This window comes from Lutispora sp. QWL-02, assembly GCF_058315355.1.
In genome coordinates this window covers 3,229,153-3,459,838 of the sequence record NZ_CM177762.1, presented here as the reverse complement: position 1 = coordinate 3,459,838, position 230,686 = coordinate 3,229,153, and the positions used below count along the sequence as shown (strand labels likewise).

The 230,686-nt window shown below is 39.5% G+C and carries 200 protein-coding genes, 2 tRNA genes, 2 pseudogenes, 11 riboswitches and 1 other annotated feature (2 of these 216 running past the window's edge); of the genes and pseudogenes, 185 read left to right on the top strand and 19 right to left on the bottom strand.

Annotation, left to right across the window (positions count from 1 at the left end):
- From rsxA to mrdA, 9 genes are all read left to right on the top strand, one after another.
- A protein-coding gene (rsxA, locus tag AC4HCY_RS16335; protein WP_323430646.1) for an electron transport complex subunit RsxA crosses the window boundary here: on the top strand, positions 1 to 156 show its end. 417 nt of this gene lie to the left of the window's left edge; 156 of the gene's 573 nt are visible here — the last part of the coding sequence; its start codon lies off the left edge, out of view; its stop codon occupies positions 154 to 156.
- 33 nt (positions 157 to 189) lie between these two features.
- Entirely contained in the window at positions 190 to 1,164 is a 975-nt protein-coding gene (locus AC4HCY_RS16330; protein ID WP_442916637.1) for an RnfABCDGE type electron transport complex subunit B, read from the top strand.
- Between the two features lie 163 nt (positions 1,165 to 1,327).
- The gene (locus AC4HCY_RS16325) at positions 1,328 to 1,579 is read left to right on the top strand and encodes a DUF4321 domain-containing protein (protein ID WP_323430644.1); all 252 of its coding nucleotides are present in this window, start codon (positions 1,328 to 1,330) and stop codon (positions 1,577 to 1,579) included.
- Between the two features lie 10 nt (positions 1,580 to 1,589).
- Positions 1,590 to 2,195 (top strand): Maf family protein, encoded by a 606-nt coding sequence (locus AC4HCY_RS16320; RefSeq protein WP_491094641.1) that lies wholly within the window; start codon positions 1,590 to 1,592, stop codon positions 2,193 to 2,195.
- A 200-nt stretch (positions 2,196 to 2,395) separates the two neighbouring features.
- A complete protein-coding gene (gene radC, locus AC4HCY_RS16315) occupies positions 2,396 to 3,025 on the top strand; it encodes a RadC family protein (protein ID WP_491096142.1) in 630 nt (209 codons plus the stop codon).
- Between the two features lie 20 nt (positions 3,026 to 3,045).
- On the top strand, positions 3,046 to 4,077 hold the full coding sequence (locus AC4HCY_RS16310; protein ID WP_323430641.1) for a rod shape-determining protein: 1,032 nt from the start codon (positions 3,046 to 3,048) through the stop codon (positions 4,075 to 4,077).
- An 18-nt stretch (positions 4,078 to 4,095) separates the two neighbouring features.
- The gene (mreC, locus tag AC4HCY_RS16305; RefSeq protein WP_323430640.1) at positions 4,096 to 4,914 is read left to right on the top strand and encodes a rod shape-determining protein MreC; all 819 of its coding nucleotides are present in this window, start codon (positions 4,096 to 4,098) and stop codon (positions 4,912 to 4,914) included.
- Positions 4,915 to 4,946: 32 nt separating this feature from the next.
- Positions 4,947 to 5,447 carry a rod shape-determining protein MreD gene (mreD, locus tag AC4HCY_RS16300; RefSeq protein ID WP_323430639.1) on the top strand — a complete coding sequence of 167 codons (501 nt, stop codon included), beginning with the start codon at positions 4,947 to 4,949 and terminating at the stop codon, positions 5,445 to 5,447.
- A 15-nt stretch (positions 5,448 to 5,462) separates the two neighbouring features.
- Positions 5,463 to 7,943, top strand: coding sequence for a penicillin-binding protein 2 (gene mrdA, locus AC4HCY_RS16295; protein WP_323430638.1), 2,481 nt, complete (start codon positions 5,463 to 5,465; stop codon positions 7,941 to 7,943).
- A gap of 49 nt (positions 7,944 to 7,992) precedes the next feature.
- Here the strand turns inward: mrdA and AC4HCY_RS16290 are convergent, their stop codons facing one another.
- Positions 7,993 to 9,687 (bottom strand): helix-turn-helix domain-containing protein, encoded by a 1,695-nt coding sequence (locus AC4HCY_RS16290; protein WP_491094640.1) that lies wholly within the window; start codon positions 9,685 to 9,687, stop codon positions 7,993 to 7,995.
- 357 nt (positions 9,688 to 10,044) lie between these two features.
- On the opposite strand from AC4HCY_RS16290, the gene AC4HCY_RS16285 reads away from it, so the two are divergent.
- From AC4HCY_RS16285 to yhbY, 16 genes are all read left to right on the top strand, one after another.
- On the top strand, positions 10,045 to 11,145 hold the full coding sequence (locus AC4HCY_RS16285) for an HD-GYP domain-containing protein (protein ID WP_323430636.1): 1,101 nt from the start codon (positions 10,045 to 10,047) through the stop codon (positions 11,143 to 11,145).
- The gene (locus AC4HCY_RS16280; protein WP_323430635.1) at positions 11,146 to 13,143 is read left to right on the top strand and encodes a methyl-accepting chemotaxis protein; all 1,998 of its coding nucleotides are present in this window, start codon (positions 11,146 to 11,148) and stop codon (positions 13,141 to 13,143) included.
- A gap of 153 nt (positions 13,144 to 13,296) precedes the next feature.
- Positions 13,297 to 13,965 carry a septum site-determining protein MinC gene (minC, locus tag AC4HCY_RS16275; RefSeq protein ID WP_323430634.1) on the top strand — a complete coding sequence of 223 codons (669 nt, stop codon included), beginning with the start codon at positions 13,297 to 13,299 and terminating at the stop codon, positions 13,963 to 13,965.
- Positions 13,966 to 13,993: 28 nt separating this feature from the next.
- Positions 13,994 to 14,794, top strand: coding sequence for a septum site-determining protein MinD (gene minD / locus AC4HCY_RS16270; protein WP_323430633.1), 801 nt, complete (start codon positions 13,994 to 13,996; stop codon positions 14,792 to 14,794).
- Between the two features lie 15 nt (positions 14,795 to 14,809).
- Positions 14,810 to 15,094: a cell division topological specificity factor MinE gene (minE, locus tag AC4HCY_RS16265; RefSeq protein WP_323430632.1), complete on the top strand. Its 285-nt coding sequence runs from the start codon at positions 14,810 to 14,812 to the stop codon at positions 15,092 to 15,094.
- Between the two features lie 61 nt (positions 15,095 to 15,155).
- On the top strand, positions 15,156 to 15,887 hold the full coding sequence (locus AC4HCY_RS16260; protein ID WP_323430631.1) for a M23 family metallopeptidase: 732 nt from the start codon (positions 15,156 to 15,158) through the stop codon (positions 15,885 to 15,887).
- A 27-nt stretch (positions 15,888 to 15,914) separates the two neighbouring features.
- Entirely contained in the window at positions 15,915 to 16,754 is an 840-nt protein-coding gene (locus AC4HCY_RS16255) for a M50 family metallopeptidase (protein ID WP_323430630.1), read from the top strand.
- An 11-nt stretch (positions 16,755 to 16,765) separates the two neighbouring features.
- The gene (locus AC4HCY_RS16250; protein WP_323430629.1) at positions 16,766 to 18,619 is read left to right on the top strand and encodes a TIGR03960 family B12-binding radical SAM protein; all 1,854 of its coding nucleotides are present in this window, start codon (positions 16,766 to 16,768) and stop codon (positions 18,617 to 18,619) included.
- The gene (locus AC4HCY_RS16245) at positions 18,616 to 19,317 is read left to right on the top strand and encodes a TIGR03936 family radical SAM-associated protein (RefSeq protein WP_491094639.1); all 702 of its coding nucleotides are present in this window, start codon (positions 18,616 to 18,618) and stop codon (positions 19,315 to 19,317) included. Before AC4HCY_RS16250 ends, AC4HCY_RS16245 begins: the two co-directional genes overlap by 4 nt.
- A gap of 32 nt (positions 19,318 to 19,349) precedes the next feature.
- Positions 19,350 to 20,834, top strand: a complete 1,485-nt coding sequence (locus AC4HCY_RS16240) for an Rne/Rng family ribonuclease (RefSeq protein ID WP_323430627.1) — start codon at positions 19,350 to 19,352, stop codon at positions 20,832 to 20,834.
- Between the two features lie 130 nt (positions 20,835 to 20,964).
- The gene (gene rplU, locus AC4HCY_RS16235) at positions 20,965 to 21,276 is read left to right on the top strand and encodes a 50S ribosomal protein L21 (RefSeq protein WP_323430626.1); all 312 of its coding nucleotides are present in this window, start codon (positions 20,965 to 20,967) and stop codon (positions 21,274 to 21,276) included.
- Positions 21,277 to 21,321: 45 nt separating this feature from the next.
- Positions 21,322 to 21,618, top strand: coding sequence for a ribosomal-processing cysteine protease Prp (locus AC4HCY_RS16230; RefSeq protein WP_491094638.1), 297 nt, complete (start codon positions 21,322 to 21,324; stop codon positions 21,616 to 21,618).
- A 3-nt stretch (positions 21,619 to 21,621) separates the two neighbouring features.
- Complete coding sequence (rpmA, locus tag AC4HCY_RS16225) at positions 21,622 to 21,903, top strand: 50S ribosomal protein L27 (RefSeq protein ID WP_323430624.1); 282 nt, start codon at positions 21,622 to 21,624, stop codon at positions 21,901 to 21,903.
- Positions 21,904 to 22,041: 138 nt separating this feature from the next.
- Entirely contained in the window at positions 22,042 to 23,319 is a 1,278-nt protein-coding gene (gene obgE / locus AC4HCY_RS16220) for a GTPase ObgE (RefSeq protein WP_323430693.1), read from the top strand.
- Between the two features lie 23 nt (positions 23,320 to 23,342).
- A complete protein-coding gene (locus AC4HCY_RS16215) occupies positions 23,343 to 23,528 on the top strand; it encodes a hypothetical protein (protein WP_323430623.1) in 186 nt (61 codons plus the stop codon).
- 60 nt (positions 23,529 to 23,588) lie between these two features.
- A complete protein-coding gene (gene yhbY / locus AC4HCY_RS16210; protein WP_323430622.1) occupies positions 23,589 to 23,882 on the top strand; it encodes a ribosome assembly RNA-binding protein YhbY in 294 nt (97 codons plus the stop codon).
- Between the two features lie 159 nt (positions 23,883 to 24,041).
- On the opposite strand, the gene AC4HCY_RS16205 is transcribed toward yhbY, so the two are convergent.
- Entirely contained in the window at positions 24,042 to 24,536 is a 495-nt protein-coding gene (locus AC4HCY_RS16205; protein ID WP_491094637.1) for a putative ABC transporter permease, read from the bottom strand.
- A 129-nt stretch (positions 24,537 to 24,665) separates the two neighbouring features.
- Positions 24,666 to 26,105, bottom strand: coding sequence for a Na+/H+ antiporter NhaC (gene nhaC / locus AC4HCY_RS16200; RefSeq protein ID WP_323430620.1), 1,440 nt, complete (start codon positions 26,103 to 26,105; stop codon positions 24,666 to 24,668).
- A gap of 288 nt (positions 26,106 to 26,393) precedes the next feature.
- Here nhaC and AC4HCY_RS16195 point away from each other — a divergent pair, with 288 nt between their 5' ends.
- The 5 genes from AC4HCY_RS16195 to AC4HCY_RS16175 all read left to right on the top strand — a co-directional run bounded on the left by AC4HCY_RS16195 (position 26,394) and on the right by AC4HCY_RS16175 (position 29,703).
- A complete protein-coding gene (locus AC4HCY_RS16195) occupies positions 26,394 to 26,801 on the top strand; it encodes an ATP-binding protein (protein ID WP_323430619.1) in 408 nt (135 codons plus the stop codon).
- A 151-nt stretch (positions 26,802 to 26,952) separates the two neighbouring features.
- On the top strand, positions 26,953 to 27,837 hold the full coding sequence (locus AC4HCY_RS16190) for a DUF5685 family protein (protein ID WP_323430618.1): 885 nt from the start codon (positions 26,953 to 26,955) through the stop codon (positions 27,835 to 27,837).
- Positions 27,821 to 28,456 (top strand): J domain-containing protein, encoded by a 636-nt coding sequence (locus AC4HCY_RS16185; RefSeq protein WP_491094636.1) that lies wholly within the window; start codon positions 27,821 to 27,823, stop codon positions 28,454 to 28,456. The genes AC4HCY_RS16190 and AC4HCY_RS16185 overlap by 17 nt, the downstream gene beginning before the upstream one ends.
- A gap of 15 nt (positions 28,457 to 28,471) precedes the next feature.
- Positions 28,472 to 28,984, top strand: coding sequence for a hypothetical protein (locus AC4HCY_RS16180; protein WP_323430616.1), 513 nt, complete (start codon positions 28,472 to 28,474; stop codon positions 28,982 to 28,984).
- Positions 28,981 to 29,703 (top strand): HAD family hydrolase, encoded by a 723-nt coding sequence (locus tag AC4HCY_RS16175; RefSeq protein ID WP_323430615.1) that lies wholly within the window; start codon positions 28,981 to 28,983, stop codon positions 29,701 to 29,703. Before AC4HCY_RS16180 ends, AC4HCY_RS16175 begins: the two co-directional genes overlap by 4 nt.
- Before the next feature lie 342 nt (positions 29,704 to 30,045).
- Here the strand turns inward: AC4HCY_RS16175 and fba are convergent, their stop codons facing one another.
- Together fba and AC4HCY_RS16165 are read right to left on the bottom strand one after the other, a co-directional pair.
- The gene (gene fba, locus AC4HCY_RS16170) at positions 30,046 to 30,975 is read right to left on the bottom strand and encodes a class II fructose-1,6-bisphosphate aldolase (protein WP_323430614.1); all 930 of its coding nucleotides are present in this window, start codon (positions 30,973 to 30,975) and stop codon (positions 30,046 to 30,048) included.
- Between the two features lie 81 nt (positions 30,976 to 31,056).
- On the bottom strand, positions 31,057 to 32,094 hold the full coding sequence (locus AC4HCY_RS16165) for an HD-GYP domain-containing protein (RefSeq protein ID WP_323430613.1): 1,038 nt from the start codon (positions 32,092 to 32,094) through the stop codon (positions 31,057 to 31,059).
- 198 nt (positions 32,095 to 32,292) lie between these two features.
- Here AC4HCY_RS16165 and AC4HCY_RS16160 point away from each other — a divergent pair, with 198 nt between their 5' ends.
- Genes AC4HCY_RS16160 through AC4HCY_RS16150 form a run of 3 tightly spaced genes read left to right on the top strand, consistent with a single transcriptional unit; the run spans position 32,293 to position 35,507 of the window.
- Positions 32,293 to 33,222, top strand: coding sequence for an ABC transporter substrate-binding protein (locus AC4HCY_RS16160; RefSeq protein WP_323430612.1), 930 nt, complete (start codon positions 32,293 to 32,295; stop codon positions 33,220 to 33,222).
- A gap of 19 nt (positions 33,223 to 33,241) precedes the next feature.
- Entirely contained in the window at positions 33,242 to 34,507 is a 1,266-nt protein-coding gene (locus AC4HCY_RS16155; protein ID WP_323430611.1) for a heme ABC transporter ATP-binding protein, read from the top strand.
- Positions 34,500 to 35,507: a FecCD family ABC transporter permease gene (locus AC4HCY_RS16150; RefSeq protein WP_323430610.1), complete on the top strand. Its 1,008-nt coding sequence runs from the start codon at positions 34,500 to 34,502 to the stop codon at positions 35,505 to 35,507. Before AC4HCY_RS16155 ends, AC4HCY_RS16150 begins: the two co-directional genes overlap by 8 nt.
- 1,013 nt (positions 35,508 to 36,520) lie before the next feature.
- Here the strand turns inward: AC4HCY_RS16150 and AC4HCY_RS16145 are convergent.
- Positions 36,521 to 36,917 (bottom strand): annotated as a pseudogene (locus AC4HCY_RS16145) (ISNCY family transposase); the annotation flags it as partial.
- A gap of 158 nt (positions 36,918 to 37,075) precedes the next feature.
- Here AC4HCY_RS16145 and AC4HCY_RS16140 point away from each other — a divergent pair.
- From AC4HCY_RS16140 to AC4HCY_RS16125, 4 genes are all read left to right on the top strand, one after another.
- A complete protein-coding gene (locus tag AC4HCY_RS16140) occupies positions 37,076 to 38,149 on the top strand; it encodes a radical SAM protein (protein ID WP_491094635.1) in 1,074 nt (357 codons plus the stop codon).
- Between the two features lie 3 nt (positions 38,150 to 38,152).
- Complete coding sequence (locus AC4HCY_RS16135; RefSeq protein ID WP_491094634.1) at positions 38,153 to 38,410, top strand: hypothetical protein; 258 nt, start codon at positions 38,153 to 38,155, stop codon at positions 38,408 to 38,410.
- A 27-nt stretch (positions 38,411 to 38,437) separates the two neighbouring features.
- Positions 38,438 to 40,075 (top strand): ABC transporter ATP-binding protein, encoded by a 1,638-nt coding sequence (locus AC4HCY_RS16130; protein ID WP_491094633.1) that lies wholly within the window; start codon positions 38,438 to 38,440, stop codon positions 40,073 to 40,075.
- A 300-nt stretch (positions 40,076 to 40,375) separates the two neighbouring features.
- On the top strand, positions 40,376 to 40,522 hold the full coding sequence (locus tag AC4HCY_RS16125) for a hypothetical protein (RefSeq protein ID WP_491094632.1): 147 nt from the start codon (positions 40,376 to 40,378) through the stop codon (positions 40,520 to 40,522).
- A gap of 211 nt (positions 40,523 to 40,733) precedes the next feature.
- Here AC4HCY_RS16125 and AC4HCY_RS16120 read toward each other — a convergent pair whose 3' ends face one another.
- Together AC4HCY_RS16120 and ltaE are read right to left on the bottom strand one after the other, a co-directional pair.
- Entirely contained in the window at positions 40,734 to 42,539 is a 1,806-nt protein-coding gene (locus AC4HCY_RS16120) for a heme NO-binding domain-containing protein (protein ID WP_491094631.1), read from the bottom strand.
- A 144-nt stretch (positions 42,540 to 42,683) separates the two neighbouring features.
- A complete protein-coding gene (gene ltaE, locus AC4HCY_RS16115; protein ID WP_323430608.1) occupies positions 42,684 to 43,709 on the bottom strand; it encodes a low-specificity L-threonine aldolase in 1,026 nt (341 codons plus the stop codon).
- Positions 43,710 to 43,812: 103 nt separating this feature from the next.
- Between ltaE and AC4HCY_RS16110 the strand changes: the two genes are divergently transcribed.
- From AC4HCY_RS16110 to AC4HCY_RS16100, 3 genes are all read left to right on the top strand, one after another.
- Positions 43,813 to 44,409 carry a PsbP-related protein gene (locus AC4HCY_RS16110; protein ID WP_323430607.1) on the top strand — a complete coding sequence of 199 codons (597 nt, stop codon included), beginning with the start codon at positions 43,813 to 43,815 and terminating at the stop codon, positions 44,407 to 44,409.
- Positions 44,410 to 44,596: 187 nt separating this feature from the next.
- The gene (locus AC4HCY_RS16105; protein ID WP_323430606.1) at positions 44,597 to 45,226 is read left to right on the top strand and encodes a glycerol-3-phosphate acyltransferase; all 630 of its coding nucleotides are present in this window, start codon (positions 44,597 to 44,599) and stop codon (positions 45,224 to 45,226) included.
- A 78-nt stretch (positions 45,227 to 45,304) separates the two neighbouring features.
- Positions 45,305 to 46,174 carry a radical SAM protein gene (locus AC4HCY_RS16100; RefSeq protein WP_323430605.1) on the top strand — a complete coding sequence of 290 codons (870 nt, stop codon included), beginning with the start codon at positions 45,305 to 45,307 and terminating at the stop codon, positions 46,172 to 46,174.
- On the opposite strand, the gene AC4HCY_RS16095 is transcribed toward AC4HCY_RS16100, so the two are convergent.
- From AC4HCY_RS16095 to AC4HCY_RS16085, 3 genes are all read right to left on the bottom strand, one after another.
- Positions 46,169 to 46,639 (bottom strand): GNAT family N-acetyltransferase, encoded by a 471-nt coding sequence (locus AC4HCY_RS16095; protein WP_323430604.1) that lies wholly within the window; start codon positions 46,637 to 46,639, stop codon positions 46,169 to 46,171. The genes AC4HCY_RS16100 and AC4HCY_RS16095 overlap by 6 nt on opposite strands.
- Positions 46,640 to 46,715: 76 nt before the next feature.
- Positions 46,716 to 47,150 carry a threonine/serine exporter family protein gene (locus AC4HCY_RS16090; RefSeq protein WP_491094630.1) on the bottom strand — a complete coding sequence of 145 codons (435 nt, stop codon included), beginning with the start codon at positions 47,148 to 47,150 and terminating at the stop codon, positions 46,716 to 46,718.
- Positions 47,151 to 47,154: 4 nt separating this feature from the next.
- The gene (locus tag AC4HCY_RS16085; RefSeq protein WP_323430602.1) at positions 47,155 to 47,916 is read right to left on the bottom strand and encodes a threonine/serine exporter family protein; all 762 of its coding nucleotides are present in this window, start codon (positions 47,914 to 47,916) and stop codon (positions 47,155 to 47,157) included.
- A gap of 289 nt (positions 47,917 to 48,205) precedes the next feature.
- Here AC4HCY_RS16085 and AC4HCY_RS16080 point away from each other — a divergent pair, with 289 nt between their 5' ends.
- From AC4HCY_RS16080 to AC4HCY_RS16015, 14 genes are all read left to right on the top strand, one after another.
- Entirely contained in the window at positions 48,206 to 49,057 is an 852-nt protein-coding gene (locus AC4HCY_RS16080; protein WP_491094629.1) for a hypothetical protein, read from the top strand.
- Between the two features lie 78 nt (positions 49,058 to 49,135).
- Positions 49,136 to 49,729: a hypothetical protein gene (locus AC4HCY_RS16075; protein ID WP_491094628.1), complete on the top strand. Its 594-nt coding sequence runs from the start codon at positions 49,136 to 49,138 to the stop codon at positions 49,727 to 49,729.
- 175 nt (positions 49,730 to 49,904) lie between these two features.
- Positions 49,905 to 50,144, top strand: coding sequence for a hypothetical protein (locus AC4HCY_RS16070; protein ID WP_491094627.1), 240 nt, complete (start codon positions 49,905 to 49,907; stop codon positions 50,142 to 50,144).
- A 23-nt stretch (positions 50,145 to 50,167) separates the two neighbouring features.
- A complete protein-coding gene (locus AC4HCY_RS16065) occupies positions 50,168 to 50,794 on the top strand; it encodes a hypothetical protein (protein ID WP_491094626.1) in 627 nt (208 codons plus the stop codon).
- A 306-nt stretch (positions 50,795 to 51,100) separates the two neighbouring features.
- Complete coding sequence (locus tag AC4HCY_RS16060; RefSeq protein WP_491094625.1) at positions 51,101 to 51,556, top strand: hypothetical protein; 456 nt, start codon at positions 51,101 to 51,103, stop codon at positions 51,554 to 51,556.
- A gap of 317 nt (positions 51,557 to 51,873) precedes the next feature.
- Positions 51,874 to 52,863, top strand: a complete 990-nt coding sequence (locus AC4HCY_RS16055; protein WP_491094624.1) for a hypothetical protein — start codon at positions 51,874 to 51,876, stop codon at positions 52,861 to 52,863.
- 258 nt (positions 52,864 to 53,121) lie between these two features.
- A complete protein-coding gene (locus AC4HCY_RS16050) occupies positions 53,122 to 53,838 on the top strand; it encodes a hypothetical protein (protein WP_491094623.1) in 717 nt (238 codons plus the stop codon).
- 275 nt (positions 53,839 to 54,113) lie between these two features.
- Positions 54,114 to 54,683: an RNA polymerase sigma factor gene (locus AC4HCY_RS16045; protein WP_491094622.1), complete on the top strand. Its 570-nt coding sequence runs from the start codon at positions 54,114 to 54,116 to the stop codon at positions 54,681 to 54,683.
- Positions 54,661 to 55,389, top strand: coding sequence for a DUF4367 domain-containing protein (locus AC4HCY_RS16040; RefSeq protein WP_491094621.1), 729 nt, complete (start codon positions 54,661 to 54,663; stop codon positions 55,387 to 55,389). Before AC4HCY_RS16045 ends, AC4HCY_RS16040 begins: the two co-directional genes overlap by 23 nt.
- 135 nt (positions 55,390 to 55,524) lie before the next feature.
- The gene (locus AC4HCY_RS16035; RefSeq protein WP_491094620.1) at positions 55,525 to 55,968 is read left to right on the top strand and encodes a hypothetical protein; all 444 of its coding nucleotides are present in this window, start codon (positions 55,525 to 55,527) and stop codon (positions 55,966 to 55,968) included.
- A 91-nt stretch (positions 55,969 to 56,059) separates the two neighbouring features.
- Positions 56,060 to 57,271: an amidase domain-containing protein gene (locus tag AC4HCY_RS16030; RefSeq protein ID WP_491094619.1), complete on the top strand. Its 1,212-nt coding sequence runs from the start codon at positions 56,060 to 56,062 to the stop codon at positions 57,269 to 57,271.
- A gap of 114 nt (positions 57,272 to 57,385) precedes the next feature.
- Positions 57,386 to 58,591, top strand: a complete 1,206-nt coding sequence (locus AC4HCY_RS16025; protein WP_491094618.1) for a hypothetical protein — start codon at positions 57,386 to 57,388, stop codon at positions 58,589 to 58,591.
- Between the two features lie 372 nt (positions 58,592 to 58,963).
- On the top strand, positions 58,964 to 59,674 hold the full coding sequence (locus tag AC4HCY_RS16020; protein ID WP_491094617.1) for a hypothetical protein: 711 nt from the start codon (positions 58,964 to 58,966) through the stop codon (positions 59,672 to 59,674).
- A gap of 328 nt (positions 59,675 to 60,002) precedes the next feature.
- Positions 60,003 to 60,524 (top strand): GNAT family N-acetyltransferase, encoded by a 522-nt coding sequence (locus tag AC4HCY_RS16015; RefSeq protein WP_491094616.1) that lies wholly within the window; start codon positions 60,003 to 60,005, stop codon positions 60,522 to 60,524.
- On the opposite strand, the gene AC4HCY_RS16010 is transcribed toward AC4HCY_RS16015, so the two are convergent.
- Positions 60,525 to 61,265, bottom strand: a complete 741-nt coding sequence (locus AC4HCY_RS16010; protein WP_491094615.1) for a TIGR03915 family putative DNA repair protein — start codon at positions 61,263 to 61,265, stop codon at positions 60,525 to 60,527. It lies immediately after the preceding gene.
- Positions 61,262 to 62,572, bottom strand: coding sequence for a putative DNA modification/repair radical SAM protein (locus AC4HCY_RS16005; protein ID WP_323430596.1), 1,311 nt, complete (start codon positions 62,570 to 62,572; stop codon positions 61,262 to 61,264). The genes AC4HCY_RS16010 and AC4HCY_RS16005 overlap by 4 nt, the downstream gene beginning before the upstream one ends.
- 182 nt (positions 62,573 to 62,754) lie before the next feature.
- Here AC4HCY_RS16005 and AC4HCY_RS16000 point away from each other — a divergent pair, with 182 nt between their 5' ends.
- From AC4HCY_RS16000 to AC4HCY_RS15975, 6 genes are all read left to right on the top strand, one after another.
- Positions 62,755 to 63,720, top strand: a complete 966-nt coding sequence (locus AC4HCY_RS16000) for a copper amine oxidase N-terminal domain-containing protein (protein WP_491094614.1) — start codon at positions 62,755 to 62,757, stop codon at positions 63,718 to 63,720.
- Positions 63,721 to 63,858: 138 nt separating this feature from the next.
- Positions 63,859 to 65,187 carry a serpin family protein gene (locus AC4HCY_RS15995; protein ID WP_323430594.1) on the top strand — a complete coding sequence of 443 codons (1,329 nt, stop codon included), beginning with the start codon at positions 63,859 to 63,861 and terminating at the stop codon, positions 65,185 to 65,187.
- A gap of 73 nt (positions 65,188 to 65,260) precedes the next feature.
- Positions 65,261 to 65,524: a binding site (T-box leader), on the top strand.
- A gap of 81 nt (positions 65,525 to 65,605) precedes the next feature.
- Complete coding sequence (gene metG, locus AC4HCY_RS15990) at positions 65,606 to 67,225, top strand: methionine--tRNA ligase (RefSeq protein WP_323430593.1); 1,620 nt, start codon at positions 65,606 to 65,608, stop codon at positions 67,223 to 67,225.
- A 227-nt stretch (positions 67,226 to 67,452) separates the two neighbouring features.
- Positions 67,453 to 67,553: riboswitch (glycine riboswitch) on the top strand.
- A riboswitch (glycine riboswitch) is annotated at positions 67,554 to 67,632 on the top strand. It begins immediately after the preceding riboswitch.
- A gap of 84 nt (positions 67,633 to 67,716) precedes the next feature.
- Positions 67,717 to 68,586, top strand: a complete 870-nt coding sequence (locus AC4HCY_RS15985) for a sulfide/dihydroorotate dehydrogenase-like FAD/NAD-binding protein (RefSeq protein ID WP_323430592.1) — start codon at positions 67,717 to 67,719, stop codon at positions 68,584 to 68,586.
- Complete coding sequence (gltA, locus tag AC4HCY_RS15980) at positions 68,586 to 69,965, top strand: NADPH-dependent glutamate synthase (protein WP_323430591.1); 1,380 nt, start codon at positions 68,586 to 68,588, stop codon at positions 69,963 to 69,965. Before AC4HCY_RS15985 ends, gltA begins: the two co-directional genes overlap by 1 nt.
- Before the next feature lie 139 nt (positions 69,966 to 70,104).
- On the top strand, positions 70,105 to 71,118 hold the full coding sequence (locus tag AC4HCY_RS15975; RefSeq protein ID WP_323430590.1) for a nucleoid-associated protein: 1,014 nt from the start codon (positions 70,105 to 70,107) through the stop codon (positions 71,116 to 71,118).
- 231 nt (positions 71,119 to 71,349) lie between these two features.
- Here the strand turns inward: AC4HCY_RS15975 and AC4HCY_RS15970 are convergent.
- Positions 71,350 to 71,425: transfer RNA gene (locus tag AC4HCY_RS15970), tRNA-Thr, on the bottom strand.
- A gap of 259 nt (positions 71,426 to 71,684) precedes the next feature.
- On the opposite strand from AC4HCY_RS15970, the gene AC4HCY_RS15965 reads away from it, so the two are divergent.
- Together AC4HCY_RS15965 and AC4HCY_RS15960 are read left to right on the top strand one after the other, a co-directional pair.
- Complete coding sequence (locus AC4HCY_RS15965) at positions 71,685 to 72,551, top strand: ComEC/Rec2 family competence protein (protein ID WP_491094613.1); 867 nt, start codon at positions 71,685 to 71,687, stop codon at positions 72,549 to 72,551.
- Positions 72,552 to 72,577: 26 nt separating this feature from the next.
- The gene (locus AC4HCY_RS15960; RefSeq protein WP_323430588.1) at positions 72,578 to 72,814 is read left to right on the top strand and encodes a DUF3006 domain-containing protein; all 237 of its coding nucleotides are present in this window, start codon (positions 72,578 to 72,580) and stop codon (positions 72,812 to 72,814) included.
- A gap of 263 nt (positions 72,815 to 73,077) precedes the next feature.
- Here AC4HCY_RS15960 and AC4HCY_RS15955 read toward each other — a convergent pair whose 3' ends face one another.
- Together AC4HCY_RS15955 and AC4HCY_RS15950 are read right to left on the bottom strand one after the other, a co-directional pair.
- On the bottom strand, positions 73,078 to 74,232 hold the full coding sequence (locus tag AC4HCY_RS15955; RefSeq protein WP_323430587.1) for a THUMP domain-containing class I SAM-dependent RNA methyltransferase: 1,155 nt from the start codon (positions 74,230 to 74,232) through the stop codon (positions 73,078 to 73,080).
- A gap of 20 nt (positions 74,233 to 74,252) precedes the next feature.
- A complete protein-coding gene (locus AC4HCY_RS15950) occupies positions 74,253 to 74,432 on the bottom strand; it encodes a hypothetical protein (RefSeq protein ID WP_323430586.1) in 180 nt (59 codons plus the stop codon).
- Positions 74,433 to 74,767: 335 nt separating this feature from the next.
- Here AC4HCY_RS15950 and AC4HCY_RS15945 point away from each other — a divergent pair, with 335 nt between their 5' ends.
- The 4 genes from AC4HCY_RS15945 to AC4HCY_RS15930 all read left to right on the top strand — a co-directional run bounded on the left by AC4HCY_RS15945 (position 74,768) and on the right by AC4HCY_RS15930 (position 81,176).
- Positions 74,768 to 75,406: a hypothetical protein gene (locus AC4HCY_RS15945; protein ID WP_323430585.1), complete on the top strand. Its 639-nt coding sequence runs from the start codon at positions 74,768 to 74,770 to the stop codon at positions 75,404 to 75,406.
- Positions 75,407 to 75,596: 190 nt separating this feature from the next.
- On the top strand, positions 75,597 to 76,085 hold the full coding sequence (nuoE, locus tag AC4HCY_RS15940; RefSeq protein ID WP_323430584.1) for an NADH-quinone oxidoreductase subunit NuoE: 489 nt from the start codon (positions 75,597 to 75,599) through the stop codon (positions 76,083 to 76,085).
- 37 nt (positions 76,086 to 76,122) lie between these two features.
- The gene (gene nuoF / locus AC4HCY_RS15935; protein WP_491094612.1) at positions 76,123 to 77,916 is read left to right on the top strand and encodes an NADH-quinone oxidoreductase subunit NuoF; all 1,794 of its coding nucleotides are present in this window, start codon (positions 76,123 to 76,125) and stop codon (positions 77,914 to 77,916) included.
- A 26-nt stretch (positions 77,917 to 77,942) separates the two neighbouring features.
- Positions 77,943 to 81,176 (top strand): NAD(P)-binding protein, encoded by a 3,234-nt coding sequence (locus AC4HCY_RS15930; protein ID WP_491094611.1) that lies wholly within the window; start codon positions 77,943 to 77,945, stop codon positions 81,174 to 81,176.
- Between the two features lie 81 nt (positions 81,177 to 81,257).
- Here AC4HCY_RS15930 and AC4HCY_RS15925 read toward each other — a convergent pair whose 3' ends face one another.
- Complete coding sequence (locus AC4HCY_RS15925) at positions 81,258 to 82,556, bottom strand: helix-turn-helix domain-containing protein (protein ID WP_491094610.1); 1,299 nt, start codon at positions 82,554 to 82,556, stop codon at positions 81,258 to 81,260.
- 199 nt (positions 82,557 to 82,755) lie between these two features.
- On the opposite strand from AC4HCY_RS15925, the gene AC4HCY_RS15920 reads away from it, so the two are divergent.
- The 5 genes from AC4HCY_RS15920 to AC4HCY_RS15900 all read left to right on the top strand — a co-directional run bounded on the left by AC4HCY_RS15920 (position 82,756) and on the right by AC4HCY_RS15900 (position 86,231).
- On the top strand, positions 82,756 to 82,887 hold the full coding sequence (locus AC4HCY_RS15920; RefSeq protein ID WP_491094609.1) for a hypothetical protein: 132 nt from the start codon (positions 82,756 to 82,758) through the stop codon (positions 82,885 to 82,887).
- 247 nt (positions 82,888 to 83,134) lie between these two features.
- Complete coding sequence (locus AC4HCY_RS15915) at positions 83,135 to 84,640, top strand: hypothetical protein (RefSeq protein ID WP_491094608.1); 1,506 nt, start codon at positions 83,135 to 83,137, stop codon at positions 84,638 to 84,640.
- Between the two features lie 120 nt (positions 84,641 to 84,760).
- Positions 84,761 to 85,477: a hypothetical protein gene (locus AC4HCY_RS15910; protein WP_491094607.1), complete on the top strand. Its 717-nt coding sequence runs from the start codon at positions 84,761 to 84,763 to the stop codon at positions 85,475 to 85,477.
- Positions 85,478 to 85,597: 120 nt separating this feature from the next.
- A complete protein-coding gene (locus AC4HCY_RS15905) occupies positions 85,598 to 86,047 on the top strand; it encodes a M50 family metallopeptidase (RefSeq protein ID WP_323430316.1) in 450 nt (149 codons plus the stop codon).
- Between the two features lie 61 nt (positions 86,048 to 86,108).
- The gene (locus AC4HCY_RS15900; RefSeq protein ID WP_323430317.1) at positions 86,109 to 86,231 is read left to right on the top strand and encodes a hypothetical protein; all 123 of its coding nucleotides are present in this window, start codon (positions 86,109 to 86,111) and stop codon (positions 86,229 to 86,231) included.
- A gap of 210 nt (positions 86,232 to 86,441) precedes the next feature.
- Here the strand turns inward: AC4HCY_RS15900 and AC4HCY_RS15895 are convergent.
- A pseudogene (locus tag AC4HCY_RS15895) lies at positions 86,442 to 86,748 on the bottom strand (transposase); the annotation flags it as partial.
- Positions 86,749 to 86,751: 3 nt separating this feature from the next.
- Between AC4HCY_RS15895 and AC4HCY_RS15890 the strand changes: the two are divergent.
- The 24 genes from AC4HCY_RS15890 to AC4HCY_RS15775 all read left to right on the top strand — a co-directional run bounded on the left by AC4HCY_RS15890 (position 86,752) and on the right by AC4HCY_RS15775 (position 107,836).
- Complete coding sequence (locus tag AC4HCY_RS15890; RefSeq protein ID WP_323430318.1) at positions 86,752 to 86,973, top strand: hypothetical protein; 222 nt, start codon at positions 86,752 to 86,754, stop codon at positions 86,971 to 86,973.
- Positions 86,970 to 87,380: a hypothetical protein gene (locus AC4HCY_RS15885; RefSeq protein WP_323430319.1), complete on the top strand. Its 411-nt coding sequence runs from the start codon at positions 86,970 to 86,972 to the stop codon at positions 87,378 to 87,380. Before AC4HCY_RS15890 ends, AC4HCY_RS15885 begins: the two co-directional genes overlap by 4 nt.
- A 19-nt stretch (positions 87,381 to 87,399) precedes the next feature.
- Positions 87,400 to 87,846: a hypothetical protein gene (locus AC4HCY_RS15880; RefSeq protein ID WP_323430320.1), complete on the top strand. Its 447-nt coding sequence runs from the start codon at positions 87,400 to 87,402 to the stop codon at positions 87,844 to 87,846.
- 217 nt (positions 87,847 to 88,063) lie between these two features.
- Entirely contained in the window at positions 88,064 to 88,561 is a 498-nt protein-coding gene (locus AC4HCY_RS15875) for a M50 family metallopeptidase (protein ID WP_491094606.1), read from the top strand.
- 113 nt (positions 88,562 to 88,674) lie between these two features.
- Positions 88,675 to 90,369 (top strand): ABC transporter ATP-binding protein, encoded by a 1,695-nt coding sequence (locus AC4HCY_RS15870; protein ID WP_491094605.1) that lies wholly within the window; start codon positions 88,675 to 88,677, stop codon positions 90,367 to 90,369.
- Positions 90,370 to 90,635: 266 nt separating this feature from the next.
- Positions 90,636 to 92,030 carry an extracellular solute-binding protein gene (locus AC4HCY_RS15865; RefSeq protein WP_491094604.1) on the top strand — a complete coding sequence of 465 codons (1,395 nt, stop codon included), beginning with the start codon at positions 90,636 to 90,638 and terminating at the stop codon, positions 92,028 to 92,030.
- A 75-nt stretch (positions 92,031 to 92,105) separates the two neighbouring features.
- Positions 92,106 to 92,792: a response regulator gene (locus AC4HCY_RS15860; protein WP_491096141.1), complete on the top strand. Its 687-nt coding sequence runs from the start codon at positions 92,106 to 92,108 to the stop codon at positions 92,790 to 92,792.
- Entirely contained in the window at positions 92,792 to 94,165 is a 1,374-nt protein-coding gene (locus AC4HCY_RS15855; RefSeq protein ID WP_491094603.1) for a sensor histidine kinase, read from the top strand. Before AC4HCY_RS15860 ends, AC4HCY_RS15855 begins: the two co-directional genes overlap by 1 nt.
- Before the next feature lie 21 nt (positions 94,166 to 94,186).
- Positions 94,187 to 94,984: a carbohydrate ABC transporter permease gene (locus AC4HCY_RS15850; protein ID WP_491094602.1), complete on the top strand. Its 798-nt coding sequence runs from the start codon at positions 94,187 to 94,189 to the stop codon at positions 94,982 to 94,984.
- 1 nt (position 94,985) lies between these two features.
- Positions 94,986 to 95,810, top strand: coding sequence for a carbohydrate ABC transporter permease (locus AC4HCY_RS15845; RefSeq protein ID WP_323430332.1), 825 nt, complete (start codon positions 94,986 to 94,988; stop codon positions 95,808 to 95,810).
- Entirely contained in the window at positions 95,800 to 97,095 is a 1,296-nt protein-coding gene (locus AC4HCY_RS15840; RefSeq protein WP_491094601.1) for an efflux RND transporter periplasmic adaptor subunit, read from the top strand. Before AC4HCY_RS15845 ends, AC4HCY_RS15840 begins: the two co-directional genes overlap by 11 nt.
- Complete coding sequence (locus tag AC4HCY_RS15835; RefSeq protein WP_491094600.1) at positions 97,086 to 98,147, top strand: ABC transporter permease; 1,062 nt, start codon at positions 97,086 to 97,088, stop codon at positions 98,145 to 98,147. Before AC4HCY_RS15840 ends, AC4HCY_RS15835 begins: the two co-directional genes overlap by 10 nt.
- 134 nt (positions 98,148 to 98,281) lie before the next feature.
- Positions 98,282 to 99,253: an LCP family protein gene (locus AC4HCY_RS15830; RefSeq protein WP_323430335.1), complete on the top strand. Its 972-nt coding sequence runs from the start codon at positions 98,282 to 98,284 to the stop codon at positions 99,251 to 99,253.
- Positions 99,254 to 99,298: 45 nt separating this feature from the next.
- Positions 99,299 to 99,399, top strand: a riboswitch (TPP riboswitch).
- A gap of 83 nt (positions 99,400 to 99,482) precedes the next feature.
- A complete protein-coding gene (gene thiT / locus AC4HCY_RS15825; RefSeq protein WP_323430336.1) occupies positions 99,483 to 100,121 on the top strand; it encodes an energy-coupled thiamine transporter ThiT in 639 nt (212 codons plus the stop codon).
- 238 nt (positions 100,122 to 100,359) lie between these two features.
- Positions 100,360 to 100,494 (top strand): CD1871A family CXXC motif-containing protein, encoded by a 135-nt coding sequence (locus tag AC4HCY_RS15820; protein ID WP_333783237.1) that lies wholly within the window; start codon positions 100,360 to 100,362, stop codon positions 100,492 to 100,494.
- Positions 100,487 to 101,374 (top strand): 4Fe-4S binding protein, encoded by an 888-nt coding sequence (locus tag AC4HCY_RS15815; RefSeq protein ID WP_323430337.1) that lies wholly within the window; start codon positions 100,487 to 100,489, stop codon positions 101,372 to 101,374. Before AC4HCY_RS15820 ends, AC4HCY_RS15815 begins: the two co-directional genes overlap by 8 nt.
- Entirely contained in the window at positions 101,328 to 101,645 is a 318-nt protein-coding gene (locus AC4HCY_RS15810; protein WP_323430338.1) for an LptM family lipoprotein, read from the top strand. The genes AC4HCY_RS15815 and AC4HCY_RS15810 overlap by 47 nt, the downstream gene beginning before the upstream one ends.
- Before the next feature lie 27 nt (positions 101,646 to 101,672).
- Positions 101,673 to 101,960, top strand: a complete 288-nt coding sequence (locus tag AC4HCY_RS15805; RefSeq protein ID WP_323430339.1) for a TlpA family protein disulfide reductase — start codon at positions 101,673 to 101,675, stop codon at positions 101,958 to 101,960.
- Between the two features lie 128 nt (positions 101,961 to 102,088).
- Positions 102,089 to 102,622 (top strand): helix-turn-helix domain-containing protein, encoded by a 534-nt coding sequence (locus AC4HCY_RS15800; RefSeq protein WP_323430340.1) that lies wholly within the window; start codon positions 102,089 to 102,091, stop codon positions 102,620 to 102,622.
- A gap of 17 nt (positions 102,623 to 102,639) precedes the next feature.
- Positions 102,640 to 103,878 carry an MFS transporter gene (locus AC4HCY_RS15795; protein ID WP_323430341.1) on the top strand — a complete coding sequence of 413 codons (1,239 nt, stop codon included), beginning with the start codon at positions 102,640 to 102,642 and terminating at the stop codon, positions 103,876 to 103,878.
- A gap of 106 nt (positions 103,879 to 103,984) precedes the next feature.
- Positions 103,985 to 104,755 (top strand): phosphorylase family protein, encoded by a 771-nt coding sequence (locus AC4HCY_RS15790; protein ID WP_323430342.1) that lies wholly within the window; start codon positions 103,985 to 103,987, stop codon positions 104,753 to 104,755.
- Positions 104,756 to 104,767: 12 nt separating this feature from the next.
- Positions 104,768 to 105,520 (top strand): fumarylacetoacetate hydrolase family protein, encoded by a 753-nt coding sequence (locus AC4HCY_RS15785; RefSeq protein ID WP_323430343.1) that lies wholly within the window; start codon positions 104,768 to 104,770, stop codon positions 105,518 to 105,520.
- Between the two features lie 133 nt (positions 105,521 to 105,653).
- On the top strand, positions 105,654 to 106,841 hold the full coding sequence (locus AC4HCY_RS15780) for a glycine C-acetyltransferase (RefSeq protein WP_491094599.1): 1,188 nt from the start codon (positions 105,654 to 105,656) through the stop codon (positions 106,839 to 106,841).
- Positions 106,842 to 106,909: 68 nt separating this feature from the next.
- Positions 106,910 to 107,836 (top strand): GNAT family N-acetyltransferase, encoded by a 927-nt coding sequence (locus AC4HCY_RS15775; RefSeq protein WP_323430393.1) that lies wholly within the window; start codon positions 106,910 to 106,912, stop codon positions 107,834 to 107,836.
- A 28-nt stretch (positions 107,837 to 107,864) separates the two neighbouring features.
- Here the strand turns inward: AC4HCY_RS15775 and AC4HCY_RS15770 are convergent, their stop codons facing one another.
- Positions 107,865 to 108,038: a hypothetical protein gene (locus AC4HCY_RS15770; RefSeq protein ID WP_323430345.1), complete on the bottom strand. Its 174-nt coding sequence runs from the start codon at positions 108,036 to 108,038 to the stop codon at positions 107,865 to 107,867.
- Between the two features lie 220 nt (positions 108,039 to 108,258).
- Here AC4HCY_RS15770 and AC4HCY_RS15765 point away from each other — a divergent pair, with 220 nt between their 5' ends.
- From AC4HCY_RS15765 to rnr, 90 genes are all read left to right on the top strand, one after another.
- Positions 108,259 to 109,998 carry a cell division FtsA domain-containing protein gene (locus tag AC4HCY_RS15765; RefSeq protein ID WP_323430346.1) on the top strand — a complete coding sequence of 580 codons (1,740 nt, stop codon included), beginning with the start codon at positions 108,259 to 108,261 and terminating at the stop codon, positions 109,996 to 109,998.
- Positions 109,999 to 110,065: 67 nt separating this feature from the next.
- On the top strand, positions 110,066 to 111,448 hold the full coding sequence (locus AC4HCY_RS15760) for a VanW family protein (protein ID WP_323430347.1): 1,383 nt from the start codon (positions 110,066 to 110,068) through the stop codon (positions 111,446 to 111,448).
- A gap of 27 nt (positions 111,449 to 111,475) precedes the next feature.
- Positions 111,476 to 112,150 carry a DUF2225 domain-containing protein gene (locus tag AC4HCY_RS15755; protein WP_323430348.1) on the top strand — a complete coding sequence of 225 codons (675 nt, stop codon included), beginning with the start codon at positions 111,476 to 111,478 and terminating at the stop codon, positions 112,148 to 112,150.
- Between the two features lie 90 nt (positions 112,151 to 112,240).
- Positions 112,241 to 113,176 (top strand): AAA family ATPase, encoded by a 936-nt coding sequence (locus tag AC4HCY_RS15750; RefSeq protein WP_323430394.1) that lies wholly within the window; start codon positions 112,241 to 112,243, stop codon positions 113,174 to 113,176.
- Positions 113,169 to 114,356, top strand: a complete 1,188-nt coding sequence (locus AC4HCY_RS15745; protein ID WP_323430349.1) for a DUF58 domain-containing protein — start codon at positions 113,169 to 113,171, stop codon at positions 114,354 to 114,356. Before AC4HCY_RS15750 ends, AC4HCY_RS15745 begins: the two co-directional genes overlap by 8 nt.
- Positions 114,349 to 116,583: a transglutaminase TgpA family protein gene (locus AC4HCY_RS15740; protein WP_491094598.1), complete on the top strand. Its 2,235-nt coding sequence runs from the start codon at positions 114,349 to 114,351 to the stop codon at positions 116,581 to 116,583. Before AC4HCY_RS15745 ends, AC4HCY_RS15740 begins: the two co-directional genes overlap by 8 nt.
- Positions 116,584 to 116,630: 47 nt before the next feature.
- Positions 116,631 to 116,707 (top strand) — tRNA-Leu (locus AC4HCY_RS15735).
- Positions 116,708 to 117,019: 312 nt separating this feature from the next.
- Entirely contained in the window at positions 117,020 to 117,679 is a 660-nt protein-coding gene (locus AC4HCY_RS15730) for an HAD family hydrolase (protein WP_491094597.1), read from the top strand.
- Positions 117,680 to 117,777: 98 nt separating this feature from the next.
- Positions 117,778 to 118,614 (top strand): Cof-type HAD-IIB family hydrolase, encoded by an 837-nt coding sequence (locus AC4HCY_RS15725; protein WP_323430352.1) that lies wholly within the window; start codon positions 117,778 to 117,780, stop codon positions 118,612 to 118,614.
- 24 nt (positions 118,615 to 118,638) lie between these two features.
- Positions 118,639 to 119,775, top strand: a complete 1,137-nt coding sequence (locus AC4HCY_RS15720; protein ID WP_491096140.1) for a DUF362 domain-containing protein — start codon at positions 118,639 to 118,641, stop codon at positions 119,773 to 119,775.
- Between the two features lie 123 nt (positions 119,776 to 119,898).
- On the top strand, positions 119,899 to 123,216 hold the full coding sequence (locus AC4HCY_RS15715) for a 5'-nucleotidase C-terminal domain-containing protein (protein ID WP_491094596.1): 3,318 nt from the start codon (positions 119,899 to 119,901) through the stop codon (positions 123,214 to 123,216).
- 114 nt (positions 123,217 to 123,330) lie between these two features.
- Positions 123,331 to 123,795, top strand: coding sequence for a tRNA (uridine(34)/cytosine(34)/5-carboxymethylaminomethyluridine(34)-2'-O)-methyltransferase TrmL (gene trmL, locus AC4HCY_RS15710; RefSeq protein WP_323430354.1), 465 nt, complete (start codon positions 123,331 to 123,333; stop codon positions 123,793 to 123,795).
- A gap of 24 nt (positions 123,796 to 123,819) precedes the next feature.
- On the top strand, positions 123,820 to 124,659 hold the full coding sequence (locus AC4HCY_RS15705) for a DegV family protein (RefSeq protein WP_323430355.1): 840 nt from the start codon (positions 123,820 to 123,822) through the stop codon (positions 124,657 to 124,659).
- Positions 124,660 to 124,673: 14 nt separating this feature from the next.
- The gene (locus AC4HCY_RS15700; protein ID WP_491094595.1) at positions 124,674 to 125,513 is read left to right on the top strand and encodes a DegV family protein; all 840 of its coding nucleotides are present in this window, start codon (positions 124,674 to 124,676) and stop codon (positions 125,511 to 125,513) included.
- A gap of 122 nt (positions 125,514 to 125,635) precedes the next feature.
- Positions 125,636 to 125,735: riboswitch (glycine riboswitch) on the top strand.
- Positions 125,736 to 125,813: riboswitch (glycine riboswitch) on the top strand.
- A gap of 130 nt (positions 125,814 to 125,943) precedes the next feature.
- Complete coding sequence (locus tag AC4HCY_RS15695; RefSeq protein ID WP_323430357.1) at positions 125,944 to 126,345, top strand: GrdX family protein; 402 nt, start codon at positions 125,944 to 125,946, stop codon at positions 126,343 to 126,345.
- Positions 126,346 to 126,414: 69 nt separating this feature from the next.
- Positions 126,415 to 127,344: a thioredoxin-disulfide reductase gene (gene trxB / locus AC4HCY_RS15690; RefSeq protein ID WP_323430358.1), complete on the top strand. Its 930-nt coding sequence runs from the start codon at positions 126,415 to 126,417 to the stop codon at positions 127,342 to 127,344.
- Positions 127,345 to 127,451: 107 nt separating this feature from the next.
- On the top strand, positions 127,452 to 127,772 hold the full coding sequence (trxA, locus tag AC4HCY_RS15685) for a thioredoxin TrxA (protein ID WP_323430359.1): 321 nt from the start codon (positions 127,452 to 127,454) through the stop codon (positions 127,770 to 127,772).
- Positions 127,773 to 127,825: 53 nt separating this feature from the next.
- Positions 127,826 to 129,112, top strand: a complete 1,287-nt coding sequence (locus AC4HCY_RS15680; RefSeq protein WP_323430360.1) for a glycine/sarcosine/betaine reductase component B subunit — start codon at positions 127,826 to 127,828, stop codon at positions 129,110 to 129,112.
- A gap of 48 nt (positions 129,113 to 129,160) precedes the next feature.
- A complete protein-coding gene (gene grdA, locus AC4HCY_RS15675; RefSeq protein WP_255225853.1) occupies positions 129,161 to 129,622 on the top strand; it encodes a glycine/sarcosine/betaine reductase complex selenoprotein A in 462 nt (153 codons plus the stop codon).
- Positions 129,623 to 129,673: 51 nt separating this feature from the next.
- Complete coding sequence (grdB, locus tag AC4HCY_RS15670) at positions 129,674 to 130,978, top strand: glycine reductase complex selenoprotein B (RefSeq protein ID WP_323430361.1); 1,305 nt, start codon at positions 129,674 to 129,676, stop codon at positions 130,976 to 130,978.
- 58 nt (positions 130,979 to 131,036) lie between these two features.
- On the top strand, positions 131,037 to 132,575 hold the full coding sequence (gene grdC, locus AC4HCY_RS15665) for a glycine/sarcosine/betaine reductase complex component C subunit beta (protein WP_323430362.1): 1,539 nt from the start codon (positions 131,037 to 131,039) through the stop codon (positions 132,573 to 132,575).
- Between the two features lie 11 nt (positions 132,576 to 132,586).
- Positions 132,587 to 133,765 carry a glycine/sarcosine/betaine reductase complex component C subunit alpha gene (gene grdD, locus AC4HCY_RS15660; protein WP_323430363.1) on the top strand — a complete coding sequence of 393 codons (1,179 nt, stop codon included), beginning with the start codon at positions 132,587 to 132,589 and terminating at the stop codon, positions 133,763 to 133,765.
- A 146-nt stretch (positions 133,766 to 133,911) separates the two neighbouring features.
- Positions 133,912 to 134,091: riboswitch (cobalamin riboswitch) on the top strand.
- Positions 134,092 to 134,222: 131 nt separating this feature from the next.
- Positions 134,223 to 134,738, top strand: coding sequence for a cob(I)yrinic acid a,c-diamide adenosyltransferase (gene cobO / locus AC4HCY_RS15655; RefSeq protein WP_491094594.1), 516 nt, complete (start codon positions 134,223 to 134,225; stop codon positions 134,736 to 134,738).
- Positions 134,739 to 134,751: 13 nt separating this feature from the next.
- A riboswitch (cobalamin riboswitch) is annotated at positions 134,752 to 134,942 on the top strand.
- 247 nt (positions 134,943 to 135,189) lie between these two features.
- Positions 135,190 to 138,924, top strand: coding sequence for a magnesium chelatase subunit H (bchH, locus tag AC4HCY_RS15650; RefSeq protein ID WP_491094593.1), 3,735 nt, complete (start codon positions 135,190 to 135,192; stop codon positions 138,922 to 138,924).
- A 111-nt stretch (positions 138,925 to 139,035) separates the two neighbouring features.
- Entirely contained in the window at positions 139,036 to 140,082 is a 1,047-nt protein-coding gene (locus AC4HCY_RS15645) for an ABC transporter substrate-binding protein (protein WP_491094592.1), read from the top strand.
- Complete coding sequence (locus tag AC4HCY_RS15640; RefSeq protein ID WP_491094591.1) at positions 140,072 to 141,067, top strand: FecCD family ABC transporter permease; 996 nt, start codon at positions 140,072 to 140,074, stop codon at positions 141,065 to 141,067. Before AC4HCY_RS15645 ends, AC4HCY_RS15640 begins: the two co-directional genes overlap by 11 nt.
- Before the next feature lie 8 nt (positions 141,068 to 141,075).
- Positions 141,076 to 141,873 (top strand): ABC transporter ATP-binding protein, encoded by a 798-nt coding sequence (locus AC4HCY_RS15635; protein ID WP_323430368.1) that lies wholly within the window; start codon positions 141,076 to 141,078, stop codon positions 141,871 to 141,873.
- Positions 141,874 to 141,901: 28 nt separating this feature from the next.
- Entirely contained in the window at positions 141,902 to 142,507 is a 606-nt protein-coding gene (locus AC4HCY_RS15630; protein ID WP_491094590.1) for a TroA family protein, read from the top strand.
- 151 nt (positions 142,508 to 142,658) lie between these two features.
- Positions 142,659 to 144,128, top strand: coding sequence for a stalk domain-containing protein (locus tag AC4HCY_RS15625; RefSeq protein ID WP_491094589.1), 1,470 nt, complete (start codon positions 142,659 to 142,661; stop codon positions 144,126 to 144,128).
- A gap of 75 nt (positions 144,129 to 144,203) precedes the next feature.
- Entirely contained in the window at positions 144,204 to 145,232 is a 1,029-nt protein-coding gene (locus tag AC4HCY_RS15620) for a FecCD family ABC transporter permease (RefSeq protein WP_491094588.1), read from the top strand.
- The gene (locus AC4HCY_RS15615) at positions 145,229 to 146,443 is read left to right on the top strand and encodes an ABC transporter ATP-binding protein (protein WP_323430372.1); all 1,215 of its coding nucleotides are present in this window, start codon (positions 145,229 to 145,231) and stop codon (positions 146,441 to 146,443) included. The genes AC4HCY_RS15620 and AC4HCY_RS15615 overlap by 4 nt, the downstream gene beginning before the upstream one ends.
- Positions 146,436 to 150,191 carry a cobaltochelatase subunit CobN gene (gene cobN, locus AC4HCY_RS15610; protein WP_491094587.1) on the top strand — a complete coding sequence of 1,252 codons (3,756 nt, stop codon included), beginning with the start codon at positions 146,436 to 146,438 and terminating at the stop codon, positions 150,189 to 150,191. Before AC4HCY_RS15615 ends, cobN begins: the two co-directional genes overlap by 8 nt.
- The gene (locus AC4HCY_RS15605; RefSeq protein ID WP_491094586.1) at positions 150,192 to 151,238 is read left to right on the top strand and encodes a radical SAM protein; all 1,047 of its coding nucleotides are present in this window, start codon (positions 150,192 to 150,194) and stop codon (positions 151,236 to 151,238) included.
- Positions 151,226 to 152,065, top strand: a complete 840-nt coding sequence (locus AC4HCY_RS15600) for an ABC transporter ATP-binding protein (protein WP_491094585.1) — start codon at positions 151,226 to 151,228, stop codon at positions 152,063 to 152,065. Before AC4HCY_RS15605 ends, AC4HCY_RS15600 begins: the two co-directional genes overlap by 13 nt.
- On the top strand, positions 152,065 to 152,799 hold the full coding sequence (locus AC4HCY_RS15595) for an ABC transporter permease (RefSeq protein WP_323430376.1): 735 nt from the start codon (positions 152,065 to 152,067) through the stop codon (positions 152,797 to 152,799). The genes AC4HCY_RS15600 and AC4HCY_RS15595 overlap by 1 nt, the downstream gene beginning before the upstream one ends.
- 26 nt (positions 152,800 to 152,825) lie before the next feature.
- The gene (locus AC4HCY_RS15590; protein ID WP_491094584.1) at positions 152,826 to 153,866 is read left to right on the top strand and encodes a magnesium chelatase ATPase subunit I; all 1,041 of its coding nucleotides are present in this window, start codon (positions 152,826 to 152,828) and stop codon (positions 153,864 to 153,866) included.
- A 15-nt stretch (positions 153,867 to 153,881) separates the two neighbouring features.
- Positions 153,882 to 155,795 carry a magnesium chelatase subunit D family protein gene (locus tag AC4HCY_RS15585; protein WP_491094583.1) on the top strand — a complete coding sequence of 638 codons (1,914 nt, stop codon included), beginning with the start codon at positions 153,882 to 153,884 and terminating at the stop codon, positions 155,793 to 155,795.
- Between the two features lie 69 nt (positions 155,796 to 155,864).
- On the top strand, positions 155,865 to 157,685 hold the full coding sequence (recQ, locus tag AC4HCY_RS15580) for a DNA helicase RecQ (protein WP_491094582.1): 1,821 nt from the start codon (positions 155,865 to 155,867) through the stop codon (positions 157,683 to 157,685).
- 84 nt (positions 157,686 to 157,769) lie between these two features.
- Positions 157,770 to 157,954: riboswitch (cobalamin riboswitch) on the top strand.
- Positions 157,955 to 158,041: 87 nt separating this feature from the next.
- Positions 158,042 to 160,129 (top strand): ribonucleoside triphosphate reductase, encoded by a 2,088-nt coding sequence (locus AC4HCY_RS15575; protein ID WP_323430380.1) that lies wholly within the window; start codon positions 158,042 to 158,044, stop codon positions 160,127 to 160,129.
- The gene (locus AC4HCY_RS15570) at positions 160,129 to 160,803 is read left to right on the top strand and encodes an anaerobic ribonucleoside-triphosphate reductase activating protein (protein ID WP_323430381.1); all 675 of its coding nucleotides are present in this window, start codon (positions 160,129 to 160,131) and stop codon (positions 160,801 to 160,803) included. The genes AC4HCY_RS15575 and AC4HCY_RS15570 overlap by 1 nt, the downstream gene beginning before the upstream one ends.
- Before the next feature lie 212 nt (positions 160,804 to 161,015).
- Positions 161,016 to 161,196: riboswitch (cobalamin riboswitch) on the top strand.
- 173 nt (positions 161,197 to 161,369) lie between these two features.
- Positions 161,370 to 161,519 (top strand): DUF2292 domain-containing protein, encoded by a 150-nt coding sequence (locus tag AC4HCY_RS15565; RefSeq protein WP_323430382.1) that lies wholly within the window; start codon positions 161,370 to 161,372, stop codon positions 161,517 to 161,519.
- A 107-nt stretch (positions 161,520 to 161,626) separates the two neighbouring features.
- Positions 161,627 to 165,511, top strand: coding sequence for an S-layer homology domain-containing protein (locus AC4HCY_RS15560; RefSeq protein WP_491094581.1), 3,885 nt, complete (start codon positions 161,627 to 161,629; stop codon positions 165,509 to 165,511).
- Between the two features lie 17 nt (positions 165,512 to 165,528).
- Positions 165,529 to 166,416 (top strand): DUF4430 domain-containing protein, encoded by an 888-nt coding sequence (locus AC4HCY_RS15555; protein WP_323430384.1) that lies wholly within the window; start codon positions 165,529 to 165,531, stop codon positions 166,414 to 166,416.
- Entirely contained in the window at positions 166,416 to 167,306 is an 891-nt protein-coding gene (locus AC4HCY_RS15550) for an energy-coupling factor transporter transmembrane component T (RefSeq protein ID WP_323430397.1), read from the top strand. Before AC4HCY_RS15555 ends, AC4HCY_RS15550 begins: the two co-directional genes overlap by 1 nt.
- A complete protein-coding gene (locus AC4HCY_RS15545; protein WP_323430385.1) occupies positions 167,279 to 168,949 on the top strand; it encodes an ABC transporter ATP-binding protein in 1,671 nt (556 codons plus the stop codon). The genes AC4HCY_RS15550 and AC4HCY_RS15545 overlap by 28 nt, the downstream gene beginning before the upstream one ends.
- Positions 168,931 to 169,677, top strand: a complete 747-nt coding sequence (locus AC4HCY_RS15540) for an ECF transporter S component (protein WP_491094579.1) — start codon at positions 168,931 to 168,933, stop codon at positions 169,675 to 169,677. Before AC4HCY_RS15545 ends, AC4HCY_RS15540 begins: the two co-directional genes overlap by 19 nt.
- Positions 169,678 to 169,825: 148 nt before the next feature.
- On the top strand, positions 169,826 to 170,662 hold the full coding sequence (locus tag AC4HCY_RS15535; protein WP_323430387.1) for a DUF4430 domain-containing protein: 837 nt from the start codon (positions 169,826 to 169,828) through the stop codon (positions 170,660 to 170,662).
- A 123-nt stretch (positions 170,663 to 170,785) separates the two neighbouring features.
- On the top strand, positions 170,786 to 173,545 hold the full coding sequence (locus tag AC4HCY_RS15530) for an outer membrane protein assembly factor BamB family protein (RefSeq protein ID WP_491094578.1): 2,760 nt from the start codon (positions 170,786 to 170,788) through the stop codon (positions 173,543 to 173,545).
- Between the two features lie 11 nt (positions 173,546 to 173,556).
- Complete coding sequence (locus AC4HCY_RS15525; RefSeq protein WP_491094577.1) at positions 173,557 to 175,110, top strand: Ig-like domain-containing protein; 1,554 nt, start codon at positions 173,557 to 173,559, stop codon at positions 175,108 to 175,110.
- Between the two features lie 36 nt (positions 175,111 to 175,146).
- Complete coding sequence (locus AC4HCY_RS15520; RefSeq protein ID WP_491094576.1) at positions 175,147 to 178,485, top strand: S-layer homology domain-containing protein; 3,339 nt, start codon at positions 175,147 to 175,149, stop codon at positions 178,483 to 178,485.
- A 301-nt stretch (positions 178,486 to 178,786) separates the two neighbouring features.
- Positions 178,787 to 187,972, top strand: coding sequence for a leucine-rich repeat protein (locus AC4HCY_RS15515; protein ID WP_491094575.1), 9,186 nt, complete (start codon positions 178,787 to 178,789; stop codon positions 187,970 to 187,972).
- A 160-nt stretch (positions 187,973 to 188,132) separates the two neighbouring features.
- A riboswitch (cobalamin riboswitch) is annotated at positions 188,133 to 188,283 on the top strand.
- 128 nt (positions 188,284 to 188,411) lie between these two features.
- Positions 188,412 to 190,544, top strand: a complete 2,133-nt coding sequence (locus AC4HCY_RS15510; RefSeq protein ID WP_323430231.1) for a methylmalonyl-CoA mutase family protein — start codon at positions 188,412 to 188,414, stop codon at positions 190,542 to 190,544.
- Positions 190,537 to 192,738, top strand: a complete 2,202-nt coding sequence (gene scpA / locus AC4HCY_RS15505; RefSeq protein WP_491094574.1) for a methylmalonyl-CoA mutase — start codon at positions 190,537 to 190,539, stop codon at positions 192,736 to 192,738. Before AC4HCY_RS15510 ends, scpA begins: the two co-directional genes overlap by 8 nt.
- Entirely contained in the window at positions 192,713 to 193,855 is a 1,143-nt protein-coding gene (gene meaB, locus AC4HCY_RS15500; protein WP_323430229.1) for a methylmalonyl Co-A mutase-associated GTPase MeaB, read from the top strand. Before scpA ends, meaB begins: the two co-directional genes overlap by 26 nt.
- A gap of 119 nt (positions 193,856 to 193,974) precedes the next feature.
- Positions 193,975 to 194,152: riboswitch (cobalamin riboswitch) on the top strand.
- A gap of 127 nt (positions 194,153 to 194,279) precedes the next feature.
- Positions 194,280 to 195,011: an energy-coupling factor ABC transporter permease gene (locus tag AC4HCY_RS15495; RefSeq protein WP_333783230.1), complete on the top strand. Its 732-nt coding sequence runs from the start codon at positions 194,280 to 194,282 to the stop codon at positions 195,009 to 195,011.
- Positions 194,998 to 195,288, top strand: a complete 291-nt coding sequence (locus AC4HCY_RS15490; RefSeq protein WP_323430236.1) for an energy-coupling factor ABC transporter substrate-binding protein — start codon at positions 194,998 to 195,000, stop codon at positions 195,286 to 195,288. Before AC4HCY_RS15495 ends, AC4HCY_RS15490 begins: the two co-directional genes overlap by 14 nt.
- Positions 195,272 to 195,955, top strand: coding sequence for a cobalt ECF transporter T component CbiQ (gene cbiQ / locus AC4HCY_RS15485; RefSeq protein WP_491094573.1), 684 nt, complete (start codon positions 195,272 to 195,274; stop codon positions 195,953 to 195,955). Before AC4HCY_RS15490 ends, cbiQ begins: the two co-directional genes overlap by 17 nt.
- Positions 195,956 to 196,762, top strand: coding sequence for an energy-coupling factor ABC transporter ATP-binding protein (locus tag AC4HCY_RS15480; protein WP_323430227.1), 807 nt, complete (start codon positions 195,956 to 195,958; stop codon positions 196,760 to 196,762). It abuts the gene before it with no gap.
- The gene (locus AC4HCY_RS15475; RefSeq protein WP_323430226.1) at positions 196,759 to 197,538 is read left to right on the top strand and encodes a sirohydrochlorin cobaltochelatase; all 780 of its coding nucleotides are present in this window, start codon (positions 196,759 to 196,761) and stop codon (positions 197,536 to 197,538) included. The genes AC4HCY_RS15480 and AC4HCY_RS15475 overlap by 4 nt, the downstream gene beginning before the upstream one ends.
- Positions 197,539 to 197,553: 15 nt before the next feature.
- Complete coding sequence (locus tag AC4HCY_RS15470) at positions 197,554 to 198,564, top strand: ABC transporter substrate-binding protein (protein ID WP_491094572.1); 1,011 nt, start codon at positions 197,554 to 197,556, stop codon at positions 198,562 to 198,564.
- Between the two features lie 67 nt (positions 198,565 to 198,631).
- Positions 198,632 to 199,630 (top strand): FecCD family ABC transporter permease, encoded by a 999-nt coding sequence (locus AC4HCY_RS15465; RefSeq protein WP_491094571.1) that lies wholly within the window; start codon positions 198,632 to 198,634, stop codon positions 199,628 to 199,630.
- The gene (locus AC4HCY_RS15460) at positions 199,631 to 200,410 is read left to right on the top strand and encodes an ABC transporter ATP-binding protein (RefSeq protein WP_491094570.1); all 780 of its coding nucleotides are present in this window, start codon (positions 199,631 to 199,633) and stop codon (positions 200,408 to 200,410) included.
- Between the two features lie 6 nt (positions 200,411 to 200,416).
- Positions 200,417 to 201,730, top strand: a complete 1,314-nt coding sequence (locus tag AC4HCY_RS15455) for a cobyrinic acid a,c-diamide synthase CobB (protein WP_323430222.1) — start codon at positions 200,417 to 200,419, stop codon at positions 201,728 to 201,730.
- Between the two features lie 187 nt (positions 201,731 to 201,917).
- Complete coding sequence (locus tag AC4HCY_RS15450; RefSeq protein WP_491094569.1) at positions 201,918 to 202,538, top strand: precorrin-8X methylmutase; 621 nt, start codon at positions 201,918 to 201,920, stop codon at positions 202,536 to 202,538.
- Positions 202,535 to 203,611: a cobalt-precorrin-5B (C(1))-methyltransferase CbiD gene (cbiD, locus tag AC4HCY_RS15445; RefSeq protein WP_442916612.1), complete on the top strand. Its 1,077-nt coding sequence runs from the start codon at positions 202,535 to 202,537 to the stop codon at positions 203,609 to 203,611. The genes AC4HCY_RS15450 and cbiD overlap by 4 nt, the downstream gene beginning before the upstream one ends.
- 41 nt (positions 203,612 to 203,652) lie before the next feature.
- Positions 203,653 to 204,207, top strand: a complete 555-nt coding sequence (gene cbiE / locus AC4HCY_RS15440) for a precorrin-6y C5,15-methyltransferase (decarboxylating) subunit CbiE (RefSeq protein ID WP_491094568.1) — start codon at positions 203,653 to 203,655, stop codon at positions 204,205 to 204,207.
- Positions 204,188 to 204,736: a precorrin-6Y C5,15-methyltransferase (decarboxylating) subunit CbiT gene (gene cbiT, locus AC4HCY_RS15435; protein WP_323430220.1), complete on the top strand. Its 549-nt coding sequence runs from the start codon at positions 204,188 to 204,190 to the stop codon at positions 204,734 to 204,736. Before cbiE ends, cbiT begins: the two co-directional genes overlap by 20 nt.
- Positions 204,733 to 205,398: a precorrin-2 C(20)-methyltransferase gene (locus AC4HCY_RS15430; RefSeq protein ID WP_491094567.1), complete on the top strand. Its 666-nt coding sequence runs from the start codon at positions 204,733 to 204,735 to the stop codon at positions 205,396 to 205,398. The genes cbiT and AC4HCY_RS15430 overlap by 4 nt, the downstream gene beginning before the upstream one ends.
- Complete coding sequence (cobM, locus tag AC4HCY_RS15425) at positions 205,391 to 206,146, top strand: precorrin-4 C(11)-methyltransferase (RefSeq protein ID WP_491094566.1); 756 nt, start codon at positions 205,391 to 205,393, stop codon at positions 206,144 to 206,146. Before AC4HCY_RS15430 ends, cobM begins: the two co-directional genes overlap by 8 nt.
- On the top strand, positions 206,143 to 207,168 hold the full coding sequence (gene cbiG, locus AC4HCY_RS15420) for a cobalt-precorrin 5A hydrolase (protein WP_323430217.1): 1,026 nt from the start codon (positions 206,143 to 206,145) through the stop codon (positions 207,166 to 207,168). The genes cobM and cbiG overlap by 4 nt, the downstream gene beginning before the upstream one ends.
- Positions 207,161 to 207,880: a precorrin-3B C(17)-methyltransferase gene (gene cobJ / locus AC4HCY_RS15415; RefSeq protein WP_491096138.1), complete on the top strand. Its 720-nt coding sequence runs from the start codon at positions 207,161 to 207,163 to the stop codon at positions 207,878 to 207,880. Before cbiG ends, cobJ begins: the two co-directional genes overlap by 8 nt.
- Positions 207,880 to 208,608 carry a precorrin-6A reductase gene (gene cobK / locus AC4HCY_RS15410; protein WP_491094565.1) on the top strand — a complete coding sequence of 243 codons (729 nt, stop codon included), beginning with the start codon at positions 207,880 to 207,882 and terminating at the stop codon, positions 208,606 to 208,608. The genes cobJ and cobK overlap by 1 nt, the downstream gene beginning before the upstream one ends.
- 97 nt (positions 208,609 to 208,705) lie before the next feature.
- Positions 208,706 to 209,515 carry a ZIP family metal transporter gene (locus AC4HCY_RS15405; RefSeq protein WP_491096137.1) on the top strand — a complete coding sequence of 270 codons (810 nt, stop codon included), beginning with the start codon at positions 208,706 to 208,708 and terminating at the stop codon, positions 209,513 to 209,515.
- A 118-nt stretch (positions 209,516 to 209,633) separates the two neighbouring features.
- Positions 209,634 to 210,698: a BMP family lipoprotein gene (locus AC4HCY_RS15400; protein ID WP_323430214.1), complete on the top strand. Its 1,065-nt coding sequence runs from the start codon at positions 209,634 to 209,636 to the stop codon at positions 210,696 to 210,698.
- 155 nt (positions 210,699 to 210,853) lie between these two features.
- A complete protein-coding gene (locus AC4HCY_RS15395) occupies positions 210,854 to 212,374 on the top strand; it encodes an ABC transporter ATP-binding protein (protein ID WP_323430213.1) in 1,521 nt (506 codons plus the stop codon).
- Between the two features lie 12 nt (positions 212,375 to 212,386).
- Positions 212,387 to 213,499 (top strand): ABC transporter permease, encoded by a 1,113-nt coding sequence (locus tag AC4HCY_RS15390; RefSeq protein ID WP_323430212.1) that lies wholly within the window; start codon positions 212,387 to 212,389, stop codon positions 213,497 to 213,499.
- 1 nt (position 213,500) lies between these two features.
- A complete protein-coding gene (locus tag AC4HCY_RS15385; protein WP_323430211.1) occupies positions 213,501 to 214,382 on the top strand; it encodes an ABC transporter permease in 882 nt (293 codons plus the stop codon).
- A 41-nt stretch (positions 214,383 to 214,423) separates the two neighbouring features.
- The gene (locus AC4HCY_RS15380) at positions 214,424 to 215,260 is read left to right on the top strand and encodes a GHMP family kinase ATP-binding protein (RefSeq protein WP_491094564.1); all 837 of its coding nucleotides are present in this window, start codon (positions 214,424 to 214,426) and stop codon (positions 215,258 to 215,260) included.
- A gap of 233 nt (positions 215,261 to 215,493) precedes the next feature.
- Positions 215,494 to 216,897, top strand: a complete 1,404-nt coding sequence (gene rpoN, locus AC4HCY_RS15375; RefSeq protein ID WP_323430209.1) for an RNA polymerase factor sigma-54 — start codon at positions 215,494 to 215,496, stop codon at positions 216,895 to 216,897.
- 143 nt (positions 216,898 to 217,040) lie between these two features.
- On the top strand, positions 217,041 to 218,069 hold the full coding sequence (locus AC4HCY_RS15370) for a sugar-binding transcriptional regulator (protein ID WP_491094563.1): 1,029 nt from the start codon (positions 217,041 to 217,043) through the stop codon (positions 218,067 to 218,069).
- Positions 218,070 to 218,072: 3 nt separating this feature from the next.
- Complete coding sequence (gene gap / locus AC4HCY_RS15365) at positions 218,073 to 219,086, top strand: type I glyceraldehyde-3-phosphate dehydrogenase (RefSeq protein ID WP_323430207.1); 1,014 nt, start codon at positions 218,073 to 218,075, stop codon at positions 219,084 to 219,086.
- A gap of 45 nt (positions 219,087 to 219,131) precedes the next feature.
- A complete protein-coding gene (locus AC4HCY_RS15360; RefSeq protein ID WP_491094562.1) occupies positions 219,132 to 220,319 on the top strand; it encodes a phosphoglycerate kinase in 1,188 nt (395 codons plus the stop codon).
- Positions 220,320 to 220,544: 225 nt separating this feature from the next.
- Positions 220,545 to 221,783 (top strand): amidohydrolase family protein, encoded by a 1,239-nt coding sequence (locus AC4HCY_RS15355; protein ID WP_491094561.1) that lies wholly within the window; start codon positions 220,545 to 220,547, stop codon positions 221,781 to 221,783.
- A 222-nt stretch (positions 221,784 to 222,005) separates the two neighbouring features.
- Positions 222,006 to 222,731, top strand: coding sequence for a triose-phosphate isomerase (tpiA, locus tag AC4HCY_RS15350; protein ID WP_491096136.1), 726 nt, complete (start codon positions 222,006 to 222,008; stop codon positions 222,729 to 222,731).
- Positions 222,732 to 222,912: 181 nt separating this feature from the next.
- Entirely contained in the window at positions 222,913 to 224,196 is a 1,284-nt protein-coding gene (gene eno / locus AC4HCY_RS15345) for a phosphopyruvate hydratase (RefSeq protein ID WP_491094560.1), read from the top strand.
- Positions 224,197 to 224,316: 120 nt separating this feature from the next.
- Entirely contained in the window at positions 224,317 to 224,547 is a 231-nt protein-coding gene (gene secG, locus AC4HCY_RS15340) for a preprotein translocase subunit SecG (protein WP_255225818.1), read from the top strand.
- Between the two features lie 130 nt (positions 224,548 to 224,677).
- Positions 224,678 to 226,642 (top strand): sodium-translocating pyrophosphatase, encoded by a 1,965-nt coding sequence (locus AC4HCY_RS15335; RefSeq protein WP_491094559.1) that lies wholly within the window; start codon positions 224,678 to 224,680, stop codon positions 226,640 to 226,642.
- Positions 226,643 to 226,697: 55 nt separating this feature from the next.
- Positions 226,698 to 226,973 carry a DUF1294 domain-containing protein gene (locus tag AC4HCY_RS15330; protein WP_323431266.1) on the top strand — a complete coding sequence of 92 codons (276 nt, stop codon included), beginning with the start codon at positions 226,698 to 226,700 and terminating at the stop codon, positions 226,971 to 226,973.
- Between the two features lie 169 nt (positions 226,974 to 227,142).
- The gene (locus AC4HCY_RS15325) at positions 227,143 to 228,648 is read left to right on the top strand and encodes a methyl-accepting chemotaxis protein (RefSeq protein ID WP_323431265.1); all 1,506 of its coding nucleotides are present in this window, start codon (positions 227,143 to 227,145) and stop codon (positions 228,646 to 228,648) included.
- A gap of 130 nt (positions 228,649 to 228,778) precedes the next feature.
- A protein-coding gene (rnr, locus tag AC4HCY_RS15320) for a ribonuclease R (protein ID WP_323431264.1) crosses the window boundary here: on the top strand, positions 228,779 to 230,686 show its 5' portion. It continues 210 nt past the right edge of the window; the window shows 1,908 of its 2,118 coding nt (coding positions 1-1,908); it begins with the start codon at positions 228,779 to 228,781; its stop codon lies beyond the right edge, outside the window.

Sequence of the window (230,686 nt, the reverse complement as noted above, 5' to 3'; positions counted from 1 at the left end):
GCCCTGGGCTTTACTCTTGCGATTGTATTATTCGCAGGAGTAAGAGAGAGGCTTGACACAGCCCCATATCCAAAGGGTTTGGATGGCTTCCCTATAGCTCTCATTACTGCCAGCTTGCTGTCAATAGCCTTTTTTGGCTTCAGCGGCCTGCTGTAATGAGTATACTTTAGAAAGAGGTGAATTGCCTTGATAAATAATTTATTATGGCCGGTAATTACGCTTGGCGGACTTGCAGTGTTTTTCGGTATAGTTCTGGCCTACGCCTCAAAAAAATTTGCTGTAGAGGCAGATCCTAAGGTTGGGGAAGTCAGGTTTGTTTTGCCGGGTGCAAACTGCGGCGGCTGCGGATTTGCTGGCTGTGATGCTCTCGCAGAAGCAATTGTTAGAGGAGAAGCTCCTGTCAATGCTTGCCCTGTAGGAGGATCTGAACTGGCTAAAAAAGTGGCTGAAATCATGGGAGTCACGGCGGAAGATACTGAAAGAATGGTAGCAAGAGTAATTTGCGGCGGCGATTGTGATAATGCAAAAGAAAAATATGAATACCAGGGTATACAAGACTGCAAAGCAGCGGAGATGCTGGCAGGAGGAAGCAAAAGCTGCCGCTTTGGCTGCACAGGCCTTGGAACCTGTGAAAGGATATGCCCCTTTGATGCTATACATGTGGTGAATGGAGTGGCAGTAGTTGATGACACAAAATGTACCGCATGTAAAAAATGTATTGAAGCATGTCCTAAACATATAATAGAGCTAGTGCCTGTTTCGAGGCAGGTAAGAGTTTTATGCAAAAATACAGATAAAGGCAAGGCAGTTGTCGAAGTCTGCAAGGTAGGCTGCATAGGATGCCAGAAATGTGTTAAAGCATGTCAATTTGATGCTATGACCTTTGACAATAATTTGGCTAAAATAGATTATAGCAAATGCACAAATTGCATGGTATGCGCAGAGGTATGTCCTACAAAAACCATATATGCGGATTTCGGCAACAGAAAGAAAGCCTTTATAAACGAGGATCAATGCATAGGCTGCACCATATGTGCAAAAAATTGCAAATTCGAGGCTATTGAGGGCGAGCTTAAGCAAAAGCATAAGGTATTGGAAGATAAGTGTACCGGCTGCGGACAATGTGCGGCAAAATGCCCTAAAAAATGTATTGATATGATATGAGGTTAGAGAGCGGATACGGTTGTATCCGCTCTTTCCATCATTTGCAATATGCATTATTTCATTGAAGTTATGAATCATAAATGATAAACTTAAATGGAGGATTTTGACCGAATCCATTGAATAATGGCGTATAACTATATTAGATTAAGTTGGGGGTGTTTTTATGATGAGAAACACTGGAAGAAACGGCTGGATACTGCTGCTCATACTCATATGCGGTGTTGTTGTCGGAGGATTTATTGGAGAAATACTAGGAAACTATATTCCCATTTTAAAATACGGATATAACTTGGGAGTGAGCCCTCATACTTATGACCTCAGAGTCATTAAACTAACCTTCGGTCTTACTTTTAACATCAATATGTTTTCAATACTGGGAATAATAATAGCTATATTAGTGTTCAGAAAAATGTAGGTGAAAGCATATGCGGATCATACTTGCTTCAAATTCTCCCAGAAGAAGAGAGATATTGTCACAATTGGGAGTTCAATACGATGTCATACCCTCAGATTATGAAGAAAAATCGGAAAATAATAATCCTTATGAGCTTGTGATGCTATTTGCAGAGAATAAAGCAAAAAGCGTTGCTGAATCTATAAAGGAAAAAGCTTTGGTAATAGGAGCCGATACGATAGTATATAAGGATGAGGTAATGGGCAAGCCCAAAAGCAAGGCTGATGCAGCCGGCATGCTTAAAAAGCTCAGCGGATCAACACACAGTGTTATTACCGGCATATCTGTCATTCAAACACCTGAAATGAAAATAATCACTGATTATGAGGAGACTATAGTCAGATTTAAAGATATTTCAGAGAGCGAGATAGATGCTTATGTCAGATCAGGAGAACCCGCGGATAAGGCCGGAGCATACGCAATTCAAGGCTTGGGCTCATTATTGGTGCAAGGAATAGAAGGCTGCTATTTTAATGTTGTCGGGCTTCCGGTATACAAGCTGTCCGTTATACTTGAAAGGTTGGGTTATAAGATTCTTAACCGGGATTCTAATGCAATATTTTGTTGTCCTGACTGATATAAGAGTGCATTGCGGGGGGACTTAGAGTTTGTTAGTTTTGATGCAACCCTATGCAAGCTTACAAAGTCTTAGTGATGGAGCTCTCGCAATCGTTATCAGTTAGGATAACGGTAAAATAGGGGGTGGATTTTGTGAAGGATACTGTAAAGAATATCACTATCGCTGAATTGCCCGAAAGCGAAAGACCAAGGGAAAAAATGTTTAGAAAAGGTCCTAAAGCGTTATCAAATGCAGAATTATTGGCAATAATACTAAGGACTGGAATAAAAAATCAAAGCGCCTTATCCATTGCATACAACATTCTGTCGGAGCATAACGGTTTAAAGTTTCTTGCCAATGCCACCGTAGAAGAATTGAGCCAGATGGAAGGTGTGGGATTAGCCAAGGCAACCCAGCTTATGGCTGTTGCAGAGCTGGGCAAGAGAATATCCCAGTATGGGGCGGAGGATGATGCTTACATAAGATGTCCCAAGGATGCTGCTGATATATTGATGGAAGAAATGCGATATCTCAATAAAGAATATATGAAGGTGATATTGCTGAATATTAAATGCAAGGTCATCAGCATAGAAGAGATATCCATAGGCAGCTTGAATTCTTCCCTAGCCCACCCGCGGGAAATATTTGTGCCTGCTGTAAAAAAATCCAGTGCCGCAATAGTGATGGCTCATAACCATCCCAGCGGTGATCCAAGCCCCAGCAGGGACGATATAGATCTCACCAAAAGGATATCTGAGGCAGGTAAAATATTGGGCATAGAGCTTTACGATCATATAATAATAGGAAATGGAATTTATGTAAGTCTAAAAGAAAAAAATCTTTTCTGACCAAGGAGGAAAAATAGCAAATGAGTTTATTTAACGCTTTCTCAAAGGATATAGCAATAGATTTAGGTACAGCCAACACATTGGTATACTTAAAGGGTAAGGGTATAGTTATCAGAGAACCCTCGGTAGTAGCCATAAATACAGAAAATGATTCAGTAAAAGCAGTGGGAGAGGAAGCCAAGCAAATGATTGGCAGGACACCGGGGCATATTGTGGCAATAAGACCTATGAAGGATGGTGTAATTGCTGATTTTCATATCACTCAGAGTATGTTAAAATATTTTATAAGGCAAGTATCCAAAAATATTGCCATAGGAAAGCCAAGAGTATTGGTAAGTGTACCTTCAGGCACAACTGAAGTAGAAGAGCGTGCTGTAATAGAAGCTGCACTCCAGGCAGGAGCCAAGGTAGCCAAGATTATAGAAGAGCCTATGGCGGCAGCTATAGGTGCGGGTCTGCCGGTTGGCGAGCCGACGGGAAGCATGATTGTAAATATAGGCGGAGGGACTACAGAGATAGCTATAATATCTTTAGGCGGTATAGTTACAAGCAAATCTATCAGATCCGCAGGGGATAAATTTGACGAGGCGATAGTAAGCTATGTTAAAAGAAATTATAATCTTGCTATCGGATTGAGAACGGCGGAAGAGGTAAAAATAAACATAGGGTCTGCTTATCCTATGGAAACGGAAGAATCTATGCAGATAAGAGGAAGGGATCTGGTGTCCGGTCTTCCTAAAACGATTCAGGTGACTTCCACAGAAATATTGGAAGCTCTGAGGGAACCTGTCGGAGCTATCATAGAAGGAGTGAAATCTACTCTTGAAAAGACCCCGCCTGAATTAGCATCGGATATCATGGACAGAGGAATAATGGTTTCCGGAGGAGGAGCCAATTTGAAAGGTATAGATGCCTTGATAAGAAAAGAAACAGGTATGCCTGTTCAAATTGCCGACACTCCTTTGGACTGTGTGGTTATGGGAGCAGGGAAGGCATTGGAGCAATATGAACAAATCAATAATTCACCTTACAATGGGAAATATAGGAGATAGCTTTGGAGCGTGAACCGCATGAGGTTTTTAAAAAATAAATTGGCTGTTGTTACTGTAATTATTTCTTTTGCTTTGATAATTACAGTAGCTTTTACTGCCAAAGGCAGGACAAGACCTACAGCCTTTGAATCGATAATAGGCAGTGCAATTAATCCGGTACAGAAGGTATTCTTTAAAACAGGCGAGTTTTTTAAAAACACCTTTAGTACCTTATTTGAATTGAAGAATATGAAAAAGGAAAATGAGGCTTTAAAAGAAGAAAATACAAAACTTAGGGAAGAAAACAGAAAGTTGTATCAGATGGCTCTGGAAAATAAAAGGCTGAGCGAATTGCTGGAGTTTAAGGAATCGAACCCTCAGTATAAATATATAGGCGCCGGTATCACGGGAAAAGATCCGGGAAATTGGTTCGATATATTTACTATAGACAAAGGAACCAAGAGCGGTATAGAGGTAAATGACTCAGTAATCACAGGACAAGGCCTGGTAGGCAGGGTAATCGAAGTAAGCCCTAATTACTCCAAGGTGATGGCTATTATTGATGAGCGAAGCTCAATCAGCATCATCGTAAACAGAACCAGGGATACAGGCATAGTATCCGGAAACGTAAACTCTGAACTTATTGCAGTGATGCCCCTTGAATCTGATATCATTAAAGGCGATGACATTATCACCTCTGATTTCAGCACCTTTCATAAAGGCTTATATATTGGCAAAGTTGAAAGCGTTGAAAAGCAGGAAAGAAAATTGCAGAAGCTTGTTAAAATAAAGACATCAGTTGATTTTAAGAGACTTGAGGAAGTATTTGTAATTAAAAATGCCAATGCTTTAGATTAGTTGCTGATATTGGGTTATATAGGAGAATGATTGTGAGAACTTTAATCATAAGTTTATTGATATTATTAAATTTTATATTAGAATCCACTCTTTTTCAATATACGAGAATTTTTGGGGTCAAGCCTGATTTTACAATCATTTTGATCACTTCTTATGCAATAATGCAGGGAAGTGCAGCCGGCAGCTTTATTGGACTTGCCTCAGGCTTGCTTCAGGATTTATTTTTTGGAAGCGCCATGGGGGTAAATGGCCTTTCCTATATGCTTACAGGTTATCTCATAGGACAGTCCAATGAAAATGTATTCAAGGACAGCTTCGTTCCTTCCATCATTTTTAACATCGGAGCTGTTTTTGTATATCAGCATTTGTTCTTTTTGATAACTTACTTCAGCAAGAATAATATTTCGTATATCTATGCCCTTATTAACATAATGATCCCTCAAAGCATATACAATGCAATACTAGGTCCTATAGGCTACAGATTATTATATAAGCTGGATGAAAAAAGCTTCATGGATAATAAAATATACTAATTCGGGTGGTATATAATGTTAAAAAAATACTTTAGCAATAGATTGAATATAATAAAGCTCTTCACAATGCTGATTTTTTTTGTCATGCTTTTTAAGCTGGCAGAGCTTCAGATAGTAAAAGGCGACTATTATAAGAAGAGATCTGAAACGGTAAGGACAAGGAACATAAATATCACCGCTCCCAGAGGCAATATAGTCGACAGGTACGGAAAAATATTAGCAGGCAACAAGCAGAGCTATTCCATCAGCATTTTAAAAGCAGCTACACCGGATGAAACAATAAATGATATAGCGCTGACAGTAATAAATATTTTGGAGCAAAATGGTGACAAATATAAAGATGAAATTCCTATACTCATGAACCCCATTAGATTTACATTTCAAGATGAAGAGGAGCAATGGAAGGAGAAATATAACATTCAGGGGACTGCTTCTCCTTTACAAGCTTTTAAAAAGCTGCGGGAAGACTACAGCATTTCACAGGATACAATAGATATCGAAGCCTATTCAATATTGAGAGACGAATATGAAGTTGAGCTGCCATTTAAAGTGGATGAGTATCAATACAGCTTTAAAAAGGATGAAAATAAATGGAAAAAGAATAATGGGTTTATGGAAAGTGATACAGCCCTGGATGTATTCAATCAGCTTGCTGCTAAATATAAAATTGATATGACCAAGTATTCGGAAGAAGAAGCAAGAAAGATCATGGCGGTAAAATATCTGCTTAAGCAGAATAAATATCCTGCCTATGAACCTATCGAAATTGCGGCCAATATAAATGATGAGACCAGAGCGATGATTGAAGAGAATAAGATTTTTTTGCCGGGGGTTCAAATAATGGATAAGCCTCTGCGAAAATATCCTGAAGGAGATTTTGCTTCACATATACTCGGGTACCTGGGAAAGATAAGCTCAGACCTGGAAGAGTTGACTCAGAAGGGTTACACACCCCAAGATATGATAGGCAAGTCGGGTATTGAGTACAGCATGGAGGAGCATTTAAAAGGCAAGGACGGTTCAAAGCAAATTGAAGTAGATGCAAGAGGGACTTTAATAGATACCATCGATGAGATTGAACCTGTTCCGGGTGATACGGTGGTGCTCACCCTAGGCTCCAGACTGCAGAAGGTTGCTGAGGAATCTCTTAGGAAGACTATTGAGGAATCGAGAAGCAAAAAACCCTATCCTCAAACCTTTTCAGGCGCAGTGGTAGCCATGGATGTTAATACAGGAGAAATTCTGGCCATGGCCAGCGAGCCCAAATTTGACCCTAATCTCTTTGCTTCAGGAATAAGCAATAAAGATTGGAAATCCATGCAGCCTTTAACAGATGACAGATATGCGCCAAAACCGCTGATAAACAATGCTATATCTTATCCGCTGCCTCCGGGCTCCACCTTTAAAATGCTTACCGCAACGGCAGGACTCGCTGAGAATAAGATTAATACCAGGGAATCCATCGTATGCAGAGGCAGGTATACTGTTATACCCGGTGTTTCCCCTTCTGACTCTCACGGAGCGGTGCATGGCGCAACGAATGTCATAAATGCGATCAAACAATCCTGCAATTACTTCTTTTTTGAAACCGGAAGGAGGCTTGGAGGAGAACTGTTTGAAAAGTATGGGGAGAAATACGGCTTTGGTCAGTATACAGGAATTGAATTGCCCTTTGAAGCCAAAGGAATGATAGAAGGCCCTGCACATAAGCAAAGCATTTATGAAGGGTATATAGAAAGTTATCTTACCTATACAGTGAAGCTTCAAGATGCTGAGGCCAAAAAGGAAATAAAAGCCATGATCTATGAGAAGCCTTCAGAAGGACAAACAAGCTATCAGTTTTATAGGGATATGAAAAAGAGGATTAGAGAGCTTGGGGTAACAGAAGACAAAGCAATCGATAAAATTATTTGGTATATAACAGAGAGCAAATATCGTCCCGGGGATGTGCTGAATGCGGCTATAGGACAGGGGCTGAACAATGTCACTCCCATACAGCTGGCAGCCTATGTTGCAACGGTAGCCAACGGCGGCACCAGATACAAGCCCTATATTGTAAGCAAAGTAATTGCCCACGATGGAAGCATAAAAGTGGAAAAGAAGCCTGAAGTAGTTGAAACTTTGGATGTTTCTCCTTCGGATATGGAGGCCATAAGGAAAGGTATGTTTGCAGTAACAAACGAATACGGCGGAACAGCCAGAAGTACCTTTGCAGGCAGCAAGGTCACTATTGCGGGCAAGACAGGAACGGCGGAAGCAGGGAAATACAGGCCGGACCCAAAGAATAATCCTAAGCTTTATGCACAATATAATGACCATTCATGGTTTGTCGGATTTGCTCCTTATGATAAACCGGAGATAGCTGTTGTGGCAGTTGTATTCCAGGGAGGCTTTGGAAGCGGTTCTGCACCGATTGCCCGGGCAATAATCGAAGAGTATCTGGCATCCGAAGATGCTGAGGACTATATTGTTCCGTGCAATGAGCTGCAGCCGTAATATGACTTAAGCTAAAGCATAGCAATATAAAATAACCTGAATATACAGGTTATTTTATATTGTTTTTTATATTATATGCTATGTATATCAGCTCTTTTAAATGATTTAGCCAGGCTAATACCTCTCTCCTATCCTTATTGACGGGTGCAATGCGATTCCATATATCCAGATAGGCCTTTTCTAAAGCATATGTAATTGTAGGCTCTGATAAGCATACAAATTTAAAAGTGTCATCTTCAGATGACATGGCTTTGCTTTTCCTATTTAAAATATGAATTATTGAATGATTCCGTTTTAAATAAAAATTCATGCCTGCGGTGAAAATGCCTTTATATGTTTTGAGCAATTTTTCATCTATCAATGCTATTTCATAATTATCGGAATTTCTATAGACATCTATTAAAGTATCTAAACACTCTAATATTAATAAAGCTTCATCAGCTTCGTCCGATGACTGGGATAGTTCGCAGTCTTGTTTTTTTTTGTTCAATATAGCTCTTTCTATAGAATCTGTGAGAAATATATCTTTATATTTATAGAAATTTTGGTTTAAATCCAGTGCATACATTTGCTTTTTATGATAGCTTAACATGTTTCTCATCTCATCTTCCCTTGATTCGCTGGATTTAAGAGACTCCTCATATATATTTTCTGATACCAAAAAAGCACTTATCCCATCCCTGAAAGTGTATCGATTGCCCGGGGACTCCTCAAATACTGTCATTGATTTCACTAATTCCATCCAATTCCTTGATTTATGTTCATATAATACCGGATGAGAATATTTGATGGCTTGATGAAACTTGCCGATAAAGGCATCTATAGCATAGCTGTTTTTAAAGAGAAAGCTAAAGTCAAGCTGATGTACGGATTTAGTGCACAAAAATACCAAAGCTCCTATATCAGGCACTATGATCATATCACTTAATGCTGATGAGTGGTCAATATTATTTGAAAGATACGGCAAATAATTCCCGGATTTTAAAAAAAGCATGGTATCTTCAAGAAACCTGTGCGATCTTTCTATGGTGTCATCGAATTTTATTGTAGTAATAACAGTCCACCCATTTTTTAAAAGCTTAACGATTTTTTTTCTATATTCATGGTGATATTCTTCAAAGAGAGCGAGCAAACTGAATTTACTATTTATGGTGATCATAATAGGCTGTTTTGAAGGTGTAGACATCAGAGCTTGGTTGAGAAGTTTGTTTGCGCAGTCCAGTACATTTTCACAGCCGACCATGACATAATCTTCTGAAGATAATGGAATGCGTTCGGATGTTTCAAACAAGGCATCGCTGATTTTTTTGCTCACACTGCAGTGGGTTGAATTGTCGTAGGGATCATTATTTAGCTGTGTTTTTCCTGCAGCGGCATGATTTTTGTTAAGCTTTTTTATATTTGGAGACAGTATATTTTTATTCAGAGAATAACCTTGAGCTTCCAGTAATAAGGATTTTATACTGCAGGCCAAATCGCCGTCGCACTTAACTGATTCTGCAGCTAAGCTATTTAGTATGTCGTTGATCCTATTGAGTTGATATGAGTTTACAATACTTTTGCTGATATAATCCGAAATCATTTTTATGTAAGGAGATCTATTTGACGGTACCTTTTTGCAATTAACCCATCTGCTGATCAATGACGGGTCCACGTTTATTGCTTTTGCCAGTTTGCTGCCGCTTATATCGGCAGCATCCAGCAAGATCTTTAAGCATTTTCCGAATTCAACCTCTAAGCTCATATCATTCCTCCTAGATTGCGGCATTTAATACAGTATAAGTGCGCAACTCTTTTCAACATCAATATCATTAATATTATACAGCAAATTATATTTCAAAAATACTTAATATGGCTATATGGTCCTAAGGCACATTGAATAAGTCATTGACAGAACAATGACTTATTTCGAAATTTTCATCAAAATAACATAAAATAATATAAAATAACATATAATTAGACAAATTATGAAATCAAGTATTTAATATCCAACAGGGCACTTTTTTTCTATGCAGTAAACACACATATAGAGGAGATGATAATGATGACTTTAGGCTTTGGTCACATCAAGTAAGCATACATGCGGAGGAGGTAACAAATATTGAGCTCAATCATGGAAGGCTGCGGAAAGGCTATGATGGAAGACTCTTTAGTCCTGCTTAAAGAATTGGCATATGTACTAAATGAAAACAGCAGCAGAATTATTTCCGGTTGGGTTGATTTTTATGCTTCGTATAATATTAATAACTTATATCAGGATTATGCTGAAGCTTTAGACGGTGTCACCAAGATTTTGAATAATTATATTTTATATTTTGACTCAGGTGAATTCTATGGATTCTATAAAGCTAATAAAATGCTGGCTGAAAATATGGCTGCGAACTATATAAGCTGGGAGGCAATGGAGCAAGTTTTTAGGGCCTTTGAAGCAATTTGCTCCAGTGTTTTTAATGATAAAAAACGTACATGCGGTGCTATAGACAGGATTGATAAGTATCAAACAGTTATGAATAAAACCATAAATGAAGTCTTCAATATATTTTTAAAAGCATTTTTAGAGGTTAAGGATACGAATCTGGTTGCTTTGGCAAAAATGGCCGAATATCATGATCTTGAAACAAGCAAGCATCTCGTCAGGACGAGAGAATATGCGGTATTGCTTGCAAAAGAATTAGATAAAGGAGAGCAGTTCACAAAGTGTATCTATAAAGCAGGACCATTGCATGATATCGGCAAGATTGGAATCAGCGAAACTATACTGCAGAAAAAAGGCAAGCTTTCCAAGGAAGAATTTGAAGAAGTAAAAAAACATACGCTTATAGGGGGAGAACTGATCTCCCAGGCCATAAGGAAACAAAACAAAAGCAAATATTATATAACGGCTTTAGAGATAGCCATGTATCATCATGAATGGTTTGACGGGAGGGGCTATCCTAAAGGGCTTAAAGGGAATCAAATACCAATTTCGGCACGCATATTTGCCGTAGCAGATGTTTATGATGCATTGGTATCGAAACGATCTTATAAGGAAGCTTTGCCTCATGATAGTGCTGTCGAAATTATAAAATCGGAAACAGGACAGCATTTCGACCCGGAAATTATAAAAGTATTTTTGAAAATACAAGATAAGTTTTTAATGATTAAAGATCAGTACAGCTCTGATAATATGCAGAAATGCATAGAATACGATGGAGGGATATAATTGAAAAGCATAAAAACAAGAATGGCATTTTTCCTTTTGATTCTGATATTGGTGATTTGTTCTACCTTAGGTATATTGTCATACCTTAATGCATCTAAAGCACTTACCGATGAAGTTTCCCAATCCATGATACGTGCTGTAGAGCAGGCAAGTAAAATAGTTGACAGCCGCATACAAATCCAGCATAAAAGGATGGAAACCCTGGCAAATATGGAGATAATAAAGAATCCGGCCTACACATGGGAGGACAAGCTTCCGATACTGATGGATGAGATGCAGAGAAACGGTGATATAGCGATAGATATTGTGTCGGCTGAAGGCACCGATCATAGCACTGACGGTACAGTTTCGGATGTATCAGACAGGGAATACTTTAAAAAAGCTATGGCAGGGGAAAATGCCGTATCGGATCCTATAATAAGCAAAACTGATAGCTCTGTTATTATTGTATATTCAGTGCCCATAAAATATGACGGTAAGGTGACCTCGGTACTCACCGTATTGAGACAGAGCAATGAACTTCAAAATGTGATAAAGGATATAACCTTCGGAGAAGAGGGCTATGCATATATGATAAACAAACAAGGCACGACTATAGCACATAAGGAAGAAAAATGGGTTATAAATATGGGCAATACTATAGAAGATGCTAAAAAAGATCAAAGCCTTACTGAACTTGCCGAGCTTGAACAAGAGATGATACAAGGTAAGAAAGGCGTAGGATCTTATATATATAACGGTGTAAAAGCAATAATGGGCTATGGACCGGTGGAGGATACCGGATGGTCTATTGCCGTTACTGCGCCGGAATATGAGGTGCTGGCGGGGCTGAATACTTTAAAGAAAACTATTGTGATAGTATCGGCGACTGTACTTTTGATAGGATTAGTGGTAACATATGTATTCGTCGGATTTATCGCAAAGCCGATAAAGGAAACCACAAAGTATCTGGAGACATTTGCATCCGGGAATTTTGCAGTGGCCGTGGATGAGAAGATGAAAAAAAGGAAAGATGAGCTAGGTGTTTTAACCAGATCTGCGGACACGCTGGGCAGTTCTCTAAGATCAGCTCTTGGAAGTATAATCCAAGGCTTTGATAAATTAAAAGAAATAACCGAGGTAGCTGGCAGCTCTTTAAATAATTTGAATCAGAAATCTGATGAGACTTCCTCCACCGTACAGGAACTTTCTGCGGGGATAGAAGAGAATGCAGCCGCCGCCGAAGAGATGAATGCTTCTGTAGAGGAAATCCTAAAAGCAGTAGAATCGATGGCGGAGAAATCCCAGGAGGGCTCTGTTTCAGTCAAAGAAATCAGTCAAAGGGCTGAAGAAGTCAAGAGCAAAGCTTTGGATTCAAAGAAAAGCGCAACCGATATGTATGATGAATCGCGGGAAAAATTAAAGGAAGCTATCAAGGAAGCAAATTCAGTAGAGGAAATAAATGTTCTTTCTGATGCTATACTGCAGATCACATCCCAGACCAATCTGCTGGCATTAAATGCTGCTATAGAAGCGGCAAGGGCGGGAGATGTAGGAAGAGGCTTCGCGGTAGTAGCCGATGAGATAAGAAAGCTTGCGGAAGACTCTAAAAATGCCGTTTCCGAAATCCAGAAGGTCGCAGAAAACGTTATTTTATCAGTAGGCAATCTCAGGGACAGTGCAAGGGTGCTTTTGGATTTCATAGATAATAAGGTAATAAAAGACTATGAAGATAATGTGAAATTAGGAGATCAGTATAGCTTAGATGCATCTTTTACAGATGAAATGGTCACAGATTTTAGCGCAACGGCACAGGAGCTAACGGCTTCCATGAATAATATCGCAAAGGCCATAGATGAGGTTTCCATAACCGTCAATGAAGGCGCTAAAGGAACGGAGGATATAGCTCAAAGGACCATAGTCATAGTAAAAGACGTAAATAATGTGAGGGAACAAATGGATATGACTCTTGAATTGATTACCAAGCTGCATGAGGAAATAAGCAAATTTAAGATATGATGCATAATGCCGGCGCACGATGCGCCGGTTTTTCTATTGAGACGAAATCTTGTCATAATGAGGAAATATCTCATAAAAAAAGAAGGAATTACAATACTTTTGCAGAAAATATATAAGATAGTTATAGGATAGTTAACTTCAGGAGGAATGCGGATGAAGGACAACGCAATAGTATTCAAAGGTACAAAAGAAGGACTATACATAGTATTAAAGGAAGAAATGAATTTCTCGGATATCATTCAGCAATTGGAAGTAAAAATAAAACCATCCAAAAGCTTCTTTGAGGGAGCGAAAATAGTGAATTTTAAGGGCAAGAGTTTATCGCTTAAAGAATATAATGATTTGGCAGATATTTTGCAAAACCAGTACGGAATGCAGTTTTTAGGGGATTATGAAGCTCTATGCAGCAATATTGCTGCCGGTAAGGAAGAGGAAAAAAACCAAGCGAAACCGGAGCCTGTTATCAAGCAGGGACAAGGCGATGAGGAGAAAGCTGTTTTTATCAGAGGGACCATAAGATCAGGCCAGCTGATAAGATCTGAGGGCAATATAGTAGTATTGGGCGATGTAAATCCCGGAGCCTATCTGGAGGCAGCAGGAAGCATTACGGTTATGGGAAAGATGAGAGGTACAGGCCACGCCGGTACTCAGGGAGATTATAGTACATATATTGCAGCATTCAGGCTGGAGCCTATGCAATTAAGAATCGGAGATATAGTTACCAGACCGCCTGATGGAAAACAGTATAAGTCAAAGGTGCCTGAAATGGCATTTGTTAAGAAAGGTATGATCATAGTAGAGCCATATTTGGGGAAACGATAATTTATTAATTTGCAATGGAGGTAATAACATGGGTGAAGTAATAGTAATAACTTCAGGCAAGGGCGGTGTGGGCAAGACAACAACAACTGCTAATATTGGTACCGGTTTGGCCTTGGAAGGCAAGAGCGTAGTACTTTTAGACGCAGATATTGGACTGAGGAACCTGGATGTTGTCATGGGCCTGGAAAATAGAATAGTGTATGATCTTGTGGATGTAATAGATGGAATTTGCAGAATGAAACAAGCTTTGATAAAAGATAAAAGATATCCAAATCTTTATCTCATGCCTGCTGCACAAACAAAGGACAAAAATGCTGTGACTCCCGAGCAAATGTTGAAGCTCACCAAGGATTTGGCTGAAGAATACGACTATATTCTGGTAGATTGCCCGGCAGGGATAGAACAAGGCTTTAAGAATGCTATCGTAGGAGCTAATAGGTCAATTGTTGTTACAACTCCGGAGGTATCCGCAGTCAGGGATGCAGATAGGATCATAGGACTTCTCGAGGCTAACGGATTGAAGAATCCTCAGCTCATCATAAACAGGGTAAAGATCGATATGGTAAGGCGCGGAGATATGATGAACATTGATGATATGGTAGATATACTGGCCATTGATCTTTTAGGAGTCATTCCGGATGATGAATACATAGTAGTATCGACCAACCGCGGAGAACCGGCAATAAGTGACAGCAAATCATTGGCAGGACAAGCCTATAAGAATATAGTGAAAAGAATACTCGGAGAGAATGTACCATTTATGAGCCTGGATTCAGAAGAGGGCTTTATGGCAAGATTAGCGAAGGCTTTTGGCTTTCGGAGAAAATAGAAGGGGGGAGGGAAAATGGATTTGTTCAAACTTTTCAATAAGGGAGAAGGAAATAACAGCAAAGATATTGCTAAGGAAAGGCTTCAGCTCCTTCTGATACATGATAGAGCGAATGTGTCTCCTCAATTTCTGGAAATGATAAAAGGTGAAATAATGAATGTGATCACGGATTATATTGAAATTGACGAGACGGGTCTGGAATTCAAGCTGACGCGAACAAAGCGGGACAGTGATAATTCAACGGTACCTGCACTGGTTGCCAATATACCGATAAAGAAGATGAAGGAAAATATAAGGTAGCAGGCATATTTATCCTCCTTGACCCATATATATTAGAGAAAATACAATGGAGGAGGATAATATGGATAACAACAGCTTCAATTTTAATACGGAAAGCTTACCTAAACCTCGATATATCAATGAATACAGAAAAATGGGAGATATGTTCAGGCCTAGGCCTGGTAGGGACAAGAGCTTCTTAGATAAGCTGCTTTTCCAAATATTTATCTCCCTGATAATATTGGCTTTTGTTTTACTGATCAACAGTATAAATGTCAGTATCGCTAAGGAATTTACCCTTGGGATTAAAAAGGTTATAAATTGGAAAGTGGATTTGCAAGGTGTAATGCAGGTTATAAAAGGCACAAACCTTATTGAAGACAAGAATAATATGGATGAAGCGGCACCGTTGCTCCCTGTGAGCAGCGACAAGGTGTTTATTATGCCTATAGAGGGAGAGATAACCTCTGAATTTGGGCAAAGAGTGCATCCGGTATTTAATACAGTTAAAGCTCATAATGGGATAGATATTGCAGGACAGTACGGAGATAAGATAAAGGCATCCATGAAGGGAACAGTTTCTGAAGTAGGCGAGGACAGTACCCTGGGAAAGTATATATGGATATCAAACGGAAAATATAAAACCCTATATGCTCATTGTTCAAAAATAATCGCCCAGCGAAACCAAAAGGTAAAGCAAGGCGATATTATTGCTGAAGTAGGCGATACAGGTTTATCCTCAGGCAGCCATCTGCATTTTGAGATTTGGGAGAATGATACGCCTGTGAATCCTCTGGATAAGTTCAGCACCTGATGTATGGATAGTACGGAGGTTTAAGTTGTGAGGATAAAAATAAACATATCTTTTATCCTTTTTTTATTTATAAGCATATATATGGGATTATGGCAGAGTGCCTTGGTTATCTTCATGAGTGTTTTGCTGCATGAATTAGGACATAGCATCATAGCAAGATGCTTCAAGATCAAAGTGCTGGAGATACAGCTATTCCCCTTTGGCGGCATTGCCTTTACTGAGAATATTGCTAAATACGGAGGCCGCATAGAACTTATCGTTGCATTGGCCGGACCTTTTGTCAGCATGTTTGTGGCTGCGGCTTTTTATTTTTTTGGAGAAGAATTTTTTTTAAGCAGTATGATTATCAAGTACAATGCTGTTCTTTTCCTGTTTAATCTTATACCTGCCCTGCCTTTGGACGGAGGAAGCATAGTAAGGAATTTGCTTTTATCACGAAACAGCTACAAAAAGGCTACAAGGCATATGACCAGATCCGGTAAAATACTGGCTATAATATTGACATCATACAATATTAGCTTACTGATTAAAGGAAACAGGACTATAGCATATGCGGCCGCTGCCGTATTTATATTTGCCGGAGCTTTAAAAGAAGAAAAAAACTGCTCTTATATATATTTATTAAATAGAAATAATAAAAAGAAAAGGATGCTCCAGGACTTTCCTGCAAGGCAGATGAATGTCTCGGGAGAAACCTATATAAACAGCGTAGTTGATCAGCTAAGCCCCGGTAATGTATGCAAGATTATGGTATATGATGAAAAGGGAAATTTTAAAAAGGAGCTTTGTGAAGCAGATATAATGGATGGCTTTATGAAATATGGATATTATGCTAAAATAAAGGATATAGTTACTAAAGAAAAATAGGAGGATTAATATTGGACTTAAACATAAAGGATTATATATATGATAAATTGCTCCCAAAGGTAGAAAGGCCGGGAAGATATATAGGCACCGAATGGAACAGCATTCATAAGGCCTTGGAAGGCATAAACATAAGATTCGCTTTTTGTTTTCCTGATTCTTATGAGGTGGGCATGTCGCATCTTGGAATGAAGATATTATATCATCTTTTGAATGATCAAAAGGATATATATTGTGAAAGGGTATTTGCTCCCTGGCCTGATATGGAAAGCTTGATGAGAAAAGAGGATATAAAGCTTTTTGCGTTGGAAAGCAGAGACTATATACAGGATTTTGACTTTGTAGGCTTTACCCTTCAGTATGAAATGAGCTATACCAATATAATCAATATGCTTGACCTGGCAGGCGTCCCCAAGCTGACATCCCAGAGGAGGGAAGGAGACCCCTTTGTGGTGGCTGGAGGCCCCTGTGCATATAATCCCGAACCCTTAAGTCAGGTCATCGACTTTTTTATGCTGGGAGAAGGGGAAGAACAGATGCTTGAGGTTATGGAAGTCTACAGGCAATGGAAGGTCAAGGGGATGAAGAGAGAAGAATTCCTGGAGCTGGTATCAAAGGTCCGAGGAGTATATGTGCCCTCCTTCTATGATGTAAGCTATAATGAGGATAATACCATAAAATCAATTATGCCGAACAAAGAAGGAGTTCCCGAAAAGGTTAAGAAAAGGGTAATAAAGGATCTGAACAAAGCATATTTTCCTGATAAAATCATAGTTCCATTTATAGATGTTGTGCATGACAGAATAATGCTTGAGATTTTCAGAGGCTGCACCAGAGGCTGCAGATTTTGCCAGGCCGGCATGATATACAGGCCTGTGCGTGAAAGAACCGTGGAAGAACTTTTTTCCATAGCAGAAAAGCTTGTTGAAAGCTCGGGCTATGAGGAAATATCATTATCATCCCTTTCAACCGGAGACTATTCTAAGCTCAGCGAGCTGGCGGAGAAGCTTTTGTCCGAATATGAGAAGGATAGAATCGGCCTGTCTTTGCCTTCTTTAAGGATTGATTCAATTTCTTTGAAGCTTTTGCAGGAAGTCCAAAAGGTGCGAAAGACCGGATTAACCTTTGCACCTGAGGCAGGCAGTCAGAGACTGAGAGATGTGATTAATAAAAATGTTACTGAAGAAGACCTGATAAACTCTGTTGGAGCAGCCTTTGATCTGGGATATAGTAATGTCAAGCTTTATTTTATGATCGGATTGCCTACGGAGACCATGGAGGATGTTGAGGGTATAGCGGATTTGGGTTATAAAGTTATGGAAAGATACTATCAAGTGCCAAAAAATCAAAGGGGTAAAGGCATCAATATAACCATAAGCACATCCTGTTTTGTACCCAAGCCTTTTACACCCTTCCAATGGGAGCCTCAGGATAACATTGAAGCGATGAGAGAGAAGCAGAAGCATCTGCAGAAGATGCTGCGGAAAAAGGGATTTACTTATAACTGGCATGATCCAAATTTAAGCCTTCTGGAAGCGGTTTTTGCCAGGGGAGACAGAAGGCTTTCAAAGGTTTTGATAAGAGCATGGGAGCTGGGCTGCAAATTTGACGGCTGGGATGAGCATTTCAAATATGAAGCATGGCTGCAAGCCTTCGAAGACTGCGGCATCGAACCGGAGTTCTATGCCCTGAGAAAAAGAGAATTGGAGGAAGTGTTGCCTTGGAGCCATATCGATGTGGGGGTGACTAAAAAGTATTTAAAGAGTGAATACAGGAAAGCTCTAAAGGGGGAAACAACAAGGGACTGCAGGACAGTATGCACAGGATGCGGTATCAATTTGCTTGAGGAAGGCGGAGTATGCAAATGATAAATATGAGACTAAAATTTATTAAGGGACGGGAGACTAAATATATATCACATTTGGATCTTTTGAGAACCTTTCAGAGAGCATTGAGGAGAGCGCATATACCCATGGCCTATTCCGGGGGCTTCAACCCTCATCCCGAGATGTCCTTTGCTTCTGCGTTGGGAGTAGGCTTGACCAGCATGGGAGAATATCTTGATATCGGAGTTAATGAAGAGATATCTGGGGAAGATGTAATTATGCGCCTGAATGCTGTTCTTCCTGTGGGCCTAAGAGTTGAAAATGCTGTGGTTCTGAAGGAAAAGCCCAGGAGCGGCATGGCTTTAGTCAGCCATGCCAGATATAATATATATTTGCGTTTCGAAAAAGATATTGATATTGAAGACTGCTTGAGGAGTTTTCTGGCGCAAGATAATATTTTAGCGGTAAAGCAGCAACCCAAGAAGGACTTTAAGACGATTGAAATTGATATAAAGCTTATGATAAGAGAGATAAAAGCCTTGTCTCAAGGTGGCGGTGAAGTGGTGCTGGACTGTGTTCTGTCGAGCGGCAGCAAAGCAAATCTGAAGCCTGAACTGATGCTGCAGGCATTAAAAAAGCAAATAGGCGATATTTTCGAAGATGAAAAAATCGAAAGGATAGATTTATACAGCGATATGGAAGGTGAGCTTACCCCGTTGCTGCTGATAGATAATGCATAGAGTATAAAAGACAACTCATTCTCCGAGGATAGGTGGCGATTAATATAAAAGAGATAATAGTGGATATAAGTTTCGGACAGACAAGAGCTGCTCTGCTGGAAGACCATGAGCTGGCCGAGATATACATGGAAGGCCAGGAGGGTCAAAGCATAGTAGGAAACATATACAAAGGCTTGGTTGAAAATGTTCTTCCCGGAATGGGTGCTGCTTTTGTTGATATAGGCACCGGCAAGAATGCCTTTCTATATGTAAAGGATGCGCTGCCCAATTTATTTAATATTGACGGAGAAGTGCTGGCTGAGCAAGATAGAATTAAAGACTATGAAATTGGAGACTATTTAAAGGCAGGGCAGGAGGTTCTTGTGCAAATAGCTAAAGATCCCATTGACAGCAAAGGAGCAAGGGCTACGACACATATAACATTGCCCGGAAGGTTTGGGGTTCTCATGCCTACTGTAGATTATATAGGGATATCCAGGAGGATTGAGAATGAATCTGAACGAAACAGGCTGAAAGAATTGGCAGCTCAGGCTAAACCCGAAGGCATGGGCGTTATAGTGCGAACTGCAGGAGAAGGCTGTCGGTTATCGGATTTAGAATCTGATATGGAATTTCTCACCAGGCTTTGGGAAGATATTAAGCAAAAAAATATGAAGACCTCGGCACCTAAGATCATTCATAAAGACATGAGCTTGTTTTTTAGAATTGTCAGAGATATGTTTACGAAAGATATAGATAAACTCATAATAAATAATAAAGAGTACCATGAAAAAGCATTGGAATTAATATCGATGATATCCCCTGATCTCAAGCCGAGAATTGAATATTTCAGCAAGCATTATGAGATATTTGACTATTACGATATAGAGGAGAAGCTTGAAAAGCTGATTTCAAAGAAGGTATGGTTAAAATGCGGAGGTTATATTGTGATAGATCAAACTGAAGCTTTGACGGTCATTGATGTCAATACAGGCAAGTATGTCGGAAGCAAGGATCTCACAGATACTGTTCTTAAAACAAATATTGAAGCTGCCAGGGAGATCGCAAAGCAACTGAGGCTCCGGGATATAGGCGGTATAATAATAATAGATTTTATAGATATGAGCGACAGCAATCATGAAGATATGGTGCTGGAGGTTTTGAAAAACGCACTGAAAAAAGACAAGAGCAGAAGCAATGTTTTGGGCATTACTAACCTGGGGTTAGTAGAAATGACGAGAAAGAAGGTCGTACAGCCAAAGACAAATATTATGCAATCTGCATGTCCTCATTGCTTGGGCACCGGGAAGATACTATCTAAGCAGACCATATTCAAAAAAATTGAGACCGAGATAAGCAAGATCTTATTCAACAAAAGCTATAGAAAGGTAGAGATACTTGCAGCCCCAGAACTGGCGGAAGAGTTTAATAATGCATATAGTGAGGAAATAGAAGCCTTGTGCAGGAAACATGATAAAAACATCAGAATTATACCGGATTCTTCTGTACCCAGAGATGAATTTAAAATTATAAAATGAGATACAGCTATGTTTGACAAAGAAAAATCCCTATGATAAAATATTACGGTGTAGGCATATCCGCTCGGGTCGGGTCTAAAAAATTACCTTGCATCCGGCGAGACTTATTTTGAAGGAGGTGCATTGCCTAATGTATGCAATAATAAAGACTGGTGGAAAACAATACAGAGTCAGCGAAGGCGACGTAATCTGGGTAGAAAAGCTTCCATATGATGATGGAGAAAAAGTATCTTTTGATGAAGTTCTCCTGGTTGGAGGCGATGGTGAAATCAAAGCCGGTACCCCGGTAGTAAACGGAGCAAGCGTTGAAGGAACTGTACTTAAAAGCGGCAAGTCCAAGAAGATAATAGTTTTCAAGTACAAAGCAAAGAAGGATTACAGAAAGAAGCAAGGACACAGACAGCCGTTTACCCAAGTTAAGATTGAAAAAATAAATGCTTAATGCTATATGATTACAGTAAATATTCTTATGACGGCGGGAGATAGGGTGAAAGAGCTAAAGGTTACCGGGCATGCTGATTTTAGCGAACATGGCAGTGATATTGTCTGCAGTGCAGTTTCAGCTCTGACCCAAACCGCTCTGTTAGGTCTTGTCGAGATTGCTGAATTGGATTTAAAATACTGTATCAAGGAAGGCTTCTTAAGTTTTTCCATACCTGATACCGATGAGTTGGATAAAAAACTTAAGGCCTGCGCTATAATAGATACCATGGTTATGGGTCTAAAAAACATCGAGGAGAATTACTCGCCTTATATAAGGTTGATTGTAAAGAAGGAGGTGTAATTTATGTTTAACATAAATCTTCAATTATTCGCTCACAAAAAGGGAGTAGGAAGCTCAAGAAACGGACGTGACAGCCATTCTCAGAGATTGGGAGTGAAGAGAGCCGATGGTCAGCCGGTTAATGCAGGCTGCATACTAGTAAGACAGAGAGGCACCAAGATCCATCCGGGAAATAATGTTGGTATAGGTAAAGATGATACATTGTTTGCTATGGTGGAAGGTGTTGTAAAATTTGAGAGAAAAGGCAAGGATAAAAAGCAGGTAAGTGTTTATCCTGTTGCTTAATTCATCAGATACTTATAGGTGCAGCTAAGCTGTGCCTTTTTTATTACATATTCTTATAGGATAAAACCTGTTCATATGAATTATAATATGGAAGGAGAAGCCGGGGATTCGATTACGAATAATTATGAGGTGAGAAGCATGTTCATAGATAAAGCAAGGATATATCTGAAAGCGGGAGACGGCGGAGACGGAAAAGTATCCTTCAGAAGGGAAAAATATATACCGAATGGCGGACCGGACGGCGGAGACGGCGGCAGCGGAGGCAGTATAATATTTGTTGCGGACAGCAGCATGAGAACATTGATGGATTTTCGTTATAAAAGAAAGCATGCGGCGGCAAATGGGCAGACCGGCGGAGCCAATAACTGTTATGGTAAAAGCGGAGAAAATTTATATATCAAAGTGCCTGTGGGCACAATAATATATGATGAACAAAGCAAAAGAGCTCTCGGCGATTTAAGACATGAGGGGCAGGAGCTTTTGGCAGCCAAGGGCGGAAGGGGAGGCAAAGGGAATGCTCAATTTGCCACATCCACAAGGCAGGCTCCGAGATTTGCCCAGCCCGGTGAAAAAGGTGAAGAAATATGGATTGAGCTTGAATTAAAGCTGATAGCTGATGTAGGCTTAGTAGGCTTTCCTAACGTAGGAAAATCTACGCTTCTGTCTGTGGTCACCGCTGCAAGGCCCAAAATTGCAAATTATCATTTTACAACCTTATCCCCAAACCTGGGAGTGGTGGAGCTGGACCCGGGCAGAAGCTTTGTGATGGCCGATATACCCGGCTTGATCGAAGGAGCACATGAAGGGGTAGGCCTTGGCCATGATTTTTTAAGGCATATTGAAAGGACCAAGGTCATAATACACGTGCTTGATGTTTCTGGAACTGAAGGGAGAGACCCTATAGAAGATTTCAGAAAGATAAACAATGAATTAAAGCTGTACAGCGAAAAGCTTGCTTCGAAACCTCAAGTGATCGCATGCAACAAGATGGATATACCAGGTTCGGACAAAAATTTTGAAAGAGTTAAGCTCTTCTTATCCGGTGAAGGCTACGATATTTTTCCCGTTTCGGGAGCGACAAAGATGGGCATAAAACCTATGCTGGATAGAGTATATAATATATTGGAAACCATGGAAGATGAAGAAGAAATTGTTGAAGTAGACAAGGATTTGTTGTATCATAAATATACGGATGCTAAAGAATTTACGATAAAAAGGGAAAATGAGATATATGTCATCGAGGGGCCTTTGGCGGAAAGACTTTTAGCATCAGTGAACATGGATGACAGCGATTCCGTAAAATACTTTCAGCGTGTTATTAGAAAGAGGGGTATTGTCGATGAGTTGAAAAGTATGGGTATAAATGATGGCGACACTGTAAAAATGGGTAATATTGAATTTGAATATTATGATTAGCAAGCGGAGGTCAATTTATTATCATGGACTGCATACAATGTGAAAATTGTAAACAGAATACCCCAACGTATTTTTGCATAGCAAAAAATCAAATACTTATCAATGAAAACTATGTACAGAATTTAGAAAAGAATAGAAGCGGCTGGAAAAAAGGAGATCCGGATTACGAAACTCATCGAAGAAGAACCAAAAAAGAAGCAGAAGCATAGTGCAACATAGCAGACGGAAGTCTGCTTTTAAAATATATGAGATAAAAGACGGGAGGAAATATGTTAAATAGCAGACAAAGAGCTTATTTAAGAAGCCTGGCAAATGGCCTGGAAGATGTATTTCAGATAGGGAAATCAGGTATTATTCCCTCAATGGAAAAGGACATCAGCGCTTGCCTGGAGGCAAGAGAGCTGATAAAGGTCAAAGTGCTTGACAACTGTGAACTTGATGTGAGAGAAGCAGGCCATGAGTTGGCTGCGGCTATTAAAGCAGATGTAGTGCAGATCATAGGGAATAAATTTGTGCTCTACAGAGAATCGAAAGAAAATCCCAAGATCCAACTGCCCAAATAGAAAATGCCGGGGTGATAGCATGAAAAGGGAGATTGCAGTGGTGCTCAGTATATTTATCATTATTGCAATGATATTGCCAATAATTTTATCAATATTTAATATACAATGATTTATGAATGTATAGAAGGTTCGACATGGAATAAGGGTAAAATAAAAAAATTAGGCTTTTTTAAAAGGCCTAATTTTTTTATCGGGACATTCTGCAGTTCGATCCGAGCTATACTCCAGCAATACAGACTTAGGAAGCTTCTCAAATGCTATGAGGAAGTCATGCACTCTCTCATAGAGCAAGCCTGTGAAAAACCAAGCTACTGTGAAGTCCAGCCTTATGTAGCCTTTCACGGATAATATTCCATTGCCGTAATCCCACGGGCAATGGCCTAATGCGCCGTCTAGAGCCCAGCCGCACAGATATTCTATGGCAAATATGATTAGGACCCATATGCCTCCCCTCAGATAAGTATTCCAATTCCTGATCTTGTTATGAACTGGTTCCAGAAATAATCCCATTCCGTAGATGAAAAACATCCACATATAGGTGAAACTGTATAGCATGAAATTGCCATGAAGCAGTGAACCAAATCCGGTCCATAAAATCTCCAGGCACCAGCCTATCAGGCCGTAGGCGATAAATCTTAAAAATTTTTCTTTCATAAAAATAGTATCTGCAGGGTAAAATTAAATATCCTTATATAAGTTTTCTAGAATCGCCAGTTTTCGGTACTGCAATTAAAAATAACCTCGCTGAAATGAACAACGAGGTTATTTTATCTATCTTGCTATTTATGCGCTGACTGTTGCTTTACCCTTATATTCCGGCGCGGATGGGTCATCCTCAAGCTTCATCATTGTGATGCCGGCATAACCGAATACAATTGATACTATTGGACTTACAAGGTTAAGCACAGCATATGGAACATAATCAACTGTAGGAATGCCAAGATAGCCTGACATAGCAGCACCGCAGGTATTCCATGGAATCAATGATGATGTCATTGTACCGGCGTCTTCAAGACATCTGGAAAGGTTTCTTGGAGCCAAGCCTCTCTTATGGAATTCATCCCTGTACATTTTACCGGGAAGAACTATTGCCAGATACTGGTCTCCGGCTAAAGCATTTACAAATATACAGGAGAGTATTGTAACAGTAACAAGGGAGCCTGTGCTTTTTGCAAATCCGAGTATCTTCTTTGCTAATGTTTCCAGCATTCCTGACTTTTCTAGCATTCCGCCGAAAGTCAATGCACACATGATAAGAGAAATTGTCTTCATCATGCTTTGTAAACCGCCGCTAGTGAGTAGCTCATCCAGCAGTGCATTTCCCGTTTCGGATACTACTCCGTTTTGCATTGCATCCAATACTGCACCTAAGCTGGCGCCTTGGAATATTATAGCGGCAGCACCGCCGAGGATGGTACCTATCATAAGCCCTGGTATAGCGGGGGTTTTCATGGCAACCAAAGTTATAACTATTATTGGCACTAATAGAAGTATAGGACTGATTGTGAAGTTTGCACTCATAGTGCTTATGAGTTCATTGATTGCTGCTGTATCAAGTTCTTTGCCGGCAAATTGGGCACCCATTATCCCAAAGGCTATTAGAGCTATGACATAGCTTGTTCCAGTAGTAAAAAACATGTGTTTAATATGGTCAAAGAGGTTTGAGCCAGCCATAGCTGGTGCAAGGTTTGTGGTATCGGAAAGGGGTGATAATTTATCACCGAAATACGCTCCGGAAATAATAGCACCTGCTGCCATGGGGCCTGGAACTCCGAGACCTACTGCAACGCCCATAAGGGCAATACCAACTGTTCCGGCTGTGGTCCATGAACTACCCGTTGCTAGGGATACTATGCTGCATAATATCATGGAAGCTATAAGGAAAAATGCAGGGGATAATACCTTTAGTCCATAGAAAATTAGTGTGGGCACTACACCTCCAAGAATCCATGTGCCTATGATCATACCTATAATTGCGAGAATTATTATAGCTTGCATTGTACCACTTATTGTAGCGATAAAACCTTCTTCGATTTCCCCCCAAGTGAAGCCCAATCTGTAAACTGCTATCAAAGTAGTTATGATTGAACCCAAGACTAAAGGAATGTGCACGTCTCCCCCTAGAACCAGTATAGTATACATTAGGATACCGACTGTCAAGACCACGGGAACTAAGGCTTCAAGCACAGTGGCTTCTTTTTTCTGTCTTGCTTTGCTGGACATTATCATTACTCCTTTCTAAGTGTATTATGTGTTTATTATCTCAAATATTGAGAATAATGTAAATAGTTATATTTGTCTGAAGATTGGGCAATATTGGTATTGGTAAAATTTATCAAGATGTTTCCATAAGCAATGTTCAGCATGCTCAGACTTGCATTATAATATCAGTAAATGGGCATGATATTTACAAATATTTAGCTTTTATTGAAATAAACAATTGAAATAATCTTCAGGATATAGTATTCTCTAATTAATCTCTAAAAAAAATAATGTTAGGGGGTAATTAAAATGGTTAAGTTTATTGTAGGTGAAAAAGGCACCGGAAAGACTAAGGTGATGATTGACATGGCAAATGAAGCATCAAAAGCTTCTAAAGGTCATGTTGTGTACATCGACAGAGACAATAATCATATGTACGATTTGGATAGAAGTCTTCGATTCATCAATGCTGGGGATTTTCAGATTGATAATTTGAAGACTTTTTATGGTTTTTTGTGCGGAGTTATTTCCCAAAACTTTGATATTGAGCACATTTTTATAGACGGGCTCAAGGTTATTTCCAATTCGGAAGAAGCATGCTTAAAGGATTTTATTGATAACATGGAAAGACTTAACAGACAATATGAGGTAAACTTTGTTGTGAGTTTGAGCAGGAATCCAGACAATGTGCCGGAGTTTTTAAAAGCTTACGTTTAGAAAGACCAGACGAGGTTTGAGATTATTTTGAAAAAAACAGGCTGAAGGCTGTGCTGCAAGAAGCACAGTCATTGGCCTGTGTTGTTTTTTTAGCTGAAAATTGCGTTAAGCTGTGATATAATGAAAAAAGCAGTCAAACTTAGGAGATATTATGTTTGGATATGTAACGCCCGACAAGGGTGAGATGAAGATAAAAGAATACGAATTATTCAGGGCTTATTATTGCGGAGTATGCAAGTCCATGGGTAAAAGCTTCGGCCCCCTATGCCGGCTGGGGCTAAATTATGATTCAGTATTTTTAGGCTTATTTCTATCCTCTATAAATAAAGAGAATGTTGAGCTGGAGTATGAAGCTTGTGCAGCAAATCCGCTGAAAAAGAAGTGGATTGTCAAGAAAAGCCCCAGCGTAGATTTTTCAAGTGACATCAATACAATTCTGACTTATTATAAGCTTCAGGATGATTGGAAGGATGAAAAGAGCATACTTGCCAAAGCGGCGCAGCTGCTGATCGGCCCCGGTCATAGAGCAGCTTCAAACAGCAATAAGGAAGCTGAATCACATATAAAGCAATCCTTAGAAAAGCTGTATGCTCTGGAAAAACAAAACTGCAGCTCAATGGATAGGGCAGCTGACCCCTTTGGGGAATTGATCAAGGGCATTGTAAGCATAGGCTATAAGGGAGATAATGAAAAGGACAAGAAAGCTGTAGAGTGGCTGAGCTATAATCTTGGCAGATGGATATATATAATTGATGCCTATGATGATATTGAAAAGGATATTAAAAAAAATAATTATAACTCCATCTTGCTTCAGTATGAATATAAAAACGGGGATATTGGAGCATTTAAGGATAAAATAAAGGAAGATATCAAGTTCAGTCTCATCCATACTTTGACGCAAGCAGCCTCTGCTTTTGAGCTGCTTGATATGAACAATAGGAGCATAATTGAAAATATAATATATTTAGGCATGGATAAAAAAACAAAAAGCGTATTGGAAGGAAGGAGCTGCAAGAAGGATGAGAAATCCCTATGAAGTACTTAATGTGAGGGAAGGAGCTTCAATAGATGAAATAAAAAAAGCATACAAGGAGCTGGTGAAGAAATATCACCCGGACCAATACAGAAATAATCCTCTTTCCGAATTGGCAGAAGAAAAGCTGAAAGAAATAAACATGGCCTATGATAGTCTTCTCAAAGAATATGAAAAAAGAGGGTCAGGCAACAAGTCTCAAGGCAATGCTTACGGCAATAGGGAAAGCAATAGCTCAGGCTATAGCAGCGATACTAACTTATATTCGCAGGTAAGAATGAATATAATGAACGGAAATATCCAGGCAGCTGAAAATCTGCTAAATAGAATAAGCATGAAGGATGCTCAATGGCATTATTTAAGGGGACTCATCTTTATGAGAAAAGGTTGGTATAATGAAGCTGTGAACAGCATAAATACAGCAGTAAACATGGATCCTTCAAACATGGAGTACAGAGATGCTTTAAACAGAATAGCATATGCCAATAATCAGTATCAAAGCTATGGATACAACAGGCGTTACAGCTCCACGGGGCCGGATCTGTGCAGCATGTGCCAATGCCTTATATGCTCCGATTGCTGTTGTGAATGTATGGGCGGAGATCTGATAAACTGCATATAATGAGGCGGTGTTAAATTGGGAAGAAAGGTTGCCCTTGGGGGTATTTTAACCGCTATAAGTATAATATTTTTATATCTGGCTGTTTATTTGCCTTCTGCAAAACTTACAATGTATTTTTTGGCCGGAATAATACCCGGATTTATATTGGTTGAAATGGGGGCACGGCAGGCTTGGCTTTTATACTTTGCCACGTCAATGCTGTCTTTTCTGGTCTTAGGGAACCTGGTAAATGCAGTACCTTACATCTTTATTTTCGGTATGTATCCTTTAATAAAATACTACATAGAAAAAACAAGGAATATGTTTATCGAATTGACATTGAAGCTTTTATTCTTCAATATGGCGTCTTTAGCGGTTTATTTTATATGTACCAGAGTATTCTTGATAAATATAAAGATGGCCTTTCCGATCGCCTGGCTGGTGCTAGGCCTGCAATTAGTGTTCTTGGCCTATGATTATGTTTTTACCCGGGTGGTTTTTTACTATTGGGATAAAATTAGAGTTTACTGGAGGAAAGAAGTGAGATGATAAACACTGTTTTGTTTGATTTAGACGGTACTTTATTGGGGATGGATAATAATGAGTTTGAAAATAAATATTTTTCATTGCTTGGGATTAAATTTGGAGAATTATGCAGTCCTGAGGATTTGTATAAAAATATATGGGAATCGACAATTCACATGGTAAAAAATTCTGACGGCGTTAGATTTAATCAGGAAATTTTTTTTGAAAGGTTTAATGCACTTATAAAAGAAGAACATAGGGATTTCTTTCTGAATGGCTTTAATAGCTTTTATGATAGCGAATTTGACCTTGTTAAAGATGTTACCTACAGAATAGATAATATGATAAATGCGGTCAGCAGGCTCAAGTGCAAGGGCTACGATGTAATTGTTGCTACCAATCCTCTTTTCCCTAAAGTTGCTATAGACAAAAGGATACTATGGGCCGGCTTTCTTCCGGATGATTTCAGCTATGCAACCAATTTCGAGATATGCCGCTTCTGCAAGCCCAATCCTAAATTCTACGAAGATATTTTAAAAATAAAAGGAAAAAAGCCGAAAGAGTGTTTGATGGTTGGGAATGATATGCTGGAGGATATGGTGGCGAAAAAAGCAGGAATAAACACTTATCTGGTCACCGACTGTGTGATCAAAAGAGACAGCCCTTATGCTCCTGATTATAGCTCGGACAGCTCAGAATTTTTAAAGTATGTGGATGCTCTGCCGCTAGCCTTTAGTCGCTAACTTCTGGCTTTGAGCGTTCCTCTGGAGCCGCAGGGAAGGTCAACCACGGAAAGGCACGGACGCCTCACGGATTTTCACGGAGGAATATTGACTTTATAGACACTGCAGCTCTATTATCCACGTTCTCTTATTTATATCTTAAGTTCTATTTTATAGGAGAAAGCTACAGTAACTAAAGAATAAGCATATGTGCAAGTAAACACATATGCTTATTCTTTGGGTTCTGCCGTGTTTTTTCGTGAAAAATTCAGTGCCCTTCAGTGGTTTGCGTTCCCCCGTCTCCCACAAGACCCGTAAGGAATACCCTACCTAGCTCCTGAGCTCTGAATCCTGAACCCTTAATCATGCTTTTCCGCTGCAATTCAATACATTCTTCATTTTATGCTTAACCATATTCTTGATAGCTTCTCTGGCAGGTTTCAAATATTGCCTCGGATCAAAATCACCCGGGTTCTCAGCCAGATGCTTTCTGATAGAAGCTGTCATTGCAAGCCTTAAATCTGTGTCGATATTGATCTTGCAAACTCCCATTTTGCCTGCTCTTAGCAGCATATCCTCAGGCACTCCTTTTGCTCCGGGAACATGGCCTCCATATGTATTGCACAGATCTACGAACTCAGGCAGCACTGTGGATGCTCCATGAAGAACAAGAGGAAAATCAGGAAGAAGCTTGCTTATCTTCTCCAATCTTTCGAAGTCCAACATAGGCTCTCCTTTGAATTTGTAAGCACCATGGCTTGTTCCTATGGCTATTGCCAGCGAATCTACGCCTGTTCTCTGGACAAATTCTACCGCCTGATCCGGATCGGTGAAGGTTGCATCCCTGCTGCTCACACTTACAGCATCTTCAATGCCTGCAAGTCTTCCCAGCTCTGCTTCCACCACAACGCCCCTGTCATGGGCATACTCTACAACCTTTTTTGTAATGGCGATGTTTTCCTCGAAGGGATGCTTTGAACCATCTATCATAACAGATGTAAAGCCACCGTCGATACAGGATTTGCATATCTCGAAATCCTCACCATGGTCAAGATGAAGACATATAGAAAGACCGCTGTCTTCCACTGCAGCCTCCACCAACTTCATAAGATAGACATGCTTTGCGTATTTTCTGGCTCCGGCAGATACCTGAAGGATTAAAGGCGCCTGCTCATCCTTTGCTGCATCCACTATTCCCTGGATAATCTCCATGTTATTTACATTAAATGCTCCAACAGCATATAGTCCGTCATATGCTTTTTTGAACATTTCCTTTGATGTTACTAAAGGCATTCATCTTACCTCCTATAAAAACTTTATCAATTCTATTATATCAGATATTCCACTTTTTAGCGGCGCAGCTTACGCAATATACTAAAATATTTCTGCAATAAACAAGCTTTTTTCTTTGCTCATATCTATTATGCTTAAGTCATCCAGTCTGATTATAGGCTTTGATATGGCTTTCTGATTGATGAACACTATCTCACCATATTCGTCATTGTTAAGCCTAACTCTGCTTCCTATATAATAGTCAGCTATCCTTCTGAGGAATGTAAGCAAAATATTAGTGTCGCATTTTGTTAAATACTCGCTTTCAAACATGGCAAATACATCAAAGGGAGTTTGGCGCTTTCTATAGACTTTATCTGATGTCATGGCATCAAACACATCAGCTATGGCGGTTATCTTTGCATATAGGCTGATCTGGTTTCCTTTTATCCCGAAAGGGTAGCCGGAGCCGTCTTCCCTTTCATGATGCATTAACACGCTTAACATGATGTCTTTGCTTATGGCCACATTTCCTTCAAGTATTTTGTAGCCTAAAATCGAATGTTTTTTAATTTCCTCGAATTCCTTGGGCGATAAAGGACCCGGCTTCTCTAAAATCGCATGAGATATTTTAGATTTGCCTATGTCGTGGAGCAGACCGCAATAAGAAAGACATTTTCTCTGGACCTCGTTTAGGTTCAGCCAGCTGCCTATGAGTGAACATAAAAGAGACACATTGATGCTGTGGGAATATGTGTATTCATCAATGGATCTGATACTGTTAAGATTCGCTACAATGTCATTTACTGAGGTAAAGTTGTTGTTAATGTCTCTGACGATGGCTTGAACTCTTAATGTATCCAAGGTTTTGCCATTTCCTATGTCCTTTATGATGTTCTTAAATTCATCCACTTTTTCCGAATAGATTGCAGCTACCCTATTACTATCGCTGGGCTCGGGCTCAAGCCCCTCATAAACCTTCAGGCTTTCAATACCCAGCTGCATCAGCTTATTTATTGTGTAGTTATCCAGTACGCTGTCTTTTTGTATAAGAGTAGCCCCAAAGCTGTTCAATATTTCTTCAGATACTTTCATCCCCGGTACACATGCTTCAATGTTAATGTTCATTATAGACTGCATATGCTCACCTCTTGATATTATTTATTAGTGGTTTAATTTAAGATTTGAAAAATGTTAAGAATATTATAACAGATTCGACTTATATTTACAAATGTTTCATATTGTCTGTTTGGCTCATATTTTCTGATACACTCAAAATGTTGTAAATACATATTGCATGTGCTAGAATTATACTGCAAATATGTAGGTGGGAGTGTTATGAAGTTGAAACTTAAGAAAATGATTTTAATTTTATTTGTATTATTTCTGCTGCCCTTGCTGGCATCTTGTCAAAGGGAAACAAATAAGGGAGCAGAAACTGCGGTTAAGAAAGTAGAAATAACTGATATCAAGGGTAGGAATGTTGTATTAGAAAAAAAACCTGAAAAGATAGTATCCCTTTCACCTACCAATACCGAAATAGTCTTTGCCTTGGGCGCAGGGAAGAAGTTGGTAGGAGTTACAACCTTTTGCGACTATCCTGAGGAAGCAAAAAGTGTTGAGGTGATCGGAGATTTTGAAAACCCCAATATTGAAATGATAAAAAAGGTCAATCCGGATGTAGTTTTAGCGGGAGGATACATTCAGGAGGATATAATAAAAGCTCTTGAAGGCCTTGGTATACCTGTAATCTCCACTGAGGCTTCGGACATTGACTCAATATTTGATTCCATAGCTATGATAGGCAAATTGGTAGGAGCAGAAGCAAACGCAGAAGAGATAATTAATGATATGCATAAGAGCATCGATGATATAAAGTCTAAGGTCAGCGGCAAAGAGCGGCCCAAGGTTTTTTATTTGGTTTGGAGAGAGCCCATATTCACTGTAGGACAGGGAACTTTTATCAACGAAATCATACAAGTTGCCGGAGGCCGGAATATAGCGGAAGAGGCACAAGGCTGGTCAAAATATAGCCCGGAAGAGCTTATAAAACAAAATCCCGATATCCTCATAGCTTCTTATCATGCAACCGATGAGGGCATGAGAAAAGAAGACTTTGAAAGGGATGACTTCTTTCAGAAGCTGGAATGTGTAAAAAACGGAAATATATATATAATGTCAGACGACAATATAGTAGCAAGACCGGGGCCAAGAATAGTAGATGCTATTTATGAAATGGCAAAGGTGCTTCATAGCGACGCATTTTAGGCAATAGGATGGTATTGAGATGGATTATGAGATAAGGGCTGAACACTTGGGTTTTTGCTATGAAGATAAAGAGGTATTGAAAAATATCAATTTAAAGATCAAAGAGGGCAGCTTTATTAGCATAATAGGACCTAACGGCTCCGGCAAAAGCACTTTATTAAAGACGCTTTCCGGATTCCTGAAGCCCCGAAAAGGAACAGTCCTGCTCGGGGAAGAAAATCTTAAGGAGCTTTCACAGAAAGAAATCAGCAAAAGGCTTTCCATGGTGCCGCAAAATATACTTTTGGAATTCGACTTCAAGGTCAAGGATATAGTGATGATGGGCAGGCACCCATACATAAAAAGGCTTAAGGGAGAAACTGCAGAGGACATAAAGATTGTAGAAAAGGCCATGAAATATACCAATATCCTGGAGTTTTCCGATAGGCTCTACAATGAACTGAGCGGCGGTGAAAAGCAAAGAGTCATACTGGCCCAGGCACTGGCCCAGCAACCGAGGGTGCTCTTGCTGGATGAACCCATTTCTCATCTGGATCTGCAGCATCAAGTTGAGATATTGGATTTGATAAAGAGGATGAGCTTGGGGGGAGGACTGGCTTCTATAGCTGTGCTGCACGATTTGAATATGGCTTCTGCATATAGCGATCATATTATTATGCTTAAAGCAGGAGAAATTTTTTGCGAGGGAGAGCCCGAGAAGGTTCTGACCGCTAAAAATATAGCCCATGTCTTTAATACGGATGTGACCGTCAGCAAGAACCCCGTCACCGGGAAAACATATATATATCCGATATCAACGATACCTAAAAATAAGCGAGATACAAGAATTCACATGATATGCGGCGGCGGAAGCGGAACAAAGCTGATCAAGGAACTGGCGGATAATGGTTTTATCGTTTCAACAGGGGTATTGAACATAGGAGATTCTGATTGGGCTGCTTCCAAAGAATATGAACTGGATGTAGCTGAAGAAACTCCTTTTTTAAATATTACTCAAAGAGCATATGAAAAAAATCTTGAGCTTGCTCTTGCGGCACACTGTATTGTTCTCATGCCTATATATTTCAGCAAAGCCAATATAAGAAATCTTGAACTCCTTACAGAAGGACGGCTGAAAGATAAGAAGATATATATTTTGGGGGATCGTGACTTTGAAAAAAGAGATTATACCGGGGGCGAAGCGCGAAGCCTTTATAAAGGATTGAAGGAGCAGCCCAATGTTATACAACTGGAAGAATATGAATTGATAGAAGCATTGATAAAGGCAGATGAAGGAAATGAGTAAAGAAGCATTAAAAAATATATTGTCCCTGAGCATTTTGTTGGCTTTTTTCATCATCTGCTTTTTTATCGGGGTAGGAATAGGGGCTGTCAAAATACCCTTAAGAGAGATAATCGAAATAGTGTTTATGGGACAAGAAACGGACAATAAAGTCATTCTGATAGATATAAGGATGCCGCGTGTAATTATCTCTGCAGTTTTAGGAGCAGGTTTATCTGTTGTAGGCGGGGTTATGCAGGGTGTATTCAAAAATCCGCTGGTGGATTCTTATACATTGGGGATGTCATCAGGAGCTGCTTTAGGAGCAGTGCTTTCCATAGTAACAGGTATTGGCATATTCGGCTACGGGACTACTGGAGCTTTTGCCTTCCTGGGAGCAGTATCCTCCCTTTTTTTCGTATACCATATCTCCAAGACCAAGAATAGAGTCTCTATTAACTCATTGCTTTTATCCGGAGTGGCTGTCAGCTATTTTCTCTCATCCATTATATCCTTCATAATGATGCTTAATAGGAATAAAATAGAGCAAATAGTATTTTGGACTATGGGAAGCCTATCCTCTGCCACATGGCAAAAACTTATATTCTCCAGTTCTTTTATATTGCCTGGAATATTGGCGTTATGCTTTTTTTCCAGGGAACTGAATATCATGTCCCTTGGTGAGGAATCTGCTCACTATATGGGTGTAGATGTTGAAAAGCTTAAATATATATTGCTAGTCATATGCTCCCTGATAGTTGGAGCCGTGGTGTCCACAGGCGGGACCATAGGTTTTTTGGGTTTGGTGGCGCCGCATATCGTAAGGCTTATCTGGGGCTCTGACAATAGAAAACTTATACCTTATAGCGCCATAATGGGAGCTGCCATACTGATGCTGTCAGATACTCTCGGCAGAGTCCTTATTCAGCCTTCGGAAATTCCGGTAGGCGTTATGACTTCAATAATGGGAGGACCATTCTTCGTATTTTTATTAAGGAGACAAAAATCAAAGGGTGCTGCATAGGAAAGCTCCGAAAAGTAGAACACATGAATAAATATGCATCATAATTCATATATACTCATATACATTTTCCTAACAATCTTCCTAATAAGGATGGTAAATATACTTTGCCATCCTAGAATTTCTATTACTCAAAATTGAAGAGCTCCTATGCAGGAGTTCCGTAAAAGGGCTCTAACCCAGAATTATGAGGTAAAAATGCAAAATCAGTTTCCAGTTACAGGCAAAATATGATAAATAGCTTTAGATACATTTAATATTTATTCAATGCTAGGGAAACTCAGGTTTTTATAGACTATTTTTCGGAGCTTTCCCTGACGCCTATTGACATTGTCGGAATATTGTCGAATATTAAGGAATACTGTAAAAATTTTGTATGTTATATTTGCTGACAAACTTGGAACATTTAAGGTAATATGAAAATATACATTATATACTTTCTTCAGACGTTAGTGAAAAGACTGAGCTTATGTTTGGAAATAGGTGAAATGAACTTTAAATGTGTACAAGCCTAAGATAGCAGAGAAAAGCAATTTGGGCAAAATATTAGCAATTAAATGGTAATTTCAGTGTTTAACTTTGAAGACTGCATATTGTTACGAGAAAATAACATGAAAAAACAGGGGGCGAAACAGAAATGTTGAGCCTTGAAATATATAAAACTCAAGCTCTCTGAGTTTTCGAGAGCATTCATTATAGGTAATTGCGAAACTCTTTAAAAAAAGGAGTCATATACACCAAACTTTGGTAAAGCTATGGACGTAGACACAGCAGTGAACATTGAAAAGAGAATAACGACAAACAAAAACTGTGGATAGCTATCCTAATTCAGCATGAATGCATGTAGAAATAAACCCATATTAAAAAAACGAGATGAGGCATGCAGAAGTCTGTATAGCGTATTTAAATACTGCTATGCTGAAATCAACGGTTTGAGGCTTCGTATGTATTTATGTTGGTGTATGCTATCAGCAAGAAGCACAGTAACAAGTTGAGTAATGCCTGCTAAATACAAATCAGCTTCCGAGGTAAGAGGATTTCTTGTTTTTCGTCCTGCGACGCAGAAGCTGTCTTTTAAAGTGGTTGATGGATTTCCCAACGGTCACGCGCATATTTTGTAGTATTGTCCCATTCTTCGGTTCCATGAACGATTCCGGGGAAGGTACGAAGATTTTTTTCCGGGTAGACATAGAACATACGACCGCAGGGGGAATCCGTGCAGGGGTTTTCACAAGAAGTGCGGCGTCTGTATTTTCCATCCTCGCATTTTACCCAAGACATCATAGGACAGACAAACTTGAGGGTAGGCATACCGCAGCGAAGATGCGAATCACTTGTTTCGGGCTTCATTGGAAGTGCAGAATCGTTGGGACAGCATGGCACTCCATCTTCATTAATCGGGCAATCCGAACTAGTGTCTCACATGTTTGAATCGTTAAACAATTGTTGCAACGATTGCCACCAACCTAGGTAATTTCTTTAGGTATTAGAATTGCTTGGGATAGTGTTTATCGGTTTTGTCCGATGTAGTATTATCTCAAGCATACTTTTTAAAGAGAGAGATAGGCTTCATGAATATTAAATGGGACATTACATATAAATGTAATTTGAACTGTAGTCACTGTGTCAACGGAAATCTTTTAGGCAATATAAAGGATGAATTGGACATCAATGAAATCAGGTGTATTATAGAGAAACTGTCAAAGCTAAATATTGTCGATTATGTACATCTGTTAGGTGGAGAACCAACTGCAAGAAAAGATTTTCTTGAGATATTTAAAGCATTTTCTGATAACAAATTATGTTTTGGATTCAATACAAATGGGATAGCGATCAACAACAATATTATCAATAACCTGGTTGAGAATAATTACCTTACGAATGTTGTATTTAGTTTAGAGGGACATACCGCTAAAGTCAATGATTCTGTTCGTGGCAAAAATGTTTTTGAAATAACTACAAAAAATCTAAAAGCTTTAATAAAGGCTAAAAAGGAACATAAAAGGGATGGCTTACGCATAACTATTAATACTGTTTTCAGTAAGAAGAATAAGGACTATTTAAACGATATGCTTGATTTTTGCTTAAATCTTGGAGTAGATGAGTTTGTTTTATTACAGTACTTAACTGAAGGAAGTGCAAAAAAAGATAATGCTGGCGTTTCCTTTATGGATGAGTTAGAGGCTGTAAGAGTTATTGCTAATAGATATGAAGAATTGAAGGAGCGTCTCAACATTGTTCCTAGGTTTGTGTTTCCAACCGCTAAATTATATGTAGAGAAGGTACTGAAAAAAGAATTTCCAAAAGTAAAACATATGTGCGGTGCTGGGACCTCGTTTGCATTTTTAAATAATGAAGGTAGTTTGTTCCCATGTGACAGATATACGGAATCAATCCTATCTAGTTATAACAAAGATGATATAAATTTGGCGCGAGGAGATTTTTGGGGCATCTTTTCTCAAGCAGGATATGAAATTCCGTATCAGTTGACAGAAGGAAAATACAGTTACCTAAATGTGCAGCCTTGTAACGTGTGCCCGTTTTTAAAAAAAGATTGTTATCCGTGCCCGGCTAGAATAAGCCGAAACAAACCGTTTATAGTAAGCCATTGCGCTGAATTCCTAAAATTAGTAGATGAGGTATAGTATATGAATTACAAAGTTATTAAACCTATAAGAATTGTTGAAAAAGATGCTGATGAATTTTTAATTACTTTACCGAGTGTTCGAAAGCAAATGATTGTTAATGCTAATGTAATATCTTTTATTAATTATTTGAGTGACTTGGATTATGTTAATGAACAATGCGTGTACCAATACGTTACACAAAACGACATTATTAATTGCGAGGATTATAGAGAATTGTTCTCTATGTTAGTTCAATCCTCTTTTTTAGCTCCGCTATGATAGTCCAATTAGATTGGAAGCGAAAAGATGGATAATGGTCGAAGTAAGATAAAATATAGAGAAATAGTTAAACTGTTTAGTGATTGTAGAATAAAGCAAATTGGATTGTTTTTTCTTTGTGCAATTGCAGTTAGTTCAGAACTATATCTAGTATATCAGATAAAGGGATTAATTGACTGCTTGAGTGCCCAAAATTATGATTTGTTTATTATTTTAATCCGAAGAGTTTTTCTAACAGCAATTTTTGCTTTTGTTTTTACAATATTACAAACTAAGCAGTGGCATACCTTTAGGGCAGAATTGATTAACAAAATGCGGGTTAAGATGTATAAAAAAATGCTAGTCCAACCATCTTCCTATTTTGATTCAAAACCATCTGGTGATATAACTTCGGCAATTTTAAATGATGGCTCAATGATAGCAGATAGTGCTGGAGTAAATATTTTAATGCTGTTACTGAATTTGTTGCGCCTATTAATTATATTTGTAATTATGTACCAAACAAATATTCATGTGGCGACTATCGTGTTGATAGTCAGTTTATTCTATTTTATTACTTGTATATTAGTTAATGGAATTATGAGACAAGCTTTTGCAGAAGAAAGGCAAAGTTTCGCGAATTTAACTCAAAGTTTGTTAGAAGTTGTAAAAGCAATAAGCATAGTAAAAGTATTAAACAAATATGATTTTTTTAATGAACAATTTAAGACTCAAGTATGGAGAAAATATTTTCCAAATCAAAAACGAATTATCGAAATTGAGGTTAGAGCTAGTGCGCTTAATTCACTCATGCATATTATTTTACCTATTTTAGTTATTTGTAGTGGTGTAGTTATTTCATTCCGCCATGGATCTGAAGTTGGTAGTATTGTGATGATGTATACGCTTGTGGGGCAATTAATAGAACCACTAAATAATCTGTCAGATTTCTATCAAGGACGACAAAAAGCACTGGGAGCAGCAGAAAGAGTCTATGATTATTTGTTTTCTAATGTTGATGATTCTTCAGATAGAAATAGTAGTCTTTCTGATATCCAATCACTAGACATAAATATTGAAAAATACTATTGGAAAAATAAAGTGATATTCAGTGATTTTAAGCAAAGTGCTATTCCTGGTGCAAAAATTCATCTGCAAGGGCCTAGTGGTAGTGGAAAAACAACTTTGCTGAAATTGCTTGCAAATCTTTACAGTGTAGATTTTGGTTTTATAAAATATAATGGTGAGGATGTTCAGCATTTTGAGAAAGATTCGATTTATCGAAAAGTATCAATTGTCTTTCAAGAACCTTTTATTTTTGAAGGAAGTCTTTACGATAATCTGACATTAGGTGATAATTTTCAAGAAGGACTGATTTACGACGTGTTGAAAATAACCTGCCTAGATCAATTCGTTAAGGAACATGGGCTGAATTATTATCTAAACGAGAATGGGGCTAATATATCAGGCGGGCAAAGGCAACGTGTCTGCTTAGCAAGGGTGCTGTTACGAAAGCCCCAAGTATTATTGCTAGATGAAGCAACAAGTGCATTAGATCATGAGACAGAGGAGCAGCTTCTTCAACGTCTTAATATCTACATAAAACAAAATAATATCATTTTGATAGCAGTCTCACACGGCACAGCAATCAAAGAAATTTGTAATTATAGTTGGTTTTTGTCCTGATTACGGTGCCATGATTGTGGTGTCAGGGAAAGCTCCGAAAAAGTAGAATTCATGAATAGGTATGCACTATAATTCATATATACTCATGCGCACCTTCCTAAACCTTCATAAAAATGCTTCAATACTTGTCTGAAATATGGCATAATAATAGCAGCTAAAGCATTGAAAGCAGGGAGGTTAAGGGTATATATTAGGGAGAAATAATGGTCGAATTGATATATTTAATAACATGATATCTGAACAGAAGAATTTGAAGAAGCCATTAACAAACGGTTTAAAATAGAAAGAAGATTTGCTACCATGGCAAGGAATCATGGACTCCGGAGAAGCCGATATCTGAGATTAAAAGGATTTAGTATCCATATTATCTTAGCAAATATGGCATGCAACATAATAAGGATGGTAAACATACTTTGCCAGACTAGAATTTCTATTATTCAAAATTGAAGAGCTCCTATGCAGGAGCTCCGTAAAAGGGCTCTAACCGAGAATTATGAGGTAAAAATGTAAAATTAGTTTCCGGTTACAGGCAAAATATGATAAATAGCTTTAGATACATTTAATATTTATTCAATGCTAGGGAAACTCCGGTTTTTATAGGCCATTTTTCGTATTTTTATTAAGGAGACAAAAATCAAAGGGTGCTGCATAGCACCCTTTATAGCTTATATTTACCCAATTCTGCCTTGAAGTTTCCTGATAGCTTTTCCAATTCTTGGATATACATGGTAAGCTCTTTTATTTTGTTGGAATATTCGATTACGCTGGCACTCATCTCTTCAGATGCGGCAGAATTCTCTTCGGCTATTGCCGCAAGGGAATGCACATTTTCAAACACATCGGAAAGCTGCTTTGTCTGTGCGGACATCTCTTCCACAAGCCTTACTATATCTGAGGAAACAGAACCTATATGCTCTGTGGATACCGTATTGTCCTTTGCAACCTTTTCCAGGGTTGTATTGCTCTCTTCCAACTGATTGAACCGGGCATTTATACTGCCGACAAGGCTGCTCACCTCTCCCGTAAACATTTTCAGGTTTTCATTGATTGTTTTTACTGCTGATTTGGAATCCTCGGCCAAGCCCCGTATCTCTCCGGCGACCACTGCAAAGCCTCTGCCCAGCTCTCCGGCCCTTGCGGATTCTATAGCAGCATTTAATGAAAGCAAATTGGTCTGATCTGCGATATTCTCGACGGTTGTTACGATATTCATGATATCGTTGGCTCTCTTGGAAAGCTCAACTCCTTGAGAATTCACATGGGCAAAAGCATCTCTGATGGATAATATCATCTTTGCTACTCTTTGAGTCTCTTCCGAGGAGGTCTTAATGCTTTTAACAGCTTCCTCAAGCCTGTCTTTGCTTTTGAGCTCCTCTTGAGCAATCTTGTTCAATGTATCCATATTGGTGCTGATTATATATACGGATTTTTCGGTTTCCTCAGCCTGATGGACTGCCCCCTCAGCAACATCCTGCACAATGCCGGATATGCCGTCCGATACATTTTTCATATTTCTTGCTATATCTGAAAATGTCTTTGTGTAATTATACATGTCATCATTTCCTCCCTTTAAGAAGAGGAAGTCTTTTTGGAATAGCTGCTTTATACCGTTAAGCTGTTGAAAATATAACTCCAGCTCATCACCGGTTTTTACTCTTGTACATGAAGAAAAATCAAGATTATTTAATTTGCCTATCTCTTCATTAAAGAACCTCAGCGGTGCCAGAGCTATTAAAGCTATTACCTCACTGACCGCAAATAAGGATATGGAGATGATACCTGAAGCCAGCCAGTTTTTTGTCAGCAGATAGCTTATAGGCAGCAAGGCAAAAGCGCTCAAGAATGAAATTTTAATATCTACTCTTTTTAGAAAGCCCAAGGATAAAATTCTGGACAGATTGAAGGTTTTCTCGCTGTGCAAGCCCTTCTCTACAGTTATCTTTACCCTGAGCATATGCAGATTGTTTTCCTTGCCTCTTTCCAGCTCCTGTACCTGAATTTTTTCCTTGAAAAAGTCGCCGCAGCCCTCCAATAATCCAAGAAAATAATCAAACAATCCGCGCTTCGATATATATTTCATTTCAATTTCTTTTTCGCTCAGATCCGTTGCAATCAGTCTGGGAGGATTTGCTCCCTTGATCATCCTTGTCAATTGAGCATGCACATCATCCATCATGAGCAAGAATGCCTTTACGTTTCGGCGTTCAAAATATGACGGGAACCATTTGAAAAAGGATTCAATATTGCTTCTGCCAACCTTGCGCCATATCTCCCCGGTTGATTTGCCAACTTTTTTGCCTATTTCTTCTATCAGCTTTGCAGGCTCTTTGTCATCAATTTCTTCCAGAGGAGATATGACTCTGTCTTCCTGCCACCCTATTATTCTCAAGCAAGAGTTCACAATCTCATCGCCATATAGATTTCTTAAGCTGTTTATCCAGGTTGAAACTACTGTGCCTTTCATACAAAAACCTCCAATTTTCAGCTTCGTATGACAAATTATACATCATAAGCTAAATATATACAATATTTATTCTGAAATGCATAGTAAAATATAGATTTACTCAGTGTTAACTTTCCGTTAAATGCTTTTCAAGAGAAGCTTCGCTTATAATAATATTTTTTTCATAGTATTGATTACAAAATCTATATCCTGCTTATTTACATCGTTGTTCGTCACAAATCTAAAAAGTCCGCCTTCTTCGCCGTTTATCTTTATACCTTTATCAAAGAATTTTGAAACAAGGAGATTCGGGTCAAAATCAGGGCGATTCAGCTTAAAGAATACCATATTGATTTGAATTTTATCCGGATTAAGCTCGATGCCCGGAATTTCGAGAAGCCTTTTTCCCAGATACCTGGCATTTTCGTGATCTTCCCCGAGCCGCTTTGTCATGTCCTGAAGTGCTATTATGCCTGCCGCTGCCAGAAAACCTGCCTGCCTCATGCCGCCGCCGAGGAGCTTCCTGTTCTTCCTTGCCCTATTAATAAAAGCTCTGGTACCGGCCAGAATAGAACCTACTGGGGCACATAAGCCCTTGGAAAGGCAAAACTGGACTGAATCTGTATATTGGGCTATATCAGCGGCGGTTACGCCTAAAGCTGCAGCCGCATTGAACAATCTGGCACCGTCAAGATGCACGGGAATGCCGCGCTTCACGGCTAATTCATATACTTTTTTCATCACCTCAAGGGGAACCACAGTTCCGTTAGCCAGTGCATTTTCCAAGCATATAAGCCCTGTTCTGGGCTCATGTATATCATCGGATCTTATAGCTTTTTCGACTAATTCGGGATAAAGGATATCATCACTGCTTTTGATAGTCCTGAGCTGAACACCTGACAGCACGGCTGCGGCCCCTACCTCATGAACGGCTATATGAGCGTTTTCACCGAGTATGATCTCATCACCCCTGACGGTGTGAGTCATGACCCCAAGCTGATTCCCCATGGTGCCGCTGGCAACAAAGATAGCTGCTTCTTTGCCGACTATATCGGCGGCCAGCCTCTCCAATCTGTTGATGGTGGGATCATCTCCATATACATCATCGCCTACCTCGGCTTCAAACATGGCCTTTCTCATCTCGGCTGTAGGCATGGTTACAGTATCGCTTCTCAAATCTATATACCTCAATAAAAAACACCTCCATATAAATTATAGATATATTATACATTATCATTTTATATATGTCATATTTATTAAGTAGAAGATTCAAAGGGAAAAGGGGGGAAAAATCTTGAAAAAAATATTAAAAAAGCATTATGCTTCTTATGTAGCTGCTATGGTTCTATTGATCATGCTTATGCTGGCCTTTTACGGAAGAATATCGGATACAGCAGCGGTATTTAAGGCTAATATAGAGCTGCAGAAGATGGAAAGGCAAGGGTATAAAAATTATGAAGTTCTGGATGGAAGCTTTAAATTTTCTATACCTGCATCCTGGTCCGCATGGGAGCAAAAATTTATGGGCGGCGAGATAATCTATGATTTGAACTATATCACTCCAAATAAAAAGATACATGGCTTTATTCAAGTATGGAAAATAGATAAACCTCTGTCACAATTTTTGGAGGAGGCAAAAACTGCGGCAGCAGACTCTACAGACTTCAAATCTTATAATCTGAAAGAAATAATGGTAAACAGGAACAAAGGCTATCTGCTGCAGTATGAAAGACCAAAGGACACAGGAGGCTATTATAGATCCTATGAAGCATTTTTAGAAGATGGAAAAGGGAAGATATATAGAGCAAGCTTTTATACGGATGAAAAGGACTGGAGAAAATATTACCCTCTGATGTTCAACAGAATAATTCAATCATTCAGGATAAAATGATGATTCCCCGGGAACACCGGGGGATAATTTTTTGCACTCCTTTTCTATGAGAATACCCTTTTATTTTCATGGAAATATAGGATAAAACTACTATACAAGCTTACAAAGTCTTAGCTTCGAAGCTTTATACTTGCTATCAGCTAGTACAACAGATATAATTAAGAAAATATTAATAAGGAGAAATGCTATGAAGGATTATTTTATTGTCGCTTTAATCGGATATGTATTTGGATGCTTGCAGTTCTCCTATATACTCGGCAAGCTTCTTAGAAATGTAGACATAAGAAATATGGGGCACGGCAATGCAGGGGCCTCAAATACGGTTATTTCTTTGGGCTGGAAATATGGGGTTTTAGTTGCTTTATTGGATATTTCAAAGGCCGTAGCTTCTGTTATGCTTATAAAAGCCTTGTATAAAGATGTTGCCGATCCAAACCTGTTTAATTTTTACCTATATCTAAACGGCCTTTTTGTAATATTGGGACATAATCACCCATTTTTCATGAATTTTAAAGGAGGAAAAGGCACTGCATCTCTTATAGGCATGCTCATAGCAGTCAATATTCCTCTTGCAGTGTTAGGAATACTGACTATTATAATAGTAACATTGATCACCGATTATATCGCTTTAGGCACTATAGCCCTTGTCCTGATCGTCGTCGCTGCCACCGTATATTTGAAGCTGGGGCTTGGAGCGGTGACTATTTCAATGATAATTGCAGCACTTGCCGTTTATAATCATCTGCCGAATATTAAAAGAATTATAAGAAAAGAAGAAAAAGGCCTCAGGCAGACCATTAAAAAGAAGCAAAACTAGATATAACGTGAAAAAGATTTTACAGCTATGTAGAATATTTAATGCGTTATATATAATTTCAGAAAGGAAGTGGAGACTTTGAGATACGAAGGAAGCATATACAGGCCGCCAAGCGAAGCATGGAGCCTTATAGTTCAGGCGACTATCGGCTGCTCTCATAATAAATGCAGCTTTTGCAGCATGTATAAGGATAAAAAGTTTAGAATAAGAAGCATAGAAGATATAATTAAAGACATCAGTGAAGCAAGTATGCAGTATAAAAGCATAAAGAGGATTTTCCTGGCTGACGGCGATGCCCTGATGATCAAAACGGCAGAACTCTTAAAAATATTGGAGCATATAAGAAATACTATACCCGAATGCGAGAGAGTGGGAATCTATGCATCTCCAAGGAGCATAATGCTGAAATCCCATGAGGATTTAAAGCTGCTCAGGGAAGCGGGACTCGGCATCGCATATTTGGGACTGGAGTCCGGAAGCAACGAAATATTAAAGAGTATAAACAAAGGCGCAGACTCTCAAGAAATAGTGGAGACAGGCCAGAAGGTCAAAGAAGCAGGGATACTTCTTTCTGTCACTCTGATATCGGGGCTGGGCGGAAAGCAGCTTTGGAAGGAGCATGCCCTAGAATCCGCTAAGGCAATAAACAAGATGAAGCCTGATTTTCTGGGACTGCTGACCCTTATGGTGGAGCCTGGGACTAAGCTGTATGAAGAGGTATCAGAAGGCTCCTTCAAGCTTTTAACTCCTCAGGAGATAGCTGCAGAAACATTGGAGCTTTTAAAAAACCTTGACTGCGAAGGCTGTATATTCAGAAGCAATCACGCTTCAAACTATTTATCGTTAAAAGGAACTCTCAATAGAGATAGGGAATTGCTGATAAACCAGCTTCAAGAAGCTATTGAGGGTGAACTTGACTTCAAAGAGGAATATCTGAGAGGCTTATAGAGCAATCCTATATATATCCTCCTTGCATTCTTCATCTGCCAGTTTATCATAAAAACGAAGGCTGCCTCTTTTTCCCATGGGCAAGCCTTTCTTTTTTGCATAACCGGAGAAAGCATTGATGCTCTGATAATTATCGGAGAGCACGGAAAACTCCAAAGCATTGCAGTCCGACTTTTTTATTTCTTCAATGATTCTATCCAAAAGCAAGCTGAAATAGCCCTTGCCCCTATAACCGGGCAGCAGTCCTATCTGCCATAGATAGAATATTCCTTCCATAGAAGAGCTTTTGATGCCTCCGGCATACCCGACTATTGCCTCTTCATCCTCGAGCACCATGCATGTGTTATTAAAATACTCCGATAATATCCAATATGTAAAGGGCGTGTGCAAGTCCAGCGGCTTGCATATATCTATCAATTCCCTGACTGCCCCGATGTCTCCCGACTCCATAGATCTTATTTTCATAATATAAACCCCCTCTAAGAGATATTATATTAAAAGTAACATTGTCAGAAAGCAAAATCAATTGCTAGTATGCTTATCAAAGGCATGTATGATTTTTTTTCGAATTTATGCATTTAAAAACCGTTGAAACCAATAAAATCCCAAAGGCTATTGCACCGGCGATGCCAATGGCTTCAAGACCCTTGTACAGGGCTTCCTGTATATTGTTCTCGATAATATTGAGCACCGTATAATAAGCCGGAATGCCCGGCACAATGGGAAGCAGGCTCGGAACGTTGAATACCGTTGACGGAGTTCTAAATACTTTAGCCATGATTTCGCTGGTAAGACTGATAACTATCGAAGCAATAAACGAAGCGAAAATCTTATTGTCGGACAGAATATATATGCCGTCATAGGTTATCCAGCCCATAGCACCACAGATGCCGGCCCAGAACAGATTCTTCCTCTCAATGTTAAATAAAATCGCAGGGCAATAGCTGCCTAAAAAAGCGAGAATAATCTCCCTCATAAAATCACATCCAATACTTCATAAGTAATAAAACTATGCCGACCCCTACGCCAATAGCCGTAACGGTAAACAAAGCCTCCGTAAGCCTTGCCTGGCTTGATAAAATATCTCCGTATAATGCATCCCTGATCCCATTAGTCATTGCAAGTCCGGGGAATAAAATTATAATTGAGCCGACTATTACAGAATTTACATCTATTGGTATTATAAATTTGTTTGCAAAAATTGCTAGAAGGCCGGCTATAAAGCTCCATACAAAATCCAGAAAGAACGGAGACAGGCTGACCCTGCTCATCTTATCTCTCGATGCATATATGAGCATGCTTATGATAGCAGCGACTATCCCGTTAACGGCAGTACCTCCAAAAAGCATGGCATAGGCCAGGGACGTTACTCCTGATGCTATAAGCCTTCTATAAAAAGGAAAATAAGGAGCATTCTCCATGCCTCTTAATAATTCCATTGCTTCATCATAAGGAACCTTTTTGGTCTGAAGGCTTCTTGAAAAAGTATTTATTATCTCTATGCTATGCAGATTAATAGTTCTGGATTTAATCCTTTTTACCAGTGATACCGATTCCTTTGGATTATCCTTTGACCAACCTGATATGAAGATACCGGTAGGGGTCACAAAGCACTCGGACTTTATGCCGTAGGCATTGCATATTCTGTCTATGGTATCCTCTACCCTGTATATCTCTGAACCGCTGGTAAGAAGAATTTCACCGCTGAGCAGAGCTACATCTAAAGCTTCTTTTACTTCCACATTTATCACCACTTTACCAAATTGCGTTATATTCTAGAAAACAATATATAGTATAATGCAGATATGCTTTAATGACAATCCGTATAGGGCGGATTTTTAGCACTGTAACAAAATGGTATAGTCAGTCGTTTATTTAGTAGAGGGTAAAAAATCCTCAAAAAATAAACGAAAGAAGGGATGTCCATTGAAAGCGTAAGCGTGTATGATGAAGTCTATTGTGAATAGCGTGGTATAATATAGCATCATTAGAAACTTTATAAATCAAATTAGATTTTAAGGAGGTTTAGTTATGAACAAGAGTAAAAAAAGGTATATAAGTATTGTAGTTGCGATAGTTATGTTATTTAGCGGCATGAATGTTAACGCATTAGCAAAAGTTAACGATAATAATGCCGCTAGCAATATATATAGTTTTACTGATAATAGTGGAACACACGTGACAATTGAAGAAGTTGACAGAGCAAGCGGCATAAAAGTTCTAAGACAGTATAATAACGGGAAACTAGTTGAGGAAGTTGAAATAAAAAAAGGTGACATGGAATTAAAGATAAGAGATGAAAATGGGAAAATAACCACCAAAGATGCAAGAAGTATAATAAAAAAAGCTGGTACTGATGCAAGATCATACTCTACCAATTATACAAAGTTAGGCAGAATTAACTACGAAAAGGATCCAACTACTTTTGAGATACATAGCATAAGACTTAAATATACAACAACGGTTGAGCAGGATTCTTATACAGTAGATGCTTATAAAGGATATATAGTCGATTTAGTTGCAGCAATTATATCGGTAATAGCGGTTCCGGCATCAATAATGACACAAACAATAAAAGCTATATGTGTTGCTTATGGAATATCTATTGTTTCTGGCAAAATAAAAGATTTTTTAACTACAACTGTATCAGCAAAAATTGACAATTATTCATTTATGTGTACAGATACAATTAATACAAATCATTATAGAGAAGTAACCGGAAGGAAGGCATTTATTGATGATGATACTGTCAAATATAAAGGCAAAACATATTATGAAGGATATATTCCAAAGGACTGGAAAACTCAAGCCTTTGGTAAAACCTTATACTTAGATATGTTTGGAGTTGTGGGAGTTTCACCTGTAAGCTATGGAAGTTATTAAACCAGTAGCTGATTTCCATGTAAAGGCTGCCGAGCAGTTCCTTATATGGTATAATGCAAGTATTTGGAGGAGGATTATGTGAAAAATGCCATAAATAAATTTTCAATAGAAGTATATAAAAATGCAGCGATAGTAATTATACTTGTTTTGGCAATAATTTTACACATTTTTATTTTTCGAATACGAGAGGAACAGCTTGTAGAAATAATAGCTCAAAATGTATCTGCAACCGAAGGTATGAGCTATAATAAACACGATATAATAATAAGAAAACAATCAGATTTTGACTTTATAAAAATTGTTGTTTATTCATTTGCTTCAGTAAACGGAAGTGAAATAGTAGGATTTGCAAACTTTTATAAGGGCTTGATTAATAAGTATGCAGTTCAAACTATAGTCCATAAAAAGCAATTTATATACGGCTATGTTATAAAAGGTGTAAAAGATAAATATTTGATCTTGACAGGAAAAAACTTTAATAGAACCGTTGATTCTATAGAAGTAACAAAGGAGGATGAAAGTAGCTATATAAAAGATATATCGAAAGAAGAGTATTTTATATTTAAAGTAGATGTAAGTTCTTTAAAAAACTACCGCCTGTTAGATAAGGAAGGAAAAGAATTGTCACGAGAATTTGACTTTATCTATATTGAAGAAAAAATTGTAGATTAAAAATATTGCCTGCAAAGCTAAAGCAAATTAGCAAAATCGGGATGTTCCTATAGAGTTAAAAGTAGAACAATCTGCAAGATCCGGCTCAGAGTTCTATGGAGAAGTTGAGTTTACAGGTGCACTTCAAAATAAATTAATAGGTAAACTAGAAACTAAACTTACTGGAGGTGCAAAGTTGATAAGAGAAAGAAATGAAGCTGTAGGATATACTTATGGATCTTTGGTAGTTCCAGCAGGTAAGCGAGGCGGTATTGAAGCGTACTGGGGCGGCACAGGCACTGTAGGAACTTTAGGAGTAAAATATCCGGATACCTATTCAGAGTCAGGTTATACTAAGACTCAGTATACAGATATTACAATAAACGCACACAAAAATGAACATGTTATAAACGCAAAAACATGGATAAGAAACTAAGTTATATTAATAAGAATGCCAGTATGAAAAAATTATATCTTATATTACCTATTGCATTACTTATCCTGTGCACAAGTATATTATTGATTTCTGGATGTTCGGTAAAAAATCAAAATAATAAAAGCATGTTAGCTTATGAAGTCTTCGTAAAAAATGTCGAATCAATAAGAAATGCTCCCTTACCTGATAACTATACGTTGATTACAGAAAGCGGAGAAGAACTCAATAAAGATTTCACTATTTTCCCAGAGATACAGAAGCTAGACTCTAGAAAAAATGATTCAATAAATGGAGATATGAAGTTTCCTAGCAGATATAAATATTATTTTTTAAATAATGAAAAAACCATATTAGTTCGTTTAAATCTGATATATAGTCCAGAGTTTACTGAAACAAAAATAATTAGTGTGATGACTCAAATGCCTCGAGATCTTATGGAGTTTTCATCCGAATATTTAGAAATTACGAATATAAATATGGTAAACTACTTAATTGCATTCAATGGAGGGTTAGCGGATCTAGATTTTATCCTTACTAATGAAGATAGAACAAAAGGTATTGAAGATATAAATAAATATATAATCAATGAAGGAGAGAATAAATTTATACCTTTTTTGCAGGAAATATTGCTATCCTTCAATAGAAATTAGTAGTTATATAACATCCCAACGTTTATACTTTTATGATATTGATTGTTTTATAATTGTAAAATAATGCATAGGGGGCAGGCTCTTTTTTCTTATCAAACCTGCCCCGGCTTTTTTATTCAAACAACAAAAACAATATTTTCTTCCTTGGAATCTACAAAACTCAAGCGTTGCGAGATTTCAAGAGTATACTAAACAAAAATGGGTGTTAAATTCGAAAAGGTGAAATTGCCATTATAAGAAGGATGATACAGCGTCCTTCTTATAATGGCTTGTTGTACGAAAAAGGGGGCAAAGGGGGATTGTTCAATGAGCAGTAAGTCTAAATCACTGATCTTATTTTCAACTGCAATTCTTGTTATATCTATTGGGTTAAATGTATATTTGCTAAGCAAATTGAATATCCGGAATAAAGATATGGAAACAATGCAAAAAACTATATCTGAGCAGAAGTATTATCCAAAATATTCATATGATGAAGAACAAAAGAAAATTGCAGAAGCTATAGATGAATATCAAAGCGGTTTATACCCAAGTAAAAAACTATTCTTAACTGAAGTATTATCTGCCTTGCCTGTATGGGTAGAAAATGACATTAATAATTCCAACTATAAAATGGATCAGAAGAAAATCAATAAGGCTAAAGCTGAGCAGCGAGAGATTTTAATTAGGGTGATAAGGGCTGCAAAATTATATTACAAAAGAGTCGGCAATAAACAGCTTATTATCGGAAACAAATTTTGTTTTAAAAGCGATTTCTGTTAGTGATGATAAAGAAGCAGTTGTTTTTTATGACAGCCTTAATGAAGCGATTCTTATTGCTACAATATGCGCAGTAGAAAATAGAACGAAATTTATTGCAGGAAACAAGACTAATTCATGGGAAATTGGTGGTAAGCCTTTTCTATGATTAATGGTATGTATGATGTGGTAGATAAAGTAGACAAAAGGCAACAACGGCGAAGATATATTAGAACATGTCAATGCCTCCTTAGTTTTGCTATATAGATGGAGCGAAGTTGAGTATTTCGGTAATATTTTTTAGATAGCAACTTTTTATTTTCATGAAAGGAGATCAATATATGTTTTCTCTATTTAAAAAGAAAATAGATATACTAAAACTTATACTGTGTATGATGATGATAATTTTGATAACGGAATGCCATGAACGTATTTACACTTATTATCAAGAGCCTAAGGCTGAAACGGTGGATAACAAAATCAATAATGATAGTATCTTTGTGTCTGAGATGCTAGACCATCATGGACAGATCCTATCTTCAAGACATATTGTATATAATAGCAATGAAGAGTATAAACTGATAATCAAAAATACTGACACAGATGTTATAGCTTATAAGCTTATGTTGCTTATCGACGGCTTACAGTATGACTTATCAGAAGATGATATATATTCAAATGCGCTTTTGCTAAAAGCAGAGGGCAGCGAGATTTCTACTTATATTGATTTTTCCAGAGTGAATGCAGGTCATCACTTCGGTATATTTATAATTGAAAAAGTTTATGTATCTCCACGAAAGATTCTCACTCCGGAGGTGGATATGCGTTTTTCAATTAGTAAGTCAGCAGAGAATTTAAGTTTGGAGACTGTTCAATCTCAGCTCAAAGTTTCAAATTCGGACAACACAGCATTATTGTCCAATATGTCTCGATGTATAGAGTTTGCAGCTTTCCATTCACAAGATCAGCCTCCTTATGAAATACGGCAAAATAACATAGTATCTCAAGATATACTACCTGTATATGATCTTTACCTTTATAACCCTTCGCCATTTGAGGCAAACTATTGGATTGGCGTAATCTTTGAAGGTGAAGTGGTAACAAATGCCCTTAATTCTGATTATATCATTTCTCTAGCCTCTCATGCGGAAACTGTAGTTCAAGTGACACTTACAGATATAAACATTGCACCTAACACCCAATTTTATTTTATAGCTATACCTAACCCTCAGCTGGAATGTGATCCTGAACCATTCGACTTAGCTTTGGAAGAGGGCAGAAATATTTTCACACTTTTTTCTCAAAAATTTATTAACGCTCAGGAAATGTAATGGTAAGGGTTCAGTTTGAAGGTATTATTGATGTAGAAGGGATGTCTATTGAAAGCAAAGAAAGTGGCAGCTTTGATTATGGCAATATTGCTATATAAGTTGCAATAAGTACGTTACATAGCTTTTATCAGTTAATATAAGCTTACTGCCATAAAATATTTAATGCTTCATATATATAAAGTTCCATTATTTGTACTTTTGTAATATTGATTGCTTTATAATGGCTTGTTGTACGAAAAAGGGGAAGGGGATTGTTCTATGAGCGATAAATATAAATCAGCGATCTTTTTTTCAATTGCAATTCTTGTTATATCTATTGGGTTAAATGTATATTTGCTAAGCAAATTGAATATCCGGAATAAAGATATGGAAACGATGCAAAAGACTATATCGGAGCAGAAGTATTATCCAAAATATTCATATGATGAAGAGCAACAGAAAATTGCAGAAGCTTTAGATGAATATCAAAGCGGCTTATACCCGAATAAAAAACTATTCTTGACTGAAGTATTGTCTGCCTTGCCTATATGGGTAGAAAATGACATTAATAATTCCAACTATAAAATGGATCAGAAGAAAATCAATAAGGCTAAAGCTGAGCAGCGAGAGATTTTAATTAGGGTGATAAGGGCTTCAAATGAATATAAGCTGACAGGAGAAATCAAAGACAAGGGGGCATTGTCTTATGTGTATGGTAATAAATGGGATAAAAAGAGGGTTAATCCACATAGAATATTTTTCGAGTATTATGAACCTGATTATTATATGTTCTGCTACAAAATAGAACCGGTAAGCCCGGAAGATTCAATGTGGGACAATGACAATAAAGATGGATTTTGTTATTATGTGAATTATTTTTATGATACAAAGAAAGCAAATAGACCGAACCGTGAAGGTTTATTGCAGTATGATATCATAATTGTTGATAAAGTGGATGGAAAATGGATGATAGTAGATTATGTAACAACCAATTAAGAACAAGAAATTTATGTTTAAAGAACTAAACGGCAATGCCTCCTTAGTTTCGCTATATAGATGGAGCGAAGTTGAGGAGGTATTTTATGTACTTTAAAAAATGAAGCAATGGCTTAGTTGAAATTGGTATCTTGTGTAAGATATAATAATAAGAGGGAAAGTTTGTACTAAGGCTCATATAAATATGCTTGTAATATTTATATGATTAAAGAAATGAGGTTGAATTGAAGACGTAGAGGAATGCGGAGTTTAAGAATGAAACGAGGAGTGAAATCATGCTCACTTTCTTAGGGGTTATTGATAATGAGGATGACAGGAACAAGGCAGAAAAAATATATTTGACATATAAAAATACCATGCTTTATACGGCGAGAAGTATTTTACATGATGTTTGCCTTGCGGAAGATGCTGTTTCACAAGCCTTTATCAGAATTATTGATAATCTTCACTTAATATCCGATATTAACTGTAACAGAACACGCGGTTTGGTCGTTATTATAGTAAGAAATATTTCTCTTGATATGTTAAAACATATTAAAAATAAAGAATTGATACCTTTTGATGATTTAGAAAACACTTTGAAAGATAACGATAACTCTCCTATTGATTATATAATTTCTGAAGAAAGCTATAGCTTGCTGCTTTTGTGCATATCAAAGCTCAATAAAAATTATACCGATATTTTAAGATTAAGCCTAATATATAATTATTCGAATAATGAGATTGCCCAATTACTTGGAATATCAGCGGGAAATGTGAGAGTACGCTTGCATAGGGCGCGTCAGGCTCTTATGAAAGAGCTGAAAAAGGAGGGTATCTGTAATGGAAAAGAGAATTTTGCATAAAAAAGTTTTCGACGCTATGCTTGAGCTTGCTGTCAATGAGGACTTTGAGCGGGAAATGAGAGAGATGCCCTCCGAGGAGCAACTGGAAGGAGAATATGAACCTACGCCTGAATTTGAGGCTAAAATGCAGAGGTTTTTGAGACAGCACAGGCGTAAAATCAATATCCGCATGTATTCGCAAATGGCAAAGAAGATTGCTGCCGGCATTGGAATTGTTTTTATATTAGTGAGCGCAGGTTTATTGTGTGTCAAAGCAGCACGAGTCACCATATTTAATGCTATCCTGGATTGGAAGGACAGATATGTTACTATTAAGTATGATGAAAGGGAAAAGCAGTTAAATAAATCCGAAGTGGATATGAGTGAACTTTACAAGCCTAAATATATTCCTGAAGGCTTTTATCAATATGATGTTATTAAATCAGGCTCTACGATAACTATCAAATATATTAATGATAAAAAAGTAAAGATTTATTTTGATCAGAAATTGCTTTCAAGCAGCGGCATTGCAGCAATCGACAGTGAAAACAAAAACTATACTGAAATATCAATTGGAGAAACAAAGGCATATTTGTTTGAAGCTAAATCAGAAGATGATAACACATTTATCATTTGGAAAAATGAGACAACCTCCTTTAATTTGTTTTCAAATATCAACAAGGATGAACTTATTAAAATGGCGGAAAGCATTGAGAAGGAAAAATAAACGGAAGAAGTAATATTTATTAATGACAATCCGTATAGGGCGGATTTTTATCACTGTAACAAAATGGCATAGTCAATCGTTTATTTAGTAGAGGGTAAAAAATCCTCAAAAAATAAACGAAAGAAGGGATGTCTATTGAAAGCAAAAAAAGCGGCAGCTTTGATTATGGCAATATTAATGCTTGCAGTTATGAGTGTTAACGCATTGTGGGCAGATGGAAACCAATTATTTATAGCATCTGCAGATGCAAATCCTTCTTTGCAATGGGTAAATACAGATTGTGTCATAGTAGAATTAGCCTTTACAGGGTTAAAAGCAAATTGCACAGCCCGTATTATAGGTAAGCCCGGAACTGCAAAAATAACTGCTGAAGCCATACTGCAGCGCATAAATACAGATGGAAGTCTGACAACCATTAAAAAATGGAGTGGCTTGGAGGCAATTGGAAATGAAATGTATTTTGACAAAGACTACTACGTTAAAGACGGTTATATTTACCGTTTGACTATCAATGCCAGGGTATACAAAGGTACAAGCTCTGAAAGCATAAGCGTTTGCGATGAAGTCTATTGTGAATAGCTTGGTAAAAGACTGAATCAAAAAACATATGGGAAATAGAACGGTAACCCTTGAAATCTATAAAAATCAAACATTATGAGATTTCAAGAGTATGCCAAATAAAAAAGGAGTGTTAAATTTGAAAGAATGTGCAAAGAAGCTTGCTATTTTTATATTGCTTGCCTCCTGTTTAATTTTTAGCTCCCAAATTACTTATGCAAGTAATGATACAGAGAAGATTGAAAGTATCATATACGATTACTTTGATATTAAACTTAAGAGTCTTCAACAGGGAGAAGTGATAGATTTTTCTCATTTATTTAATTTGGAGGATAAAAAATCTGAAGACACATATAACTTTGAGCATAGCCTTTTAGAGTATGAAATTAAAGCTGATGAATTTCTTGGTAATCATTTAGATAGGTACGAGCTTGAGTTGGATTTTAGGAATATAGAATTTGAAGAAAACCTTGTTTATGCTGAGGTTAGAGAAGAAAAAACTTATTACTATCAAAAGACAGGAAGCAGAGCTCACAAGCTCGTAGAATATCATATATTAACGCTCAAAGCAGAAGATGATAGAATCTATATTATAGAAGATGAAAGCGATAATGAAGCAATTTTGGATGAGCATGGAAACAAAATAGATTTTTCTGAGCAAATAAGAAATATGGAAGCTGAGGCAAAAAAGGCAGAAATGATGTATCAAGAGAACCAACAACCAGAAGAACCAATAACAAGAGATGTTCCGGGAGATTACTATATTTCTTATGACAGATACGCTGCTGTAGATTACGCTCTATCACATACAAGCAATAATAGTGATGCAACGGACTATAACCCGAATTTTAAATGTTTTGCTGATTCTAGTTTTAATGGCGGTGATTGTCAGAACTTTGCTTCCCAGTGTGTTTGGGCAGGATATGGCGGTTCCGATACTGAAGATGATATTAATAATCATGAATTGCCTATGACGGATGCTTGGTGGTGTGATAATCAAGGTGCAATTACTAAATGGAAATCTTGCAGTGCGTTCCATAACTACATAACGGGAAATACATATGGCCCGAGAGGCACTGATATTTCATATAGAGCTGCCAACGAAGGGGATATTATACATTACAGCGGGGGTCATGTATATGTAATAACAGAGATCAGCGATGATGATGGTGATGGAGTTGTAGACTGGGATGAGATATATGTAAGCGCTCATACGAAAAACAGATTGAATAAACAATTAAATACGATTCGTGGATATAATTCTCCAACGTCAAGTTTGAAATTTATCAGAATCAACTCCTTTAAATGGAATGATGGAAATTAGGGAAATTTTAAAAATAATCAAGTTAAAGTGATTTTACCATTATAAGAAGGACGATACAGCGTCCTTCTTATAATGGCTTGTTGTACGAAAAAGGGGGCAAAGGGGGATTGTTCAATGAGCAGTAAGTCTAAATCACTGTTCTTCTTTTCAATTGCAATTCTTGTTCTATCTATTGGGTTAAATGTATATTTGCTAAGCAAATTAAATATCCGGAATAAAGATATGGAAACGATGCAAAAGACTATATCGGAGCAGAAGTATTATCCAAAATATTCATATGATGAAGAGCAACAGAAAATTGCAGAAGCTTTAGATGAATATCAAAGCGGTTTATACCCGAATAAAAAACTATTCTTAACTGAAGTATTGTCTGCCCTGCCTGTATGGGTAGAAAATGACATTAATAATTCCAACTATAAAATGGATCAGAAGAAAATCAATAAGGTTAAAGCTGAGCAGAGAGAAATTTTAATTAGGGTGATAAGGGCTTCAAATGAATATAAGCTGACAGGAGAAATCAAGGACAAGGAGGCATTGTCTTATGTGAGTGACAAAAAAAGGCAGGAAAGAGGATGGATTCCTCAAAAGCTTCTTTTTGAGGAATATGATTCTGATAATTATATGTTCTGCTATAAAATAGAACCGGTAAGCCCGGAAGATTCAATGTGGGATAATGACAATAAATATGGATTTTGTTATTATGTGCATTATTTTTATGATACAAAGAAAGCAAATGGACCGAACCGTGAAGGTTTATTGCAGTATGATATCATAATTGTTGATAAAGTGGATGGAAAATGGATGGTAGTAGATTATGTAACAACCAATACAGAAAAGATTGAAAGTATCATATACGATTACTTTGATATTAAACTTAAGAGCCTTCAACAGGGAGAAGTAATAGATTTTTCTCATTTATTTAATTTGGAGGATAAAAAATCTGAAGACACATATAACTTTGAGCATAGCCTTTTAGAGTACGAAATTAAAGCTGATGAATTTCTTGGCAATCATTTAGATAGGTACGAGCTTGAGTTGGATTTCAGAAATATAGAATTTGAAGAAAACCTTGTTTATGCTGAGGTTAGAGAAGAAAAAACTTATTACTATCAAAAGACAGGAGGCAGAGCTAACAAGCAAGTAGAATATCATATATTAACGCTCAAAGCAGAAGATGATGGAATCTATATTATAGAAGATGAAAGCGATAATGAAGCAATTTTGGATGAGCATGGAAACAAAATAGATTTTTCTGAGCGAATAAGAAATATGGAAGCTGAGGCAAAAAAGGCAGAAATGATGTATCAAGAGAACCAATAACCAGAAGAGCCAATAACAAGATATGTTCCGGGAGCTTACATATTTCTTATGACAGATACGCTGCTGTAGATTACGCTCTATCACATACAGGCGATGATGATGGTGATGGAGTTGCAGACTGGGATGAGATTATATGTAAGCGCTCATACGAAAAACAGATTGAATAAACAATTAAATACGATTCGTAGATATAATTCTCCAACGTCAAGTTTGAAATTTATCAGAATCAACTCCTTTAAATGGAATGATGGAAATTAGGGAAATTTTAAAAATAATCAAGTTAAGGTGAAATTGCCATTATAAGAAGGATGATACAGCGTCCTTCTTATAATGGCTTGTTGTACGAAAAAGGGGGCAAAGGGGGATTGTTCAATGAGCAGTAAGTCTAAATCACTGATCTTATTTTCAATTGCAATTCTTGTTCTATCTATTGGGTTAAATGTATATTTGCTAAGCAAATTGAATATCCGGAATAAAGATATGGAAACGATGCAAAAGACTATATCGGAGCAGAAGTATTATCCAAAATATTCATATGATGAAGAGCAACAGAAAATTGCAGAAGCTTTAGATGAATATCAAAGCGGTTTATACCCGAATAAAAAACTATTCTTAACTGAAGTATTATCTGCCTTGCCTGTATGGGTAGAAAATGACATTAATAATTCCAACTATAAAATGGATCAGAAGAAAATCAATAAGGCTAAAGCTGAGCAGCGAGAGATTTTAATTAGGGTGATAAGGGCTTCAAATGAATATAAGCTGACAGGAGAAATCAAGGACAAGGAGGCATTGTCTTATGTGTATGGTAATAAATGGGATAAAAAGAAGGTTAATCCACATAGAATATTTTTCGAGTATTATGAACCTGATTATTATATGTTCTGCTACAAAATAGAACCGGTAAGCCCGGAAGCTTCCGTATTGGGCAGACAAGACGGATTTCACTATTTAGTGCACTTCTTTTACGATACAAAGAAAGTAAATGGTCCGAAGCCTGAGGGCTTATTGCAGCATAATGCTATGGTTGTCGATAAAGTTGATGGAAAATGGATGATAGTTGATTACGGTCCAAACAATTAAGAATAAGAAATTTATGTTTAAAGAACTAAACGGCAATGCCTCCTTAGTTTCGCTATATAGATGGAGCGAAGTTGAGGAGGTATTTTATGTACTTTAAAAAATGAAGCAATAGCTTAGTTGAAATTGGTATCTTGTGTAAGATATAATAATAAGAGGGAAAGTTTGTACTAAGGCTCATATAAATATGCTTGTAATATTTATATGATTAAAGAAATAAGGTTGAATTGAAGACGTAGAGGAATGCGGAGTTTAAGAATGAAACGAGGAGTGAAATCATGCTCACTTTCTTAGGGGTTATTGATGACAGTCCGGAAAGGGTGGGATTTTTATGTTAAATAAAAGAAATAATCAATTGGAGACTGAAAGGCTTTATCTGCGCCATTTCAAAAATGGGGACATAGACGAGTATTCAAAGATTATGGGGCAGGATGAAGTGGGCCAATGGCTTCCGAGAGGGAGAGGCTATACAAAAGAAGAAGTTGAAAAGTCTATGGCTGGTATGTCAAAGCATTGGGAAGAAAAAGGTTACGGCATATGGGCTGTAATCGAAAAAGAAAGCGGTAGAATGATTGGGCATTGCGGACTTAATTTTGTGAAGCAAAATGATGAAGTAGAAGTGCTCTATGCTCTCGGTAAAGAATATTGGGGATTGGGTTATGCCACTGAAGCCGCCGGAGCGGCTTTGGACTTTGGTTTTGATGTGCTGGGGCTGGATAGGATAGTCGCCTTTGCCAAGACTGATAACACCGCTTCAAAAAAAGTTATAGAAAAAATCGGGCTGAAATATATAAAGGATATTGAAATATTTGGCATGACCTGTGCCTATTATGATATGAAGCGGGAATTATAGCTATTTCATCTCGATCAGATACTTCCAGTATTTCTTAGGCATAAAATTGGCCTGGAGCTTTGGATTTATCCTATCCTTTATAGTTATACTTTCAAAATACTGCTTCCAAAGCTCCTGATAAAACAGCTCCTTCTCGTGAAATTCTATCCCTCCATTTATTTCTATATCGCTCATAAACCATTTGGTCTTATCATAGAATACTCCATAGTTCCTCTTTATATCATGAATGACGAAGATCTGGTCGGCCATTCTCTCGGCAAAATGCTTTCCTAAGAGGCACGCAGTGTTGTATTGTGTCTCTATCGGTGCATAATAAATATTGTCCTGCAGGAGCCTGAACCTTATAATTCCCAACAGCAGATGCTTTTCCCTGTTTATTTTTGCAACCAGCTTGTTTATATTGCATACCCTGTCGTCGGACAGGTAGGAATCTACGATCTTTCCCACCTTAAATCCAAATCTTAGATACTCCAGTATGTAAATACCCGCATTTTCATGCTCTGATAAATAAGCATACATTATGTTGCCCAATGCATTTTTGGATATCTTTTTTACTGTTGCATCGTGGACTTTTCTGGATTTATCCATGTCAGTCTGTATATGATGCCTCCTTATCAGGAAATTATCTGTAAAGCTATTTAAAGGGACAATCTGCTCAGGGAAATCCTTTTCATAATATGCATCGTATATAGCTGTCAAAAGCCCATCAAAGGTGCCGTCATATATATAATAGAGCATCATAATTCACCTGTAATCCTTGATATATTTTCTTTAGCAGCCATAATCCCCGGGAAAAGGGTAAAGAAGGACAGCTGCTCCGAACTCTCATGGATCTTGATATTGTCTTCCGACAGTATATTTCTTCTTATTGATAGCGAATTGGTCGGAATGCTTTTTTGAGGAAAATACTTGCCCTTGCAGGTTATAAAATATTTTGCTCTCTTCAAAACTATACCTAGCTTTTTTAGGTCATCAAAGCCAAGGACAGAAACCCTTCTTGCCTGGAGGATGCGCTGAGCGGATTTCACTCCTATGCCGGGAACCCTTAGCAGCATAAAATAATCCGCTTTATTGACTTCTACAGGAAATTTATCCAGATTTCTCAGAGCCCAGTCACTTTTTGGATCCAGCAGCTCGTCAAAGTTGGGATTCCTTTCATTTAAAAGCTCGTCAGAATTAAAACCATAGAATCTCAGAAGCCAGTCTGCCTGATAAAGTCTGTGTTCCCGCAGGAGCGGAGGCATGCTTATCGCAGGAAGGCTGGGGTGCTTGGAAACAGGGATATAAGCAGAGTAATACACTCTTTTGAGCCCATAGCTATGATAGAGAGATTCCGAAAGCTTCAAAATCTTTAAATCATTGTCCTTTGTGGCTCCAATGATCAATTGGGTGGATTGGCCTCCCGGCACGAATTTAGGGGCGCTTTTAAACCTTTGCTTTTCTTCCTGATTCTGAATTATCCCGGATTTAATGAGTCCCATAGGCTTTATTATGGACTCCTTGGTCTTCTGAGGGGCTAAAAGCTTAAGGCTTTCATTGGATGGAAGCTCAATATTGACGCTCATCCTGTCCGCATATTTTCCTGTCTCCTCTATAAGTGTATTGCTCGCTCCCGGTATAGCCTTTATATGAATATATCCGTTAAAATTCTCTTCTTCCCTCAGCTTCTTGACAGATTTTAAAAGCTGTTCCATGGTGTAGTCCGGGCTTTGGCATATCGCGGAGCTGAGGAAAAGTCCTTCTATGTAATTCCTTCTGTAAAAGTTGATGGTGAGGCTTGCCAGCTCATCGGGAGTAAAAGAAGCCCTGGGTATATCGTTTGAAGAACGATTGATGCAGTATTTGCAGTCATATATACAGGAGTTTGTAAACAACACTTTTAATAATGAAACGCACCTGCCGTCAGGAGTCCAACTGTGGCATATGCCAGCAGGAGCAGCATTTCCTATTCCGCCTTTTTTGTTTTTCCTGTCGCTGCCGCTGGATGAACAGGATACATCATATTTTGCAGAATCGGATAATATTTTAATTTTCTCTATAAGGTTCATAAAATACACCTCTATAGTCAGCTTTTACTATAATTTTACCAAAGTTTTTCAGCTTATGCAAACATATGTTCGCATAAGCTGAGATTTTTTTTGCAGAGTTATCCTTTGGAGCTGTGTGGAACTTTTTTTTATTTATGATGTCTAAGTAGTGTAAAACATATTTAAAAAGGAGAAAATACATCATGAAATTTAAAAAAGTATTTGCAGGATTTTTATCCGTATCTATTCTATCGCTTTCAACAATTACAGCCTTTGCAGCTGGCCCGGAAGATTTAAGGATCATCAGTGACGCAGAACAGATCAAGGAAATTCTGCCTCAATCATATTTCAATTCTTTTACCGGAGTGGTCAAGAAAATAACCGATCGTGAAGGGGTCAAAGGCTCCAAGATGATCTATGTTATAAATGAAGAAGGGTTGGAAGCAAACATAATAGTATCTGATGATACATATATTGTAAACAATGCTGAAATTATGACAGGCGCAGTGATCACAGGGTTCTATGAAGCAAATGCGCCAATGATTATGATATATCCGGCCCAATATAATGCCAAAGTTGTTGCCGTTCAAAGCCAAGCTGAAAATGTTAAGGTCGATATGTTTGGCAAAGATTTGGTCAGCGCTGATAATACATTAAAATTAAATATTTCGGATGCTACAGAAATTATTTCACAAACAGGAAAAAGCTTTAAAGGTGATCTGGAAAACAGAAAGCTTGTTGTTTTATATGGCCCGTCTACAAGAAGCATCCCGGCACAAACAAATCCGATAAAGGTGATCGTATTAGATGATGCGGCGGATATGGACATCATTGTTGATAACAAGAAAATAGATGGCCCGCGGGCCTACACCAATGAACAGGGAACTATCATGGTCCCGCTCCGCGCAGCAGCTGAAGCGTTGGGCTTTGAAGTAGCCTGGGATGGCGAATCGAAAAGCATTATGGTTGGCAAAGGCATTTCACTAAAAATAGGCCAAGATAATTATATTTATATGAAAACCGCCCCCATTCAATTGGGAACTGCTCCGGAGGCATTTGAAGGAAGGACTTTTGTTCCGCTGAACTTCTTTAGAGAAGTGATGCGTATGAACAATGCATATGTGTTTGAAGGGCAAATTGTAATAGACAATGGAGAAAAAATGGAATAGATAGTAAAGCGGCTCCGCAAGGAGCCGTTTTATTGTTGGAACTATTTCCTTTATTTGCCGTCAATAGTAAGTGAATGTTGATATAATAAAGTTATATAGATCAAACTGGTTAAGTATTGATTAAAAGGAGGTTGGCAAATGTTGAATGCTCAAAGGGCTGGAAGAAAGGCGCATAATTTAATTTGGTATGGAGCTGCTTTTGCCGTAATTGCTGCTATATTATGCTCTTATCTGTTTGCCGGTAACGTTAATTCGGATCATATAATTGCGAAGCCCAAATACCCCGAAAAAATAGGTTTTAATGAGTCTGAAGAAAAATATAAGCGGCGAGAAGAAATAGATGAAGAATTTATTGATAGTCTTAAGGAATTTTCTTTTAATTCTGCCTCAATAATTTTGAGAGAAGAAGATTCAAAAACAAACGCTTTATATTCTCCTATGAGCTTGTATATGGCCCTTGCAATGATGGCGGAAAGCGCCCAGGGAAGCACGCAGGAAGAAATCCTAAAAGCAGTAAACATGAATGATATGGATATGATAAGGGAGCAGACCGGAAAACTATTCCGCAAATTGTATTTTTATAATGAGATTGGAAGGTTGAATCTTGCAAATTCATTATGGCTTAATAAAGATATTGAATTCAATAAAAGCTTCTTGGGGAAAATGGCTGCAGATTATTATGCTCATTCTTTCAGTGTGGATTTTGATGATAAATATACATCAAGAAAAATCAGCGAATGGGTATCAGAGCATACAGGAGGAAAGCTTGGCACCGATCCCGATGATTTCCCAATAGATTCTGAACAGGTGATGACCCTTCTCAATACCGTATATTTTTATGATGAATGGGTGGACAGTTTCAATGCCGATAAAACCGCAAAAGACACTTTTCATCTTGAAGATGGAAGCACTATAAGCTGTGATTTCATGAATATGACTCGTGGCAGCCACAGATTTGTGGGAGCAGACGGTTATACTGCATCCGGCCTTTCTTTTAAAAATGGCGGCAGCATGGTGTTTATTCTGCCTGATGAAGGAATATCACCCATGGATATGGTATCAGATCCTAAGATACTGTCGGAGGCTGTCAACTCCTTATTTTCAGAGAAGCGTCAATTTGGGAAAGTCATATTCAAAATTCCTAAGTTCAAATATAAAGCAGAGCTTGACTTGAGGAAATCTGTAGAAAGCTTGGGCATTAAAAGCGCTTTTGAAGCCGGAACAGCAGATTTTACACCATTATCTGAAACAAAGCCCATATTTGTTTCGAAGATAAAACAATCAGCAGCAATCTCTATTGATGAAAAAGGATGCGAAGCTACTGCATTTACTAAGATTGATTATGTGGGAGCAGCAAGGCCGGACGGCACAGCTGAGATGATCCTTGACAGGCCTTTTATATTCGCAATAACAGGAGCAGATGCATGCCCTTTGTTTATCGGGGTTATAAACAATCCGGCAGCATGAAGCAGAAAAATTTTGCTTGACCCATTGACTCATAGAGTTGTTTGTATTAGAATATTACAAATATGTTAATATTATATATGCGATGAAGAGAAGAGTAGCCGTCGATGACTTTAGCAGAGAGCTCCGGCTGGTGAAAAGGAGTAAAGAATAGACAGGTGAACATGGTCTCGGAGCATTCGCACCGATTTTCTTATGGATTTAGGCTGCGACGGCTGCACCCGTTACAGTGCCGGAGTATAATCAGAATTTATTATTCTGACGTACTTGTTGAGGCTGATGCCGTAAGTCATCAGCGAACCGGGGTGGTACCACGGAGTATAGTGCTCTCGTCCCCAGGATAATACCTGGGGGTGAGGGCTTTATTTATTTGTTCTTATATACATGATCAGACGACTTAAAAAATCAGGAGGTGTTTTTAATGGACATATTTATTGGAGGAGCCTGGCCTTATGCAAATGGATCGCTTCATATAGGCCATATTGCAGCTTTGCTGCCGGGTGACATTTTAGCGAGGTATTTCAGACTGAAAAAATATAACGTGTGCTATGTGTCAGGAAGCGATTGCCACGGCACGCCTATTCAGATCAGGGCAAGCAAGGAGGGTGTATCTCCTGAACAGATAGCAGACCGCTATCATAATGAATTTAAGGCTTGCTTTGAAAAACTAGGCTTTTCTTATGACTTGTACACCCAGACCAATGACCCTTATCACATTGATTTTGTCCAGGAGTTCTTTACGGATCTTTTGGAAAGTGGTTATATCTATAGTAAAACCATAGAACAAGCCTTTTGCGAAGAGTGCAATCGATTTCTCCCGGATAGATTTGTTATAGGCAAATGCCCCAACTGTGGAAGCAGTGCCAAGGGTGATCAGTGTGACGCTTGTGGGGCTCTTTTAGACCCAGCCAATCTAAATGACAGAAGCTGCGGAATCTGTGGTGAAACCCCGATTTTCAAATCATCTGAGCATTTCTTTTTGGCATTATCAAAGCTGGAGCAGTTCATTAATGACTATATCACCAATTCTTGCGGCTGGAGAGCCAATGCAATAGGGCTGTCAAAAAGATATGTTGATGAAGGCCTTAGAGACAGGGCTGTGACCAGGGATCTGGAATGGGGCATACCTGTCCCTGCAGAAGGATTCGAAAATAAAAAGATATATGTATGGGTTGAAGCAGTATTAGGATATCTTTCGGCAAGCAAAAAATGGGCACAGGCCCGGGGTGTGAACTGGAAGTCCATATGGGCTGAAAAGTCTTTGCATTATTATGTACATGGTAAAGATAATATTCCTTTTCATACTGTCATACTTCCCGCATTGCTCAAGGCTCATGGCGGCTTTCACCTGCCGGATAGGATAATATCAAGCGAGTATGTAACGCTTGAAGGCAGAAAAATATCCACGAGCCAAAACTGGGCTGTATGGATACCATATCTTATTGAGCACTATGATCCGGACACTATTCGCTATTTCTTTATAGCTAATGGCCCTGAGACGAGAGATGCCGACTTTTCATGGAGGGAATTTATTAATAGCCATAATGGAGAGCTGCTCGGTGCATATGGTAATTTTGTTAATAGAAGCCTTGTTTTTATACAAAAATTTTTTGATGGTAAAGTGCCGCAGGGTCAATGCAATCCTGAAATAAGAGAAACGCTAAAAGGGCTATATGCGATTTCGGCAGATTTTATTGAGCAAGGCCATTTTAAAGATGCCATTGAAACAATATTCTCATTCATACGTTCTGCAAATAAATATTTTGATGAAGAACAGCCTTGGATTACGGTGAAAGAAAATAAAGAGAGATGCAAGGAAACACTTTACACATGTGTTCAGATCATTGCCAACCTATCAATGCTGCTGGAGCCGTTTCTGCCGATTTCATCATCTAAGCTCAACAGCATGCTTCAGATAGGAGATTTAGGCTGGAAATATACTGAAGTTTTATCCGGATTGAATTTAGGAGAAGTAAATATTCTTTTTGAGCGCATTGACAAGAATCAAATAGAAGAGGAAATAGAAAAAATGAACAATTAAAATCAAAAATAAAAATTGCAGGATAAGTTGCAATATGGGATAAAAATACATTGAATAAGCAAAAAGATTGTGATAAAATAAACATGCAATAAAAGATTTTGATTGTAATATGCTTCTGGATTTGATTATGCAGCAATAAAATAAAGCTTGGATATATAGCATTAATCCAATACTGCAGAGATATAGAAAGGGAATATTAATTTTAATACAATTTGATATGAAATGGATGATGACTTGTGGGAGATACCCATTATAATGGGAGCCGAAGGAGAAAGTACAGAAAAGCCCGTTAAATGAAACTCTCAGGCCAAAGGACCGCAGTCGGACATAACTCTGGAAAGCGTATGCACCGAAGGGGCAATTCTATTGATATAGAAGAATCTCTCAGGTTTAATGACAGAGATAGAGGCGAAGAAGCTTCTATCTTTTTTTATTGCATGAAAATTCCAATGATTCAAAATGTTTTTTAAAATATGTAAGGAGGGCTACCATTGTATAAAATTGTAAAGAAGGAAAACCTATCAACAAACATCTTCTCGATGGATGTTTTAGCTCCCCTGGTGGCACAGTCAGCTCAACCGGGTCAATTCGTAATCGTCATAGCTGACGAGAAGGGAGAAAGAGTTCCTTTGACCATATGCGATTATGACAAGGAAAAAGGAACAGTCACTATTGTTGCTCAATCTATAGGTTGTTCTACAAAAAAGATGGCTCAATTCAATGAAGGCGAATACTTCCATGATTTTGTAGGTCCTTTGGGACAGCCTTCAGAATATGTAAACGAAGATATCAATGAGCTAAAAAAGAAAAAAGTTCTATTCGTAGCAGGAGGAGTTGGCACTGCCCCGGTGTACCCGCAAGCCAGATGGTTCCATGAAAATGGCATAGATGTTGATGTAATTATAGGTGCTAAAACTAAAGATTTGATAATTCTTGAAGATAAGATGAGAAAAGTAGCAGGAAATCTCTATATAGCAACAGACGATGGCAGCTACGGCTTTAAGGGTATGATACCCAGTTTGATTGAAGATCTTGTGGTAAATCAAGGGAAAAAATATGACCTCATCGTATGTATAGGTCCAATGATAATGATGAAATTTGTATGTATCATGACTAAGAAGCTTGGAATCAAAACCATTGTAAGCATGAACCCAATCATGGTGGATGGTACAGGTATGTGCGGCGCATGCAGGGTAACAGTTGGGGATGAAACAAAGTTTGCTTGTGTGGATGGACCTGAATTTGACGGTCATCTTGTGGATTTTGATGAAGCACTCAGAAGGCAAGCGCAATATAAAAATGAAGAAGCAGAGAAAAATGAAAAACATGTATGCACATGTCATAAAGGAGGCGCTAACTAATGAACAGATTTGAGAGGGTTCCCATTTCAGAGCAATCACCTGAAGTTAGAAGCCATAACTTTGAAGAGGTTTGCCTTGGATATACGGAAGAGGAAGCTGTAGCAGAGGCCAAAAGATGCCTTAAATGTAAAAATCCTCAATGCGTAACAAAATGTCCAGTATCAATTAATATACCGGAATTTATTCATGAAATTGCCGAAGGAAATTTTGCAGAAGCTGCTAAAGTTCTCGCTAAATATACTGCACTTCCTGCGGTTTGCGGCAGGGTTTGCCCTCAGGAAGTACAATGTGAATCTAAATGCGTTCTCGGAAATAAGGGAGATGCTGTAGCTATAGGAAAGCTTGAAAGATTTGCCGCAGATTGGGGAAGAGACCATGATGTTGAAGTAGCGGAAGCTAAAGAGAGCAATGGACATAAAGTAGCAGTAATAGGCTCTGGGCCTGCAGGAATCACATGTGCCGGAGATTTGGCAAAGGAAGGTTATGATGTAACTATTTATGAAGCACTCCACAAGCCAGGGGGAGTTTTAGTCTATGGAATTCCGGAGTTTAGGCTTCCTAAAGAGACTGTCGTAAAACATGAAATAAAAAATTTAAAGAAGCTTGGGGTAAAGATAAAAACAAATGTCATCGTAGGAAGAACTGTTACAATAGATGATTTATTCGATAAGGGAAAATATGACGCAGTGTTTGTAGGTTCAGGTGCAGGTCTTCCTAAATTTATGGGAATACCCGGAGAGAACTATAACGGTGTATTTTCTGCAAATGAATTCCTTACTAGAAATAATTTGATGAAAGCTTATGAAGATGAATACGATACACCTATTAAGGTTGGCAGCAGGGTTGCAGTAGTAGGCGGAGGAAATGTTGCCATGGATGCTGCCAGAACAGCTAAGAGGCTTGGAGCAGAAGTATGGATAGTATACAGAAGATCAGAGGAAGAGCTTCCGGCAAGGGTAGAGGAAGTACATCACGCAAAGGAAGAAGGCATAAACTTTGAACTTCTTACCAATCCAACAGAAATAATTGGTGATGAAAAGGGCTGGGTAAAAGGTATTAAATGTGTAAGAATGGAACTTGGTGAACCTGACAAGTCGGGAAGAAGAAGACCAATGCCTGTTAAGGGGTCAGAATTCGAATTTGATGTTGATACTATAATAATGGCTCTTGGTACATCGCCTAATCCGCTAATTCCTTCCACCACAGAAGGTTTAGATGTTGATAAGAAAAAATGCCTGATAGCAGATGAGCAGGGTCAGACTTCAAAGGAAGGCGTTTTTGCCGGCGGAGATGCGGTGACCGGCGCTGCTACTGTTATTTTAGCAATGGGAGCAGGAAAAGAAGCTGCAGCTGCCATAGATAAGTATATTAACGGATAGTTTAAAAATAATAAGCGCAATTGATGTTGTCAAGCGATCATTTGTGGTAATATAATATTTATACTAAAGAGAGCAGGCTGAGTTCAGCCTGCTCTCTTTAGCGAAAGAATATGGCGGTAAAGGTAAGGAGTAAAATATAATGGATAAAGACAGTATAAAAGTGACAAATGCAATAGTTCATATTTTGGATTCGAGCATGGATATGCCGGTTCTATCAAACGCCCGGTTAGACTTAAGCGAAGAAATAGAGGATTTCATTAAAATCCATATATTTAAGATTTTAATGAGCGATAATTACAAAGCTACCCAACTTGATGATTGTGATAACTATTGTTACAAGGAATTAAGTACATACTTGGACAATAATGATTTTATTGCTGCAACTAAGAATCTTTCGCTGCAATTATTTACCCTTATGAAGAAAAATGTTGATATTCCTGCTGCGGATCTCATTTTCGCAACATTCAATTATGAAGGCGATTCATATTTTTCAATACTTAAAATGAATTACAAGAGCTCATATATTCACTTCGTTGAAACAATTGATACAGGTGCTAAAAATACGATAATAAAGCAAAAAACAGTTTTACCATCTGAAGCCCAAAGTCTGGATGAGGTTGTTATTATTAATCTGGATGATTTTTCAGTTAAAATAGTTGAAAAAAAATATTTAATAAACGGCCAAAAGGAGTATTATTTATCCCACTACTATCTTGGATGCCAGCCGGAGTTGTCCTCCAAATCCAAACTTGATATTGTAACAAAAACAGCAGATCAGATTAACAAAAAGCATTTTAATGATGATATCGAGAAAAAAATGCAATTTAAGAAAATATTATTAGACAATTATGATGAGCATGGCGGGTTCAATGTAGATGATGTAATCAATGAAGTTTTTGAGAATAATGTAGAGGCGAAAAATGAGTTTAAAGAAAAAATAATTAATCAGGGATTAGATAAAAAGGAATTTCAGATTCAGAGCAAAAGCAACTTTAAGAAATTGGAGCGCCAAATTATCAAAACCGATACGGGGATTGAGATAAATATTCCTCTCGATCAGTATGCGGATACGGACAGACTAGAATTTATAACGAATACAGACGGCACTATATCTATTCTAATAAAAAATGTCGGCAAGCTTGTGGGAAGATAATTTGAAATCTATAATAGGGGTAAAATAAAAAATACTTATAGATCTATTTTCCACAAGTATTTATATCACATGGAGCTACTGGGGGGACTCGCTCCGCTCGCTTTGGCTCGCTATCACGCCTGGGCAGGAAAATGCTTCTAAGGGTCGCATTTTCTTGTTCCGCCCGTTCGAGCCCCAGCTATCTATTCGCTTATACGAAAAAATCACTCTTATGAGTGATTTGCTTTCACATGGAGCTACTGGGGGGACTCGAACCCCCGGCCTGCTGATTACGAATCAGCTGCTCTACCGACTGAGCCACAGTAGCATCATCCTTATCTATTTTAACAGCTTTCATTGTTTCTTTCAATTGCTTTTTTATATATACCGGTCATTTTCTCCCTGATATAATCATTATAAAGCCGCTTAAAGAATCTATTCAAAAAAATTCGAAATAATCTGGAATGTCGATGCCATAAGCTTTCTGTGCTATAATTTAGAAATATATGAATTTTATATTATTGCTAGAGTATATTTAAAGTAAAGAAATATACAGCTTAGAATATATGACTTTTAGGGGGTTAATCATGAAAAAGAAATTACCATTTTTTCTGGCAGCTTTGATAATATATCTTGCAGTAGCTATCATGAATGGAGGTCTCGTAGAGAATAGCAATGTTGCTGCTGATGGGATGAAGGTCCATTTTATAGATGTCGGCCAGGCTGACAGCATATTGATTCAGAGCGATGAAGCTACTATGCTTATCGATGGAGGCAATAACGCTGATGGTGAAGCAGTGGTAGATTATATAAAATCACAGAACATAAAAAAGCTGGATTATGTAATAGGTACTCATCCTCATGAGGATCATATAGGCGGGCTTGATGCAGTGATTGAAAGCTTTGATATCGGTGCGGTTTATATGCCTAAAGCCATGAGCACCACTAAGACCTTTGAAGATGTTTTAAAAGCGATATCAAATAAGGGGCTGAAGGTAAATACCCCCATTCCCGGTACGAATATTAATCTGGGAAGTGCTGTTTTTACGATACTTGCGCCCAATAGTGAGCGTTATGAATCAACAAATAATTACTCAATAGTTATCAAGCTTACCAACGGAAAAAACTCTTTTCTGTTTACGGGTGATGCCGAGAGCATATCTGAAAAAGAGATGCTGGCAAAAGGCTTTGATTTATATGCGGAGGTGCTGAAGGTTGGACACCACGGCAGCACCACTTCAACAACCAAGGAATTTTTGGATATGGTAAACCCTCGATATGCAATTATAAGCGTAGGAAAGGATAATCAATATGGACATCCGCATAAGGAAATATTGGATAGATTAAGGAAAAAGAATATAATTGTCTATAGGACGGACGAAAGCGGAACTATAATAGCAAGCTCAGACGGAGAATCAATAACTTTTAGCGAGAATACCAAACCCGTGCGCTAAAAGCAAAAGGTGAGGGGGGATATAATATGAGGTATATTATCATCGATAGATTTGAGGGGGACTATGCTGTCTGCGAGGATGAGAACAAGGAAATAGTCAGTATAGAGAGAGCCAGGATGCCTGCTGAAGCAAAAGAAGGGGATGTCCTGGTCATCCATGAGGGCGAAATTTGCCTGGATATAGATGAAACCATTAAGAGAAAAGAGCATATCCGGAGATTGATGGATGATCTTTGGGTAACGGAAACCACGGAAAGTCACTGAAACTTTGCAAAAAATCACCAAAGGGCTGATAATATTAAATTTATGTGAAATTGCTGCTTTAGCCCCTATGCCTATAGTATTATGCATTAAATTAGCTCCTACCCGCAGTTAAAACTTTGGCGCGTTCGGTTATTCTGAGCGTAAGCGAAGAATCTTAGCTAGATTCTTCACTCCGCTTTGTTTCGTTCAGAATGAAAACTGTATAGAATTTTTGGTGCTTATGTATAGTTTTCCGTATTTTTTCGTGAAAAAGTTAGTGCCTTTCAGTGGTTTCCGTTTCCAATTTTCGGAGGCTTTGGACCGAAATACTGATAAAAATCAGTTTTCATCATCCCATTGTAAAGCTTCCTTTTTTTGTCCGCTTTTCTTCCAAAATACCGTTCAAAGCCTTCATAAGCTGTCAAGATATAGAAAGACCAGCTATCTAAAGAGGAAAAGACCTTGCCCATATCGGTATATAATCTTTCTACTGTTTTAATATCATCCAGCCTTTCTCCGTAGGGAGGATTGGTAACGATAAAGCCATACTTGTCCTTGCTTGAAAAATCTCTGACATCTCTTTGCTGGAAATGTATATATTTATCCACGCCGGCTTTTTTTGCGTTGTCCCTTGCTATCTTTATGACCTTTTCATCTATATCATAGCCCTGGATATAGATATCCTCGCTTGCCCTTATATGAGCCTCAGCTTCAAGGCGCGCTCTGCTCCACAATTTCTGGGGAATTCGCGACCACTTTTCAGAGATAAAGCTTCTTTTTAAACCTGGTGCAATATTAAGTCCCTTAAGGGCGGCTTCAATAGCTATGGTTCCGGAGCCGCAAAAGGGGTCGGCCAATAGGCGCCCTTCCTTCCATGGAGTCAGTGATACCAATGCTGCTGCTAATGTTTCCCTTATCGGAGCTGCGCTGCCTATTTCTCTATAACCTCTTTTGTGCAGAGCAGGTCCGGTGCTATCCAGATATAGAGTAACCCGGTCTTTAAATACAAAAATATGTATGGGATAAGAAGCACCGCTTTCACTGAACCAATTAACATCATATTTTCTCTTTAAGCTCTCCACCACAGCCTTTTTAACTATAGCTTGAATATCCGAAGTGCTGAACAGCTTGGATCTCACTGAAGAGGCCTTTGCAGCGGGAAAAGAGCCTTCCTTTGGTATCCATTCATGCCATGGCAGGCTCTTGGTTTGCTCAAAGAGCTCTTCAAAGGAGGTGGCATTAAATTCTCCCATCTTCACCAGCACTCTCTCGCCGGTTCGCAGCCAAATATTTGCTTTTGCTATGCCTGATTCATCAGATAAGAAATAGACCCTGCCGTCTTCGACTTTGTTGACTTCAAAGCCCAGTTCTTTAATTTCTCTGGATAATATAGCCTCCAGAGCAAAACCACAGGGTGCACACAGTTGGATATGTGACATTTGATCTCTCCTTGCTAACTTCATCTTAAGTTTCTTCTATTTTTTGGGGGTTGATTGTTGTATTCCGTGTAAATAAATGCGGCAATGATTGGAATAGCGATGAAAATCCATAGGTTAGCACTGCTTGCAGCTTTCAATATGAACCATTCCAAGAATAGAACTATTATCCATACGATATAATTGTTAATAGCCTTATTCACATTCATACCTCCTTGTCTGTGCTTATTAATATTATATCAAAAAAGTTTATCGCAAGTCATCATATATAATATATTTTCGTATATCTGCAACTAATTATGACCAAAAACGTCAAATATATAAATATAATTTGAAAATAATATATATAACGCATTAAATATTTTACAAAACTGTCATTCTGAACGAAACAAAATGGAGTGAAGAATCTGGCTAAGATTCTTCGCATACGCTTAGAATGACGGCATACGCCGTTTTAAAGCTACAAATGCATTTATTGCGTTATATATAATAAGCAAGAGATTAGCAAATAAAAACATAAAGGTTGGAGTGATTACTCATGCAAAAAAATAAAGCTGTGTTAAGTCTTGCAGTGATAATTATTATAGCAGCGATCGTATCTTCATGCGCGCCTGCAGTGAAGGCTCCGGAGGAGCAAGTGCCGGTGGCAAAGGATGATATAAGTCTGTATTACCCGCTGAAGGTGGGCAATGAATGGATATATGATGGAGAAGGGAATGAGTATGCATCCTACACACAAAAGGTCACTTATTCAAAGGACAATAAATTTCAAGTCATGATAGATAACGGAGGAACCCGATCTGCAAATATCTATGCCATAAAAGATGACGCTTTAGTTCATACCTATATGGAAGGTGAAGTCTATGACGAGAAAAATGTGCTTGATATAGAAGAAAATTTTGATGAAACGATAATAAAACTGCCCGTTGAAGTAGGAAATAAGTGGGTAAGCTCGGAGAATTCTTATGAGATCATAGACATTAATGCCTCTGTTACCGTACCTGCAGGCACTTTTCAGGACTGCATAGTCATAAAAGAGGTATATAAGGACAAAACAGCTTATAGAAATTACTATATAAAAAAGGGAGTTGGCCTGGTGAAATCTGAATATAAGACAAATGATGGATTTACCGTATCGTCACTTTTGAAAAGCTATAAATTGGTCAATGAGCAATGAAGCAATGTGAATATATGTAATATTTAAGGCATCAAAATTTAGATTTTGATGCCTTAAATATTTGCTGCTTTCATTATCAAGCAGCAAATTGACATAAGCTGTACAATAATCTATAATGAATGAATATTTAAAATTTTTGTAATATAATATAAACATAACCTGTATTATAGAATTAGGGGGTACATTTTTTATGGGAAACAAAAAATGTTGCTGCGGAGAACCTAGTCAATATTTTAACAATTTTGACAAAATATTGACGAAGTATGAAGGAAAAGAATCAGAATTGATTCCCATCCTGCAAGACATACAAGAAGCCTATGGCTATTTGCCGCAAGATATTCTTGAGGCCCTTTGTGATAGGACAGGCTTACACCCGACACAAGTAATGGGTGTGATTACATTTTATTCTCAATTCAGGTTATCTCCTACAGGTGAGAATATAATAAAGCTATGCTTTGGGACTGCCTGCCATGTAAAAGGATCGGAGAAGATAGCAGAAGCCTTAAAGGAAGAGTTAAATATTGAGGTTGGCGAAACCACAAAGGATAATAGATTCACGCTTGAGACGGTAGCCTGCTTAGGCTGCTGCGGCCTTGCCCCTGTGATGATGATAGGCAATGATGTCTATGGCAAATTAATAGCAAAAGATATCCCGGCGATTTTAGATAAATACCGATAGATTTTAAGGTCAGCAAACAATGAGGAGGTAATATGGAATGAAAATGTATCGCTCCCATGTCATGATTTGCAGGGGAACCGGCTGTTCATCTTCCAATTCGGAGCAGATAGCAAAAAATTTTGAAGAACAGATCAAAATCCATGGTCTTGATCAGGAGGTAATCGTTGAGAGAACCGGATGTTTTGGCTTATGCGCTCTCGGACCGATAGTCATCATATATCCTGAAGCTTCTTTCTACAGTATGATCAAACCGGAAGATGTAGAAGAGATTGTAAAAGAGCATCTTATTAAAGGCAGAGTTGTAAAGAGGCTTCTCTACGGGGAAACTGTTGCAGAAAGCAGAATAAAATCCATAAACGAAGTAAATTTTTATAAAAATCAGCAAAGAATTGCCCTCAGAAATTGCGGAATTATTAGTCCTGAAAACATAGATGAATATATAGCTTTTGATGGGTATAAAGCTTTGATAAAATGTTTGACAGAGCTAAAGCCCGAAGAAGTCATTGATATAGTAAAGAGATCAAGCCTCAGAGGAAGAGGCGGCGGCGGGTTCCCTACAGGCAATAAGTGGGAGTTTACCGCTAAAGCACAAGGCGATATGAAATATGTATGCTGCAATGCAGATGAAGGTGATCCGGGTGCCTTTATGGATAGAAGCATTCTGGAAGGTGATCCTCATTCTGTTTTGGAAGCTATGGTCATAGCCGGCTATGCAATAGGAGGCAGTCAAGGTTATATATATGTCAGAGCCGAGTATCCCCTGGCTGTTAAGCGCCTTACGATAGCAATTGATCAGGCCAGGGAATATGGATTGCTGGGTAAAAATATTTTAGGGACGGGCTTTGACTTTGACATTGCAATACGTCTCGGAGCGGGTGCTTTCGTATGCGGAGAAGAGACCGCTTTAATAGCTTCTATAGAAGGGCAAAGGGGGATGCCAAGGATAAGACCGCCGTTTCCGGCAGTAAAAGGCTTATTCGGAAAACCTACTCTCCTCAATAACGTTGAAACTTATGCAAATATATGCCCTATAATAAACAACGGCCCTGAGTGGTTTGCTTCTATGGGGACTGAGAAATCAAAGGGAACCAAAGTCTTCGCATTAGGGGGAAAAATAAATCATACCGGGCTGGTGGAAGTTCCTATGGGTACTACAATGAGGGAAATCATATACAATATAGGAGGCGGCTGCCCAAACGGCAAAGCTTTTAAGGCCGTGCAGATGGGCGGGCCTTCCGGCGGTTGCATACCTGCAGAGCTGATAGATACTATTATAGATTATGATTCCGTTACTAAAACAGGGGCTATAATGGGCTCCGGCGGTATGATTGTTATGGATGAAGATAATTGTATGGTTGATATTGCAAAATTCTTCTTGGACTTTACCGTTCATGAGTCTTGCGGCAAATGTACCTTCTGCAGGATTGGAATAAAAAGAATGAATGAAATTTTAACAAGGATAACAAAGGGAGAAGGAAGAGAAGGCGATATTGAGCTTTTAGAAGAGTTGGCTACAAATATCAAGAAAAATTCTCTCTGCGGCCTGGGTCAGACTGCTCCTAATCCTGTTTTGACCACAATAAAATATTTTAGAAATGAGTATGAAGCTCATATCAGGGATAAGAAATGTCCTGCCAAGCAGTGCAAGAGCTTGATAGAATATAAAATAATCCAAGATAAGTGCAGAGGCTGCACACTTTGCAGCAGGGCATGTCCGGTAAAGGCCATATCCGGAGAAGTAAAAAAAGCACATAAGATCGATAGCAGCATATGTAAAAAATGCGGGTTGTGCAAGGATACCTGCAAGTTTGCTGCTATTATCGTAGAATAATTTGTAAAGGGATGAGGTAGAGAACTATGGGAAAATTGAATTTAACCATAAACGGAAAAGAAGTTACTGCCAATCCTGGCCAGACTATATTGGATGTGGCAAGAGAAAATAATATGCTCATACCGACTTTGTGCCATGATGACAGACTCAAGCCCTTCGGCTCCTGCCTGCTTTGCAGGATAGAGGTGGAAGGCGCCAGGGGCAATATGTTGGCCTGTGCAACTCAAGCTACCGATGGGATGACAGTAAGAACTGAAACCGATGCTGTCAATGATGCAAGAAGGATGTGCCTGGAGCTTCTTTTATCCCAGCACTACGGAGATTGTACGGCTCCCTGCAGCATGACATGCCCGGCAGGAATTGATGTCCAGGGCTATATAGCCCATATTGCCAATGGACAATATCAGGAAGCTGTAAAGCTTATAAAGGAAAGGAATCCTCTTCCGGTGGTTTGCGGCAGAGTTTGTACCAGGCCCTGCGAAGATGAGTGCAGAAGAAATCTTGTAGATGAAAGGGTAGGCATTGATTATCTGAAAAGATTTGCTTCTGATTATGATTTGAACAGCGATGATCATTATGTCCCCAATAAAAAAGCTGCAACAGGCAAGAAAGCCGCAGTAATAGGAGCAGGCCCTGCAGGCTTGTCCTGTGCTTTCTACCTTGCAAGGGAAGGACATAAAGTTACCATATTTGAGAGATGGCCCAGAGGCGGCGGAATGCTGAGATATGGAATCCCCGAATACAGAATGCCCAAGGCAGCATTGGACAAGGAAATCGACACCATAAAAGAACTTGGTGTAGAGATTCAATATGAAAAGACCTTTGGTGCAGATGTAACCTATGAAAGCCTTAAAAAAGACGGCTATGAAGCCATATTTTTGGGCATCGGCTCACAGGTAGGGCAGCCCATAGGGTGCGAAGGCGAAGCATGCCCAATGGGAGTTTACGCAGGTGTGGACTTTTTGGGCAGAGTAGGATTAGGTCATAATATTGATCTATCCGGCAAGCATGTAATAGTAATAGGCGGAGGAAACACTGCAATAGATGCTTCCAGAACCGCTCTGAGGCTGGGAGCCAAGAAAGTTACCGTAGCCTATAGGAGGACAAAAAAAGAAATGCCCGCTCATGAGATGGAGATAGAAGAAGCCGAATATGAAGGAGTAGAATTTGAATTCCTTATAGCTCCAAAGCAGATAGTAAGCGATGCAGGAAAGCCCATCTATATCGAATTCATCAGGATGGAGCTTGGAGAGCCCGACGCATCAGGCAGAAGGAGACCTATAGAAATACCAGGCTCAGAATTCAAGATGCCAGCAGATTATGTAATAGGTGCGATTGGTCAGACACAGGACCTGAGCTTTATAAACGATGGCTTTAATCTGGAAGCTAAGAATAACAAGATAGTGATCAACCCGGATCTCATGGCCACCAATATAGAAGGAGTATTTGCGGGCGGAGATGGAGTTACAGGCCCTCAGACAGCCATCAAGGCAATCGCGGCAGGGAGAATTGCAGCTTACTCCATGGATAAATATTTAAGAGGGGAAAAGATTGAGAAGCTTCCCCAGATGTACAACCATGTCAAGGGACAGCAGCTTAAGGATATTGATAAGAAAGAATTTGAACAATACGAAAAAATAGACAAAAACAGAATGCCTATGCTCAGCAAGGAGGAGAGAAAGCATAATTTCTTAGAGGTTGAATTAGGTTTTACTGAAGAGCAGGCAAAGGCTGAAGCTCAAAGATGCTTGTCCTGCGGATGCAAGGACATCCATGAGTGCAAGCTGAGAGAATTTGCCACAACTTATGGAGCCAAACAAGATAGGCTGGCCGGCGCCATCACAAAGCATCCTATTGATGAGAGCCATCCTTTCATAAGCAGAGACAAGAATAAATGCATCATGTGCGGAAGATGTGTAAGGATATGCCTTGAAGTGCAGGGCGCAGCTGCGCTGGGCTTCATCTCCAGAGGATACAATACTACCATAGAGCCGTCCTTCGGCAAACCTTTCGGCGAGGACAGCCGCTGCGAATCCTGTGGCCAATGTGTTTCCACCTGCCCTGTAGGAGCCTTGACGGAAAAGGTGCAGCTGCCAAAACCGGGCCCGTTTGTTGAGAAAATCGCAGATACTATATGCAATAACTGTGGTACAGGCTGCACATTGAAGCTTCATATATCAGGGGACAGGTTTATCCGAGCTACATCAGAAGCAGGGTTGGGTGTAAATAACGGAAATCTATGCGAAAAAGGCAGATTCCAGAACAGCTTTATCAATTCCCCTGAGAGAATATTAAAGCCAATGATAAGAAAAGAAGGCAAACTGGTGGAGAGCAGTTGGGAAGAAGCTTATAAGCTCATAAATGAAAAAATGAAATCTCATAGAGCAATGGGCTTTGTATCACAAAAAGCTACCAATGAAGAAGTAGCTGAAATGAAGAAGCTTGTATCAAGCAATATTTACAGCTTTGATTTAAGTGATGCAGCCTATGGCTTGCAGGATTCTTTCGGCAGGGATTATAAAAAAGCTTCTTATGAAGATATCAATAAAGCTGATGCTATCCTATGCTTAGGCTTTGACATCAAAGAGGAAAATCCTGTAGCGGCACTTATGGTGAAAGCTGCAGCAGAAAAGGGTGCTGAGCTTATCATGGTAAGCGAGGCTGTGTCAAAGCTGGACAGATACGCGGGAATGGTTGTTAGACTAGATGATAATAAGGTTAAAGATTTTGCTGAAGCATTAGTCAAAGCGGCTGAGGGTGAGGCAGTCGACGGAGCGGTTGCTGCATTGGCAGCAAAGCTTAAGAAGGCAGTATCCCCTCTTATAATGATAGGCGGAGCTGCAGGCCATGCTGAAGCAAAGGCAGCGGCAGAATTGGTGAAAGCCTTGGATAAGAATGAGGAAAGCATACTGCTTATGCAGAATAAGCCAAACAGCCTAGGCTTGGTAAATGAAGGAGTAAAGGCCTTCAAAGCAGCTGAAATGAGCTTGAGAGACAATGCAGTATTGATATATGGGGAAGACCCGATAGGCACAGGAAATCCTGAGGCAGAGAAGGCACTGAAAGAAGCAGCCTTTGTTGCAGTATTTGATATGCTGCTTACAGAAACAGCTAAGCTGGCAGATGTAGTTCTTCCGATAACAAGCTTTGCGGAGAATGAAGGAACCTATACCAACAGCGAGGGAAGAGTTCAGAAGCTTAATAAGGCTATGGAGCCGAAGACTGGGAAGTCAAACATGGATGTGATCAAATCTTTATAGGGTCAATTATACGAATCACACTGATAACAGCACATTTTTTTATATGTCATCCTGAGGGCAATGCCTTCAGGATGACATATATCACAAAGCATCAATAAGTACATTGCGCCTGACGGCATCGTGTGAAAGTGATGCTTTCTTTTTGTCCAGATACAGCTTGTCCCCAGTTATTGTAAACAAGTCATCATAAACCAAGGCTAAATCATAATGGTACATATTTTTTAGAAAATACTTTTCACACTTATTTAGATTTTTCAAAGCTTTTTCATACTTGACATTCATAAATGCTATATGGCCTGCTATAAAGCAATAGTTGTTTTTTCCCATTTCCTGCAGGCTGTTAACATTTATATCATCTAGTAATTCTCTTGATTTTATATAGTTTCCCATGTTGAAGTACAATATCAATTCCTGCATGCAGAATTTTCTATATAAAACTTTATTATCATAAAAATCTTTCTTACACTTTTCAGCCATCTCAAAGGCTTCAGAAAATCTATAAGAATATCTTAGAGCATTGATATAGTTGATATAGCAGCGCCCTATTTCATTTACATTATTTTCATAATTAAGTAGAAGAATACTTTTTTGTATATGTTCTATGGCTTTATCATGTTTTCCTAAATTATAGCAGGCGATATTCATTGCCCTATGCAATTGAGGAGCAACTATCCTATAAGTCAAATTATCATGAGTGTTAAAAAAGTCATTGATAAGGGTATAAGTCTTCTTATATTGGGCTGTATAATTGTAAACAAGAGAGAGATTATTTATCACAATACAATATATTAGAGAATTCAATTCTTGATGTTCTGCTAAGAAATTATAAGCTTTAATTAAGTATTCTCCCGCTTTTTTATAATTGCTTCTTTGCATATATATTTTGGAAAGTGTATTGAGTGCTGTAGCATATTCAGTAATATTGAGTTTCTGATAAGATATAGGTTTTTTTGAAAAGCTGCTGATATATTTTCTAAGCGATAAGAGGGATTCTTTATAGATGTTGAGGTTATAGTATGACATGCCTAAGTAATAATATTTAACTATGTTTTCTATCGTATTAAATTGTAAGGAAGCATGCTCGTATAGTTTTGTAATGTATTCATATTCCCCGGCGGCAAAAGCTTTAGCCAGGTTAGAATCATCATCTGTTCCAGTGCTGGTGATCCTTTGGTTATAATCTATACCACTTGTAAAATAAGTGACGGGAACATTCAGTACTTTGCAAATATGATTGAGCTGTGAGATAGATGGCTGCATTTTATTATTTTCAATTAAACTTAATACGCATCTGTTGATTTTATCTCCGCATAACTGCGCCTGCGTAAGCTTTTTCCCTTTGCGCAAGTTCTTGATTTTACTGCCTACGGAGTTGATCATAAGCAACACCTCTTTGTTAATAATCTTAACAAATGCAGAGAAACTTTTTGAGGATAGCCGAAATATTATGAATAATGCTGTTTTTTTTACTTATTGAGCTTGGTCAAATGCACATTGTTACTCTTTATATTATACCATGATTTACATTAATGTCATATAGTGTTACTTTATAAGAAAAAATAGGAAATGGAGGAAGAGGATGATGAAAAAGCTAATATTGATACTGATGATAGTGAGTATTATCGGCTTAACGCCTCTTTATTGTTTTGCAGAAGAGGAAAACAATAATCCACTTGGTATAGGTACGGGAGAAACAGGTGCTTTTGTGTAGTTATATAAGACGCTTAGGATAGATGGAGGAATTAATATTTCAGTTTTGGTGTAAGAATTATATATAACAACAAGATATCGTTACATATGGGGAAATTTAGTAGATTAGGTTAAGACGTTTTGGAATTCTATGGTAGATGACTCTATAATTGTATAATGGTATTTAAAAAGTAGCATTTGCTTTCAGCGAAACGGCGGGCACTCAATTACCTAATCCCGAAGTATACGAGTTCACAGATGATGCTGTAATGGAAATTGCAAATGATGAAATAAGCGGCGTGCCTGAAGAAATTCGGGAACGGAGTACAATTTTTGATTTAGTAGAGATTGATTTTAGTGATGAGAGCCTTTACCAATATGATGATGTCAAGGCTTTAGAAAATGAAATAACTGCTGAAGCGCTGGATTTTGATCCTTTTAGCGCAAAAACAAGAGCAAGCAACCGGACCGTAACAGATGATTTTGTCCTCTCGGAATCTTTTTTAGAAAATAGGCTTGCTGTAGATAGTAAGACTATTTTTGACGGCAATTCCATCCTTAAAAACAATAATTCTGCGGAGATTAGCCGTGCGGTTGGTAACAATACTCCCGATATGGCAATATACTTAGGTGAATCATACTACGACGTAGTTTTATCTGATTATATTATCGAAAACGAAGTACCAAATTGGTACTATGTATATGTGCCGTCTAATATGAAAATTAACTTTTATTTACAACAAGCTCCCGAACAAGATTGTGATGTATACTTATATAAGCTAAATTTGAGTACGGGTGTGCTTTCATTAGTAGATTATTCGATTAACGAAGGTCAATCGCCCGAAAAAATTGCTTATATAGACAGCGAGGGTTACTATTTCATATGTGTTGAACCATACGGCAATACAAATAAAAATAATTACGCCTTTGTAGTAAATGCCAATGATATGTTTGACCAGTATGAAATTAACGACTACTTAGACGGCAATACACCTGTTTTTACGGACAAAATGGACATCAACGCGACTATTGATAATATGTTTGACGAAGATTGGTACATTTTTACCCCAACAAGTACAGGGCGCTATTATGTTAGCTTGAACAATGCCCCGTCTGATGCTCAATATGCTTTTTTCCTTTACAATTCATCTTTAGGAAGCATGGGAGCCTTTGTGAGTAGCGGTAACGAATCTAGATGGGTAAATATGGAGGATAATAATACTTACTACATAAGAGTAGAATCTTATGATGGAAACTTTGCACCACGAACACCATACAATGTTACTGTAATTAAAGCACCTCCTTTGCCACCGCCTATAACTACTTCCAGCACTCAAGTTTTTGTAGACGGAAATCCGCTTGATATTAAATGGGATTATATTTACTTTTCACCCGGCTCATACCCTGATCCTGGATATTACTCAAGGCGAGAATTAACATCATTAGACAAGTACGGCACTTCAACCATAGGGAATGTATACAAAGGAACATTTAAAGGATTTAACAAAACAATACAAAACGCTTTGCTGATAGAAGTAAATTATATTAGCTTTTATGATTATCTTGCAAGGCATGGTAACACTACTCAACCATCAGGTGAGCCGTCGAGAAATGAGTGGTATTATTCTTATGAGCTTTACGGTTTTCCTTATGGAACATTTATTTATAATATAGATACGGGCAAAATTGAAGATTGTATCGGCAGCTATCCTTACATATGGCATGGGATTACTCCTTCTTTTACAATAACCGAAATAATAAGAGAAAGACCATAATTACATCTTGCCTGCTGATAAAAAACACATGATGAAATCGATAAAAGATTTCTAAATTTAACCGATATTAATTATATAGGAGTTTTTAAAATCGTTTACGGTATAAGAAGGAGTGATAATATGAAAATAGATTACTATAGTCCATCTATTGTTAATGGATTAAAAGTAGATAACAGCGGCGTGGCTAATAAAAATGATAAAGGCTCTATTAGCACGAGCATTAACGAGAATATAGCGGTTTTATATAATCGCTCACCTTTTAGGGCAAACATTTCAGATGAGGCAATAAAAAATTTTTCAAATGACATGATGAAGCTTAAGTTAAGTTTGAAAAATAATTCTGAAAGCAATTCTGACAGTGTGTTGTTAGACGAATTTTTAGCAAAATATGATAAATACAAGGAACAAGGCTTAATTGCCGATGAAGTAGACGACAACGTCGCTAATAAGCCTTTACAGAATACTATTTTAGATTTAGTTGGCGAATTTCGTGTAAAAGCTGCAAATGAAATGTGCCAAATCAATTTAAGAGAAGGGCTTTCAAGAGCTAAAATGGCTATATTCCTTGCCAGGGCTTTGGATGTTCATCATATTGACGGTTCTGATAGGGGCATTGCTAATATGATGGAGTTATATAGAAAGAAGTTAAAAGAAGGCACCTTAAAATCTGCTAATACTGAAATACTCAACATGAGCGATTTTGATGAATATTGCGAAAAATATTACAAGGATAAAGAAGCAGCAACAAAAGATTATGACACATATAAATCGGTATTACAAAAATTAGATGAGATTAAAAACCTTTTTCTTCAAGATTTCAAAGAAAAATACAAATAATTATGAACCGTTTGAGCAGCTCTTGCTGTCCAAACAGTTTTAATTTTATTTGCAATGAACTTATTCATTACGCAACAATCCTCTTTAATTTTATGATATGAGTATTGCAATAAAGAGGATATGGATATATACTTCTCAAATAAATTTTTTAGTCCTTATGAAATGATGTTAGGCCTTTTCATACTTGAGCCTATAATAGTGCTAATACATGAGTTAGGTCACGCTTCCTTTAATTTTGTATTTGGCGGAAAGACTAAGAAAATAGTTATAGGGAAAGGCAAAAGATTGTTCAGCATAGGAATTCTTGAGATTCGGCGCTGGTATTTTTACTCTGGGCAATGTAGTGTGAAGAGCTTTGAAAATGATAGTAAGCCTCTAACAATAATCATGCTGTTAGGTGGCGTATTATTCCAATTGTTCACCGGTATTATATTGCTTCTACTTGTTAAATTGGGAATAATAGAACATGGCAATTGGCTCGATGTGTTTTTGAGCTTCTCTTTTGTTATGGCTGTGTCTGCAATTATACCTATAACATATCCTGATGGTATGAACAGCATTATATCATGATTTACATTATTGTCATATAGTGTTATTTTATAAGAAAATATGATACCGGAGGAAAATGGTAATGATGAAGAAGTTAATATTGATCTTACTGTTAGTGAGCATTATCGGTTTTACTCCTTTATACTGCTCTGCGGAAGAGGAAGGGAGCGATCCGCTTGGGATAGGTACGGAGGAACTAATGTAATATTTTAAACCTTGAAATTTATTGTAGCTTTATGATTCTATGATAAACGATTTTAACAAGGAAAGGACCAGCTAGTTAAAGTCAATAGTTTTTTTAAAAAAACTTTAGATTTTTGACTGAATAAAATTGGGGATAGCAAACAAGCCCAAATGAGAGCCGAACATTGACAATTTCATAGTGGTTAAACTTAATTTCCAGTAATTGAGGCTTCTAGGCTACTTTTTCAGTACCTAAGTATTGCCCCCGGTGTTGTTCAGGGGTTTTTAGCCCATAGGGCTTAGAATCCCTTAAAATAGCGAAAATGATATTAGAGACCTTGCGTATAACAGCTCCAAGGGCTACCTTCTTGGGCTTTGATTCTTTCTTTTTCTGGTAGTACTCATGGAGTACAGGATTAATGGCTTCACCATTCTTCTTAACCCGTATGGAAGCAAAGGCAATGTCATAAAGGACACCGTCCGATCCTGGTGCCTCGCTTTGACATTTTGTTTTCAGTGCCTTTAAACTTGCCCGATTCACTATGGTAAGCCAGGCAGCATCAAAGCTAGATAAATATGCAAACAAGGTTGTAAGAGTAGATGACAGCAAGATTAAGGAATTTACTGAAGCTTTGACCAAAGCAGTCAAAGGCGAGTCCGTAGGCGAAGTAGCTGCAGCTTCCTACGATTTAATTTTATACATCATTTTGAGGGAAGAAATATACAGGCGAATAAATTATAATAAGAAAGAGGGAAAACAATGAAAAAAAAGAGTATCGTAGTATCCATTCTTGTAATTGCATTGCTATTTTTAACTGGAATAACATGCTTAGCAACCACATACTATGTTTCAACAGGGACGCAAAGCCTTGATGTATATGGATATGGTTGTGATTTTAGTGGTACAGCTGGTGCTGAGATCGCCTCTAATGGTGCTTGGCCAGATGTGACTGGAGTAAAAGTAAGAATCATTGTGTACAAAAATGGTCTAAAAGATGTCGATACTTCCGCTACAGATACTACTTCACCATATTCGGTTACAAAAACCGGGTCATGTTCAAGCTCAACATACTCCAATGTTTGGAAACTCACAACCACACATTATGTAAAATGCGGAGCGGAATCCTATTACACAGCCTCTGGTGGATTTGAAGAAACCCAGTCAAATTAATATTAAGGGGGAAATTTTAATGTTAAGAATAAAAAAGATTATAGTAGCTGTAATGTTTACTATGATGTTGACATTAATATTTTTTAACTATACTAATGCAAATAGTCCGAAAAACGAGAAAATCATTCAAGAGGTAGAAAGGCGGCTTCAGTATGCTAATGATGATATCAAAGATACTTTTAAAATAGAAAAAATATCAGATAAATATGAGGAAATAAAGTACCTTGATGCAATAGATTTAGGGGGGGACATTGCAAGAGAAATTGATGAATTAGATCAAATGGCTCCCATTGGTTGCACAGAACCGTTATATTATATTAGTAGGGGAAATGACGAAGTATTTATTTTGTTTAAAGAGGCCGACGGAACCAACACGATGTTGGGAAGTAAAAAGGTTGAGGGCATTTGGAAGAGAGACGAAAGAAGAATAAAAGGAACAAGAATTTTAGAAATTAAGGCTGATTAACTCAAGACCATTTACAATTTATTCACTGTTCAAAAATGGACATTACGCCTTATTGCATCACTTTTTAGTGATGCATCCTTTTTTCTATATGCTAATCTAAATTGTTATATTCAACTTTGCCCAAATATGACAACAATAGGTTATGCTAAAATAAGAGAGAAAGGCTACCAGAATAGGGGGATCTAAGGATCATCATGTATAAAGGAGTGCGATAAACTTGTCAAATAAATTTTTTAGTCCCTATGAAATGATGTTAGGTCTTTTCATATTTGAGCCTATAATAGTGCTAATACATGAGTTAGGTCACGCTTTCTTTAATTTTATATTTGGCGGAAAGACTAAGAAAATAGTTATAGGGAAAGGCAAAAGATTGTTCAGCATAGGAATTCTTGAGATTCGGCGCTGGTATTTTTACTCTGGGCAATGTAGTGTGAAGAGCCCTGAAAATGATAGTAAGCCTCTAACAATAATCATGCTGTTAGGCGGCGTATTATTCCAATTGTTCACCGGTATTATATTGGTTCTGCTTGTTAAATTGGGAATAATAGAATATGGCAATTGGCTCGATGTGTTTTTAAACTTCTCTCTCTTTATGGCCGTGAGTGCAATTATACCTGTAACATATCCTGATAATACAAATAGTGATGGGAAGCAGATTTACCAGATAATAAAATATGGAACATCATGGTATTATGATGGTAAAGAAGAATTATGAAACAGCCAAAGATTTTTATATCTTCAAATATGATGATATATGTGTTTGGTTAAAATTCAGAAAGACAAAAATTTAATTGATCATTTTATATAAAATTAACCAGGGGGGCTAGTATGTATAAATATTTGCTTAGGCACAAGCTGTTGTTTGCGCTGAATATAATATTTACGATAGCAGATTCGGCAATTAATGTTGCTATGGCTCTGGTACTGAAGCTGATCGTTGATGCAGGCTCATCCGGAAGCATGAGGGATCTCAAGCATGCAGTCATATTCTTTTTGATATACATATTGATATCCATTACCGTCTGGATGGCAGCCAAGGTATTAAAGGCTTGTTTGCTGAAAAAATCCCTTGCAGATTTAAAGAATCAGATTTTTACCAAGATAATCTATCGCAATATTAATACATTCAATGAAGAAAACAGTGCAAAAAACATATCTCTGCTGACAAATGATATAAATATATTGGAACAGGACTATTATACTAATCTATTCGATCTATTCTCTAATCTGGTTGCTTTCATTATTGCCACCATAGCCATGATAAGGCTGAATATTTATGCGACGATATTTGTTTTTGCAATGGGATTAATTACAATAGGCATACCTATCATTTCCGGAAAGACATTGAGCAGATATAGAAATGCTTATTCTGAGGCTATAGGGCTATTTACAGTGAAGATAAAGGATATTTTTTCCGGGTTTGAGGTAGTGAAGGGATTTAATATTGAAAAAAGAATTTTGGAGGATTATAGGATATCAAATGAAGGAGCCGAGCTGTCAAAATACAGGTATAATGTATTTGCAGGGGCAATAGATTCCTTAGCCACAGCATGTGGATTTATAATTTTTCTGGGCACCATGAGTATAAACGCATATTTCGTAATAAATGGCAAGATGACCATTGGCTTGATGCTTGCCATAACACAATTGATGAACAATATAGTAAATCCTCTTGTAAGCTTGTCTTCCAGGCTTAATAAGTTAAAATCCGTAAAGCTTATTGAAGATAAAATAAATGATATTTTGCTCAAACATGATGAGATCGATGAAGGAATCAGCAAGAAGACCTTTGATGACAGGCTGCGCTTTTATGATGTTTCTTTTTCCTATGACGGTGAAAAGGCCGTGTTAAAGGATGTGAATTTTACCATTAAAAAAGGCAGGAAGTATGCAATAGTGGGGAACAGCGGAGGCGGGAAATCCACTATATTGAAATTGCTTCTCAGATACTATGAAAACCACTCAGGGAATATATTTATTGATGGAATAGATAATAGAAGCATAAAAGCTGAAGACTTATATAGATTAGTGAGCATAATACATCAAAACATATATATGTTTGATAGCAGTATAAGAGACAACCTCACATTATTTGAAGATTACAGCGATGAAGCCATAGAAAATGCAATAGATCTGTCAGGGCTGAGAGCGCTTATCAAAAGCTTAAGCGATGGAATCAATAGCTCTGTAGGAGAAAACGGCTGCAATCTGTCCGGCGGGGAAAAGCAGAGAATAGCCATTGCAAGAGCCATAATAAAGAATACACCCATACTTGTAATTGATGAAGCCACATCATCTCTGGACAATGAAACCTCATACAACATAGAAAATTCCATATTAAATATACCTGAGCTCACATGCCTTGTGGTCACACATAAACTGAATGAAGAGATATTGAAAAAGTATGACAGCATATTTGTTTTAAAAGACGGAGCTTTGATAGAACAAGGCACCTTCGATGAGCTTATGGGAAGAAGAGCTTTCTTTTACAATCTATATAATGTTGCTAAGAACGGCAATTGAAGGAGACTTCATTCAGCGTTGAGCAACTTTTATAATATTTTGTTCCATGAGAATATTAATAAAGCGAACATCAGTATAAATTTAAAATTGTATCAGGAACTAAAAGGGGATGTTGCCCAATGAACTTATTCATTACGCAACAACCCCCTTTAATTTTATGAGGCTTTTTTTTGGTCGAATACTTTAGACTTTCTTTACAAATATTCATTGTTTTTTTACTTTTATTATTTAGAATAAAGGCAGGAAAATAAAAAGAGGGTGAGATATTGAAAAAAACAGTTGCATTAATACTTGTGTTGATCATAGCTTCTTTATCTGCAGCATACAGCCCGTTAAACAGAATGGCAGGCGTATCCGGTGATCTGGTATCTTCGGAACCCAAAGGGGAGAAACAGGAGCTTACTATTCTGTACAAACCGTGGATGGAGGCAGACATAGTCCCCCAAATTATTAAGCCTTATGCGAAACAGTTTGAGGAGCGGTTTGGAGTAAAAGTCAATTTCGTGGCTCCATCCGGATCGGACGATGATTCTGACAAAGCCTTTGCCGCTATGATGTATGCAAAGGAAGGGCCTGAGCTCATATATTATGATAGGAAATTTTTCCTGTTTGAGCAATTGACCGGGCAAGGGGCATTGGTAAATTTGAAAGGAAAGGCTGCCAATATAGATAAAATGTATAACTCTTTGCAAAAGGATGAGATGTATTATGTACCTGTCGGAATTCACTATAGCGCTATCGTGCTGAACAAAGAAAAGCTGGATGAAATAGGAGTAAAAGAAATACCTCTTGATTGGACCAGTAAGGACTACTGTGACATTTGGCTCAGATGGATATCTAAGTCGCCAAGATTTTTCACACGGTATGAATATTGGGAAACTGCCGAGATGCACATTTGGGATTTGGACTGTTATGACAGAGGAAATAACAGGGCCAGAATCAACACTCCAGAAATGAAGAAGGCCATCCGTGACTTGCGAAATGAGATATTTTCGGGCGAGTATAAACTAGATAAAAATTATACATATGAGAATTTCTATAATGCTTTTCGTGAATCTCAATCAGAAGAAGCGCAGAGAGATTCAGAAATTATTAGATCGGAAGAATACAAGCGTGATTGTCTTAATAGAGAATATGAAGGTAGAAGTCGCACAAATTTGCTCAGGGCATCGGAGATTTATAACAGTATGCTAAAAGGCTCGGTGGTCCTCCCTAAGGAGGCGGATAGAGCAGCGAAGCTGAAATCCTTTGGATTTGCGGTGAATAAAAACGGTAAAAATCTTGAGCTGGCATATGAATTTATAAACGGTATTTTGAGCGATGAAATTCAAATGGCAATGATAAGTGCAGATGAATTGTATAATATAAGTTATTTTTATCCGGTAAACCGAGATATTGAAAAAGATATTAAAAATCTGGAGATAGAGACTGAAGTTGATAGCAAGGCAATAGAAGTAAGGGATTATGCTTTAGAACAATTAAAAAGCGGTAAGCTGGTATTGGATGCCTACTATTATGGTGATGGCAGGGAGTCTGTATATGAAGGGGTAAGACGTTTTATTATTGAAGCCGTATTTGCCGATAAGCCTTACTCAGATGAGCAATTGACACAGCTGCTCCAAAAGATTGAGAATGATATAAATCTATGGCTGAATGAGTAGGGGTATTATATAAAATAGAGGGAAATGGAACAATTTGTGGAATACATGCAAATAAATCCTTTTTTTGGAGGAGAGATTAGCATGAACATACTTGTTGTTGATGACGAGAGATTGATTGTAAAGGGTCTCAAACACAGCTTGGAGCAAAATGGCTTTAAGGTATTTGCTGCATATGACGGTAAAGAAGCTCTTGAAGTTATAAACCGTGAAGCGGTAGAACTCATTTTGCTTGATATCATGCTGCCGGAAATCGACGGTATGACATTGTGCAAAATGATAAGGCAGCATAGCGATGTACCTATAATCATGCTGACAGCCAAAGATGATTATATAGATAAAATTTTGGGGCTTGAGCTTGGTGCAGATGATTATGTGACAAAGCCTTTTCATAAAAGGGAATTGATTGCCCGCATCAATGCGGTATACAGAAGATACGGAAGCCACAAGGGCAATTATGAGACCATTGAAACCTCTGGCCTAAGGCTTAATATTTCAAACAGGACAGTATATAAGGGAGATGAGGAAATAAGCCTCACAGCCAAAGAATTTGATTTATTAAGTATACTTGTAAGAAAGCCCGGCAGAGTTTTTACCAGAGAAATGCTATTTGAGACAATATGGAATGAATATGCCTGCGATACGAGGACTGTTGATGTACATATAAGCAACCTACGGGAGAAGATTGAGCACGATCCCTCCAAGCCTGAATTGATAAAAACTAAATGGGGTGTGGGGTATTTCTTCAGAAAGGATATTCAGTAATGTTTAGAAAGATAAGTATGAGAATGGCTTTTGCGTATGGAGCAATAATTGTGCTCACTATATTTATAATTGATGCGGTATTGATTTTCAGCTATCAGGAAAGGCAGCTCAGCAAAAATATCAAAAGCCAGGTTGAGTATGGAAATTTTATTGCGGACATAGTCAAGGAACATTTGAGTGATGTGGGAACACTCAACAGTACTTTGCAAGGCTACACCAAAAATGTTGAGGGGCGGGTCCTCATCATGGATAAAAAAGGTTATGTTTTAGCTGATAAATATGCTGAGTATTTTGGCAAAACATTGAAAAACAGCGTTATTGATAGGGCTATAAAGGATAAATCCAGTCAGGCAGGTTATGCCAGGCAGGATGACCATCATATAATGCTGGTTGCAGTGCCGATAAAGGACAGCAGAGGCCTATTGGGGCTGGTGCTCCTTTCTGCAGATATGGACTCTATAATAAAGGATATATCCGAACTAAAGATACAAGTCATATCTATATCTCTTCTAGCCTGTATCGCGGCTGTCATACTCGCATGGAAGCTGGGGTGCAAGATCACAAAGCCGCTTGAAATTTTAACCTCTGCTTCTGAGTCTATAAGAGGCGGGAAATTGGATATACAGGTTGATATAAAAGAAAATGATGAGATAGGGGAGCTTGCAGATGCCTTTAATCGCATGAGCCAGGAGATATACAAAACAGATATAAGCAGAAGGCGCTTCTTAAGCGATGTATCCCACGAATTGAATACACCCCTGACCGCTATCAAAACCCTTGTTGAGTCACTCATAGACGGTGACGATGATATCTATGTATATAAAGAATATCTGAACGATATCAACTGCGAGATAGACAGGCTTTCGACTTTGGTGAAATCTCTCCTGACATCAACCAAGCTTGACCAGTCCGAGATTTTCAAGGAAAATGTTTGCATATATGACGAGGCCCAGTTTCTCAGCCGCTTATTCGGCCCGCGTCTTATGCAAAGGAAGATGATCTTAAAAAATAACTGTGATAAGAGACTTATGATTTCTGCTGATGTTTCCATGCTGAGAGAGCTTTTGACAAACCTTATTGACAACAGCATTAAATATGGCAGGGAAGGCGGAAAGATAGAAATTTCTGCAGGCTCTATAGATGGCAAAAAATTGCTTAAAATTAAGGATGATGGAATAGGAATTCCTGATAAGGATCTGCCTTATATATTTGATTTTTTATACCGGGTCGATAAATCCAGAGGCAGAGGGATAGAGGGAAGCGGTTTCGGCTTGTTCATAGTGAAGAAAATTGCGGAAAGGCATGGCTGGGATATTCTTGTTAAAAGCCATGTAGAGGGCGGTACTGAGTTTACTATTATGATCGGGGATTAATCAGATGAATAGGGTGATCGCATGATATTTATGGTGTTTCTTAGCATACTGGGTTTTTTTCTGCTTTATGTGCTCCCTTTTCTGTGGGGAATAAAATATTCTCTGAGCAGGAGCGGCTTTGACAATACCTTTGTGGGATTACAAAACTATATAGAGGTAGTGAAAAGCGATACCTTCAGATTAGCTGTTAAAAATACTGTGACCTTTATGGGCATTGCCATTCCCCTCATCATGCTTGTATCCTTCATATTGGCGCTGGCTATTTATGAGCTTAAGCCTCCCAAGTTTGTATACCTCTTCATTTTGCTCCCTATTGCTGTGCCCTCGACTTCAGTATCAGGCTTTTTTCGCAAGCTCATGGGAACCGGGGCAGGAAATTTGATGGATTCGGATTATGCCATGCTGGTAGTCATCATGATATTTATATGGAAAAACACGGGCTACAATCTGATCATCTATCTGGCAGGGCTTCTGCAGATTGATCCGTCCCTCATCGAAGCATCGCAAATTGACGGGGCCAGCTATCTTCAGAGGCTCATACATATATTTATGCCTTTGTGCACCCCTTCCGCCGTCTTCGTAGGCATCGTATCTGTCATCAATTCTTTCAAGGTTTTCAGAGATGTATATATACTGCAGGGCAAATATCCCAACCCTCAGATCTATATGCTGCAGCACTATATGAACAACAAATTCAAGTCTCTGGAATATGAAAAGCTTACGGCGGCGGCATATATTTTTGCTGCAATCATTTTTATTTTTGCTCTTTTGCTGTTCTATAAGGATAGAAAATATGGGAAAAAAGTAGGAGAGAGATAATATGAGGAGAGTCTTGCTTTTGTTATTGATAATAGCGTCCTTGCTGTATATTTTCCCTATTGCTCACGCTTTTTTTAATTCCTTCATGAGTCAGGCTCAGATAAATACCACCGCTATAGAGCTTATAGCGGAGCAGTTTAATCTTCAGCAGTATTATACTCTTGCCCTTTACAAGGGTGAGTATTTTAAATTCTTTTTAAACTCACTGAAGCTGACAAGCATAATCATAGCCGGACAGATTGGAGTAGGCATTTTTGCGGCTTTTGCTCTTGCAAAGATGAAATTCAGAGGGAGCCGGATACTCTTTGCCATATATGTTTTGGCTTTGCTTTTGCCATTTCAGGTTACGCTGGTTCCTAATTATCTCATATTTGATGCATCGGAAAGACTTCTTCATGTCACTATTTTGGATACCCATCTTGCAATCTTGCTGCCGGGCATTTTTTCTTCCTTTGGAGTATATCTCTTGAGGCAGTTTATAAGAGGAATACCTGACGAAATAATTGAAGCGGCCAGGATGGATGGCGCAGGATATGGAAGGATTTTATTCAAAATAGTTTTCCCCATGATCAAGCCGGCGATTTTTGCCTTGGCCGTATTGGTATTCATAGATAGCTGGAATATGCTTGAGCAGGCTGTCATCTTCCTGAGCTCACCCGAAAAGTTACCTCTATCAGTGTTTTTAGAGACGATTTATTACAATGACTATAGCGTATTCTATGCGGGAGCGGTCCTTTATATTGTCCCTGCACTGTTGATTTTGATTAAAGGAGAAAAATATCTGCGGCAGGGCCTTTCCATAGGAGGTCTGAAGAATGAAAAATAAAGCTGTGAAATTAGCAAAAAAAATTATTATAGGTTTCTTTGCCTTGGTATTTATTATGGGCTTTTTCTCCAAATCCATCATCAATTTATTTCTGCCTAAAGTCCGAGTTGCGGCGGCTGTTGCCGCACCTGTCGAGAGAAACCTTGATATAGAAGGCACAGTGGAAGCTCGAGACAGCGTAAAGATAAGATTGGGAGGAAATATTATTGTAGAAGAGTATTATGTAAAGCCCGGAGACGTAATACTTGCCGGATATCCCCTATTTAAGATCAATACACGCTTCGGAATAAAAAATTCAGATCCCGATACCGACAGCCTTAAATCAGAGCTCAAAAGAGAAGAATTAGGGCTTCAAAGCCTCAAGCAGAAAAGCTTTAAGCTTGAAGAGCTGGATATTTCAGCTATGGAGGCAGGACTGCAAGAAAGCGAAGATGATTTTGCAAAGAGGGAAAAGCTTTATGAAGCAGGCGCCATAGCGGCAGTCGAATTGGATGGCATCAAAAATAGAATCCGGGAACAACGATTGGACTTAGAAAAGGCCGGGCTGGAGTTGGAAGAGAAGAGGAAGGATAATGAAAATGATATTATTAATTCAAGGATTAGAATAGAGGAATTGGAGAGGAATATCGCCGCCATTGAGAAAAAGGGAGCTTTTTATTCTAAGGCGGATAAGGACGGGATATGTTATTCGGATGTAAATGGTATTATGCTCTTTACTAATTTATCCGATGCTATACTGCCTCAAGACACTATAATAGCCGAAATAGCACAGCTTGATAATGAAAAGGGTTTAATATTCACAGCACAAGCTAATGAGCGGGATTATGACATTGTCAAAACTGCCGGGATAATTCAATTAACATCCGATTACAGCAATTCTGCATATAAGGTGAGGATTACTGATATCAGCCAAATAGTAAATCAAGAAATGCTAAGCATAAGAGGGGTTTTTGAGGAGGGAACGGATCAGGGGCTGAAAATAGGACAAAAGATGAAGGGCAAGATAAAGTCCATGTATTCGGATAAAGGACTCACGATACCAAAATCCGCTATTATTCCGGATGAAAGATTTATGGAGGGGCAAACGGGAACCGTATATATACTGGAAGAAAGGGACGGCATACTGGGCAAGGAGAATTTATCAAAAGCAGTAAAGGTTAAAATATTGGCAGTCGGGGATTCAAAAGCAATTGTATCGGGACTTGGGGGCTTTGATTATCCCAGGGTCATAACCAATTTATCATATAAAATAAGCGATGGGGCCAAGGTGTTCTTATGGCAATGAAGAAAGCTTATGTAATCTTAGCGATGATAGCTCTGTTGGCCCTTTTTTCTTATACTTATTTACTGAATCAATATAATCATAATACAGTGGAATTCTACTATAATGGTATGCTTATGCAGGATAATTTTGAGAGAATAAGGAGTTATAATAAGGGCAGCATTGCAGTTGCTGATTTTATAATGCCTTATCAGGGCAATAAGCTTATTATGACTACAGGTCTGGATTTTCTTACTGAAGCAATATCAATGGATAAAGGTGGATTTATATCCGATATCAGCAGAAGGGAGGCCGCTATAGGGGACAGGGCAGCAGATAAATATTTCAAAAATGGAGATGTAATAGGCAAATATATGGACATTTACGGCAAATCCTATGAAATAAAGGGAGTGATTAAAAACAGCAATGAGATTTATATATCCTATGACTCAGGCCTGGAGGAGTTGAACTGGGGGAAAAAGGTCATAAAGTATAATCTAAATGATGATGCCCAATTCTATCTTGAGATCAATAAAATCCGGGGGCAGCTTAATGCTTTGGGCTTAGACATATATGATGTTGTTATCATCAAGGAAATCATCTATAAATATATGAATATGCTGATACTTATAGGGATATCTGTTTTAACTTGTTTTGGCATAAGATTCTTCAGGCATTTTGTTAAGCAGATCAAGATCCTTTTAGATGTGTACATGGAGAGTAAGAACACAGCAGAGCTTCGTGATTTTTTGATGTCCCATGTTAGAGATATTCTGCGTATTATAGGATGGTTACCGGTTATATCGGCTGTCGGTCTTGGAATTTACGCATTAGTCACTGATTTATATATACCGCCGGCTATGATGCCGGAAAATCTATTTTCACCTTCCAGCTATATCAGAGTGATGATGTTCTATTATGATAAATTTTTACTGCATATTGAAAATGGTGTAAGCGGTATTCTGTTAGAAGCATATATGCTGGATTCAATTTTTATATTAGGATTCTTGCTGCTGTTTTCATTAGGCTGGAAAATCAAATCTCCATGTGATAAAATCTTTGTAAAAGCAGTGTGATATGACGATATTACATATATAAAAAAGCATCAATAATCACACTGCTTTAAGCTTTTGAATGAATATGTTATTATGATGCTATACTGGAAGAAGCATGATCTTATTCTTTTTTCTCAGTAGAAAGAGGCGTTTATATGAAGCGTTATATTAAAAAATTCTTTATATATTTTTTATTCTCCATAACTATCTCCGGATTGTGTTTTTTTATATACTTAAAAACTTATAAACCCAAGATTAAGCCGATTAATTCTATAGAACCGGTAATTGATTCTGCCGATCAAGAGCTTGACACAGAGCTGGGACCATTAGAAATGGCAGTAAAAAACAGCAATAATATAAACTTTATTCTATTGGGCATAGAGAATGAACCGAGAAGTGATGTTATTGTATTTTTAAGTTTTGATCCGGATGATAAAAAAATATCTATGATTTCTATTCCCAGAGATACATATTATTATGAAAAAGGATATGAGAAGGGTGATCAAAGAAAATTAAACGCAGTATTTGGAAGAAGCGGTGCACTTGGTACGGCTGATGCTATAGGAGAAATACTTGCAGGAGTTCCCATACATCATTATATATGCATGAAATATCAAACTGTAGCAGATATAGTTGATATATTAGGTGGAGTGGAGATTGATATTCCATTTCATATGGACTATATAGACCCTTCGGATAATCCTCCTCTGATTATCGATATTCCAAAGGGCAGACAGAAGCTTAATGGGGAGCAGGCTTTAAAATTCCTAAGATGGAGGCAGAATAACGATAAGAAAATAGGATATCCGGATGGTGATCTTGGGAGAATCCGGGCTCAGCAGAAATTTATTAAGGAAGCAATTAAAAAGTCATTAAATTCAAGCCTTCCAACGGTTATAGAGAAAGTATTCAGTGATGTAGGAACAAATATGACACAAATTGAGGCCCTTTCTTATTGTGTCAAAGCCATGGAAATTAAAGTGGATGATATCGCTTTGCTATTACTGCCAGGTATGCCGGAGTATCAAAAAATCGATGATGTCAGGTGGTCATATTATTTTTATGATAAAGATAAAGTAAGAGATATGATGCTGGGCATATACGGAGTGGAAATACAGAAGCCTTGACACCTATACCGATAAGTAGTATATTGTATTTGAATTTAATATGATAATGTCCGCTAGGGGAGCTTATGCTGAGAGCGTGGTTTATGCCACTGACCCTTAGAACCTGTGTAGTTAATCCTAACGAAGGGAAGCGGTTTCGGTTAAGTAGATTTACGCCGCCGCAACGCTTGTTGCGGCTATTTATTTTTGACCGTCTCCTCCGAGGACATATCAAAAGGGGGTTATTTTTATGAATTATTTTACCCAAATATTTAGCGAGCTTAAAGAGCTTAAAGGAGTCACAATTCTGATACTCCTGGTTCTTGTAGGGCTTTCACTATTTTTGGCATACTCATCAAAGAATAAAAAAACTAATACTAAAATTCTTGTATATGGCGGCCTTTGCATAGCTATGTCCTTTGTATTATCCTATATAAAGCTGTATCATTGGCCACAGGGGGGGTCAATCACTCCGGGCAGTATGCTGCCCATATTTATATTCGCTTTTATTTTCGGCCCCAGGGCAGGCTTGATTGCCGGTATAGCTTATGGCTTTTTGCAGTTTATTCAAGGCCCTTATATAATGCATTGGACTCAGGTGCTTTTGGATTATCCCATAGCCTTTGGAGTGATGGGATTGGCAGGGCTGAACAGAAAATATTTGCCTATAAGCGTACTTATCGGAGGATTCAGCAGATTTATGGCTCATTTCATATCAGGATTTGTCTTTTTCGGTTCCTTTGCACCGGAAGGCATGAATCCCATATGGTATTCATTTACCGTAAACCTTCCGCTGATGGGTACGGAAACAGCAATCTGCGTTGCAATAGCATTGATACCGCAATTCAAAGCCGCTATAGAAAAACTCAAGAAAAATGCACTATCCTAGAGAGCCTCAGGGCTCTCTTTTTTATACCTAAAATTCTTTGGTATTCCGAATAAGTCTGATATAATGGAAACATATAAGTAAGTATATTATTCGAGAGGTTTTTATTGTCATCCTGAGGGTTTAACCCGAAGGATCTTGGACCTATAAGAAATACCTAAGATTCTTCGCTGGCGTTCAGAATGACATGCGGTGCATGAAATAATGTACGAAATGTATATCAGTTTGGGGGCTTAGTACTGTGAAAGATAAATCAAAATATTTATTATTGCTGGCGTCCTTTGCTTTAATTGCTGCGGGTATTTATAGGGGAGAAGTGGTTGAGGTGCTCAAAAAAGCTATAAATATCTGTTTGGAGTGTATAGGAATTGGCTAATATTAAAAGAAGGATAATACAGATAGCTTCTACAATTTTAGGCAATGGATATTTTGAAGGCTATGCAAAAGGGACCATATACAGGGGAAAGCTGAAGTCAGTCTGTTTCCCCGGGCTGAATTGCTACTCTTGCCCCGGAGCATATACCTCTTGCCCCATAGGTTCGCTCCAGTCTGTAGCTGCGGGGCTCAAACACCAGGTATCCCTGTATGTCATAGGCTTTCTCATGCTTATCGGTACGATAGGCGGAAGATTTGTCTGCGGCTGGTTGTGTCCCTTTGGATTCTTTCAGGAGCTTCTGTATAAGATACCTGCTAAGAAGCTAAAGCTGCCTAAACTGCTAAATTCCTTAAAGTATTTTTTCCTCATAGTGTTGGTTTTGTTGTTGCCGGCACTATTTACTAATGAAGTAGGGATTGGACTTCCCTATTTTTGCAAATATGTTTGTCCGGCAGGAACATTGGAGGCGGGCATACCTCTGACTATAAAAAATGCGGCTTTACGGGGAGCCATAGGTATCATGTATTATTGGAAGCTTATTCTTCTGGGGGTTACCATCATTTTATCCATACTGATATCAAGGCCCTTTTGCAGAGCTGTATGCCCATTGGGAGCTATATACTCCTTGTTTAACAGTGTAAGCTTTTATAAAATGAATGTTGATGCAAGCAAATGTACAAGATGTGATATATGCAATAAAAACTGCCCTGTAGATATTAAAATTTATGAAAATGCCAACAGCCCGGAATGTGTAAGATGCGGAAAATGTATTGGGAAATGCCCAACGAAAGCCATAGAATCAGGATTCAATTTAGATAAGAGGAGGAGAGATCGTGAGAAGACTTTGGATATTAGCTGCAGTGCTGATAATTGCCGTTAGCATCTCGGCTTGCGGTAATAAAGCACCGGCGGAAGAGCCGAAACAGGAAGCCCAGGAGCCTGCAAAACCTGACGAAGAAACTCAAAAACCGGATCAGCAAGCGAATGCCGGCACCGAAGAGGAGGAAGCCCCGGCTGAAAGCCCTAAAGAACAGGAAGGAGCATTCAGGATTCCTGACTTTACCTCTGAGGATTTTGAAGGCAATGAGGTTACAAATAAATTCTTTGCAGATAATAAGCTTACAGTTGTGAATATCTGGACCACTACCTGACCCTCTTGTATAACAGAGATTCCTGCGTTGCAGGAAATAGAAGATAAATACTCGGACAAAGATGTCAAGATTCTGGCTATACTCGCAGACAATGAGCTTGAAGCCGGGAAAAAGATATTAGATCAAAAAGGCGGCAAATATACGAACATCCTTACAACAGACAGCCTTATAGACGGCTTCCTGGATCAGATAATGTATGTCCCCACTACATTGATTGTAAACAGCAAGGGGGATATGGTTGGCGAAATGATAGCAGGAGCCCGGTCAACGGATGAATTCTCAAAACTTATAGAAGATGCATTAAAAGACTTGTAATATTTACAAGTCTTTTAAATTTTATCTTGACAAAATCATATGAAGATATATAATAAAATTAAATTTTACAATAAAATAAATTTTAATGATAAACATTAATATATCATCAAACATTTTTGGAGGTTTCTATGAAAAAAGAAAAAATACTTTCTAATTTGGAGGAAATAAAGGTTTTTACCGACCCTTTCAGAATGAAGATCCTTTTTGCATTGGATGAAGCTCCTATGACGGTCAAGCAGCTTGCAGATATGCTTGGAGAAATCCCGTCAAAGGTGCATTATCATGTAAAGGAATTGGAGCGCATAGGTGTATTGGAGATTGTGGATAAGAAAGAGAAGTCGGGTATTGTTGAGAAGTATTACTACCCCACTGCAGAAAGCTTCAGGGTAGAAAAGATAATCATGAAGGAGGAAGGCTGGCAGGAACATATAGGCAATTTAAAGGATACTGCGTTTAGAAATGCATCAGAGGATTATAGAGACTATCTGAGCAAGAAGAAGGATGATGATAAAGAGATATTCAATTACGGGGTTATTCACCTGACTGATGAAGAATTTGATGAGCTAAGGAAAAAGATAGAAGAGTTACTAGAGAAGAGCGATAAGCGAAAGGATACAAAAGCTTATACGTATGTAATGGGGTTATTTAAAAAATATAATTGATTCTGGAGGATTTTGTGATGGAATTCAATGCTGCTGAGACAGAAAAAAGGGGTTATGGAGCGCTGCTTAAATATAAGGATTTTTTAAAGATCTGGGCCGGAAATACTATATCCAGATTTGGGGATGCCATAGACAGCATAGCTTTTCTATGGATGGTATATAAGATGACAGGTTCTACCTTGATGATGGGCACTGTAATGGCAGTTAACGCGGCACCTGCAGTCCTGTTCGGCATGCCGGCGGGAGTATTGGTAGACAGGATGAACAAGAAAAATGTGATGATTTTTACCGATTTGCTTAGAGGCTTTTCCACGGCTATTATGGCATTTCTTTACATCTCGGATATGGTCAGTCTCTGGCATCTATATATCCTGACCTTTATAAATTCATCCTGCGAGGTCTTTGCAAGCCCTGCGAGAGCATCAGTCATGCAGGTATTAGTGGATAAAAAGCACTATCTTCCCGCTAATTCACTGCGCCAGGCATCTTCTTCAGCGGCTGAAATCGCCGGTACTGCAGTTGCCGCTGTGGTCATGGGCTATATAGGCATCGGGGCGGCGATATTGATAGATTCCGCCACCTTCTTTATATCCTCCTTTACCGCAATCATTGCAAGAATAGATACCATCGGCAACAAGGCTATTTCTTTGAACATGAAGCAATTTTACTTTGAATTCACTGAGGGGATTGCTGTTATAAAAAGCAATATAGTATTATTGGTATCTTTGACCATGGCTTGCCTGGTAAACCTGGTATTAGCTCCTTTTAACGTGCTTTTGCCGGTATATTCGGATAAAATATTGATGGCCGGAGAAAGAGGCATGAGCTTCATACTTATGTCATTTACTATAGGAATGATAGCAAGCTCGCTTCTCATAGGCCAAATCGGCGATAGATTCAAAAGAAGCGCTTTGGTAATAGCGGGTTTCATGGGATTAGGCTCAGGCATGCTGTCCTTCGGGTTTATAAATAATATAGAACTGGCTTGCTTTGCGGCAGCAATCGGCGGAGCATTTATCCCTGTGATCAGCGCAGGTTCAATGACGCTTATGCAGGAGTCTACCCCGGTGGACAAAATGGGCAGGGTATCATCTACAGCAACAACTTTATCCCTGTTAGGGCTTCCGTTGGGTTACGCCGTATCCGGTATAATGGCTTATGGCATAAATGTGCTAACAACCTTTAAGCTCGTAGGAGTTATGATCATCATTATTTCAATACCACCTATTTTTATAAAAAAATTCAGACAGCATTAGGCTTTTTCATCTTCGTATATAAATTATATTTCAGTAGTTTTTTTAATTAATCGCGAGATGCAATTGCATCTCTTTTTTTGTTATAATCATTTATGGAGGGGTGTTTATGTATGAAGATGTAAAAAATGAGATAATGATAGAAAAACATTTTGGATGCCATATCCAGGACATCTCAAAAAATGTTATAATAAGCCCTGTATGGCCTTTATCAGGTTTTATGGAAAAAGCGGATAGCATAATAAAAGAATTTAAGGGCTGGTATAAAGGCGTCACCCTATATTATCACGGAAAGCCCGTAACTGTGATCCAAAGCGGCATTGGTGCTCCGATGACCGGCGATTGCGTGATAGCCTTAGGCTATTCCGGTTGTGAGAACATATTTTTCTCAGGCTCTGCAGGTGGTATAAACAATAAGCTGAACTTCGGAGATATTCTGATATGCAGCAGCGCTGTTATAGGAGAAGGCTTTTCCAGATATCATTCTCAGAATATTGAAAAGGACTGCTTCGGACAGACAATATCAGGCAATGAAGGGCTGGCTCAGGCGTTATTTCAGCAATCGGTGCCGATTGCTCATTCTTTGGGAGTCGCTGTACATCGGGGTAAAATATTTACTACTGATTCCATATTGGGAGAGAACAAGAAAAGCTTTGACTATATGATCCGGAAAGGCTGCGATGCCGTTGAGATGGAGGCATCCTCAGTTTTTACTGCGGCTAGAGCTATAAAACGCAACGCAGCAGCTCTCATCACGATAAGCGATCTTCCTTTGAAGCGCAGGAATCTCTTTGAAGGGACAGAAGAAGAGGATGAGAAATACTATAAAAATACTGCATATGCACTTCCCGAAATCTTATTAGAAGCAGCAAGCATATAAGGAGGAGTAGATTTGAAATTTATAAGATTTAAAAAAGATGATTTTATAAGCTATGGCTTACTGGAAGGCGAGAAGGTTAAAATAATTCAAGGCGATATATTCGGAGACTATGAAATTACTGACAGCTTCTATGACATTACTGAAATTGATTTTCTTACCCCTTGCATGCCTTCAAAGATAGTTTGTGTAGGTCTTAACTATAGATCACATGCGCAGGAGATGAAGCTTGATTTACCCAAGGAGCCTGTTATATTTATAAAACCATCTACATCGATATTGGCGCATAGAGGAGAGATAATAAGGCCTGAAATGTCTCAAAGAGTTGATTATGAAGCTGAATTAGCTTTAGTGATGGGACGCCAGGCAAAAAACATCAAGCCCGATGAAGCTGTCGACTACATATTGGGTGCGACCTGCTTCAATGATGTGACTGCCAGAGATTTGCAGCAAAGGGACGGCCAGTGGACCAGGGCCAAATCCTTCGATACTTTTGCTCCCTTTGGGCCTTGTATTGCAACGGATTTGGATTACGACAACTTACCCTTGGAGCTCATATTGAACGGGGAAACAAAACAGAAATCCAATACCTCTGATTTTATATTCAGCGTGGGTGAAATGGTGAGTTTTATCAGCAATGTAATGCTTCTCAATCCCGGAGATGTGATCGCTACAGGAACTCCTTCCGGCATAGGTCCTCTAAATGCGGGGGATATAGTGCAAGTAAAGATCCAGGATGTGGGAATATTAAAGAATTATGTACGCTAGAAACGTACAAATATATAAAAAAGTATAAAATTCTCCCAAACTATATTTTTTTAAACTTCTGTAAATGATATAATGGAAGCATATTCAAGCTTGATTTTTATTGCTGATAATATACGGTTAAGGAGGTAAAAAAATGAGTATTCATGACTTGGATTTCATGACACAAAGGCTGAATGAATTAAAAGAACAAGGCGTATACAGAAAGCTCGCTGTTTTGGAAGGCCCTTCGGGAGCAAGAAGTGTGATAAACGGCAAAGAAGTTATCAACCTTTCTTCAAACAATTATTTAGGCCTTGCCAATCACCCCAGATTAAAAAAGGCGGCTATGGAAGCCCTGGAAAAATGGGGAGTTGGAGCCGGAGCAGTGAGAACAATAATAGGCAACATGAGTATACATGAAGAACTGGAGGCAAAGCTGGCTGAATTTAAGCATGTTGAGGCTGTACTGGTTTTTCAATCCGGATTCACTGCCAATGCAGGTGTGATCCCTGCAGTGGTTGATAAGGGAGATATAATAATAAGTGATGAGCTTAACCATGCCAGCATTATAGACGGATGCAGATTGAGCCGTGCTGATGTAGTGAGGTATAAGCACAGCGACATGGAGGATTTGGAGAGAGTTATAAACGAGGTTAAGGATAACTACAATACAAAGCTGATCATAACAGACGGCGTATTCAGCATGGACGGAGATGTTGCAAAGCTGCCCGAAATAGTGGATCTGGCAGAAAAGTACAGCTGCCTTACATATGTAGATGATGCTCATGCCAGCGGAGTCTTAGGCAAAAGCGGCAGAGGATCTGCTGACCATTTTGGGCTTCATGGAAGAGTTGACATACAGATAGGCACCTTATCAAAGGCTATCGGTGTTGTAGGCGGATATGTTGCGGGCAGAAAGAATTTGATAGAATGGCTGAACCATAGAGGAAGACCTTTCCTTTTCAGCACGGCAGCTCCACCGTCTGTAGCTGCTGCTTGCCTTGAAGCCATAAAGATATTATCTGAGAGCACAGAGCTTACGGATAGGTTGTGGGAAAATGCAAGGTATCTGAAGAAAGGCTTAAAGGATCTGGGCTTTAATACAGGAAATAGCGAAACCCCAATAACTCCTGTGATTGCCGGAGATGATAAGCTTGCCATAGAGTTGAGTAAAAAGCTCTTTGAGGAAGGCGTATTTGCACAGAGCATTGTATTCCCTACGGTTCCTAGAGGCGGGGCCAGAGTGAGGACAATAGTTACGGCAGCTCATACCAAAGCGGATTTGGATGAAACTATAAGGGCTTTTGAGAAGGTTGGAAAAGGGCTTAAACTGATTAAATAGAATGTAAAAAAAATAAATATATGATATAATGATGCTGTATTTATTGTGTTTAGGGGAGCGGGTATGTGATGAGCGCCTTGCTGTCAGGCAATGTAAAAATTTTCGCCGATGATATTTCTCAGTTGTACAAGGTCTTTTTTAAGCGTTATCCGATTTTAAAGCTTTTAGTTGCAAAGGTGCTGCTTTATGGCTCGGGTAATTTCGGGTTATCACTTATTGATGAAGATATTGTATTAGGTCAATATACCATATATGCGACCAATGAGGGAAATATAATAAAGGATGGATTGGACGACAAAGTAAATATAGGCTTTAAAGTCCAAAAAAATGTTTTTGACGATGTATTGGACAACAAAGATTTATATTTATCAAAGCCATATAAGTTATTCAAATTTATTCCAAGCCTATTATCCTCAATTTATATAAATAAGCATGATAATAAAGGGGATTATTTAAAAGGCGAAAAAGTAATTTTGCGTCAAGGCAGTGAAAAAGATCTATTTTACCTTCACAGCTGGTATAATGACGTAGAGCTTAATAAGCTTGCCGGTTGGACTGAGGGAAAGCTTAGCACCAATCAACTGAGGCTGAACTTGTCCAAGGGCTTTGGATATGATCCTATGAATCTTATCATAGAGACAGTAGCCGAAGGCAAGCCCATCGGCACAATCCAGCTGTATGATTTCAGTGAAATGGATCAAAGCTGCAAACTTGGAATAAGGATCGGCGATAGAGATTACTGGAGCAAAGGCTATGGAGAGGACGCTATAAAAATTCTGCTTAGCTTTGCTTTTTATGAGATGGATATTTTCAGAGTCTCTTTAAAGCTCTATGAATACAATGAAAGAGCTTCCAAATGCTATTTAAAATGCGGCTTCAGATATGAGGGGAGAACCAGAAAATCCGCTTTTATCGACGGAAACTTTTACGACGAGATCATAATGGGAGCATTGAAAAGTGAATTTGTAAGCGAACAGCAGAAATGGATAAGATAAAGATCAGGCCCTGTCAGGGCCTGAATTTTTATCGCTTCATGTCTAACATATCTTGTATCATGTCGTTAATTCTGAAGAAAGTATTTCTGCCTGTTCTACTTATTCTTTTTCGTACTTTGCCGCTAAAAATAGGCAAAAGCATTAATCCGCCTATAGCACCCATGGTTCCCATTCTCATCATAGTGCGTCTTCTTTGCAACATATAAGTCACTTCCTTTCAGATTTAAATCTGATGTGTTCAATATTTAGCTTGTGTTTTTTTTATACAAATAAAACATGAAAATTGTAGAATTTTTTTGTTTAGCGAGATACTGATTGAGTATTAGTCGAAAATAGGAGGATTATAGTTTTTTTTATAGAATTATAGTTAAATTACATCTTTTTGTTAAAAAATAAATTTTAATATGGATTAGGGTGATAGTATGGGCAAGGAAGAATTTTATTTTTCTCTGGATATTGGCACCAGAACCGTAGTGGGCATAGTTGGAGTTTTTCACGGAGAAGTCTTTGAGATAATGGATTTCGAAGTTGAAGAGCATAAAAAAAGAGCGATGTATGATGGTCAGATACATGATATTAACCTGGTGAGAGAAACGGTAACAAACGTGAAAGAAAAGCTTGAAAAGAGACTGAATATTAAATTGGACAAGGTATCCATTGCTGCAGCAGGAAGAAGTCTCAAAACATGCAAGATAGAAGTTTCCAGGGAGATAGATCCCCTTACATATATTGATAAGGATATCATAGCCAGCCTTGAAATAGAAGCCATTCAAAAAGCACAAAAAGAAATGATGAGCATGAACGCCGGTGAGAATTCAGAGTATTATTGCGTCGGATATGCAGTCACAAACTATTTTTTGAATGGCACAATAATAGGGAAGCTTGATGGCCACCGCGGCAGCAGCATAGGCGTTGAAGTGATTGCAACTTTCTTGCCAAGGACTGTAATAGACAGCCTTCAAACGGTAATCAGACTATCAGGCTTATCTATACACAACATGACTTTGGAGCCTATTGCTGCAATGAATGTTGCCATACAGGATAATTTTAAGCTTTTAAATATAGCTTTGGTAGATGTAGGCGCAGGTACATCAGATATTGCTCTTACCAAAAACGGAACCATATTTGCTTTTGCCATGGTTCCCACTGCAGGCGATGAAATCACTGAAAAAATCGGCGAGGCCTATCTGTTAGACTTTGATACTTCGGAAAAAGTAAAATTGAGCCTATCCAAAAAGTCTGCAATCAAATTTAAAGATATTATGGGCGTCAAGCATCAAGTGAGTGCGGATGAAGTTATGAAAATTGCAGAGACGGCGGTAAAAGATTTGGCTCTGGAAATAAGCCAAAAAATAATAGAATATAACGGCAAATCCCCCAGCGCTGTTTTTCTTATAGGAGGAGGCAGCTGCATCCCTTTGCTGGCAGATTATATAGCTTTGAATCTCGAATTGCCCAAAGATAGAGTCGGAGTAAGAAAAACAGATATAATAAAAGATGTAATTTTTGGCGGCAGAAGGGTTTCGGGTCCGGAGTTTATTACTCCCATCGGCATAGGAGTATCTGCCCGCAGCGTTAAAAAAAGCGATTTTATTCATGTTGTAGTCAATGATAAGCCTGTAAAGCTCCTTAATACAAATGGCATTACCGTTGCTGATGTCCTCATATTCATCGGGTTCAACCCGAGACTTCTCATAGGGCCGAGGGGCCAAGATCTGCACTATGAATTAAACGGAGAAAAAGTAGTGCTGAAAGGCCATCTGGGGGAGCCTTCTGCAATCTTTGTTAATGATATGCCGAGCAATATAAATACTGAAGTATTTAATGGGGATATAATAAAGGTGCAGGGGGCTGTAGGAGGAAAATCCCCCAGAATCCAACTGAAGGAAATCATAAAAGATACTTCCCGGAAAGCTGTAAGCATCAATGGTCAGGAGTATGAACTAAAAGTCAGAGCAATGGTGAACGGGGAAATCGTTGATGACAGCTATGAAATGAAGGATGGGGATGTTGTCAGATTCAAATACACGGAAACAGTTAGGGAGATACTTGAAGAGCTAAGGATTCCTAAAGATTCTTTTCACATTTTTATAAATGATAAAAATGCTTTTTTGGATGGTAAGATTAAAGATGGGGATAGAATAGAAATGAAAGTCAAATAAAGAATAATTTTTTGAACTAAAATAGAATATATATAGTGCAGAAACTGTTAATAAGGGGTGCTGTAAGTTGAACATAAGTTTTAAAACAATTGCTGTACTATTGATTTTTATGGTAATTATTCTGATATTTGGCTCTGCGGTTCTATTTCTATCAGGAGATAAAATTGCTCCAAATGTGTCTATAGATGGATTTGATGTGGGAAGGATGACCAGGGGAGAGGCCATGCTTCAGCTTAGCAATGCCTTTGATAATAACCTTAATGAGACCTATATACCATTAAAACATGGAGAAGGATTATGGCAGATGAATTATAAGGATATAAGCTACAGCTATGATTATGGAAAGGCTGTTGAAGAGGCATACAAAATAGCAAGGGAAGGTAATATTTTCAGAAGATATGTGGATTCCATATATGTAAGGCTGAACAAGAAGGAAATAGGGATAGGATTCAGTTATAATAGAGATAGCATAGCAAAGCTCATCAAGGATATCTCAAAAGAAATAGATAAGGAGGCAAAAGATGCGGCTATCAGGTTAATTTCAGGTAAATTTCAGATAACTGAGGAAAAGCCGGGCGCTAAACTAAACCAAGAAAAGGCAGTAAAAATGATAGAGGCCGGTGTCGTTGAGAGAAGCATTGCAGCGATAGAACTGCCGGTGGAGGTTATCGACGCAGACATAAAAAGCTCTGAACTTGCCAATATTACCGATAAATTAGGAGAATATGCTACGAGCTTCAATGCGGGCAATCAATCAAGATCCAGCAATATCAAGATAGCAACAAAAAGCGTTACGGATGTATTAGTCCATCCCGGGGGAACCTTTTCGCTAAACAAAACCATAGGCCCCAGGCTTGCGAAGTATGGATACAGAACCGCTAAGGTTATCATCAATAATGAATATGTAGACGGTATAGGAGGAGGCATATGTCAGGTATCCTCAACCTTGTATAATGCTGCGCTGCTGTCTAACCTAAAAATAGTCGAGAGGAAGAATCATTCTCTGCCTTCCGATTATGTCAGCATGGGAAGAGATGCAACCATATCCGGAGACTATATTGACTTGAAATTTATGAATAACTCTAAATATCCTATATATATATATGGTGAAGTAAAAGGCAATCAGGTCAAATTCAGCATATATGGGAAAAACGAGAATCAGGGAAAACAAATAAAGATAAAAACTGAAGTATTAAAAAAGATTGAACCTAAGATAAAAATAATAGAGGATAACTCATTGCCTGTCGGTAAAAAAGTTGTTGAAAAGAAAGCAAAACCCGGTTATGTAGTCAGGAGCTACAGGGTCCTTGTGGAAAACGGCAAAGAGATTTTGGTAGAACCTCTGTTTACAGATACCTACAGGGTATCGGACGGTGTAACTCGTGTCGGAACAAAGCCTGTTCAGATTATTGAGGAAATCAAATCACAAGATGAAATCGGTATAAACTGATAATATAATTGCATTGGAGTATAGAAGATGAAAAGTATTTATTACACAAAAGAAGTCAAATGCCCAGTATGTTCACTGCCTTTTTCCAGTACTAAGGTAAGAACCAGTGTTTTAAAAATGGAACACAAAGATGAAGATTTTTGTGTACACTATAAAGAGCATAATCCTATTTATTATGATATATTTGTTTGCCCCAATTGCGGTTACGCTTCTTCGGAAAATTCCTTTAATGATTTAGGAAGCAAAGATATAAAAACTCTGATAAATGCTTTTTTAGGAAGGAGCATAGGCAGAAATTTCTGCGGAATCAGAAGCCATACAGATGCATTGGATAGCTATAAGATCGCGTTATATACTGCAAACCTGATAGATGGAAGAAAAAGCTATACAGGCGGATTAGCTTTAAAAACCGCCTGGATGTATAGATATATAAATGATCCAAACGAAAGAATCTTTCTGAAAATAGCTCTTGATTCTTATACTGAAGCCTACGAAAAAGAAAGATTCCCTATAAATGGCATGGACGAGCTTACAGTCATATATTTAATAGGCGAATTGTCCAGGAGGCTGGAAATATACGATAAGGCAATAGAGTGGTTTAGCAAGGTCGTAAGCCATCCTGAACGCGAATTTAATGTTAGGATAGAGAAATTAGCCAGAGAACAATGGCATTTGGTCAGAGATTTATTGAAGAAAATTTAATATTGATTTCACAGAAATTCCATTGAATATTTGGAAAATTCTAATTAAAATTAAGTATAACAAATAATGGGGGTGAATACATTGAGAGATATGAACAGCACTGCCTTGAAAATAGTTGATAATGTAGGTCTGGCCTTTGTCGGGAAACGGAGCGTAATCGAAAAGATTGTAGTAGCCATACTGAGCAGCGGCCATGTACTGATTGAAGATGTACCCGGGGTGGGAAAGACAACTCTGGTACAAGCCATAGCAAAGTCCTTGGGATGCAGCTTCAAAAGGATACAGTTCACTCCTGATTTGCTGCCCTCAGATATAACCGGAATATCCGTATATAATTCTAAAACCGGTAATTTTGAGTTCAAAGAAGGCCCCATTGTGGCAAATGTTATTTTGGCTGACGAAATAAATCGCAGTTCTCCAAAGACTCAATCAAGTCTATTGGAAGCAATGCAGGAAGGCCAAATAACAGTTGACGGGATGACGTATAAGCTTCCTCAGCCCTTTGTGGTATTGGCAACTCAAAATCCCATCGAATATGAAGGGACCTTTCCCTTGCCGGAGGCTCAATTAGACCGCTTTGCCATGCGTGTGAAAATCGGTTATCCGGATTTTGAAGAGGAAAAAAACATACTTAAATTTCAGGAAAAACCTTCGGAAAAAATTGATGCGGTGATCACAGCCCAAGAAGTGATCAAGCTGAGGGAAGATATAAAAGATATACATGTAGAGAATTCTCTGGAGGATTATATCATTTCAATAGTTCAAGCCACAAGAAAGCATCCCGATATATATCTGGGCTGCAGCCCAAGAGGCAGTCTGGCTTTGTTTAATGCATCCCGAGGCCTTGCTTTTATAAGAAACAGAGACTATGTGCTTCCCGATGACGTAAAAGAATTGGCTCAGGTTGTGCTGAATCATAGGATCATATTGAAGCCTGAAGCCAGGATGAAGGGAAAGACAGTCAGCGATGTAGTCTCGTCCATATTAGACTCCATAAGAGTGCCCGTGGTGAGAAGCAATGGATAAGGCAAATGCAGGAGCGTTCATAATACTGGGCGTTTTGTTTATTTCTGCCCTTTTGATAGGAGGAACTTTTTTTTACGGCATATTTTTCTTCGTTTTATTTCTCATTATTCTATCCTATTATTCGGGTAAAAAAATATACAGATGTATGGAATGCCTTATCTGGAAGTCTGATGTAAAAGTTACTGCAGGGATTGATATGAACTATAGCGTAGAAATATATAATTCTTCAATGTTTCCCATACCTTATATGGAGATTGATATGAGCTTGCCCGAAAATCTGACGGGAGAGCCGGAGCAATGTAATGCGAGGTCATTGGCGCCGGGAGGCAAAACCAGACTGATCAAAGCCTTTACATGCCGGCACAAAGGCGTATATGATTTAGGTATGGTCAATGTGATTTATAGCGATCCATTCTCAATATTTACGTGGAAAAAGCAATTCTCAAATGATATATCCTTAATTGTATATCCAAGAGTCCACCCTATTGAAAATATAGACATACCCGCCAATCAGCTTTTTGGAACCATATCAAAGAAGAATAGCGCCTTTGAGGATTTTACCAGCGTTAAGGATATAAGGAAATATCAATACGGTGACAGCTTAAAAAAAATTCACTGGAAGGTATCAGCACATAAAGGAGAGCTATATCTAAAGAATCTGGACATGAATGCTTCTACCCACATGCATCTGTTCTTAGATTTGTGCAGAGATAGCTATTCGGGAGATCATAGCGATGACATAGAGGAAAAAGCCGCGGAATGGACTGCTTCCCTTATAAATTTTGCTATGTCAAAAGGAATCGGCGTTAATCTTTATGCGATGGGTAAAGAATATATAAATTTGTCGGATAAGGAAGCGGGGATTTTTGAAACCTATTTGGATGCCCTGGCAAATCTTAAAGCTGAAGGTACGGTCGGCATAGTTCAAATCATATACAAAGAAGCACAAAAATTGAATAACGGCGTTACTATAATCGTGATCACACCAAGCGTTGACAGCGATCTGATTGAAATGACGATTCAGCTGAAGCATAAGGGATTCCAATTCATTTTATTTGAAATCAATGATGAGAGCACAAAAACACAAGAAACAGATATGGTGATGCCCAATGGAACAAGCTATATCGGCATTCAAATCCATGGAGAATCTGATAAAATTGTGAGGGATAGATATGCGTAAGCAGGCTTTTATAGATCGCTTTTTTAAGCTTTTTTTGCTGTTCATAATGATCCTTGCACTTTCCATGGGTATAAGAGATTATTTCTCTATGGATATAAGCTTTATTGATTTGCTTCTTTACGATCTCATCCTTGTGCTTGCAACGTCATTGCTATACAGTTTCCCTCAGATTATCGGATGGGGTATTCTTGCTTCTGCAGCTGCAGCAGTATATATGAAATATTATCACGGCCAGTTATTTGACAAGATGCTGAGGGAGGCTCTTCTTTTCTTGCAGTGGCTTCCTGCTTACATCGCCGGATATGCTGTATATTTGGAGGAATACAGCATTCAACTGCTGATAACCATACTGTTTTTTTCAGCCGGCCTGATGTCGGTGCTTGTCTTTTCAAAAATAAATAAGCTGGTAGTCACTGCCATCGGCATCATTGTTTTTTCCTTCTTCTGGTTTACATATGTAGAAAAGGCCAAGTTATATCTGATGATTTACTTCTTTTCATCTCTTATATTGCATTCCTACAGCTTATGGGAGAAAAAGAAAGGGGAATGGAGCAGCAGAGAAATCCCCATATCATTGAGCTTCTATAGCAGCTGGATAATAAGTGCATTGCTGCTCATAGGATTTTCTATATTTTTCATGCTCATGCTGCCCTTAAATATCAGACCTCTGAGGGTAACGGCCATCAATAATTTTATGATGCGGAACTTTCCCTTCGTTGAGCAATGGAAAAACAGCTCGGAAGAAAGCTATGGATACAGTTTCAGATTCAGCCTGTCCACTGCTGTGTATAACGGTAAAAAATTAGGAGGGCCCATTAGCTTTAGCGGAATACGCATGCTGACTTTAAAGAGCGATCTGAAAAGCAATCTGTATCTTCGCGGCAGCGTTTATGATAAATATACAGGCTTTAATTGGAATAAATCCAGAAAGGTATCTCAGCCATATGAGAGGGATAAGCCTGATGATCTGCCTCCAAAACTAAAATATAGGGAAGTGAAGATGGAAATAAAGCCTGAAAGGCTGGTTTCATCCACCTTCTTTAGTGCTCTGTATCCTGCTGGGATCGGATATGATGGAGATAAGATTTTTATCAATCAAGACTTTGAGCTTTATGGAGGAAATCTGATTTCCAGCGGCACAAGCTATGAAATAAAGAGCAAAGTACCGCTTTTATCGGAAAGGATGCTCAGAACCCAGTTCTCATATGCAGATGAAGACATGATGAAGCAGTATCTCAAGCTGCCCCAGGGCATCCCGGGCAGGGTAAAAAAATTGGTGGAAGAACTGACATGGGATAAAAGCAGCAATTATGATAAAGCAAAGGCCATAGCAGATTATCTGAGAAAAAATCATATCTATACTTTAAAACCTGGAAAAGTGCCAGAAGATAAGGATTTTATTGACTATTTTCTATTTGAGAAAAAAGAAGGCTATTGCACCTACTTTGCCACTTCAATGGCCGTTATGCTCAGATTGGCAGGGATTCCTTCAAGATATGTGGAGGGTTTCCTGATAAAGCCCGAAGGACAAGGCAAAAAAACATATGATGTGCTCGATAGCGAGGCCCATGCTTGGGTAGAGGCTAACTTAGGGGAATATGGCTGGGTAACCTTTGAGCCCACGCCTGCCTACGAGGATGTTAAGCCGGAGGAACTTCCGGAAGATGGAGGGACAGGTGAGGCCCCCCAAAGCAATGGAAACGATCTTCCGTCCTTTTCTCAAGATGCCGTAAACAAGTCCCGCAGAGAAAAGGAACTGCTGGAAGAAGACATATATACCGGTGAAGATTCAAAAATCAAAGGCGATGACAAGAGCACGTTCATCACAATATTTATTTTTATAATTTCAGCTTTTGTTTTATCAAGAATTTTTTATGGCATCATCAGAATTAATATATTTAAATTTATGAAATTGAAAAATTCCAAAAAATTTGCCGAAAGTTATATAAAGCAAGTGATCTGGATGCTGGAAAGAGCCAATAGGAAGAAATATGACAGTGAAACCTTTAGAGAGTTCATAAACAGCGCATCTGGCGCTTTCGAGCTGGATAAGGATAGCTGTGAATATATTATTTCAACTATTGAGGGCATAATATACGGAGAAAAAACTATAGAATATGCAGAAGCATATGAACTAAAGAGCTTTGGAGAACGTCTGAGGAAGAATATTAAAGCAAAACTGGGCATAATGGAGTATATCTTGAATTTTTATTTTGGCAAGCCATAAAAAAATATTTGTGCTTTAGCATTTGCTGTGATATAATATTTTCGTTAGCGCGAGTGACGGAATTGGCATACGTATACGATTCAGGTTCGTAGTTTTGCGGGTTCAACTCCCGCCTCGCGCACCATAATGAAAGCGAATCACTCCTATGAGTGATTTTTTTATATAGGCGAATGAATAGCTCGGGAGTTGAACGGGCGGAAAAGGAAATGCGCCCTTTGGAAGCATTTACCGCCCAGGCGTAATAGCGAGCCAAAGCGAGCGGAGCAACTCCCGCCTCGCGCACCAAAAAGTTAAAAAGATGATTACAGGCCTTCTCGTATTGTACGGGAAGGTTTTTTATAATGCATAGGGAAGCATGATTGGGGTATGGAATTTGTAAGAGCATGAAATGTGTTGTAAAATAGTATTGTAATTGTATAATTCAGGAGGAGCTAAGTTGAAATACCGTTGTTTGATTTTAGATCATGACGATACCGCAGTCAAAAGTACGCCGGATATTCACTATCCGTCCTTTGTGGAAGCCCTAAGGGTATTAAGGCCCGATATGAAGACTTTAAAGCTTGAGGAGTTTGTCCGCTATTGCTTTAATCCGGGGTTTTACGGGCTATGCAAAGATATATTGAAATTCAGCGAGGAAGAGCAGCAATATCAATATGATATCTGGAAGAGGCACACAAAATCAAAGGTGCCAGGCTTTTATCCCGGCTTTGCCGATTTGGTAAAAAAATATAAAGAGTCGGGAGGAATAATATGCGTTGTTTCCCATTCGGAAAGCCGGCAGATCATAAGGGATTACATGTTAAACTGCGGCTTGTCTCCTGATTTGATATTCGGTTGGGAGCTGGAAGAAGAGCAGAGGAAGCCTAACCCATATCCAATCCTGGAAATCATGAGGAGATTCAGCCTGGAAAATCGCAATATATTGGTGGTAGACGATTCAAAGCCCGGCTTGGATATGGCAAGGAGCTGCAATATTGAATTCGCAGGAGCAGGATGGTCTCATGTGATTCCGGAAATAAAAGATTACATGAAAGCAAATTCTGACCACTATTTCCCTACCGTGGACTCTTTGGAAAGATTTATATTTTCAACATAAGTCCGGGTATGAGCTCACATAGCATATTCCTTGTAATACCAACAAAGTAATAATAGAATAAAATTATGACTATTTCTGAGACGAGAGGGAGAATTGCAATGTTATCAGAACAAAACAAATACAAAATGATAGTAATGGATATGGATTATACTCTTTTGAACAAACAGAAAGAGGTTTCTCCGAGAAATAAAGAAGCCCTGGCTGAAGCGGCAAAAAAAGGAGTTCATCTTGTCGTAGCCACAGGAAGGATATATTCCTCAGCCAGGTTTTATACAAGACTTCTTGGCATAAACACTCCAATAATCGCTAGTAATGGCGCAATAATAAGAGAAGATTATACCAACAATATAATGTTTCAAAGCATTCTCTTGGATGAAGTCGCTTTGGAGATGATAACGCTGTGCAAGAGCAGCGGCTTATATTGCCATCTTTACTCCCAGGATACGGTATATACTGAGAAGATAGTGAATATTTCACAAAAATATACTGAATGGAATCAAAGCTTGAGGGAAGAAGACCGCATAAATGTGAGGGTGGTAGAATCCTTGGAAAAGACGGTAAAGGAGGAAAAGGGCAAGATATTGAAGGCCGTAGTAGTGGATGACGATGAAAAAAGGCTTGCCGGGATAAGACAGGAAATATTGAGCACCGGGAAGGTGTCTGTGAGTCAATCTTTGAGAGATAATCTGGAGGTCATGAATAAGGGTATAAATAAAGGCAATGCCATAAGGATTTTAGGAGAGATATATGGCATAAAAAGAGAAGAGATAATAGCCATGGGCGATAATGAAAATGATATAAGCATGATAGAATATGCCGGGATGGGCATAGCCATGGGCAATGCAGTGGATGATTTGAAGAAGAAGGCGGATTATATAACCGCTTGTTATGACGAAGACGGAGTTGCACAAGCGATAGAGAAGCTTGTATTATAAGGGGTGCATAATGAATTGGATCGAGTGAGCATAGTAAAATGCAGCGATTATAAATATGATCAGGTAGATAAGGCAGTAGCCCAATCCCTTGATGCATTAAAAGGATTAAAGGACAAAATCAAACCGGGAAGCAATGCCTTGGTGAAGGTCAATTTGCTTAAGAAGAACAGCCCTGATGACGCGGTGACTACTCATCCTGCAGTGGCAGAGGCTATCGTACGATACCTTCAGAGGCTGGGCTGCAATGTGACCCTGGGTGATAGCCCCGGAGGGCCGTATACAGAATGGATGCTGAGAGGTATATATAAAGCTACAGGTATGGCAGAGGTTGCCCAAAGGACAAACTGCAGCCTGAATTATGACGTATCCGTAACGGAGATACATAATGAATGTGGAAGAATGTTGAAAAACATGCAGGTCATCAAGGTTGCGGAGGATGCGGATTTTATTGTATCTGCTGCAAAGCTTAAGACACATGCCATGATGACCTATACTGGAGCTGTTAAAAATCTTTTTGGACTGATACCCGGCATCATAAAAGCTGATTATCATTTCAAAATGAATGACTTGGGAAACTTTGCAGCCCATCTTGTAGATATATGTGAATATGCAAAGCCGTTGTTTTCCGTTATAGATGGGATTGACGGCATGGAGGGCGATGGGCCTTCTGCCGGAGACAAAAGGCATGCAGGGGTGATCATGGCTTCCGAGAATCCATATGCTTTGGATTTCAGTGCCTTGAGAATGATAGGAATAAGTCCGGAGACGGTGCCGACGGTTGCGGAAGCCAAAAATCGCGGCTTGTTTTCCTGTGATGATAATGATATAGAGTACACTTGCCTGAAGCCTTCGGAGATAGATATCAAGCCTTTTAAAAAGCCGAAATCTCTGGATATAAACTTTGTTGGAGGAAGGATACCGGGTTTTGTTGAGAAATGGGCATTGAATAATTTAAGGCCTAAGCCGGTATTTGATCCGGATATCTGCATCGCGTGCGGTATCTGCAAGGAAAGCTGTCCGCCAAAGGTTATCAATATGGACAGCGGCAAACCTGTGGCGGATTTAGATAAATGTATAAGATGTTTTTGCTGCCATGAGCTTTGCCCCAAAAAAGCGATAAATATAAAAAAGCATTGGATATATGACAGGCTATTCAGATAAGCCTGTCTTTTTTTGCTTATTAACATGTTTGAGACTTAGAAAATATTATGGTAAAATTAGCATAGATATGTATATATTCCTATAATCCACTATATACATAAAAAATTAGATGGAGGTATGAAAATGAGAAAGGGATTAAAAAGGATAAGTATTTTACTTGTATTCCTCATGGTTCTTTCAATGATGTTGCCAATGAGCGCTGTTTTGGCGGAAGATAATGATGCTAAAACAATTACTATATTGGGAACGAGCGATCTGCATGGAAGAATCTATCCGTGGGAATATGCAGCCGGAAAAGAAGATTTAAAATCAGGCTTTGCCAAGATTTATACTTTAGTAAAGCAGGAAAAGGCTGCAAATCCGAATACTCTTTTAGTTGACTGCGGCGATACTGTTCAAGGCAACTTGGCTGATCTATTCAACAGTCAACCTGTACATCCTATGGTCGAAGCATTAAATTACATGGGTTATGATGCTTGGACTATCGGCAATCATGAATTCAACTTCAATCTAGACTTCTTAAATAGAAACACTGAAGCCTTCAAAGGAAGCGTGCTGGTTGCCAATATCTATAAGGAAGACGGTACTCGTGTTTTTGAACCATATAAAATATTTGAAAAAGACGGTGTGAGGATTGCTGTTGTAGGTATGACCGCACCTCATGTTCCTACCTGGGAGTCCGCTAATCCGGATCGCTTTAAGGGCATGACCTTTACTGATCCGGTGGAAGAAGCTCAGAAGGTAATAAAAGAACTGGAAGGTAAATATGATGTTTTGATTGGAACCTTCCATTTAGGATCCACCCCTGAAAAAGGAACTACCGATGGCGCATTGCCGGTTGCAGAGGCAGTACCGGAGTTCGACGCAATATTCTGCGGACATGCCCATGCTAAATTTGATAATATTGAATCAAAATCCGGAGTAAAGCTGATAGAACCGGGAAGCAATGGTGCAGCTTTGGCTAAAGTTGATGTAAATGTGGCCAAAGAAGATGGCAAGTGGATTGTAAAAGAAGTCACGACAAAGAATATAGATGTGACTGCAGATGTGGAAGCAGATAAAGGTATGCTGGAGAACTTTGCTTATGTAGATGAGAAATCTAAAAAAGAAGCAGCAAAAGAGGTTGGCAAAGTTACAGCCGATTTTGTAAAGGGCGTAGATTATTTTACCGGCGCCGACAAAATTACAACGGCTCCGAGAGCGCAGCTTGAAGATAATGCCATCACAGATTTGATAAATGAAGTTCAAATGTATTATGCGAAGGCCGACATTTCTGCAGCGGCGCTGTTTGATATGGATGCAAATGTCAAAGCCGGTCCTTTTAGACTGCAGGATGCAGCCAAGATATATAAGTATGACAACAATACCTTAGTGGGATTAAATATTACCGGCAAGAACTTAAAAGAATACATGGAATGGTCGGCAGGTTATTATAATCAGTACAAGGACGGAGATCTGACAATAAGCTTCAATCCTGACGTAAGAGCTTATAACTATGATATGTTCTCAGGAGTCAATTATGATATCGACATATCAAAGCCTGTAGGCAGCCGTATAGTCAACCTTACATATAAAGGCCAGCCTATAAAGGATGAGAGCATATATAAATTAGCTTTGAATGACTATCGTTTCGGAACATTGAAGAGCCTTAAACTGGCGACAGATGCTGATAAATACTATCCTACAAAGGATCAAGAAGGAAATCAGGAATCCATGAGAGCCCTTGTTTTGAAGTATGTACAAGAGGTTAAGAAGGGCACTGTTACTCCTGCTGTAGATAATAATTGGAAGATAATAGGCACCAAATTTGATACGGAAAAGTACAAAGAGTACTATGACCAAATAAAATCCGGTAAAATCAAGATACCCGTATCCTTTGACGGAAGAACCCTTAATGTGAAGTCCGTCAATATTGATGATCTGGCAAAGCTGGGCAAGGTCCCAAATACTAAGGTCATTTCACTATTGTCTGTAAATGATTTCCACGGCAATATCGTTGAAAGCGGAAAGAATCCCGGAGCAGCAAGATTGGCAGGGTATTTTAAAGCGCAGAAAGCAGCCAATCCCGAGGGAACAATAATTCTAAGCGCCGGGGATATGTACCAGGGTACAGCAGATTCCAATCTCATGTACGGAGTACCGGTTCAGGCTATCATGAACTATATAGGCTTTGATGCAATGGCCATGGGGAATCATGAGTTTGATTGGGGTATGGGAGCAATAAACAAGTGGAAATCATTGACTAAATTCCCGTTCCTTGCAGCAAATATAATTGACAAGAAAACAGGCGAGGTCGCTGATTTTGTAGAGCCATACACAATAGTAGAGAGAAACGGTATAAAAGTAGGCATAATAGGAATAGCAACCCCTGAAACAATGACAAAGACAAAGGCTGAAATGGTAGAGCCCTATATATTCAAAAATCCCGCTGAAACAGTCAGCGCCTTGGTGCCAAAAGTCAAAGAAGCCGGCGCAGATATCATTGTGGTGCTCAGCCATCTGGGTGCAATGCAGGATAGCAAGACAAAGGAAATCACCGGTGAAGCGGCTGATTTTGCAAAAGCAGTCAATGGAGTGGATGCCATAATAACGGGTCACTCTCACCAGACAATCCAAGGCAGGATTAACGGTATACCTGTAGTGCAGGCATATTATAATGGCAGATCCGTTGCCCATATCGATCTATATCTGGATGCTGAGAAGAAGGTTACAAGGAGCGAATTCTTCGTCGATGCCAATGTAATCAAAGCTCCAGAGGATGAACAAATGAAAGGTTATCTAAGATTCATCGGAAATGAGCTGTCGCCGATCAAGAATGTACTGCTGGGTAAAGCATCTTCTGCTTTGAATCATGATACTGCCGTAACTCAGGTATCTCCTGTAGGAAATTTTGTGGCGGATGTAATGAGAAAGGCTGCCAAGGCTGACATAGCGATTCAAAATGGCGGCGGGCTGAGAAGAGATATCCCTGAAGGAGATATTACCATGGGCCTTATGTACGAGCTCCTGCCCTTCGATAATACATTGTTTACCTTTGATTTGACAGGGAAGCAGGTTAAAGAAGCTATAGAGCATGGTATAATATTAAACAATGAAAAGACATTCAGATCAGGCCAATTCTCCGGGCTAAAGGTTAAATATGACTCGACCAAAGCAAGGGGAGAGAGAATAGTTGAAATTACATTGCTGGATGGGAGCCCGCTCGCAGACGACAAGGTTTATAAGGTTGTAACCAATGACTTCCAGGCAACCGGCGGAGATGAATACGTAATGTTTAAAGAAGGCAAGAATACTTTTGACACAAACATTCCGATAAGAGATGTTGTCGTAGATGAGATAAAGAAATTGAAGGTCATCAATCCTGTGGAAGATGACAGGTTAATAGATGTAGCAGGGAAAACCAGCATGGTCATACCTTTTGACTTTGATTTGGCAGCATAAGATAATAATAGGATTACAAGTAAGAAAGGTGCATAAGCGCCTTTCTTTTTTTCTCTTGTAGAAAGCCTGGCGATTTTGTATTATATATATAGACTTACAAGGGAGATGTTATGCTTGTCGATAAATATAGTGCTTGTAGAGCCTGAAATACCTCAGAACACCGGTAATATTGCAAGAACCTGTGCAGCAACAGGCTGTAAGCTTCACTTAGTAAAGCCTTTGGGCTTTTCTGTGGAAGATAAGTATTTAAAACGAGCCGGATTAGACTATTGGAGTTTGGTTGAGATTAAATATCATGATAATTTAGATGCTTTTTTCGATATGTATAGAGAAGGAAAGTTCTTCCTTTCCACCACTAAAGCTAAAAACAAATATACTGATTTAAAATATGAAAAGGATTGCTTTATATTGTTTGGCAAAGAAACCGCAGGATTGCCCAAGGATTTGCTTTTAAAAAATCCGGATGAATGCATAAGGGTTCCTATGATCGATGAAGCAAGATCCTTAAACCTTTCGAATTCTGTTGCTATAGTAGTTTATGAGGCACTAAGGCAAATCGGATTTCCCAATATGATATAACATAGAGTGTAGGGGGAGTTATTAATGGCTGTTGTTATTTTAACAGATACTATGTGCGATGTACCTAAGAAATTTGCAGATGAATATAATATCAGAGTATTGCCATTGACAGTAAATTTTGGGGAAGAATCCTTCAGGGATGGTATAGATATTACAGCAGATGAATTCTTTAAGAGACTGGAATCTTCTGAGGAACTGCCTAAAACATCCCAGATAAACCCTCCGCAATTTGAAGCTGTATTTAAGGAGGAATTGGGAAAGAGCAATGCTGTTGTCGCGATTCTGGGTTCTTCCGAATTGAGCGGCACGTATAACTCCGCGGTTATTGCCAGAAATAATTTGGAAAGCCATAATATATTTGTCATAGATTCAAGAGCGGTGACCTTGGGGGCAGGATTGCTGGTTATTAAGGCGGCGCGCTTGGCACGTGAGGGCAAATCTGCAGAGGATATAGTTGATAATATTGAAAAAGCCAAAGATAGGATGAAACAATTTTTTATTATAGGAAGCTTGAAGTATCTGTACAAAGGAGGGCGCATATCTCTTTCTGCTTCGGTGCTTGGTTCGATTTTGAACATTAAGCCTATAATAACTATGGTGGATGGAAAACTGGAGATGATTGAAAAAACCAGAGGAATAAAGAAGGCCATTTCCATAATGATGGATAATATAAAATCTAACGGTTGGACATTAGACGGTAAGGTGATAGGCATAAACCATACCTTATGTCCTGAACAAGCTGATTATATTGAAGAAATAATAAATATGTCCTTTAAGCCCAAAGAGATAATAAGAGGAGAGGTGGGATCGGTGGTAGGAACTCATGCCGGCCCCGGTTGTGTGGCGCTACATTTTGAATTATAGAGGAGAGGTGGAGTATGAGCAAGATTAAAATAATTACCGACAGTACATCAGATTTGCCAAGAGGTATAGCAGAAAAATATGATATTGAGGTTTTGCCTCTCACCATATTTTTCGATAAAGATGAATATAGAGATTGGGTAGATATAGCTCCAAACGCTTTTTTCGAGAGGATGAGAAATTCAGAAAAATTGCCAACAACATCACAGGTGAACCCAAACAGCTTTAAAGAAAAATATGAATTGTTTTTGAAGGACTATGACCATATAATATCCATACATCTGTCTTCAGATGCCAGCGGTACTTATAATTCTGCAGCAATTGCCAGGGAAATGGTCGGCGAAGATAAGGTAACTGTTATAGATACAAGAAACTATACCTATGGCTTCGGCCAAATGGTGATAGAAGCCGCAGAGATGGCGGGGGAGAGAAGGACAAAAGAGGAAATAGTTGATAGAATAAACTATCTGATAGATAATGTGAAAACTTTATTTGTGGTTGATACCCTTGAGTATTTAAAAAAAGGCGGAAGACTCTCTGCTACTAAGGCAACCATAGGGACCTTGTTAAACCTGAAGCCCATATTGACTGTTGACGACGGAAAAATAGTGGCGATTGACAAGGCCAGAGGGATGAAGAAAGCGCTGAAACGGATTGTGGAAATAATGCAGGAGCAAGGTGCCAACTTAAAAGATCAGAAGGTCAAGCTCGGTCATGCAGATAATCTGGAGCATTTAAGAGACTTTGAAGCTGCCATCGAGGAAACCTGCGGCAAATTTGAGATGGAAGAATTTGAAATAGGCTGTGTCATAGGCGTATATTGCGGTCCGGGAACCGTGGTTATCCACTATATTTAAAAATTTTTTTAAAAACAAACAAATAAAGCTTGAATAGATTAGACAAATTGTATATAGTATAAGTATAGGAAATATCTATAAAAAAAATATACGATTTTTGGTATAATTTAATATGGTATGGATGAAGATTCGCGGGAGATGCCTATTAAAATAGGAGCCGAAGGAGTAAGTACGGAAAAGCCCGTTAATGAAACTCTCAGGCAAAAGGACCGCAATCGGACATAACTCTGGAAAGCATTATGCACCGAAGGAGCAATTCTATTTCATAGAAGAATCTCTCAGGTTAATGACAGAGATAGAGGCAACTGCTTCTATCTCTTTTTGTTAGCATGAGAACATCAGTTGCGATTCATAAATGCATCTTTGATAAACTACCCGCTAACGAAAAAAGAATAGAAGATAATATGCAGCTAAAAATATTGATTGAGAGGTGATAAGCCTGACACGGAATATCTATATTTTAACTAATAATGTCTTGATTTGTGATAAATTTAACGACACATTGAAGGTTTCTTACGTTGACGGCAGCTATATCGATGTTTTGTATCAGGTAAGAGACAGAATACACACAGGCAGTGTCCTGATCTCACATCCCCTTATGGGAAGCGTTAAACCAAATGAGACACCATATAGAAGCATAATATTGGAAGATAAAAAAGGAGCTTTGGATTTTCAATCGCTTTCAATCATTGAATCCAGCATAGAAAGCTGTAAAAAACTGCTTAATGACAGACCTACACCGGACTGGAGCAATAAAGTCCTTGAAGATTTTAGGTTTTTGGATATGAAGCTTTTAGAAAGCGCATTATCAAGCCTGGGTATAAACTACTAAAACCAGATGAATAGATATAACAAACTAATCCAATGATATACATATGAAAGTGATGAAAGGGGTAGAATAATGGATAAAATTTACGATGTTGCCATAATAGGGGGAGGACCTGGAGGACTTGCTGCAGGATTATATGCTTCCAGAGGCAGAATGAGTGCTGTAATAATTGAAAAAGGCAAATGGGGAGGACAGGCTGCAACAACCGAAGAACTGGAAAACTATCCCGGTTCTATTGAGCATCCTACAGGGCCCAGCCTTACAGCAAGGATGAAGAGTCAGGCAGAAGCCTTTGGAACTGAATTTATAAAGGATGAAGTGGTAGGGTTTGATTTAAGCGATAAAGTCAAAGTCCTAAAGCTGAAAGAAGGAGAAATTAAAGCGAAATCGATAATCATAGCAAGCGGAGCTCAGCATGTCAATTTAGGAGCACCGGGAGAAGACGATTTCAGAGGTAAAGGCGTATCCTACTGCGCAACCTGTGATGCTGATTTCTTCGCAGAATTGGAAGTAGTAGTTGTAGGCGGAGGAGACGCAGCGGTTGAAGAAGCTTTGTATCTTACCAAATTTGCTGATAAGGTCTCAATAGTTCATAGAAGAAACGAATTCAGAGCAGCAAAATCTATCGTAGAAAAAGCATTGGATAATGAAAAAATACAAATAATATGGGATAGTGTTGTTGAAGAAATATACGGTGATGGAATAGTGGAAGGCGTTAAGCTGAAAAATGTAAAAACCGGCGAGATAACAGACTACAGAACCGATGGAGTATTCGTATTCGTAGGCACAAAGCCTGTATCCGAATTTGCAAAGGGCATAGTGGATATGGATGAAAAGGGTTATATAATTGCAGATGCGGAGATGAAGACTTCAGCAGAAGGTATATTTGCAGCAGGCGATGTCAGGGTTACACCATTAAGGCAGGTTATAACTGCAGCAGCGGATGGAGCTGTGGCAGCTATAAGTGCTGAAAAATATATAGAAAGAACCTTTAATAAATAATTAGAGGAGACTGGAGCCGCTAAAAGACAAGAAAATCTCACGAAATCTGAAATAAAAAATTCAGTGACTTTCAGTGGCTTATAAAATGCTTAAAAGGAGGTGAAACAATGTTAGAGCTGAACAAAGAAAATTTTGACCAAGAGGTATTACAGGCAGCAGGACCGGTAATAGTAGATTTCTGGGGTACAAAATGCGAACCCTGCAAGGCTTTGATGCCCGACGTAGAAAGATTGGCAGAGCAATACAAGGATAAAATGAAGTTCTGCAAGCTTAATACTACTGAAAACAGAAGATTGGCTATAAGCCAAAAGGTTATGGGCTTACCTACTTTCATAGTTTATAAAAACGGCGAGAAGGTAAAGGAAATCAGCGGTGCAGATAATTGCACACCTGATACCATAGAAAACCTGATAAAAGAGAACATATAACGTTTCCATGGGGGACTCTCAGTCCCCCTCCAAATAAAAGGGAGGTGAATCTCATGCGTCTAGAGTTAGGCAATATATTCATAAAGGATTTACAGTTTGGCGAAGCTACAAAAGTTGAAAATGGCGTATTGTATGTAAACAAGAAGGAGCTTTTGGAGGCAGTCAGCGGCGACAATAGGTTGGTCAGCATAGAGGTAGATATTGCAAAACCCGGTGAAGAGACCCGAATAATGCCGGTAAAGGACGTCATTGAACCAAGAGTAAAAGTTGAAGGGCCTGGCGGAATATTCCCAGGATTTATCAACAAGGTTGATGTAGTAGGATCAGGCAAGACTCATGTATTAAAAGGTGCTGCAGTTGTCACTGCAGGTAAGATTGTGGGATTCCAGGAAGGTATAATCGATATGACTGGGCCCGGTGCAGATTACACTCCGTTTTCTAAGACCAATAATTTAGTATTGGTTTGCACACCTATTGATCATTTACCTCAGCATGAGCATGAGCAAGCAGTCAGGATGGTAGGCTTGAAAGCTGCGGCTTATATAGGAGAAGCAGGAAGAAATGTAAAGCCTGATGAAGTTAAGACTTATGAAACTTTACCGCTATTGGAAGGCATTAAGAAATATCCTGATCTTCCAAGGGTAGCATATGTCTACATGCTTCAAACCCAGGGACTTCTTCATGACACTTATGTATACGGTGTGGATGCAAAGAGAATAGTTCCTACACTCATATATCCAACAGAGGTTATGGATGGAGCAATACTAAGCGGAAACTGTGTTTCTGCATGCGACAAGAACCCAACATATAATCATCTGAACAATCCAATAATTGAAGATCTATATGAAAGACACGGCAAGGATTATAACTTTGTTGGCGTCATCATAACAAATGAAAACGTTACATTGGCTGATAAGGAAAGATCTTCAAATTGGTCCGCTAAATTGGCAGAATATCTCGGACTTGATGCAGTCATAGTATCTGAGGAAGGCTTTGGAAACCCCGATACCGACCTTATGATGAATTGCAAGAAGATCTCGGCAAAAGGAATTAAAACCGTCCTTGTTACTGACGAATATGCAGGAAGAGACGGAGCATCCCAATCTCTGGCAGATGCTGACAAATCAGCTGATGCAGTTGTAACAGCAGGAAACGCCAACGAAGTGATCGAACTTCCGGCAATGAAGAAGGTAATAGGGGATTTGAAACCTGCCGACATAATAGCAGGAGGCTTTGCAGGCAGCTTGAGACCTGACGGAAGCATAGTTGCTGAGCTTCAGGTAATAACCGGAGCAACCAGCGAAATAGGCTTCAATAAGCTATCAGCAACACAATATTAGAACTCAGATAATACAAAATAGAAAATCAATATAGAAAGGATGAATCGCATGTTACAGGACAAGAAGGTAATCATCATAGGCGATAGAGACGGCATTCCTGCTCCTGCTATAGAAGAGTGCGTTAAGACAGCAGGCGCTGAGGTAGTGTTTGCATCAACCGAATGCTTTGTCTGAACGGCCGCAGGAGCGATGGATCTGGAAAATCAAAAGAGGGTATTAGAACTTTCCGAGAAATACGGGAAGGAAAATGTTGTAGTAGTATTAGGCGCATCCGAAGCTGAAACAGCAGGATTAGCAGCTGAAACAGTTACAGCAGGAGACCCTACTTATGCAGGTCCTTTAGCAGGAGTCTCGTTGGGACTCGCAGTTTATCATATATTTGAACTTAAAGAAGAAGTTGACGCCGGTGTGTTCGATGAGCAGTGCGGCATGATGGAAATGGTTCTTGATGTTGATGCCATTGGTGCCGAAGTCAAATCCATCAGGGATCAGTATTCTCAATTTAAATAATATTCCTCATGTTCGAAAGAACAAATAAAAGAGAGGAGGGAAGTTACTAATATGATTAAAGTAGTTCATTATATAAATCAGTTCTACGGTGGCATTGGCGGCGAAGAAAAAGCCGATGTGAAGCCGGAAGTAAGAGAAGGTGTGGTAGGACCAGGTATGGCTCTCAAGGCTGCCTTGGGAAGCGATGCTCAAATAGTAGCTACAGTCATTTGTGGTGACTCATATTTTAACGAAAACCTGGAAGAGGCTACAGCCGAAATCCTTCAGATGGTTAAGACCTATGAACCGGATTTATTCATAGCCGGACCTGCCTTCAATGCAGGCAGATATGGAGTTGCGTGCGGTTCCATATGCAAGGCTGTTAAGGAGAGCTTAAATATCCCTGTTGTATCAGGCATGTATCCGGAGAACCCCGGAGTAGATATGTTCAAAAAAGACTTCCATATAGTTGAGACTGCCAATGCTGCTACAGGCATGAGACAGGCGATTCCAGCCGTTGCGAAGCTTGGATTGAAGCTGGCAAAGGGTGAGACATTGGGAGCACCGACAGAAGAGGGCTATATCCCAAGAGGAGTTCGCAAGAACATATTCAAAGATGAAAGAGGCTCCAAGAGAGCTGTTAATATGCTTGTTGCCAAATTAAAGGGCGAGGCTTTTTCTACAGAGTATGCAATGCCTGATTTTGATAGGGTAGCACCAAATCAGCCGGTATTGGATATGAAAAATGCAAGGATCGCTTTGGTTACCTCCGGCGGTATAGTTCCTAAGGGAAATCCGGACAGGATAGAAGCTTCTTCGGCTTCCAAGTATGGCAAGTATGATATAGAAGGCGTTATGGATCTTACAGAAGAAACATACGAAACAGCTCACGGCGGATATGACCCTGTATATGCAAACCAAGATGCAGACAGAGTTCTTCCTGTCGATGTGTTAAGAGACCTTGAAAAAGAAGGAGTAATAGGCAAACTTCATAGATATTTCTATACTACGGTAGGGAATGGAACCTCCGTTGCTAATGCTAAGAAATTTGCTTCTACCTTTGCTCAAGAATTGGTGAAAGACGGAGTTCAGGCAGTTATACTTACTTCTACCTGAGGCACCTGCACTCGTTGCGGCGCAACGATGGTAAAAGAAATTGAAAGAGCAGGGATACCCGTGGTTCACATCTGCACGGTTGTTCCGATTTCATTGACAGTTGGAGCAAACAGGATAGTTCCGGCCATAGCAATTCCGCATCCGCTCGGAAATCCTGCTCTCAGCAAAGCTGATGAGAAAGCCATAAGAAGAGAAATCGTTCTTAAGGCGTTAAAAGCACTGGAAACAGAAGTTCACGGTCAGACAGTATTTGATAAATAATTTAAAGGGTGGTGTGATACCACCCTTTTTTAAGAAATATATTCGGAGGTGTAATTAAATGACAACGCCTGTAGTAAAAGGGGCAGCATATGTGCTAGTTCATACGCCTGACATGGTTATGCACTATGGAACTACTTGTTCTTCCGAGCATGATGCCAACCCGAATTCTGAATTTTTAAAGAAAGTTCCAAGTCACCTGAGAAGCTATGAGGAAGCGGTTAAATATGCTCCAAACCAAGCTTATATAGGAAATATTTTACCTGATGACTTGAATAATATTCCCAGACCCTGGTATAAAAACCTTGTGGAAGATGGAAAAGAAGAAGGCAAAATGGGTGAAATGGTTCCCCAAGACGAATTGTATATAGTGATGAAACTATGCGACGCTTTTGATCTGATCATGCTTGAAAAAGAATTTTCCGATTCTGCAAAAGCAAAGCTTTCTAAAAAGCCTTATTTCACAGAAGCTGAAATCGCAAAGATCAAAGAAGGCTTTGATGCCGCAGACATAGAGAAGAAGCTTTCAGAAGGTGCAGAGCCCCTTCATTTCAACGGCAAGGTCGTAGGCTGTGTTAAAGCCGCCCATGCTACAGATAAGAACCTTACTGCACATATCATGGCTGAAAACATAGTGGTTAAGGCCTCAGCAGTTATAGCTTTAAAAAATCTCGTTTATAGAAATAATATCCCTGCAGACTCCATTGAATATGTTATCGAATGCTCCGAAGAAGCATGCGGCGATATGAATCAGAGAGGCGGAGGAAACTTTGCGAAGGCTATAGCTGAGGTTGCCGGATTGGTATCAGCTACAGGCTCGGATACAAGAGGCTTCTGTGCAGCACCCACCCATTCATTGATAAATGCTGCTGCATTGGTAAAGTCCGGAGTATATAAGAGTGTGGCAATCGTTGCCGGAGGAGCTACTGCAAAGCTTGGTATGAATGGAAGAGACCATGTAAACAAAGATTTGCCAATACTGGAAGATTGCCTTGGAACCTTTGCCATATTGGTTACTGAGGATGATGGTGTAAGCCCTGTTCTAAGAACTGATATTGTAGGAAGACATACTGTAGGTACAGGATCATCACCTCAGGCAGTTATGGAATCCCTTATCACCAAGCCGCTGGATAAAAACGGACTCAAGATAACCGACATCAACAAATATTCTGTAGAAATGCAGACTCCTGAAATCACTGAGCCTGCCGGCGCCGGAGACGTACCATTGGCGAACTACAAGATGATCGCTGCTTTGGGAGCAAAGCGCGGCGACATAGACAGAGCTTATATGCCTACCTTTATAAAAGAACATGGAATGCCGGGCTTTGCACCGACACAAGGTCATATACCCTCGGGAGTTCCTTTTGTGGGTGCCGGAAGGAAGATGATCATGGAAGGCAAAATAGACAGGGCTATGATAGTTGGAAAGGGAAGCCTTTTCCTAGGAAGAATGACCAACTTGTTTGACGGCGTATCTATAGTTATGGAAAAGAACCCTGGAAAAGTTGAAGAAATAGGAGCAGTGTCTAAAGAAGAGATCAAGGGAATGGTAGCAGAAACAATGAAAGAATTTGCAGCATTCTTACTTAACGGAAAGTAGGGGTGAATGATATGGATAATATAAAAACCATGATAGGGGAGGTATTTAACGAGGTTGCCGATGCTATAATGACTGGAAATTTCGGCAGCAAGGTTAAAGTCGGACTCACTACCATGGGCAGCGAGCACGGCACCGAGGAGTTGGTAAGGGGTGCGGAGCTGGCAGCCAAAAAGTATAATGATTTCGAAATTGTACTCATTGGGCCCAAGGTTGATACTTCCCTTAGAGTAGTTGAAGTCGCATCAGAAGATGAGATGCATAAGAAAATGGATGAGATGCTGGATAAGGGCGAACTGGACTCTGCTGTCACGATGCACTACAGCTTCCCTATAGGAGTTTCTACCGTTGGGAGAGTCATAACTCCCGGCTTCGGCAAGGAGCTGATCCTGGCAACCACTACAGGCACCTCATCCACTCATAGAGTTGAAGGCATGGTGAAAAATGCTCTCTACGGAATAATAACGGCAAAGGCTCTGGGCATTGCAAATCCTACTGTCGGTATACTCAATGTTGACGGAGCAAGACAGGTAGAAAGAGCACTAAAGGAGCTTAAAGAAAAAGGCTATGACATCAACTTTTCTGAATCCGTAAGATCCGACGGCGGCTGCATCATGAGAGGAAACGATCTTTTGGCGGCAGCATCTGATGTAATGGTACTGGATACATTGACAGGGAATATAATGATGAAAATATTTTCAGCCTTCACCACGGGAGGCAGCTATGAATCCTTAGGCTACGGATATGGTCCTGGCGTAGGTGATGGCTACGATAAAATAATCTGCATACTATCCAGGGCTTCAGGTGCTCCTGTAGTAAGTGAAGCACTCAGATACGCAGCTTCATGCGCCCAAGGCAAGCTGACTGAGGTGGCAAAGAAAGAGTTCGATAAAGCCAGGAAGGCAGGCCTTGATGAAATACTCAAAGGAATAACGGCAGAAGCTAAAAAGGCTGCACCTGCAGAAATTAAGATGCCTGATAAAAAGGTGGTTACAAAATCCATTGCAGGAGTAGATATACTTGAACTGGAAAACGCTGTAGCCGAATTGGCGAAAGAAGGCATTTACTCAGAGAGCGGTATGGGATGCACAGGTCCTATAATACTCACTGCCGATGAAGATTATGAAAAGGCAGTAGAGGTTTTGTTTGCAAACAAATTGATCACTCAAAAACCGCTGGACTGCAACTGTTAGACGAGATTTCGTTCAGCTTTAAAAAAGGCTGTGTCTTTAGTTCAACACTGAAGCACAGCCTTTTAGTTTTACTTTTGATAATGTTTAACTGCTATCAGATTTCCGTATTGCAGTTTTGTTTTACATGTGCTAGTATTGAAATGAAAACTTAATAATAAGCATTAGGTTCTTAATTTAGATTAATAGGGAAAACGGTGCAAAACCGTTGCAGCCCCCGCTACTGTAATCGTGTACGAAATCAACCTATACCACTGGAGCTATCTGGGAAGGTGTTGAGAGTAGAATGATGCGAAAGCCAGGAGACCTGCCTGATTCTTTAGACCGAGTGACCTTCGGAGGGAAGGGGAGAGTCCTGTCTTGTATTTGCATAGTATATTGTTAATATTTGAGTCCCCATATCCATCCGAGGATATGGGGACTTTGTCGTTCATTAGGGCGAAATAAAGGAGGAGGTAACATGGATAAGGGGCAAATCCAAATATATACAGGTAATGGTAAGGGTAAGACTACTGCCGCATTAGGATTATCCCTAAGAGCTGTGTGTGCAGGTAAAAAAGTATATTTTGGACAGTTTATTAAAGGCATGGAATATAGCGAATTAAAAGCTGCAAATTATTTGCCGAATTTTGAAATACATCAATTCGGGCGTAATTGTTTTATATTCAACGATCCTGTAAAAGAGGATATATTGGCAGCTGAGAAAGGTCTTAAAACTGTAGCTGACGTATTAAAGAACAAGAGCTATGACATAGTGGTTTTAGATGAACTGAATGTGGCAATATATTATAAGCTTTTTTCAGTAGAAGAGGTAATAAATATACTGGAAGAAAAGGCAGAGAATATTGAAGTAATTATAACCGGAAGATATGCTCCCCAAGAACTCATTGATATGGCTGATTTGGTAACTGAAATGAAGGAAATAAAGCATTACTACAGAACGGGAATACAAGCAAGGAAAGGCATTGAGTCTTGATATAATAAGAAAATTTAATATCAGTATTGCAAGTGTCCGGTATAAAAGCCGGCTTAAAAGGGAAACAGGTTAAAATCCTGTACGGTCCCGCCGCTGTGATGGAGGATATGCTGCCTTAGCTTGTAGGCCACTGGATATTTCCGGGAAGGCTGGAAGCATAAATGAATCCTGAGTCAGAAGACCTGCTTGCCATGCAATAATGCGGATCCTGCGAGGTACGGGAGAGGTCATTAGAAGTGCAGATGCTGCATTTATAAGCCTTTTTGTATCATGATAGAGCAGAAGGGCTTTTTTATTGCCTATGGGAAAAATAAAATTTCCTGTCATTCTGAAGGAGCAAAGCGACTGAAGAATCTTAAATAATAAGATACTTCAAACAAAGCCCTCAGGATGACAATGGAGCTGGACTTTCATAACAATGAAGTCCCGTTCAATAAAAGGCGGTGATAAGATGTACAAAATAACTGTTATAGCCGTATCCAATGCTGCGATTGAAGATCTGGCAAGCTTTTATGGCAGCTTCAAGAAAGAATACGGAAACATATTGGATTTGAAGGTATATTTCGCTTACCTGCCTATGAAGGACGAAAGATTGGAGCAGATGGGAAAGGATATAGAAAGCTCTGACTTTGTCATCATAGATTTGATGGGGGCAACGGCTTTAGTGATAGAAAAGACCCTTGCTTCTTTGACGCGTTGTAAAGGCTGCATCCTGCCTATAGGCAATGGGGGCAAAGAATATTTGCGGCTGGGAAGCCTGAATTGGGATGATTTTTCTAAAGGAGGCATGGGACAAAAGGAGCCCTCGAAGAAAAAAGAAGTATCTATGGAAGCGGTTCAAAAGATGATGGATGTGGCAGAGAAAGCAGGAAGAATAGTACCCATAGGTAAGCTCAGAGATATTAAAAATTTCATTCAAATAGGCAAGTACTGGAGGAATGCAGGTCTAGAAGAAGTAAAAAACATGGTGCTCCTTATACTTAGGGATTACGGAAATGTTAAGAGCCTTCCAAAACCAGATGCAGCAAGGGAATGGGAGGATTTTGGAATTTTTGATCCGGCAGGGGAAAGATACTTTGATGATTTTAAGGATTATAGAAAAAGATATTCAATTGCAGAGGGCAAACCCCTTACAGCGGTGTTGTTTTACGGCCACAATTATCCCAACAGGATCAAGGAATGCGTCGTAGATATATTGAATAAGCTGGAGGGCTTTTCCAATGTTATGCCTATAGCTTTTAATAAAACCAATATAACCGACATGAAGAGGCTGGAAGGAATACTAAAGGAAGCAGCAGGAAGAAAGCCTGATATTATAATAAACCTTATGTCCTTCAGATTGGGCGCCGGGCCTATGGGAGGGGATGCGGAAGCTGCGGTTGAGCTTTTAAGAGATATAGGTGCTCCTATATTTCATCCCTTTCTCATGACCAAGAAAAAGGAAGAGGAATGGCTCAGCTCCCCCAGTGGATTGAACCCTTCAGAATTTCTGATATCTGTCATGCTGCCGGAATTAGACGGATGTATCGAAACCTATCCGGTGGGAGCGTTGGAGAACTGCGGCCGCAGCGAGGAATTGAATCTAGAGCTTAACAGGCTGAGGATCATGGATGAAAGATTGAGCAAGCTCGCATCACGGCTTCAGAATTGGATTAAGCTTAGAAGAAAAGATAATAGGCATAAAAGGATAGCCATAATATGCTACAACTATCCACCGGGAGAAGACAATATATTTGGCGGTGCATTTTTGGATACCTTTAAGTCCGTTGATAATATTTTGAGAAATTTGAAAGAGGAAGGCTACGATATAGGAAGCAATGAATCCGGAGAGCTTATGGAGCATTTTACAGCAGGAAAGATAGTAAATAGCGGTGCTTGGGCCAATGAGGAATCAGAAAAGCATATGATAATATATCCAAATGCAGCCTACGAAAAGGATTTTGGGAAAATGGGGGAAAGGAATGAAATGATAGAGCAGTGGGGGACAGCGCCGGGAGAGATCATGACCAATAGGGAGGGCTTTATGATACCGGGCATTATAAAAGGCAATATTTTTATTGGATTACAGCCCACCAGAGGCATGCATGAAAATCCGGACAAGGCTTATCATGATAAAAAATTGCTTCCCCATCATCAATATTTAGCCTATTATAAATGGCTGCGGGAGGAATTCAAGGCTGATGCCATCATTCATGTGGGCACCCATGGCACGTTGGAATTTTTGAAGGGAAAAGAATGCGGAATGTCGGGAGAATGTTTTCCCGATAGATTGGTAGGGGATATGCCCCATATATATCTGTACTATTGCGGGAACCCTGCAGAAGCCATGATAGCCAAGCGAAGATCCCATGCCGTTTTGGTAGGATACCAGCCTCCCGTATTTGTTGAAGGAGAATTATATGGGGAATTGGCAGAAATCCAGGCGCTTACGGATGAATACAGAGAAGCTCAAAGGGCTTCTCCTGCCCGGTGCGATGCTATTTTAGCAGATATAAAAGAAAAAGCAGAGAAGAACAATATGGACGGGGATCTCGATGTTTTGGAAAAGGAGCTTTACAGGATAGGACAATCCCTAATACCAAGAGGCCTACATATTTTCGGAGAAGCTTATGATGAAGAAGAGGCAAAAGACTATGCCATGGCAGTCGCCGGGTACGACAGGGGAGAATGCAAATCCTTGAGGCGTATAATGGCGGAAGAGGAAGGCATTGACTATGATGAAGCCTTAAAAAACAACGATGCATCGGCTCTAAAAACCTTTGATGTCAAGGCAAAGAAATCCGTTGAAGAGTATTTGAGCAAGGGCCTCGAGAAAGGAGCCCGCTTTGCAGGGGACTTTAAAAGCAGCATGGAATATATTTTGTCCATGATGGAAAAAGCAAGATCAAATAATGAAATGAAAGGGCTTCTTGAAGTCCTGGACGGAAGATATCTGCAAGCAAAGCTGGCAGGAGATACCATAAGGAACCCGGAGGTTTTGCCCTCAGGATATAATCTGTTTCAGTTTGACCCCAGATTTATTCCAACGAAGACTGCCTGGAAAAGGGGATTTGAAATAGCTGAAAATACTCTGGCAAAATATAAAGAAGATCAGGGAGGGTATCCGCAAAGCACGGCAGTGATACTTTGGGGTCTTGAGACCTCAAGGACCCAGGGTGAAACTGTAGGACAGATTTTAGGATATCTGGGGGTCAGATTAAAGAAGATGAAAAACGCCTGGGAGCCTGCTTATGAGATAATTCCGCTGAAAGAATTGAATAGGCCCAGAATAGATGTGGTGATAAATATTTGCGGCTTCTTCAGGGACATGTTTCCCAATATTATTGAAGAATTGAATAAAATTTATAAAGAGATCAGCCTTCTCGATGAAGGGGAGGGGTCAAATTACTTTATTAAAAACAGCAATAGGATATATGAAGAGCTGCTGAAGAAAGGCTATGACAAGATTGAGGCCGAGGAATTGTCAAGAGCAAGGATATTCGGACCCGGCGAAGGAGAATACGGGACAGGCATAAGCAAGCTTATAGAGACTAAAAACTGGGAGAGAGAAGAACAAATAGGAGAAGCATATATTAAAAGCCTTAAGCATGTATATAGTGAAAATTTCAGGGGCAGGGAATCAGAAGAATTGTTCGGCATGAATCTTATGGCAGTGGATATAGTTTCTCAGATAAGGAGCAATCATGAGTACGAGGTTACAGATCTGGATCACTATTATGAATATTTTGGAGGGCTTTCCAAGTCTGTGGAGATGGTAAAGGGGAAAAAGGCCGCTATATATATAACCGATACCACAGGCCGGAGAATAGAGACGGATAGGGTGGAAAAGTCTGTAGAAATGGGCGTGAGGACCAGGCTATTAAATCCAAAATGGATTGACGGCATGCTGGAGCACAGGTATCACGGTGTCCAAAAAATAAGCGACAGATTTGAAAATATACTGGGCCTGGCTGCAACGACCAATAAGGTGGAAAATTGGGTGTTCAGCAAGATGCATTCCACCTATGTGTCCGATGAAGAATTACGCAATCGCATGATAGAAAATAATCCCTGGGCTTATCACAAGATATTGGAAAGCTTGATGGAATATAATCAAAGAGGCTATTGGAAGGCTACACAAGAGGAATTGTTGGAGCTAAGAGAAGAGTACCTCAAATTGGAGGGCAATATTGAAGAGAAATTATAGTTATATATAGTTTTACTGCAATCGTTATCAGTCAGCAAAACAGAGATCACAAACTTATGCAAATGAGCTGTTGCAGTGTAAATATATTTACATAAATGGAGGATGATAAAAATGAAACTGAGAAAAATTGGATTCCTGCTGTTCATACTTATACTGACAGTGAGTATGGGAGCGTGCAGCATTGAAACAGGAGTTGACACAGGTACAAAGGCTGCAGCAGGCGATGAAAACAAAAATTTGAGCATAGAAGCAATAGGAGAGGGTTATCCATTAACTATAAAGGATTTTGTCGGCTATGAAACAGTGCTGGATAAGAAGCCTGAGAGGACGGCAGTATTGTCAGGCACATCGCTTAATATATGGTATGATCTTGGCGGCAAATCTATATGCACCTCTAACATCTCAAAGAATATAAAGCTGTTAGCCGAGCACAAGGATGAAATAATCAACATTCCTTCCGTGGGAGCAACTTATTCCATAGATATGGAAAAGGTCATTGAGTATAAGCCTGATCTGGTAATTGCTCAAGAGGGCACTCAGGGAGAACAGGCAAAAAAGCTCAGAGATATGGGCTTTAAAGTGATCGTTTCCAGAATCAAGAGCTATGATGATGTGATGGCAGCCTATAGGGTCTTTGGGAAAATACTGAATTCAGAGGAAGCAGCAGAGAAACGAATAAGCGAAATCGAAAACAAGAGGCAAGAGCTGGTTTCCAAGCTGCCGCAACAGAAAACTTCGGTAATAATACTCTATTTAACCTCGAAGTCATTGGCGGTAAAGCTTGACAACAGTATAGCCGGAGATGTATCAAATATTTTAGGCCTCAAGAACATAGCTTCCGACTTGCCTCCGGATACCATAGGATCAGAGACGACTCCTCTTGATATAGAGTATATAGTTGAGAAGAATCCGGATTATATTTTGGTAACAAGCATGATATCCAGCAACGAGACTGCCAAAAAGACAATGGAGGAACAGTTTGCAGCCAGTCCTGCCTGGAAGGGAGTGAGGGCTGTATCTGAAGGGCGTGTGATTTACCTTCCCCAAGAGTACTTCTTGTTCAATTCAGGACCATACTACGGAGAAGCTATAGAATATGTGGCAAGGAGCATATATCCGGAGGTGTATGGAGAGGTCAAGGATTGGTATGAAAAATAAAGCTTCGATCAGAGAGAGTAAAAGCTTTAAGATGGCCTTTATAGCAGCACTGGCAATGCTGGCAATAATCTGTTTTGTTTCGGGAAATGCAAAGGGAACCGTTGAAGTTAGCGTGAGGCGTATATTTGAGGTCATCATGAGTGATGACGGCAGTACTGAAAGGATGGTTATCTGGAACATACGTCTGCCCAGAATGGTTTTGGCGGCTTTGGTAGGCATAAATCTGGCTTTGGCCGGAGCCATACTGCAGGGGGTTATGAGCAATCCATTGGCCGACCCAGGCATTATAGGGATCAGCAGCGGTGCCGGACTTTTCGGTATAGCTATATTGGTGATGTTTCCTCAGCATCAGCAGTTTGTCACTATAGGAGCTTTCTTCGGGGCAATGCTGGCAGCTCTTATAATATACATTCTTGCCTGGAAAGGCGGAATACAACCTATACGTATAATACTGGCAGGAGTTGCCGTATCGGCCTTGTTCGGAGCAGGGATTTCAGCCACATTGGTTTTTTACAGCGATCGGGTTCATGGAGCATTATCCTTTATGAATGGCAGCCTTTCTGCCAGAAGCTGGCCGGAGGTGCAGACTATATTGCCCTACACCATTGCAGGGCTCCTTCTTGTCATTATATTTGCCGAAAAGCTAAATATTTTGATATTGGGAGATGATGTAGCAAGAGGCCTGGGCCTGAATGTCGAGGCTACAAGACTGGGTTTTACTGCTTTAGCAGCCTTCCTGGCAGCCAGCGCGGTAAGCGTCATAGGCCTTTTAGGCTTTGTGGGGCTTATCGTACCTCACAGCATCAGGTTGATCTTGGGCAATGACTACAGATATATGTTCCCTGCTTCCGCATTATTAGGTTCAGTGCTTGTAATGCTCAGTGACACCTTTGCCAGAACGGTGCTAAGCCCTGTTGAAATTCCGGTAGGCATTGTCATGGCAGTGCTTGGAGCGCCCTTCTTTTTATATTTGCTGAGAAAGTAGGGATGAAAATGGGAAGCGACAATATATTGGAAATAAAAAATCTGAGCATAAGCTATAAGGATAATAAGATCATAGATGATATAGATCTTGATATAAAGAGGGGTAAGATATATTCGGTCATAGGGCCCAACGGCTGCGGAAAAACCACTCTTATACGCGCTATGAGCAGAAATATAAAGCCTCAAAAAGGGTACATACTTTTGTCCGGAAAAAATATTTTTAAAACGGGAACAAAAAATGTGGCCAGAAAAATGGCAGTTTTGTACCAAAGCAACAGCACTATGAGCGATGCCACAGTAAGGCAGCTTGTACAGTATGGACGATTTGCATATAAACGGTGGTGGAAGGGTTTTGAGGAAGAGGATGTTAAGATCGTGGATTGGGCTTTGGAAAAGACAGGACTTGCCGCCTTCGAGAGCAGAAAGATAAATACGCTGTCGGGAGGAGAACGTCAAAGAGCATGGATAGCCATGGCCATAGCACAAAAGCCGGAGATACTTCTATTGGACGAACCTACTACATTTTTGGATATTTGTCATCAGCTTGAAATAATGGAACTGGTGGCAAAGCTCAATAGGGAAGAAGGAATAACCATAGTCATGGTGCTCCATGACATAAATCACGCAGCAAGATACTCCGACGAGCTTATCGTGATCAAAGACCATAAGATATTTAAAAAGGGCGATCCTTGGACGATATTGAAAAGCGATGTTTTAAGGCGTGCTTTCAGGGTAGAGGCGCAAATAATCAGAGATGTGGAAACAAATAAGCCTATATTCTATGCGAAGAAAATGGTCATGCCTTGATCTGGAAGCGGCATAGAGGAGGTACTAAATGAAAAAATCGACTTTGTATATCATATGCATCTTGCTCGTATTCTCTTTAGTGCTTGGTGCATGCGGAAGGACAGTGAATAAAGCCGGAGAAGATCATGAAATAAAAGAAGCCGGCAAAATAAATGAAACTGAAGCTCAAAAAGCCCAAGATGTTCAAAAAGAGGATGAAAATGATATCACAGAACCTGAGCCCAATGAAGTTCAAGAAGCAAAAAAAGATTACCCCTTGATTATTAAGGACATGCTGGGGAACAATGTGAAGATTGCAAAAAAACCGGAGAAAATTGCAGTAATATCGGGGAAACTTTTTGAATTGTTTTACTCTGCTGGGGGTGAATCCATTTGCAGAGTGGAAACAGAAGGGGGGAAGCCATCATGCGAAAACATGAAAAGTCTTCCCACAGTAGGCAAAGAATCCAATCCGGACATCATTGAGATTCTTGAGCTTGATCCGGATCTTGTCATTGTTGAAGCAGGATCGCAAAATGCCATAGCTTCTGATTTGAAGAAAAACGAGATTATTGTGATTGCCTTAGAAACAGGCAATGAAAGTAAGGACAAAAAGGCTGTAAAAATAATGAAGGAAGCAGCAGGAATTGATTAAACGAGATTTTATTGCTATGAAAGTTCAGCTTCGTTGTCATCCTGAGGGTTACACCCGAAGGATCTAATATTTGGAGCAACGCTTTCGTTTATCGTAGCGCCGGTACTGCATGGGAAATCAATATTGAGTAAAAATCAGGAGGGATTTTAAAATGATGAATAAAACAAAAAAACTATTATCAGCTATAGTTGTATGTATTTTGATGGCAACAGCGTTATCAACGGTTGCTTTTGCACAATCACCGATAAAAGTTGATGTAAATGGTAAAGAAATAAACCTTGGTGCTCATCAGCCCTATGTTGTAAATGGCAATGTTATGATGCCTCTTAGAGCGGTTTCAGAGGCTTTAGGTGCCAATGTATCTTGGGATGGGGAGAACAAAAACATTACCCTGTTAAGAGGGGATAATATTTACATAATGAAAGAGGGCAAAGCCAATGTATATGCAAATGGCAGAGTCTTCAAGCTCAGCCGGGCATCTGAGGCCAAAAATAATATATTATATGTTCCCCAGGATTTTATTCAAGCAGTGTTTGGGTTTCAACCTTCCTATGATGATAAATCCTTTAGGCTGAGCATAAAAATGAAAGCACTTCCGATCCATTTTTCTCAAAGCTTTAGAATTGAGTATATGGATGATGGGAGCAAGCTTGTTACGGATGGGGAAAACATGAGGCTGCTTCTTGTGCCCCAGGGAAATGAAGCTCCAAAAGGCTATAAAGCTGATAAAATAGTAAGAATACCCCTAAAAAATGCCATGTGTGCATCTTCAACTCAAGTAGGCCCCCTTATTAAGCTGGGTGTTTTGGACAGCTTAAAGGCAGTAACTACTCCGGGGGAAAAATGGGTAACCGCCGAAGTAAAAGCGGCTTTCAATCAAGGAAAGGTAAAATATGTAGGCGGAGATGGCATGGGACAGCCTGATTATGAGCTTGTGAAAGCTGTTAATCCCGATATGGTATTTGCATACACCGGCGCATATGGGCAGCAGGCTATGATTGATAAACTATCTGAAATGGGTATCGGTTGCGCAGTCAATAACGAGTACCTGGAGTCCCACTATCTGGGCCGTATGGAATGGATAAAATTCATGGCAGCTTTCTATGACAAGGAATTAGAAGCAGAAAAAATATTAAATGACGCTGTTAAAGAGATTGACAATGTTTCAATAAAAATTGCAGGATATAAAGCACCAAAGATCTCCTGGGGAAACTCAAATAAAGGTACTGTTTATGTACCCAATGCCGGCTCTTATATTGGAAAGTGGATAGATATGGCCGGTGGGGATTATGCATTTAAGAATGTAGGAGCAGGTGCTGCCGGAAGCGTTAAGATAAGTATGGAAGACTTTTATGCACAGTCAAAGGATGCAGACATTTTGATATACTCAAGTTTGATTACTTATCTTAAGAATTCTACTATTGAAGGTCTCATTGAAGAGAATCCGCTTCTTGCCGATATGAAGGCAGTAAAAAATGGAGATGTATGGGTGTATGGAGCAGACTGGTGGGAGACTATTCCTGACACAGACCGTTTTATAAAGGATATAGCATCAGTTTTTCATCCTGAAGCGTTTAAAGGATATAAAGGAGACAAGCTGATAAAGCTTCCAAGAAAATAAAGGAGTACAACGTTTCAAATAGGGGTAATATCTTTTATTACTCCTATTTATCTAATTGTGTTATGGAGGTTACTTATGCAGTATAAATCATTGCATCGGGGCAAAACTTTTGTTATTTTTATGCTTTTATCAGTAATTCTTGTTTTTGTTTTTTTGACCAGCATTGCCATAGGTTCCGTAAAGATTGACTTGCATGAAGTTGCAGAAATAATTATAGAAAAAATTCAAGATGATTCTGTGAACTCCACTATTGTGTGGAGAATTCGTCTGCCCAGGGCATTGGCATCAATGGTTGGAGGTGCTGCTATCGCAGTTGCCGGGTTATTATTGCAGGTTTTTTTCCGCAATCCCATTGTAGATTCTTATATCTTAGGTGTATCTTCAGGTTCGACTCTTTTTATAGCTTTATTAATGCTGGGAGGAGTTACTTTTGGATTTTCTACCCTATCGCCCTACACTCTTTTTATGGGAGCCTTTATGGGAGCTCTATCCGTTACGGCTATTATATTATTAGTTGCTTATAAGGTGAGGGATATTGTGACATTGCTGATAATTGGATTGATGATTGGCTATCTTTGCACAGCTGTCACAAATATACTAAAAATTTTTGCAGAGAATGAGAAGCTCAAGGAATTTGTCATTTGGACTATGGGAAGCTTTTCGGGATTTACATGGGAAAGGTTAAAAATAATGACTCTGATCGTTATACCCTTTTTATTAGGTGCTTTTCTCATTTCAAAGCCATTGAATGCATTTTTATTGGGCGAGGAATATGCAAAGAGCATGGGGGTAAATATAAGGTTCTTCAGAATCTGCATAATATTTGTATCCAGCGTGCTGACGGCTGCGGTTACGGCTTTTGCAGGCCCCATAGCCTTTATAGGCATGTCTGTACCGCATATCGCCAGGCTTTCTCTGAAGACCTCAGATAATAGGCTGCTCGTTCCATTTTCAATACTATTCGGAGCTATAATCACTGCTTTATGCGATCTTATTGCAAGAATACTCCTTGCGCCGGCAGAATTGACTATTAGCAGCGTCACCTCCTTCTTTGGAGTTCCAATTGTGATTTGGCTGCTTTTGAAACGGAGGACTCAGCTATGAGAATGTTGGAAACCAAGGATTTAACTGTAGGATATGGGCATAAAGAAGTGGTGAGAGGAATAAACATTGAGGCATTCAAGGGTCAGTTGCTTTGCATTTTAGGACCCAATGGCTCAGGGAAGTCAACAGTGCTGAAATCCCTATCAAGGCTTTTAAAACCTTTGAAAGGCGATATTTACATTAAAGGTGAGAGCTTATCTGAAATAAAAAGCTCAAGGCTTTCTAAAATCCTTGCTGTGGTGCTGACAGAAAGGCTCAATGTTGGCTTTTTAAAATCCTTTGATATAGTTGCCATGGGAAGGTATCCTCATACAGGCATTTTGGGAGGCTTAACAAAGCTTGATGAAGAAAAGGTCGGGAAATGCATTGCCATGGTCAATGGGGAGAACATTGCCCATAGATATTATAATGAGCTCAGCGACGGGGAGAAGCAAAAGGTCTTGCTCGCTCGGGCTCTGGCTCAAGAACCGGAACTTATCATTCTTGATGAGCCCACTACCCATTTGGATGTAAAGCACAAGCTGGAAGTCATGGCTATTCTAAAAAAGCTCACTCGCCAAAAAGGAATTACAGTAATACTGTCCCTTCATGATATAGATATAGCATTAAAAAGCTGTGATAGGGCAGTCTTCGTGAAGAATGGCGAAATTACAGCCTTTGGTTCACCTGAAGCAATAGGAAGCAATAAGGCGATATCGGAGCTTTATGATATTAAAGATGCCGGCTTCAATGCTTTTATGGGTACCGTTGAATTCTCCAATAAAAATACTCCTTCTATTTTTGTGATGGGAGGCGGCGGCTATGGAACACCTATTTACAGGCTTTTAACCAAAAACGGAGTAGGTGTAAATACAGGAATAATCCATGAGAATGATGTGGATTTTGAAATAGCAATGACCATGGGTTTAGATATACAAAGTGAAAAGCCCTTCAGTGAGATTGGAGAGACATCACTGGTTAAGGCAAAGAGCATGATTGATGGGGTTCATACTGTTATAGATTCGGGATGCCCCATAGGAGGTATAAACAAGAAGAATATGGAGCTTTTGACCTATGCATTGGAATCGGGTAAAAGGGTTTTGTCAATAAGAAGCAAGGAGGAATTATCCAATTATTTAGGTGAAAATTCCATGAACATAGAATTTTGCGGCAATATTTCTAAAATCACGGACCTGGTGGCTTCGATACTGGAAGGAGGCAAGCATGTATAGTATTGTTTTTATAATGTCTCCCATGGATTCCTCTTATAATTTTAAAGAAGCAAAGCAGCTATTGCATAGGGAACATGGGAATGACCTTTCTATTGATTTTATGGACAGCTATAAGATAGATAGCGGCAAAGAGGATTATGACAAATGTATGAAGCTTATAGAATCATCGGATATGATTTTTATAATAATGCATGGAGGGCTGACTCATTTTAAGAGCTTTTATTCTATATTGGACAGGTTTGAAGGGAAAAAGAAGTTCTTTATTCATTCCGGCTTCGAAGATGAAAACAGGATAATGCTTCAAAGATCAGGCATATCCCAAATGGAATATGCTGAAATTTTAAAATATGTTTCATCAGGGAGTATAAATAACTGTAAAAATCTAATAAAGTACCTGGCAGCCGTTTATGGCGGCATGAAAATAGAATACAACTATCCTGATACCTTAAAATGGGAGGGCATTTATTACCCCGGAGATAATATTGATGATTTCAGGGGTTATTTGGATAATGGTAAGAAATCAGGAAAGCCTGTGATAGGAATATTGTTTTATAGCAAATATATTCATGATAATGATATGGAACATATCGATGCGATGATCAGGGAAGTGGAAAGCCTAGGCGCTTATCCCGCAGCCGTATACTCATCTTCTGCATCGGACCTCTCCATAGGATGCAAGGGCTTCAGGTGGGTGGTAGAAAATATATTTAAGATGGATGGCATAAGCCAGGTGAATGCAATCATAAATACCATGGCTTATTCTCAAAGTATACTCTCCAACGCGGGAGACGGCAGCAAAGTTGTTGACAAGAGTATTTTTGAAGATATAGATGTGCCTGTTATTCAGGCAATGGCTACTTATCAAAGCTATGAGGACTGGAAAAGCAGCTTGAGGGGACTGGATGCCATGTCCTTTACCAGCAGTGTGTATTATCCTGAATTTGACGGGCAGATAATATTCTCTACCATAGCATATTGTGAGCTTGTGAAAGATGATATAGGTGAGAAAAGAATACATAAGCCAATATTTGAGAGGATCAACAGAGTATGCCGCCTGGCATGCAACTGGGCAAAGTTGTCCAAAAAGTTAAATAGCGAAAAAAAAGTTGCCATCTTATTTCATAATATGCCTCCAAGAAATGATATGATAGGCTGCGCTTTCGGATTGGACACCCCACAAAGTGTCCATCTTATGGTAAAAGCCCTGAAAGAAGCAGGAGTATATATAGAATACGAATTTGAAAATGGCGATGAAATAATAAATAGAATAATAAACGGGGTGAGCAATGATACAAGATGGCTTCCGGCAGAAAAAGCTCTGGAGAGAAGTGTTGATATAATTTCCGGTGATCTCTACAGGAGCTGGTTTTATAAGCTGAGCCAAACAGTACAAGACCAACTCATAAGGGACTGGTCTGATCCTCCCGGGGAATATATGGTGCATGGGGATAAGCTCCCGGTACCGGGAATAATAAACGGAAATATATTTATAGGGCTTCAGCCCCCCAGAGGCTATGAGGAAAAAGCGGAGGAAGTATATCACAGCACAGATATAGTACCGCCTCATCAATATATTGCCTTTTATAAATGGATAAGGAATTCTTTTAAAGCAGATGTGATTGTACATGTAGGTACCCATGGCACTTTAGAATGGCTTCCCGGAAAGGAAATAGGCCTGTCGGAGAGTTGCTACCCGGATATTGCCATTGACGATATACCTCATCTATATCCATATAATATAACGGTGATAGGAGAAGGCATACAAGCGAAAAGAAGATCCCATGCGGTGATTTTGGATCATTTGATACCCTCTCTCATGATGAGCGGAGCCTATGAAGAGATGGAGGAAATTGATGAACTGATAAAGCAATACTATCAGGCAAGACAGCTTGATAGAGGCAAACTGGAGCATATAAAGGGAAAAATAATAGAAATTGCAATAAAAAATGATTATCATACAGATTTGAACATAACAAAGGTACAAATGGAAACGGATTTTGAAAAATTCATAGAGCTTTTACATAGCTGGATTGAGGAAATAAAAAATACTTTGATAAAGGACGGACTCCACATCTTCGGCACAGCTCCCGCTGGAGAAAGATTGGAGAATCTCATCTGTGCTCTCCTTCGCCTGCCGAACGTCAATGTGCCTTCACTTATGAATGGGACTTGCAAAGCCATGGACTATGATTATGAGAGTTTAAAGGATATGCCTCATGAAACCGATCATAGAGGAAGGACAAATTTTATGGTGATTGAGAAAATGGGAAAAATCAGCAGGCAAATCATGAGAGACTTTATAACCCATGGCTTTGATGAAAGCAAAATTGATGAACTGCTCAGTAAATATTTTAATGATAGAGATAAAGAAAAAACTGATGATATAAGAGAAACCTTGCATTTTGCGGCACAGGTTGTGAGACTCAAGCTGGAATCGACAACTGATGAAATGAAATATCTGACAGCGGGTGTAGAGGGGAGGTTTATTCCTCCGGGAGGCGGCGGTGCTCCCACCAGAGGGAATGTGAGGATACTGCCTACAGGAAGAAATTTTTATTCCATTGATCCTGCCTCTGTTCCAACAAGAGCTTCATGGAAAGTAGGTAAGCAGCTGGGAGACAAAATGATAGAGAGGTATACAAAGGATGAGGGAAAGCTTCCGGAAGCTGTTGCAATAGTGGTATATGCAGGAGAAACAATGAAAACCTGCGGGGATGACATAGCAGAAATACTATATCTTATGGGGATAAAGCCAAAGTGGATGGAGAACTCCGATAAAGTAATAGGCTTAGAGGTTATTCCCATTGAAGAGTTGAAAAGGCCCAGGATAGATGTTACTTTACGCATTTCCGGACTTTTCAGAGACACCTTTCCCAATATTATTGAAATGATAGAAGACGCAGTAAACTTAGCTGCAGGTCTGGATGAAGGGGAAGATGATAATTATATAAGAAGGAATTTTATAAGAGAAGTGAATAACCTTGTGGAAAATGGGACGGACGCAGAGACAGCTCAAGAAGAAGCTGGTATGAGGATATTCAGCGATCCACCGGGAACCTACGGGGCAGGTGTAGATAAGCTCATAAACAGCAAGAATTGGGATGATTACGAGGATTTGGGCAATGTATACACTCTCTGGGGCGGCTATGCCTATGGGAAAAGGATTCACGGCCGCAGAGTTACAGAGGTCTTCGCCCGCCGTCTGTCCCAAGCGCAGATAAGCATAAAAAACGAATCTTCAATGGAAATAGATATGCTGGAAAGTGATGATTTTTATAATTATCATGGCGGCTTGATTGCGGCTATCAGGGCAAAATCAGGGGAAAAACCCAGGTCCTACTGCGGTAATACCGCCGATCCGTCAAGAGTGAAGATGAATGACGCACGGGAAGAAGCTGCAAAGATAATGCGTTCAAGGATACTTAATCCCAAATGGTTTGAAGGGCTTAGGCCGCATGGCTATAAGGGAGCTCAAGAAATTTCTGCCATGGTGGACTTCGTATTCGGATGGGATGCCACTTCCGACATTATTGAGGATTGGATGTACGAAAAAATAAGTGAAAACTATCTATTCAATGATGAAAGAAGAGAATGGATAAAGAGTGTCAATCCTTGGGCTATACATAACATGGTAGAAAGATTGCTTGAGGCTCAGCAAAGAGGGATGTGGAATGCCAAGGAGGAGAGCCTGAAAAAGCTGAGGAATCTTTATATTTCGATAGAAGGAGATTTAGAGGAGCGTATGTGATTGAAAGGAAATAGGGTTTTAACGCTTGAGCATATTAAGTATATTGTGCTGTGGGCAACAAATGACTGCAATCTGAGGTGTAAATACTGCTATGCTCATGGCGGAGAGAAAAAAGATTATATGAGCTTTGAGGCGGCTAAAAGAGCTGTTGAGCTGCCAAGGGGCAGCTTCAAGCTTCAGATTGCAGGGGGAGAACCATTTATGAATTTCTCTCTTATAAAAGAAATTCATGATTACTTAAAAATGCATAAGCCAAGGACAAGGATGCAGCTTCAAACCAATGGTATGATGATAGACGGTAAAATAGCAAAAGAGATAAAAGAAATGAATATAGGTATAGGCGTAAGCTTGGACGGCCCCTTTGAAATCAACGAATCCCTCCGGGGAGGAACCATAGAAGCTATAAACGGCATCAAAGCACTGGGAGCCTATGGTATTATGACAAATCTAAATTGTGTCGTAACATCAGCTTCCATAGAAAAGCTTGATGAATTGGTGGATTTAGCTTTTTACTTGGGCAATATTGGGGGTATAGGTCTAGATCTTTTAAGAGAAACAGGCAGGGCAGAAAGCAGCGGAATTAAGAAGGCCTCTCCCGGGCAAGTTGCAGAAAATCTCTGGAAGGCTTGGAGAAGAACAGAAGAATTATATAGGCTCACAGGCAAAAAGGTAGCAATAAGAGAAATAGAAGACGCGAAAAAAAGGATTCATGAAATACAAGGATGCAATGATTATTGTTATGCCGTATCAGGAAGTTCTATGGTAGTGCTGCCTGATGGCGATCTATATCCCTGCGGTTCATTGGTAAGGAAGAAAGCCTACTATATGGGGAACATATACCATGAATCCACCTATAGAGAAGTAAAACTTGATATTGAAAGACCAGAAAGCTGCAATAGTTGCAAATACGGCAAAATATGTATGGGGGCATGTCCTGCCAGAAGCATAATCAATTCAGATGGCCGGGGCTTCACAAAAGAGGACTGCGCTCTCAGAAAAACGGCCTTTGAAATTGCAGAAAAGGAGTATAAAAGATGTTACAATTGATAAACCTGACCAAAAAATATAGCAGCCTGACAGCAGTGGACAACCTCAATCTCACTTTGGCAAAGGGAGAATTCTTTGGACTTTTAGGGCCCAATGGTGCTGGAAAAACAACGACTGTAAGGATGATAAGCACCCTTACACCCAAAACTTCAGGAGATATTATAATAGATAGCCAAAGCATGGACCGAAACTTGACAGCAGTAAAAATTATGATAGGAATTGTTCCCCAGCATAATAATCTGGAAAATGAAATGACAGCATGGGAAAACCTCGAGGTTCATGGCATGCTGTATAAAATGACAAAAACAGAAAGAAAGGAAAGAATAAAAGAGCTTCTTGAATTTACAGAGCTGACAGATCGCAAAGATGATTTGGTGAATAAGTATTCAGGCGGAATGAAAAGAAAGCTTATGATTGCAAGGGCTCTTATGCATGGCCCAAGAATTTTGCTTTTGGATGAACCGACGGTAGGGCTTGATGCATCTGCCAGAAGAAAAATGTGGGATCTGTTGAAAAGGCTCAAAAGCAATGGCTTGACGGTGCTTTTGACCACTCACTATATAGAAGAAGCAGAAGCTTTGTGCGACCGGGTAGGCCTTATTAATGATGGTAAGCTTGTAGAATTAGATGCTCCAAAAAAATTGATAGAAAAAGTAGGAAAATTTGCAGTAGAGCATTTTATAAATGGCGAGACAAAGGAAGAATTTTTTGAAACCAGGGAGAAAGCAGTAGAATATGCGGCGGCTTTGCATGGAAGCGTCAATATCAGACCTTCTAATCTGGAGGATGTATTCTTGAAGGTCACCAATAGAAGGGTGGGGTCTTAATGGAAGCATTATACGGAATATTATGGCAGGAGCTCATAATATTTAAAAGGAAATTTTGGAGCACTACAATAGGTGCGATGGTTTCACCCACACTGTATCTTATTGCCTTTGGCTGGGGTTTGGGAAGCGGCATGCAGGTAGAAGGCAAATCCTATATGAATTTTGTAATTCCGGGCATTATAGCTATGAATACAATGGTGGTAAGCTTCAGCAATACAGCCAATTCAATCAATATATCCCGGATATATTATAAAACCTTCGAAGAATTTATGGTGGCACCTTTAAATATGACTGTTTACGCTTTGGGCAAAATCATTGCAGGAGCATTTTACGGAGCATATTCTGCATTTTTGATTATTTCCATAGTATCCATATTTGGTTCAGGACTGACGATAACTCCATACTTTCTATCCATAGCATTGCTGAATTGCTTTGTTTTTTCTGCGGGAGGCTTTTTGGCAGGCTTAGTGATAAACTCCCATGCAGATATGTCGAAGTTTAATAATTTTGTGATCACACCCATGTCTTTTCTATGCGGGACATTTTTCCCGATAGATAAGATGCCAGCTGGTATTAAATATTTTATACATATGCTGCCTCTAACTCACACCAGCATTGCATTGAGAAGCGTCGGAGAGGATATGGTGCATATGCTTCTGCATATTGCGGTGCTGTTATTATATTTTGCGGTTTTATTTATTGCAGGATCTCGATATTGTAAAAATGTAGAGTAAATAGTAATTTGAAGGAGTGTCATCAGATGAAAAACGCAAAAACAGTATATCCATTTACAGCTATAGTAGGACAGGAAAAAATGAAAAAAGCTTTGATGCTGAATGTTATTAATCCTCTGCTTGGTGGAGTATTGATAAGGGGAGAAAAAGGAACTGCCAAATCTACTGCTGTAAGAGCATTAGTAGAGCTGCTTCCAAAAAGAACACAAGTGGAAGGTTGTATTTTTGGTTGTGACCCTCATGACAAAAGCAGTATGTGCAGCAAATGTATGGGAAAAGCTGATAAAAGTCAAGAACTGACTGAAGTAGAAGGAAAAATGAAGGTTGTGGATCTGCCTGTAAGTGCTACGGAAGATAGGGTGGTAGGAACCCTAGATATAGAATATGCAATAAAAAAAGGCGAAAAAAGGTTTGAACCGGGGATACTTGCTCAGGCAAACAGAAATATTCTTTATGTAGATGAAGTAAACCTACTGGACGATCACATAGTTGATGTTTTGTTGGATTCTGCGGCTATGGGTGTTAACACAATAGAAAGGGAAGGAGTATCCTTTTTTCATCCTGCGAGATTTATATTAGTAGGTACTATGAATCCGGAGGAAGGAGATTTGAGACCCCAGCTGCTGGATAGGTTTTGTATGGTGGTAGATGTTATAGGAGAAAGAGACTCACAAAAAAGAGTTGAAGTAATAAAAAACAGATTGGAGTATGAAAAAGACAGTGAATCTTTTGCACAAAAATGTGAGCCTCAACAGCAGGATATGCGAAATAGGATACAAAAAGCTCAAAAACTTTTAGATGAAGTTACTTATGACGAAAGCATATTGGAAATGGCCGCAAAGATAAGCATTGAAATGGAAGTGGATGGACATAGAGCGGATATTGCCATGATAAAGACCGCAATGACTATTGCGGCTTTTAACGGGAGAGATAAGGTTTCAAGCAGTGATCTGTTGGAAGCCGGGGAACTTGTCCTGCCGCATAGAATGAAGAGGACACCTTTTGAAGGGAGCATATTCAATATATCAAAGGTCAAAGATGTTATTGAACGGGTCAATGAAGCCTGATGGGAGGGTGGAACCTTGAAAGTAAATTATGATAATGTATTTCCTTTTGCAGCAATTATAGGACAGAAAAAAGTTAAAAAAGCATTGCTGCTGAATCTGATTAATCCTAAAATAGGAGGAGTGCTGTTAAGCGGCGAAAAGGGCACCGCAAAGTCAACCTTGGTGAGAGGCATGGCGGCTTTGTCCGAAGGAATGAAAGTAGTAAATCTTCCTCTTAATATAACGGAGGATAGGTTAATAGGCAGCATTGATATTGAAAAGACACTTGCAGAGGGAAAAAGAAACTTTGAACCGGGTATATTGAAGGAAGCTCATGAAAACATACTCTATGTTGATGAGGTAAACTTATTGAGTGAGCATTTGGTTAATTGTCTTCTGGAAGCAGCGTCTTCCGGTGTAAACAAAGTTGAAAGAGAGGGCATATCTTTTGCGCATCCTTCCCAATTTGTGTTGGTAGGAACCATGAACCCTGAAGAAGGGCATTTAAGATCCCAATTTTTAGATAGATTTGGTTTATTTGCGGAGGTTAGCGGCTGCATGGACCTCCTTGAAAGAAAAGAGATTATAAAAAGAAGGCTTGAATACGAAAAATCACCATTAGACTTTATAGAAAAGTGGAGATTGGAATCAGATGTGCTGGCAAAGCAAATAAAAGATGCAAAACAATATTTAAGCAGAGTTCAAGTGTCGGATAATGTAATGAAGCTGGCAGCGGAGATAGCTAAGGAAGCAAACTGTGCCGGGCATAGGGCGGAGCTGGTAATTGTTGAAACTGCAAAGGCTATGGCGGCTTACGAAAAAAGAAGCAACATAGCAATAGGGCATATAAAAGAAGCTGCTGAATATGCATTACCCCATAGAAAGAGGGAAAAACCCATGGAACAGGAGCTGCCGTCGGAGCCTCCACAAATGGAAGACCAAGAAGATGACAATGAGAAGCCGCTCGAACAACTTGAGCAGCCTGAAAAGCAGGAGTCCAATCAACAGGAGAACACCAATCCCATGGAGCCGGAGCAGCAAGAAAACAAAGACCATGAGGATGAAGACAAAAAAGAAGATGACGATATGAGCATTGATCAGTTAGATGATATAGGAAGAACCTTCATTGTGAGAAATTTAGATATAAGAATGATGGATCGCAAGAAACGAAAAGGCGAAGGTAAAAGGATTAGAACCAAAACCGATACCAAAAAGGGTCAATATATAAGGTATAAAGCACCTAAAGACAAGCTGCAGGATATAGCCTTTGATGCTACATTGAGGGCAGCGGCGCCATATCAGTCAATCAGAGATAAAAACGGACTTGCAGTAACAATTGAAAGCAGCGATTTTCGTGAAAAGGTGAGAGAAAAGCGTACCGGCAGTACAATAATTTTTATAGTTGATGCCAGCGGTTCTATGGGAGCTAAAAAGAGAATGTCTGCTGTCAAAGGAGCTGTAGTATCTTTGCTTACGGATGCATATCAAAAAAGAGATAAGGTAGGACTCATAGCATTCCGGAAAAAAGAAGCGGAGGTGCTGCTGAATATTACACGCAGTGTGGATATGGCTGAAAAACATCTTAAGGCTTTGCCTACAGGAGGCAAAACTCCTCTCTCCGCAGGCCTTTTGAAGGGATATGAAATGATAAAAATAGCTCAAAAAAAGAATCCGGATATGCTGCCTATAATAGTGCTGGTGTCAGACGGGAGAACTAATGCAGCAATCAATGGGGGAGAACCGCTAGATGAAGCATTGGAAGTTGCAAATAAAATTCAAATGGAAGGCATACGCTCCATTGTAGTAGATACAGAGCAGGATTTTATAAAATTAGAGATTGCAAAAGACATTGCCCAGGCATTGGGAGCCAGATATTACAAGCTTGAAGAATTGGAAGGAGAGCAATTAGCAGAAGCGGTGCGGCAGTGTACCTCCTATTTTCAAATATAGAGCAGTGAAGAAAACTATTAAATATGATAACATAAAGATGATTATTGAAAAAAGAATCTAGGAGTTTATATGAAAAAGTTAAATGTTTTAAAAGATTATTTTGGATTTACTTCTTTCAGAATAGGGCAAGAAGGGCTTATTGATAATATATTAAAAGGCAGAGATACTCTGGGAATAATGCCCACGGGAGCAGGCAAATCCCTATGCTTTCAATTGCCTGCTCTCATGTTTGATGGTATAACCCTTGTCGTTTCTCCTTTGATTTCTCTGATGAAGGATCAGGTTGGTTCTCTTACTCAAGCCGGCATAAGTGCTGCATACATAAACAGTTCTCTAAATCATAGTCAATATATTAAAGCTCTGCAAAATGCAAAAGATGGCATGTATAAGATAATTTATGTGGCACCGGAAAGGCTGACTACAGAAGAATTTATTGATTTTGCACAAAATGCAAAAATTTCAATGGTTACCATTGATGAGGCCCACTGCGTTTCACAATGGGGTCAGGATTTTAGACCAAGCTATCTTATAATACCTCAATTCATAAACAGACTTGCAGATAGGCCGGTTTTAGCAGCATTTACCGCAACGGCTACTCCACAGGTTAGAGAAGATGTTATAGATAAGCTTAATCTAAAAGAACCATATGTATTAACAACAGGCTTTGACAGGAAAAATTTATTTTTTTCCGTGCAAAAGCCTAAGGATAAGTTTGCTGCATTAAAGGATTATATTGAAAGAAATAAAACCAAATGCGGCATTGTATATTGCTCAACCAGAAAAACTGTTGATGAGGTATGTAGAAATCTCATCAAATCAGGTTTTGCTGCGGTACCATATCATGCCGGCCTCTCGGAAGAGAATAGGAGAGATAATCAGGATTCATTTATATATGACAAATCCAATATAATGGTGGCTACAAATGCTTTTGGTATGGGCATTGATAAATCTAATATTTCCTATATAATTCACTACAATATGCCCAAGAATATTGAAAGCTACTATCAAGAAGCCGGCAGAGCAGGAAGGGATGGAGAACCTGCGGAATGCTTGCTTTTTTATGGCGGACAAGACGTAGTCATAAACCAATTACTAATAGATAATTCTAATGGCAATGAGGACTTGGATAAAGAGACAATTGAAGCTATAAAAGAAAAAGACCGGGAATTATTAAAAATAATGACATTTTACTGTCATACTAATGATTGCCTGAGGGAATATATACTAAACTATTTTGGAGAAAAAGCATCAAATTATTGTGGGAATTGCTCAAATTGCAACACAAATTTTGAAGAGGAAGACGTTACTATTGAGGCTCAAAAGATAATGTCTTGTATAAAAAGAGTTGGGCAGCGTTTTGGTATAAGAATGATTGTTGATATATTGAGAGGCAGCAAAAATCAAAGAATTATAAATAACAGCCTTAATAATATATCAACCTATGGGGTAATGTCTAGTGTTTCCGAGAGCAGGATCAGGGATGTTATAAATTTTCTTGTATTGCAGGGATATTTGGAGATAACGAACAGTGAATATCCTGTAGTTCAGCTTACACATAAGGCAGTGGAAGTCCTTTTTGGCGATTGCAGAATTAGCATGAAGGTGCAAAAGCATTATAAAGATGAGGACAAACCTGCCAAAGCCAAAACTAAGACAGAACAATTAAATACAAACATAAATGAAGAGCTGTTTGAGAGATTACGATTGCTCCGAAGCAAAATTGCTCAAGATCAGCAAGTACCGGCATATATAGTTTTTGCAGATGCTGCTCTTAGGGATATGTGTATCAAAATGCCCAAAAATAGTGACGAGTTTTTACAAGTAAACGGTGTTGGACAGGTCAAGCTTGAGAGATACGGGAAGGAATTTTTAGAAGAGATTAACAGCTAAATTTAGTAAAATATAAATTGACGCTATCTTAGCTCATCAAACTGATTGACACAATATATGGTATATGTTACTATATTAATAACTAAATATTGTGCTAGCAAGGTGCTTGTACCTAGGGTACGGCTTAAAAGGGAAACAGGTGAAAATCCTGTACGGTCCCGCCGCTGTAATGGGGAAATGCTTCATTGTATATGCCACTGAATATTTCGGGAAGGCATGATGCATTGATGACCCGTAGTCAGAAGACCTGCCTTTGCGGATGTACCATTAACTCTACGAGTGATAGGGGGTGCTTTTACGGTTGACTCCCTTTGCTTTTTTGCAAAGGGTTTATTATTTTTAAACAGGAGGCTATTATGATTTCTGAAGTTGTAAAAAGGGATGGCAGGCGTGAAGCCTTTGATCCGGAGAAGATATCCCGTGCGATTTTTAAAGCTGCAGTGGCCTGTGGAGGCAAAGACCTTCAATTGGCGGAAGAACTGGCAAAGCAGGTTGTAAAAAAGCTTGAAAGCAAATATATAAATAAAACTCCGGATATTGAAGATATTCAAGATATTGTTGAAAAGGTGCTCATTGAAAATGGGCATGCTCGAACTGCAAAAGCATACATACTGTATAGGCAAAAAAGGAAAAGCGCCAGAGAAATGGATGCTTTAATCGGTGCGACAATTGAAATGTTTTCCGACTACCTGTCGGGCAAGGATTGGCAAATAAATGAAAACGCCAATTCACAGAAGAGCGTCAATGGCCTAAATAATTATGTCAGGGATGTATTTACGAAAAAGTACTGGCTTTACGAGGTATATCCGGAGGAAGTAAGGAAGGCTCATGAAAGCGGTGACTGCCATATTCACGACCTCGGCTTTTTTGGTCCTTACTGTGCCGGTTGGGATTTGCGCCAGCTATTGATGGATGGCTTTGGCGGAGTTCCGGGTAAGGTGGAAAGCGGTCCGGCCAGGCATTTGCGCTCTTTTCTCGGGCAAATAGTAAACTCCACCTTTACAACCCAGGGAGAAACCGCAGGAGCACAGGCCTGGTCAAGCTTTGACACATACTGTGCTCCATTTATACGCTACGATAATTTGAGCTATAAACAAGTTAAACAGTGCCTCCAGGAGTTCATATTTAATATCAATGTGCCAACAAGGGTTGGCTTTCAATGTCCCTTTTCCAATCTTACCTTCGATATACGGGTTCCATCAACATTAAAGGATGAGGCTGTGATTTTGGGAGGAAAATACACCGATGATAAATATGGCGATTTCCAGAAGGAAATGGATATGTTTAATTTAGCCTTTTGCGAGGTCATGCTGGAAGGCGATGCAAAGGGGCGTGTATTTACTTTCCCGATACCCACAATAAACATAACAAAGGATTTTGATTGGCAAAGCCCTATAGTGGACGCATTTATGCGGATTACATGCAAATATGGCATACCATATTTCGCTAATTACATAAATTCTGACCTTTCACCTGAAGATGCAGTATCTATGTGTTGCCGTTTGAGACTTAATACGAGAGAATTAAAGAAACGGGGGGGCGGGCTTTTTGGAAGCAATCCATTGACAGGCTCCATCGGAGTTTTCACAATCAATTTGCCGCGTATCGGCTATCTGTCCAAAACTAAAGAAGAGTTTTTATCCAGTCTTAGAAGAATTGCCGAGATTGGCCGCACTTCTCTTGAAATAAAAAGAAAGATAATTGAACAGCAAACGGAAAAAGGGCTATATCCATACTCTGCCTATTATTTGAGAAATGTAAAGCAGAGATTTGGAAGGTATTGGCACAATCACTTCAGCACCATAGGAATCCTTGGAATGAATGAAGCCCTTATTAACTTCATGGGAAAGGATATAGCCTCGGAGGAAGGCAAAGCCTTTTCATTGGAGGTGATGAATTTCCTCAGGGAGCTTCTCCTTGAATTCCAGGACGAAACCGGCAATGTGTATAACCTTGAAGCAACGCCGGCAGAGGGGACCTCTTATCGGCTGGCAATGCTGGACAAGAATAAATACAGGGATATCATCACGGCAGGAAGGGATATACCCTATTATACAAATTCAACTCAGCTTCCGGTAGACCATACGGATGACATGTTTGAGGTTATGGATCATCAAGATAAGCTGCAAATTCTTTATACAGGTGGAACAGTACAGCATTTATACCTTGGAGAAGCCATAGAGGATGTAACGGTGTGCAAGCAGCTAATAAAAAGGGTATTTGAAAACTACAGCATCCCCTATATTTCCGTTACGCCTACCTTCAGCATATGCGGCGCTCATGGATATATTAAGGGTGAGCATTACAATTGCCCTGAATGCGGAGAAGAGACAGAGGTTTGGTCAAGGGTCACAGGTTATTTAAGGCCTGTTAAAAACTATAATCTCGGTAAAAAGGAAGAGTATAGACAGAGAAAGAAATTCAGTATTTCCGAGGTGGTCTAATGAATATAAGCGGGTTTATCAAAACATCTTTTGTTGATTATCCGGGAGAGATCGCTTCTGTGATATTTACACAAGGCTGCAATTTGAATTGCAGCTACTGCCATAATGCGGGCCTGATAGGCAGAGGTAATGGTACAGGAGAGGTAGCGACAGAGGAAGTATTTCATTGGCTCTCAAAAAGAAAAGGAATGATCGGCGCTGTGGTGATAAGCGGAGGGGAGCCTATGTTGCAAAGAGATATAAATGATTTTGCAAAAAAACTGAAATCAAGAGGCTTGCGTGTAAAGCTGGATACCAACGGAACAGACCCCGATGCATTAAAGTCGCTGATCCGGCATCGGCTTTTGGATTATATTGCAATGGATTTGAAAGCTCCGCTGTGCAAATATGTCAGCATTTGCAGGACCAAAGATCTAAATCTCGCTTTAATCAAAGAAAGCGTGGAAATAATCAAAGAGAGCGGACTTCAATATGAGTTTAGAACAACGCTGTGCCCTGAGCTTGAGTCAGAGGATGTCTTAAGCATTATTTCGGATTTTCACATAGCATCAAACTATGTGATCCAGAATTGCAGAAGTGCTGAGGGCGTTAAGTACGGTTCCGGCACTGAAAAAATCGGCTTACTGAAGCAAAAACTTCAAAAAAGCCTGTGCTGCACTTACAGGGGATTTTAACTTTAGGGCAGCTAATAAGATCGATGTTAATGCCTGATAAATATGAGGGAATAATTCTGTTCCCTCCGCCCTATAAGCTTGGATAATATGACTTCATAACTAAACCCGATAATACTTATAAGGAAATTTACTTTTATTGCTGAAGCTTAATGAATCGCATAATTAAATAATTGGTAGACAATGGCTGTTATAGTATAGTATAATATAATCAAATTAAATATTTGAATATATGGTTAGCTTATCGCTATTAATAGGGAAACCGGTGAAAACCCGGTACAGCTGCCTCTACTGTAATAGACGACAATGCTTTATATGCCACCGCAGTCAATTGTGGGAAGGTTAAGCAGAGGATGAATCTTAAGTCAGGAGACCTGCCTATATTCTTATGTCAATAAGCCTCGGGTGGGAGGAGTATGAATAAAACACATAGCATATACGGCAAATTTATAGTGCTGTTTTAATGCTTTTATTTGTTTGGATATTTTAAATCCTGCCTTTATATTTTAGAGGCGGGATTTTTATGTTTTAAGGGATGCGCTCTAATCTCTGAAATAGGGGGTGTTAAGGTGGGGACTGATAAGAAAATACAGCTTAGCGAGAAGGAAGAGAAATTGATAAAGCTGCTTAGGGAAACAGAATTTGGAGAGATAAAGATCATAGTTCAGGATGGTATTCCTACAAGGGTAGAAGAGATTAAAAAATCCATAAAGCTCTAAAGCTTATGTACTGACCAGAAAACTGGAGGTGCCGTAAAGATAGATTACCGGTTCCTGCAGTTTTTTTATTTTGATTAAATGTAATTTGAAAATGGGAGGGTTAAAGGATGGGAGAAATAATTAAAAGGACTAAAAAATACTTGTCGCTGATTTTAGTTTTATCTATGTTATTCAGCATGTTTAGCGGTATATGCGGTCATGCTGATTATCGCAAAGACCAAATAGAAAAATCAGAGGAAGCTTTATCCCAAAGCCTGGGATTAAACCAGATTGATGATGAAGAAAGCGTAACAGAAGCGGTGTATACCGGCCAATCCACGGATAGGCTTGCAATTATGGGAGGAGATGGCGATCAAACTCTGCCTGTAAATTCTCCCCAAGAACAGCTAGATAAAAATCTTGCTTATATTCTTAAAAACACACAAGATCCGACCTTTGGAACGGGCGGCGGAGAATGGTCTGTCCTTTCTCTGGCAAGAGCAAACTACTCTGTGCCTGAAGGCTATTATAATATCTATTATAATAATGTAGTCAATGAAGTAAAAAAATTAATGATGGCTGATGAAGATAATAATAAACCTGAAGGCAGGCTTGATAAAAGCAAAGGCACCGAACACTCCAGATTAATCTTGGGGCTTACATCCATAGGCAGAGATATTACCAATGTTGCCGGTTATGATATCAGTAAGGCTCTTGCTGATTATAATTATGTTATTAGGCAGGGTATCAACGGCCCAATCTTTGCACTTATAGCATTTGATGCTCACAATTATGATATACCTAAAGCAGAAGAAACAGAAGAGCAAACTACAAGAGAAAAGCTTATTGATTATATTTTAGCCCGAGAGATTAAGGGCGGAGGCTGGGCATTAGGCGATAAGCCTTCTGCTCCGGATCCGGATATAACGGCAATGGCAATACAGGGACTGACGCCGTATTATGAAAAAGAAACTGCGGTAAAGATTGCCGTTGACAGAGCTCTTGATTGGCTGTCAAAAGCTCAAAAAGAAGATGGAGGTTTTGCAAGCTGGGGAAGTGTGAATTCCGAAAGCATTGCCCAAGTTGTTGTAGCTTTGACGGGTCTGGGAATAAATCCTCACACTGACGAGAGGTTTATCAAAAATGGACATTCAGCTATAGATGCCTTAATGACATTTGCAGTTCCGGAAGGCGGATTCTACCACATAAAACCTGGAGGCACAGGAAATGGCGGTGCGGAACCGGGAGTAATAGATGGCATGGCTACTGATCAGGGAACTTATGCTCTCGTCGCTTATGATAGATTTGTAAACAAAAAAAGCAGCTTATATGACATGGCTGATGTGGGAATACAAAAACCGGATACAAAAAAGCCCATAATAACAGTAGAAGGATTGGCTAATAATCAAAAAGTAACGGAAAAAGAATTAAGCTTTAAAGTAACGGCGAAAGACAATGCCGGTAAAAATATTATTCCTGTTGTCAAATTAAGGGGAGAAGTAATAACCGGAACGGATGGCAGATACACAGTTACTCTTATCGAAGGACAAAACATCATAACAATAGAGGCTGCTGATGTAGCAGGAAACAAATCGGATATAAGCTATAAGCTGATATATGAACCGAAGACCGAACCGGGGGGGCCTGTAAACCCAACTCCCACAAAAAAATATATAACTTTATCCATAGATAAAGAAACCATAAATAAAGGATATGTTATTAGTCCTGCAAAAGTAGAACTTCAATCAGGGGATACAGTTTGGACCTTGACTAAGAGAGAAATGGATAAGCGCGGCATAAAATACAAGTATGATTATTATGAAAAATACAAGAGCGTATATGTGCGATCCATAGCCGGAGACGGAGAATTCGACAATGGCGAAGGCAGCGGATGGATGTATAATGTAAATGGCTGGTATCCGAATTACGGGGCAAGCGTATACAGGTTGGAAGACGGAGACGTTTTGCAATGGAGATATACTACTGATTATGGTGTGGATCTGGGAGAAGATATTACTAAATGGGATATGCCGACTATAACTGTTGAAGGCATATCAGATAATAAAATATTCTCGCAAAGTGAAATCACGTTTAAAGTTACTGCAAAGTCCACATATGGACCTATAAAAGGTCAGGATGCCGATGTAACGGTCAAGTTAAACGGAAAGACTGTTGAAATGATAGGCGGAAGCTATACTGTTATATTGAAAGACGGAGATAACATACTGGAAATTACAGCAGTAGATTCAGAAGGCAACAAAAGGGATAAAAAATATAAGCTCATATATAAATCATCGGGTGCCGGCGGCGGAATCGGAGGCGGTGGCGGCAGCATCGGAGGCGGAGGCGGCGGTGGCGGCAGCATCGGCGGGGGAACCGGAGCCGGCACAGGCGGAGAAATAAGAGCAGCAACGGTTGACAATAATAAACCGGAGGACATGCAAAATGATCAGAACAAGATCATTGATCTGCAAAAATTATATGCAGACTCAAGCTCCATTTCGTCATGGGCCTTGGAATATATTAAAAGAGCATCTGAAAAAGGTTTTATATCGGGCTCTGATGGGAAGCTCAATCCTAAAGCCAATATTACCAGGGCAGAGTTTATAAAAATAATTGTTTCTGTCTTAGGAATTGATGTAAATCAAAATAAGGTCATTAATTTTAAAGATGTAAATGAAAATGATTGGTTTTATCCATACATAAACGCTGCCTATAAAGCAGGAATTACAGAAGGAAGCGGCAATGAATTTAATCCTAAGGATAATATTACCCGGGAACAAATGGCAGCAATAATAGTGAGAGCTTTAAACGAAGCTGATAAGGCCGCTGAATCAACCGCTGTATTTAATGATATGGATAAGGTTTCACCTTGGGCTAAATCCTATGTTGAGACTGCTTCAGCTTTAGGACTGATTGCAGGAAATAATGGAAGCTTTGATCCTAAATCCTTTGCCACAAAAGAGATGGCGATAGTTACAGCAATGAGGAGCTATGACTATAGAAACAGCAATAAAGCTGAAGATTCCATAGCGCCGAGGCCGGAGAAAACAGAGGATATTGAAAAGCCAATAAGCAAGGATGTTAAAAAGTCTATTGAAGAAACGGCAGAGTTTATGCAAAAAATAATTGCAAACCCTGTTGTGGCGAGTGTAGGCGGAGAATGGACGGTATTTGGGCTGGCACGCTCCGGTGTAAAGGTTCCAGATGAATATTATGCCGGATATTATTCAAATGTAGAAAAAACACTAAAAGAAAAATCGGGTAAGCTGCATGATATAAAATATACCGAATATGACAGAGTTATTTTGGCGTTAACGTCCATAGGCAAAGATGTCAAAAATGTGGCAGGATACGATTTAACAAAGCCTCTGGCAGACTTTAATACTCTGATCAAACAGGGGATCAACGGACCTATATTTGCGTTAATAGCATTGGATAGCAATAACTATGAAATACCTATAGATAAGGATGTCAAGGTACAAACTACAAGGCAAATGCTCATTGATTTTATCTTAGGCCGAGAGATTGACGGGGGAGGATGGGCCTTAGGAGTTAAGCCGTCTGCTGCGGATCCGGATATAACGGCAATGGCGATACAAGGCCTTGCACCATATTATAAAAAGGATGAAAATGTAAAAGCTGCGGTAGACAGAGCCATCATTTGGCTATCAGGGGCTCAAAAGAAAGATGGGGGTTATTTAAGCTGGGGCTCCATAAACTCTGAAAGCATAGCTCAGGTTATTGTGGCTTTGACAAGTTTAGGGATAGACCCCCACAATGATCCAAGGTTTATAAAAAACGGATATTCTGCAGTTGATGCACTCTTATCTTTTGCGGTACCGGAAGGCGGATTCTACCATGTAAAACCCGGCGGGACAGGGAATGGTGGAGCAGAGCCCGGAGTTGTTGACCCTATGGCTACTGATCAGGCTATGTATGCTCTTGTGGCATATAATAGATTTATAAACGGCCAAAATGGTCTCTATGATATGACTGATGTAAAAAAATAAATTTTTAGGTGAAAAAAATGAAAAACAAAAAGGTCATAGCAGGTTTATTGATAATATTCGCATTAACTGCTGCATTTTTCATGAGCGGAACAAAAGCGGTCGTACCCCTAAGCCCTGATGAGATAAATAATGATGCTGGCCTTGTTAAGGATATAGAATCTTTAGAAGTTAATATTGACGGGCATGCAGCCGATAAGGATGTTGCTGAAGCAGAGGGAGAACCGCTGAAACTGCTAAAGGATAAGCCTATAAAAGAGGAAGCTATACAACAAAAACCGGAGAAAAAAACAGGAGAAAAGGCTCCTAAGGATAAAGCTAAATCTGTAGGAGAGAAGATTAAAGAGCAAAAAGCAGAGAAAAAAAAGATAATAGAAGAAGACAATAAAAATAAAGATAAGAAAGACAAATATCTTACAGATCCCGTGCCTGAAGGCAAACCAAAACCGGTAGAGTGGCAGGAGGTAAAAGTTAATAAAGAAAAGAAGCTTTCTGCCACTTTATCAGTGACATGCAAATCTATATTAAATAATATGGACATGTTTAATATGGATAAGCTTGAGGTTTTACCCGAGGACGGCATAATATATCCCACAAAGGCAGTGGCTTTCTATGAAGGAGAATCTGTGTTTGATGTTTTATTAAGAGAGATGCAAGATAATAAAATCCATATGGAATTTGTAATGACACCCATCTATAACAGCAACTATATCGCAGGTATTAACAATTTGTATGAGTTTGATTGCGGAGAGCTCAGCGGCTGGATGTACAGGGTCAATAAATGGTTTCCCAACTATGGCTGCAGCCGGTATATGCTAAAGGACGGGGATGTAATCGAATGGATATATACCTGTGATTTAGGCCGTGATATAGGAGGAGAATGGGCAGTTACGGGAGGTGAAGAATGATGAGGGATAGTTTTTCAACCTTTCATCCTGTTGTGAACTTTACTTATTTTACAACAGTGATCCTTTTCAGCATGTTTTTTATGCATCCCATATTTCAAGGGATAGCCTTAACCAGCGCTTTTACATATTCAGTCAGCATAAAAGGTAAGAAAGGGATGAAGTTTAATCTCTTTTATTTGCTGCCTATGCTGCTGCTTATGGCTGCCCTCAATCCGGTCTTCAATCACGCGGGAGTTACTATACTATTTTACGCTAGAGACGGCAATCCTGTTACACTTGAATCCATACTCTATGGGATAGCTTCAGCGGCTATGTTTGTAAGCGTTATTCTATGGTTTTCCTGCTATAACGAGGTGATGACCTCAGATAAGTTTATTTACCTCTTTGGGAGAATTATTCCGGCTCTATCTTTAATTTTTTCCATGGTGCTCCGATTTGTGCCAAGATATACGGAACAAATAAAGGTCATCTCCAATGCCCAAAAATGTATTGGCAGAGATGTGTCCCAGGGCAATATAATACAAAGAGCTAAAAATGGCATTAAAATACTATCTATCATGACTACCTGGGCATTGGAAAATGCTATTGAAACAGCTGATTCTATGAGGTCCAGGGGATATGGCCTGCCAGGGCGAACCAGCTTTTCAATATTCACATTTGACAACAGAGACAAGATAATGTTTTCTATTATATTCGGATTGATAATAGCAGTGCTCACAGGTGCAGCAGCAGGTGAAAATACAATACGATTTTTTCCTTCAATAAAACACGCGGATATTACGGTTTATAGTCTCTTAGTGTATACAGCGTATTTCATTTTATGTATGATGCCGGTCATCATAAATATTCGGGAGGCAATCAGATGGAAACATATAGAATCAAGGATTTAAGCTTTACATATCCTCAAATGGATAAGAAAGCCCTTTCAAATATTAATCTTGCTATAGAAGGCGGTGAATTTGTTGCTATATGCGGGAAATCCGGCTCCGGGAAAAGCACCTTGGTGAGGCATTTAAAAACCTTGCTCACGCCTCACGGCAAAAAGGAAGGGAAAATTTATTTCTTTGGGCAGCCATTGGAAGAGGTTGAACATGCAGCTCAAGCATCTCAGATTGGGTATGTATTTCAAAGCCCTGATAATCAAATCGTCACCGATAAGGTATGGCATGAGCTTGCCTTCGGCCTTGAGAGCCTGGGCTATGACAAAAGCACTATTCGTCTTCGGGTAGCGGAAATGGCAAGCTTTTTCGGAATTCATAATTGGTTTTATAAAAAAGTAACTGAGCTTTCGGGAGGCCAAAAACAAATATTAAACCTGGCGGGGATTATGGCCATGCAGCCTGAGGTTCTGATACTTGATGAACCTGCATCTCAGCTGGACCCCATTGCCGCCTCAGATTTTATTGAAACAATAAAAAAGATAAATAGGGAGCTGGGGACCACAATCATCATTACCGAGCATCGTTTAGAAGAGATAATACCAGTATCAGATCGCCTTATTGTTATGGATGAAGGTTGCATTATAGCTGACGGTCCGCCGGAAGAAGCAGGTTTGAAATTAAATGAAATTGGACATCCTATGTTTTCGGCCATGACCTCTGCTATGCAGATATACGCAGGAGTAAAGAATGATTTGTCCTGTCCCGTAACTGTAAATCAAGGAAGAAGATGGGTTGATTCGTTTATGCAAGGCAAAGCTGTTAAAAAATCATATTCTGAAGTAAAAGACGATGCTCCAAAAAAGAATGTAATAATAAAGCTTAAGGATGTCTGGTTTAAATATGAAAAAAATCTCCCGGATGTCATAAAGGATTTGTCTTTAGAGGTAAGAGAAGGCGAATTTTATTGTATTGTAGGCGGCAACGGGGCGGGTAAGACAACGGCATTATCTGTCATAAGCGGCATACAAACCCCCTATAGAGGAAGGGTTCTGGTAAAGGGCAAGGATATTGCAAAGATGAACGCCAAGGAAAGGTACAGAAACAATCTAGGGATACTGCCTCAAAATCCGCAAAGCCTGTTTGTGAAAAAGACAGTAAAGCTGGATCTGCTAGAAATGCTTTCTGATATGAAATTGACTGACACACAGAAAGAAGAAAAAATTAAGAGGATAGCGGATATTGCGGAGTTAAATGATCTGCTTTCTATGCATCCTTATGATTTAAGCGGAGGAGAACAGCAAAGAGCAGCTCTTGCTAAGGTCTTGCTGTTAGGACCTGCAATATTGCTGCTGGATGAACCTACCAAGGGGTTGGACAGCTTCTTTAAGGAAAAATTGGCAAATATTTTAAGAACCTTAACTTCCCAGGGTGTAACGGTGGTTATGGTATCTCATGATATTGAATTTTGTGCAAAGCATGGAGATAGATGCGCCATGTTTTTTGACGGGAGTATAATAAGCTCAAATACTGCAAAGAAATTTTTCTCAGGAAATAGTTTCTATACCACTGCGGCAAATCGAATAGCCAGGCACATATGGACTGATGCGGTAACCATAGGAGATGTGATTCGTCTATGCAAAGAAAGCAGTTAAAAGACAATCCCTTAAGCCGCAGAACATTAGCTTCGGCGGTGCTTATTCTATTTGTAATTCCTGCTACTATTTTATTTGGAGTATTTTTCTTAAATGATCGAAAATATTATTTTATCAGCCTTCTGATAGTGATTTATACTATGCTTCCCTTTGTAATGATATTTGAAAGCAGGAGGCCCCAGGCCAGAGAACTGATTGTTATTGCAGTTTTGGCAGCTATTGCAGTTGCAGGCCGTGCAGCTTTTTTCATGCTGCCGCAGTTCAAGCCTGTAGTTGCTGTCGTTATTATTGCCGGAGTTTGCTTTGGCGCCGAATCAGGCTTTCTTGTAGGTGCGGTGGCCGGATTTGCCTCTAATTTCTTTTTCGGTCAAGGCCCATGGACGCCTTGGCAAATGTTCTGTTTTGGAATTATAGGATTTTTAGCAGGCATTTTATTTCAGAAAGGAATCCTTAAAAAAACGAGAGCATCCTTATGCATTTATGGAGGCTTATCTACATTTTTCATCTATGGAGGCATTATTGATATTGGCAGCCTTCTGATATTTACCTCTCATTTTTCTTGGAAGGCATTGATGGCTACCTATATTACAGGGTTCTGGTTTAATATGGTACATGCTGTCGCCACAGTTTTCTTTCTATACTTTATATCCCAGCCTATGATTGAAAAGCTGGATAGAATTAAAATAAAATACGGACTTATCGAGGCGGATCAGATCGCCAATAGCTGACCGGAAAACCGGAGGCACTGCTCATTACGGGTGGTGCCTTTTAATATAGATTGTAGAGAAACATCGAGAAAGCTGTGAGAATGAAACAGGAAAAATTTTTGCAATGCAAGGGTTTCAGAGACTAAAAAAATAAAAGGGGGAAAATGAAATGAAAAAGAACCTTTCAAGAGTTTTTTCAATGCTGCTGGTGTTTACGCTTGCATTCAGCCTAATGGGGCCTCAGGTTTTTGCAGCCACTATAACCGGTGTAACCTTCGATGATCCGGCAGATTTTGCTATTGTCCGGACAGCAGGTGCTACAGAGTCAATAAAGGCAGTGGCGTTGACAGGTACGGGAACTCCGGGAGACCCTTATGGCAAACAGGATATTGTGGATGCAGCCAATGTTTCATGGACAAGCACAAATACGGGTATTGTTAAATTCCTAAGCGGAGGCTCTGAGGTAAATTCAATATCCGGAACAGACACTGTGACTATAAAAGTAGTAGGCGCAGGAAGAGCCAATGTTGTAGCATCCTATGCCGGGTATACGGTTCATTCGGTTGTGGACTCCAGCACGGATAGCAACACTTTGTCAACAGGCATTGATCTCGAAGTTAAAGGCAAAGTCACAGACCACTTTACAATCAATGATATGGATGTGCAGTTGTTTTCTTTGAAGGCCATATTTGGACCTTCCTATAATGATTCCAGTGTGCTCCAAAACAAGGTGACTGCTCTCCATGCACTGCTTTATGGCTTGGAAAGATATTATGACCCAGACTATTCAGGGGGAGTAGAAGTAACGGATGTCCATGATCCCGCCTGGGATTGGGATTGGGTTTCTACCAATGTGATGATTAACTATGGCGGGGCCTATGTATACAAAATAGGCGCAGATATCAACTGGTGGGTTTATAAGGTAAACGGCTCATCACCGGCTTACGGGGCATCCCAATATGTATTGTCCAATAATGCAGTGGTATACTGGGAGTCGCTAAAGTAGGTTATATAATAGAATAACAAGACCGAAAGAGGGTCTGAGTCTCTAAATATTTTGCTAAAGGAGAATCAAATTTGGGGTTCTCCTTTAGCGCCGTAATAAAGAGAAAAGGAGAGATGCAGTATTATGAAGAAAAAGAAGAAAATATATCTGTTTATTTTGACTTGCATTTTTATGTTTTACGCTGTTTATCCCGCCTTTGCCGCAGGCATCACCATGGATCCGTATAAAGATAGATATAAGGCTGGAGAAAATATAGAGTTGATAGCGGAGGATTTTATATATGAAGATGGAGTGAATTGGTACTATAAAGATAAAGACGGGGGAAAAGTAGTCATTAATGAGGATGGGGGCCGCATCCAATCCTTAGTGATCCCTAAGAATGATACGGAAGAAACTGTAACCTCTGTAGTATACGCTGTATATGGAGGGGATGCCAGGTGGACAGAGTTTAGCATTGCTCCGAAAACTTTCAAGCAAACAAGCTTATATCCTTTGCATAAAAGAAAGGGAAATTTAGATAAACCTACAGAGGTTTGTATCGGTTTTGACAGAGAAGTAATAATTGACAATGAAGTAAACTCTAGGGTAAAGGTTTATGCCGGAGGCAATGAAAAGACCCCTACACCAACGGAAACACCTGAAAGAACTTATGAGAATGTTCTAAAGCTAAAGGATGACAATAAGACTGTAGTATTAGATTTAGAGAGTATATGGTCAAGCGGAAACTGGTATTACATAGAAGTGGAAGGAGCAGCTATTTGCGATAAAAATAACCCTGATATCAAGTTTGAGGGCATAAAAAATGGGGATTGGTATTTTATGCTGCTTGAACCTAGAAATATTGAGATAAATAATAAAGCTGTAAAGGCCAATATGCCCATAGGTACAAGTCAGGCTTTGAGTTACATAGAATATAACGGATTTTCAAATGTGATATGGGAATCAAGCAATAGTGATGTCATTAAAATTGAGAAAACAGTTGACTGGAATGGAAAAGTTAAATGGACTGCCACGGCTAAAAGCGCGGGCAAGGCTACAATTAAGGTATATTGTGTAGGATATGAAGATATAAACGCCGAAATGAAAATAAATGTGCAAGTTCCTAAGGATATAAAGCTTGTATATCTTGAGACTGAAAAAGAGGTTCATGAGTTGACCTTAGGCATAGATGAGGTGGAGGATATAACAGTCCTTGTATTGGATCAATTTGGAAGCAATATGGGTTCTCCGGTGCCTGTTGAATGGAATTGGGAAGGAGAAGCAGCCGGGTATATAACAGAGGATACCAGCGGAGGCTCAGCTACTCCAAACTGGGGACATATTAGTGGAGTTAAGGAAGGCCAGACCAAGGCTACGGTTTCTGTAAAAATATCCGAGGAAGAATACGCTTCAAAGGAGCTTATTATAAATGTGGTTCCTCAAAGCTATGAAATAAAAGAACTCGCAAAATTCTCAGGCGGCACATGGTTAACTCCCCCCAGCGGCTATCATGAAATGGATGAAAAAGGGATATTGTTTTATGTGACCGACGGGAAAGCATCGGCTATAGACGGAAAAACCGGGAACGCATTATGGGGTCCCATAAATTTAACCTCTGAATATGGAGTCGATTTTGGGCTTCCCCAGTTGGATGGAGAAGGAAATATATATGTATCCGGCATTCCCAAGGATGACGGGTGGGGTGGTACGACGGAAAAGACTGTGCTTGTTTGCCTGAAAGCTGAGGATGGCAGTGAGCGTTGGAGCTTTTCGGGACAACCATCCGATGCTTCTGCGGGAATAAGGGATATAAGAATAGGAGAAAAATTTATTTATGTACTGACTAAGAATGGAAAGCTTTATCAGATTAATAAGTCTGATGGCAGTGCTTCCTGGACAAATCCGTTGGCTGTAGAGACGAATAATCTGGAAGCAGATTCGGAAGGGCTGAGAGGCAACGGAGTTATGCTCCTTTTGAAGGATGGGGGATTGTATATTTCAGAGGGCGATTCCATAAGCTTTATAAGTGAGGATGGAGAGAAGCAGCAAATTTATAAAGAAACAGGAGCAAAGCTTTATTTAGAAGACAGGGGTAAGGATAGCATGATATTGCAGAAGAAATCAGGGGAGAAATATGAGCTTTTGTCTATAGACAAGGAAGGAAACAAAAAATGGGAGTGCTCCGAGATTTCCGGAAGGGTAGCGGCAAGCAGTGATGAAGATGGAAATGTATATGCGGTTCAAATTACAGATGAAGAAAATGAAAGAGAAAGCAAAGCTTATTTTCTCAATGGAAATGATGGCGCAGTGAAAAAAACCATAAGCCTTGAAACCGTTGTTAGCCTGAGAATCGGAGATCCTTCCAAAAGTATATTCAAGCCTGTTATAGGCGCGGATGGCCTTGTTTATATAAGCATCCGGGGGGTTTTTGTATTGAATAAATCAGGAGACCTGTTGAGAACCGTTCAGCTTTCTTATTTAGATGGGAAAAGGTTTGTAGCTGTTCCAAGGACCATGACTGTTGATAAAGCAGGGAAAATCTTTGTAAGTGCAGGCAGAAGAGGACTCATAGCTATGACTGAAAGAGCTGAGACAGAAGGCCTCAATATCAAACTGGAAGGTCATGAGCATCTGAGCTTAGACAGCTGCAAGGATATGATGCTCAAGCTGAAAAATAATTCTGATAAGAATGAAGACATAGTTATAAAGACTGTTCTTGTTGACAGGCGAACAGCTGAAATCCTCAGTCATACTTCCTTTGAGGATGCTGTTGCTGCAAAGGAAACAAAGAATTATTCTATGGGTATAAAGATACCTTCTGCAGGAAGCTTTAAAGTCGAGATAAGCATAACTGATAAGACCGGAAAAGTCCTTTGGAATGAAGAAGTATTAATAAATGAATAGAGGTGATAGTTATGAAAATGCTTTGTAAAAGAATTTTTGCCTATGTGTTAATGCTTTGCATCATATTTGGAGGAATTCAGTTCTCTGTATTAGCAGAAAAGGAAAAGGCCACTCTTCAGGATATTGAGGATGCCATTAATTTAACCCTTGGATATTATAGAGACAAGTCTATTATAGAACTTGATTGGGAGGCAGTGTCAATAAACGCCGTAGGCGGAGAAGTGAATACTTTTGGAACTTATGGACTTTCCTATATAGATCAGTTAAAAAAGAAAATAAAGACAAATGGAATAGATATCATAGGAAAACAGATGACAGATTATGAGAGGACTTCCTTGGGCATATTATCGGCAGGTGAGGATCCTACCGATTTTCAGGGGGTCAACCTTATAGATAAAATAGCGGAATGGCCTAATCTAAGTCAGGGAATAAATGCCGGGATATGGGGGCTCATAGCCTTTGATGCAGCCAATGCGAAAATACCAGAGGGCGCCGTAAATACAAGGGAAAGCCTTATAGATTATATACTTAAAACAAAAGCCGGCACAGGCTGGAGCTATGGAGGCACAGAGCCGGATCCTGATATGACGGGTATGGCCTTATATGCTTTAGCACCATACAGAGAGCGCCTTGATGTAAAAAAGGCAGGAGAAGCGGCAATACAATGGCTCAGTGAGAACCAAAAAGATACAGGCGGCTACGCTTCCTGGGGAACTTGGAATTCAGAATCCATCTCTCAGGTAATACTGGGAATCACCGCATGGGGAGTAGACCCTCAGGGTGAAAAGTTCACAAAAGATAATGGCAATGCAGTCACAGCCCTTTTGGAGTATCAGATAAAAACAGGGGCAGATAAAGGCATGTTCATGCACACGACAACGCCGGATGCTGTGTTTGCTACGCCTCAAGGACTTCAAGCTCTTGCTGCCTTGAGGCAGTATTATGACAAAGGATTTTCCACCGTATTCTATCATATCGTTACAAGCGGAGGACCGGCAGATGAAATAACAGGGCTGACCCTTTCTCCTTACGGTCTGGAGCTGGAGCAAGGAAAAACCTTTGAGCTGGGCCTGAAAAACCAAAGAGATTTCTTCATATCAAATGATAAAGCTCAATGGAGCACAGATAGACCGGAAATCGCATCTGTAGATGAAAATGGAGTGCTGACGGCTAAGAAGACCGGAGAAGTAAATGTTACGGCGGTTTTGAAAACGAATCCTCCAGTTAATGCATATATGCAGGTAAAAGTGGTGGAATTGCCATTTATAATAGAAGATGTAACGGACAGCCCGCCGATTAGCGGCAAAAAAGGCATCAAGGTAAAGCTCACCAACAAGACGGAAAAGGAACAAAATGTTCTTTGCATAGCAGGGCTTTATGAAAAGGGAACGGAAAGGCTTAATAAGCTAAATTATATTGAAAAGACTTTTAAAGCGGGAGAAATTCATGTTTTTGAAGCTGAGTTTGATGTTGCGGAAGCTTATAAGAATAATTATGAAATACGTGTGCTTATCTGGGAAAACTGGTCAAAGGCAAGGCCCTTTGCTCCGGCTTATATGAGATAAGGCAAGATAATATGATTACCTTATTTTAGGAGGGATATGATGAAGAGTATACAAAAAAGCGCCTTGGCCATGCTGTTGATATTCATAATGCTTTTTAGCCTCATGCCTGAGCTTTATGCCTTTGATGATTTAACCGCTAACATAAAATCGGAAGGCTCAGAAGTTCTGATAGAGGGTGTTACGACCCCGGACAACTTTGTAAGCCTAGTGGTGACCAGAGATAAAGACGGAGATCGGATGTATGCGTCTCAAACAAAATCCGATGCAAAGGGAGATTATAAATTTGCATTTCAGCTGGATAAAGGAAAATATGATGCTGTCTTAAGCAGCAATGGTATACAAAGGCTTAGAAGCTTTCAAATAAAAAGCGGTGCCGCTGCCACAGCTACAGTAAGGGCTGAAGGTATAGAAAAGACCCTGCTTCCCCTTACAGAAATTGCTATAGAGGATGGCGAAAGCACTCTTATAAAAACAATAGAAAAAGCATTAATTAAGGGAAATGTTCCCTACATCATGGTTGGAGAACTAGTGCAGACAATAGACGGCGAAGACGGCTGGCAGTATATGCTGAATGGAAAGGGCGGGCAGATAACCCCGGCTACCAAGCTCAATGCCGGTGATGAGATAGTGCTTGTGCGGGGGCATTTGGTAAATCCTATAATAACAAAGCTGGAAGTCTCAAAAAACAAACTGGAACTGGGAGAAAGCTTTGCAGCGAGACTGGTAAAAATAGAGGATGGAAGCGGCCCTTTAGAGGATATGCTTGTCCGGTTTGAAGAGCAGGAGAAAAGCACTGATGAAAATGGAATAGTTACCTTTGATACGGAGTTGAGAGGGGCCTATAAAGTGGAGGCTCCTATGGAGGGAAGACTTATAAGGCCTGCGCCCGTATTAGTTGAAGCCACCAAGGAAAAGCCTCGGCCAAGCTATGGCAAGATGTCGATAAAGATGAGAATAGAAGGCTACAAAGGAACTATATTTGACGGTACTATAGATTTTGATACGGAGGATTATAAAGGATCGGAAGGGAAATATATTTTTACCGATATTGATGGTAAAAAATATACCAATTCAAATCCTACTGTGCTCCTTGCAACAATATTGGCATTAAATAAGGCAAATATAGGAAATAATAAAGCCGCTTATAACGACAACTATATGGCAAGGATTTCAGGAGAAGAGGAATTTGATTTTGCCAAAGAGCATTCTACCTGCGGATGGATGATAAGGTCAAATAATCAATTGATTTATGAGGGAGTAGGAACATGGCCTATAAGAGATGGTGACAGCATATTGTGGACGTATACGGCCATGGATGCCCATACGGGATATATAGAAGCAAGCTCGCAGTCTTTAAAAACAGGAGAAAAACTCATAGTAAACGTTACCGGGAGAAGTAATAGAGACAAGGATATAGGCGGATATGGACATAAGACTGCAATAGAAGGGGCTACAGTATATGTAGGAGACAGGACATACACTACAGATAAGAATGGGAAAGCAGAAATATTAATGGACAAAGAGGGTTCCTTTGAAGTTTATGCATTAAAGCAGGACAAGAGCTCTGTATATAAAGGCTATAGTTTCCCGCTGGTTTCCAAAACGGAAAGGGTAAAGGTTGTAGTGACAAGCGGCAGCTCAGGAAATGATTCAGATAAAGTACCGCCTGTTATTACAGCAACGGTAAAGAATGAAACAGTAAATACGGGCTTATACAAATTTACTGCCGGTGCAACAGATGATAAAGATGGCAGTGTGGATGTCGTTGTAAAGCATAATGACAAGAAAGTAGAAGCTAAAGACCAATACTATGAAATAACTTTACGGCCCGGAGTGAACAAAATTGAGATTTTTGCTTGGGACAAGGCAGGGAATGAAGCAAAACAAACTTATACTATAAACTATGAAATACAAAAAACTTATGCGGTGACTTTTGAAACAACTCCCAAAGAGGCAAGAGTAATTGTAAAAGATAAAGAAGGCAATGAGGTTAAAGCAGAAAAAGACAAAACCTATAGATTAAAGTCCGGGAAATACATCTACACGGTAAGTGCCTCAGGCTATAATACGAAGACGGAAGCCTTTGCTGTTATGGACGAATCCAAAACAATTAGAGTGGACTTAATAAAATCCAATAGCGGAGGCAATGGCGGCAAAGATAATAGCAGCAGCGGCGGCAGCGGAAAAGAGAAAAGCACTGGGAGTAATAATTCTGCAGAAAAGAAAGAAAAGACCAATGTTATAGGGGGAGTCTTGGCTCCAAAGATAATAGTAAAAGATGATATTGGGATTGCGACATTAAGCAGCAGTGATGTCAAAGAAGCATTAAAAGATTTAAAAGCAAGAGGAAAAGATACTCTTCACATTGATCTCGCAAAGACTCCCAGGGCAAATGGGTATCAAGTTTCGTTTGGCAAAGAAACCTGTATGGAAGTTAAAGGATCTGACATAAGTAAAATTAAGATTACTACAGTAGCGGGCGATGTCTATATGAACATTAAAACCTTCAGGGGCTTAAGCCAAAATGCTGCGGAGGACTTGACAATCAAAATAAATGCGGAAAATCTTTATGGTGATATACAGGGTTTAAAAAACGCAATTAGAGTCACTATTATGGTAGGAGATAAAGAAGTAAAAACTTTGCAAATTGATAAAATTCATTTAGAAATGCCATGCAGCTTAAATAGCAATGAAGAAGCAAATGTTTTTATAGGAGGGCGTATTGTTAATAGTATCTTTCAGGTTGTAAAAGGTGCTCAATACAAAGACGGCAAGCTTGATCTACCCGTGAAAGAACTTGGCATCTATGGAATCAAATATAACCCTGTTGAATTCAGCGACACAATAAATCACTGGGCCAAAGACAGCATAAACTATTTAGCAGCCAGAGGGATCATCAAGGGCACCGGCAAAAATACTTTTAATCCGAATAAAACCTTGAGCCGTGGTGAATTTATTCATATGCTGGTCAATTCCATTGATTATATAGAACTGTCTGATGCTAAAGCTGAAAGCTTTGAAGATGTGTCAGAAGGACAATGGTATACAGATAGCATCAAGTGGACTGCGGAACATAAAGTCATTAAAGGCTATGATAATGGTAAATTTGGAGTAAATGATCTCATTACCAGAGAACAAATGGCAGTAATACTGGTGAATTTTGCTGAAGCAACAGGCTTAACCCTTGGCGAAATAAAGGGAAAGACAGGTTTTTCTGATGAGGGGAATATCTCATCTTATGCTGGAGCCGCTGTAAAATCCATAGCAAGCTCAGGGATCATGAGAGGAAAAGGCAATAATAAGTTTGCCCCGAAGGATAATGCTACCAGAGCTGAAGCGGCTATGGTGCTTAAAAAACTGTTGAGCAATGAATAAAGCAACTGAAATCAATCATTTCTGCAAGCTTCATTCTTATACTTTATATTCCAGCCTATGATTGAAAGGCTGGATAGAATTAAAATAAAATGCGGGCTTATTGAGACGGATCAAATCGTCAATAGCTGACCGGAAAACCGGAGGCACTGCTCATTACGGGTGGTGCCTCAATTTTTTGCCCAGAGATAATATGGTGCAAATGAAACGGCCGGATAATGAAGAGCTTATTGAAGGGAGGTGATGACAATGAAGGATGATAACGAGTGATGATGCGGTTTTGATTAATTAAGAAGAGGAGGTTATGATAAAGATGAAATGCTTTAAAAAGTTAGTATCGTTTATACTGATCTTTGCTATGGCCTTTACTAATATAGGCTTTGGATTTATAGATACTACATCTGTGTATGCACAGGATACTGCGGCTGAAGAAAGTATTATATTAGAAAATAAACAGGATGTTGGGGCAGAAGAACCGGATAACTATGGTTTAAAAACATATGCTGAGGAACTGCCAATATTATCCTTGGATAAAGACAGAATAAAAGCAGGTGAGACCGTTACGGCTGCGGTTTATTCGCCTGATAATCCTAATAAGTGCTTTGATTTGACTTTATGGGATTTGAGTAAAAATAACTATTATGAAACAACAGAAAATGAAGTAGTACAAACAAAAGGTGAGACAGACGATCAAGGTAGAGATACGCTTGATTTGACAATTCCTTCGGAGGCAGCAGCCGGGAATTATCAAATAGAACTTAAATTTGAAAATAGCACGGACAAATTTTACACTGATTTAATAATCGATGAAATATCACTATCCAGAGGAACTGAGCACATAACCCTGTCTATAGATAAAATGACCATAGGCAAGGGCTATGTCCTAGAACCAACCAGAGTGGAATTTACAGATGGCGAAGCGGTCTGGGATGTATTAAAAAGAGAAATGGATAACCGGGAGATAAAATATAAACACAAATCCTATGAACAATATGGAAGCGTTTATATACAAAGCATCGCCGGTGACGGTGAATTTGACCACGGCAGCGGCAGCGGATGGATGTATAATGTCAATGGCTGGTATCCCGATCATGGTGTCAGCTTATATAAATTAAATGATGGAGATGTAGTTGCGTTTCGCTACACCTGTGATCTGGGTGCAGATATTGGTGCAGACTTTAATAATCCGGATAAAGCACTAAAAAGTATTTCCGCTGATCAAGGCATTTTAAATCCTATCTTTGCAGCGGAAACCGAAGACTATATTTTAACTTTGCCGGCTGGAACTCGAGAGATAATGATAACCCCTGCCGCTGCTAACGCTCTAAATAAAGTAACTATTGAAACAAATGATAGAATCTATCGCCCAATAGATAAAATACCTGTTGCAGAAGATCAGGTCATCACAATAACCTGTGCTGACAATATACATAGGATAACTATAGCCTTTTGCAGCAGCGATCAAGAATTTGCAAATATCGTAATAGCTCAAATAGAAGCACTTCCCGAGCTTAACGATATTACATTGGAACACAAAGCTCGCATAGAAGCCGTAAAACAATCTTATAACAAGCTGGCTGGTAAGCAAAAGGAGCTTGTTACAAATTATTCTAAATTGGAAGCGGCAGCAAGCAAAATAATCCAAATAGAAGAAGACAACCAAGCCAAAGCTAGTAATGTCATTGGATTGATTAAAGCTCTTCCTGCCCCGGAGCAGCTTACATTGGCACACAGAACACAAGTGGAAGCAGCCCGTTCAGCTTATAACAACCTGACACAGGAACAAAAGAAAATAGTAGGAGAACTAAACCTGGCAATATTGACAGCGGCGGAGGAAAAGATTGCCGAGCTATTGAACCCGACAGGAGCTATTGCTAAGAACTATTTTTACGATTTCCTGCTAAATAGCCTTGATTTTGAGATTGAGATAGGAAAAGAAAAAGAAATCATTATGCTGGATGTTCCGCGGGCAGGTCTTGATGATTATCAATTTAACCGGGACGATCTTATCATCGAAACGATAAAGGGAAAAGACATCATTAAAATTGAAAAATTTCAAAAAGATTTTGAGGAGCATTATAGATATAATATAGCAGGCCTAAAGGCAGGCGTGGCGGAAATAGAAGTTTCCTACCCGGATTTTAAGGGACAAAAGCCTATTGTTGTAGTCAATGTAATCGATAGTAAGGCTGATGGACCTGAGTTAAATACAGATATTAAATGCTCAAAATATGATATTCTGTACTTTACGGGAGATAGCTATGATCTAAGCTTTAATGTAGATACGGAAAGTGATGCTGTCGTCTCTGCATCAGTAAATGGGAAAAACTATGAAGCCGATGAGAGACGGTTTAATATAAAGCTAAGAGATGGTTATAATCCCATAGTCATTACAGCAAAAAATACCAAGGGAACGACTGTTAAGACATACAATCTCCGTGCAAAAAAGCTGGCCTACACTATTGAAAATAGTACTAGGCCAAATTTACAGGATTTTTATGTAGGGGATGTAATCAAAATTAGTTTCACAGGATTGGTAACCCCTGTACCTAAGATATCCAGAGTTTATAATCCTGCACATACCTATGCCATCTACAATTGCAATATGCCCAGGTACACTAGAGTGATGGGCGGAGGAAGCCAATATGATATTGCCACAGGCAATGAAATAGAGCTGGAGTTGACCGGTGCAGGAAAGTGGATGTTATCCGGTGGTCATATCTTTGAGAGTTGGTTTGGGGACCCACTGTACAGTGAAGACGTTTCGGTTCGCCCTCCCAACTTAGATGCCAAACAACCTGAGGATAGATTCTCTGCTTTACCGGACATTCATCTAACTGTAAAGGACAATCCAAACTATAAGCCTCAGGGCATATTTACGACGAGGGTTGAAAATAAGGAAGTGATTACTCCCGGAGATGAAGTGCATATAAGTATCCCGGACTTAAACATAGCAGCAATAGCCAAAGCGCACCCTAAGTCCAGCGGAGAATGGATGACCGATGAGATAATCCAATGCTTTACAATCTTTACGACAAATATTCCAGGGCTAAAAACCGTTAAATCAGCTGAGATAAAACAGCTTGAGGATCTGGAAAGATTAAAAACCATCAAGTTTATCGTACCCATTGATACACAGCCGGGCACTTATATGCTAAAAGGCGGATATGTATGGGTCAAATACGGCCCTGATTGGTGGACAAAAGAAAAAGATTATTTTGTGACAAAGATTCCTGATACGCCTATTGAAATAAAGGATCGCTCCTACGGTATAGTAGAGATTGGAAATATTAAGCTTAGAAATAGGCTGCTACAGGCCGTGGGAAAGGCAGGCGGCGATTTGACTAAGCACGAGCTCGCCTCTATTACAGGGGAGATAGATCTGTCTGGTTTAGATATCGATGACAGTGATATGTCTGTAATGAAATACTTAAAGGGTGTTTCTGCTATAAATCTATCGAACAACCCTGCTATTACCTCCTCTGTAGTAAATAAGGAAGCCTTTGATTGGACAAGCCTTAACAGCATTGATTTCAGCGGTTGTACCGGGATTGCAAAAATAGAAAAGGGTGCCTTTCAAGGAGCAAAAGCTTTAAAAGCAATTACCTTATCAGATACAGTCAAAAGTATTGAAGCCGAGAGCTTTAAGGACTGTGCTGACTTTGGGGGTTTAATCCTGCCGGATTCTATAGAAGCTTTGGGAGATAATGCTTTTAGTGGATGCAAAAAGCTTTTGTATTTGAAATTTCCGAATAATTTACAGAACGTTGGAAGATATCTTTTCTATAACTCGGGTCTTACTCTCTTAAATCTTAAAGATACAGCGTTTACTAAATCCAATACTAGCAGATGGTCACTCCCAGAAACGGCGGTTGTTCTTTATGCAGGACAAGATCCCAATTTATCTTTAAAATCAGCAACGATAAAGTTGGGCCAAGATAATTTAACCCTAACTCATGCCATTCCAGGGGCTGAAACTGTTATATGGGGCAGTCATGATATCACTGTTGCTGCTGTTGAGAATGGGATAGTAACAGCTGTGCAGCCGGGTGTTGCCTATATTTATGTCAAAACAGAGGATGACAGCCATAGCGATGTTTGTATAGTGACAGTAAAGGATACTGCCGGCGCAAGACTGAAAGAATTATCTTTCTCCAATATCGCTTTAAAGGAAAGCTTTGAACCATCAAGATATATTTATCATGCAGAAATATTAGGAGACACTAGAACTACAACGCTCACTGCTCATGCAGAAGAGGAAGGTGCAAAAATAGAAATAAACGGCGGAGAAGCAGTTGAAGGCACTTCTTCAAAGCCTATTGCTTTATTGCCTGGTGCCAACATAATCGTGATAAAGGTGACATCGTCAGATGGGAAGACTATCAAAAACTATAAAATAGGTGTGGATATGAAAGCTGTCGGCATAGGAGATAACTATATCGTTATTGCCAACCCTTTATTGCAAGAGAGGCTGGCTGTAGCCGCAGGCAAGGAAAGCGGATATATCGGGAAACTTACATTTAAGGAACTGGAAAGCATCAAGGGGACAATTGATTTGTCAAATGCCGTTATAAACGACAAAGATATGGAAGTCATGAAGTATCTTAAAGGTGTTTCAGGCATCGATCTATCAGGAAACACCGCCATTACATCAGAGTCAGTTAAAAAAGAAACCTTTGACTGGACAAAGCCTAAGAGCTTTGATTTTAAAGACTGCACAAGTATTACAGAGATAGCCTACAATGCCTTTAAGGGAGCTGCCAATCTTATACAAATAAGCTTGCCTGAGACAGTTGAAACAATTTTGGGATCAGCCTTTAATGGCTGCGAGAAACTCACTGCTATAAGTATGCCAGGAGTAACAAAGATAAATGGTCAAGCCTTTAAGGGCTGTTCTTCTTTGAAAGAAACAGGCATCACTATTTATGACGGGGTAGAAAAGCTGGATATTAGTGGTGATGATGTCTTTAGCGGCACAGGCTTTAAAGAATTACCGAAATTTATTTCCAAGGTAAAAGTGCTCCCAAATGGTATTTTCAGGGATTGCCTATATTTAGAAACTGCTATTATACCGGAGAGCATAACCCAAATTAAAAAAGATTGCTTCTGGAATTGCAGAAGCTTAAAAAATGTAGAGATACCAAGCAGCATGGCTGAAATAGGAGATAGCTGTTTTAACGGATGCAGCAGCTTAGAGTATATTAATATTCCCATCAATGTTATTAAACTCGGAAGCTATTTTTTCTCAAACTGTAATAATTTAAAGCATGTTGTGATCCAAAGCAATGTAAAAGAATTAGGATATAATTTTTTCAGTGGATCGCCTTCGCTGGCTTTTCTGGATTTAAGGAAGACATCCATTACAAGCTTAATTTCCGAGTGGGGCTATCCGTATAATTGGGGTATTCCAGCTTCTGCTGTTGTCCTGTTATCAGGAGAAAAGGATGCGGAGCTATCTGTGTCAGAGACAACTATAATTTTAGGGGACAAGAGCTTAAAGCTCACACATAAGATACCTGAGGGAAAAGCAGTTTTTTGGGGCAGCACCAATACTGATGTAGCAGTAGTCTCTGATGGCGTAGTGACAGGAAAAGGACTAGGCAATGCTACCATATACATCAAAGCAGAGGATGGCAGCTACAGCGGTACTTGCTATGTAAAGACCGTGGATACAGACATCGCTAAGCTAAAAGCATTATCGCTGTCTGATATTAGCTTAAAGGAAGCCTTTAGCCCATCAAGATACTTTTATACTGCCGATACAGGAGTTCATACTGCTTCAACCAAGGTAACGGCACAAGCAGCAGATGAAGGCGCTGCTATAAAAATTAATAATGAGGCAGCAACAGGCGGCAGTCCTTCGGGAGCTATACCTTTATCCTTGGGTACCAACACTATTGAGGTAAAGGTGACCACAGCCGAAACTACCAAGACATATACAATAGCTATCACTGTAAAAGATATATTTGAAGATGGTGATAAGGTTGTTATCGCTAATCATAAATTGCTTGAAAAGCTGGCAAGCGCTGCCGGGAAAGGAAGCGGCTACAAAGGCAAATTGTCAATGGGAGAACTTGCTTCCATTGCCGGAAGCCTAGATCTTTCTGATGCAAATATTATCAATGGAGATATGGCAGTAATGAAATATTTGAAAGGTGCTTCTGCCATAAATCTTTCAGACAACACTGCCATCACATCGGTAACTGCAAAAAAAGAAACCTTTGACTGGACAACTCCTAAAAATTTAAACTTTAGCGGCTGCACCGGTATAACTGAAATGGCTAAAGATGCTTTTCGTGAATGTACCTCATTGACAGGGATTACTTTGCCAAAGGCTGTTATCAGTCTCGGAGATGAGTTCTTTGCCGGCTGCACATCCTTAAAAGAAGCAGAGCTTCCGGGTTTAACAGATGATGGCCTTGGAAAGAGCTTGTTTAAAAACTGTACGTCCATAACAGATGTTGGAGATATAAAACTTCCTGAAACGGTAACATATCTTCCGGAAAAGTTTTTTGAAGGCTGCATTGGGATCACGCATGTGGAGCTTCCCAAGCATATCACCAGGCTGGGGGACGGCGTTTTTTATAAATGCACAGGAATTACAAAGACCGATATTTCGGGCATAAAGATCTTTGATAATGGAAATTGGGGTTTATTAAATGGATGCACAAGCCTTAAAAAAGTAATATGGCCCGAAGGAATAACCCTTGTACCCCAGAGCTTCTTTGCCGGCTGCACCGGTATAACTGAAATGGAGCTTCCCGACACCTTAGAAAGTCTTGGTCGATATGTTTTCGGCAATTGTAATGGAATTAAAGATCTGAGAGATATTAAAATGCCCGAGAGCATAACTCATTTGCCTAACGAATGCTTTGCGGGTTGTGATGGACTGACGAAGATCGAGCTTCCCGGACACATTAAAAGTCTTGGAAAGAACGTATTTAGAGACTGTACCAATATTACCGAAGCAGATATCTCCGGTGTAGAAGCAGAACTCGAATTTGGCTTGCTTTCAAACTGTACGAGCCTTAAAAAAGTGATACTTCCTCAAGGAATAACCAAGCTACCCGATTTACTTTTTAGAGGCTGTGCTGAATTAAGCTGCGTAGAGATTCCAGACAGCGTTACCGGTATAGGCAACCAGAGCTTTGGGTGGACTAAAAAACTTTATTACCTTGCTATCCCGGGTAGTGTTACTAAAATAGCTAATAATTGCTTTCTCGGTGCCGAAGGGCTTAATATCTTAGATTTGCGAGCCACGAGCTTTACTAAAGCGGATGGGAAATGGAAGGTACCCGCTGATAGCTTTATCCTTTTACCAGGAGCAGATGCTAAGCTAACTGCTGAAAAAAATGAGATACAAGCGGGAGAGAATTTAGCCATAGCACATAGCATTCCTTTAGACAAGGAAATAAAATGGCATAGCAGCAATCCTATGGTTGCCGGTGTTGAAAACGGTGTGGTGACAGGGTCAATGAAGGGTATCGCCTTTATTGCCGCAAAGGCCGATGATGATAGCTACAGCGGCATTTATAAGGTGACAGTTGTATCGGGAAATGAGGATCCTAAGGATCATGAAGCTGCTAATAAAGTTATTGACAAAATAACTGCTTTGCCGGCGGCAGATAAGTTAACCCTTGAAGATAAGGGCTTAGTAGAAGCTGCAAGAAAAGCATATAATGCATTGACTGAAGAACAGAAAACGCTTATTATAAACCTCGATAAACTCGTAGCAGCAGAAAGAAGGATAGCTCAATTAGAAGAGGAGAATATTGATAAAGTACCGCCTGTTATTACAGCAACGGTAAAGAATGAAACAGTAAATACGGGCTTATACAAATTTACTGCCGGTGCAACAGATGATAAAGATGGCAGTGTGGATGTCGTTGTAAAGCATAATGACAAGAAAGTAGAAGCTAAAGACCAATACTATGAAATAACTTTACGGCCCGGAGTGAACAAAATTGAGATTTTTGCTTGGGACAAGGCAGGGAATGAAGCAAAACAAACTTATACTATAAACTATGAAATACAACAAACTTATGCGGTGACTTTTGAAACAACTCCCAAAGAGGCAAGAGTAATTGTAAAAGATAAAGAAGGCAATGAGGTTAAAGCAGAAAAAGACAAAACCTATAGATTAAAGTCCGGGAAATACAGCTACACGGCAAGTGCCTCAGGCTATAATACGAAGACGGAAGCCTTTGCTGTTATGGACGAATCCAAAACGATTAGAGTGGACTTAATAAAATCCAATAGCGGAGGCAATGGCGGCAAAGATAATAGCAGCAGCGGCGGCAGCGGAAAAGAGAAAAGCACTGGGAGTAATAATTCTGCAGAAAAGAAAGAAAAAGTTAGTATAACAGGAGGCACACTAACTCCTTTGGCAGCAATAAAAGACAATGTTGCAATTGCAGCATTAAGCAGCAGTGATGTCAAAGAAGCATTAGAATCACTAAAGAAAGGCGAAACATATACTCTTAAAATTGACCTTACAAAGACTCCCAGGGCAAATGGGTATCAAGTTTCATTTGACAAAGAAGCTTTCAAAGACCTTAAAGGATCTGATTTGGATAAAATCAATATTGCTACACCTGCAGGAGACATGCAGATAGGTATTGATACTCTTAGAAGCTTTAGCCAAAATACCTCTGATGATGTTGCTATCAACATCAATAACCAAATCTCTTTTGATGGCAAACATAGTTTAAAGCATGCGATCAATGTAGCTATTATTGCTGGAGGCAGGGAAATAAAAAGCCTTCAAGGCAATAAAATCAATTTGGAATTGCCTTGCAACCTAAATAGCAATGAGGATACAAATGCCATTGTAGGTGGAAAAATTGTTAATGGTGAATTCCATATAATAAAAGGAGCTAAATATAAGGACAATAAGCTAAGCATGCAAATTGAAGAACTTGGCATCTATGGAATCAAATATAACCCTGTTGAATTCAGCGACACAATAAATCACTGGGCCAAAGACAGCATAAACTATTTAGCAGCCAGAGGGATCATCAAGGGCACCGGCAAAAATACTTTTAATCCGAATAAAACCTTGAGCCGTGGTGAATTTATTCATATGCTGGTCAATTCCATTGATTATATAGAACTGTCTGATGCTAAAGCTGAAAGCTTTGAAGATGTGTCAGAAGGACAATGGTATACAGATAGCATCAAGTGGGCTGCGGAACATAAAGTCATTAAAGGCTATGATAATGGTAAATTTGGAGTAAATGATCTCATTACCAGAGAACAAATGGCAGTAATACTGGTGAATTTTGCTGAAGCAACAGGCTTAACTCTTGGCGAAATAAAGGGAAAGACAGGTTTTTCTGATGAGGGGAATATCTCATCTTATGCTGGAGCCGCTGTAAAATCCATAGCAAGCTCAGGGATCATGAGAGGAAAAGGCAATAATGAGTTTGCCCCGAAGGATAATGCTACCAGAGCTGAAGCGGCTGCTTTATTGCACAGAATATATAATTAACATTAAACTGTTATGATGGGAGCAATCTGCGGAAATCCATATTTCCCCAGATTGCTCTCGAAGGTTATCAAAAGCAGTCTAAATGAAGTACTTTTGCCGTGGCTTAACCAATACGATCTATTGCTAAGCATTACCTAAAAGGGTATAATGTTAATTGGAAAAATAAATAGTTCAGGCAGGCAGCATCTCTGTCATTGGGATGGAATGCTTTAATAGGGAATCCGGTGAAAGTTCGGAACGGTCTCGCCACTGTGAATAGATTATCTCATGATAATTTAAAGTCAGACACCTACCTGTATGAAAGTCACTATTTAACCTACGATGTATAGGGAGGTGAGCAGCTGATATATAGAGATTATATATATTCTTCAAGCATCCTTATCAAAAGAGGATGTTTTTTATTTGCCAGAGATTATTATTTGCTAAATGAGGTGAAAAAATGAATAACAATAAAGAATTTTTATTCAGCGAATTTGAGAGAACCAGCTTTGACGCCTGGAAGGAGGAAGCTGTGAAGCTTCTTAAAGGGAAGCCTTATGAGAAGGCTTTGCTTACTAAAACTTATGAAGGTATAGTATTGAACCCGATATATACGCAGGAGGATTTTGAAGATATTTCTCACATTGATGCATATCCCGGTTTTGCGCCTTATGTTAGAGGAACTAAAGCAGACGGCTATATTGCAAAGCCGTGGGATATTTGCCAGGAGATTGATGCAGGCCACCCTGAGGCCTTCAATGAAATTCTTCTGCATGATTTATACAGGGGCCAGACAGCCATAGGCATCGTGCTTGATAAAGCTTCACGGATAGGCGTTGATCCGGATGAAGGCGGAGATCTGCCTATTGGCAATAGAGGATTGTCATTATCTACATTGGAGGACGTAGAAATACTTCTTGATAAGATAGTGCTTGAAATTTTGCCGATATACGTGAACACAGGTGCTAACCCGCTGCCCCTTATATCTTTGCTGGGTGGTTATATGAAAAAGAATCATATTGACTATTATAAGCTCAACGGCTGCATTGGCGCTGATCCCTTGGGCGAATTAGCTAAAGAAGGCTCTCTTCCGCTTTCTCTGGGAAGAGCCTATGATCTGATGGCACAGCATACAAGCTGGGCTGCCCTGAATGCACCGGCTTTAAGAACTATTTTGGTTGAGAGCAGCGCTTATCATGAAGGCGGATGCGATGCCGTACAGGAACTGGCTTATTCCATTGCCACCGGAGCGGAATATATAAAAGAGATGCTTGAAAGAGATATGAATATAGATCAGGTTGCGCCTAAAATGGCCTTCGGATTCTCCTTAGGCTCAAATTTCTTTATGGAGATTGCAAAGATCAGGGCTGCAAGAATGCTTTGGTGCCAAATAGTAAGAGCCTACGGAGGAAACAAAGAATCTCAAAAAATGTTTATTCATGCTAAAACTTCCTCCTGGACAAAGACGGTATATGATCCTTATGTCAATATGCTTAGGAATGCGTCTGAAGCATTTTCAGGAGCTATTGCAGGGGTTGACAGTATGCACGTCGCTTCTTTTGACGAGGCTGTCCGGGAATCTGATGAGTTTTCAAGGAGAATCTCGCGAAATGTACAAAACATTCTTCAAGATGAGTGTCATTTTACTCAGCCCATTGACCCGGCAGGAGGATCCTGGTACATTGAAGCCCTTACACGGCAGGTTGCTGAAAAAGCCTGGAGCCTTTTCCAGAAAATCAGCGGGTCTGGAGGCATATATGAAGCTTTGAAAGCAGGAACGCTGCAAAAAGTCATTGAGGACAAATATGAAGAAAAATTTACTGCTATGTCTAAGAGAACTCATGTATGGGTAGGAACAAACATGTATCCCAATTTGTCTGAAGAAAAGCTGACGCCCAGGAGCATAGATTATAGCCGGTTCAGAAAAAAACGCATTCAGGAAGTGCAAGATTACAGGTTGTCAAAAGACATGTTCATGCTTCTTGACGCTCTGATCCAATTGAATATGAGTGACATAGAATTGGTGGATAACGGTATAGAAGCTGTACTGGCAGGTGCAACATTAGGAGATATTTCCGAAATAACTTCAGATGGCGTAGTACATGCAGAGCATATAAAGCCTGTCAAGAGACAACGTGGTGCCGAACGCTTTGAGCATTTGCGGATGCGTTCGGAAGAAATCAGGAAGAGTCACGAAGATGCGTTAAAAGTATTTCTTTTCAATATGGGGCCTATTCCACAGCATAAGGCGAGAGCAGACTTCTCAGCCGGCTTCTTTGAGACTGGCGGATTTGAAGTGCTCAAAAACAATGGTTTTGAAAGCATAGATGAAGCTGTGGAAGCAGCATTAGAATCTAAGGCCTCTATTGGCATCATATGCTCCACGGATGATACTTATTCTGAGCTTGTACCCGCTATTGCGCAAAAAGTTAAAGCCTTAAAACCCGAATTCAGATTGATAGTTGCTGGAAAGCCTGCAAAGGAGCTGGAGCCTGAATACCGGGCTGCCGGGGTGGATGACTTTATATTTTTAGGAGCCAACTGTTATGATATTCTGAAGGGAATTCAAAAGGAGATGGATAGCAATGATTAATCATCCCGACTTTTCAAAGCTAAAGCTGGATACCACAGGGGAAGCTTCCTCCCGGGAAGCCTGGGAGGAAGCCTTTAGATATTCTGCCGGCCAGAAGCCTGAAAGCTATGATTGGACTACAAATGAACAAATAAAAGTAAAGGCATTATATACAAGAAGCGAATATTCAGATTTTGAGCATTTAGGCTTTACCGCCGGTGTGCCGCCTTATCTGAGAGGGCCTTATGCAACCATGTATGTGACCAGGCCCTGGACCGTTCGTCAATATGCCGGTTTCTCCACCGCTGAAGAAAGCAATGCCTTTTACAAAAGAAATCTGGCGGCGGGTCAGAAGGGTCTTTCTATTGCATTCGATCTTGCGACTCACAGGGGCTATGATTCCGACCACGAAAGAGTAGTAGGAGACGTAGGCAAGGCAGGAGTTGCAGTCGATTCCATGCTGGATATGAATATTCTTTTTGACAGCATTCCCCTTAATAAAATGTCTGTTTCAATGACCATGAATGGTGCGGTTTTACCCGTGCTGGCTTTTTATATAGTAGCGGGAGAGGAACAGGGTGTTCCGAAGGAAAAGTTGTCCGGTACTATACAGAATGATATATTAAAGGAATACATGGTAAGGAACACCTATATTTATCCTCCGGAAATATCCATGAGGATTATTGCGGATATATTTGCTTATACATCCAAGCATATGCCCAAGTTTAACTCAATTTCTATATCCGGCTACCACATGCAAGAAGCCGGGGCAACAGCCGATATAGAGCTGGCTTATACATTGGCCGACGGTTTGGATTATATAAGAGCGGGGATAAAGGCAGGCATTGATATTGATGCCTTTGCACCAAGGCTATCCTTTTTCTGGGCTCAGGGCATGAATTATTTTATGGAGATTGCCAAGATGAGAGCTGCCAGAATGTTATGGGCAAAAATAGTTAATGGTTTTAATCCAAAGGATATGAAATCCTTGGCTCTCCGAACACATTCCCAGACATCCGGATGGTCTTTGACGGAGCAAGACCCCTTTAATAATGTGACACGAACATTGATTGAAGCCATGGCAGCATCTTTAGGGCATACCCAGTCTCTTCACACCAATGCCCTTGATGAAGCCATCGCCCTGCCTACGGATTTCTCTGCACGGATTGCAAGAAACACTCAGCTCTATCTGCAGGATGAAACAATGATCTGCAAGGTTATAGATCCCTGGGGCGGTTCTTATTATGTGGAAAGGCTGACCCACGAGCTGGCAAGGAAGGCCTGGAATCATATTCAGGAAGTTGAAGAATTAGGTGGAATGGCAAAGGCTATTGAGACCGGATTGCCAAAGATGAGGATAGAAGAAGGTTCTGCAAGGCGGCAGGCAAAAATTGACTCTGCCAAGGAAGCTATTATAGGTGTTAATAAGTATCGTCTAGATCACGAGGATCCTATAGAGATATTGGAGATTGATAATACGGCGGTTCGGGAGGCTCAAATAAAAAGGCTTCAGAAGCTTAAAGCTAATAGGGATGAAGCAAGGGTACAGGCAGCTTTGGCGGCAATAACAAAAGCAACGGAATCGGATGAAGGGAATCTGCTGGAGCTTGCCGTAGAAGCGGCAAGAGCCCGTGCCAGCCTTGGAGAGATATCCTATGCCATAGAAAAGGTAAAAGGAAGGCATCAAGCCGTTATCCGCTCAATTTCCGGTGTTTACAGCTCAGAATATGCTAAGAGGGATGATGTTGAAAAAGTGAAGCGGTTGACGGATCAATTTGAAGAGCATGAAGGGCGCAGACCCAGAATCTATATAGCAAAGATGGGGCAGGACGGACATGACCGGGGAGCCAAGGTGGTGGCCACAGCTTATGCGGATTTGGGATTTGACGTGGACATAGGTCCGCTGTTTCAGACCCCTGCCGAGGCAGCCAAGCAAGCCGTAGAAAATGACGTTCATATAGTGGGCATGAGTTCGCTGGCTGCAGGCCATAAAACACTGCTGCCTCAGTTGGTGGAAGAACTTAGAAAATTAGGCCGTGAAGATATAATGATCATTGCAGGAGGGGTTATTCCCGCTCAGGACTACGACTTCCTCTATGCTCATGGGGCATCCTTGATCTTTGGGCCTGGCACTATTATCACTGTTAGTGCAGAAAAAATGATAAAGGAGCTTAACCGGAGGTTAGGATATGGTGAAAAAGATGGAAGCCAATAGCAAAAAACCAGAATGGGTTCCGGAAGATGCCAAAGATGAATATGCAACAAAAGTTTTGGAAGGCGTTATAGGAGGCCATGACGGCATGATGTATTCGAAAACGGTTGCCCACACCATATCTCCATCATCTCTTAGAAAGCAATTAACAGTCGATGATTACTTTGAAGGTATTATGAATGATGACCGGACTATTATGGCGAGAGCCATCACCCTTATAGAGAGCAATGCTTCCCGGCATTTTGACCAGGCACAAGAGCTGCTTTTAAGGCTCCTTCCTTATACAGGAAAGTCAATACGGGTAGGTATTACAGGGGTGCCGGGAGCAGGAAAGAGCACTTTTATTGAAGCTCTGGGAATGCACCTTTGCCGGAATGGCTATAAGGTAGCGGTGTTGGCCGTAGATCCAAGCAGTTCGGTTACAAAAGGCAGCATTTTAGGCGACAAGACTCGTATGGAAGAACTTTCGAGAGAAAAAAATGCTTTTATAAGGCCGTCTCCGTCCGGCGGAATGCTGGGAGGCGTCGCGCGCAAAAGCCGTGAAACGATGATGCTGTGCGAAGCCGCCGGCTTTGACGTATTGCTTATTGAAACAGTAGGAGTTGGGCAAAGTGAAGTGACGGTACGTTCAATGGTTGACTTTTTTCTTCTTATACTTATCACGGGAGCAGGAGATGAGCTTCAGGGCATGAAAAAAGGAGTTATGGAGTTGTGTGATGCAATACTTATCAACAAGGCAGACGGGGACAACAAGATAAAAGCCATGGCAGCCAAGGCAGACTACAATAAAATACTGCATTATCTTAGGCCGGCTACGGAAGGATGGGTTCCCCAGGCTTATACATGCTCTGCGTTATATAATGAGGGAATATCGGATATATGGAATAATATCCTAAGCTTTGAAAAAGCGACAAATGATTCAGGAGTTTTTGGCGAAAGAAGGAAGAATCAAACGGTTGACTGGGTATTTACACTGGTTATGGATCAGCTGAACCAACGATTTTTAAACCATGAGGGCATAAAAAACATCATGCCTCAAATAAAAAAAGAGCTTGTAGAAGGAAATATATCTCCTACACATGCGGCCACACGCCTATTAAATATATTTGACACAAAATAACGTAATTTATGCTATCTAAAGTATATCAAATTCTGACTTTATAGATAATGAAATTTTGAATTTTGTGAATCATATTATCGTTGAAGAATAAATCTCCCTATGATACAATAAAATTGAAAATTTAATAATGAACTTCAGGTTCTTTAAGATTAATAGGGAAAACGGTGCAAAGCCGTTGCAGCCCCCGCTACTGTAATCGTGTACGAAATCAGCCTTATACCACTGGATTTATCCGGGAAGGTGTTGAAAGTAGAATGATGCGAAAGCCAGGAGACCTGCCTGATTGTTTAAACCAAGTGACCTTCGGAGGGAAGGAAAAGCTTTTATTTTTATGTCTGTTTAGTGCATATAATGCTTGATAAAAATCCCTGATCTCCTAAGATCAGGGATTTTTAATTCTTAAAAGTAAATGAGGGGTGAATTTATGAAAAGGAAAAAAACAGTATTTATCTCAATTCTATTTCTAATGACCTTTGCGCCGGCCATTACCCATGCTATGCATATCATGGAAGGCTTTTTGCCGGCTAAATGGGCTATATTATGGTCTGCTGCAGCAATTCCTTTTATGGCATTAGGCTTGAAAAATGTTAATGCCATCATTAAAGGGGAGCCCAATAAAAAAGTTCTTTTAGCTTTGGCAGGAGGCTTTGTGTTTGTCTTATCGGCGTTGAAGATACCGTCGGTGACCGGAAGCTGCTCCCATCCGACAGGAGTAGGCTTAGGGGCTATTTTGTTCGGCCCTACGACTATGACGGTTATAGGCCTTATAGTGCTTGTTTTTCAAGCCTTGCTTCTAGCACATGGCGGATTGACAACTTTAGGAGCTAATACTTTTTCTATGGCAGTAGCCGGGCCCATAGTATCCTACGGGATTTACAAGGTTTTGAATAAAAGAAATGTGAATACGACCTTTACAGTATTTTTAGCCGCTGCTGTAGGAGATCTTTTTACCTATGTGGTTACAGCTTTACAGCTATCATTGGCCTTCCCGGACCCCGTGGGCGGACTCATGAGCTCGCTGGGCAAATTCCTGACAGTATTTGCAGTGACTCAGATTCCCCTTGCCATAGTAGAAGGTATACTAACGGCTATTGTTTACAATCTATTGGCTGAATACAGCAAGGAAGGAGTGATCAGTCTTGATGCATTCAAATAAGAAAAATTTATTGCTTTTTATATTAGCGGTAGTTATCATCATTACTCCTCTGGTGATTCATAAGAGTGCTGAGTTTGGAGGCGCTGATGGGCAGGCGGGAGATGTGATTTCAGAGATTGCCCCGGAGTATGAGCCTTGGTTTGAGAGCCTTTGGGAGCCTCCTAGCGGTGAGATAGAGAGCTTATTGTTTTCTTTGCAGGTAGCAATAGGAGCGGGCATTATTGGCTATATCTTCGGAGCTATGAAGGAGAAAAGGAAAGTTGTTAATAATAGATAAATATGCTTACACAAATAGATTAACAAATTTTAATCCTATGGCAAAATTTATTTTTGCCATAGGAGCTTTAGTTATTGCGGTGGCTATAGATAATTTATATATAAACCTGCTCATATTTCTTTTAATGATGTTTTTTACTATTTTTGCAGCCAAGATACCGGCAGGTAAATATATGAAAATTATAAGCATACCCTTTTCTTTTTTAATCGTAAGCATCACTACTATATTGATGAGCTTGTCTTATAAGGATGTATTTATTTTCAGCATAAAGATAAAAGACATCTATATAGGCATTACCGAATATTCTATTCACCAATCGGTGAAAACCATGATGAGAGTATCAGCATCTTTAGCCTCAACCTTTTTTTTGGCCCTTACCACATCCTTGTACGATATCATTCGAGTGTTGAAAAAATTAAAGCTGCCCAATACTTTGATTGAGCTGTTTGCTCTGATTTATAGAGCCATATTCATTTTTTTAGAAGAAGCTAAGGAAATCTATGATGCTCAAGAGATGAAATTTGGATATGAGGGCTTTAAAAATAGCTGTAATTCTGCAGCTTTGCTTATAAAGTGCTTATTGCTGAAGATTTTAATCAGATATAAGGATATGACCATATCTTTAGATAGCAAATTATATGATGGCGAATTTAGGACGGGTGATTAAATGATTAAAGTAAAGTCCTTATGCTTTAAATACGAAGACGGCACAAAGGCATTAAATAATATAAACATAGATCTGGGCAAAGGCAAAGTAATCGGGCTCATAGGATCAAACGGCTCCGGTAAATCCACTCTTTTCCTTAATATGATAGGAATTTTAAAGCCCGATAGCGGACATATAGAATACAAGGGTTCGGTTCTCAAATATGATAAAAAATTTCTCAGGGAATACAGGAAAAAGGTGAATATTGTGTTTCAAGAGCCGGATAAACAATTATTTTACCCAAATGTATTTGATGATGTAGCCTTTTCTTTGAGGAATATGGGAGTTTGTGAGGGTGAGGTCAAATTAAGGGTCAAGGCTGCTTTAAACCAGGTTAGTGCCTATGATCTGAAGGAGAAGCCTATTCATTTCCTAAGCTATGGACAAAAGAAAAGAGTAGCAATTGCAGGCGTGTTGGCGATAGATACGGATATCATATTAATGGATGAACCTACTAACGGATTAGATCCACATATGACCGGCGAAATGAAAAAAATCATTAAAGAAATAAGCAAGGATAAGATCATTGTAATTTCCAGCCATGATATGGACATGATTTATGAAATTTGCGATTATGTCTATATATTGGCTAAGGGAGAAGTTTTAGGAGAGGGAAAAACCCAGGAGGTGTTTTCACACAGAGAACTTTTGGACAGGGCATTTTTAGAAAGGCCTTGGCTTGTAAAAATCCATGAAGGATTGGGATTGCCTCTGTTTAAAAATGAAGACCAGTTATTTAATTATGGTGAAGGGAGAACAAAAGCATGAAGAAGGGCATTATAGTTGCAAGCTTTGGTACTACTTATGAGGTTACGAGAAAGCTGTGCATAGAGAGCATTGAAAAGATGGTTGAAGAAAAATATGAGGATTATCTGGTGCTTAGGGCTTTTACCTCTGAAATAGTCAGGAGCATATTAAAAGATAGAGACGGCCTGAATATCTATAATCCTATAGGAGCATTAAACAGGATGAAGGAATTGGGCATAAAAGAAATCTTTATACAATCCCTTCATATTATTCCCGGCTATGAATACGAAAAGATAGTAAAGCAGGTTGAAGATTTTAAAAAGGAAAATGAAGGCTTCATAATATCTGTTGGAAAGCCCTTGCTCTATGAGGACTATGATTTTCGCAAGGTTATAGAAGGCTTAGAGGCTGAGAGCATATTGGGGGAAAAGCCTGTTGTATTTATGGGCCATGGTACGGAGCATGGTTCCGATGAAGCCTATATAAAGCTTGAGAAGCTGTTTGCAGATAAGGGATGCGGGGAGGTTTTTATAGGAACAGTGGAGGGAGCGAAAACTATAGGGGATATCATAGCTCAATTAAAGGGTAGGAATATAAAAAAGGTTATGCTAAGACCCTTTATGCTGGTGGCAGGAGACCACGCCATAAATGATATGGCATCGGAGGATGAGGATTCCTGGAGGAATAAGCTTTTGGACAATGGCATAGAAGCGGAAATAGGACTTTCTGGCCTTGGAGAAATCAGAGCAGTCAGGGATTTGTTTTTAGAGCATTTAGAGGCTGTAATAAATAGTTAGTTGGGAGGAATAGTCATGAAACAAAAAAGAGTAATTGCAGTAATAATCGCTGTATTAGTATTAAGCTTGCTGGGCGGATGCGATATCAATCAAGGAAAGCCGGCAAATTCCGGCGGAAATGAGGGAGCAGGGGAAAGCGTTAAGGAAGAATATGGAGTGAAAATCAATAAGGATAGTGTTACCTATACTGACGGGAGAGATCAGGAGGTTACCCTAAAGAAACATCCTCAGAGAGTAGTTTGCTTGTTCACCTCTTATTTGGAGATATGGGATAAAGCAGGAGGCAAGGTCATAGGAAGGATAGAAGATGCATCGGAAAAACCCGTTGAAGGGGCAAAGGATGCGGAAGTCGTAGGGAACCTGGGAGCCCCAAGCCTGGAGAAGATTATTGCATTAGAGCCGGATCTGGTAATATTGAATGCAAATTCAAAAATCAATATGGAATTGGTTCCTGCACTGGAACAAAACAATATTGGAATACTGGCTATGAATTTTTTTGTGAAAGAAGATTACTTCAAGATAGTAAGGCTTTTTACTGCATTAACGGATAGAGAAGATCTATACAATGAATATAGCTTGAAAGTAAAAAATGATATAGAGCGTATTATTAACAAAGCACCAAAGGATAAAGGCTATACAGCATTGCTTATGATGGCCAGTGCAAAGAGCATAACGGTGCGGGACTCTTCTACCTATGTAGGACAAATGCTTAAGGACTTGAATGTCGAGAACATATCCGACGGCTCAGACCTCACCACGGACGCGAAGGTTTTCAGCATGGAAACCATATTGGAGAGGGATCCTGATTTTATATTTGTACAGGTGACAGGTAGGGATCAAAGCAAGGTCTTTGAAAAGCTTAAAAAAGATGTAGAATCAAATCCGGCTTGGGCATCCTTAAAAGCGGTAAAGGAAGGAAGATATATTTTTCTGCCCAAGGAGCTTTATATGTACAAAGCTAATCACAGATATGCTGAGGCTTATGAGGGTCTTGCCAAAATGATATATCCGGAAGTGTTTAAGTAAATTAAATGACTCGTTGTGCTGCTCTGAATCAACTAGCACAACAGATTATATAAGGAGAATATAGTTGATGGGCAATAGAAAAGAAAGAGCCAACAAAGCTTTAATATTACTGGGGTTTGTGCTTTTGTTTATTGTAAGCTTTTTTATCAGTATTGGAAATGGTGCGGTTAAAATTTCCCCATTAGAGATTGTAAAGGCGATTTTCTTCCAAAAGGATTCAATGCACTATCAGGTGATATGGAATGTGAGATTGCCTAGAACTATAGTTGCTGCTTTGGTAGGGGTTTGCTTATCCCTGTCGGGCGCTATACTTCAAGGCATAATGAGAAACCCCCTGGCAGGTCCCAATATCATTGGGGTGTCCTCAGGGGGAGGACTTATGGCTTTAATAATATTGATATTATTTCCCAAATATTATTATCTGGTGCCATTAGGAGCTTTTACAGGTGCCCTTATGGCCACGTTATTCATATATGGATTGTCTTGGAAGGAGGGAGTTCATCCTACCAGATTGATATTGGCAGGAGTCGCCGTGTCTTCCCTTTTAAATGCAGGAATAAACGGGCTCATCACCTTTTTCCCAGATAGGGTAGCAGGGGTGATAGGCTTTATGGTGGGAGGCTTATCTGCAACTACCTGGATACAGGTGAGGACGATCATACCCTATGCCTTGGCAGGAACGGCTCTGGTGCAGTTGCTGCCCCAAAGGCTCAATGTACTGATGCTGGGGGATGAGGTAGCTACTGGCTTAGGCCTTAATGTGGAAAAAACAAGGTTTGCCTTTATAATACTTTCCTCTCTGCTGGCAGGCAGTGCTGTGAGCGTAGTAGGCATGCTGGGCTTTGTGGGGCTTATCGTACCTCATATGGCCAGATTATTTATTGGCTCCGATTATAAATATCTGTTTCCGACAGCATTTTTTCTGGGCGGATCCATAGTAATGCTTTGCGATACCCTTTCAAGAGTGTTGTTCGCGCCTGCGGAGATACCCGTAGGCATAATAATGTCTGCACTTGGAGCGCCCTTTTTCCTATATTTGCTCAGAAAAAAGGAGGCTGTGAGATAGATGGGGTTAGAAGCACTGGATATTCATGTAAAATATGGTCAGAAAGAGATATTGAATTCTGTATCGCTTAAAATCAACGATGGTGAAATAACGACGATCATAGGGCCTAACGGCTCAGGGAAATCAACATTAATAAAAGTTTTGTCGAGATGTTTAAGTCCGTGGAAAGGCTCGGTATACCTGGACGGAAAGAATTTAGAAGATATAGGAACAAAGAAAATAGCCGAGAAGCTGGCGGTATTGCCTCAAATACGGCATTTATCCTCGGATATAACAGTGGAAGAGCTGGTCGCTCATGGGAGATACCCTCATTTGGGATTCAGGCAGAAATTGAGGAAAGAGGATAGGGAAATAATTGAGTGGTCTATGATCAAAACCGGCTTGATGGAATTGAGATATCGTCATGTAGTTACATTGTCGGGAGGGGAGAAGCAGAGAGCCTGGATGGCTATGACTTTGGCCCAAAAAACCGGAATACTTATTCTTGACGAGCCTACCACATTTTTGGATATATCGTATCAATTGGAAGTGCTGGAGCTCATTAAAGAACTCAATGCATCATTGGGGTTAACGGTAATAATGGTGCTCCATGATCTAAATCAAGCTGCCAGATACTCTGATAATATACATGTGCTGGACAGAGGAAGAATATGTGAATGGGGGCCTCCTGATAAAATATTGAGAAGCGATTTGATCAAAAGGGTTTTTAAAATACAGGCTCATATATATGAGGATGACATAAACCAATGCTTATATTTTATTCCGGAAAAGAGGGTGTAAAAATTTATGGAAATGATCATGATAACCGCTCCCTCCAGCGGTATGGGGAAAACATTGATAACCCTGGGCATAATAAGGGCGTTAAAAAAGAGACAATTCAATGTTTCGGGTTTCAAGACAGGACCGGACTTTATAGATACCAGGTATATAGCTGAGGCTTCCGGCAAGAGGGCAGGGAATCTGGATATGCATATGCTGGGAACCAATGGCGTTAAAGAGGCTATAGCTATGAATAAGGGGGATATAGGCATCGCAGAAGGCGCCATGGGATATTTTGACGGCATGGGCAGCGGTTTTGAAAACTCCGGCTATGACATATCAAAGCTGCTGGATATAAATGCAATCTTAGTATATACACCCAGGGGTGAAATGTTTTCTGCCATACCTAAAATAAAGGGAATGGCAGACTTTCCCGGTTCCAGGATCAAAGGAGTCATATTAAACAAGGTGAGCAAGGCTATGTATGCTCTTTTGAAAGAAAAAATAGAGGAATATATAAATATCAAGGTGCTGGGCTATTTGGAAGAGGATAAAGCTTTAGAAATAGAGAGCAGGCATTTAGGCTTGATTCAAAGCATCGAGATAGGTGAAACAAATGGAATAATAGAGAAAGCTGCAGAGAATATAGAAAAGAATATAAATCTGGAAGAAATAATAAAGCTCTGCCGCAGGGTAGAGCTGCCTGAATACATTTATCCCCAAAGAAGAAATATTAAGGTGGCCATTGCTTACGACAAAGCCTTTTCCTTTTATTACGGAGAAAACCTGAACCTTTTTGAAAACACCTGCCGGGTGGAATATTTCTCTCCCATTGAGGATAAGAAGCTCCCTCAATGCGATTTGCTATATTTGGGAGGAGGCTATCCGGAAGTCTATAAGGAGGAGCTTTCTATAAATCATGAAATGAGAAAAGCTGTAAAGGATAAGGCGGAAGCCGGAGGCTTTATATATGCAGAAGCGGGAGGATTGATGTATCTTGCCGGGAGCATAGAGCAAAGCCTCATGTGCGGGGTCTTTGAAGGCAGGTCTGCCATGACGGACAGGCTTCAGCGATTTGGATATGTAAATATTGAGCTTGGCGAGGATTGCAGCTTGGGTAGAAAAGGAGACCTCATAAAAGGCCAGGAATTTCATAAATCCGTTGCAGAGATCAATGGGAAAGAGATTTTCTATATAAGGAAGCCTATGGGCAAGGGAGAATGGAAATGCGGATACAAATACAAAAATGTATTTGCAGCATATCCGCATATAAATTTTTTAGGCAATATGAAAGCCTTTAATCATCTGCTGGATACTATAGAAAAAGAATATTCAGAATGAAGTCTCGTTCAATGTGAATGGACTTAGAGTTTGTTAGTTTTGACGCAACCCTATGCAAGCTTACAAAGTCTTAGTCTCGGAACTTTCGCAATCGTTATCAGTTAGAACAACCAAACTACTAAAATTAATTATTCCAGGAAAATCGACTGTGAATAGTAACAAAAGAAATATATAGGGGGTGATCGAATTGTATATGAAGGACCCGATGGGGATTGAGAATAAAAGCATGGATATAATCAAGGAAGTCATGAGCGATACTTCCTTCTCGAAAGAGGAAAGCATAGTGGTAAAGAGGATGATCCACACCACTGGAGATTTCGATTACAGGAAGATAGCGGTTTTTCAAAAGAATTTTGTAAATCAGGCCTTGAACAGCCTAAAGAGAGGCGGAATCCTGTTTACCGATACAAAGATGGCTCATATGGGAATAAATAAGAAAGCACTGACCAAAGCAGGCTGCGAGGTAAAGTGCTTCATAGATGATGAAGGGGTGGCAGAGGAGGCCAAAAGGATGAATACCACCAGATCGGCCTGTGCGGTGGAAAGGGCTGTTTCTGAGGGGATAGATATGTTCATCATAGGAAATGCGCCTACGGCTCTTTTCAGGCTGCTGGAACTGGCAGAGGAAGGAAGGGTTAAGCCCCAATTTATCATAGGAGTGCCTGTGGGCTTTGTCGGCGCCGCCGAATCCAAGGAATGTTTAAGGGCATTTGGACTGCCTTCCATATCTACTGTTGGCACAAAAGGCGGCAGCAATGTAGCAGCCTCTATAGTCAACGCACTGCTCTATATGGCGGTGGGGCGATGATGGAGGATATATACATAATAAAAGAAGGAAAAGAGCTGAGATGCGGATATACCACAGGCAGCTGTGCCGCAGGAGCAGCTAAGGCAGCGGCTCTTATGCTGGAGAGGAATGAGATAATAGAATATGTGAAAATAGATACTCCTGCAGGAATTCCATTAAGGCTTAAGGTGAATAATCAAGAAATTCATGGAGGTTGGGCATCCTGCTCTATCACAAAGGATGGGGGAGATGATCCGGACTCAACGGATGGAATGGAAATACACGCTTTGGTTAAAAAGAGAGGAGACGGCTTGAATGTCATAGATGGGGGGCAGGGCATAGGACGGATCATGAGGAAGGGCTTGTTCGGCAATGTAGGTGAAGCTGCCATCAATCCTGTCCCAAGGCAGATGATAGACAAAGAGGTGAGCGAAGTTTCAAAAAGCGGCTATGATATAACCATATATGCGCCTAAAGGGGAGGAAATAAGCCGCAAAACCTATAATAAAAATATAGGCATAGAGGGCGGCATATCGATAATAGGCACGAAAGGCATAGTCTATCCCATGTCTGAGGATGCCCTGATAAAAACCATATACCTTGAAGTCGATATGATAGAAGAAAAATACGGTAAGGATAATATAATACTGGTGCCGGGGAATTACGGTGAAAAAATAGCAGACTCATTGAATATGAAAGAGTCAAGGGTTAAAATGTCCAATTATATAGGAGACACAATATTATACATCTACAATAAGGGCTTTAAGTCAATGACTCTTATAGGTCATATAGGCAAGCTTTCCAAGCTTTCTATCGGTGTATTCAATACCCATAGCAAGGTCTGCGATGGAAGGATGGAGGCATTTGTTTATTATTTAGCTTTGAGAGGGGCTCCTATAGAACTTTTGGATAGGATAAACAACTGCATGACGGCGGAGGAAGCACTGGATCGTTGCATAGAAGCAGGCTATGGAGAAATCGTAGGAGATATGTCTAAAGGCTGCAGGGATAGAATAAGAAGGTATCTTAAGGATGAGAGCTATCCTGCAGAGGTGATCATTTTCTCCATGGAGAGGGGGGTATTTATGGGGTAACTATTGCAGGGATAGGACCTGGGAATCCGGATTATCTGACTATGGAAGTAAAGAAGGCTATTGAAGAAGCAGAACATATAATAGCCTTTGGAAGAGCCGGAGAATCTCTCAAGAGCCTGGAAAAGGAATTCATTAATGTAAAAAAAGTAGATGAAGTCATCGACTATATAGACAAGCATGAGAATGTTTTGCTATTGGCCTCGGGAGATCCTTGCTTTTATGGAATAACAGATTTTCTGAAGGCTAAAAGCATAACTGTGGAGAGAATATTGCCGGGCTTATCATCCTTTCAATATATGATGACGAAGTTGAAAAAAAGCTGGCAGGGAGCACAATTCCTGTCGCTTCATGGAAGAAAAGAAGACCTGGAAAAGGTAAAAAACAATAGGCTTTCAATAATACTTACAGATGCCCAAAATACTCCTTCCCAAATCTCACAAAGGCTTAAAGCTCTGGGTGCAAAGGGACGTGTTTATGCAGGATATAATCTGTCCTATGATGATGAAAGTATCATTGAGGCAGAGATTGGCAAAAAAATTGAGGATATTTCTCCTCTGGCGGTGGTGGTAGTAGAATATGAGATGGATCAAGGATGAGAAATTCATCAGAGGCAGCATACCTATGACAAAGTTTAATATAAGAGTTTTGAATATGGCTTATCTATCTATAGAGGAGGGAGATCTCCTATTGGATATAGGCGCAGGAACAGGCTCCGTGTCTGTAGAAGCAGTCCTTCAGGGCGCCAGGGTATGGGCTGTGGAAAGGGAAAAAGAAGGAGTAGAGCTTATCAGTAAAAACAAGGATAAGTTCCAAGCAGATATAACGGTAATTGAAGGGCAGGCGCCGGAAGTTTTGCCTGATATAAAATTTGACAAATGCTTCATTGGAGGCAGCAGCGGCCATCTCAAGGGGATTTTTGATTATTTGCAAAGCAATCTGAGGGGCAAAGGAATTCTGTGTGCAAATTTCATTACTCTAAACAATCTGAATGAATTCTTAGAGCTTTTGAAGCTTTATGATTATGAGGAGGTCGAGGTGCAGCTTATACAAGCTTCTGCCATTGATAAATCGGGATTATTGAAGGGTAATAACCCCATATTTATTGCAAAGGGAGTGAAAGAATGAAGAAGCTTTACGGAGTAGGTACAGGGCCAGGTGACAAAGAGCTGCTGACTCTTAAGGCGGTCAGAGTTATCCGGGATGCAGAGGTAATATTTGCTCCAAATAACAGAGGCAAGAATATGGCTCTGGATACTGCAAAGGATTATATTGGAAATAAGCGAATCGTATTAATAGATTTTCATATGGGAGAGGTAGACAGGACAGATTATAAGACTGCTTCGGAAATCATTAAGAATGAAATTTCTAATGGGGAGCATGGTGTATTTCTGACCATAGGAGATCCTATGATATATAGTACCTTTATATTCATAATGAAGGAGCTGGAGGGCAGCGATGTGGAAGTGGAGATAGTGCCGGGGATACCTTCTTTCGTAGCGGGAGCAGGAATTTCAAAGACTCCTATTGCAGTAAAAGGAGAAAAATTCCTGCTTTGTGATGAAGAACCTGAGGCAGAATTATTGAAAAGCGTGGATTGTGTATGCATTTTAAAAGCTTTCAAGGATAAAAAGAAAATAATAGATATTTTTGATGACGAAGGCTTTGCCTACAACTATATAAAGCGGTGCACATTGGAAAATGAAAAAGTGCTGACAGATAAAGAGAAGATATTGAAAGAGCGGGACTATATGTCTTTCATGATGGGGAGGAGGATTAAAAATGATTAGCTTTGTGGGAGCGGGGCCGGGAGATGTGGACTTGATAACCATAAAAGGCAGAAGGCTGTTGGAAAAGGCTGATATGGTGATATATGCAGGCAGCTTAGTGTCGGAAAGGCATCTTGAATTCTGCAAGGAAGGCTGTCAATTTCACAACAGCGCAAAGATGACTTTGGAGGAAGTAATAGAAAAGATGGAGGATGCCCATAAGAGGGGCTTGCAGGTAGTAAGACTCCATACGGGAGATCCCACTATATATGGCGCCATCAGAGAGCAGATGGATTTATTGGAACAAAAAGGCATAGACTTTCAGGTGATTCCGGGAGTAAGCTCCTTTACGGCAGCTTGCAGTGCAATAAATAGGGAGTTTACCCTGCCTGAGGTGAGCCAAACCGTTATATTGACAAGAATAGAAGGCAGGACCGGAGTGCCGGAAGAGGAAGATTTAGAAAAGCTGGCAGCCCATAGGGCTTCCATGGCTTTATTCCTTTCCATAAAAGAAATAGACCGAGTTGTTGAAAAATTAAAGAGGGGATACGGGCGCGAGGACGTGCCGGTAGCTGTGGTGTATAAGGCCAGCTGGGAAGATGAAAAAATCATAATGGGCACTCTTAAGGATATAAGGCAGAAGGTGGAAAAGGAAGGGATAACTAAAATGGCCCAGATCCTCGTGGGAGATTTCATAGGTGGAGATTATGAGAGATCAAAGCTATACGATCCCCAATTCTCTCATGGATATAGGAGTGGCAACAGATGAAAATAGCCTGCCTTTCCTTTACAGATGACGGTAAAAAATTAGGGGATAAATTAGTAAAATATAGAGATGAACCCAATAAATACAAGAGATGTACAGTTCATCACTTTGAAAACTCTAAAATAACAGGCGGCATAAAAGGCAATTTGAGCTATATAGCTGAGGAATATGACGGTATAATCTTTATTTCTGCTGCCGGAATAGCCGTAAGGATGATGAAGCCTTATATAAAGGATAAGAAAACTGATCCTGCCGTCATAGTGATAGATGATCTGGGCAAGTTCTCCATAAGCCTTTTATCAGGCCATATCGGCGGAGCCAATGAGCTTGCAAAATGGGCAGCAGCCATTATAGGGGCTATGCCCATAATCACTACAGCCTCCGATGGAAGAGGGATAGAGGCTATAGACAATTTTGCCGCCAACAACGGATACGAAATAGAATATATGGAGGATGCAAAAACAATAATGACCATGATGGTGAATGGGAAAAGGATTGGGTTTTATTCAGAGATGGAGGCCGTTATTGATTATAAAAATATTGTTATATTCAAGAGCTTGGAGGATGTGCGAGATATCCAGGGGATTATTGCTGTTACATCCAGGGATATAGTCAGCATAGATATTCCCAGGGCTGTTTTGAGGCCTAAAAACATTAATATAGGCATAGGATGCAGGAGGTATGCGGAAGGATACAAGGTAATAGAAGCCATAAAGGCTGAGCTGAAAGAAAACAATCTTTCAGAAAAGAGCATTAAAGCCATAGGAACTATAGAAGCCAAAAAAGATGAAGCCGGAATAATAAAGGCAGCCCATTATTTTAACTGCCCGTTAAAAATATTTACAGCAGAAGAAATACGGGAGGTTGAAGATAGATTTGAGAAAAGCGATTTTGTTAAAGCAGCAGTGGGGGTTTACTCTGTGTCTGAGCCCTGTGCTTATCTTTTGGGAGGAAATATGCGGACTTATAAGATAAAACATGATGGGATAACCATATCAATAGCTGTGGAGGTTTATGATGGCTAAATTATATGTAGTGGGAATAGGCCCGGGAGGCAGAGAGAATATGACCTTGAGGGCTGTGGAAGTGATAAAAAAATGTCATGTATTGGTGGGATACACCCCTTATATTAAGTATTTGGGAGAACTGGCAGATGGAAAGGAGATCTTTTCTACGGGAATGACCGGGGAAATCCAAAGATGCAAAATAGCTGTGGAAAAAGTTAGAGAGGGAAAAGATACAGCCATAATAAGCACAGGGGATGCAGGCCTTTATGGAATGGCAGGGCCCATATTGGAGCTGAGGGAAGAAATAGAAGTGGAAATAGTGCCCGGCGTAACGGCGGCCTTTTCTGCAGCCTCTGAATTAGGCTCTCCTATAATGCATGATCATGCCAGCATTAGTCTCAGCGATCTTCTGACCCCTTGGGAAGTAATAGAGAAAAGGCTCGAAACAGCTTCCTTAGGGGATTTTGTTATATCCATATATAATCCAAAAAGCAAGGGACGGAAGTCACATCTCGAGAGGGCTGTAGAAGTGATGCTAAGATATAAAAGTCCTTCTACCCCTGTAGGAATAGTAAAAAATTCCGGGAGGGACAACACGGAAAAATGGATAACAACATTATATAATATTGACTATGATGCCATAGATATGCTATCTATTATAATAGTAGGAAACAGCAAAACTTATACCAAGGATGGCTTCATGATCACGCCCAGGGGGTACAAGCTCTGATGATCTGGATTATTGGCGGAACCGCAGAGACCAGGGAAATAATTGATAGAATAAAAGATATGGATAACTATATCATCACCAGCGCAACTGATAGTGAAAAGGAATTCATACCTTATTCAAATCTTGTGGTAGGCAGAATGGATTATGCTTCTATGGCAGACTTTATAGACGAAAATCATATTTCATTGATTGTGGATCTTTCTCACCCCTATGCTGCAGAGGTTACAGAAAATGCAAAAAGAGCAGCACAGAGCAGGAGCATCAAATATGTGAGGTATGTAAGGAGTAAGGTGGAGCTTGAGGGTATGGGAACATACCTTAGAGATTATGACGAATGCTTAGATTTTTTAAAAAGAATAAATGGATCGGTATTTTTTACTACAGGCTCTAAAAATATAGGAGAATTCGAAAGAGTACGCAATAAAAATCGCTTTATATATAGAATACTTCCTGCGCCGGAAAGCATAGAAGAGTGCAGAAAGCATGAGATCAGGATGAAGGATATAGTTGCTGTATTGGGGCCTTTCTCCAAGGAATTTAATAAAGCTATGTTTGCAGAGTACGATGTTGACTATGTGGTAATGAAAGATAGCGGAAGAGAAGGCGGAACCATAGAAAAAATACAAGCCTGCAGGGAGCTGGGCATAATGCCTATTATAATTGGGAGGAGAGACGAAGAAGGAATATATGATATTGATGAAATAGAAAATATCATCAGAATGGTATAAACGTTAAGCGTTTCTTATAAACTTTATTATTGGGGCTAGGGCTTATACGGTATTTATGTATTTATACTGACAGGATAAGGGAGTGATGATTGATATGATGGATTACATTGGAAGCTTAAACCCCATTATGCAAGCTCTTTTAGCTACATTATTCACATATGGTGTCACTGCGTTAGGCGCAGCCTTTGTATTTATAGGAAAGGAGTTAAACCGCAAAATGCTTGATGGCATTCTGGCTTTTGCCGGAGGTGTCATGATAGCGGCGAGCTTTTGGTCATTATTGGCTCCGGCTATAGAAATGTCTGAAGGAAAGGCACTGCCCGCGTTTGTGCCTCCCACCATTGGATTCCTGGCAGGGGCTATGTTTTTATGGCTTATAGATAAGATAATACCTCACCTTCATATAAACTTAGGAGAGGATCATGTTGAGGGAGTTAAAACCTCTTGGCAGAGAAGTGTGCTTTTAGTGCTTGCCATAACGCTCCATAATATACCTGAGGGTTTAGCTGTAGGAGTTGCATTCGGTGCTGCAGCCGCTGGAGTTGAAAGCGCAAATATAGCCGGTGCTGTTGCATTGGCATTGGGTATCGGCCTCCAGAACTTTCCTGAAGGCATAGCAGTAGCCATGCCCTTAAGACGTGAGGGAATGAGCAAGGGCAAAAGCTTTTTTTACGGTCAATTATCAGGTTTAGTAGAGCCTGCTGCAGGGGTTTTAGGTGCAGCTATCGTAGGATTTGCATTGTCCATATTGCCCTATGCATTGTCTTTCGCTGCAGGAGCCATGATTTTCGTAGTAGTGGAGGAGGTAATTCCTGAATCTCAGCAAGCGGGACACACAGATTTTGCTACCTTAGGAGCTATTTTAGGCTTTACTGTGATGATGATATTGGATGTTGCATTAGGGTAGAGGAAGCTGAAAATTCTAAATATAATAATTAGAATTATAAGGCAGGAATTTATAAAATGGTGTAGAATATGTAATTTAGCTTTGCATATTTTATATAAAAATAAGGGGGAAGATGCAAGTGACAAAAAGAACAATCAGTTTACTATTAGCTTTAGTTATGGTTTTCGCATTATTTACCGGATGTGCAAAACCAGCACCACAGCCTGAACAGCCTGAACAAGGCCAGACTCCTGCAGAACCTGAAAAACCAAAGTACTCCTTTGGTATGGTTACAGACGTTGGCGGTATCGGCGACAAATCCTTTAACGACTCTGCCTGGGCAGGAATCGAAAAAGCAGGCCAAGAATTAGGTGTTGAACCTAAGCTGCTTCAATCTACAAAACAGGACGACTATACTCCAAATCTCGGCAGCATGGCTCAGTCTGTAGATTTGACCTTGGCTGTCGGTTTCTTGTTTGAAGATGCAATGAAGACTTCGGCAGATCAATACGCTGACAAGAAGTTTGGTGTTATCGATACAGTGGTAGATAAGCCAAACGTTATGTCAGTAACCTTTAAGGAACATGAAGGTTCCTTCCTGGTTGGCGTTATAGCCGGTCTTACCACAAAGTCCAATGTTATCGGCTTTGTAGGCGGTATGGATTTCCCTGTTATCAGGAAGTTCGAAGCAGGCTTTATAGCCGGTGTAAAATCAGCTAATCCAAAAGCAAAGGTTATTGTAAACTATACAGGAGCTTTTGATAACCCTGATAAAGGTAAAGAAGTTGCATTGACACAGCATCAGCAAAAAGCAGACGTTATATTCCATGCTTCCGGTGCTTGCGGAATAGGCGTTATACAGGCAGCTGACGAGAAAGATTTCTGGGCAATCGGTGTTGACCAGGATCAGGCCAAAGAATCCACCAAGAATAAGGTTCTTTGCAGCATGATAAAGAGAGTTGATACAGCAACTTACACAATAATAAAAGCTTATACCGATGATGCATTTAAAGGCGGAGCAGCAAATGCCATCGAACTTGGATTAAAAGAAGAAGGTGTTGGCTACAGCGACAATGGGAAAAATGTTTCTGCAGAATTGGCAGCCCATGTTGAAAAATATAAGGCTGCAATAAACGACGGAACAATAGCAGTACCGCCAACAAGAGAAGATTTGGAAACCTTCAAGCCTGTTGAAATTAAGTAATAAAGGTTCTTGATTAACATAATAAAAGCTAGATGCGCAAGCCTCTAGCTTTTATTATGAAAAGGTACATTTTGTATTTATAATTGCTCTGCTAAATTGTATAATGGTTATGTATGCTTGTATAAAAAGTTTGTGCTAGGAAGGTGGGAAGATAATTGTCAGCTGTTATTGAGATGAAGGGTATCGGCAAGTCCTTTCCCGGCGTCAGGGCAAATGATGATATTAATTTGACGGTAGAACAGGGAGAAATACATGTTTTGTTGGGGGAAAATGGTGCAGGCAAGTCAACTTTGATGAACATATTATATGGACTATATACCCCGGATGAGGGAGAAATATTTGTTAAAGGCAAAGGGGTAAAAATAAACAACCCCAATATAGCCATTTCTCTTGGAATAGGTATGGTGCATCAACACTTTATGTTGGTACCGACCTTTAGCGTGGCAGAAAATATTGTGTTAGGCTCAGAGCCTAAAAAAGGCTTGGCTCTGGATATGGATAAGGCGATTTCCGATGTAGAGGAGTTATCAAAAAAATATGAACTGAAGGTAGATCCGAGGGCAAAGATTCAGGATATATCGGTAGGAATGCAGCAGAGAGTCGAAATATTGAAGACTTTATATAGAGGCGCTGAGATCCTTATTCTGGACGAACCGACTGCAGTATTGACTCCCCAGGAAATAGAGGAATTGGGAGTGATTCTAGAAAGCCTTGTAAGACAAGGAAAGTCAATAATCCTTATAACCCATAAGCTTAAGGAAGTAATGTCCATGAGCGACAAGGTTACAATAATAAGAAGAGGCAAGGTCATTGACACCCTTGAAACTTCCAATACAAATATCGAAGAGCTTGCGGAAAAAATGGTGGGAAGAAAAGTAAGCCTTACAGTCGAAAAGGAAGAGGCAAAGCTGGGTGAGCCCATATTGGAGGTCAAAGGCGTAAAGACTTTGGACAATAGAGGTTTGGAAGCCGTAAAAGGCGTGGACTTTGAAGTAAAAAGCGGTGAGATACTTGGTATTGCAGGGGTGGACGGCAACGGGCAAAATGAACTTGTCCAGACGATAACAGGCTTGCGCAAGGCTGCAGCAGGGGAGGTGCTCGTGAAAGGCAAGAGCATCACAAACCTGAGCCCTAAAGACGTAATAGGCAGCGGTGTAGGATATATTCCTGAAGATAGGCATAAAAGAGGTTTGATTTTAGACTTCCCTTTATCTGAAAATACAATTCTTGGCTCTCATAGAAGCAAGTCCTTTAAGAAGGGCTTAGGACTGGACTATAGAAAGATTAGAGAATATTCAAGGAAGCTTATAAAAGAATTTGATGTAAGAACGCCTAACGAAAGGGTTTATGCTAAGTCTCTTTCAGGGGGAAACCAACAGAAATTGATTATTGCCAGAGAATTGGACAGGGACCCGCAATTGCTCATCGCATCTCAGCCTACTAGGGGACTGGATGTAGGAGCCATAGAGTTTGTTCATCACAGGCTTATAGAGCAAAGGAAGAGAGGCAAAGCGGTGCTTCTGATATCTCTGGAGCTGGATGAGATAATGGCGTTATCTGACAGAATAGCTGTTATGTATGATGGAAAGATAGTCGGAATAGTGGACGCGAAGAATACAACGGAGCTTGAACTTGGAATAATGATGGCCGGCGGCAGTCAGTCGGAAAAGCATTAGGGGGTGTATGGAGTGGAGAATTGGATAGATGATTTTAAAAATGGTCTGAAGAATACCTTTAAAGAAATATTGTACCCCCTTATTGCAATAGTAATTTCGTTTATTGCAGGAGCCATTTTAGTATATGCCTTTGGCAAAAGCCCCATAACGGCATATAAGGCTCTATTTTTAGGGGCATTGGGAGATTGGAATAAAATTGGGGAAACACTGGTCACTACTACTACTTTGATATTGACCGGCCTTTCCGTAGCCTTCGCCTTCAGATGCGGACTCTTTAATATAGGAGCAGAAGGCCAGTTTATAATGGGCGGAGTTGCCTCCTTATGGGCAGGATGGGCTTTGGCAGGCTTGCCTCCAGTTTTGCACGTGGCTGTTACCTTATTGACAGGTGCAATTGCCGGCGGAGCATGGGCCGGTATAGTCGGATGGCTCAAAGCAAAGGTAGGCTCTCATGAAGTTATCAATAGTATTATGATGAATTATATTGCGATGAATTTGAGCAATTATTTGATTATGACGGTTTTAAACGAGCCGGACAAGGCTTTTTCCTATGAAATAGCACCTACTGCAAAGCTTTGGAGATTTTCGGAAAGCTTTGTGCAGTTCAAGTATTCAAGACTTCATATAGGCATTATCATAGCTGTGCTAGTGGCTTTAGCAGCTTATTATTTGCTTAACAAGACCATAAGAGGCTATGAAATCAGAGCTGTAGGATTTAATCCCAGCGCTTCTGAATACGGTGGAATCAATGTAAACAGGAATATTGTATTAGCCATGGTAATATCTGGACTATTCTCCGGGCTGGCAGGAGGTATCCAGACGGCTGGAGTCCAGTATAGGGTAAATAATCTGTTCGGATTTACAGGTTATGGCTTTGATGGTATATCAGTCGCTTTGGTTGGCAATAACCACCCCATCGGGGTAGTCCTGTCGGCTGTTCTTTTCGGGGCCTTGCAAAAAGGCGGTCCAATGATGCAAGTAGAAGGTATACCCAAAGAAGTGGTCGGAATAATTCAAGGCATCATAATCCTATTTGTGGCATCCAATTTTGTCAGAGTTGTGGTAAGAAGATATAAAGAGAATAAGGAAATAAAAGCCCATTTAGCGAAAGGAGAGGTGAAGTAGCATGTTAAATATAATCAGCATTTTATTTGCAAGTACCATAAGGTCCGCTACTCCTCTTATATTCCCTGCATTAGGAGGAACCTTCTCCGAAAGATCCGGAGTTGTAAATATTGGGCTGGACGGTATGATGACTGTAGGAGCCTTCAGTGCGGTACTGGTATCTTATAAAACAGGCTCTCCGCTGCTCGGATTATTTGGAGCCATGATGATCGGCGGCTTGTTTGGATGGCTATTGGCTTTTCTAAGCATTCACTTTAAGGCGAACCAGGTTGTGGTAGGCACTGCGATTAATATATTGGCAGGAAGCTTGACCACCTTTTTGCTGATAGAGATATGGGGCAAGCCCGGACAGACAGACAACGTAAGCTACTTTACGCCTTGGGGTCCCTTTAATATGTTCACCTATCTTGCTCTAATATTAGTAGCAGTTTCATATTACGTACTGTACAAAACGCCTTTCGGACTTAGAATCAGGGCAGTGGGAGAGCATCCAAGGGCAGCGGATACATTAGGCGTGAATGTTTATATTATGAGATATATATGCGTAATAATAAGTGGAATATTGGCCGGAATAGGAGGAGCATCCCTGTCTATAGGCTCAATAAGCCTTTTCAAGGAAGGAATGGTAGCCGGCAAAGGTTTTATCGCTCTGGCGGCTATGATATTCGGAAAATGGCATCCCATAGGTGCTGCATTGGCATGCTTGTTCTTTGGCCTGGCTGATGCAATTCAAACTATTTCCATGTCCCTTGGCTTGAATGTGCCTAAAGAATTTCTATTTGCATTGCCATACTTGCTGACGATGCTGGCAGTATCGGGCGTAGTAGGCAAAGCTACTGCTCCTGCGGCAGACGGGGTCCCCTATGAAAAAGGGGAAAAATAGTTCTTGCAGCTTGCTTTTTATATTTCAAGAGGAGACTAAGCATGGAGATAAAAGCTCGTTATCCGGGAAGCATAGGAGAAGTAATTCAAGGCAGAATTAAAGGGATAGATACGCTTTTATCATGCCCGGTAAATCTGTTTACGGATGTCAGAATATATGAATGCAAAAATCCTTTAAAAAAAATCTCTTATCCCAAGGCATCCCAATTTTTGACAAATGTGCTTAAGCGTTGGGGGTATACAGATTGCATTGAAAGGCTGGATATAGAAATATGCTCGGATATACCCAAAGGGAAGGGCTTTGCCAGCAGCACTGCAGACCTGTGCGGGGTATATAATTGCCTTATAAAACTATTTCATAGGAAGCATTATGAAGATGAGCTTGCTGAAGAGTGCATAAAAGTAGAGCCTACAGATAGTATAATATTTAAAAGCATGACTTTTTTTGACTATAAAACAGGGGCATATAAGGAGCATATAGGAAGCTATATGAAATTTTTCCTCCTGGTATTTGAAGGCAATAGGATTGTAGACACGATAGAATTCAACAAAAAGAGTATCCTGCCTCTGAGTCAAATTGACGATCTTGCTGAGCTTGCGAGGCATGGAGCTGAAAGACAAAGCTTAGATCATATTGCCAGGGCATCTACTGAGAGCATTATTAGAAATCAGCATAGGCTAAAGTATGATTTGCTGAGTGAAGTATTGAGGCTTAAGGATGGGACCGGCGGGCTCGGCATAATGGGAGCACATAGCGGAGACGCGCTTGCCATAATATATGACGATATAAAGCTTGTAGAAAGGGGATTTGCTAATGCTCCGCATTTTAAAGGATATAAGGCTTATAAGCTGAGAACCATCACAAAAGATGAGTTTTAAGAGTCTTGATTGAACGAGACTTCATTCAGAGGGGATTCAACCCCCACTGAATGTTAGTTCAGTGATAAATTTGAGTAGTTTCCTTGCAGGGTCGAGCAGGACCTGGTTAAATGATTATCCATGTCCTGCTCGTTTTAAATTTTGGCAAGGTTTTTGCTATATTTATATTATGATTAAGCATAAATATATGGTATAATTATTATGTAGACTTTCATTTGTGAGAGGTGAAAACTATGAGAATGGGATATGATCTGATACTTGAGCAACAGCAAAAACTTATAATGACGCCGGAATTAAGACTCGCTCTCAAGATATTGCAGCTTCCTACGATAGAATTAGAGGAGCTTGTGAAGCAAGAGCTTGAAACTAATCCCGTTCTTGATGTTATAGAAGATAATCAAGAAGAAAAAGCTGAAAACCCTGATAAAGACCGAGACGAAGAAAAAAGTACCATTGAAGAAATTGATTGGAAAGAATATTTTCAATATCAGGGTAAGAGCTATTGCTTGGAAAATACCGGAATAGACGACTCTCAAGAGATGAATTACGACAACTTGATATGTTATTCGGATACCTTGAAGGATCATTTGCTTTTTCAGCTTAACACCTTGAAATTGGGCAAATGTGACAGAATTATCGGAGAATATATCATAGAGAGTTTGGATGACAATGGATATTTATGTACCACAATAGATCAGATATCTTCTGTGCTTTCTGCATCTAAAGAAAGAGTAGAAAAAGTATTGAGGATCATCCAGACCTTTGAACCCATTGGTGTGGGGGCACTTAATCTGATGGATTGCCTATTGATACAAATACATGCATTGGGTATCGCAGATGAGAATCTAGAAAGCATAATTAAAGACCATCTGGATGATATTGCAGGCAACAGGCTGCAAAATATTGCTAAAAAGCTGTCTATAACTGTAGCAGAAGTACAAGAGTACAGCGATATAATAAAAAGCCTGGAGCCCAAACCGGGAAGATCATTTTTTTGCGGAACCGAGTGCAGATATGTTATCCCTGATGTCTTTGTTGAAAAGATTGAGAATGAATATATAATTACTATAAATGACAATTACAGCTCAAGGCTTATGGTTAATCAATACTATAAGAGCATTATAAATACAGAGGACAAGTCCTCAGAAGCCCTGTCTTTTATTAATGACAAGCTTTCCTCCGCATTATGGCTTATAAAGAGCCTTGAACAGAGAAAGAATACATTATATAGAGTAGTCAAAGCTATTGTTGATTATCAAAGAGATTTTTTTGAGAAGGGCGATAGCTATCTAAAAACTATGACGCTGAGGAACATTGCTGATGAAGTTCAGGTTCATGAGTCTACTGTCAGCAGAGCTATAAGCGGCAAATACGCTCAAACGCCAAGAGGAATATTTGAAATAAAATACTTTTTCAAAAGCGGTGTTGGTAATGAAGAAGGGGAAGATATATCCTCAGAAAGCATAAAAAAGATGATGAGATCAATAATAGACAAGGAGGATACTTCAAAGCCTATAAGCGATCAAGCCATAGCTGATCTTCTGGCGGAAAAAGGTATAAAAATTTCCAGGCGCACCGTTGCAAAATATAGAGATGAAATCGGAATACCCTCATCTTCAAGGAGAAAAAGATACTAAAGGCAGCAATGCCTTTTTTTATTGGATGAAATCATCGAAAATTATGGAAAATATGATTGAAAATATGTAAAAGGAGGAATATAATAAGCATATAGGGACAAAAAACAATACGAGGGACAATAAATGTCCCTGGGAGGAATCTGATGAAAAATTTTATTGAACTTCAAAAAAGAATTGCCCCGGAAATATCAGATATGATTGAAAAAAGGTATTCCATCCTTTTGACTATTAAATACAATCAGCCTATAGGAAGGCGCAATATATCAAGCTTTATGGGGCAGACAGAAAGATGGGTAAGAAGTGAGTTAGATGTTTTAAAGAATCAAAATCTCATAGGGATACAATCTGCCGGCATGCACATCACAGAAGAGGGAGAAGAAATAATAACCAAGCTTTCAGCATATATAGATGAAGTTAAGGGATTGAACATGCTATCTAAAAATTTGAAAACTATGCTGGGCGTTAAAGATGTGCTGATCGTTCCGGGAGATTGTGAAAAAAGGCCTGAGGTACTGAATGAGATGGGAAGAAGAGCCTTTGATTATATGAAGGAGTGCATAAAGGATAATTCTGTAATAGCGGTATCCGGAGGATATTCTACTATGGCTATGGCAGAAAATGCAAGATCTATTGGGAGTAAAAAAACCATAGTCGTTCCTGCCACAGGGGGCCATAGCGGAAATTTGGAAACCCAGTCCAATGCTGTTGCTGAGAGGCTCGCTCATAAAATAGACGGAGATTATTATCCTTTATATCTTCCGGAAAGCATTAATGACGAAATGCTGCATACAATGCTGGCTGATCCGCATATTTCAAAGGTAGTTAACCTTATTGGCCAGGCTGACATATTTCTGTTCGGATTAAGCACAATAGATCAGATAACCAAAAGAAGAAAGCTTGATGAGGATACAAAAAAATATTTGGAAGGAAAGGGAGCTATTGCGGAGGCTTTTGGATATTATTTCGGTGAAGATGGCAAGGCAATACTTAAAAAAGGCAGCATCGGTATAAGAATAGAAGATTGCGGGAATATAAACACTGTGATTTCTATAGCCGGAGGCATAACAAAAGCTAAAGCAATTATTTGCGTCAACCGTGGCAAAAATAAAAATATATTAGTAGTTGATGAAAAAGCTGCGGAAGAAATATATGATATAATGAGAGGAGAATAAATAATGGCTGTAAAAGTTGGTATTAACGGTTTCGGAAGAATTGGCAGACCCGTTTTTAAAATTGCCCGGGAGAAATTCGATGAGGATATTGAAATTGTCCTGATAAATGATTTATCTGATCCTGCAACTCTTGCCCATTTATTAAAATATGACAGTACATATGGAGTATATGCTGAAGATGTTGATGCATATGAGGATGGCATCATCGTTAATGGCAAGAAAATAAGAATAAGTGCCGAAGCAAACCCGGAAGATATAAAATGGGCCGAATACGGCGTAGATATTGTTATAGAGTCCACAGGAAGATTTATAAGCAAGAAGGATGTTTCAGCACATATGCGTGGGGGAGCCAAGAAGGTGGTAATATCTTCTCCGGCAAAAGATGAAGACATTACTATAGTCATGGGTGTCAATGAAGATAAGTATATACCTGAGAAACACCATATTATTTCCAATGCGTCATGCACCACAAATTGCCTGGCTCCGATCGTTAAGGTACTTCATGAGACCTTTGGCATTAAAAAAGGATTCATGACTACGATACACTCCTATACCAATGATCAGAGAATTTTAGATTTGCCTCATAAGGATTTGAGGAGATCTAGGGCAGCAGCTTTGTCAATAATACCTACCACCACAGGAGCCGCAAAGGCAGTGGCTCTTGCAATACCGGATATGAAGGGCAGGCTGACGGGACTGGCTATGCGAGTTCCAACGCCTACGGTTTCAGTTGTAGATTTTGTTGCAGCATTGGAAAAAGAGGCTGACATTGATGCGGTAAATGAGGCTCTTAGGCATGCTTCTGAAAGCAGCATGAAGGGCATCATCGAGTTTTGCACGAAGCCTCTTGTTTCTATCGATTTCAAGGGCAATTCCCATTCAGCAATAATTGACTCGCTGTCTACCATGGTTTTAGATGATGATATGATAAAGGTTGTAGCATGGTATGATAATGAATGGGGCTACTCCAACAGATTGGTGGACCTGGTAAAATATATTGCAGATAAGCAAGCTTAAAAAACCGTTTTCCAATAAAAGCCGTAATATAATGGAGGTTTGTAAATGCTTAATAAAAAAACCGTTGAAGATCTGGATGTCAAGGGCAAAAAAATATTGGTAAGAGCAGATTTTAATGTGCCTATGGACAAGGAAGGCAATATAACTGATGATAGAAGGATCAGAGAAGCCCTGCCCACTATTAACTACTTAAAGAATAAGGGCGCTAAGGTTATACTTATGTCCCATTTAGGAAGGCCTAAAGGAAAGTTTAATCCTGAGTTTTCATTGAAACCGGTGGCAGGGAGATTGACAGCTCTGTTAGGGCAGCAGGTTATATTTGCCGAAGATGTTATAGGAGAAGACGCTATAAAGAAATCATCGGCGCTAAAGGAAGGAGAGGTAATGCTCCTTGAGAATGTAAGGTTTCATGCCGAGGAAGAGAAGAATGATGCTGAGTTTGCCAAAAAACTTTCTTTGCTGGGAGAAGTGTATGTAAATGATGCTTTTGGCACTGCTCATAGAGCACATGCTTCTACAGCCGGCATTGCAGACTATCTGCCTTCTGCTGTAGGATTCCTGATCAAAAAAGAGCTGGAATGTATGGGCAAGGCCCTGTCAAACCCTGAGAGACCTTTTATTGCCATACTTGGCGGTGCCAAGGTATCGGATAAGATTGGAGTAATAGAAAACCTGATCTATAAGGTTGATGCTTTGCTTATCGGAGGGGGAATGGCTTTCACATTTTTGAAGGCAAAGGGCTTTGAAGTCGGCAAATCCTTAATTGAAGAAGATAAGGTAGAATTGGCAGGAGAATTATTAAAGAAAGCGAAAGATAAAGGCATTAAGCTTTTGCTCCCCATAGATATTGTAGCTGCTTCTGAGTTCAAAGCAGACGCAGAATGCAAAACTGTAGAGGCTTCTTCAATTCCCAAGGATTATATGGGCTTGGATATAGGGGAAAATACCAGGAAAATGTTCAGTGAAACAATAGGAAATGCAAAGACAGTTGTATGGAATGGACCTATGGGTGTATTTGAAATGCCGGTTTTTGCAAAAGGCACCTACGCAGTTGCAGAAGCTATGTCAAAGGTCAAAGGTGCGACTATAATTGGCGGTGGGGACTCGGCTGCTGCCGTAGAGCAGCTGGGTTTTGCAGATAAGATGACCCATATTTCTACCGGCGGCGGTGCATCCTTAGAATTTCTCGAAGGTAAGGTTTTACCGGGCATAGATGTAATAAATGATAAATAAGTAACTTAGAGAAGTCTAATATACTCGTTAATGAGTTATTAGGCTTTTCTCATTTTTTCAAATTTCGATATTTTCGAATAATTATTCATAATAAATTATAATTTAGATAAGGAAAATGAAGTATAATTTGTAGTCATTGCACAAAGGTTATTGTAGTAAATTGTAGAATATTGATACAATGAGTTGCAATTTCGGCTGAAATTTATTAAACAAGGAGGCGTAGATATGATTTTAATTAAAAATGCAAGAATACTGGACAAAGATGGGAGTATGGATATACTCATAAACGATGAAGGAAGATATGAAGAGATATCCGATAAAATTGATGAAAGCAAACATTCCAACTGTCAGGTGATCGATGCCAAGGGTATGCTGGCAGCTCCTACATTTATCAATACTCACATGCATCTTGACAAGGTATATACGTCTGTTTCGGGAAGAGAAAGCGTAGAAGAAACCTTAGAGGAATCAATAAAAATCATGCATGACAGAAAAAGAAAGTATGTAGTAGAGGATGTCAAAAATAGGGCTGTGAGAGCTATAAAAGAATGTGTTGCATATGGCTGCACAAAGATAAGGACAAATGTAGACATCGATAATATGGCAAACTTGGTGGGATTAAAGGGTGTTGTGGCAGCAAAAGAGGAATGCAAGGATATTTGTGATATACAAATAGTTGCTTTTCCTCAGGAAGGCATATTCAATAATGAAGGAACGGAAAGACTTATGTGGGAGGCAATGGAAAACGGTGCCGATGTTGTCGGAGGGATGCCTGCTGCAGAATGGTTGGATTCATATTCCAAGAAGCATGTGGATCTGGTATTTGAAATAGCCAAGAAGTATAATGCTCTTATTGATATGCATATGGATCAGTCAAAGGATATGTTTGACAGGTCAATGGAATACACGGCAGTAAAATCCATGGAAGAAGGTATGCAAGGGAAAGTGACCGGAGGTCATTGCACTTCCATAGCATATCAAAATCAATCTCATGCTGCCAAAGTAATGGAAATTTTAAAAATTGCTAAGTTTAACGTATGTACCAATACACAAACATTAGCTATTATGGGTGTTGACAATGAGCCAAGAACAAGAGGCGTAACAAGGATCAGAGAAATGGTTGAAATGGGCATTAATGTAGCAACAGCTCAGGATACAATCTGCGATGGTTTCCATCTATACGGAACCGGCGACCCCTTAGATTACGGCTTGATATGTGCTTATACTGCTCAATATAATACTCCCAAAACTGCAAGAATAGTATTTGATATGTTGACCAAAAACTCGGCCAAAATTTTTGCGCCGGACGAAAAATATGGAATAGAAGTGGGAAATGTTGCAGACTTAAATATCATCGATGCTAATAATGTGCAAGAAGCATTGAGACTCAGAGCTTCAAGACCATATATAATTAAAAAAGGCAAAGTGATTGCAAAGTTTGAGAAGAAGCAAACTTTAATATAGCATAAAATAAATATCATATATTCCTTCGTTCATGTTACCTCAAAGTATATAAGCGAAGGAATTTTATTTTGCTTTTTTATTATATTGTTGATGGGATGCTTTAAATTTATTATAATAAGATTGTGCTAAGGGGGATTGGTTATAACCAAAATAGCAGTATAAAATATATGGAGTGATTGTATTGTGATAAGAAGAAAGCCTATAATAGCAGGTAATTGGAAGATGAATAATACAATGGAAGAAGGAGAAAAGCTAGTTACACATCTGCTTGGTCTGATCGAAAAAAGAGATAGGGAAGTGATTATATGTCCTAGCTTTGTTTGCCTTTCAAGAGCAGCTGAGCTATTAAAAGGTCATGATGTGGTTTTAGGCGCTCAAAACATGCATTATGAGGATATGGGTGCTTTTACAGGAGAGGTATCGCCTTTATTTTTAAAAGAAGTCGGGGTGACTTATGTTATATTAGGGCATTCTGAAAGAAGACATATTTTCGGAGAGAAGGATGACCTGATCAATAAAAAGGTGAAGGCGGCTTTAAAGCATGATATGAATCCGATTGTATGCGTCGGCGAGACTCTGGAAGAAAGAGAGAGCAACATAACATTTGAAATCATCAGAAGTCAGGTATATGGAAGCCTGGCAGGTTTAGAAAAAGAAAAGATGGGAAAACTTGTAATAGCTTATGAGCCCGTCTGGGCTATTGGTACTGGCAAAACTGCAACTAAAGAAGATGCCAATGAAGTTATTGGTTACATAAGGAAGCTGCTGGCTGAAAAGTTCGGCAGAGAAGTGGGAGATAAAACAAGGATACTCTATGGGGGCAGCGTAAAACCGGCCAACATAAAAGAACTCATGGATATGGAAGAAATAGACGGGGCATTGGTAGGCGGAGCAAGCTTAAAAGCGGTCGAATTCTCGGAAATCGCAAATTATGATATTACTGAATAAACTATGTTTTAATCTGTTCTGCTGACTGATATAAGAGTGCATTGTGAAGGAGCTTAGAGTTTGTTAGTTTTGACGCAACCCTATGCAAGCTTACAAACTCTTAGCTTCGAAGCTCTGCAATCGTTATCAGTCAACAAAACAGAATTGCTAAAGATAGTATTAAAAAGAGAGGGTGTTTCATTTGTCAGCTATTATTGACATATATGCAAGAGAAATATTGGATTCAAGAGGAAATCCTACTATAGAGGTTGAGGTAGAATTAGAAAGCGGAGCCTTTGGCCGAGCTGCTGTTCCTTCCGGTGCGTCTACGGGTGCTTTTGAGGCGGTGGAGCTGAGAGACGGAGATAAGAGCAGATATTTAGGCAAGGGGGTTTTAAACGCCGTAAGCAATGTCAATGATATTATTGCTCCGGAAATAATGGGAATGGAAGCCCTGAATCAGGTGGAGCTGGACAATTTTCTTATACAGCTTGACGGGACTCCTAATAAGGGGAAGCTGGGGGCCAATGCTATTCTTGGCGTCTCTTTGGCAGCTGCCCACGCTGCGGCTGAAGAAGCAGGGATGCCGCTATATCAATACATAGGGGGAACAAATGCAAAAACGCTGCCGGTGCCTATGATGAACATACTAAACGGAGGCAAGCATGCAGACAATAATGTAGACATCCAGGAATTCATGATAATGCCAGTAGGTGCAAAGAGCTTCAGGGAGGCACTGAGAATGTGTGCGGAAATATTCCATAGCCTTAGAGGAGTTCTTAAAGCAAAGGGCTATAATACATCTGTAGGTGATGAAGGAGGCTTTGCACCAAACCTGACTTCAAATGAAGAAGCATTGCAGGTCATTGTTGAAGCCGTTAATAAGTCCGGATATAAGCCAGGAGAAGATGTATTTATTGCACTGGACTCTGCAGCAACGGAAATGTATAAAGAAGACGGTAATTACCATCTCGAAGGAGAAGGTGTTGTAAAAACCTCTGCTGAAATGGTAGAATACTATGAAGATCTGGTTAGCAGATATCCTATCATATCTATTGAAGATGGATTATCTGAAGAGGATTGGGATGGCTGGAAACTCATGACCGATAAGCTTGGAAGCAAAATTCAAATCGTAGGAGACGATTTATTTGTAACCAATACTGAAAGGCTTGCCAAGGGTATAAAAATAGGAGTGGCAAATTCAATACTTATTAAGCTTAATCAGATAGGTACATTAACAGAGACATTAGATGCAATCCAAATGGCAAACAGGGCAGGGTATTCCGCTGTCGTATCTCATCGATCCGGCGAGACGGAGGATGTGACCATAGCAGACCTGGTTGTAGCTGTGAATGCAGGCCAAATAAAAACAGGAGCACCTTCCAGGATTGATAGAGTTGCAAAATATAATCAGCTGCTTAGGATTGAAGAAGGATTGGACACCATGGCAAAATATGCAGGAAAAGATGCATTCTTTAATCTTTAATGAATAATTTGTCCAAAAAATATTAATAATAGGGGGTAGAATTGCCCCCCTGTTATTGTATTTTACAATCCTTTATGTTAAAATTGTCTTTGTTAAACCCATATGATTGGAGGTGCAACGATGAGAACATTCTTAGTAATCATACAGTTTTTAGTTTGTTTAACGCTCATAATCAGCGTATTGCTACAACCAGGCAAGAGTGCCGGATTATCAGGATCTATAGCCGGTGGTGCTGAGCAGCTTTTTGGGAAACAAAAAAGCAAGGGATATGAAGCTTTATTTGCTAAAGTTACTACTGTTTCCGCTGTATTGTTTATGGTTTTATCAGTGGTTTTGGTTATCGTTAAATGATATAGCAAAATTTAGAATATACTGATAATTTGCCTGGCTGATAGTCAGGTCAATTTACGTATAGAGTAAAATTTATTCATTAATTGAGGGAAAATTTTATTACAGACAGACAAGAGGAGGTTAAGGGAAAATGGATTTAATGTTATTGGCTCCTATATCAGGAGTACTGGCATTAGCATTTGCTTGGATTTTAGCCGCTGGAATAATGAAAAAAGATCCGGGCAATGACAGGATGAAAGAGATCATGGGTTACATCCATGAGGGTGCTATGGCATTCCTTTTTAGGGAATACAAGGTTCTTGCAATCTTTATAGTAGTTTTGGCAGCAATAATCGGTATATTATTAAAAAGCTGGCTTACAGCAATTTGCTTTGTGGTAGGTGCACTTTTCTCAATTTTAGCCGGTTATTTCGGAATGCAGGTGGCAACTCAAGCCAACGCCAGAACAGCAAATGCTGCTCAGCATGGTCAAAATGAAGCTTTAGGAATAGCTTTCAGGGGCGGAGCCGTAATGGGAATGTGCGTTGTAGGCTTGGGTATACTAGGAGTCGGCTCGTTATACATGATATTCAAAGACGTTAACATAGTAACGGGATTTGGCCTTGGCGCAAGTTCTATAGCTTTATTTGCTCGTGTAGGCGGAGGTATATATACAAAGGCAGCAGACGTTGGCGCAGACTTAGTTGGTAAGGTAGAAGCAGGAATACCGGAAGATGATCCGAGGAATCCTGCTGTTATAGCGGATAACGTTGGTGACAACGTTGGTGACGTTGCAGGTATGGGTGCTGACCTGTTTGAATCCTATGTTGGTTCAATCATATCAGCTATTACACTGGGAGCAGTCTTCTATGCAGGAAAGGCAGAAGGTGTTTTATATCCCATGCTGCTTTCAGCAGTGGGCATCATTGCTTCTATTATTGGAAGCATGTTCGTTAGAACAGGTGAAAACTCTAACCCTCAAAGCGCGTTAAAGAATGGTACTTATGCAAGCTCAGTTATCGTATTAATTGCAGCATTTTTCTTGAGCAAATCCCTGTTTGGAGGCTTAGGCGCTTTCGCAGCAGTAGCTTCCGGTGTAGTAGCCGGTGCAATTATCGGATTCTTAACAGAAGTATATACATCCGGAGATTATAAGTTTGTTAAGAGAATAGCACAGCAATCTGAAACAGGACCTGCTACAACAATAATCAGCGGACTTGGCGTTGGAATGATGTCAACAGTTGCTCCAATACTCTTCATCGCCGCTGCAGTTATAGTTGCATACAGGTTTGATAATCTATATGGTATTGCTCTTGCAGCAGTAGGCATGCTTTCAACTACAGGTATGACAGTGGCAGTTGATGCATATGGTCCTATAGCTGATAATGCAGGCGGTATAGCAGAGATGGCAGAACTGCCGAAATCAGTAAGAGCTGTAACAGATAAACTTGATTCAGTTGGCAATACAACAGCAGCTATAGGAAAAGGATTTGCAATCGGCTCTGCCGCATTGACGGCATTGGCCTTGTTTGCATCCTATTCACAGGCAGTTCAATTAGAAAAAATAGATATTATTGATCCGTATGTTATGGTAGGCTTATTCATTGGCGGCATGCTTCCTTTCCTCTTTGGTGCTTTAACAATGGAAGCTGTCGGTAAAGCCGCTTACTCAATGATAGAAGAAGTTAGAAGACAGTTCAGAACCATACCGGGAATCATGGAAGGAACAGGAAAGCCTGAATATGCTAAATGTGTTGATATATCAACATCAGCAGCTTTGAAAGAAATGTTGATTCCGGGCCTTTTAGCTGTTGTTGCTCCTATTGCTACAGGTGTTGTCTTAGGCAAAGGTGCTTTAGGAGGACTTCTAGCCGGAGCTTTGGTTACGGGAGTACTTTTGGCCATCATGATGTCAAATGCCGGCGGAGCTTGGGATAATGCAAAGAAATATATAGAATCCGGCGAACACGGCGGCAAAGGCAGTCAGGCTCACAAGGCAGCGGTAGTTGGCGATACGGTTGGAGACCCATTCAAGGATACTTCAGGTCCATCAATGAATATATTGATAAAGCTTATGACAATAGTTGCTTTGGTGTTTGCACCATTATTCCTGTAAGTAAAGAGGAGATGCCATCCGGCATCTCCTTTAATAATATTATACGAGGTAAATTATGGTTATTAAAGCTATTTTTTTGTACTTTTTAATAATTAATATAATAGGCTATAGTATCATGGGATTCGATAAAAGCAAGTCTAGGCGAGATAAATGGCGAGTAAGCGAAAAAAATTTATTTGCCATAGCTTTTTTAGGCGGCGCTTTGGGTATGTTGTTGGGGATGAGAACCTTCCGCCATAAGACTAACAAACGCAAGTTTCAAATTGGCATACCTGTTTTGTCAGTCTTAAACCTTGCTGTTTATATATATCTATATATTAAGGCCTTTTAAAGGGATAGAGAACGGCACCATAAAAACTAGGACACAATATCTAGTAAATTATAATATTTTAGCACCATGGAAATAAATACATTTTTGTATAGTATTTATGGAGGAATTAGCAAAATTATGTAGAAACATTAATAATGTTGTCTATTTAATTATTTTTGGAGGTGTCGTTTTGAACTTATACATTATTGTAATTATTCTAGAAGCTATAGCAATTCTTTTATTAGCCATCTACAAATTCGGAGGAAAATCCAAGAATACTGATGAATGCACCAATGCCTTGCAGGAAATATTAGATGGCAACTACTCGTATAAGATAAAAAATAAAGGCAGGATACGAGAAGTATATAATAATATCACATCCATGCTTTTGGATTGGATAAGCAATATATTAAAAGCATTGCTTTATATAGAAAACGATGTATCCAGAATTTCCACCTCCTGCAGCAGGTCAGAAGAAAGGATGACATCGATCAGACAAAGAATAGGGGACTTAAATGCAAAAGCTAAGAGCGTATACGAAAAGCTTCTGGAAGCTGCCGGCGCATCTCAGCAGATATCTGCCAGCGAGTCGGACATGGCGTCTGCCTCTGAAAGCACTCTTGCAGACCTAAAAAATATGGAGAAATCGGTTATCGATGGCAAGACCAATACAGAGGAATCATTGAAAATATTGGGAGTTATGAGCGAAGCTATGAGCAGCCTTATCGGAGAAGTGGAGGAATTGGCCAGGGTTACGGATAAAGCCCAGGCAATGGCTCATTTTGTTGAAGACCTGTCAGGAAGCATTAATTTGCTGGCCTTAAATGCATCTATTGAGGCAGCAAGGGCAGGGGAAAACGGAAGGGGTTTTGCTGTTGTAGCAAATGAGGTAAGAAGGCTTGCGGAAGAAAGCTCCAACTCTGCTAAAAATATTAAGGAGCAGATGGATGAAATCAAATCTAAGGCAAACACTACCATGGGAAGCATAGATAAGCTATCAGAAATGAGTTCTAAGAGCAAGGACTCTGCAAACTACATTAAAAATTATATGAATGAAATAGATAGCTTTATATCACACATAATGTCGGTATTCATTGATTTTTCCGGAAAAATCAATGAACAGGCCTCTGCTACCCAGCAGATTGCTTCCGCCAATGAAAGTTTATCCGAGTTTTTCGGAGAATTCATTGAATCTGTGAGCTCCATAGAAAACGATATCAATGAGCAGAATGAGTTGGAGCATAATAACATGACCATTTGCAATGATTTGAGAGTGGTTGCAAATAACTCCAGGATATTTATGAACAAGTTTGAAGACATATTGGGGAAAAAGCTTATCGCCTGCTGTCGTGAATTGGCTGATAAGCTAAAAGAATCAGAGCCTAATAATAATATCCTCAGCGAATATATTCAAAAAACAGGAATAACTGCTTTGGCAGTGACAGATGAAGATGGGGTGGTAAGATATTGCAATCAAAACAGCAATATCGGCTTTAGATTCTCCGATGATGTCACTACGCAAGCCGGTGAATTCAGAAAGATACTTAAGGACCCATCTTTGGAAGTTGTACAAAACTTTAAGATTAGAAATATAGATAGCAAATATTTTAAATATGTTGGTATAGCGCGCAAAGATAAAAAAGGAATTATCCAGGCTGGACTCAGCGTAGATGATATAATAAGATTGAATAAATAAATGAAGAAAAGGCAGTATACTATATGTATATTGCATTTTTACTTATGACGAAATTTTGAAAATGTTTTTTAAGAATTGATTGTGGGAATATTATTCTATATATAATTTCAATAATGATAGGAGGAGAATTATGGAGCTTTTAGATAGAATATTGGAATATATGAGAGAGGAAGCCTATAATCCCATGCTTATTTCTGAATTAGCAGGGGCTTTGAAAATTGATGAGGAAGCATCGAGTGAACTGGAAGAGATTTTAAAATATATGGAGTCTGATGGATATATTATTAAAACGAGAAAAAAAAGATATGGCTTGCCCGAGAGAATGAACCTTATTGTGGGAAGGCTTCAGGGCAGTCAGAAAGGCTTCGGGTTTTTAATACCTGATAATTCTGATATAAGGGATCTTTATATCCCTGTGGAAAACCTTAACGGAGCGATGCACAATGATAGAGTAATAGCCAGGATAACTAAGGGAAGCATTGGAACCATAAAAAGCGAAGGCGAGATAATACGGATATTAAAAAGAGCAAATGAGCAAATAGTCGGGACTTTTGAGAGCAACAAAAGGTTCGGCTTTGTGGTTCCTGATGATGCAAGGATACACCAGGATATATTCATATCAAAGGAAGACTTTGAAGGAGCGAAAGACGGTTATAAAGTAGTGGTTCAAATAACCCGCTGGCCCGAGGGCAGAAGGAATCCCGAAGGAAAGATAGTTGAGATATTGGGACATAGAGACGATGCGGGCACAGACATATTATCCATTATTCGCGGTCATAATTTGCCTGAAGAATTTCCGGCGGATGTAGAAGCCCAAGCCAGCCGGATTCCAGATGAAGTAAGGAGTGAGGCTTTAAGCAACAGGAAAGATCTGAGGAACAGAAAGATCGCGACCATTGACGGAGAAGATGCCAAGGATCTGGATGATGCAGTATCGCTGGAAGTGCTGCCTAACGGCAACTATTTCTTAGGAGTCCATATAGCGGATGTCAGTCAATATGTATTCGAAGGCAGCTCATTGGATAATGAAGCTTTGAAACGCGGCACCAGCGTTTACCTGGTAGATCGAGTCATACCTATGCTTCCTAAAAAGCTTTCAAACGGAATATGCAGCTTAAATCCCAAAGTTGACAGGTTGACTTTGAGCTGTGACATGGAAATAGACAACAAGGGAAATGTAGTCAAATATGATATATATGAAAGCGTTATCAGAACCTCAGAGAGAATGACCTATAAAGATGTTAATAAGATTCTCGAGGATGAGGATGAGGAGCTAAAGGAAAGATATAAGGAATTTATCGATGCCTTCAAAGCTATGGAACAGCTCATGAACATACTTCGGAAGAAAAGAAGGATAAGAGGCAGCATAGACTTTGATTTTGAAGAATCTAAAATAATACTTGATGACAAGGGAAAGCCTGTGGATATAAAGCCCTATGAAAGAGGAGTGTCTGAAAGGATAATTGAAGAGTTTATGATAGTATGCAATGAAACCATTGCGGAGCATATGTATTGGAAGGAGATGCCCTTTGTTTACAGAGTCCATGAAGACCCGGACCCGGAAAAGATAATGGCATTGAACGTGCTAATCCATAATTTTGGGTATAGCATCAAAGGCGCAGATGAAATACATCCGAAGGCGCTTCAGCAGGTTTTAGATAAGGTGGCAGGCAAGAAAGAGGAGAGACTCATCAATACGCTGCTGCTCAGATCTTTAAGAAAGGCAAGATATGACGGCGGCAGCTTGGGCCACTTTGGCCTGGCATCAAAATATTATTGCCACTTTACTTCACCTATAAGGAGATACCCGGACCTTATGATTCACAGAATAATAAAAGAGGATATACATCGTAAGCTTACACCAGGCAGGATAAGAGAGTTGAAGGAAATGATACCAGGCATCGCTGAGCAGTCTTCTATCAGAGAAAGAGCCGCAGAAGAAGCCGAAAGAGAAGTGGAAGACCTGAAGAAGGCTGAATATATGAAGGACAAAATAGGTGAAGAATATGAAGGAATAATATCCAGCGTAACTTCCTTT

Excerpts from the sequence above, each read along its gene's own strand:
- minD (WP_323430633.1), top strand. The coding sequence starts at position 13,994 with ATGGGTGAAGTAATAGTAATAACTTCAGGCAAGGGCGGTGTGGGCAAG.
- AC4HCY_RS15740 (WP_491094598.1), top strand. The coding sequence starts at position 114,349 with ATGCGTAAGCAGGCTTTTATAGATCGCTTTTTTAAGCTTTTTTTGCTG.
- AC4HCY_RS16185 (WP_491094636.1), top strand. The coding sequence starts at position 27,821 with ATGAGAAATCCCTATGAAGTACTTAATGTGAGGGAAGGAGCTTCAATA.
- AC4HCY_RS15615 (WP_323430372.1), top strand. The coding sequence starts at position 145,229 with ATGAGAATGTTGGAAACCAAGGATTTAACTGTAGGATATGGGCATAAA.
- AC4HCY_RS15470 (WP_491094572.1), top strand. The coding sequence starts at position 197,554 with ATGAAACAAAAAAGAGTAATTGCAGTAATAATCGCTGTATTAGTATTA.
- AC4HCY_RS15515 (WP_491094575.1), top strand. The coding sequence starts at position 178,787 with ATGATAAAGATGAAATGCTTTAAAAAGTTAGTATCGTTTATACTGATC.
- AC4HCY_RS15535 (WP_323430387.1), top strand. The coding sequence starts at position 169,826 with ATGAAAAAGAACCTTTCAAGAGTTTTTTCAATGCTGCTGGTGTTTACG.
- AC4HCY_RS15560 (WP_491094581.1), top strand. The coding sequence starts at position 161,627 with ATGGGAGAAATAATTAAAAGGACTAAAAAATACTTGTCGCTGATTTTA.
- AC4HCY_RS15920 (WP_491094609.1), top strand. The coding sequence starts at position 82,756 with ATGATGAAAAAGCTAATATTGATACTGATGATAGTGAGTATTATCGGC.
- AC4HCY_RS15645 (WP_491094592.1), top strand. The coding sequence starts at position 139,036 with ATGAAACTGAGAAAAATTGGATTCCTGCTGTTCATACTTATACTGACA.
- cobO (WP_491094594.1), top strand. The coding sequence starts at position 134,223 with ATGGATAAGGGGCAAATCCAAATATATACAGGTAATGGTAAGGGTAAG.
- cbiE (WP_491094568.1), top strand. The coding sequence starts at position 203,653 with ATGGAAGTAAAGAAGGCTATTGAAGAAGCAGAACATATAATAGCCTTT.
- AC4HCY_RS15380 (WP_491094564.1), top strand. The coding sequence starts at position 214,424 with ATGGAGATAAAAGCTCGTTATCCGGGAAGCATAGGAGAAGTAATTCAA.
- AC4HCY_RS15965 (WP_491094613.1), top strand. The coding sequence starts at position 71,685 with ATGAAAAAGAAATTACCATTTTTTCTGGCAGCTTTGATAATATATCTT.
- AC4HCY_RS15555 (WP_323430384.1), top strand. The coding sequence starts at position 165,529 with ATGAAAAACAAAAAGGTCATAGCAGGTTTATTGATAATATTCGCATTA.
- rpmA (WP_323430624.1), top strand. The coding sequence starts at position 21,622 with ATGTTTAACATAAATCTTCAATTATTCGCTCACAAAAAGGGAGTAGGA.
- cobM (WP_491094566.1), top strand. The coding sequence starts at position 205,391 with ATGATTAGCTTTGTGGGAGCGGGGCCGGGAGATGTGGACTTGATAACC.
- trxB (WP_323430358.1), top strand. The coding sequence starts at position 126,415 with ATGGATAAAATTTACGATGTTGCCATAATAGGGGGAGGACCTGGAGGA.
- AC4HCY_RS15910 (WP_491094607.1), top strand. The coding sequence starts at position 84,761 with ATGAAAATAGATTACTATAGTCCATCTATTGTTAATGGATTAAAAGTA.
- AC4HCY_RS15600 (WP_491094585.1), top strand. The coding sequence starts at position 151,226 with ATGTTACAATTGATAAACCTGACCAAAAAATATAGCAGCCTGACAGCA.
- cbiD (WP_442916612.1), top strand. The coding sequence starts at position 202,535 with ATGATGGAGGATATATACATAATAAAAGAAGGAAAAGAGCTGAGATGC.
- AC4HCY_RS15705 (WP_323430355.1), top strand. The coding sequence starts at position 123,820 with ATGGCTGTTGTTATTTTAACAGATACTATGTGCGATGTACCTAAGAAA.
- AC4HCY_RS15460 (WP_491094570.1), top strand. The coding sequence starts at position 199,631 with ATGGGGTTAGAAGCACTGGATATTCATGTAAAATATGGTCAGAAAGAG.
- AC4HCY_RS15945 (WP_323430585.1), top strand. The coding sequence starts at position 74,768 with ATGCAAAAAAATAAAGCTGTGTTAAGTCTTGCAGTGATAATTATTATA.
- AC4HCY_RS15880 (WP_323430320.1), top strand. The coding sequence starts at position 87,400 with ATGTTAAGAATAAAAAAGATTATAGTAGCTGTAATGTTTACTATGATG.
- scpA (WP_491094574.1), top strand. The coding sequence starts at position 190,537 with ATGATTAATCATCCCGACTTTTCAAAGCTAAAGCTGGATACCACAGGG.
- AC4HCY_RS15745 (WP_323430349.1), top strand. The coding sequence starts at position 113,169 with ATGGATAAGGCAAATGCAGGAGCGTTCATAATACTGGGCGTTTTGTTT.
- AC4HCY_RS16065 (WP_491094626.1), top strand. The coding sequence starts at position 50,168 with ATGAAAAAATTATATCTTATATTACCTATTGCATTACTTATCCTGTGC.
- AC4HCY_RS16310 (WP_323430641.1), top strand. The coding sequence starts at position 3,046 with ATGAGTTTATTTAACGCTTTCTCAAAGGATATAGCAATAGATTTAGGT.
- AC4HCY_RS15770 (WP_323430345.1), bottom strand. The coding sequence starts at position 108,038 with ATGTTGCAAAGAAGACGCACTATGATGAGAATGGGAACCATGGGTGCT.
- rplU (WP_323430626.1), top strand. The coding sequence starts at position 20,965 with ATGTATGCAATAATAAAGACTGGTGGAAAACAATACAGAGTCAGCGAA.
- AC4HCY_RS16260 (WP_323430631.1), top strand. The coding sequence starts at position 15,156 with ATGGATAACAACAGCTTCAATTTTAATACGGAAAGCTTACCTAAACCT.
- AC4HCY_RS15455 (WP_323430222.1), top strand. The coding sequence starts at position 200,417 with ATGGAAATGATCATGATAACCGCTCCCTCCAGCGGTATGGGGAAAACA.
- AC4HCY_RS15640 (WP_491094591.1), top strand. The coding sequence starts at position 140,072 with ATGAAAAATAAAGCTTCGATCAGAGAGAGTAAAAGCTTTAAGATGGCC.
- AC4HCY_RS15480 (WP_323430227.1), top strand. The coding sequence starts at position 195,956 with ATGATTAAAGTAAAGTCCTTATGCTTTAAATACGAAGACGGCACAAAG.
- minC (WP_323430634.1), top strand. The coding sequence starts at position 13,297 with ATGAAGGACAACGCAATAGTATTCAAAGGTACAAAAGAAGGACTATAC.
- AC4HCY_RS16165 (WP_323430613.1), bottom strand. The coding sequence starts at position 32,094 with ATGCAGTCTATAATGAACATTAACATTGAAGCATGTGTACCGGGGATG.
- AC4HCY_RS15625 (WP_491094589.1), top strand. The coding sequence starts at position 142,659 with ATGATGAATAAAACAAAAAAACTATTATCAGCTATAGTTGTATGTATT.
- AC4HCY_RS15715 (WP_491094596.1), top strand. The coding sequence starts at position 119,899 with ATGAGAAAGGGATTAAAAAGGATAAGTATTTTACTTGTATTCCTCATG.
- AC4HCY_RS16105 (WP_323430606.1), top strand. The coding sequence starts at position 44,597 with ATGAAGGATTATTTTATTGTCGCTTTAATCGGATATGTATTTGGATGC.
- AC4HCY_RS15490 (WP_323430236.1), top strand. The coding sequence starts at position 194,998 with ATGCATTCAAATAAGAAAAATTTATTGCTTTTTATATTAGCGGTAGTT.
- AC4HCY_RS16175 (WP_323430615.1), top strand. The coding sequence starts at position 28,981 with ATGATAAACACTGTTTTGTTTGATTTAGACGGTACTTTATTGGGGATG.
- AC4HCY_RS15335 (WP_491094559.1), top strand. The coding sequence starts at position 224,678 with ATGGATTTAATGTTATTGGCTCCTATATCAGGAGTACTGGCATTAGCA.
- AC4HCY_RS15540 (WP_491094579.1), top strand. The coding sequence starts at position 168,931 with ATGCAAAGAAAGCAGTTAAAAGACAATCCCTTAAGCCGCAGAACATTA.
- AC4HCY_RS15750 (WP_323430394.1), top strand. The coding sequence starts at position 112,241 with ATGAACAGCACTGCCTTGAAAATAGTTGATAATGTAGGTCTGGCCTTT.
- secG (WP_255225818.1), top strand. The coding sequence starts at position 224,317 with ATGAGAACATTCTTAGTAATCATACAGTTTTTAGTTTGTTTAACGCTC.
- cbiG (WP_323430217.1), top strand. The coding sequence starts at position 206,143 with ATGAAAATAGCCTGCCTTTCCTTTACAGATGACGGTAAAAAATTAGGG.
- tpiA (WP_491096136.1), top strand. The coding sequence starts at position 222,006 with ATGAATAATACAATGGAAGAAGGAGAAAAGCTAGTTACACATCTGCTT.
- AC4HCY_RS16215 (WP_323430623.1), top strand. The coding sequence starts at position 23,343 with ATGGACTGCATACAATGTGAAAATTGTAAACAGAATACCCCAACGTAT.
- AC4HCY_RS16095 (WP_323430604.1), bottom strand. The coding sequence starts at position 46,639 with ATGAAAATAAGATCTATGGAGTCGGGAGACATCGGGGCAGTCAGGGAA.
- AC4HCY_RS15870 (WP_491094605.1), top strand. The coding sequence starts at position 88,675 with ATGTATAAATATTTGCTTAGGCACAAGCTGTTGTTTGCGCTGAATATA.
- AC4HCY_RS15510 (WP_323430231.1), top strand. The coding sequence starts at position 188,412 with ATGAATAACAATAAAGAATTTTTATTCAGCGAATTTGAGAGAACCAGC.
- yhbY (WP_323430622.1), top strand. The coding sequence starts at position 23,589 with ATGTTAAATAGCAGACAAAGAGCTTATTTAAGAAGCCTGGCAAATGGC.
- nuoF (WP_491094612.1), top strand. The coding sequence starts at position 76,123 with ATGAAAATGTATCGCTCCCATGTCATGATTTGCAGGGGAACCGGCTGT.
- AC4HCY_RS16005 (WP_323430596.1), bottom strand. The coding sequence starts at position 62,572 with ATGAACCTTATAGAGAAAATTAAAATATTATCCGATTCTGCAAAATAT.
- AC4HCY_RS16320 (WP_491094641.1), top strand. The coding sequence starts at position 1,590 with ATGCGGATCATACTTGCTTCAAATTCTCCCAGAAGAAGAGAGATATTG.
- AC4HCY_RS16120 (WP_491094631.1), bottom strand. The coding sequence starts at position 42,539 with ATGAAAGGCACAGTAGTTTCAACCTGGATAAACAGCTTAAGAAATCTA.
- AC4HCY_RS16015 (WP_491094616.1), top strand. The coding sequence starts at position 60,003 with ATGTTAAATAAAAGAAATAATCAATTGGAGACTGAAAGGCTTTATCTG.
- AC4HCY_RS16195 (WP_323430619.1), top strand. The coding sequence starts at position 26,394 with ATGGTTAAGTTTATTGTAGGTGAAAAAGGCACCGGAAAGACTAAGGTG.
- minE (WP_323430632.1), top strand. The coding sequence starts at position 14,810 with ATGGATTTGTTCAAACTTTTCAATAAGGGAGAAGGAAATAACAGCAAA.
- AC4HCY_RS15495 (WP_333783230.1), top strand. The coding sequence starts at position 194,280 with ATGAAAAGGAAAAAAACAGTATTTATCTCAATTCTATTTCTAATGACC.
- AC4HCY_RS16325 (WP_323430644.1), top strand. The coding sequence starts at position 1,328 with ATGATGAGAAACACTGGAAGAAACGGCTGGATACTGCTGCTCATACTC.
- AC4HCY_RS15595 (WP_323430376.1), top strand. The coding sequence starts at position 152,065 with ATGGAAGCATTATACGGAATATTATGGCAGGAGCTCATAATATTTAAA.
- trxA (WP_323430359.1), top strand. The coding sequence starts at position 127,452 with ATGTTAGAGCTGAACAAAGAAAATTTTGACCAAGAGGTATTACAGGCA.
- AC4HCY_RS15900 (WP_323430317.1), top strand. The coding sequence starts at position 86,109 with ATGATGAAGAAGTTAATATTGATCTTACTGTTAGTGAGCATTATCGGT.
- AC4HCY_RS16190 (WP_323430618.1), top strand. The coding sequence starts at position 26,953 with ATGTTTGGATATGTAACGCCCGACAAGGGTGAGATGAAGATAAAAGAA.
- AC4HCY_RS15960 (WP_323430588.1), top strand. The coding sequence starts at position 72,578 with ATGAGGTATATTATCATCGATAGATTTGAGGGGGACTATGCTGTCTGC.
- AC4HCY_RS16050 (WP_491094623.1), top strand. The coding sequence starts at position 53,122 with ATGAGCGATAAATATAAATCAGCGATCTTTTTTTCAATTGCAATTCTT.
- AC4HCY_RS15830 (WP_323430335.1), top strand. The coding sequence starts at position 98,282 with ATGAAGCGTTATATTAAAAAATTCTTTATATATTTTTTATTCTCCATA.
- AC4HCY_RS15530 (WP_491094578.1), top strand. The coding sequence starts at position 170,786 with ATGAAGAAAAAGAAGAAAATATATCTGTTTATTTTGACTTGCATTTTT.
- AC4HCY_RS15525 (WP_491094577.1), top strand. The coding sequence starts at position 173,557 with ATGAAAATGCTTTGTAAAAGAATTTTTGCCTATGTGTTAATGCTTTGC.
- AC4HCY_RS15775 (WP_323430393.1), top strand. The coding sequence starts at position 106,910 with ATGAGCGCCTTGCTGTCAGGCAATGTAAAAATTTTCGCCGATGATATT.
- AC4HCY_RS15855 (WP_491094603.1), top strand. The coding sequence starts at position 92,792 with ATGTTTAGAAAGATAAGTATGAGAATGGCTTTTGCGTATGGAGCAATA.
- nuoE (WP_323430584.1), top strand. The coding sequence starts at position 75,597 with ATGGGAAACAAAAAATGTTGCTGCGGAGAACCTAGTCAATATTTTAAC.
- AC4HCY_RS16080 (WP_491094629.1), top strand. The coding sequence starts at position 48,206 with ATGAACAAGAGTAAAAAAAGGTATATAAGTATTGTAGTTGCGATAGTT.
- AC4HCY_RS16155 (WP_323430611.1), top strand. The coding sequence starts at position 33,242 with ATGGATTATGAGATAAGGGCTGAACACTTGGGTTTTTGCTATGAAGAT.
- AC4HCY_RS15755 (WP_323430348.1), top strand. The coding sequence starts at position 111,476 with ATGAAAAGTATTTATTACACAAAAGAAGTCAAATGCCCAGTATGTTCA.
- AC4HCY_RS16020 (WP_491094617.1), top strand. The coding sequence starts at position 58,964 with ATGAGCAGTAAGTCTAAATCACTGATCTTATTTTCAATTGCAATTCTT.
- AC4HCY_RS15405 (WP_491096137.1), top strand. The coding sequence starts at position 208,706 with ATGGATTACATTGGAAGCTTAAACCCCATTATGCAAGCTCTTTTAGCT.
- AC4HCY_RS15995 (WP_323430594.1), top strand. The coding sequence starts at position 63,859 with ATGTTGAATGCTCAAAGGGCTGGAAGAAAGGCGCATAATTTAATTTGG.
- AC4HCY_RS15765 (WP_323430346.1), top strand. The coding sequence starts at position 108,259 with ATGGGCAAGGAAGAATTTTATTTTTCTCTGGATATTGGCACCAGAACC.
- gltA (WP_323430591.1), top strand. The coding sequence starts at position 68,586 with ATGAACAGATTTGAGAGGGTTCCCATTTCAGAGCAATCACCTGAAGTT.
- AC4HCY_RS16150 (WP_323430610.1), top strand. The coding sequence starts at position 34,500 with ATGAGTAAAGAAGCATTAAAAAATATATTGTCCCTGAGCATTTTGTTG.
- cobK (WP_491094565.1), top strand. The coding sequence starts at position 207,880 with ATGATCTGGATTATTGGCGGAACCGCAGAGACCAGGGAAATAATTGAT.
- AC4HCY_RS15575 (WP_323430380.1), top strand. The coding sequence starts at position 158,042 with ATGATTTCTGAAGTTGTAAAAAGGGATGGCAGGCGTGAAGCCTTTGAT.
- AC4HCY_RS16010 (WP_491094615.1), bottom strand. The coding sequence starts at position 61,265 with ATGATGCTCTATTATATATATGACGGCACCTTTGATGGGCTTTTGACA.
- meaB (WP_323430229.1), top strand. The coding sequence starts at position 192,713 with ATGGTGAAAAAGATGGAAGCCAATAGCAAAAAACCAGAATGGGTTCCG.
- AC4HCY_RS16090 (WP_491094630.1), bottom strand. The coding sequence starts at position 47,150 with ATGAGGGAGATTATTCTCGCTTTTTTAGGCAGCTATTGCCCTGCGATT.
- AC4HCY_RS15330 (WP_323431266.1), top strand. The coding sequence starts at position 226,698 with ATGGTTATTAAAGCTATTTTTTTGTACTTTTTAATAATTAATATAATA.
- AC4HCY_RS16205 (WP_491094637.1), bottom strand. The coding sequence starts at position 24,536 with ATGAAAGAAAAATTTTTAAGATTTATCGCCTACGGCCTGATAGGCTGG.
- gap (WP_323430207.1), top strand. The coding sequence starts at position 218,073 with ATGGCTGTAAAAGTTGGTATTAACGGTTTCGGAAGAATTGGCAGACCC.
- AC4HCY_RS15840 (WP_491094601.1), top strand. The coding sequence starts at position 95,800 with ATGAAAAATAAAGCTGTGAAATTAGCAAAAAAAATTATTATAGGTTTC.
- AC4HCY_RS15925 (WP_491094610.1), bottom strand. The coding sequence starts at position 82,556 with ATGATCAACTCCGTAGGCAGTAAAATCAAGAACTTGCGCAAAGGGAAA.
- cobJ (WP_491096138.1), top strand. The coding sequence starts at position 207,161 with ATGGCTAAATTATATGTAGTGGGAATAGGCCCGGGAGGCAGAGAGAAT.
- radC (WP_491096142.1), top strand. The coding sequence starts at position 2,396 with ATGTTTAGAAAAGGTCCTAAAGCGTTATCAAATGCAGAATTATTGGCA.
- AC4HCY_RS16290 (WP_491094640.1), bottom strand. The coding sequence starts at position 9,687 with ATGAGCTTAGAGGTTGAATTCGGAAAATGCTTAAAGATCTTGCTGGAT.
- AC4HCY_RS15780 (WP_491094599.1), top strand. The coding sequence starts at position 105,654 with ATGAGTATTCATGACTTGGATTTCATGACACAAAGGCTGAATGAATTA.
- AC4HCY_RS16040 (WP_491094621.1), top strand. The coding sequence starts at position 54,661 with ATGGAAAAGAGAATTTTGCATAAAAAAGTTTTCGACGCTATGCTTGAG.
- mreC (WP_323430640.1), top strand. The coding sequence starts at position 4,096 with ATGAGGTTTTTAAAAAATAAATTGGCTGTTGTTACTGTAATTATTTCT.
- AC4HCY_RS15905 (WP_323430316.1), top strand. The coding sequence starts at position 85,598 with ATGGATATATACTTCTCAAATAAATTTTTTAGTCCTTATGAAATGATG.
- AC4HCY_RS16125 (WP_491094632.1), top strand. The coding sequence starts at position 40,376 with ATGGCAAGGAATCATGGACTCCGGAGAAGCCGATATCTGAGATTAAAA.
- AC4HCY_RS16025 (WP_491094618.1), top strand. The coding sequence starts at position 57,386 with ATGAGCAGTAAGTCTAAATCACTGTTCTTCTTTTCAATTGCAATTCTT.
- AC4HCY_RS15850 (WP_491094602.1), top strand. The coding sequence starts at position 94,187 with ATGATATTTATGGTGTTTCTTAGCATACTGGGTTTTTTTCTGCTTTAT.
- AC4HCY_RS15550 (WP_323430397.1), top strand. The coding sequence starts at position 166,416 with ATGAGGGATAGTTTTTCAACCTTTCATCCTGTTGTGAACTTTACTTAT.
- AC4HCY_RS16245 (WP_491094639.1), top strand. The coding sequence starts at position 18,616 with ATGATAAATATGAGACTAAAATTTATTAAGGGACGGGAGACTAAATAT.
- AC4HCY_RS15635 (WP_323430368.1), top strand. The coding sequence starts at position 141,076 with ATGGGAAGCGACAATATATTGGAAATAAAAAATCTGAGCATAAGCTAT.
- cobN (WP_491094587.1), top strand. The coding sequence starts at position 146,436 with ATGTATAGTATTGTTTTTATAATGTCTCCCATGGATTCCTCTTATAAT.
- AC4HCY_RS15680 (WP_323430360.1), top strand. The coding sequence starts at position 127,826 with ATGCGTCTAGAGTTAGGCAATATATTCATAAAGGATTTACAGTTTGGC.
- AC4HCY_RS15975 (WP_323430590.1), top strand. The coding sequence starts at position 70,105 with ATGGATAAAGACAGTATAAAAGTGACAAATGCAATAGTTCATATTTTG.
- AC4HCY_RS15845 (WP_323430332.1), top strand. The coding sequence starts at position 94,986 with ATGAGGAGAGTCTTGCTTTTGTTATTGATAATAGCGTCCTTGCTGTAT.
- AC4HCY_RS16045 (WP_491094622.1), top strand. The coding sequence starts at position 54,114 with ATGCTCACTTTCTTAGGGGTTATTGATAATGAGGATGACAGGAACAAG.
- cbiT (WP_323430220.1), top strand. The coding sequence starts at position 204,188 with ATGAGATGGATCAAGGATGAGAAATTCATCAGAGGCAGCATACCTATG.
- AC4HCY_RS15890 (WP_323430318.1), top strand. The coding sequence starts at position 86,752 with ATGGTAAGCCAGGCAGCATCAAAGCTAGATAAATATGCAAACAAGGTT.
- grdD (WP_323430363.1), top strand. The coding sequence starts at position 132,587 with ATGGATAATATAAAAACCATGATAGGGGAGGTATTTAACGAGGTTGCC.
- AC4HCY_RS15370 (WP_491094563.1), top strand. The coding sequence starts at position 217,041 with ATGAAAAATTTTATTGAACTTCAAAAAAGAATTGCCCCGGAAATATCA.
- AC4HCY_RS15930 (WP_491094611.1), top strand. The coding sequence starts at position 77,943 with ATGGGAAAATTGAATTTAACCATAAACGGAAAAGAAGTTACTGCCAAT.
- AC4HCY_RS15355 (WP_491094561.1), top strand. The coding sequence starts at position 220,545 with ATGATTTTAATTAAAAATGCAAGAATACTGGACAAAGATGGGAGTATG.
- metG (WP_323430593.1), top strand. The coding sequence starts at position 65,606 with ATGGACATATTTATTGGAGGAGCCTGGCCTTATGCAAATGGATCGCTT.
- AC4HCY_RS15725 (WP_323430352.1), top strand. The coding sequence starts at position 117,778 with ATGTTATCAGAACAAAACAAATACAAAATGATAGTAATGGATATGGAT.
- fba (WP_323430614.1), bottom strand. The coding sequence starts at position 30,975 with ATGCCTTTAGTAACATCAAAGGAAATGTTCAAAAAAGCATATGACGGA.
- AC4HCY_RS15520 (WP_491094576.1), top strand. The coding sequence starts at position 175,147 with ATGATGAAGAGTATACAAAAAAGCGCCTTGGCCATGCTGTTGATATTC.
- thiT (WP_323430336.1), top strand. The coding sequence starts at position 99,483 with ATGAATTATTTTACCCAAATATTTAGCGAGCTTAAAGAGCTTAAAGGA.
- AC4HCY_RS15570 (WP_323430381.1), top strand. The coding sequence starts at position 160,129 with ATGAATATAAGCGGGTTTATCAAAACATCTTTTGTTGATTATCCGGGA.
- bchH (WP_491094593.1), top strand. The coding sequence starts at position 135,190 with ATGTACAAAATAACTGTTATAGCCGTATCCAATGCTGCGATTGAAGAT.
- nhaC (WP_323430620.1), bottom strand. The coding sequence starts at position 26,105 with ATGTCCAGCAAAGCAAGACAGAAAAAAGAAGCCACTGTGCTTGAAGCC.
- AC4HCY_RS16140 (WP_491094635.1), top strand. The coding sequence starts at position 37,076 with ATGAATATTAAATGGGACATTACATATAAATGTAATTTGAACTGTAGT.
- AC4HCY_RS15955 (WP_323430587.1), bottom strand. The coding sequence starts at position 74,232 with ATGTCACATATCCAACTGTGTGCACCCTGTGGTTTTGCTCTGGAGGCT.
- AC4HCY_RS15620 (WP_491094588.1), top strand. The coding sequence starts at position 144,204 with ATGCAGTATAAATCATTGCATCGGGGCAAAACTTTTGTTATTTTTATG.
- AC4HCY_RS15700 (WP_491094595.1), top strand. The coding sequence starts at position 124,674 with ATGAGCAAGATTAAAATAATTACCGACAGTACATCAGATTTGCCAAGA.
- AC4HCY_RS16060 (WP_491094625.1), top strand. The coding sequence starts at position 51,101 with ATGAGCAGTAAGTCTAAATCACTGATCTTATTTTCAACTGCAATTCTT.
- AC4HCY_RS15790 (WP_323430342.1), top strand. The coding sequence starts at position 103,985 with ATGTATGAAGATGTAAAAAATGAGATAATGATAGAAAAACATTTTGGA.
- recQ (WP_491094582.1), top strand. The coding sequence starts at position 155,865 with ATGAAAAAGTTAAATGTTTTAAAAGATTATTTTGGATTTACTTCTTTC.
- AC4HCY_RS15590 (WP_491094584.1), top strand. The coding sequence starts at position 152,826 with ATGAAAAACGCAAAAACAGTATATCCATTTACAGCTATAGTAGGACAG.
- AC4HCY_RS15885 (WP_323430319.1), top strand. The coding sequence starts at position 86,970 with ATGAAAAAAAAGAGTATCGTAGTATCCATTCTTGTAATTGCATTGCTA.
- AC4HCY_RS16030 (WP_491094619.1), top strand. The coding sequence starts at position 56,060 with ATGCCAAATAAAAAAGGAGTGTTAAATTTGAAAGAATGTGCAAAGAAG.
- AC4HCY_RS15915 (WP_491094608.1), top strand. The coding sequence starts at position 83,135 with ATGGAAATTGCAAATGATGAAATAAGCGGCGTGCCTGAAGAAATTCGG.
- AC4HCY_RS16135 (WP_491094634.1), top strand. The coding sequence starts at position 38,153 with ATGAATTACAAAGTTATTAAACCTATAAGAATTGTTGAAAAAGATGCT.
- AC4HCY_RS15630 (WP_491094590.1), top strand. The coding sequence starts at position 141,902 with ATGAAAAAATCGACTTTGTATATCATATGCATCTTGCTCGTATTCTCT.
- AC4HCY_RS15465 (WP_491094571.1), top strand. The coding sequence starts at position 198,632 with ATGGGCAATAGAAAAGAAAGAGCCAACAAAGCTTTAATATTACTGGGG.
- AC4HCY_RS16055 (WP_491094624.1), top strand. The coding sequence starts at position 51,874 with ATGTTTTCTCTATTTAAAAAGAAAATAGATATACTAAAACTTATACTG.
- AC4HCY_RS15800 (WP_323430340.1), top strand. The coding sequence starts at position 102,089 with ATGAAAAAAGAAAAAATACTTTCTAATTTGGAGGAAATAAAGGTTTTT.
- rpoN (WP_323430209.1), top strand. The coding sequence starts at position 215,494 with ATGAGAATGGGATATGATCTGATACTTGAGCAACAGCAAAAACTTATA.
- AC4HCY_RS15795 (WP_323430341.1), top strand. The coding sequence starts at position 102,640 with ATGGAATTCAATGCTGCTGAGACAGAAAAAAGGGGTTATGGAGCGCTG.
- AC4HCY_RS16000 (WP_491094614.1), top strand. The coding sequence starts at position 62,755 with ATGAAATTTAAAAAAGTATTTGCAGGATTTTTATCCGTATCTATTCTA.
- AC4HCY_RS15835 (WP_491094600.1), top strand. The coding sequence starts at position 97,086 with ATGGCAATGAAGAAAGCTTATGTAATCTTAGCGATGATAGCTCTGTTG.
- AC4HCY_RS15360 (WP_491094562.1), top strand. The coding sequence starts at position 219,132 with ATGCTTAATAAAAAAACCGTTGAAGATCTGGATGTCAAGGGCAAAAAA.
- AC4HCY_RS15385 (WP_323430211.1), top strand. The coding sequence starts at position 213,501 with ATGTTAAATATAATCAGCATTTTATTTGCAAGTACCATAAGGTCCGCT.
- AC4HCY_RS16130 (WP_491094633.1), top strand. The coding sequence starts at position 38,438 with ATGGATAATGGTCGAAGTAAGATAAAATATAGAGAAATAGTTAAACTG.
- AC4HCY_RS15475 (WP_323430226.1), top strand. The coding sequence starts at position 196,759 with ATGAAGAAGGGCATTATAGTTGCAAGCTTTGGTACTACTTATGAGGTT.
- AC4HCY_RS15545 (WP_323430385.1), top strand. The coding sequence starts at position 167,279 with ATGGAAACATATAGAATCAAGGATTTAAGCTTTACATATCCTCAAATG.
- AC4HCY_RS15430 (WP_491094567.1), top strand. The coding sequence starts at position 204,733 with ATGAAGAAGCTTTACGGAGTAGGTACAGGGCCAGGTGACAAAGAGCTG.
- obgE (WP_323430693.1), top strand. The coding sequence starts at position 22,042 with ATGTTCATAGATAAAGCAAGGATATATCTGAAAGCGGGAGACGGCGGA.
- AC4HCY_RS16160 (WP_323430612.1), top strand. The coding sequence starts at position 32,293 with ATGAAGTTGAAACTTAAGAAAATGATTTTAATTTTATTTGTATTATTT.
- grdC (WP_323430362.1), top strand. The coding sequence starts at position 131,037 with ATGACAACGCCTGTAGTAAAAGGGGCAGCATATGTGCTAGTTCATACG.
- mrdA (WP_323430638.1), top strand. The coding sequence starts at position 5,463 with ATGTTAAAAAAATACTTTAGCAATAGATTGAATATAATAAAGCTCTTC.